This is a genomic window from Micromonospora sp. NPDC049047, from assembly GCF_040649135.1.
Classification (GTDB): Bacteria; Actinomycetota; Actinomycetes; order Mycobacteriales; family Micromonosporaceae; genus Micromonospora.
In genome coordinates, this window is record NZ_JBEZEY010000001.1 from 1 (window position 1) to 230,686 (window position 230,686).

The following is a 230,686-nucleotide window of genomic DNA, read 5'->3' on the forward strand; positions in this document are numbered from 1 at the left end:
GGGGGGCTCTGCCCGGCGGCCCTGGGGGCCGGCATCGGGACCAGGTGTAACCAAGCGGGGCGGCGGATCATTCCACCGGGGCTCTCGGAGCCCGGACGCTCTGGAGGATGTAACCGAGGCGGCCCGGTCGGTGTTCCCGGCGACCGCCGCGCACCGGCGACCCGGGGTCGCGGTGCCATGCCCGGTATAACGACCCGGCCCGGCCCCCGATTCCGCCGACCAGGTGGCCTCGACCACTCGACATAAGGCGCAAACCCGACACTCGACATGTCTGGGGCCGAAGCCCTTGCGATGATCCACTCGCGTTCCGTAAAACTGCGGTATCCCAGTGCCGGTTATAGCCCGACTTCACCAAAACCGAGTGGATCACGCCTGCTGGCCGCGTGCGGAGTGAGGACATGCGGCGCAATCTGCGCAAACCCGCCCTCATGGGTGACCCATGGGACGCCTGTGGCTCCCTGGGCGTCCGCGCCTGCACTAGCCCGGCCCCCGCGCATCCAGCCCCTGGGCGCAGGAGTCCGGCTGCCGGGCCCGGGCTGCTGGGCCGGGGCTGCGGCGCCCGGGCAGCCGGGGCCGGGCTGGCCGGGGCCGGGCCGCCGGCCGTCAAGATCGTGCTCGATCCAGGAAAGAGGGCTTTCCGGCGGCGACGAGGCCACTACAACCAGGATCGAGCACGATCTTGCGAAAGATCGGGCACTCCACCCGCACGCCACGATCCGGGATGGTGGGCAGCGTGGGCGTGCACGGGCGGCCTCGCATCGTTGGCTGGGGGCGGGCCGGACGTGCGGGTGGGGCAGTCCGTGACACCGCGGACTGCCCCACCTGACTGCGTGGACGGGATCAGAACCCGAGGACGCCCCGCCCGCCGACCACCGGCAGTCGCAGTTCGCTGTCGTTCGGTGCCACTCGCAGCTCGGTACCGCCCAACGGCAGGAGGGTGTACTCCTGGTCGCTGGAGAAGACGACCACGCCGATCCGGTGCCCGGCCGGGAAGATGTAGTCCTTCGGCTCCAGGGTCCACCGGTAGTCGTACATCTTGCCCTGCCGCACCTCCGAGGTGCGGGCGGCGTTCTTGCGGTTCTGCGGGTCCATCCAGCCCCGGGTCACCACCGTCGGCGCGGCGGTCGACCCGGCCGGGCCGTAGTCGACGAGGTACGCGGTGAGGTTCGCGTCCGGCTTGTTGTCGATCGCCATCCGCAGCCGCATCTCCGGACGTCCGGAGATGCGCACGCTCTGCGTCAACTCGGGGGAGCGGTAGGCGAGCCGGTTCGCGCTCGCCGTGTCGGGGTTGGCGACAAGCGTGTCCGGGTGGATGGTCCGGCCCTCGTCGACGAAGCTCTGCTCGACAGTGGCCTTCGGCGGCTTGCCCGTGGTGAGCGCCCCCGGGGTGGTGGCGTCGGTGGCGGCGAACCGCAGCCCGACCGTACGCGCGGCGGGGTCGGGCCAGTTGGCGTACGTGGTGTAGGCGCGGTCCTCGCGTTGGAGCACAGCGGTCGGCTCGTCCATGATGCCGTTGCGGACGTTCCACAGCCAGAAGTCGAACCAGCGGTTCTCGGTCTGCTTGTAGGTCCACGTCTGCCCGCTGGGCAGGGTCACCGAGGCGCTGCTGCCCGGGCCGCCGTGCCCGCCCTGGTGCAGCCAGATCTTGCGCGGTACGTCGTGCTTGGCGAGCTGGTCCCACCAGCCGGCGAAGTGCTCGGTCTTCACGTTCCAGTCGTTGAGGCCGTGCACGACGAAGACGCTGGCCGTGACGTTGTCGGCGTCGAGGTAGTCGCGGTCCTGCCAGAACGTCGAGTAGTCGCCGGTGATCCGGTCCTGCTCCTCGGTGATCTTCGCGAGTTCGTCGGCGCACTGCCCCTCGGCGCGTGCCTGCCCGGCGGTGTACTGGGCCAGGATGTCGAGGTCCTCGCCCTGGAACGTGCCGGGCGCGACGACCAGACCGTTCGCCCGGTAGTAGTCGTACCAGCTGCTGATCGCGGAGACCGGCACGATGGTCTTGAGTCCCTTGACTCCGGTGGTGGCGACCTGGTTGGGCAGCGTCCCGTTGTAGGAGACGCCGGTCATGCCGACAGCGCCGGTGGTCCAGCCGGCGGTGACCGGGGCGCCGGTGGCGTCGTACCCCTTGGCCCGGCCGTTGAGCCAGTCGATGACGGCCTTGGTGCCGAGCGTCTCGGCCTGGTCGCCGCTGGTGGGGCAGCCGTCGGAGTCGCCGGTGCCGACGCTCTGTCCGAGCACCACCGCGTACCCGCGGGGCACGTAGTAGTCGTCGAGCGAGCCCGGCAGGTTGGCCTTGGCCTGGGCGCGCTGGGTGCCCACGTCGAGCGCCCGCCGTCCGGAACTGTCGGTCAGACCGTTCTGCGGCAGGTCGTCGACAAGCACGCTGGGGTACGGCACGTCACCCCAGGTGTCCTTGCGGTACGGGCTGTGTTCGAAGATCACCGGCACCTTGAAACCCTGCGTGGCGGTCTCCCGGGGGCGGGAGATGTCGATCGCCACCCGGTCGAGCCGACCGTCGTGGTCGGTGTCCACCGGGGTCTGGACGAACACCCGCTCCTCGATCGCGTCGGCGAGCGAGAACACCGGTTGGGTCATGCCGTCGCTGACCACGATGCCGGTGGGCGTGGTGGTCGTGGGCGGGGCCGCAGTCGCGGTGGAGGCTGCGGCAAGGACCAGAGCGCCGGACACACCGACGCTCAGTAGGGCCAGATGGCGGGGTCGACGCACGCGCGTCTCCCTTCGGTTGGGCTGGTCGCCGGGTGTCGGCAGGGGCCTATCTCGAAGATCCATTCGTCGCCATGCTAGGTGCGGGCCCGGGTCCCGTCGATCCTTTCGGCGGGGGGATGTGCTCGTCATCCACAATGTGCCGTTTTGGCGGAGGGTGGCAATCGAACCGTCATCGAACCGATCCTGGCGGTGACCTGCTGCGGAAATCCCGGCCACACCAGCGGAAAAACCTGTCGGTGAAGGCCTCTGAAGATCACGCGTCCGTGCATATGATCTTGCGGAAAGCCGCCCGAAGAGGCGCTTTCGTCCACATTAGACGAGGAGCAGCATGCTCAGGACAACACGGTGGCTGTTGGCCGTCGCCGTCACGGCCACAACGCTCACCGCCCTACCGGGCGGCGCGGCCACAGCGGGACCCGGTGGCGCGGCCACAGCGGGACCCAGCGGCATCGGGCTGACCGGCCCACCCGCAACCTCGATCGACGGCAGGACGCACACCGTCACCCTGCTGACCGGCGACGTGGTGACCGTCCGCAGCACCGGCTCGGGATGCCCGCACGCCAGCGTCCGGCCGGCCGACGAGAACGCGGTGATCCGCCAGACCTGCGGCCCCGACGGTCACCTGCACGTCATCCCCGCCCGCGTCGCGTCCCAGATCGGCTCGGTCCTCGACCCCGACCTCTTCGACGTCACCACGCTGATCGCCGACGGGTACGACGACGACAACTCCGCCGAGCTGCCGCTCATCGTGCAGCCCGCCACCGCGTCCGCCCGGGTCGCCGCGCTCGGTGACGTACTGCCGCTGCCCAGCATCGGCGCGGTGGCCGGCCGGGTACCCAAGAAGAGCCCGGCCACCGCGAAGCTGGCGACCAACTCGCTGCTCGCCGGCGCCAAGAAGGTCTGGCTGGACCGCAAGGTGCGCGCCACCGCGCTCACCGGCGGCGGGCAGCAGCGCGACCTCGACCGCAACCTGGGGCAGATCTCCGCACCCGAGGCCTGGAAGTCCGGCTACACCGGCGCCGGCGTACGGGTCGCGGTGCTCGACACCGGCGCCGACTTCACCCACCCGGACCTGGTCGGCCGGGTCGTGGACAGGTCCGACTTCACCGCCGAGGGCGGTGACGCCGTCGACCACAACGGCCACGGTACGCACGTCGCGTCGACGATCGCCGGCACCGGCGCGGCAGCGCACGGGCAGCGTCGCGGCGTGGCCCCGGACGCCAAACTGGTGATCGGCAAGGTCCTCGACGACCACGGCTCGGGCGAGGACTCCGGGATCATCGCGGGCATGGAGTGGGCCGCCACCCGGGCCGACGTCATCAACATGAGCCTCGGCGGCAGCGACCCCGACGACGGCAACGACCCGTTGTCGCTCGCCGTCGACGGTCTGAGCAAGCAGACCGGCGTGCTGTTCGTCATCGCCGCCGGCAACAGCGGCGGAGCCATCTCCTCGCCGGGCTCCGCCGCCAGCGCGCTCACCGTCGGCGCGGTGGACCGCGACGACAAGCTCGCCGACTTCTCCAGCCGCGGACCCCTTGTCACAAGCAACGTGGCCAAGCCGGAGCTGGTCGCGCCGGGTGTCGACATCGTCGCCGCGCGGGCCGCCGGCACCAACCTCCAGGACCCGATCGACGAGCACTACGAGGCGATCAGCGGCACCTCCATGGCCAGCCCGCACGTCGCGGGCGCCGCCGCCCTGCTCGCCCAGCGGCACCCGGACTGGACCGGTGCGCAGCTCAAGGCCGCGCTCGTCGGCGCCGCCGACCCGCTTACCGGAGTCGACGCGTACGCCGTCGGTGCCGGCCGGCTCAACGCGGCCCGCGCCCTCGGCGGCCCGACCAGCAACCAGCCGGTGGTCAACCTCGGCACCTTCACGTACCCGCAGTCCGGCGCCAGCGAGGCGAAGCTGAGCTGGACCGGCGCGGCCACCCCGGCGACGACGGTGCTCGACCTCGACGTGACAGTGGTCAACCACGACGGTCAGCCGGTGCCGCGCGCCGCGGCGTCGCTGTCGACGGCCCGGCTGACGCTCAAGCGCGGCTCCACCGCCGAGGCGAGCCTGCGAATCGATCGCGCGGCGCTGGCCAACCGGCCGGGCTTCTACCTGGCCACTGTCACCGCCCGCACCGCCGGCCACAAGCTGGTCGCGACCACGCCGGTGAGCTTCTACGTCGAACAGCCCAGCTATGACCTGACGATCCACACCAGGCCGTTGTCCGGCCTGAAGGACGGCGCGGAGAGCTGGATCAACCTCGCGGTCACCAACCTCACCGACCCGGTGCTCTACTACGGCGGGGCCGGCGGTGCGCCCGGTGACGACTTCACGCTGCGGGTTCCGGCCGGCCGGTACTCGGTGCTCGGCGCCTCCGTCGCCTACTACGTCGACAGCGACGTGCTGGAGACGACGCTCGTCGGCGAGACCGACGTGACAGTCACCGCCAACCGGAACGTGACGCTCGACCCGGCGCGGGCCAAGCCGGTGACCGCGACTGTCGACGGGGTCGCCACCCGGGCCACCAAGACCGATCTCACGAACGTCCAGACGTCGGTGAACGGTCTGTCCTGGTGGAACCAGATCAGCGGGTACGGAACCGCGACGGCCGTCCGCACCTCCGCACTGCCGAAACCCGGCGTCGGATCGCTGCGCAGTTGGGCCGCCGTCAACCTCGACGCCCCGGCCGGCACTGCCAAGCCGTACCGCTACAACCTCGTACACGAGTACCCGAACGGCGTACCGGCCGATCCCGCGTACCGGGTGAACGCCGCCGAGCAGGCGAAACTCGCCCGGATCGAGGAGCGGTTCCACCAGGCCGACTCGGAGGGGATGGTCACCCAACTGATCCGCAACGCCTTCACGCCGGACGGCGTGTGGCTGACGGAGACCCACGAGGGCAACCTGCCGCCGTACCGCACCGACTACCTGTCGCCCGGCTACCTCTGGTCCGACGAGGGCGTCTACGGTGGCCTGTCGGCCCAGGAGGCACCGCGCCGCTACCAGCCGGGCAGCCGGCAGGCCAAGGTCTGGGCGCGGCAGCCGCTGCACTCCGGCTTCTACGACGACCCGGCCGGCGTCGGCTACAGCTGCGCCACCGCGCCGTCGCGGACCCGGGGCAACCTGCACATCGACCTGGTGACCCTCACCGACCAGCACCAGCGGGCCGACTGCCTGCAGGGCAACTCGATCGGCGTGAACCGCAAGCTGTCGTTGTACCGCGACGGCAAGCTTGTCGACGAGCGCAACCTCCCGCTCGCCGACTTCACAGTGCCGCAGCAGATGGCGGACTACCGGCTGACCCTCGACGTCGACACCAGCCTGATCCTGCCGATCTCGACCAAGGTCACCACCTCCTGGACGTTCCGGTCGGCCGGGCCGGACGGCACCGTAAGCGTGCCGTTGCCGCTGCTCGCGGTGGACTACGCGCTGCCCATGGACACCGCCAACCACGTCACCGGCACGACTGCCGAGATGGCCGTCCGGCAGGCGAACGGCGTCAAGGCGCAGCAGGTGACCTCGGTTCAGGCCTGGACCTCGACCGACGACGGCGCCAGTTGGACGTCCGCCCGGGTCACCGCGAGCGGCGACAGCTACCGGGTCGCCCTGCCGAAGGCCACCGCCGGGCAGGCCGTATCGCTGCGGGTGAAGGCCGCCGCGAACGGCGGTAGCGGCATCGACCAGACCATCATCCGGGCGTACAACGCCGGCTGATCGTCACGCCGCTGGTGCGGCCCGGCCCGCGACCGGGCCGCACCAGCAACTCCCGGGGTCACTGCCCCTCCCAGACCACCTTCGCGCCGGAGTCGCCGGTGCGGACCACGTAGTACACCGCGACGCCTGCGGCTATCAGCGACAGCACCTGCAACGCCACGGTCAGCGCCCGACCCGGCCGGGCACCTCCGGTGCTGCTCGCCTCGGCGGCTCGCGGCGGAACGAACCAGACAAGCGCCAGCGCCACGATCGCCAACCCGAGGGTCGCCCAGAGCGTGTTGTCCCCGAACTCCTGGTGCGCCTCGATCTTCGGAACGAACTCGGGGGTGACCCGGTTGGCCGCCCGCATCCGCGCGAAGAAGGCATCTCCGGACTGCGTCGCCAGCAGGGCGGCGACCGGCGCACCCACGGCGAGCAGCCCCAGCACCCAACGGGTGTGCGGCCGGATCGGCGCGACGAGCGCGTAGCCGACGCTCAGCAGGGCCAGCAGCGGGACGAACACCACAGCGGCGTGCACCACCAGAGGGTGGGCGGGGAGGCCCATGAACTCCTCGAACATCGTCGATCTCCTCCGGTGGCGTCTGACGGACGTCGATCGTCCGGGACCGGACGTTATCGGGTCAGCGGTCGCAGCGCAGGACGGCCAGGTCGACGGCGTCCGCCATCGCCTGCATGCCCCTGTCGTTCGGGTGGAGATGATCACCGCTGTCGAACAACGGCTCGAGCCTGCGCGGGTCGTCCGGACTGCGGGTGATCACGTCGAAGTCGACAACGGCGTCGAACACGCCACTGTGCCGGATCCAGTCGTTGACGCTCTGCCGCACTGCCTCACCCGCGTCGTCGTACTCCGGCCAGCCCTGGTACGCCATGACCGTGGCGCCGACGACGCACCGGCCCGCCGCGTGCGCCCGGTCGACCAACTGCCGGTAGCCGGCGGTCAGGTCGTCCACAGTGACACCCGTGTGAGCCTTGATGTCGTTGATGCCCTCGTGGACGACCACGGTGTCGACCCCCGGGTGGGACAGCACGTCGCGGTCGAACCGGCGCAGCGCGGCCGGCCCGGCACCGCCGGCGAGCACCTTGTTACCGGAGATGCCCTCATTCGCCACGCCCCGCACCGGGCTGTCGGGCGCGGCCCGCAGCCGCCGGGCCAGGTAGTCGGGCCAGCGGCGGTTGGTGTCCCTGCCGGAGTTCAACCCGTCGGCGATGGAGTCGCCGAGGACGACCACCGAGCTGACCGCCGTGGACGTCCGCACACTGACGGCGTCCAACCAGTACCAGGACTTCACCGTCGCGGTCCAGTTGGTCGCCGCCTCCTCGGCGGCATGGTCACCCGCGCTGGCGTACGACGTCTGCAGGGCCTCGACGTGCCCGCTGCGCATGCCCAGCGCGCCGATGACGTGGAGACTGACGACGAGGTCGCTCTCCGGGGCCAGCTCGCCGGTCAGCGGGTCGCTCAGGATCATCTCGCCCGCCGCGACGGTGACCGAGGGCTGACCGCCGAACGTCAGCCGCCGGTTGCTGCCCGCGACCAGCTCCGCACCCTGCCGCCGCAACCCCGCGTAGACGCTGGCGAAGGTGACCGGGTGCTCGCCGAACGCGTTCGTCAGCCGGATCCGCAGGGCGTCCCCGCCGACGCTGGTCCGGACGACGAGCCGGTAGCTGCCCTCGGCCGGCCCGGCACCCAGCCGCTCGGCGCTGGCGGCCCAGGTGACCGCGAAGTGCTGTTGGTCCCGACCCGCCGCCGGCCCGGGGTCCTGGGCCCGAACCAGCGCCGGGGCCGGGTCGTGCCGTGCCCGCTCCAGATGCACGACCAGGGGTACGCAGAGCGCCGCCAGCAGCGCCGCCACGGTTGACGCCGTCACGCGACGGGCCGACCCGGCTTGCATCAACGGGCTCCGGGGAAAGCGGGATTCACCTGAGGCCCTTACCGAAATTGCTGCTCAGGGCGACCCGCGCGGCGCACGGCAGCTCGCCCGGGGCCAACTGGGTGTGCGCCGGCCGCCACAGCTCCGCACCGTTTCCGGTGACCCGGGCCAGCAGGCAGTCGTACTGCGCCGCCCGCAGGGCCACGCCGACCCGGCCGTCCTCTGCGCTCACGTCCACCACGATGGCCGGATCCAGCTTCAGGTCGTCGATCGCCGTACGAACCGCCGTCCCGTCCGGGTCGACGGCCTCCAGAGCGTTCTTCAACCGGTCGTCGACCCCGTCGAGCGACGGGTCCTGGGCAACCTGGAGGGGATCGTTCGGCGGGCACTCGATGTCGTCGTCGCGGCTGTCGTCGCGCGGGCCGAGCTGAAGACGAAAGCAGATCGCCTCGTCCCGTTCGTCGATCACCGAGCCGTCCGCGCCGATCTCCACCCCGTGCCCCGCCACCCGCAGCACCAACGTCACGCCGGTCTGCCAGTGCGTCTCACCGGAGACCTTGAGAACCGCGACGTCGGGGTCCTGGTTCGCCGAGTGCACGTACTTGTCGGCCTGGTAGAGGTGGTCGGCAACGAATCGGGCCTGGACCCGGTCCACCTTCTTCGCGGCGTCGACCACAGCACTGCCGTGGATCGGGTCGTCCCGACTGTGCACATAGCGCCACAGACCGGCACCGACCAACGCCACCACCAGCAGCAGGACGCCGCCGAAGATTCCCCGCCGTTTCCCGTTCAGCACTGACGGATTATGTCGCAACCGGGACGCCGCCGACGCCCCCCGGCTACCGGGAGCGCGGCAGGCAGTCCTTCTTGTACTTGAGGCCCGAGCCGCACCAGCAGGCGTCGTTGCGCTCCGGCGGCCAGGGGATCCGCGCGCTCGGACGGGCCTGCACCTCGGCCGCGTAGCCCGCCCGGACCGCCGCGTCGGTCGGGTCGCCGTCCCGTCTACCGGCGACCGCGTGCAGCCCGTCCACGCTGGCGCGGAACACGCCAAGCCCGGCCTGACCGGCTTCCCGGAGCCGGACCAGCTCCTTCTCCAGCCGGCCGCGGTGCGCGTCCCAGTCCGGCCCGTACACCTCGGTCAGTGCGGGGTGCTCGGCGAGCAGCCGATCCAACTCGGCGCGCGGCCAGAAGAGCAGGTCCGTTCCGGCGTCCCGGCGCTCTCCGGCCCGGCGCACCAGCTGGGCCTCCAGCCGGTCCGCCAGATCGTCCTGCCGATCGTGTGGGAGGTTCAGATTCCGGCGTACCCGGTGCCGCTGTTGCAGGAGGAGGAAGAGCACCCCCGGCGCGTCCGGCGGACCGAGTTCCGCCACCGGGTCGACCGCGGTGATCGCCTGCGCCGGCTTGTCGGCCGCGTTCGCGCGCTCGCCCAGCAGGGTGTCGACCGCCTCGCTCAGCCAGGTCTCGGCGGTCGCCGAACGACCACCCGCGTCCAGCGCGGCGCTCACGTAGGCGGGGGCGTCGGGCTGCCCGAGCAGCAACGGGCGCAGCGCTGTCAACTCCGCCATCGCCTCGTCGTCGCGACCGCCGGCCCGGAACAGGGCCCGGGCCCGCAGCGCCCGGGCGAACCCGGCACGCGGGTCGTCCCCGGACGGGTACGCCGCCAGCGCCTGCTCGGCGTACCGCAGGGCGGCCTCGGGCCGCGCCCGGATCTCGGCGATCTCGGCGGCCAGGGTCAGCGCGTCCCCGGCGTCGTCCGGATCCTCAAGCCGACCCTGCTCGGCCGCCTCGGCGACGTCCGCGGCGACACCGAGCGGGTCGGCCGTCCCGAGCGCCGAGCGGCGCAGTTCGGCGAGGTCAGCCTTGGTGAGTACGTCTCTCGTCGGCACGATCTCACGGTACGTCGGAGGGCTCCCGTCCGGCCCAATTATGGTCATCTGCCGTCAACCCGGCCTCGATAGCGTCCGGTCGCCAGTTTCTCGACCAGGTCGCACAAAGGCGGAGTTATGGGCACGGTAGATCGGCGTACCTTCCTCAAGGCGATGGGTGTCCCCGCGATCGGCGCGGCGCTCCCGCTGGACCTCAGCAAGGCACTCGCCATCCCGGCGAACAACCGGACCGGCACGATCAAGGACGTCGAGCACGTCATCATCCTGATGCAGGAGAACCGCTCCTTCGACCACTACTTCGGCACCATGCGGGGCGTACGCGGCTTCGGTGATCCGCATCCGGCGACACTGCCCTCCGGTAAGGACGTGTGGCACCAGCCCAACGGGTCCGGCGAGCTGCTGCCGTTCCGCCCCGAGGTGCAGGACCTCGGCCAGACCTTCCTGCCGGACCCGCCGCACGGCTGGAACGACGGGCACGCCGCCTGGAACGACGGCCGCTTCGACGGGTGGGTGCCGAACAAGGGCGTCACGGCGATGACCTACCACAACCGCCAGGACCTGCCGTACCACTACGCGCTCGCCGACGCGTTCACCGTCTGCGACAGCTACCACTGTTCGCTGATGGGCCCGACCGACCCGAACCGCTACCACCTGTGGAGCGGCTGGGTCGGCAACGACGGCAAGGGCGGCGGCCCGGTCATCACCAACGCGGAGGCCGGCTACGACTGGTCGACCTACCCGGAGCGGCTGGAGCGCAACGGCATCTCCTGGAAGATCTACCAGGACGTCGGCACCGGCCTCAACGCCGCCGGCTCGTGGGGGTGGACGAACGACCCGTACATCGGCAACTACGGCGACAACTCGCTGCTCTACTTCCACAAGTACCAGGACGCGCAGCCCGGCACGCCGCTGGCGGACAGGGCGAAGACCGGTACCGAGATCAGGACCCAGGGCCGGGACCCGGAGGCGCTGCTGGCCGACTTCCGCGCCGACGTCGAGGCGGGACGTCTGCCGGAGGTCTCCTGGATCACCGCACCCGAGGCGTACAGCGAGCACCCGAACTGGGGGCCGGCGTTCGGCGCCTGGTACATCTCGCAGGTCATCGACATCCTCGCGGCGAACCCCGAGGTGTGGAGCAAGATGGCGCTCTTCGTCACCTACGACGAGGAGGGCGGCTTCTTCGACCACGTGGTCCCGCCGACGCCCCCGCAGAGCCGCGAGCACGGCCAGTCGACGGTGCCGACCACCAACGAGATCTTCCCCGGCGACGCCGACCACCCGGCCGGACCCTACGGCCTCGGCATCCGGGTTCCCATGGTCATCGTCTCGCCGTGGACGCGCGGCGGCTACGTGAACTCGCAGGTCTTCGACCACACCTCGCTGATCAAGTTCCTGGAGGCGCGGTTCGCCGACGGCCGTCCGGACCTGATCGAGAAGAACATCACCCCGTGGCGGCGGGCCGTCGTCGGCGACCTGACCAGCGCCTTCGACTTCCGGCACCCGAACCGCTCGCGAGAGGTCCGGCTGCCCGACACCGACGACTTCAAGCCCGAGGACCTCATCCGGCACCCCGACCAGGTGCCGGTGCCGCCGGTCGACCAGCGCCTGCCCAAGCAGGAACACGGGGTACGCCCGGCGCGGCCCATCCCGTACACCCTGTACGCCGACGCCCGGGTCGACGGCGGCGCGCTCCGGATCGACTTCCGCAACACCGGCGGGGTCGCCGCGGTCTTCCAGGTCCGCCAGGCCGGCAGCGCGGACGCACCGCGCAGCTACACCGTCGAGCCGGGCAAGCACCTGACCGACACCTGGGCGATCGGGTCCTCCTACGACCTGTCTGTGCACGGCCCGAACGGCTTCCACCGCCGATTCACCGGCGGCCCAGCCCACCTCGACATCACCCCCTCCTACGAGGAGCGCAACGACAAGGTGGTCCTCACGCTCCGGAACCCCGGATCGAAGCGGGTCGAGGTGACGGTCACGGACCGGTACAACTCCCGGCCCGTCACGCTGTCGCTGCGCCCGGGTCAGACGGAACGCGCGCACTGGCAGCTCTCCCGCACCCACGGCTGGTACGACCTGACAGTCAGCGTCGCGGGCGACGCCGCCTTCGCCTACCGGTACGCGGGCCACGTCGAGAACGGCAAGGACAGCATCAGCGACCCGGCCCTCGGCGGGCTGGTCTAGGGCGCGTGGTGTCCCGTCACCCGGGGCGTGGTCCTGCCCGGTGACGCGACACCGGCGGCCTACGGAACCTCGTCGAGGTACGCCAACATCGCCTCGCGGCTGCCCGGCAGGCCGTACTCACCGACGAGCATTGACACGTTGCCGAAGTTCTGACCGTCGATCAACCACGGCTCTGTCGACGCGCCCAAAACCTCGGCGAGCCGCCGCTGCCGGGGCAGCAGCGCCGCGACCGGCGTTTCTGCCGCCGCCGGGCCGTCCGGAAACGCGAGGCGCAGAGCCACACCCAGCACCGTCAACGACCGCTCACCACTGACGGTGGGCAGCCGGGCGAGCAGCGCCTCGAAGGCGCGGTCCGCGTGCCGCGGCCCGAGCTGCCGCACCGCGAGCGCCGCGTAGCCGGCAAGATCACCGTCGAGGAACGGCACCCACTCGCCCTCGACCGGCCCGCTGTCGGCGTCGTCGGACGGCGTCGACGCCCAGCCCAACAACTCGTCGGCCGTCGCCGGGTCGGCCGCCGCGCCGAGGACGCGGACCCGACCGATCGCTGCGGCACAGCGGACCACCGGGCGCGGATCGGTCAACCACCGAACGTCCGGCGCGGCACCCAGCAGCCCCGACGCCACCAGCATGGTGGCCACCTCACCGGGCGTCGACGCGACGCCCGGGCCGGCAGCGGCGTCGACCGCGCCGGCCAGCGCTGGCACACTGCCGTCGGCCTCCTCCGGAAACCAGGCGAGGGTGTACGCCGCGCCCGTGCGCACCTCCGGGTCGGAGTGCCCCAGCAGAGTGCGGAACAGGGGAACCCCGGCGCGCACCGCGTCATAGGTCGCCAGCTCGACGTACGCCCACAGTCGGCCCTGATCCGCCGCGGACAGCGACTCGACGTAGGCGTACTCGACGTACTCCTTCTCGGACTCGTCGGGGCCGGTCCACGGCGGCGGCTTCGCGGCGAGCAACTCCCGGCCACCCTCGGCGGCCCGCCGGTACTCGGCCACCGGGAAGCCCTCCGGCAGCACGCCCTCGTCGTACCCGACGGCCAGGGCGCTCACCAGCCCGAGCACCGCCGCCGGCTCCGGGGTGGCCGGGTCGGCGAGCATCTCCAGCAGGAACGGCACCGCGTACGCGCTCGCCTCGAACCGGCCGCCCTGGTGGAAGACGTTGGTGTAGAGGTCACCCAGGGCCTCGTCCCGGGTGGCCGGATCGGGGGAGACCAGGGCGCGCAGCTGGCCGGGCACGTCGTCGGCCGCCCCGTAGGCGTGGCCCAGCCGCGCCCAGTCGATGTCGTCGAGTCCGTCGAGCACGACCCATGCTCTCCCGACCCCCTGACAGTCCGGTGCGGAGGGTCGGTCAGAACTCCTCGTACACCGCCGGGTCTTGATCTGCCAGCCGCCCGTCCGGGCGGCCCAGCGCGGTGATGGCCTCGACCTGCGCGTCGGTGAGCGTGATGCCGAAGACGTCCAGGTTCTCCGCCTGCCGCTGCGGCGAGGCGGCCTTGGGTAGCGGAATCACCTGGCGGGCCACGTGCCAGGCCAGGATGGTCTGCGCCGGGCTGACGCCGTGGGCTTTCGCGATCTCCGCGATCACCGGGTGCTGTTGCAGGTCGTTGCCGTGGCCGAGCGGGCTCCACCCCTGCACCAGGATGCCGTGCTCCCGGTGGTAGTCGAGCGCCTCCCGCTGCGGGAAGTACGGGTGCACCTCGATCTGGTTGACCACCGGGGCGACCCCGGTCTCGGCCACCAGCCGGTCGATGTGCTCCGGCAGGAAGTTGGACAGCCCGATGTGCCGCACCAGACCACGCTCGCGCGCCTCGATCAGCGCCCGCCACGCCTGCACGTACAGGTCCTGCTTGGGGTTCGGCCAGTGGATCAGGTACAGGTCGACCCGGTCGAGGCCGGTCCGGAACACACTCTCCTCGATGGTGGTCAGCGCCTCGTCGTAGCTGTGGTGCCGCCCCGGCAGCTTCGACGTGACGATCACCTCGTCCCGCACGTCTCCCGCAGAACGGACGGCCCGACCGACAGCGCCCTCGTTCTCGTAGTTCACCGCCGAGTCGAGCAACCGGTAACCAGCCCGGATCGCGTGCCCGATCGCGTCGACGCCCGCCGAGCCGTTCAGCTTGTACGTGCCGAGCCCGATCGCCGGCAGAGTGGTGCCGTCGGCAGCCGTCAGATGGGGAATCGTCATGATCAGAACCCTACCCGCGCGAACCGTCGCGCAGACCGTGTCCGCCGCCCGTGCGGCTCAGCCGGTGGGGGCGTCCCGGATGGCGAGTACGGCCTGGATGAGCGCCGCGTGGGTGAGCGTCTGCGGGTAGTTGCCGAGGTGGGCACCGGTCGCAGGGTTCAGTTCCTCGGCGTACAGGCCGAGTGGGCTGGCGTAATCGACAATGGCCTGGAACAGCTCGACGGCCTCGCGACGACGCCCGGTGCGGGCGAGGGCCTGCACGAGCCAGAACGAGCAGGGCAGGAACGCACCCTCGGTGCCGGGCAGGCCGTCCCGTCCGGGCGGGTAGCGGTAGAGCAGGGGACCACCGGCGGACAACCGGTCCCGGATGGCGTCGACGGTGCCGCGTACCCGGAATGAATCGGTGCGGTCCATCCCCAGCAGCGGCAGCACGAGCAGCGCCGCGTCGAGATCCGGGGAGCCATAGGTGCGGACGTAGCTGCCCACCGTCGGGTCGAAGCCGTGCGTGCGGACCTCGGCGGCGATGGCGGCACGGGCGTTCTGCCAGCGTCGACGTTGACGCTCCGGCAGGTGGTGCGTGTCGGCGATGGCCAGGGCGCGGTCCAGGGCGAGCCAGCCCATGAGCTTGGAGTGGACGTGTTGGGCGGGCTCGCGTACCTCCCAGATACCGGCGTCGGGCTCCTGCCACCGGTCGGCGACCACGTCGGCGAAGCCACGCACCGCCCGCCACGTCTCCGCGTAGAGGCGGTGTCCGGCCTGAACGAACGCCCAGGCGGCGTCGATCACCCAGCCGTACCCGTCGAGCTGGTGCTGACCTGCGGCACCGTTGCCCACCCGCACCGGGACGCTGTCGAGGTAGCCGGGCCAGCCGGACAGTTCGCGTTCCGCCGGCACCTGCCTGCCGTGCAGGGTGAGCAGCGCCGGCAGGCGTGGCCGCTGCAACCGGCTGGCGTGCAACAGCCACGCGAGGAAACCACGGGCCTCGTCGGTCTTGCCGACGCTGAGGAAGGCGCTGACGCCGATGCTGGCGTCCCGGGGCCAGACATAGCGGTAGTCCCAGTTGCGTCCCCCGCCGGGATCCTCGGGCAGTGATGTGGTCGGTGCGGCCACCGGCGCTTTGCAGGGCGAGTACGTCAACAGCCGCAAGGTGAGCAGGCTTCGTACGACGTGCTCCCGGAACGGCAGCCGCTCGTCGATCTCCGCCGTCCAGGATCGCCACCGGGCCTCGTCCTCGACGAGCAGGTCCCAGGCGGTGGTCGGCTCGACGTGGATCAGCGGTTCGCGGTGGGCCACGGCCAGCACCAGCGTGACCGGGCGACCCGGCCGGACCGTGACCGAGGTGGGCCGACCCGGCTCGATGGTCAACGCGGGCGTGCTGCCCAGCGCGACCGCAAGCGAGCCCCACTCACACACCAGGCCCTGGCGCCGGTGCTGCGTTCGGGGCCGGCGGTGCCGCGCGCCGAGACGTGGATCGAACTCCACCATCGCGTCGACAGCCGCCCGCTCGGCCGACAACCGTCGCACGATCAGCGTCGTGGGCAGCAGGCGACCGCTGACCTCGGCCACCATCGCCTCGGTCAGGCGGAGCCGGCCGCCGGCCGCCGCCCAGGTGGTCTCCAGGGTGGCGGTGTGCGGCAGGTACCGTCGATCGACGACAGTGGCCGGCCCGGCCGGCCCGACCCGGAACGTTCCGGCGTCCGGGCCCCCGACCAGTCGCCCGAACAGCGGATCACCGTCGAAGCGCGGGACGCAGAGCCAGTCCATAGCGCCGTCACTCGCCACCAGAGCGGCGGTACGCGTGTCGCCCAGCAGCCCGTAGTCACTGATCGGCGGCCCGTCAGTCATGGAGATCGGTCCCCGCCGAGCGGCCGGTCACCGGGCCTGCAGGAGCAACCCGAGAACGGTCCCGTAGACGAGGTGGATGACAGCCGTGACCAGCGGAGTCTGCACGCCGTAGTTGACCGCGAACAGCCCCGGCGGCTCCAACACCGACGTGCTGGCCGGCCCCGCCCGTTGCGACGCCATCCGCGGGTGCACCCCCGGAAGCAGCGGCAGAATCACCGTCAACGCGATCCCGACGTGCACAATCCCGAGCAGCGCCCCGATCCACCAGGTGGCGCGGTCCAACAGCGCGAACGTGGCCGCATAGCCGAGAGCGAAACCCTGACCGGCGCAGAGGTGCAGGAAGAACCCGACGACCCGGGCCCGATCGGGGTCCTCGCTGACGAAGGTTCCGAGCACCAGGGGAAGATCGAGCCGGGTGAGACCAACCAGTTGGGCGGTGATCATCGCCGCGGTGAGCGCCGCGGTGGCGATCAATCCGAACAACGCCCATCCGGCCCAGTCCATCTCAGCAGTCGTCGGCGTCGCGGGCGTTCTCGGTCATCGATCCACCCTCCGACTGAACAACGTGAATCCCACGGCCCGGATCGCACACCCGCCCACCGGGCGTCCGATTCCTCACCATAAGCGATCGGACCTGTCGCGCTGACCAGCTCGCCCTGACTCATCACGCCCAGCGCGGTGCCGTTGTCGGCGGCGGCCACCCATTCGCGCACGTCGGCCGCCGCGGCCCGCCAACCGGTGTCGCGCTGCCGCAGGAACCCCTCGGGCGTCGGTGAGCGCGTCGAGGCCGAGGATCGCGAAGAGCTGGCTCTGCGTGCCGGCGGCGAGCTTGCGCAGCTCGGTGGTCTCGGTCGGAACACCGTCGGCGGCGGCCAGCCGGTCGAAGATCAGCTCGATCAGGGGTGTGGTGGGCGGCGAGGGCTGAGCCATTGTCGTCTCCAGGCGTGTGGTGTCCGCGGGCCGACGGGTCCGTCGGCCCGCCCGGGTGAGCGGTGGAAGTGAGGGCTGCTGTCGGCCCGGCTGCGGCGGGCGGTGGTGGTCGTCGGGCGCTGTGGAGCTGATGTCGTAAACGAATCAGTGGCTCAACGTCGGCGGCCTTCGCTCCGGACAGCTTGACGAGCGGTCAGAGCGTGACGTTCGTGTGCCAGTCGCGCAGGAACGCGTCGACAAGTGCGTGCGCCCGAGGACGCAGGTCGAAGGACTCCTCCCGCCGGCGGCGGGCCATGTGCGACAGACCGTCGGCGGCCTCGTTGAGGGCGTGGCCGCTGTGCCCCTTGACGTGCGCGAACGTCAGGTCGGGACGGTCGGCCACCTGCTCGGCGAGCCGGACCAGTGTCGGTTTGTCGGACCAGCGGCGCTGCCGCAGGCTGTAGCCGCCCGGCATCGCGTCAATCTCGCCGGCCTGCCAGCGGTGCAGGTACCGCACGGCCGTCAGGCTGTCCAGCAGCACGGTCAGACCCGCCGACACCTCGTCATACCCGGCGAGGAGATAGTCGACAGCGCGGAGTTCGTCGACGAGCACCCGGGATCGACCGGTCGGGTCGAGTCGGCCGGTGCCCCGCCCGAGCAGACCGTAGTGACCGTCGCTGACCACGTACCCGATGCCACCGTCGCGGCCCTTCCAGCTGGCGTCGGTCGCCGCCACCAGCGGACCGGACGCCTGCGCCCAGCGCAGTACCCGGCCGCGCCCGCGCTGCTGGTCCGGGCGCGGCGGCGTGTGCCCGGTGTGCTCGGTGTGCTCGGCGGCGAGGCGTTCGGCGGTGTCGAGCAGCTCGCCTGCGGAGTTCAGCTCGTCGTAGTGGGCGGCGGTGAGGGCGAGGTGGACGGCATCACCGATGCTCCGGCAGGCGTCGCAACCGGTGGTACGGGTGTAGGGGCGAAGGATGAGGACGCGGTCGTGCAGGGTCGGGGGGAGCTGGGTCAGGGCGCGGAGGAACTCATCGGGACGCACGACGTCTCCTGACGTCTTGTGACGGGGACAGGCTCATTGGGGTCTCACAGCTCCGACACGTCGGTCGCGACGGCGGTCAGCTTGTCGCCGGAGCGTTTCGTGCTGGCCGTCTCCTCCTGTTGGACGGAGGCGGAGTCGCCGGTCACTTCGAAGGTATTGATGATCGGGTCCTCGGCGCCCTTGACCTCGTACGTCACCTCATAGGTGCTGGACGGGTCGAGGCCGTCGCCGACGTAGGTGACGTCGATCCGGTAGGTGATGTTGCAGCCAGCGCTGCCGAAACACTGCTTCCGCAGCGTCTTGACCTTGAGCGTGAAGTCGCCCTTCGTCGGCGTGTCGTAGACGGGTGCGGGCGGTGCCGTCGTCGCGGGCGCGGTGGTCGGTGCGGCGGCGCTGGTGGGGGCGGACGTGCCGGTCCGCGACTGGGAAGCGGCGGTGGGGGCAGGCTTCCCCTGGTCGGGCGACTCCTCATCGTTCCTGGTGGCCACCAGCGCGCCGCAGCCGCCGAAGCAGAGCAGCAGCACCAGAACGGCAGCGCCGGCGATGACCCACCGGAGTCGGGATCGTTGGCGGATGATGGGCTGCGGGCTCGTTGCGCCCACGGTCTCCGTCTGAGCCGGGGTCTCGGCGGGTGGGTCCGGCTGGTGGTGAGGTTCGGTCATTGGGTTCTCCTCAGTTGAGCGGGAAGCTGTGGAGCTGATGTCGTGAACGGATCAGGTGGACGGGATACCGATGACCTCGACCTCGACGCCCTCGTTGCGCAGGGATTTCATGGCCCGGTAGAGCGCGACTTGGGCGAAGGTGAAGAGCGAGTCGACGGTGAGCGGCTTGCCGGAGCCGAGGGCGATCGCGTAGATGACCTTGCGGGGCTGGAAGTTCAGATCGATGACCCGTCCAGACGGTTGCCGCTCGACCATCTCGACGAGCGCGTTGCGGGCGTCAGCCTCGTACCGCAGTGCGTCGACCGACACCGCGCCCTGCGCGAAGAGGTGACTCAAGGCCGAGCTGCCCTTGGCGCGCTTGACGTGGATCAGCTCGCCACCGGGCCCAAGCAGGTCGCAGGCCTCGATACGGTGAGGGTGCTGCTTCGTCCGCAGCAGCTTCCGGTCCAGCAGAGTCAGTCCGCAGACCTCCGCGGCGCGGATGTTGTACGCCTCCTCGTCCGTCAGGTCGGCGGTCCAGGCCGGGAGTGCGAAGCTGGCCGGGCCGGTCAGGATCTGTGCGATCTCGGCACTGAGGAACTCCCGATGCCGGTCGCCGATCTCGTACCAGCCGCCCTCGTGCAGCAGGAGTTGACTCTCACCGTGCGCGAGCTGCGCGGTGATCCAGCGGGACGCGGCAGTCGAGCCGATCTCCTCCTCGCCGGCCGTGTCCGCGTAGACGATCACGCGCCCACTGCAGAGCGACGCCCACCGCTCGCCGTCCGGCACACCCTCGGTCTGCGCGAGCACGTCTGCCAGCGTGAGCTCCGGCAGCCGCGCCGGAGCGAGGCCGGACTTCGGCACCCGAAGCTTGTACGACTGGATCCGCTCGATCTCGCCGAAGACCCGGCCCGGTACGGCCAGCCCGACCTCCACCGGATCCGGCAACCGGAGCAGCCGGTCCAGCTCCTCCTCCACCTTCGACAGCCGGGGATCCCGGGCAGGCACCGGTCGGATCTGGGTGATGAACTCCAGGTCAGCGAAGGGTGCTTCCTGCTTGCAGACCCGGTCGATCTCCCGCAGGTCGGCGAGCAGGCTCGCGGGCTCGACACCGAGATGGATGCGCAAGGTGTCGCTGCCCTCGACCGGGGTGGCCTTACCCGTGGACCGGCAGACGGTCAGGTTCCGGTTGAATGTCCGCCCGCAGACCTGGCCGACGATCTCGCCCCACTTGTCGATGCCGTACATCCGGATGTGCTGACCGCCCGGGACCATGTTGCGGTCGACGCGGCCGGTGGTGCCGAACACCCGCCGGCGTACCTGCTTGATCTCGTCCGGGGCGAGCGACCGCACGGCGAAGCCGATCCCGAAGCCGGAGTTGGCCAGGTCCAGATCGACCATGTGACGGCCGACGGTGCCGTAGGCGAGCGCGTAAACGTGGTCGTCGACCGCGACGAGCAGAGCGGCACCGCCGCTGCTGAACCCCAGGTCGATCGTCTCCCCGGTCACCGAGGCCAGCACATCGCACCAGTCGGCGCGCGAACGCGGCACCGTCCCGTGCACCAGCAGCGCCGGTGCACCGGCCACCCGGCGCTCCTCGACCAGGAAGTCGTGCTTTCGCACGTAGCGGTGGTTCACCGCGTCGTGCAGACCCTCGACAGTCGGCGCCACCCGCTCAAGCTGGTAGACCGACGTCAGATACGTGCCCTCCGGCCTCTCGGGCAGATCGAGGTCGAAGAGGGTGGGTACGTCGTAGGGCGGACGGGTGACGTCCTTGCGGACGACACGGCGGTTGGTCGGTCTGGTCGTGGTCGGCTGGCTCGCACGGCGCACGTCGATCTCCTCGCGTTGAGAATCGGGGTGGCGGTGGTGCGGGGAGGGGTGCGTCGAGGGCGGGCTTCGCGGGTCCCGCCCTCGGCGCGAACGGTCAGCTCAGGGCGACGTCGACGCCGCCGGAGAACATCGAGTCGTGCAGCTCGAGCTTGGCGAGCTTGACGTTCTTCGGGATGTCGAAGACGACGACGCCGGTCACCTGGTTGCCGGGGTTGATGTCGTTGAGGAACGTCTCGGCGTTCTTGTTCGCGTAGATCGCCGCACCGGAGTCGGCGGAGTACTCGGTGCCGTCGGCCGCGTACGCCTTCTGGCTGCTGCCGTCGAACATCTGCGCTTCCTTGCCGATGTTCTTCACGTTGATCGTGACCAGGCAGAACTGGCCCTGAGCCTTCTGGCCGAGCATGTCGCTGCCGATCTTGGCGACGCCGCACTTGGACGACTTGACAGTGAACTCGAACTTCCCGTCCCGGGCCGGCTGCCCGATCGTGGCGGTCTTCGGCTTGTCCTCGGCCTTGGCGCCGGCTTCGTCGCCGCTGGCGTTGCTCGCCTTGTTGTCGCCGCTGGAGTCGCTGGCCTTGTCGGCGGCACCGGAGCCGCAGCCCAGGGCGATGAGGCCGGTGGCGAGCAGAGCGAGAGCGGTGGTCTTGCGCATCGTTGTCCTCCTGATGTGAACGTGGCGGGGTCAATAAGAGCATCGTCCGACAACACTGTCAACAGACAATTTCGTGCTTGACAGATGTGCGAGACTTTCGGCGTGCAGGAGAACCCGACCATCACGGCAGCGGAGATCGCCCGGCTCGCCGGCGTCGGTCGCGCTGCGGTCAGCAACTGGCGTAAACGGCACCCCGACTTCCCCGCCCCGGTGGGCGGGACGACGGCGAGCCCCGAGTTCGACCTGATCCAGGTCGAGCAGTGGTTACGCACCCAGGGCAAGCTCCCCGAGCTCGCCACCGCCGACCGGCTCTGGCGACACCTCGCCGCAGCCAGCGACTCCCCGGCCGGCGGCCTCGCCACCGTCGGCGCGTTCCTGCTGGCCCGACAGCGCGGCTCCCGCAGCGGCCACCCCGACGCACAACTCGCACCACTGCTGCCCGACATCGACGCCCTCGCCGACGAGCTGGGCGCGCAGGGCGCGTTCGACGAGCTGTGGCAACGGTTCTCCGCCCCGGGGCCCGGCCGCCCCTTCGCCACCCCCGACGACCTCGCCGACCTGATGATCGGGCTCGCCACCGTCGGCGGCGGCTCAGTGCTCGACCCGGCCGCCGGCTCCGGCGCCATCCTGCGCGCCGCCGTGCGCGCGGGCAGCACCTCCGTCTACGGCCAGGAACTCGACGACGACCTCGCCACACTCGCCGGACTGTGGCTGGCCCTGCACGACGTACCGGGGGAGGTCAGCACCGGTGACTCACTGCGCGCCGACGCCTTCGCCGGCCGTGCCGTCGACGCCGTCGTCTGCCACCCACCATTCGGCGCCACCAACTGGGGCGACGAGGAACTCGGCCACGACCCCCGGTGGATCGTCGGCACCACACCCCGCACCGAACCCGAGCTGGCCTGGGCACAGCACGCCCTCGCCCACCTCCGGGTCGGCGGGCACGCCGTCCTCCTGATGCCACCCACCGTCGCCAGCCGCCGCGCCGGCAAACGGATCCGCGGCGAACTACTGCGCCGTGGCCACCTGCGCGCCGTCATCGCGCTTCCGCCGGGGGTGGCGGCACCGCACGGCGTACCCCTGCATCTGTGGGTGCTGCGACGCGCCGCAACGGACGCGCCGCCACCGGCGCGGGCGCTGCTGATCGACGCCGCCGGCGGCGATCTGGCCGACACCGCGCCGCGCGTGCTGGCCGCCTGGCGGGCCTTCGCCACCGCCCCCGACGGCGACGTCGAGGAGGCCGGGTTCGCCCGGGCGGTCCCGGTCATCGAACTGCTCGACGAGGAGGTCGACCTCACCCCCGCGCGCCGGCAACCCGCCGTCGTGGGCGAGGCATCAGGCGAGCATCTGGTACGCACCAGAGAACGACTGGCCGCCATCGTCGGCGAGCTGCCGGCGCTGCTGCCCCAGGTCACGCCCGCGTCCGACGGGCCGGACAACCTCTTCCTCACCGTGGGAGAGTTGGCGAAGACCGGGGCGCTGCAACTGATCGGGCCGGTCCGCGCCGGCACCTCCGCACCCGCACCCGACGGGCCACCGGTGCTCACCGTGCAGGACGTGCTCGCCGGGGTGGAGGCGTCCGGGCGGGTCGACGACCGGTTCGGGCAGGAGATCCCCCTCGTTGTGGGGGACGTGGTGGTGCCGGTGATCGCGCGGCAGCTCATCCCGCGGGTGATCACCGAAGAGGGGGCGTTGTTGGGGCGCAACCTCTACCTGTTGCGACCCAACCCGTCCGCGCTGGATCCGTGGTTCCTGGCGGGGCAGCTGCGAACATCGACGAACGAGAAGCAGACGTCGAGTCTGTCGAGCACCATGCGGTTCGACATCCGACGGGCACAGATGCGGCGGCTGTCGGTCGACGAGCAACGCGTGCACGGAAAGGCGTTCCGGCGTCTCGACGCGTTCGAGTCGGCGATCCGGCAGGCCGCGTCGCTGGGTGCTGAGCTGGCACAACTCACCGCGGACGGCCTGGCGCGCGGCTCGATCCGACCGGACGACCCGCAGTGATCTCAGACCTCGACGATGGGCCAGTCGTCGCCGAGCACCTTGCGCACCTGATCAGCCCGAGAAGTGATGAGGCCGGCAGCACTGCTGATCGCGAGGAACGCCGCGTGGCCAGCACCGAGGCGGCCGGTCTGCCGGGCCATGCCCCCGATCACCGGGCAGTCGTCGGCCCGGTCGACGTGCAGGGCCGGCGTGACGACCTGGACGGCCGGGTTGCGACGCAGCATTGCCAGGTACTCGTGCTCGGTGTGGTCGAGCAGGCTGTACGCCTCGAGCAGGCAGACCAGCGGCACGGCGACAGTCGCATCGGCGTCGGCCGCCGCCACCATGGCTTCACCGACGGCCTCGACGCCCTGGGCGTACGCCATCAGGGCACCGGTGTCGAGCACGTAGACCGGTGCGCTCACGCCGCACTCGGCCGGTCGAAGTCGGCACGGACCTCGTCGACCGGACGCTCCAACAGCTCCGCCACCCGGGCGATCGCCGCCTCGCGTATCTCCGGTGTCACCTGGGGGGCGGCCAGCCGTCGCGCCGCGCCCTCCGGGTCGTACGGGAACTCGCCGTGCCCGGCCGTCCGCAGAGCGGCCCGCATGTCGTCGGATATCCGACGGCGGCGCAGCGCCTCAGTGACATACGCGGAAACCTGGCGGGCCGGGAGGGCATCCAGTTGCTCGGCCACGTCATCAGGGACGGAGATCGTCACACGCCGACTCATACTCGCGAGCCTAGCTAAGTATGAATCCTCCGTCAGCGACGCCCCGCTGACACTCGGTTGATCATCTCCGCCGAGTGGGGGACCCCGACGACGCCGACCAGCGGCAATACTCCTTGCTTAAGGCAATCGAAAGGAAACTGGTGAGTAACAAGCACCAAGAGCTCGCAAACTTCATCTGGTCGGTTGCGGATCTGCTCCGTGGTGATTACAAGCAGTCCGAGTACGGGAGGGTGGTCCTGCCGCTGACCGTGCTGCGCCGGCTCGACTGCGTGCTGGAGCCGACGAAGGACGCGGTGCTCGCCCGGCACGCGCAGCTCAAGGACATGGGCGTGCAGAACATGGACCCGGTGCTGCGCAAGACCGCCGGGCTGTCGTTCTACAACACCAGCGAGATGTCCTTCCGCAAGCTGCTCGGCGACCAGGACCACGTCGCCCTCAACCTGCGTGCCTACATCGGCGGCTTCTCGCCCGGCGCGGTCGACGTGCTGGACAAGTACGGCTTCGACACCCAGATCAGCCGCCTCGCCGAGGCCGGACTGCTCTACCAGGTCGTCGCCAAGTTCGCCGACATCGACCTGCATCCGGATGTGGTCACCAACCACCAGATGGGCTACGTCTTCGAGGAACTGATCCGCCGCTTCTCGGAAATCAGCAACGAGACCGCCGGTGAGCACTTCACCCCGCGCGAGGTCATCAAGCTGATGGTCAACCTGCTGCTCGCCCCCGACGAGGACGACCTGATCACCCCGGGCATCGTCCGCAAGGTCTACGACCCGGCCTGCGGCACCGGCGGCATGCTCAGCGAGGCCCAGGACCACATCCAGGAGCACAACCCGCACGCCACCGTCGAGGTGTACGGGCAGGAGCTCAACGGCGAGACGTACGCGATCTGCCGCTCGGACATGATGCTCAAGGGCGGCGATCCGACGAAGATCGCCTACGGCAACTCGTTCAGCCAGGACGGCCACGAGGCCGAACGCTTCGACTACATGCTCGCCAACCCGCCGTTCGGCGTGGAGTGGAAGAAGGTCGAGGCGTTCATCAAGGCCGAGCACGCCCGCGGCCACGCTGGTCGGTTCGGTGCTGGGCTGCCCCGGATCAACGACGGCTCGCTGCTCTTCCTCCAGCACATGATGTCGAAGATGAAGCGGCCCGAAGACGGAGGCAGCCGCCTGGCGATCGTCTTCAACGGCTCGCCGCTGTTCACCGGCGCCGCCGGGTCGGGCGAATCGGAGATCCGCCGGTGGATCCTGGAGAACGACCTCCTCGAAGGCATCGTCGCGCTGCCCGACCAACTCTTCTACAACACCGGCATCTCCACCTACTTCTGGATCCTCACCAACCGCAAGGACCCGGCCCGCCGGCGCAAGGTCGTGCTGCTCGACGGGCGCGACTACTGGACGAAGATGCGCAAGAGCCTCGGTGACAAGCGCAAGATGCTCACCGACGAGCACATCGCCGAGTTGACCCGGGCGTACGTGGACGCGCTGTCCATCGCGGACGACCCGGAGCACCCGCAGCACGCCAAGGTGAAGGTCCTCAAGGCCACCGACTTCGGCTACCAGCGGATCACCGTTGAGCGCCCGCTGCGGCTGCGGTTCGAAGTCACCGAGGAGACGGTCGCGCTGCTCGCTGAGGCTCGGGCTGTGCTCAAGTACGCCGAGCGGGAGTCGCTGCTGGCGGCGGCGAAGTCGCTGATGGGTAGTCGGTCGGTGACGCGGCCTGAGTTCGCGATGAAGCTGGTCGGGCTCGGGAAGTTGCCGGCGGCGGTGGAGAAGGCGGTGTGGGAAACGTTCTCGATCAGCGATCCGGAGGGCGAGGTGCAGACCGACCGCAAGGGCACGCCGCTGCCGGACGTCGACCTGCGCGACAACGAGAACGTACCGCTGGATGAGGACATCCACGACTACCTCAAACGTGAGGTGCTCCCACACGTGCCCGACGCCTGGATCGACGAGACTAAGACGAAGACCGGATACGAGATTCCCTTCATCCGCCACTTCTACGTCTACACGCCACCCAGGTCGCTGGCTGAGATCAACGCCGACATTAAGGCGCTTGAGATGGAGATCCAGGTTCTACTTGGCGAGGTGGCTTCTTGAGCCTAGCCGCAGAAGTTCTTTCGGCCACCACAGCGACAGCTCCCTCCGGCTGGAAGCGCCGACGCCTGCGTGATGTAGTGCGGCTAGTTAATGGTTATCCATTTCCGTCAGAGGATTTCGGTCCAGACGGCAGCCTTCCGCTTGTGCGCATCCGCGACTTGATGACATCAGATTTCGAGACCTACGTGTCCGGCCGCGTGCCGCGACAGGCGATGATGCGCGACGGTGACGTCGTCGTTGGCATGGATGGGGACTTCAACGTTGTTGTGTGGCGACGCGGTCCGGCCGCCCTTAATCAGCGGTTATGTCTTTTGCGTCCACGGGAAGCCGTAGACATGCGCTTCATTGCGTACGCGCTTCCGTCCATCCTTAAGGTAATCAATGATCTGACGTTCTCGACGACGGTAAAGCATCTTTCGTCGGGAGATCTGCTGAATGAGCGCCTGTTGGTGCCGTCGCTAGATGAGCAGCGACGAATCGCTGACTTCCTGGACGTCCAGACTGCCCGACACGACTGCCTTGTTGCCGCTCTACGCCGAGAGTTGCTTCTGCTGAAAGAGCAGGCGGAGGCCTTGCGCGATGGAATGTTGGCTAGTCACGCGCGTGCGCGTCGCACGCCTCTGATGCGCCTCACGGATTCACGCCGACCCATCGTCTACGGTATCGTTCAGGCTGGCCCAGAGGTTTCCGGCGGAGTGCCGTACATCAAGAGCGGGGACTTGCCGAACCTGAATATTGGTACGCTGAGCAAGACCGCTCCCGAAATTCATTTTCAATACCGTCGGGCAAGCGTTGTCCCCGGCGATATCGTTATGGCGATGAGAGCTTCCATTGGCGCTTTGGCTGTCGTGCCACCCGAACTCATCGAGGCTAATCTGACGCAAGGAACGGCGCGTATCGCGCCAGGGCGAGGCGTTAGCGGGCGCTGGCTGTACCACGTTCTTCAAACGCGAGTGGTGCTCGATCAGTTTGATATTCGTGCTGTAGGTACAACATTTCGGACCTTGAATATCTGGGATTTGCGCCGGATTTCCATTCCGGCCATCCCGAGTGCGGAGCAGGTGTCGACTGCGGAGAAGCTCGATGCGATCCTACTGCGACACGGTGACCTGAAGTCCAGGATTGAGCGCCAGATGATGTATTTTGAAGAGCGCAAGAACGCGCTAGTTGCAGCAGCTGTAACGGGACACTTTGATGTGACGACGGCTCGGGGAGTCGACGAATGACCCTAGTGCAGCAGGAGCAATCATTTGAGGCGGCGATCGAGGGCGCACTGCTTGACTCGCGGTGGCTAAGCGGGACGACCAGCAACTACGATCGGCAGTTTGGTCTCGACACCGCCGAGATGTTTGCGTTCATGGGAGCGACCCAGCCGGACCAGTGGGGGAAGCTGCTGGCGTACCACGGAAACAACCCGGACGTGGCGCAGCGACAGTTTGCCCAGCACCTCGCCAGGCAGATCGATGAGCGTGGCCCGCTCGACGTCCTCCGTCGTGGCGTCAAGGACAAGGGCGTCCTGATCCGGCTCGCCTACTTCAAGCCCGCCCACGCCATCACCGACGATGCCCTCAAGCTCTACCGCGCCAACCGCCTCACCGTCACCCGCCAGCTCGCCTACTCGACGAGCAACAACAACACTCTCGACCTGGTCCTCTTCGTCAACGGCATCCCGCTCGCCACGGCCGAGCTGAAGAACCCGCTCACCGGTCAGACCGTCGAGGACGCCAAGAAGCAGTACCGCGAGACCCGCGACCCGAAGGAACTGCTCTTCGCCCGGCGTACCCTCGTGCACTTCGCCGTTGACCCCGACCTGGTTTTCGTCACGACGAAGCTTGTGGGCGACAAGACCCGGTTCCTGCCCTTCAACACCGGCTCCGATGGGCCGGGCGTCTCCGGTGGAGCCGGCAACCCGCCCGCCGGCGAGAGCGGCTACCGCAGCTCCTACCTGTGGGAGCAGATCTGGCACCCGGACACCTGGATGGACCTGGTCAGGCGGTTCCTGCACACCGACAAGGAATCCAAGGCGCTGATCTTCCCGCGCTACCACCAGTGGCACGCCGTGACCAACCTGGCCGACCACGCTGCCCGCAACGGCTCCGGGCAGAACTACCTGGTCATGCACTCGGCCGGGTCGGGCAAGTCGAACACCATCGCCTGGCTGGCGCACCGGCTGTCCAGCCTGCACACCGCGCCGACCCTCGACGAGGATGCCCGAGCCAAAGGGCTGCGCCCCAACGAGCCGGTCTTCGACAAGGTCATCATCATCACCGACCGGGTCGTCCTCGACCGGCAGCTCCAGGACACCGTCTTTCAGTTCGAGCACGTGCCTGGCGTGGTGCAGCGGATAGACAAGGACTCCGCGCAGCTCGCCGCCGCCCTCCAGGGCGAGACGGCCAAGGTCGTCATCACCACCATGCAGAAGTTCCCCTACATCCTCAACCAGGTGCAGGGGCTCAAGGGCAAGCGGTTCGCGGTCATCGTCGACGAGGCGCACTCGTCGCAGTCCGGTGACTCGGCCGCCGCGCTGAAGAAGGTGCTGCTCAAGCTCGGTAGCGACGACGTGGACGAGTCGGGGGACCTGCTCACCGCGTCGGCGCTGGCCCGCGGCCGGCACGAGACGCTGTCGTACTTCGCATTCACCGCCACGCCGAAGCCCAAGACCCTCGAACTGTTCGGCACGCCGCACCCGGTCACCGGCAACCCGCAGCCGTTCCACACGTACTCGATGCGGCAGGCCATCGACGAGGGCTTCATCCTCGACGTGCTGCGCAACTTCGTGACCTACAAGTCGTACTGGAAGCTGGCCAACGCCAACCCCGACGACCCCGAGGTCGACCCGAAGAAAGCCGGCGCTCAGCTCGCCCGCTTCGCCAGCCTGCACCCCACCATGCAGGCGCAGAAGGCCGAGATCATCGTCGAGCACTTCCGGAAGCACACCGCGACGCGCCTGGGCAACCGCGCCAAGGCCATGGTGGTCACCAGCTCCCGCGAGGCCGCCGTCCGCCTGCACACCGCCATCAAGAAGTACGTCGAGATGCAGAACTACGTCGGGTGCGACTCCCTGGTGGCGTTCTCCGGCGATCTGGAGGTCGACGGCGTCGAGCACACCGAGGCGCGGAGCAACGGCTTCAGCGAAGGCGAGCTGCCCGAGCGGTTCGCCTACACCGCCGCCGACGACAAGTACGCCGGCACGCCGAAGGCCAAGCAGTCCACCGAATACCGGATCCTGGTGGTCGCCGAGAAGTACCAGACCGGCTTCGACCAGCCGCTGCTCACCACCATGTACGTCGACAAGCTGCTCAAGGGCGTGGCCGCCGTGCAGACCCTGTCCCGGCTCAACCGCACCCACCCGCTCAAGGCCCAGGGTGACGTCTTCGTCCTCGACTTCGTCAACGAGGCCGGCGACATCGCCGAGCACTTCAAGCCGTACTTCGAGACCGCCGCCACCACCCCCACCGATCCGAACCTGCTCTACACCGCCCAGAACGCGGTGACGGGTTACCCGGTGCTGGTCACCTCGGAGATGCAGGCGTACGCCGAGGCGTTGCTCGCCGCGGAGCAGAAAGCGACGAGCGACACCGCACTTCAGCGGGCGCACGCCGCCCTCTACCGCTTCACCGAGCCGGCCCTCCAACGCTTCAACGCCCTGGCCGCCGACGATGCGGAGGCCGCGGACGGCTTCCGGTCCGCGCTGCGCGACTACACCCGGATGTACGCGTTCCTCAGCCAGGTCGTGCCGTACCACGATGAGGACCTGGAAGGGCTCTACCTGTACGGGCGCGCGCTGCTCAACCGGCTGCCGCGCCGGCAGGATCCGTCCGTCGACATCGGTGAGGTGCAGCTCACCCACCTGCGGGTCAGCAAGACCGGCGAGCACGACGCGTCGCTGTCGCCCGAGGGCGAGCAGATGCTGCCGGGCTTCCTCGGCGGGGCAGTGGGCGGGCAGCGTGACCTGGAGAAGGTCGTGTTGTCCGAGCTGATCGACGCGTTCAACGATCGGTTCGGTATCGGGCTCGGCGAGTCGGACAAGGTCTGGGTCGAACAGCAGATCGTCGCCCTGGCGGAGGACGGCACCCTCGAAGCCGCCGCGATGGTCAACGACGAGAGCAACTTCGGCGTGGTGTGCGACAAGCGCATCGAGGACGTGATCCTGTCCCGGCACGACGACAACGGCAAGCTGATGCAGCGTTACCTCGACGACGAGAGCCTGCGCTCGCAGCTCAACCAGTTCGCACGCCGACAGGCGTACCAGATGATTCGTAGTCGCAAGGGCATCGCCTGACCGCTCAAACCCGCCGGCCTGCCCGAATCCCTCAAGAAAGGCAACGTCCTCTTGCCGCCGTCAGAAAATCACGTCCACCTCTGGATCGCGAGTGACGAGAAGGCCACCGCTGTCGCGTTGACCAAGGTGGGAGTCAGAGGCCGAGCTCGCGCCCACAAGTGGGGCAGCGTCACCGACATCACCGCGGAAGCCCCCTTGAGCCGGGAGGCCGCGAGTCGCCGGGCTGCCCAGCAGGTCATGCTGGTCGCGATCGTCTTCGGCGGACTGTGCATGGCCGGCGGCTGGAGGTACGCCGGGATGCTCGTGACAGGCGGGCTGTTGCTCTCCCTGGTGGCGATCGTCGGCTCGGTCAGGGCCGGACAGCCGAGCAGGGTCAGGACGCCGAACATGCGTAGCTTCCCCGATATCCATCGGGTGCTGACCAGCCCGCAGGACCAGCGGACGTTCCGGACGCTGGTCAAGCTTGCCGAGCGAATTGGTCGCACGCTCCCTCAGTTGGACGAGCTGGTGGAGCCGAACGAGGCCGGCGAACTGCTGGCACAGGCCCTTTGGGACGGTGCCAAGGTCCTCGCTCGCAGGCAGGAGCTCCGGGCCCTTCGCGACGACCTGCGACGGCACGAGACGGACGCCTCGGACGAGTCGAGCCGTGCCCATCGTGACCTCGTGCACCAGCGGCAGCAGGCAGATGAGCTGTGGGAGGAGGTGAACGACAACCTCGCGACGCTTGTCGCGCAGTTGACCGCCGCAGCCGAGTCTGGCGAAACGTTCGCCCGGGACCGTGACTTGGATGTCACCCTGCAACGGACCGAAACGGCGCTCGCCGAGCTGTCCACCGATCTCATGGCCGGCACCTCCGGTGCCAGTGAGCGCCTCGCAGACGAGACGACGGCGGTGCTCGACGCCTATCGAGAACTGAATGACTTGTACGGCGGCAAGCACTAACAGCACCGACAGCTGCAATTGACCGCAACGCACAGTGGGGGCTTGATGCGGGCGCAGGAGCGCGTTGCCGACCGGTACGAGCTGACGTACCCGCTCGGTCATGGCGGCATGGGGGAGGTGTGGGGTGGCTTCGACGAGAAGCTCGACCGGCCCGTCGCCATCAAGTTCCTCCGCAAGCTCTCCATCCCGGAGAGCGAGCGCGAGAACGCTGTCGAACGGTTCATGCGGGAGGCGCGGGTCACCGCGCGGCTGGACCATCCCGGGGTGCCCAGCGTCCACGACGTCGGTCACCACGGCGACGACGTCTACATCGTCATGCAGCTCGTGCCCGGCCTGGTCCTGGCCGATCTGATCGCCGAACGCGGCCGGTTGTCCGTGCAGTGGGCCGCCGCCATCGGGGCGCAGATCTGCTCGGTGCTCGCCGTCGCCCATGCCGCCTCACTGGTTCACCGCGACCTCAAGCCGCAGAACCTCATGGTCACCCCCACCGGAGCGGTCAAGGTCCTGGACTTCGGCGTCGCCGCGCTGCTGGGCCCGGATGTTCCCCGACTGACTGCGACCGCCCACACACTGGGCACGCCGACCTACATGGCACCGGAGCAAGCACTCAACAGTGCGGTGGGGCCGCGCGCGGACCTGTACGCGCTGGGCTGTGTCCTCTTCGAGCTGCTGATCGGCGAGCCCCCTTACCGGGCGGAGACCGCGCTCGGGTTGCTGCACCGGCACATGAACGACCCAGTCCCGCTGGTCGGCGACCACCGCGCCGGAGTGCCCGAGAGTCTGGTGCTGCTGATCACCCGGCTACTCGCCAAGGACCCGCAGGACCGCCCTGGTTCTGCCGCAGAGGTGTACGCGATCCTGGCGCCGCTGGGTTCGGTGGCCCCCGAAGCCGCCGGCGGTCTGGCAACGTCCGTCGACGGCCACACGATCGACCCCACCATGCCACACCGTTACCCGTTCGGTCCGCTGCCGCCGCAGAAACCATCGGCACCCACTCGGATCGACATCGTCCGGCCGCGCACCGCCCCGGAGGTCGCGGCGCCGATGTCCGTCGACGAGCTGACCGAGGTGGAGGAACGCGCCTGGGAACTCGCCGAGGAGGAACGCTTCACCCAGGCCGCCGCGCTGCTGGAGACGGCCCTGCGACCGCTTCGCCAGGGGCACGGCGCCAGGCAGCCCAGAATCCTGGAACTGCGTCTCCACCTTGCCAACCTGTACGTCCTCGCCGGGGCGTTCCGGCAGGCACTGCCGGAGTTCCAGCGCCTCATCCCCGACCTGGCCGCGCGCCCGGTGCCGGACCAGGAGCTCATCTGGCAGTGCCGGCAGCAGGCAGCCGTCTGCCAGGCGGAGCTGGGTGAAGGGACGTCCGCGCTGGCCGAGCTGCGAGCGTTGCTCGCCGAGGAGCAGCGGGTGATGTCCCCGGGGTCAGCGGACCTGTTCCCGCTGCGGCAACAGGTCGCCATGCTTGTGGCCGGAGTTGGTGACGTGACCGAGGCGCGACGCCAACTTGGTGACCTCCTGCGCGATGTCCATCGAGCGTACGGCTCGGAGGCGCCACCTGTCGCGGAGGTGGAGGCGCTACTGGATCACCTACGACGGCTGGAGGACGACGACCGCCAACGAAGCACCGGTCAGGGGCCAGTGCGGTGACCACCAACGACCACCGAGCTGGACGAAACGTGCCGGCGGGCAGCGAACGCGCCAGCAGGTTGGGTTCGTCGGTCGCTCCCGAAGCTCACCTGATCTCGATCCTGCTCTCCGTCGATCGGGCGATCAACGCCGGCGATTCCCGGGGCGCATGGGACCTGCTGAGGCAAGGCTCGCGCGTCGCAAAGAGCTGCTCTGACCCTAAGGTCCGGCAGCAGATGCATCGGATCCTTGCGGTGCAACGCGGGCGCGTACAGGCCAAGCAGGGTGTGGCCGAGCGGCAGCATCGACGGCGCGCGTTGAAGGCGATCAAGTCTCAGGAGCGGGGCGAGTCACTGCTCGCGGCGCGATGCGTCGGCTGCGGCGTGAGCGGACGCGATGGCGGCCTGACCCGGAAGTCAGGTGCTCCCCGTTGCTCCCGGTGTCACGCGGAGTGGGCCACCGTGAAGTGCGCGCGTTGTGGAAAGACGTTTCGCCGCAGGGGCACAGATCCAGGCTCACGCAAGTGCGACCTGTGCCGTGATGGCGACTGGTCAGCGTCGGTGCGAGCATCGCCAGCTGGCCTGCCCACCCTCGGGAGACGACGGTGAGACGAGTAGCGGGGTCCGCCAGCCGGAACGAACATGCACGCAGAGCGGCCCGTTTGTGGCCTCGGAGGCGTACGACTTAGCGGGTCAGGGTATTGTTGCGGGCACCGCCGACGAAGGCGCACCAAGCGGTAGGGCGAAAGGTGAGAGCCGGTCCGGCCGGATCCTTGGAGTCGCGGACAGCGACGATGTCGGGCAGGTTGGTGGCGACCTCGACGCAGTCGCCGCCGTTGTCGCCACTGCGGGTGCTCTTGCGCCACACGGCGCCGCTCAGGTCAGTCATGCCGCATCTCCCCAGCGATCCGCTTGATCATGTCAGTCGATTCTGCCTCGCCGAGGGCCAGCGCATCCAGCCCGCGCCAGACGCGCTCGTAGGCGGCCAACTCGTCGGGCTTGTCGAGGTAAAGGGCACCGGTCAACGACTCGCTGTAGACCACTGACGGTTCCGGCGCGGTACGACCGCCCTTTGTCGCCGGGAAGTCGAGGATCACGAAGGATCCCGCAACCGCTCCAGGCTGCGGGCCTGCTGCCAGGGGTAGCACCCTGACGCTGACGTTCGGTAGCTCGGACAGCTTGGCGAGGTGAGCGAGTTGCTCGGTCATGACCGGTAAGCCGCCAACGCCACGCCGAAGCACCGCCTCGGACAGCACTGATTCAACCCTGGGAGCTGCCGGCAAACGGCGAAAGAGCAACGCCTGCCGTTGAAGCCGGACCTGTACCGCCCGCTCGCGTTCCTCCTCGTTCAGCATGCCGCCAAGGCGGTAGAGCGCGCGGGCGTATTCCTTGGTCTGCAGGATTCCGGGGATGAGCGACTCGTCATACCGGCGGAGGTGGGCGGCGGCGGATTCCAGGCCCACGTACAGCTCGAACCAGTTCGGCACCGCATCGCCGTACGCGTGCCACCAGCCCTTCGACTTCGTCTCCGCAGCCAGCCCGCGCATCGCCTCGGTCATCTCGGGCGACACCCCGTACAACTCGCACATGGCCTTGACGTCGAGCACGCGGACCGAGCCCTGGCCGCATTCGAGACGCCAGATCTTCTGCCGGCTGTATTCGAGGGCTTCGGCGGCGGCGTCGAGCGTCACCCCGGCCTCGTTGCGGAACTGTCGCAGTAGCCGGCCGAGTTGCCGACGCGGCACTGTCGATCCGATGTCTTCGGGCATCCGCACACTCCCTGGTTCCATTGCGCAACACTGCGTCACCTGCTCCTGCAACTCCTACGGGTTTCAGCAAAGAAAGTCAATGCACAACGGCGAAATTGCGGTTTAGAACGTTGCGTTTCCACTGCGGACTGTCGCAGGCTGATCACAGCACGGCGGCCGGCCGGTCCCCCCGAACGGCCGCCGTGCATCCCCGAACACCCCTCGCCCCTCCGCAGCAGGAAGGCAGGCAGACATGAACGCCAGCAACCAGCGACCGGAGCCGTCGAGTGGTGCGACGTATCGCTCCGGCGCGTACACAGGTCTGCTGCCGTGGCAGGTGCGTGAGTGCCGCTTCGCGCCGGTCGGGCTCGGGCGTCGCGGTCTGAATCCCGACGACGTGTACGCCTTCCTCGACCGGGTCGCCGTCGACATGGCCGCCGTCTACGCCGCCCTCGCCGAGAGCCGCCGAGAAACCGCCCGGATCAAGGACGCACTACGCCGCTGGCAGACCGATCAGACCCGTGCCCGCAACGACCGGGACCAGGCCCGATGAGCCAGCGGTACGTCATCCACCTGCCCGTCGTCGCCACCGACCTGCCCGCCGCGCAACGCCTGGCCCGGGTCATCGGCCGATGGATGTTGGTGCTGCCGATGGCGGACCCGGGGGAGACCACCGTCTCCGAGGAGGACCAGCAGTTCCTCCGCCATCGGGTCTTCTGCGACCTGCGGCTGCCCGGCGGCCGGCGCTGCCTCCTACGCGACGGCCACGACGGCGACTGCTCCCGCCGTCTGCGTCGCTGACACCACCGACGATCCGCAGCTCGCCTTGGCTATGCATAGGCACGACGTCCTGGTAAGGCAGGTCAAGCCCGGCGTATGCAAGGCGATGGACAAGTTCCCGCTGCACGTGCCATGCAGGGACACCCAGCCAGCTCAAGGCCGACGGGGGCACGATCCGGTACGCATTCAATAAGTTCAAGAGAAAGCACTGGCCATCCACCCGCAATTTCTGGCCTGAGTCGGCTGGATGATGCGACGATCCTGACCGACGCCGAGGGCAGGGAGATCGGAATGGACGACAGCGTGCGTTCGCTGCGGGACCTCGCCCGGGAGGTGGCCCACCTCGGTGGGATCGAGCTGCTGCGCCGCTTTGGCGACCACGGTCGGATCGACTACAAGTCCTCGCGTACTGACCCGGTCAGTGCGGCCGACCGGGCGTCGGAGGAGGTGATCGTGGGCTTTCTCCGCCGGCGGCGGCCCAGCGACGGCATCCTCGCCGAGGAGGGCAGCACCCGGGACAGCGGTACGGGGTTGCGGTGGGTGATCGACCCGCTGGACGGCACCGTCAACTACATCAGCGGCATCCCGTTCTGGTGCGTCAGCGTCGCCTGCGAACGGGCGACCCCGGCCGGCTGGGCTCCGGTGCTCGGAGTGGTCTACGACCCGGTGCACGACGAGACGTTCCATGCTGTGTCGGGTGCCGGTGCCTGGTTGGGGGAGCGGCAGCTATGCCGGACCGGCCGCACCGAGCTGGACGAAGTCATCCTCGCCACCGGCTACGCCTACGACGTCGCGCATCGCAAGAGCCAGGCCGATGTGGTCGCCGATCTCGCCACCGACGTACGAGGCGTACGGATGCTCGGTTCCACCGCCCTGGCGCTGGCCTGGGTCGCGGCCGGCCGGATCGACGCGTATGTGGAAGACCGCGCGTCCCCCTGGGACTGGGCCGCAGGCCGGGTGATCGCCGCCGAGGCGGGTGCGTCGGTGGAGCCGCTCGACACAGGTGTGCTCGCCGCGCCCCCGGAACTGGTCGGACAGCTTCGACCCCGCGTCAGCACCGCCGGTTGACCAACAGCTCGTAGACGGCTCGGTCCTTCCCTGGGCCCTTGAAATCCGCTGTCACCTGCACGCCGTCGACTTCCCGCTCACCAGGGACGTTGCGGAATCCGAGCGTGAGCCACGTCCGGTGTGCCGCCCGGTTCTCCGGCTCGGAAGTCAGGTACAACCGGCGGCAGCCCCACTCGGCCGCGCGGGCCCGCACCGAGTCGAGCAGTAGCCGGGCCACCCCACGTCGGCGGAAGTCGGGATGGGTCATCACATCCTGCACATAGACGTCGGCCGGGTCGTCCTGGCTGCGGAACGCGATCACCGCACCGGCCAGCGCGCCCTCCTCCAGCGCCACCGCACATGTCGACGAGAACAGCCGCGCATACAGCCAGTAGTCCGACGAGGTGCGCGGGCGCACATAAGGCTCGCCCAGCGCCATCAACCGTTCCACGTCGCCGGTCAACTCCTGCCGCAACGGGCTCACGATCACCATGCCTCCTCACGTGGGCCGCGCACCGCCGCGACCAGTTGCTGAGCGACCAACTCGGGATCCAGCCCTTCGGTGACGCTGCGCCCCACGATCAGCACGTCCCAGTCCGCGCTGGTCAGCACGTCCCGATCACTCGGGCCGAAGCCGCCCGACACGGCCACCGGCAACCGGGTCCACGACCGGATGGCCTGCACCCGCGCCAGCGGCCTGCGGGTGCCGACGCCGATGTCGATGTTCGTGGTGATCGCGAAAGCGTCCACCCCGGCGCGCTCCATATCCCGGACCCAGGACTCCGACAGCGCGGTGCCCGGCACGTCCAACATCACCGGCACGCCGAGCTGGCGTCCCGCCTCGGCGGCGGCCGCCACACTGGCCACGCTCGCCGGCCCGATCAGGAACACCACATCCGCACCCGCACCAGCGGCCAGTACAACCTGCTCGCGGCCCCAGTCCGCGGACATCATCTCTGCGACGACGACGACCTGCGGGACATCACGTTTGATCCGATCGATCGCCTGCACCCCGTGCTGCTTCAACAACGGGTCGCCGACCTCGACGAAATCCACCCCAGCGCGTGCTGCCGCCCGAGCCACCAGCACAGCCTGATCGAGGTCGGCCAGATCGAGCGCGACCTGGATCGTCCGGGCACCTCGCAGCCGCCGAAACGCCTCGCGCAACACCGGCGCGTCCCAGGGCACGGCGGCCGCTTGATCGCGCTCCGGATCGAGCGCCTCCGCCTCGCGTCGCACCAGCCACGACTCGGCCTGTCGGCCCCGGCCGGCGAGGCGACGCCGGTCGTCCGCATTCAGCCCGGTCCACCCGGTGCGCATCTCCCGCAGCAGACCGAACAGTGCCTGCTCTGTCACCGGACTCACCGACGCCGTACCGAACGCCGGAACGAGAAGCCGCAGCCGCTCCAACAGCACCCCCACATGTCGCGGGGGTTCCGCCCACGTCGGATCAGCCGCCATCAACCGTGCCGCCCGAGCCGCCAACTCGGTGCCCGGTTCCGCCAGGAGCGACTTCACCATGCTTTCCCGGACGTGCCAGTTCGGGTCGACCAACAGCCGCTCCATCAGGACGGCACCCGTGGGTGGCTGCGCTGCTGGCAACGCTCGGGCTGTCGCCGCCCGAACCTTGTAGTCGGCGTCGTCGCAGAGCCGCTCCAGAACCTGCCCCACCACCGACGGGAAGGGCATGCCCTTGTCCCGGGCACCGTCGGCCAGCGCCGCCCGCACCCGCCAGTCCCGCGATGCCAACAGGTTCTCCAGTCGCTCGTCCTCGCCGGTCGAGAAGAGGTACCAGTGCCGGGCCACGAACGCCGCCAACTCGCCAGAGATCGACTCACCCGGGACGAGCCAGCGGTCGGTTTCCGCCTCTGCCGGGTGGGCGTCGATCGCCAGCCGGACAGGTTGCCAGACCTCCGAGCCGTACCGATCGAGGACGCGCAGCAGCCACGGGCGGAAGCCGGTGCCGAGCGCAGTAGCCGTACGGTCATGGCCGAGCACGCTGCCGGTGAGGTCGAGGCCGTGCTCGCGGAGCGCCCGGTCAGCCGCCTGGCGCAGCACCCCGACGGTGACGAATCGGGCATCGGTCAGCGCGAGGAGCAGCGGCACGGTGACCCGGGCGTCCACCGTCGGCGCGGTGAGCACCGCCGTCACCGTGGCCGCGGCGCTACGGTCGAGCGCGAGCGCGGTCAGCTCGCAGACCGACCGGGCCGCCCCCGACGTGACCGCCTGGGCGGCCAGCGCGTTGAAGGCCGCAGTCACCACCGAGACGGATCGGGACTCCCGCATGCGGCGGCTGATCACGGTGGCGAGGGCGAACTCGCGGATCACGTCGTGGCCGAACTCGACCCGGCCGGTCATCGGCGAGCGGATCAGCAAGGGTGCCAGCGCCGTCGGTGAGCTGTCCGGCGGAACATCGCCGCGCAGCCCCTGTGGCACCAGATCCGGTCGTTCTCGTTCTGCCGCCCGCGCCAACTCGTCCACCGCGTCCTCGCCGGACGCGATGGCCCGCACACACCTGTCGATCAGGTCGTACGCGTTGGTCTGCGCCCAGCCGATCTCGCCTCCCGCCCGCAGCAACCGCAGATGCAGCGGCACGCGGACCAGCTCGCGCACGACCGCGGGCAACTCCGAGAACGCCGGATCACCCGGACGTCGCGACGCTTCCCAGGCCCGACCCGCCTCGACCCTGCTCCACCGGGACAGGTGGTAGGAGGCCGTCATACGCAGCGGCGCGTGTACCGAGGCCGCCAGAACCGGAAACGCGCTCACATCGATAGCCGGTGGTGTGCGGACCACCAGCATGAAGCGAAGGTGCGGCTCCATCACCTCGCGCAGCAGCGCGTCGACTTCTTGGCCGACCGCCGTCAGCTGCCCAGTGTCCCGGATGCCGTCGATCACGATCACACAGGAACGGTTCGCGCCCCGCACCGCGGCCTCGGCCGCTAGCGATGGCTCATCGGTGGCGGGCAGCGACGCGTACCGCAGGATGCGCGCCGCCGGCGATCCGTCCTGGACCAACCAGTGGTCAGCGACGTGCAACTGAAAGTCCGCCGCGTCGCTCAGCCCCGCAGCGACGTGCTGGACGAGTCGGGACTTGCCGCATCCACTGGCCCCGGTGAGCAGGTGGACCCGCGCCCTGGAGCCGAGGAAGTCCGTCACGCTGCGCACCGCGTCCATCGGCTCCTGGTATGGCGGCTCCTCGTCGCGATCGACGTTCAAGGCCGCGAGAAGCGCATCCGTCCGGCGGCGGGAACCTGGGCCGAGAACCCCAATGGAGGGCCCGACCGTGGCGGGCTGAACGCGTAGGTGCTGGGCGATCACGTCGACGTGCTGCTCGATGAACGCGAGCCGCAACTGCTGTACGAGCGGACCGAGGCTGCTGTCCGGGTCGAGGGAGTGGGAAACCATCGCCTCCCACAGGGCAGAGCTGAACGCCACCGCGAAGGCCACCGGATCGACATCCACGGCAGAGAACGTCTCGTCCTGCGGAAGCCGACTGCGAAAGCGACCAGCCCAGCGGTCCAGGCTCACCGATCGGCTCGTCCCGGCTCGCACAAGGCCCGGCTGCACGATCCAGCGCGGTACGCCGTTCTCGGCGAAGAAGTCCAGACAGACCAACTCCAGCAACTCTCGGGTCGGCTCGGCGACGTCCGGCGCGGCGATCGCCATCGCCTGCCGCAGCGCGGCGCGGCAGACCTCCTCGAGGTCGCGATCGAGAGCGGGCGTACGGACAGCGGAACTCGCCCGTCGACCAGCGGCGATGCTGAGGCTGGTTAATATCTCGGCGGCGAACTCAGCGATGAGTGACATACCACTCCCGATGGTTCCTGCTTCGTGCGTACCGCGCTGGACCCTAACGTCCATTGCGGACTCCGTCTATCGATCGGCCCTGCCGGTACGTGCCCCGCAGCCCAGCTGATCTGCTGAGGCCGACCAGAGGAGTCGCGTTTCTGACTGAGCTGTTGATCCGATTCGAGGGTCTGGTTGGCTGGCCGGATTACGTCTGGGGTCGATGGGAGCACACATGGTTGCGGCACACGAGACGACGCTGCGGGAGCTACTTGAGGGCGCGAAGCAGTATCGGGTGCCGCTGTACCAACGGACCTACTCGTGGACGGACTCCCAACTCAGGCGCCTGTGGGAGGACATCCGCAGGCTTGCCGAGGAGCGGACCGAAAGCCCGAACCTCACGCATTTCATCGGCTCGCTCGTGCTTGCGCCCAGCCCCACGCTTGGGCCCTCGGTCTCCGAGTTCCTGGTGGTGGACGGACAGCAACGTCTAACCACGCTGTCTATTCTGCTCTGTGCGATTCGCGACCACCGAGCCGCGCATGAAGACGCGGGCCACCGGGACCGCATCGATCAGGAATACCTAATCAACAAGTACAAGCCGACTCATCGGTCGAAGCTCGTGCCCACCCAGGCCGACCGCACCGCCTACGAGGCATGCCTTGAGGCAACGCCGCAGGCCGGCGGCAGTGATCAGGTCGGTGCGGCGTATCGCTTCTTCGCGGCCCAGCTCGTCGCCGTCGACGACCCGGACGACCCGATGGACATCGAACGCATCGAGGACGCGGTCATCTCAGGGATGGCACTTGTCTCGGTCGTGGCGCAGGTCGGCGATAACGTTTATCGGATCTTCGAGTCGCTCAACAACACCGGCTTGAAACTTACCCAGGCTGATCTGCTGCGCAACTACCTGTTCATGCGGTTGCCCAACCGCGGCGATGCGGTCTACGACTCGCTGTGGCTCCCGCTGCAGAAGCAGTTGGACGCCGGGGAGATGGAGCAGTTGTTCTGGCTCGACATGGTGCACCGTAACCCTGAGGTCAAGCAGACCGACACCTACGTCGGCCAGCAGGCGCGGCTCAACGGCCTGCACACCGAAGCGGAGATTGAAGCCGAGGTGCGCCGATTCTGCCGCCTCGGTGCCCTCCTTCGAGTCATCCTCCACCCCGAGGAGGAGCAGGACCCGGAGGTACGGCGGCGGCTGGCCCGGCTCAACGCCTGGGACACCACCACCGTCTTGCCGCTACTGCTGCACCTGCTGGACCGCCGCAAGCAGGGGACTGCAACGTCAGATCAGATCGCCTCGGCGATGCTGTACGTCGAAAGCTACTTCGTTCGGCGCCTGCTGATCGGCCGCGCTACCGCGAGCATCAACCGGGTCCTGCTGCGCATCGTGACCGACATGCGTAAGGACCTGCCGGTCGACGAGGCGGTCCGTGCCTACCTGTCGGTCGGCCGGAAGTATTACGCCACCGACGCCAGCCTGCGCGAGGCAGTGCGGCTCATTCCGTTCTATCTCAACGGGCGGGCGACTCAGCGCAAGCTGGTGCTTCAGTGGCTCGAGGAGTCGTACGGCAGCAAGGAGCCGGTCGCACCGGGATCGTTGACCATCGAACACGTGATGCCGCAGAGCCCTACCGCGGAGTGGCGGCAGATGCTGAGCGAGGACTTGCAAGGCGAGGAGAGCTTCGCCGAGGTGCACGAGGCCCTGGTCCACACCTTGGGTAACCTGACCCTGACCGGCTACAACGCGGAGCTGAGCAACAGTTCCTTCCTGGTCAAGCGGGCTCAACTCGGCAAGAGCGGGATTGCTCTCAGCCGGGAGATCGCCGGCCAGAAGCGCTGGGGACGCCCTGAGATCCACGCGCGTGCCGACGGGCTCGCTGAACGGATCATCGCCACCTGGCCCGGGCCCACCGAGGAGGCGGGCAACAAGTCCGAGGTGCCCTGGGACGTCATGAACACGGCGCTTGCCGCGCTGCCCGCTGGCTCCTGGACGGCCTACGGTGACCTGGCGGCCCTGATCGGTACGCACCCGGTCTCCGTCGGTGCCCGGCTGGCCAACCATCCCGCACCAAACGCGCACCGGGTGCTCCAGGCGGAGGGCGTGCTCGCGCCGAACTTTCGCTGGCTCGAGCCGTCCCGTACCGACGACCCGCACGACCTGTTGCGCGAAGAGGGTGTCGAGTTCGACAAGTACGGTCGCGCCAGCCAGGCTCAGCGGATCGGCGTCGAGGAACTGGCGCAACTTGCCGGCATGCCCCAGCAGGACGGGTCCACCCAGCTCCTCAGGCCACGGTCGCGACATGACAGTCTGCTGGACGACCGGTTTCTCGAGCAGTTGAGGGACCTTCAAGAGGCACAGGTTGCGCTCGGTGCGGTCGCTGTGCTCGAAGCCTGGGTCAGCATGGGCGGCATGCTGCTCTACGGCTCCGGCGGTGAGACCTCGTGCTTCCTCATGGCGCGTGGAAAGGACCATGAACTCGGCAACATCTGGCCCGCGACGATCTACCCGAGCGGAAAGTTCGAAGTCGTGTTCCAGCACCTCAGCACCCGGCCCCCGTTCGACGACATCGCGCTGCGCAAGCAGTTCCGCCAGCGGTTGAACGAGTTGGAGGGCGTGAATATCGCGGCAGCCAAGCTCGCGCTCCGCCCCGGCTTCGCCTTGGACGTCCTCATCAATGTCAAGGCGCGCGAGGCGCTGATCGAGCACCTCCGCTGGTTCTACGGGCAGGCCGTGCAGCCTGGCGTCTGACTCTCGCGCGCCACTCGTTGGAGGTCCATCGTTCCCCCCCCAGCTCGCCTTCGCCAACAGCTTCTGGCAGAGCTTCCGGATGCTCAACACGACGTACGACGAGCTGACGGGTGCCGGGCTCATGGCGGTGCAGGTGCGCGACTAACCAGGCCCTGACGTCGATGGTGCACGGCTCGCCACCAGAAAGGTCTTGAGTCGCCGCGTCTCAAGCGCGTCAGCCTGGCAGCGGCCGGACCGGGCCGTCGTCAAGCTGGCCGCCTCCGACCTCGCCGGGCGACGGGTCACGGAGGCTCAACAGAAGCCGGGCCGGAGCAACCCGGACGGCACCGTGCGGACCGTGTCCGGTGGCCTTCCGAGTCTGAACAAGCGCCGACGTTGACCAGTCACGGAGACGCCGGCTCGCGCCGGGCGACGCCGGCGTCTCCGTGACTCCTCAAGCGGCGGGTGAGCCCAGGTCGACGCCGTCGAGCAGGTTGATGAGCGCGTCGTCGCGGGTCACCTCGTAGCCGCGTGCGCGCAGTTCGGCGACCAGTTCGCCCTCGCTGGCGACCGCGATCTCCAGGTAGTCGCCGTCGTGCACGGTGACCTGGCGCTTGCCGTACCGGTCCTGCAGGTCCTGCGGCAGCACGGTGAACGCCCGCTTGGTGACCATGGACGGCCAGGTTCCGTCCTCGACCGCACCTACCGTGGTGATGTCGAAGGGCTTGTCGTCGGCGTACCCGTCCTCCGGCTCGTGGTATTCCGGGCCAGCGGGATTCCACAGGTGGGTCATCTGAACCTGCCGGGCCTCGCCCCACGTTTGCGCGGCGGCGAGCGCCCGGATCTCCGCAGCCGTCGCGGTCGCGGTGGCGGCGTCGGCGAAGGCCAGGCAGTTGTGTGCCCTGGTGTGGCCGTAGACCAGGTGCTGGTGTTGCGTTGTCATGGCGCACATCCTGCCTCAGACGTACGCCTTCCAAGATCGTCTTACCGGCGCGGTCCGTTCCGCCGGTCGGTTGACCGCTAGGCTGGCCATCCCTGGTCTCGTCACCTGGAGAAACGCCCATGTCCGACAGCGTCTTCGCGCAGTTCACCGCCGACGACGACCAGCTCGAAGTCGGGCTGCTCGTGCAGCCGGCGATCAACGCCGCCCTGGTGCACAACCGGGTGCCGCTGGTCCGTCACCTCACCCTCGTCAACCGGGGTCCGGTGCCGGTGACCGACGTGACGTTGACGTTGGAGCTGCTCGGCCCGGACGGCGCGCTGGCCGAGCCGTGGACGCGTACCCTCACCGCGCCGTTGCGGCCTGGGGCGAGCACCAGCTGGGACGACTTCCGCGACTTCACGCCCGACCGCAAGCTGCTGTACCGCACCGACGAGGCGTTCCCTGTCGACTACCACCTCACCGTCGGCACTCTGACGCTGGTCGCGCCATCACGAGTGTTGGCGCACAACGAGTGGTTCAACAGCCCTGCCCTGTACGACAGCCTGGCGGCCTTCGTGCAGCCGAACACCCGGGCGGTGGAGGCGGTGCTGCGGGCCGCCGCCCAGCTCCTGCTGGCGCAGACGGGCTCCGGCTCGTTGCAGGGCTACCAGGAGGGTTCGGAGCGGGCGGCGTTGATCGCCGGTGCCGTGTACGAGGCGTTGCGCCAGTTGGAGATCACCTACCAGACGCTGCCGGCGTCGTTCGAGAACACCGGCCAGAAGGTACGCACGACGGCCGCCGTCCTGGACGGACGACTGGGTAACTGCCTCGACCTGTCCGTCGCGTACGCCGCGTGCCTGGAGGCGGCGGGCCTGCACCCGCTCATCTTCGTCAGCGCGGGGCACGCATTCGGTGGTTTCCTGCTGCAGGAGGAGCGGCTCGGCTCGGCCGCGGTGACCGAGACCAACCTGCTGATCTCGATGGTGGACTCCGGGCGGGCCGTGCCGGTGGAGCTGACCCGGATCGGGCCGGGCGCGCAGTCGGCGACGTTCACCGAGGCGGTACGGGCCGGGCTCGGCCACTTCCGCGGGGAGAGCCACCGCTTGCAGGGCGTCGTCGACGTCCATCTCGCCCACCGCTCCGGGATCAAGCCGTTGCCCTCAACCGACGAGCTGGCCGTGCCGGTCGTCGCCGAGACGACCACCGAGATCAACGCGGCGTCCCTCGACCTTCCGCCGGGCGTGGCCGCCGCGAAGGTGCGTCAGCTCGCCGACGACGGCGACGAGGTGGCGCAGCAGTCCGACGGGTCACCGGCGCGGATCCAGCAGTGGAAGAAGTCGTTGCTCGACCTGAGCCTGCGTAACCCGCTGCTCAACCTGCCCAAGCGGGGCCGTGGCCTGGACCTGCACGTGCCGGCGGGGGCGTTGGCGCTGCTCGACGACCTGATCCACGACGGCAAACAGGTGCAGGTCATCCCGCAGGACGACATCAGCCAGGTCCACGAGCTGGCCGGGACGCGCCGGGCGCAGGACCTCGACGCGGAGATCCTGACCCGGGAGCTGCGTACCGACCGCCGGGTCTACGGCGCGGTCACCGAAGCCCGGTACAAGACGGCGATGCGGGCGCTGCAACGCGAGGCGCGCACGATGGAGCAGGAGACCGGCAGCAACTACCTCTACCTGACCATCGGCACCCTGGTGCACACCAAGGCGACCGGGGGAGAGGCGTATGCGCCGCTGTTCCTTCTGCCGGTGCGCATCGAGGGCGGCACTGGCCGTCGCCCGTACGCGATGGTCATCGACGGTACGGAGGCCGCCAGCCCGAACTACTGCCTGGTCGAGTGGTTGCGGGTCAAGCACGGCGTGCGGATCCCGGAGCTGGAACGGCCGGTCCTCGACGAGCACGGCATCGACATCGCCAAGACCCTCGCCGCGATCAACGCCGGGTTGCTCGACAACCGGCTCAACTACCGCATCGACGAGACCGCCAGCCTCCGCCTGGTGCAGTTCTCCACCTTCCAGATGTGGCGGGACCTCACCGACCACTGGCCCCGGTTCATGGAGAACCCGGTCGTCCGGCACCTCGTGGAGTCGTCCGGGGCCACCTTCGACGACCCGGCCCGCCCCGACGACGCCGACATTCTGGTCGACGAGGCGGACCTGCACCTGCCGATCCCCGCCGACGGGTCGCAGATGCAGGCCATTGTGCGTGCCGAGCGGGGCCACTCGTTCGTCCTCGAAGGCCCGCCCGGCACCGGCAAGTCCCAGACCATCACCAACATGATCGCCCGGGCGGTCGGCACCGGCCGGTCGGTGCTCTTCGTCGCCGAGAAGCAGGCCGCCCTGGAGGTGGTGAAGCGCCGCCTCAAGCAGGTCGGCCTCGGGCCGTTCGCGCTTGACCTGCACGGGCGCAAGCAGTCCCTCAACGCGATCCGCCAACAGTTGCGTGACGCCCTCGACCAGTACGACCAGGGTGGCGACGGCACCTGGACGGCGGTCGAGACGGCCTACCGGACGCGGCTCGCCCCGCTTACCGAGTACCCGGCGCAGGTGCACACCACAAACCCCGTCGGGATGTCGCTCTGGTCGGCCTACGAGCAGACCCTGGCGTACGGAGACGGCCCGGTCGCCCCGATCCCGGTGGCCTATCTGCACGCACCGGCCGAGGCACGCGCGCAGGTCGAGACGACACTGCGGGAGTTCCCGGCGGCGGCCCGCTCGGCCCGACTCCGGGCCGCGCACCCGTGGGCGCTCAGCGGCTGCCGCACCCTGGACGGGTTGCACGGCGCGGCGGTCACCGAGATCGCCGGTGAGCTGGAACGGCTCCGCGCCGACCTGGCCGGGCACCCGCGTCTTGTCGAGTTGCTGCGGACACTGCCCGCCCCGGAGTCCGTGGGCGAGTTGCAGGCGGGTGCCTGGCTCGCCGTACGCGGAATGCTGCCGGACCGGGCGACCACAGTGCACGCCAGCGATCGACGGTGGGACGAGGCGATGGCCCGGTTCCAGGCGGACCTGGCCGCCTTCCGGCAGGGTTTCGCCGGTGAGCTGGCGACCTTCCGGCCGGACCTGTTCGCCCGACCGGAGCTGACCGTCTGGCACGGCGAGGCCCAGGAGGCGGCGAAACGCCTGTTCGGCAAGCGCAAGCGCCGTCAGGCCATCGCGGACCGGTTGGCAGTGCACGCGGTCGCCGGCGCGACGCTCGACGTGGACCAGGTGGAGGTGCTCACCGGTCGGCTGGTCGCCGCCCAGGCGCAGGCCGCCGCGCTGCACCACCATCTGCTGGGGCTCGGTGGGTTGCTGCTGGCGCAGTGGCTGCCCACGGACCCGACCGCGCAGGAGCGGCTGGCCGAGGCCATCGAGGCGACCCGGGTCGGGCGGACGCTGTTGAGCCAGCACCCGCAGGCCTGGGAGCTGTTCCAGAGCGGGTGCACCGACGTCGACGCGGCGCTGCTCGACCGGTTCGCCTCGCGGTGGCGGGCCTGGCGTGGGGTGTTGCGCTCCGGCGAGCCGGAGCTGACCCGGTGGGCCGCCGGTTCGCACTGGATGGACGCCTGGCAGCGCGACGGCGCGACCTGGCGTGACGAGCTGCGGAGCGAGGAGTTGTTCCCGCTGCGCCGATGGGCGACCGTCCTCACCCACGCCGACGTGCTCGCCTCGGCCGGTCTCACCGACTACCGGGACCAGCTGCTGTGCGCCGAGGTGCCCGCGCAGGTCGCCGAGGAGGTCTACCGGCGGGGAGTCGCGACGGCGTCGCTCGCCGAGCGGCTACGCGCCGGTGGCCTGCAGTACTTCGACCCGGAGCTGCACGACGACGAGATCAGCCAGTTCGAGGCCGCCGCCGGTGAGCTGCGGTCCGCGCTACCGACCCAGCTGCCGTCGGTGCTGGTCCGTCGCCGCCCGTTCAGCCCGACCGACCGGCGGGGGCGCTTCGCCGACTTCGCGGCGGAGCTGCGCCGCAAGCGGGGCGGGCGGTCCTTCCGGGAGCTGTTCGAGCAGTACCCGGACGCGGTGCTGGCGTTGACCCCGTGCGTGCTGGTCAGCCCCGCGTCGGCGGCGAACTTCCTGGCACCGGGCAGCCAACGCTTCGACCTGGTCATCTTCGACGAGGCGTCGCAGATCCGGGTGGCGGAGGCGATTGGCGCGATGGGGCGGGGCAGCGCCGTGGTGGTGGTCGGCGACTCCCGGCAGATGCCACCGAGCAGCATCATGCAGGCCAACCACACGGTGGACGAGGTCGACGACGGCAACGGCCCGGTGCCGGAGGACCTGGAGAGCATCCTCAGCGAGGCCGTCGAGTCGGGGTTGCCGCAACGGTGGCTCTCCTGGCACTACCGCAGTCACGACGAGTCACTCATCGCCTTCTCCAACCGCTACTACTACGACAACAAGCTCTCCAGCCTCCCGTCGCCCGGTGCCGCCAGCTCGGCGGGCGTCAGCTGGCGGCGGGTCGACGGCCAGTACGACAGGGGCGGCTCCCGCACCAACGAGGTCGAGGCGCGGGCGATCCTGGCCGAGATCACCCGGCGGCTGCACGAGCCGGCGACCGCCAACCACTCCATCGGCGTGGTCACCTTCAACATCCAGCAGCGGGACCTGATCCTCAACCTGCTGGAGGAGAGCACCGACCCGATCATCCGGGAGCAGCTCTCCGGCGCGGTCGCGGAGCCGATCTTCGTGAAGAACCTGGAGAACGTGCAGGGCGACGAGCGGGACGTCGTCCTGTTCTCGCTGGCCTTCTCCACCAACCCGGAGACCGGTCAACTCCCACTGAACTTCGGCCCGCTCAGCCAGGCCGGCGGCGAGCGTCGACTCAACGTCGCCATCACCCGCGCCCGCCGCCAGGTCGTCCTCTACTCGTCGTTCGACCCGTCCGACATCGACCTCGCCCGCACCTCCGCGCTGGGCACCCAGCACCTGCGGGCGTACTGCGAGCTGGCCGCCGCCGGCACCGAGCGCCTGGGCGACCTGGCCACCGACCGCACCGAGCGGCGCAGCCGGATCCGCACGGAGGTGGCAACGGCGCTACGCGAGCGCGGTCACGAGGTGCGCACCTCGCACGGTCTCTCCGACTTCACAGTGGACATCGCGGTCCGCAGCCCGGGTTCAACCCGGTGGCAGGTGGCCGTCATGCTCGACGGCCCGGACTGGAGCGCCCGCCCCACTGTGGCCGACCGGGACTCGGCACCGGTGCTGCTCCGCTCGATCATGGGTTGGCCGGAGGTCGTGCGGTTCTGGCTGCCGGCGTGGATCCACGACCGGTCGGCGTTGCTGGACCGGGTCGACGAGGCGGTCACCCGGGCCGACGCCGCCACGCCCGCCGAACCGGAGCCCGACCCGTCGGCCGGGGCCGTCGCGCTGCCGCAGCCGCGTTCCGTGACGGATGCCGAGCCGGCAGGTCCACCGCCGGCCGCCGAGCTGCCGCAGCCGCGCCCCGCGCTGGACGAGGATCCGCTCCTGGGCGGCGCGGCGCCGCCGGTCACCGCACTGGCCGCCGCGACGATCGCCTCGCCGGCCACGGCTGGGGACACCATCACCGTGCGCCCGTTCGTCGCGTACGTGCCGACGTCGCTCGGCGACCAGGCCGAGGTCGACCTGCTGAGCACCGACCGGCGGGTACGGGAGCTGATGCGCAACGCGCTGCACGAGATCATCGAAGCGGAGGGGCCGATCGAGCAGCACCGGCTCGCCCGCCTCGCCCTGGCCCGGTTCGGGTTCCTGCGCACCCGGGAGGACCGGCGCGTCGCCGTGCTCTCCCTGGTCGACCCCGGCCGCCTGCACCCGCACCCGAACGTGAGCCGATACGCGTGGCCAGCTGACGCAGACCCGCAGACGTACCGCGCGTACCGGGTCACCCAGGCGAGCAACGACCGCGCGTTCGAGGAGGTGCCGCCCGAGGAGGTGGCCAACGCGCTGGTGCACGTACTCCAGGGCGTGCCGAGCCTGGACGAGGACCGGTTGCTGCGCGCCGGCCTGGAGCGGCTCGGTTACCGCCGCCGGACCGAAAAGATCGACAAGCTGCTCCGGTACGGGCTGCACGTCGCCGTGACAAGCGGTCGCCTGCGCGTCGACCAGGACGGCCGCCTCACCCGCGGTTGACGACAGCAGACCTCGTATCGGAAACCGGACCGGGGCTCAGCTTGCGAACAGCATCCTCATCGGGAACTCGCCGCTGGATCGCCAGGCCCTCACGACTTTTGCCGTGATCGCACCGGCGGCCGCGTTGAATTCACCATCCTCGACGTGGGCGTCGAGGGTGCACGGGTCGATGACCAGGATCCGGTCGAACGTGTCATCCAACCCGAACTCGTACCGAACCTCGCCCGCGACTGCCTCGACACGCCGCGCAGTCACCATCATTCCCATGTCACCGGCCTCCACTGTGCGGTGGTCAACAGTGTCCACCCGACCCGGCGAGACCACGTCTCCAGACGAGACGACAAGCGCCTCTTCCGCGGATCTGCCGCATCTCGCGAGAAGCTACCCGACTCGGTGAATTATTTGGTCGGCCCGGAGCGTGACCAGGGCGACGGTGCGGCCATCGGTGTCGGTGAACTCCACTTCGTAGAGAGGCGGGGACCCGTCAAGGACATCGACGACAGCTCCCACTGCGCCGGCCGGCAGGTCTCCCGGCATGGCTTCTCGGAGCTGAACCACGTCGTACAGCTCCAGCACGTCATCCTCCTCAGGGGGAACGAGATGGTCACTATCCGAGGTGCAGGTGCCTCATTGTTCCTGCCCACGGGCGAACGCCAAGGCCCCTGCGCCAGGTGTGGCCCCGGGTCGCCTCGTCGATCATGGAGTTGTGGTGGGTGACAAAGCGCTTTCGCGGTGCCAAAGCGGGCACCACAACTCCATGATCGACCGAGTCGGGGCGCGATCTTGGGACGGATACCTGCGCCGTGCGGTCGTGGTCTGGTCACCGAGGAGGATGAGCAATCCGGACCACGCGACGATCCGGTAAACGAAGATTGTCCCCGTGACGAGCGACAACCCGCTCCGGGGATGGACCAGCCGGACCGCCTGGGAGGGGCGGTTCAACGCTCCGCTGCGCGCGTTCCTGCGCACCGAGACCGGCGGTGCGCGGGTGGTGCTTGTCGCCGCCGTGGTGGCGCTCGGCTGGGCCAACCTGCACCTGTCGTCGTACGAGTCGGTGTGGAGCACGTCGTTCTCGGTCCGGCTCGGCGACTGGTCCCTGTCACACGACCTGCGTACCTGGGTGAACAGCGGCCTCATGACCTTCTTCTTCCTGGTGGCCGGGTTGGAGTTGCGCCGGGAGTTCGACATCGGCGAGCTGCGGGAGCGGCGTCGGCTGGCGTTGCCGCTGCTCGCCGGGTTCGGCGGCATGCTCCTGCCGATCGCGGTCTATCTCGTGATCAACGCCGGGCGCCCCACCGCGGCGGGCTGGGGTGCGGTGATGGCCACTGACACGGCGCTCGCGCTCGGTGCGCTTGCCGTCTTCGGGCCGCGCTTCTCGGATCGGCTGCGGGGTTTCCTGCTTACCGTCGCCGTCGTCGACGACGTTGTCGCGATCGCGGTGCTGGCCATCGCGTACCCGCATCACCCCTCGCTGTCGGCGTTGCTCGTCGCGGTGGTGATCTTCGGTGTGGTGCTGCTGGTCCGGGCCGTGGGGGTGCGGTTCGGGCCGGTCTACGCGCTGTTGGGGGTGGCCGCCTGGGTGGCGGTCTCGGAGTCCGGTGTCGACCCGGTCGTGGTGGGTCTGGTGATGGGACTGCTCAGCTACGCCTACGCTCCCGGTCGCGGTGACCTGCAACGGGCGAGCGACCAGTTCCGCCTCTTCCGGGAGCAGCCCACCCCACAACTCGCCCGGATGGCGCGGGCCGGGCTCATCTCGGCCGTGTCACCGAACGAGCGGCTCCAGAGCATCTACCACCCGTGGGCGAGCTACCTCGTCGTGCCGCTGTTCGCGCTGGCCAACGCGGGGATCGCGATCGACGGCGACCTGCTGGCCCGGGCCGTGGTCTCGCCGGTGACCCTCGGCGTCGTGGTCGCGTACCTCGTCGGTAAGCCGGCCGGGATCGTGGCCGCCTCGTGGTTGGTGGCCCGGGCGACCGGCAACCGGTTCCGGCCACCCGTCGGCTGGCTCGCCGTCCTGGGGGTGGGCACGGTCTCCGGCATCGGGTTCACCGTCGCGTTGCTCATCGCCACCCACGCCCTGAGCGGGCCGGCGCTCGACGAGGCGAAGCTCGGCATCCTCGTCGCGACGGTTGGTGCGTCCCTCGTCACCTGGCTGGTGTTCCGCGCGGTCGGGCGGCTGTCGCCGGCACGTCGTTCGCGGGCGCTGCTGGGCGTCACCGAGGGGATCGTCGACCTGATACGGCCTGTCGACCCGGAACGCGACCACATGCGCGGGCCGGTCGACGCGCCGGTGACGGTGGTGGAGTACGGCGACTTCGAGTGCCCGTACTGCGGGCAGGCCGAGCCGGTGGTCCGGGAGCTGCTCGCCGACTTCGCCAACATCAGGTACGTCTGGCGGCACCTGCCGCTCACCGACGTCCACCCGCACGCCCAGCTCGCCGCCGAGGCCGCGGAGGCGGCGGGGGAGCAGGGCGCGTTCTGGGAGATGCACGATCTGCTGCTCGCGCACCAGGACGCCCTGGACCCCCCACAGGTGCTCGGATACGCCGAACAGCTCGGCCTGGACCCCGACCGGTTCCGGGAGCACATGGCGGGCCGGATGGGCGTCGACCGGGTCGCCGAGGACGTCGACTCCGCCGACCTCAGCGGTGTCACCGGCACCCCCACCTTCTTCATCAATGGCCGTCGCCACCACGGCGCGTACGACCTGACGGCGCTCTCGGCGGCGGTACGAGGGGCGTTCGCCAGCGCGAAGCTCCGCCCCGAGTACCACCCCCGGCCACCCGGGCGGCGTGCGGACGGGTCGGCGAGCTGACCGGTGCGACGGCGTGCCCCGTCGACCACCCGGAGGTCTTGCGTTCGCACAGTGGATCCGAGTGAGGTGTGCTCATGACGTTCACCACCCGGCCCACCCTGCGGGGCACCTTCGGCATGGTCTCCTCGACGCACTGGCTGGCCAGCCAGTCGGCGATGGGCATCCTGGAACGCGGCGGCAACGCCTTCGACGCGGCGGTCGCCGCCGGGTTCGTGTTGCACGTTGTCGAACCGCACCTCAACGGGCCGGGCGGCGAGGTGCCGGCCATCGTGGCCACCGCCCGGGACCCCAGGCCGGTGGTGCTGTGCGGGCAGGGTCCCGCGCCGGCCGGGGCCACCATCGCGCACTTCCGGTCCCTCGGGATGGACCTCGTCCCGGGCGCCGGGCCGCTCGCGGCGGCCGTACCCGGCGCCGTCGACGCCTGGCTCCTGCTGCTGCGGGAGCACGGCACGCGCACCCTCGCCGAGGTGCTGGAGCCGGCCATCGGCTACGCCGCCGCCGGACATCCGCTGGTGGGTCGGGTCGGTGCCACGGTGGCGGCCGTCCGGTCACTGTTCGAGGAGCACTGGCCCACCTCCGCCGCGCTCTGGCTGCGGGGCGGCCGGCCACCGGCCGAGGGGGAACTGGTCACCAACCCGGCGTACGCGGACACCCTGCGCCGGCTGGTGACGGCGGGACAGACTGCCGGCGCGGACCGGGAGGCGCAGATCGAGGCCGCCCGCCGGGCCTGGAGCACGGGTTTCGTCGCCGAGGCGATCGACAGGTTCAGCCGTCGGCCGTTCCAGGACTCCAGTGGGCGCCCGCACGCCGGGCTGGTCACCGGCGACGACCTGGCCGCGTACTCGGCGACCTGGGAGGCACCCGTCACCCTCGACTGGCACGGCTACTCGGTGGCGAAGACCGGGTTCTGGGGCCAGGGTCCGGTGTTGCTGCAGACGCTCGCCACCCTGGACGCGCTCGACGATCCCGGCGCGTTCGACACGGCGACCGCGGCGGGTGTGCACGCCCAGGTCGAGGCGCTCAAGCTCGCCTTCGCCGACCGGGAGGCCTGGTACGGCGACGGCGTAGACGTGCCCGGCACGGCGCTGCTCTCCCGGCGGTACGCGGGCGAGCGGGCGGCCCTGATCGGTGCGCACGCGTCGACGCAGCTGCGGCCGGGGCACCCCGACGGGGCCCGGCCCCGCCTGCCGGCCCACGTCCGACCCGATGCCGCGCGGCCGGCACCCGGGACGGATCCCACGACGGGGGAGCCGACCGTACGGGCCGACGGGGTGACCCGTGGCGACACCTGCCACATCGACGTGGTCGACAGCTGGGGCAACATGATCTCCGCGACGCCCAGTGGTGGCTGGTTGCAGAGTTCGCCGACAATTCCGGAACTCGGCTTCCCGCTGGGCAGCCGGTTGCAGATGTGCTGGTTGGAGGAGGGGCTCGCGTCCTCGTTGGCGCCGGGCCGTCGACCGCGTACGACGTTGAGCCCGACGATGGTGCACCGCGACGGCGAGCCGGTGCTGGCCTGCGGCACGCCCGGCGGCGACCAGCAGGACCAGTGGCAGGTGCCGTTCCTGCTGCGGCACCTCGTCGCCGGCCAGTCCCTTCAGGAGGCCATCGACGCGCCGGCGTGGCACACGCTCAGCCTGCCGGAGTCGTTCTATCCGCGCGGGATGGAGCCCGGTGTCCTGGTGGTCGAGGACCGGCTCGACGCGGGTGTGCGGACGGCCCTGCGGGCGTACGGGCACGAGGTGCGGGTCACCGACGGGTGGAGCCTGGGTCGGCTCTGCGCGGTGGCCCGCGATCCGGCGACGGGTGTGCTGTCCGCCGCCGCGAACCCCCGGGGGATGCAGGGCTACGCGTGCGGCCGTTAGGTCGGGCCGTCAGACGCCACGGGCGAGCAGGGCCAGGCGGACCCGGTTGGGACTGCCCGTCTTGGTCATCAGGCTGGTGATGTGGGTCTTGACCGTGGTGACACCGATGTGCAGCCGGTCGGCGATCTCGGTGTTGGACAGCCCTTCGGCGACCAGGTCCAGCACGTCGCGTTCGCGGGCGGTCAGACCCGACACCGGCCGGGGTGTCTCGGGCCGGGCCAGCACCGCGCGCTGCACCAGACGCTGTAGCACCTCCGGGCTGAACGGGCTGTCACCGGAGGCGGCCCGGCGGATGCCGTCGAGCAGCTCGGTCGGGGGCGCGTCCTTGAGCAGGAACCCGCAGGCCCCGGCGGTCAGGGCGGGGTAGAGGTGGTCGTCGTCGCCGAACGTGGTCAGCACCAGGATGCGGGTGCGGGGGTGCTCGGCGAGGATCCGGGTGGTCGCGGTGATTCCGTCGACACCGGGCATCCGTAGGTCCATGACGACGACGTCGGGCCGGAGCCTCCCGGCCAGCGGGATCGCCTCGCGGCCGTTGTCCGCCTCACCGACGACGTCGATGTCGGGTTGGGCGTTGCAGAGCATGCGCAGCCCGGCGCGGATCAGGTGCTGGTCGTCGACCAGCAGCACCCGGATCACGCCGGCTCCGGCGTGCGGGACGCGGCCGGAGCCGTACGCTCGCGGGGCACCGCCCCGGTCGCCCCGGCCGGGAGGACGGTACGTACCCGCCACCCGGTGTCGGTCGGGCCCGCCTCCAGCCGCCCGCCGAGGACCTCGACGCGTTCGCGCATTCCGGTGATGCCGTGCCCGCCGCCGGCCGGCACACCTGCCGGCACCCCGCCCCGCCCGGTGTCGGCGACCTCCCAGTGCACAGCGCCATCGCGAACGGCGACGACGAGTCGCGCCACCGCTGACGTCCCTGCGTGTTTGGCCACGTTTGTCAACGCCTCCTGGGTGAGCCGCAGCACCGCCATGCCGCGGACCGCGTCGAGCGAACCGATCGCCGGGTCGAGATCGGCCTCCACTGTGATGCCCGCCTGTCGGGCCCGGTCGATGGAGGCGCCGATCGCCGCCGGCAGCGCGGCGGGCTCGATGGCGGTAAGCGCCGCGTCGCCGCGTACCCCGTCGGGGTTGCGCAGCACCGCGACCAGCCGGCGCAACTCCGCCAGGGCCGCGGTGCCGGTGCCGTGCACGTCGTCGAACACCTCGCCGACCCGGGGGTCCGGGTCGGTGAGCACGTGCCGGGCCACGCCGACCCGCAGCACCATCGACGCCACGTGGTGCGCGACCACATCGTGCAGCTCGCGGGCGATGGCACTGCGTTCGTCGGCGCGGGCCGCGCGGCTCTCCGACTCGTGCTGGCGTTGCTCGGCCAGGGCCCGCTCCAGCGCCTGCCGACCCAGTTCCCGGTTGGCGCGGATGACGAGGCCGAGCAGCACCGGCACGCCGACCTCCACGGCGAGCCCGACGACCCCGGAGGCGAACCGGCGTGGCGGGTCGCCGATCGAGTCGGTCAGGTCGACGACCACCAGCAGCGCCGCGGCCAGCCAGATGGCCCGGGGGCCGCGCGCCCGCATGGTCATCTCGAACAACGCCCAACTGGCGCCGACCTGGTTGATAGTGAAGTCGTCGATCAGGCTGATGGCGACGGCCAGCAGGGCGGACTGCACCACCATGTTGACGACCGGTCGGCGGTGCGCCGCCAGCGCCACCGCGAACGCCGGCACCGCGAGGATCCACTGTGTCGTCGTGGGTGTGCTGGTGGAGTGTGGGACGACGAGCAGGTAGCACAGCCCGGTCAGGTCGAGCAGCACCATCCGCACGAGTGTGTCCCGCAGGTCGAACAGTCGCCCCAGCCAGCTCACGACGGTCAGCCTAGGCGCTGCGGGCCGGTTGCGGCGGTCGGCGGCCGCCGCCACCGGGTCCGGACCGCGAGGTACGCGGCCAGGCCGAGCGGTCCGAGCAGGATGGTCAGCAGCAGCACCGGAGCCATCACCAGCGCCGGTACCCCCCGTTGCCTGCTGTCCAACCACGCCCAGCGCCCGACGAACAGGTCGAACGCGATCATGTGCGCCCAGCCCGCCGCCGCCCCGGCGGAGGTGCCGAGCAGGTCACGCACCCCGGCCAGGGTCGGCGACGTCACGGCCGGCAGCACGTCGCCGAACGCCGGGAGCACCAGCAGCGCGTAGATCACCACGACCGGCAGCACGATCAGCGGCGAGGCGATGATCCGGGCGGTCCACGACCAGCGCGGCAGCAGGATCATCAGCGCCCAGAACGGCGCGGCCACCGCGAAGGTCAGGGAGAACAGCGTAGTGGTCATGCCGCCAACGCCAGCTCCGTGCGGCGTCGCCGGGCCAGCACCAGCCCGCTGGCGGTCGCGGTCGCCACCAGCAGGGCCGCGACCGCGACGAGCGTGCCGGCGTCCGGGCGCAGCAACGGCTGTCCGCGCAGCGCCTGCCAGGTCAACAGCATCGTGAGTACGCCGTACGCGCTGCCCGCGACGACAAGCAGCCGGACCCGGGTGCGCTGGTCCAGCCGGGTCGCGAAGCGGCTCAGCAGGATCGCCAGGATCGGTAGCGCCTGGAGGGCGTGCAGCCCCACGAAGTGCCCGATCCGCAGGTCACCGCCGGTGGTGCTCCAGCCCACCACGGGCAACCCCGGCCCGCCGTCGGTGACGCCCACGCTGTGCGCTCCGGAGACCCCGTCGATCCCCGGTTCCTGCATGGGCAGCACCATCGGCACCGCCGCGAGCATGCCCAGCAGCGACAGGCCGAGCCCCCACGCGACGGCCGTCGAAGCGGCCCGGTCCGGGATCCGCCGGATCAGCACCACGATGCCGATGACGAGGTGCGCGACGAAGAGCACCATGATCGCTGCGCCCATCACCGTGAACAGCGCGCTGTTCAGCGCGGAGGTGCCGTTGAAGTGGCTGGTCTGCCCGCGTACCACCTGACCGACGATCACCATCATCTCGATCACCGACATCGCGACGATGACGGTGACGGCCCACTCGGCGGCCCTGCTGCGGCGCGGCAGCAGCGAGAGCATCCAGGCGAGGGTCGCGCCGTAGAGCACGAAGGACACGCTGAACTTGAACGGCTTGAGCCAGATCGGCGCCCCGGTGAGGACGCGCGAGTCGACGAGGATGCCGACCGCGGCGACGACGGCGAGGACCGCCATCGCGCAGACGAAGACCATCAGGGGGCGATTCCAGTGCGTCGCCCGGCGCAGCAGGGTTGTCATGCCTGTAGATGTTCGTGGCCGCGCCCGCCGGTCGCGTCCGACCCCGAGCCTCGGTTGCGGCCGGTGGTCGGAGCCGGCCTCCTCCCTGGGTAGGAGAGGAAACCGTCGATTCCGTTCGGCGGTGCTGGCACAATGGCCGGCCTGCCGACCGGACGGGGAGCGTTCATGGCGATCGATGCAGGCCGGGTCCTGCCGAACGAGACGACGGTGCCGCTGCTGCCCTGCCCGGCGCCGGAGCAGACAGTGGCGTTCTGGCGGGCGCTCGGCTTCGAGGTGACCTACGAGCAGCTCAAGCCGTATGTCTACCTGGCGTTTCGGTGGAGTGGGTTCCAGCTGCACTACGGGCCGGGGCCGAAGGACCTGGACCCGGCGCGGGAGGCGTCCGGTGGCTGTCTGGTGATGGTCGACGCGGTCGCGGCGTACCACGCCGCGTTCGCCGAGGCGATGCGCCGCAGCTACGGCAAGATGCTGGTCAAGGGCCTGCCCCGGATGACCCGCTACCGCGCCGGGGCGTCCCGGTTCAGCGTCGTCGACCCGTCGGGCAACACGATCATCTTCATCCAGCGCGACGAGCCGATGGAGGTCGAGTACGGCGGGTCGAAGGAGCTTGACGGGCTGGCTCGGGTGCTCGACAACGCCCGGATCCTGCGCGAGTTCAAGATGGACGACCGGGCGGCGTACCGGGCGCTCGACTCGGGAATGCGCCGCCGCGCCGAGGACGCTCCGGTCGTCGAGCAGGCGATGGCGTTGGCCGCCCTGATCGAGTTGTCGATCGCGCTCGACAAGACCGACCGGGTGCCCGAGTGGGGTGCCCAACTCCAGGCGCTGCCCCTGCCGCCGGAGCAGCGGACGCGGGTGGCCGGCTATGTCGCCGACCCGGCCCTGCTCGAACCGTGGTGGCCCGACCCGCGCTGACCGCGGACCTCCTCGCGCCCCGCCCCGGGGTTCGCGAAGCGGCGGCGATGTCGTCGCCATCCGAACCCGTCAGGGCAGCAGTCTGCTGTCGTTGTCGAGCACAGCCCTTGCCAGCCGCTCGGGGAACATGCGGCGCACGCTCGCGGAGTATGCGCTTCCGTCGCCGGGCTGCGTGACGCGTACGCCGTCCACTCGCACCGGCACGGAGATGCTCCAGACGCCTGCGGGCCCCGGGGCCGCGTCGCAGTGTGCCCAGGCGAACGAGGAGGAGTTGTCGCGCCCGAGCAGTCGGACCCGGCAGGTGCCTGCTCGGCCCAGCAATTCGCCGGGTAGGAGCGTCGCGAGCCGCTCCTCCTCAGCCTGAACGTCAGCCGCGTTCCGGTCCGGCAGCGGGTACGGCGCCTCGGCGCAGCCGGCGAGCAACCCGATCGTCAGCCCGAGCGAGACGGCGTGTCGGCGAGTCACACGTGCAGCATCCCATTCGGCGGTGATGCGAGGCCACCCCCTCAGGCGGTGGGCCGGACGCCGTCCCCCGCCACCGCACTGCTCAGGCTGACTGTGCGGTTTCTGCCCTGGCGGCCCGGAAGGTCCCCTTCGCCCCTAGGCCACCGCTGCCGATACGTCTGGTCGTTCCACATGTCGGCACGAAATTACCCCTTTAGAGTAAATACTGCCAAGCCCCCTATCTCCTCCGATAGTTTTCGAAGGAGAGGAAAGCTCGTATTCCTCCCTTCGTGTGCGTAAAGGAGTCAGAGATGAAGCGCAGTGTTGCGCTCGCGGCAGCCCTCCTGGCGGGCCTGACAAGCGTCGGATCGGCCCCCGGAACCGCTCTCGCCGACGGTGGCGGCCCTGGACACCACGACGACCGCAAGGGAGGTGAACACCACCACGGCGACGACGGCGCGCTCTTCGTCCAGACCAACAAGGCCGAAGGCAACACCATCAAGGTGTACGACCGTGACGAGGACGGCCGGCTCACCAAGGCGGGTGAGTACGAGACCGGTGGGCTGGGCGGCTTCACCATCGGTGCCCCGCTCGACGCGCTGGCCTCGCAGGGGTCCCTGACCTACCACAAGGGGCTGCTCTTCGCCGTCAACGCCGGCAGCAACACCGTGACCGTCTTCGGGGTCGAGGGCACCAAGCTGCACAAGCTCCAGGTCATCTGGTCCGGCGGCCTGCTGCCGGTCAGCATCGCGGCCCGTGGCGACCTCGTCTACGTCCTCAACGCCGGCGGCGAGGGCTCGGTGCAGGGCTTCGAGCTGCACAAGGGCCGCCTGTCGCGGATCGAGGACGCCAACCGCTCGCTCGGGCTGCACAACGGCAACCCGCCCGCGTTCGGCACCGCACCGGCGCAGGTCAAGATCGACCCGGACAGCGAGTTCGTCCTGGTGTCGACGAAGGCCGCCAACGTCATGTTCAGCTACGAGATCGGCCGACACGGCGAGCTGGCCTCGAACCCCGTCATCAGCGACGCGGGCAACACCCCGTTCGGCTTCACCTTCGACACCGAGGACTCGCTGCTTGTCACCGAGTCCGGTGCGAACGCGGTGAGCCGGTTCGAGTTGGACGACGACGGCGCACTCGACCAGGTCGGACCGTCGGTGCCCAACGGGCAGCAGGCGACGTGCTGGATCCAGCGCGTCGGCGACTACTTCTTCGTCGCCAACGCCGGCACCTCCACCATCAGCTCCTACCGGGTGAACGACGACGGCAAGCTCGAACTCGTCAAGGCCGTCGCCGCCGACACCGGCGGCGGGTCGATCGACATGACCACGAGCGACGGCTTCCTGTACGTCCAGAACGCCACCGCCGGCAACGTGCAGGGCTACGAGGTGAACGAGGACGGCTCGCTGAAGCTCGTCACCACAGTGGAGGGCCTGCCGAAGTTCGAGAACGGCATCGGGATGGAAGGCATCGCCGCCTCCTGAGAACGCGTCACCAGCTGGTCCCGGTCGCTCATCGGCCGGGGCCAGCGTCTCTTGGCCGGTGATCACCTGAGTCCACCGACGGTGCGGAGGTGCTCACCCCGCCGACGCGCTGACCCGTACGCGCCACCACGGTGGACGACTAATCGGCCGCCGAAGGGGCACCTCCTCGGGGACACCCTGCTGGGTCGGGTTCAGAATGAACCGATCGGTCATGTTTTCCGTGATGACGGTCAGGGTCACCCACCAGAGTCGCGGAGGCACGATGTCAACGGTTCGAACTGGTCCGGTCATCGGACTGCTCGTGCAGATCGTCCTGCTGGCGGTGCTGGCGGAGACAGTCGGTCTGGGCGCTGCGGGCTGGGTGGCGGGGCTGGCGTACGGGATGGTCCTGTGCGCCCTGCTCAGCCGGGGGATGTCCCGCTCGGGCGCGGATGCGCTGACGCCTGCCGACCGGGTGACCCTGAGCCGGGCGATCCTCGTCGGCGGCGTGACGGCCCTGGCCGCCGACTCGATCGGCCGGTCCGCGCCGGTCACCCTGATGGTCGTCCTCACCAGCGTGGCGTTGGCCCTCGACGCCGTGGACGGGTACACCGCCCGCCGCACCGGGACGACCAGCGAACTCGGCGCGCGCTTCGACATGGAGATCGACTCCGTCCTGGTCCTGGTGCTCTGCCTGCACGTGGCCCCCACGGTGGGTGCCTGGGTGCTCGTGATCGGCGCGATGCGCTACCTCTTCGGCGCCGCGACCTGGGCGTTGGGGTGGATGCGGGGCTCCGCGCCGCCGCGTTACTGGAACAAGGTCGTCGCCGCGATCCAGGGCGTGGTGCTGACGGTGGCGATGGCCGACGTGCTGCCCGCTCCGCTGACGACCGTCGTGCTGGTGGCGTCAGTGGCGCTGCTGCTGGAGTCGTTCGGGCGTGACGTCGGCTGGCTCTGGACGACCCGGCACCTTCGCCGCAGCGTCATCCACGGCGCTCCGGGTGCGGTGGTCCAGCCGGCCAGTTCGGCGAGCCACAGTGCCCCAACCGTCGGAGCCGGGCTGGCCGAGCTGACCCCGGGTAGAACCGATGGGCTGCCCTGGTCGGAACGCCGGACGGTCGCCGTGGCCCGACACGGAACCGCCCGCGTCTGAGCCACAGTGGATGCCGCACCCATAAGTGATCATGGAAGGATGCCCGGGTTGTCGCTCTTGACGCGCGTACGTCAGCTGCCGAGCCAGGGACGGAGGCCGATGAGGGGCGAAGCCTCGGACGGCACCGACATCGAGGACCACCCGAAACGCTCCATCGGGGCCCGGCTGACGACCGTCCTGGCCGCGCTGCTCGTGCTGCTCGTCCTCACCGTGCCGTACGACTACGGCCGGCTCAGCCCGGCGGGTTTCGCGCGGATCCCCCTGGAGGCGCTGCTGGTGGTGGCCCTCCTGCTCGCCCTGCCGTCTCGTGGCAGCCGACCGGTCGCGACGCTGGCCGGCGTGGCCCTCGGTCTGCTCGGCCTCCTGAAGCTGCTCGACCTGGGGTTCTCCGCCTCGCTGGGCCGGGCCTTCGACCCGGTGCTCGACTGGGCGCTCCTCGACGAGGGGTTCGCCTTCCTCAGCGAGTCGTACGGTCGGCCCGCCGCCATCGGTGCCGTCGTCACCCTGGGGGTGGTGGTCGTGGGCCTGCCCACACTTGTCACGTTGTCGATGCGGCGACTGCGGCGGCTGGTGGTCCGGCACCGCACCGGCACCACCCGGATCGTGGCCGCGCTGGTGGTCGTCTGGGTGGCCTGCGCCGCGTTCAACGTGCGGGTCGCCGAGGGCGTGCCGGTCGCCGACACCTCCGCGACCACCCTGGCCAACGGCCACGGCTTCCAGGTGCGCCTGCGCCTCGACGACCGCGAGACGTTCGGCGCCCTGATCGAGGCCGACAGGTTCGCCGACACCCCGGGCGACCAGCTACTGACCGCGCTGCGCGGCAAGAACGTGGTGGTCGCCTTCGTGGAGAGCTACGGCCGGGACGCCGTCGAGGACCCGGAGTTCGCCCCGCAGGTCGGCGCGGTCCTCGACCGCGGCGCCGGCGAGCTGAGCGCTGCGGGTTTCGCCGCGCAGAGCGGCTTCCTCACCTCGCCGACCTTCGGTGGCGGCAGTTGGCTCGCACACGACACGCTGCTCTCCGGCCTCTGGATCGACAACGACCAACGGCACCGCACCCTGCTGGCCAGCGACCGGATGACCCTCAACGGCGCCTTCCGACGGGCGAACTGGCAGACCGTGGGAGTGATGCCCGCCGTCACCAGACCGTGGCCGGAGGGCTCCTTCTTCGGCTACGACCGGTTCTACGACGCCAGGACGCTCGCGTACCGTGGCCCGAAGTTCAGCTTCGGCACCCCGCCGGACCAGTACACGCTGGCCAGCTGGCAGCGCCTGGAGCAGGCGAAGCGCGACGGCAACGTGATGACCGAGCTGGCGATGGTGTCGAGTCACGCGCCCTGGACGCCCGTCCCGCCGCTGCTCGACTGGGCCGACGTCGGCGACGGCGCGGCCTACCGCGGGACCGGCGGTGGCGAGTCCGACGACCGGCGCCGGAGCACCACCCAGATCCGGGCGGACTACCGGAAGTCCATCGAGTACACCCTGGGTGCGCTCATCTCCTACGTGCGGACCTACGGGGACGACGACCTCGTGTTCATCGTCCTCGGTGACCACCAACCCGCCGCGGTCGTCACTGGCGACAACGCCAGCCACGACGTCCCGATCTCGATCATCACGCGGGACCGGGCCGTGCTGGACCGGATCTCCGGATGGGGCTGGCAGGACGGGCTGAAGCCCGGGCCGCAGGCGCCGGTCTGGCGGATGGACGCCTTCCGGGACCGGTTCCTGACCGCGTTCGGACCGTAACCCCGGCCACCTCTCACGAACTGGAGCCAGACAGATGGCGGCTGCCACCGACACCAGGATCGCCGCGCTCCGCACCGACCCGGCCCTGTCCCTGCTGCACAGGTCGCTGGACGTCTACTACGGCGACCCCGAACGGGACGCAAGGATGGACGCCTTCTACTCCCGCTTCGTCAGCAGCGGGGACCTCGTCTTCGACATCGGCTCCCACGTGGGCGACCACATCGGCAGCTTCCGTCGCCTCGGCGCGCGGGTCGTCGCGGTGGAACCGCAGCCGCTGTGTCTGCGCGCCCTGCGGGCGATCTACGCCCACGACGACCAGGTGACAGTGGTCGACGCCGCGTGCGGCGCGCTACCCGGGCACACCCGGTTGCACGTCAACTCCACCAACCCCACCGTGTCGACCGCCTCACCGGACTTCGTCCGGGCGGCAAAGGGCGCGGACGGGTGGGCGGACCAGGTGTGGGATGCCGACATCGAGGTCCCGGTGGTCACCGTCGACGCGCTGATCGAGACGTACGGGGTGCCGACCTTCACCAAGATCGACGTGGAGGGTTTCGAGGACGAGGTGCTGGCCGGCCTGAGTCGGCCGCTGCCCGCCCTCTCGTTCGAGTTCACCACGATCGCGCGCCCGGTTGCCCACCGGGGTCTCGACCGCCTGACCGCGCTCGGCTTCCACGGCTTCGACATCGCGCTGGGCGACGACAAGTCGCTGACCTTCGAGCGGTGGCGAGCCGCGAGCGACGTGGCAGCGTACCTCGACGATCTGCCGCACTCGACGAACTCCGGCGATGTGTACTGCGTGTCCTAGCGAGGGCGGCGGGTTGCGACAACCCACGAAGTCCGGCATGGACCGGCGTCGCGGCGGCCACGGTCAGGACTTGCGGCGAGTGCGTGGGGGCGCCAGGGCCAGACCGGCAACCAGGAGTACGCCGAGGGCAGCGGCAGAGGCCCCCACCTTGGTGAGGACTGTCAGACGGCCACCCGTGACCGGCATGGGCGGAACCGGCCCAGCGAGGGCCACTGTCGAGGAGCAGTTGGGTGTGCAGTCCGGGTCGGTTGCGCCGGCCGGTGGGGTGAGGGTGGCGGTGTTGGTGAGGTCCCCGGTGGTGCCGGAGGGCACAGTTCCGCTGATGGTGTAGGTCAGGGTCCCGCCGGCCAGGACGGTGATGGTGTCGTCGACGTTGCCGGTGCCCGAGGCGGTGCAGGTGCTACCGGTAGATGCCTCGCAGGTCCAGGTGAACGCGGCCAGTGGTGCGGGCAGCGGGTCGGTCAGGGTGGCCCCGACTGCGTCGGACGGGCCGCCGTTCGCGACGGTCACCGTGTAGGTCAGGGGTGTGCCCGGCACGTAGTGGTTCGGTGTTGCCGTCTTGGCCACCGTCAGATCCACGACTGGTCCGGCCGGGGTTACGACCGTCGAGGAGCAGTTGGGTGTGCAGTCCGGGTCGGTTGCGCCGGCCGGTGGGGTGAGGGTGGCGGTGTTGGTGAGGTCGCCGGTGGTGCCCGAGGGCACGGTTCCGCTGATCGTGTAGGTGACGGTCCCGCCAGCCAGGACGGTGACGGTGTCGTCGACGTTGCCGGTGCCCGACGCGGTGCAGGTGCTACCGGTAGATGCCTCGCAGGTCCAGGTGAACCCCGCCAGTGATGCGGGCAGCGGATCGGTCAGAGTCGCGCCGACGGCGTCGGACGGCCCGCCGTTGGTGACCGTCACCGTGTAGGAGAAGGGCGCCCCCGGCACGTATGGATTTGGGGATGCGGTCTTGGTCACCGCCAGATCCACCGTGAGCGCGGCCGGAGTCACCACCGTCGACGAGCAGTTGGGCGTGCAGTCGGGATCCGAGACGCCGTCCGGTGGGGTGAGGGTGGCCGTGTTGGTCAGATCGCCGGTGGTGCCCGAGGGCACGGTCCCGCTGATCGTGTAGGTGACGGTTCCGCCGGCCAGGACGGTGATGGTGTCGTTGATGGTGCCGGTGCCCGAGGCGGTGCAGGTGCTGCCGGCGGATGCTGCACAGGTCCAGGTGAACCCGGCCAGTGGTGCGGGCAGCGGGTCGGTCAGGGTCGCCCCGACGGCGTCGGAGGGCCCGCCGTTGGTGACCGTCACCGTGTAGGAGAAGGGCGCCCCCGGCACGTAGGGGTTCGGGGATGCGGTCTTGGTCACGGCCAGGTCTACGACTGGTCCGGCCGGGGTCACCACTGTTGAGGAGCAGTTGGGTGTGCAGTCCGGGTCGGTTGCGCCGACTGGTGGGGTGAGGGTGGCGGTGTTGGTCAGATCGCCCGTGGTGCCGGAGGGCACGGTTCCGCTGATGGTGTAGGTCAGGGTCCCGCCGGCCAGGACGGTGACGGTGTCGTTGATGGTGCCGGCGCCCGACGCGGTGCAGGCACTGCCCGCGGATGCCTCACAGGTCCAGGTGAACCCGGCCAGTGGTGCGGGCAGCGGGTCGGTCAGGGTCGCGCCGACGGCGTCGGACGGCCCGCCGTTGGTGACGGTCACCGTGTAGGTCAGGGGTGTGCCCGGCACGTAAGGGCTTGGTGTTGCCGTCTTGGTCACCGCCAGGTCCACGACTGGTCCGGCCGGAGTCACGACCGTTGACGAGCAGTTGGGTGTGCAGTCCGGGTCGGTTGCGCCGGCCGGTGGGCTGAGGGTGGCGGTGTTGGTCAGGTCCCCGGTGGTGCCCGACGGCACCGTCCCACTGATCGTGTAGGTGACGGTCCCGCCAGCCAGGACGGTGACGGAGTCGTTGATGGTGCCGGCGCCCGACGCGGTGCAGGCACTGCCCGCGGATGCCTCACAGGTCCAGGTGAACCCGGCCAGCGGTGCGGGCAGCGGGTCGGTCAGCGTCGCCCCGACGGCATCGGACGGGCCGCCGTTGGTGACCGTCACCGTGTAGGAGAAGGGCGCCCCCGGCACGTATGGATTTGGGGATGCGGTCTTGGTCACCGCCAGATCCACTGTAAGCGCGGCCGGAGTCACCACCGTCGACGAGCAGTTGGGCGTGCAGTCGGGATCCGAGACGCCGTCCGGTGGGGTGAGGGTGGCCGTGTTGGTCAGATCGCCGGTGGTGCCCGAGGGCACGGTCCCGCTGATCGTGTAGGTGACGGTTCCGCCGGCCAGGACGGTGATGGTGTCGTTGATGGTGCCGGTGCCCGAGGCGGTGCAGGTGCTGCCGGCGGATGCTGCACAGGTCCAGGTGAACCCGGCCAGTGGTGCGGGCAGCGGGTCGGTCAGGGTCGCCCCGACGGCGTCGGAGGGCCCGCCGTTGGTCACAGTCACCGTGTACGAGAGGGGTGCTCCCGGCACGTAGGGGCTCGGCGTCGCGGTCTTCACGACCGCGAGATCCACGGTGGGGATGACGGTGAGAGTGGTCGAGCCAGGCGGGTTGATCCCCACGATGGTAGGGAAGTTGCTCTCACAGCCAGGGATCGTTGAGCCGTCCGGTGCGACGCATCCGCTGTTGGTGTACGAGCCGACCACGGTGCTTGTCACCTGGACAGAGATTGTGCAGGAGGCGACATTCAGGTCTATGTTGCCGGCGAAGTCGACAGACGTTGCGCCAGCGGGAGCGGTCACTGTGGCTCCCGAGCACGTGGTGCTGTTGACCCCGGTGGCTGTCACATTGGCGGGAAGGTTGTCGGTGAAACTCATCCCGTTCTTGGCTTGCAGATCGTCGGTGTTGGTGATGGTGAACGTCAGCGTGGACGTCTGCCCCTGCCCGATGGTCGTCGGGCTGAAAGCCTTGTCGAGCTGCGGGGTCACGTCGACGATCTGCGGAAGGTCGAACGCGACGTCGTTCCCGATGCCCGACGCTGTCGCGTTGTAGAGGCGTACGCCCAATGTCGGTGTGTCGGCCAACGACAATTGCAGCGCTGTCGACTGCAGCTTGGCTATCCAGGTGGCGTTGATGATCACGGCGCCGGGATCCGTACACGGGCTCAGGTTCTGTGCGAGCACCGTCGGGACGTCGTTGAGAAGCAGCTCGAACCTAAGTCGCGCCCGCTGGGCGGAGGGAACGGTGCAGTTCCTCTCAGCGAAGATCGCCGAAACCGAGTAGAAATGGCCACCGGTCGCCGGAATTGTGTTGTTGTCGGTCTCCAGTTGGTATCCGGGAAGCTGCGCGCCTGTCACGCTGTTGGTGTACTCGGTAAGTACCTGGTTCGTGGCGGCGACTTCGGGGCTCTGCCCCTGGAACAGCCCCATGTCACGGGCCATTTCCTGCAGCCGGCTCCACGCGCCTGAACGACCGCACTGGTCGTTGTTGGTGACCGGCGGGCTACCACCGTTGGGCGGCAGCGGTGACGTCTGGCGCATGATCCAGCCGTTGCACGCGCTCGCGCCGGGGCTCCACGCGGGGTCCGCCGTATAGGTCTCGCCGTCCGCGCCGCTGCCCCCTGGTCCCGGCACGTAGACGGAGCCCGGCGAGCCAGTGTAGGAGCCAATGCGAATCGGTGCCGCAACCGCGCTCTCGTTGGAGAAATCCTCAGTGAACACCGGGGTGCCGGGCTGGGGGTTTCCGGGCAGGCCCGGGACGGTCGCCAATGCGGGTTGGCTTGGCGCCACAACCATCAACGTTGACGACACCACCAGCGCGCCAACCGCCCCCAGCGCCGATGTGAACCATCGACGTTCTCTGCGAACCATATTCATTTCCCCCGTATTGCAGGTTGCAGTAGTTGCAGTAGTGGCGCGCTGGCCGAGCCTGACGATCTCAAATCGCGAACGCCAGGCAGAATCACCCGATACAGGGTCACCCGATCGGGTGAACGGATCCCGGCTTAATCCAACGGCAGGGACGGGACGACCGGGGGGCTTGAGCAAAAGCGCCAGCGCACTTCTTCAACCCTGATTCTCGGTGCGGTGACGGCCGCCGTCACTTCCGGACATGCCGTACGGCATACCTCCGGGGACGCCGGCCAGAAAAACGCATTGATCCCGCTGCTCAGCACAGGGGAATTCGAGGATCTTTTCGGGGTGGGTCGGCAAGGGTGACGGTGCGGTCGGTGCCACTGCCGCACCGTCGATGAGTACGTCGGTCGCTCAACATCGGTGCGACGGGCAACCGCCCGTCGTGCCCACGACTACCGGATGCGCCGGCTGCGCGAGACCGCCGAGCCGTTGTGGTGCCACAAAACACGTGGACGGTCACTGTGTGCGGGAAGCCGGGCTCGTACGGACCGGGCCGCTCCACAGCCGGCGCAGCTCCCGCACCGTGCGCCGGATCGCGTACCCTCCGCGGATGGACCTCGATGATCTTCCGCTCGCCGAGTTCGCGTTTCCCGGGCCACTGCGGGACAAGTTGGTGGGCGCGATCCTGTCCGGGGCGAAGACCTCGACGACCGGCCTGCTGATCGGTTACGAGCGTGCTGACGAGCCGCTGCCCGAGGTGGGCCAACTGTCCGCCGTTGTGGACTCCGCGGGCCGGCGGTTGGCCGCCATCGAACTGACCGACGTACGGGTTGTCCGGCTCGCCGACGTCGACCTGGCACACGCCCTGGCCGAGGGGGAGGGCGACGAGTCGGTGGCGCAGTGGCGCGCCGGGCATGAGACGTTCTGGCACAGCGCCGAGGTGCGCGCCGAGCTGGGCGACCCCGATTTCACAGTGGACGACGACACCCTGGTGGTGACCGAGCGCTTCCGGCTGGTGCACACCGTCTGAGCGGTCGGAGCCGCTGCGCACCGATCCGCGACGGGCCACGCCCTTGTGCAAGGTCACCTATGCTCGGCGCGTGATCACCCCAGCACTGGAGATTCGCGGCTTGGTGAAGACCTTCGGGACGCATCGCGCGGTGAACGACATCGACCTGACGGTCCACCGCGGCACGTTCCACGGCATCGTCGGCCCCAACGGTGCGGGCAAGTCCACCACCATCGGGATGGCCGTCGGACTCGTCACCCCGGACGCCGGTGAGATCCGGATCCTCGGGCACGACGCGCTGCGCGACCGTGGTCTGACCCGCGCGCTGACCGGGGTGCTGCCCGACGGTCTTGACTTCCCGGAACGCCTCACCGGTGCCGAACTGCTGCGCTACAGCGCCGGCCTGCGGGGGCTGAACCGGGTCGCGGCCACCGAACGCGCCGCCGAGCTGATCGAGGTGCTCGGCCTGGCCAAGGGCGCCGGCACACCGCTTGCCGACTGCTCCACCGGCACCCGCAAGAAGCTCGGCCTCGCCCAGGCGCTGCTGCACGCGCCCCGGCTGCTCGTGCTCGACGAACCGTTCGAGGCGGTCGACCCGGTCTCCGCGGCCACCATCCGCCGGGTACTGCGCCGGTTCGTGGCCGGCGGCGGCACCTGTGTGCTGTCCACCCACTCGATGTTGCTCGTCGAGCAGATGTGCGACGAGGTCACCGTGATCCACCAGGGCCGGGTCGCCGCCGCCGGGTCGGTCGCCGAGGTCGCCGCCGGCAGCAGCCTGGAGGAACGGTTCGTCGAGTTGGTCGGTGCCGACGCCGCCGGCAGCGCCGGCCTGGACTGGCTTACCGAGGCACGATGAGCACCCGACCTGACGCCGCGCTGGCCGGCACCCTGCACACGATCGCGGTTCCGGCCCGGATGCGCGCGGCCATGCTGCGCCGCTCGCTGCGCGAGCACCCGGGACCCACGGTGGCCGGCCTGGCCGGTCTGCTCGCGGCCGGCTGGCTGATCCGGTACGCGCTGCGCGGTGACCAGCACACCCTCGCCCTGCTCGTCGGGGCGTGGGTGCTCGGCTGGATCGTGCTGCCGCTACTGCTCGGCGGCGGGCGCGGCCGGGTCCGCCCGGCCCACCTGCGGTTGGAGCCGATCGGCGGCCTCCCGGCCGCGACCGGTCTGCTCGCCGCGTCGGCGGTCGGGATCGGCCCGGCCGTCTCGCTTGTGGCGCTCGCCGCGCTGCCGGTGCACGCCGCTCGGCACGGCGCCGGCGCGGTCCTCGTCGCCGCCGTCGGCGCGGTGCTGCTCTGGCTGCTCGGGCTGATCGGCTCGGCCATCGCCCTGGAACTCGTCGGCCACGCCGGAGGTCCGGCCGGAGCACTGCTCACCGGCATCCTCACCGGCACGGCGATGGGGGTGGCCGGGTCGCTCTGGGCGGTCTTCCCCTGGGTGTCGATCCTGCTCATCGGGGCGCCCGACGAGGTCGTCCGGGCCATGCGGTACGTGCCGAGCGCCTGGCCGGTCTCCGCCGCGTCCGGACCGACCGGGAACGGCGTACGCCTGCTGGCGACCCTGGTGGGCATCGTGGCGCTCTGCGCCGCCGCGTACCTCATGCTGGTGCGAAGGGTGATCACCACGGGCATGCCGTTCCGGCCGCGCGCGACCACCGCGCTCCCGGTCGGAAGGGGCGGCGGCGACCAGCCGGACGCGCGGCGCGCAAGCAGTGCGGCGTCACCGGCCGGCGACAGGCGCGAGCCGGGCCGCCGGCGGGCGTGGGTGCCGGCCCCGACGCGAGCGGTCGCGGGACGGGAGCTGCGGGCCTGGGCGCGGCATCCGCTGCGGTTGCAGTACCTGGCGTTCGCTGTGGTCTACGGCGCACTGCTCGCCGGGCTGCCGCTGCTGTCCGACGTCGACCTGCTGGTGCCCTGGGCCGGGTCGTTCGCCGTGCTCGGCGCGGCGGCGATGTCGGCCGGGCTGGTCGGACTGGACGGCACCGCGCTGTGGCTGCCGCTCACCACGCCGGGCGGCGAACGGGCCGAGGTGCGGGGGCGGGCCCTGGCCTGGCTGGTGCTTGTCACCCCGATCGGGGTGCTGCTCGCCGTCGTCGGGGTCCTCGTCGCGCCCGACGTCGATCCGCTGGCCGCGCTCGCCACCCTGCCGGCACTGCTCGGCGCGGGCGCGTCGGTGCCGGTGTGGGTGTCGTTGCTGCGGGTACGACCGGCAGCCGACCCACGGCACCCCACCTCGGCCGACAACCCCACCGACATCGTCAGCGTGCTGGTCGCCACCGGGGCGGGGCTGGTGGCCGCCGCGCCGGTGCTCGCGCTGGTGATCTGGGGTCCGCCGGAGGTGGCGCCGCTGCTGCCACCGGTCGGGCTGCTCAGCGGCATCGCGGCCTGGTGGGGTGGCATCTGGTTGGCCGACGAACGACTCGCCCGGCGCGCGACAGACGTGCTCGCCGCGGCCGGCCAGCGGAGCAAGCCCGCGGAGACGGTGCTCCCGCTGAGGTGGGACGCCGACTGGTACCGGGAGAACAAGGCGACCGCGTGGGCACTCGGACTGCTCACCGTGGGATGGATCCCGGTGATCCCCCAGGGGGTCATGCCATTGGCGTTCGGGATCGACAGCGGGTGGATCGTGGCCGGTCACCTGAGCGGGAGCGCACACACGGCGGTGGCGTTGGCCATGGTCGGGCTGGGCGTCGCGATGCTGCTCGCCGGCCTGGTGCTGTGGGACCGCCGACCACAGCAGGCCGGCCCTGCCCAACCCGCTCCCGGACAGCACAAGTAGACGGCCGACCGCGGAGAGCCGCGTCTCCGCGGAGGCGTTACAGCATCGCCAGTGGAGCCAGGGGTGTGCCGTCGACGCCGTCGAGCTTCATCAGCTCGGACACGCCAGATCCCTCTCTGGTCAGGGGCATCTCGAAGCGCCACGACTCGTACGTCAGCTGCGGTTGGAGTTGGCTGGCCAGGTCGCCCTTGCCCTGGCACCGCTTACGCAGGCGCTCGTATGCGGCGTCGCGGTCCTCGAACGTGACCGACTTCGCCGTCGGCAGTGCCCGGACGGCCTTCTCCACGGCGGCTCGTTGCTCGCCGGTCGCCGACGGTTTCAGCCGGACGATGACCCCGATCCGGGATGGCAGCGGCTCGACATCCGCGATCCTGAGCACCACGTCGTCCACGCCGTCAACCTCAGCCAGCACCAGTTCGATCGCCTCGGCGATCGAGGCGTCGGTGACGGTGGCGCGGAAGAGCTCGGGCATGTGTTCCGGCTTGAGCGACGCCAACAGGTCGGGCCGGTCCTGCAGATCCGCCTTCTGCCGCTCGTAGGTCTGCTCGCGGGACTCGAAGGACACCTCGGTGACGCTTGGCATCGAGGTGAGCCGCTGCCGCACGGTGTCCTTCTGGGCCACCGTCACGTCGTTGTCGAGGAAGACGGCCACGGCGACCGCCGCGGTCTCCTCGGGCTTCGAGGTGCAGGCGGAGAGGGCCAGGAGGGCTGCGAGGGCCAGTGCCGGTGCGGTGCGACGCATGATCGGAGATCGTAGCCACCGTTCCCGGCCTTCGCGGCCCGTGCCGGAGTCGTCAGGCCCAGCCGACCATCGCCATCCCACCTGCCTCTCCCGGCCCGCACGATCACGCCGGGGGAGGCATGACTGTTGGTGATCCCGCTGCGACCGGACCGGCACCTCATCTAACGTCAGAGTGTTCATATTTGGCGTGCTAGGTCGGAAAGGTGCGGCAATGGGGGTGCGTAGCTGGATCGAGGGCTGGCCGGTCTACCGCCAGCTCACCGGCACCGACCCGTTGGGCCGGGGCGCGGCGGCGAAGTCCGACGGATCCCGCGCGCTCACCGCCCGCACCGACACCGCCGACAGCGTGGCCCGGTCCGTCTGCCCGTACTGCGCCGTCGGCTGTGGTCAGCGGGTGTACGTCAAGGATGGCCAGGTCAGTCAGATCGAGGGTGACCCGGACAGCCCGATCTCGCGGGGTCGGCTCTGCCCGAAGGGTTCGGCGAGCAAGAGTCTGGTGACCAGCCCGCTGCGGCAGACGACGGTCCGCTACCGCCGGCCGTACGGCACCGAGTGGGAGGACCTCGACCTCGACACGGCGCTGCACATGATCGCCGATCGGGTCCTGGCCGCCCGCGACGAGACCTGGGAGGACGTCGACGCCGATGGCCGACCGCTCAACCGGACGCTGGGCATCTCCAGCCTCGGTGGGGCGACGCTTGACAACGAGGAGAACTACCTCATCAAGAAGTTGTTCACCGCGATGGGGGCGCTCCAGATCGAGAACCAGGCCCGTATTTGACACTCCTCCACCGTCCCCGGTCTGGGGACCAGCTTCGGTCGTGGCGGCGCCACCCAGTACCAGCAGGACCTGTCGAACTCCGACGTCATCGTCATCCAGGGCTCGAACATGGCCGAGGCACATCCGGTGGGTTTCCAGTGGGTGATGGAGGCCAAGCGTCGGGGTGCGAAAGTGTTCCACGTCGACCCCCGGTTCACCCGCACCAGCGCGCTGGCTGACTCGTACCTGCCGATCCGGGCGGGCACGGACATCGCGCTGCTCGGTGGTGTGGTGCACTACATCCTCGACAACGAGCTGGACTTCCGGGAGTACGTCGTCGCCTACACCAACGCCGCGACGATCGTGACCGAGGAGTACGCCGACACCGAGGACATGCACGGCCTCTTCTCCGGCTTCAACGACGACAACGCCACCTACGACCAGGCCAGTTGGCGGTACGAGGGCCACTCGCAGGACCAGACGACCCGCGACAGCGAGACGCAGCGGGAGACCGCGGCCGGGCTGGAGAACGAGTCGCACGGCGCGCCGGTCGGCGGCGAGACCGAGCGGGACGAGACGTTGCAGCACCCGCGCTGCGTCTACCAGATCCTCAAGCGGCACTTCTCCCGCTACACCCCCGAGATGGTGGAACGGGTCTGCGGCATCCCGCAGGAGAAGTTCCTCGAACTGGCCCAGGCATGGACGGAGAACTCCGGCCGGGAGCGGACCGGCATGCTCGTCTACTCGGTGGGCTGGACGCAGCACAGCGTCGGTGTGCAGTACATCCGTACCGGCGCGATCATCCAACTGCTGCTCGGCAACATGGGTCGCCCGGGTGGCGGTGTGATGGCCCTGCGCGGCCACGCCAGCATCCAGGGCTCCACCGACATCCCGACGCTGTTCAACCTGCTGCCCGGCTACCTGCCGATGCCGCACCACGCCGAACACCCGACCCTCGACAAGTGGGTGGACAGCATTGCGCACCCCGGGCAGAAGGGCTTCTGGGGCAATGCCCGCACCTACGGCGTCAACCTGCTCAAGGCGTACTGGGGTGACGCCGCCACCGCCGACAACGACTACTGCTACGGGTACATGCCGCGGATGACCGGTGACCACGGCACCTACCAGCAGGTGCTCGACATGATCGACGGAAAGGTCAAGGGGTACTTCCTGCTCGGGCAGAACCCGGCTGTCGGCTCGGCGCACGGCCGCGCGCAGCGCCTCGGCATGGCAAACCTCGACTGGCTCGTGGTCCGGGACCTGTTCGAGATCGAGAGCGCCACGTTCTGGAAGAACGCGCCGGAGATCGAGACCGGCGAGATCGTGCCGGAGAAGTGCCGGACCGAGGTGTTCTTCCTGCCCGCCGCCTCGCACGTGGAGAAGGAGGGCACCTTCACCCAGACGCAGCGGCTGTTGCAGTGGCGGGAGAAGGCCGTCGAGCCACCGGGCGACGCCCGCTCCGAGCTGTGGTTCTTCTACCACCTCGGGCGCATCATCCGGAAACGGCTGGCGACGTCGACGAAGCCCCGCGACCGCGCGTTGCTCGACCTCACCTGGGACTACCCCACGCACGGCCCGAACGTCGAGCCGAGCGCCGAGGCGGTGCTGCGCGAGATCAACGGGTACGACGTGGCCACCGGCCGGCCGCTGGCGTCGTTCACCGAGATGAAGGACGACGGCTCGACCCTCGGCGGGTGCTGGATCTACACCGGGGTGTACGCCGACGGCGTCAACCAGGCGGCCCGCCGCAAACCCGGCTCGGAGCAGTCCCTGGTGGCGCCCGAGTGGGGGTGGGCGTGGCCGGCGAACCGGCGCATCCTCTACAACCGTGCCTCCGCCGACCCGGACGGCAACCCGTGGAGCGAGCGCAAGAAGTACGTCTGGTGGGACCCGGACAAGAGTGAGTGGACCGGCTACGACGTGCCGGACTTCGAGAAGACCAAGCCGCCGTCCTACCGGCCGGAGCGCGACGCCTCGGGCGTGGCGGGAATCGCCGGCGACGACCCGTTCATCCTTCAGGGCGACGGCAAGGGCTGGCTGTACGCGCCGACCGGCGTGCTGGACGGGCCGATGCCCACCCACTACGAACCTGTCGAGTCGCCGGTACGCAACCCGCTCTACCGGCAGCAGGCCAACCCGACCCGCAAGGTGTACACACACCCGATCAACACGTTGAACCCGAGCCCGCCGCAGGAGCACAGCCAGGTCTTCCCGTACGTGTTCACGGTCAGCCGACTCACCGAGCACCACACCGCCGGTGGGATGAGCCGGACCGTGTCACACCTGGCCGAGTTGCAGCCCGAGATGTTCGTCGAGGTGTCACCTGAGCTGGCGGCCCTGCGAGGGTTGACTCACCTGGGTTGGGCCCACCTGGTCACCAGCCGCGCGGCAGTCGAGGCGAGGGTGCTGGTGACCGACCGGGTGACGCCGCTGCGAGTCGATGGCCGGATCATCCACCAGGTCTGGCTGCCGTACCACTTCGGCTTCGAGGGCCTGGTGACCGGTGATTCGGCAAACGACCTGTTCGGCATCACCCTCGACCCCAACGTCCTGATTCAGGAGAGCAAGGTCGGCACGTGCGACGTCCGGCCCGGACGACGCCCCAGAGGACCGGACCTGTTGGACCTCGTCGTCGACTACCGGCGGCGGTCGGGGAACCTCGTCCACCGCTACCCACCGATGGTCACTACCGACGTCGCCGACAGCAGCAGCGACCAGGAGGCCTGACCGATGCCCCACGCCAACGCCCTGTACGGGCCGCTGGACCCCGCACCGGACGCCGGTTACGAGGACCCGCCGCCGAGGATGGGGTTCTTCACCGACACCAGCGTCTGCATCGGCTGTAAAGCGTGCGAGGTGGCCTGCAAGGAGTGGAACGGCGTCCCGGAGAGCGGGCTCGACCTGCTCGGCATGTCGTACGACAACACCGGCGCGTTGACCGCCAACTCGTGGCGGCACGTCGCGTTCGTCGAGCAGCCCCGCTCGGCCGGCTGGGCGACTCCGGCGTTCGAGGGGGATCCGGACGGGCCGGCGATCAGCCCGCTGACGGCGGCGGCCGGTGCGCGTACCAGCACCGACACCGGCACGGACCCCGGCCTGCCCCCCGGCTCGCCCGGCGCGGCGGCCCGCATGTCGAGCGGCCCGGAGTTTCTGGGGATGCCTGGTGCGCAGCCGCCGGGGAGGGGTTCGGGCGCGGAGGGACGGACGGATTTCCGCTGGTTGATGATGTCGGACGTGTGCAAGCACTGCACCCACGCGGCCTGCCTGGATGTCTGTCCCACAGGTTCGCTGTTCCGGACGGAGTTCGGCACGGTGGTGGTCCAGGAGGACATCTGCAACGGCTGCGGTTACTGCATCTCCGCCTGCCCGTACGGAGTCATCGATCAGCGCAAGGATGATGGTCGGGCGTGGAAGTGCACGCTGTGCTACGACCGGCTCGGGGTGGGGATGACGCCCGCGTGTGCGAAGGCGTGTCCGACCGAGTCGATCCAGTACGGCGTCCTTGACGAGTTGCGCGAGCGGGCCGCCGCGCGGGTGGCGAAGCTGCACGAGCGGGGAGTGCCGGAGGCACGGCTGTACGGGCACGACCCGAACGACGGCGTCGGTGGCGACGGTGCGTTCTTCCTGCTGCTGGACGAGCCGGAGGTGTACGGGCTGCCACCGGACCCGATAGTGACCACCCGCGACCTGCCGGCCATGTGGAAACGCGCCGGCCTGGCGGCGGTGACGATGGCGGTCGCCACGGCTGTCGCGTTCCTGGGCAGGCGGCAATGACCGACGAGAAGCCCCGCGGACGACGCGGCGACGGCGGTGAGCGGCTCACTGTGCCGCCGGCCGAGTTCGCCTCCTACTACGGCCGACCGGTCTTGAAGCCGCCGGTGTGGAAGTACGACATCGCCGGTTACCTGTTCACCGGAGGCCTCGCCGCCGGAAGTGCGCTGATCGGCGCGGGCGCCCAACTGACCGGACGACCCGAACTGCGCACCGTGGGCCGCTGGACGGCCCTCGGCGGTGTCGCCGCCAGCACGTACCTGCTGGTCCACGACCTCGGCCGGCCGGCCCGTTTCCATCACATGCTCCGGGTGGCCAAGGTGACCTCGCCGATGTCGGTCGGCACCTGGATCCTCGCCGCGTTCGGGCCACTTGCCGGCGTGGCGGCTGTCGCCGAGCTCGCGCCGCTGCTCCCGCAGCACGGTGTGCTCGGCCTCGCCCGCCGGATCGCACCGCCGATCGGCAACCTCGCCGGTCTCGGCGCCGCGGCCACCGCGCCGGCGCTGGCGACGTACACCGGGGTGCTGCTCGCCGACACGGCAGTGCCGTCCTGGCACGACGCCTACCCGTCGCTGCCGTTCGTCTTCGCCGGCAGCGCGCTCGCCGCCGCGTCCGGGGTCGGACTGATCGCGGCACCGGCAGCGCAGGCCGCCCCACTGCGACGACTCGCCCTGGCCGCCGCGGCCGTCGAGTTCGGCGGAGGGCACCAGCTGGAGCGGCAGGGCCTCACCAGCGAGCCCTACACGCGCGGGCGCAGCGGCCGGCTGGTCAAGGCGGGACGCGTCCTGCTCGCCGTGGGCACCGTCACCGCGCTGCTCAGCCGCCGCAGCCGGGTCCTGTCGGCGATCTCCGGCGCCGCCCTGGTGGCATCGTCGGTCGCCACCCGGTTCGGCGTCTTCGAGGCGGGCCGGGCCTCGGCACGAGATCCGAAGTACACGGTCGTGCCACAACGGGAACGGCTCAGCCGGTAAACAGCTTCGCGGCGGTGATGGCGGTCTGGATGATGCCGTACCCGAGCAGCACCGCGACCAGCAGCCACGACACCCAGAGCCGCCCGACCTGACTACCGACGTGCGGCGGCGCGGGCGGCTGGCTGTCGCGCCCGAGAGCGACCGGCTCGGTGACTGTAGCCTTCGCCACCGGCGAGGTCGGCCCCCGGTTCGGTTCGTGGAACCGCTCGGGCACGGAACGCACCAGCAGGTTCGCGATGAACCCGATGGCGAGGATGCCGACCATGGTGAACAGCGCGGGCCGGTACGACGCCGCGGTGAGGGTGCCGGGCTTGCCCTGCGTGTCGAGGATCCCGTTGACGATGAGCGGGCCGGCGACACCCGCCGCCGACCAGGCGGTCAGGATCCGGCCGTGGATGGCCCCGACCTGGAAGGTGCCGAACAGGTCACGCAGGTAGGCGGGCATGGTGGCGAAACCACCGCCGTAGAAGGAGATGATCGCGGCGGCGATCAGCACGAAGACCGCTGTCGCGGAGTGGCCGGCCACGGCGAGCAGCACGTACAGCACCATGCCGACGCCGAGGTAGACCATGTAGATGGGCTTGCGGCCGATGAGGTCGGACGTTGTGGACCAGACGAACCGCCCGGCCATGTTGAACAGCGACAGCACTCCCACGAAACCGGCCGCCGCCGACACCGAGACAGCGGTGGCGGTCCCGTTGTCCCGGAAGAAGTCCTGGATCATCGGGCTTGCCTGCTCCAGGATGCCGATGCCCGCTGTGACGTTGCAGAACAACACGATCCACAGCAACCAGAACGACCGGGTACGCACGGCGTTCGACGCCGACACGCTTGCCGTCGTCACGAGAGGTTTGGCGGCGACGGTCGCGGGGTCGAACCCGGCTGGCCGCCAGTCCGGTGCCGGAACCCGGACGTTGAACGGGCCGAACATCATGATCACGAAGTAGCCGATGCCGAACGTGACGAAGAGCGCCACGAGGGCGCTGCCCGACGCCACGGCGGCCGGGTTGTCGGGGTTGTAGCCGGAGTCGTAGAGGGAGAGCAGTTGGCGCGCGAGCGGGCCGGCGACCAGGGCGCCGCCGCCGAAACCCATGATGGCCAGGCCGGTGGCGAGGCCGGGACGGTCCGGGAACCACTTGATCAGTGTGGAGACGGGCGAGATGTAGCCGATGCCGAGCCCGATGCCGCCGATGACGCCGTACCCGAGGTAGAGCAGCCACAGCTGCTGGGTCGCGATGCCGAGCGCGCCGACCAGGAACCCGACGGCCCAGAAGCACGCCGAGACGAACATCGCCCGGCGCGGTCCGTTCTTCTCCACCCACCGGCCACCCACCGCGGCGGACGAACCCAGCATGACGATGGCGATGCTGAAGATCGCCCCGATCGCCGTCTGGCTGGTGTCGAAGTGCGCGATGAGGGAGTTCTTGTAGACACTCGTCGCGTAGACCTGGCCGATGCAGACGTGCACCGCCAGTGCCGCGGTCGGGATGAGCCAGCGGCTGTATCCCGGGGGAGCGACAGTGTGCCGGGGATCGAAGACCGACAGCATGGGCATCGTCCACACCTCCTGCGGCTGAGTGGGCCGCGACGTTGCCGAGCTGTCCGACCCGGCAGTTGGCCGAGGGGCGCCGCCGCAGTGGCGGCCCGGCGCACGTCTGGCGTCAGCCGATTACCGGCTCTACCTCACGTTACGTGGCGGCTGATTCACACCATGTCATTACCGGAAAACGCGGAACGGGGGCGGGCCAACCGGCTCGCCCCCGTCCCGCTGGCGTACGACTCAGTGCATCGCGGCCTTTGCCGCCGCCTCCTCCTGTACGCGTCGTTCGTCCCCACTGAGGGTGTGCAGCGGCTTCTCCTTGATGAACAGCACGACGATCAGCGCGAGCAGCGCGATCGGCGCGCCGACCAGGAAGAGATCCGCGGTGGCGATGCCGTACACGTCCTGCACGATGCGCAGCACCGGCTCGGGCAGCGTGGACAGGTCGGGCACCTCGGCGGAGCCACCTCCGGCGGTCGCCGCCGGGCCGAGACGTTCGGTCGTCAGCGAGGTCACCCGACTCGCCAGGACCGCGCCGAGTGCGCTGACTCCGATCGCGCCGCCCATGCTGCGGAAGAACGTCAGGACGGACGTGGTGGCACCGAGTTCGTTTGCCGGCACGTCGTTCTGGGCGGCCAGTACGAGGTTCTGCATGAGCATGCCGACACCGATGCCCAGCACGGCCATGTAGATCGACAGCACGAGGACGCTGGTCCTGGCGTCGATGGTGCCCAGTAGCAGCATTCCGACGCTCATCACCGCGGCGCCGGCCACCAGGTAGGCCTTCCACCGCCCGTACTTCGTGATGAGCTGCCCGGCCACCGTCGACGAGACGAGCAGACCGAAGATCATCGGAAGGCTCATCAGGCCCGCGACGGTGGGCGACTTGCCCAGCGAGATCTGGAAGTACTGGGACAGGAAGACGGTGCCGCCGAACATCGCGACACCGACCAGCACGCTGGCGATGGTGGCCAGCGAGACAGTGCGGTTACGGAAGATCGTCAGCGGGACGATCGGCTCCGCCGCCCGTGACTCGACGACCACGGCAAGCGCCAGCAGAACCAGACCGCCGATGACCATCAGGGCCGTCCAGCCGGATGCCCAGTCGAACTTGTTGCCGGCCAGGGACGACCAGATCAGCAGCGTGGAGACGCCCGAGGTGATGAGCAGCGCACCCAGCCAGTCGATCGTCGCCTTGCGGCGAACGACAGGCAGGTGCAGGGTGCGCTGGAGCAGGGCGATGGAAATGATGCTGAACGGGACGCCGATCAGGAAGCACCACCGCCAGCCCAACCACGACGTGTCGACGAGCAGGCCACCGATCAGCGGACCGGCGATGGTGCCCACACCGAAGACCGCGCCGAAGATGCCGGCGTAGCGACCCAGCTCACGGGGTGGGATCATCGCCGCCATGACGATCGTGGCCAGGGCCGTCATGCCGCCGGCGCCGATGCCCTGTACGACACGGCTGAGCAGCAGCACCTCGACGTTCGGCGTGAAGCCCGCGATGAGCGAACCCACAACGAACAGCCCCAGCGACAGCTGGATCAGCAGCTTCTTGCTGTACAGGTCGGCCATCTTGCCCCACAGCGGCACCGTCGCCGTCATGGCGAGCAGTTCACTGGTGACGATCCAGGTGTAGACGGTCTGGCTGCCGTTCAGATCCGCGATGATCCGCGGCAGCGCGTTCGCCACCACCGTGGAGGCGAGGATGGACACGAACATGCCGACCATCAGGCCGGAAAGTGCCTGGAGAACCTCCCGACGCGACATGCGCGTACCGACCTCGGCGGTGTCGGCGGGCGGGATGGTGGTGGTCATTGACGCTCCCTTGTCGGGTTTGTGGCGGAGTGGCTGGCCCTGAGGCTGTTGCGGCGGGGCGGGGACGTGCGGGTCAGGAGAGGGCTGGCGGATCCGGCAGGCCGGCGGCGATCGCGGCGAACGCCTCGTCGACGAAGTCGCGCAGGGGCCGGGCGTCGTCGCTGGCGGCCCAGCGCAGCATCGCGGTGCGGAAGGCGGCACCGGCAACAGCGACGACAAGCGGCGGGTGGCCGTGGTCGAGGCCGACGCCGAGGCGGGTCGCGACGACCGCGACCATGGCCTGCTCGGTAGCGCTGTTGCCGGCCACCAGCCGGGGCAGCAGCGCGGGGTTCTGGGCGATGACCGCCAGTCGCAGCCGCCACAACTCCCGGTCGGCCTGGATCGTGTCGATCGCCTCGTCGAGGGCGATCCGGATGGCCTGCAACGCCGACACCTGCGCGGGGGCGGCCGCCAGACGCGCCACGGCCGGGTTGCCGTCGAGCGCCGGATCGTCGGTGAGAGCCTCGTCCTTGCAGGTGAAGTAGTTGAAGAAGGTCCGCGAGGACACGTCCGCGGCCTCGCTGATCTCCTCCACCGTCACGTGGTCCAGGCCGCGTTCGGCGACCAACCGCAGCGCGGCGGCGGTCAGTGCGGCCCGCGTCTGCGCCTTCTTGCGGTCGCGACGCCCGGGCGCGGCGTGGTCGGTGTCGGTCACGCGAGCGAGGCTAGGAGCGAACTTGCGCAGTCTGCAAGTTTTTAGCGTGTGAAGTGATCTTTCTGACCCGAGGCGCTGGTCGGGGACGGACGTACCGTTCGTTCGGTGCGGGGCGCGGCGCCGGTGGTCTCCAGGATGAGCCCGGCGACCAGGTCCGGATCGTCGCTCATCGGCACGTGCCCACAGCGGGGCAGCGTCACCACCCGTGCCGCCGGCAGGCCCGCCCGGGCGCGCTCGGCCTGGTGGACGCCGAAGATCCGGTCGCGGTCACCCCAGCCGATGGTCACCGGCACGGTCGAATCGGACAGCCGAAGGCAGTCGAAGCGATAGTCGCGGGCTGCCCGGGCCACGGCGTTGAAGCCGGGCCCCCGGCGCAGGGCGAGTGCGTCACCCAGCGCCCGCTCGACGTCCAGCAGTGTCGGGCGGGCCATCAGCGGCGCGAAGCACAACGCCCGCAGGTACGCCGAGCGCAGCGCGACTCGCATGATCGGGGCGGGCAGGCGCGAGTTGGCCCGCAGCATCCGGAGGATGGCCAGCGCCCGTCGGCGCTCCGTCGGGGTGAAGAAGCCGGCGGGGGAGAAGGCGGTGGCCGAGGCGACCGCCCCGGTGGCGGCAAGCTCCAGGGCGATCGCCCCACCGAGGCTGCAGCCGGCGACGTGCGGGCGCTCCAGGCCCCACTCGGTCAGGGCCGGCAGGATCCCGGCCACGGTGGCGGCCATGTCGGCGGGCATGCCGGCGCCCGGCACCGGAGAGTTTCCGAATCCGGGCAGGTCGAACGCGATCACCTCGTGGTGGGCGGTGAGCCTGTCGAACACCGGCTCCCACGCCTGATGGCGGTGACCGATGCCGTGGATGAGCACGAGGGGCTGTCCGCTGCCCGCACGTCGGAAGTGAATGCTCATCTCGGCTCTCCCACCGACGTCCTGCCGAAGGAACGCCCGAGCTGGCGTACCTCGTCTTCCATCTGGCCGACCATGCTCTGGCCGCCGAAGCGGGTGATCAACGCGTCCGAGAGGCCGCTGAGCACCACCGGCCGCAGCGCCTGCACCAGGGCGAGCGCCCGGGGCACGTACACCTTGCGTTTGCGGCGTTCGATGCCGTGGAGCAGGGCCTCGACGCACTGCTCGACGGGTACGACGGTGGACAGCGGCCACGGCAACCGGCGCAGTGTGGTGCGGAAGGACGCCAGGTCGGCACTGATGTCGCGGACCAGGTCGGTGTCGATCCAGATCGGATGCGCCGTGCCGACGGTGACGCCGCGTGGGCGGGTCTCCAGGCGCAGCACGTTGGCGAACTGCTCCACACCCGCTTTGGACGCGCAGTAGGCCGCCATCCCGGGCATCGCCGTGAAGGCGGCGGCCGACGAGACGATCAGGACGTGGCCACGGGCGGCGGTGACGTGGGGCAGCGCCGCGCTGACAGTGCGGATCGCGCCGCAGAGGTTCACCTCGACGGTACGGACCAGCGCGTCGACCGGTCCCACGGCGACGGTGCCGAGGTTCGCGATGCCCGCGTTGGCCACGACGACGTCGATGCCACCGAAGCGGTCGACGGTGGACGCCACCGCCGCGTCCAACGCCGCCTGGTCGGTGACGTCACACTCGTACCAGTGCGCGTCGAGGTCGGCAGCGAGCTGCCTGAGCAGGTCGCCCTCCAGACCAACGACGGCGACCTGGGCGCCCCGGGCGACGGCCGCGCGGGCCAGCTGCGCCCCGATGCCGCGCGCCGCGCCGGTGATGAGCACCGTCCTGCCCGCCAGGTCATACCGCATCGGCGTGCTCCCGTTCCCTGTCGTTGGGGGTGTTCCCGGCCGTGACGACCTGGTAGTCGGCCGGGCGGAACCGGCGCAGCCGCATCCGGAAGCTGGTGGCGAGGCCTGGCCAGATGGTGGTGTTGCGGCCGGTGGCGTCGAGATACCAGCTCGAACAGCCGGTCTGCCAGACGGTGCCGTCCATCTTCTGATCGATCCGTTCGGTCCAGCGTCGTTGCGCCCGCGCCGTGGGCTCGATGGCCCCGATGCCCTTGGCCCGCAGGTGTCGCAGGGCCGCGACCACCAGGTGCAGCTGGGCCTCGATCATCAGGATCACTGAGGTGTGCCCGAGCCCGGTGTTCGGGCCGAGCAGGAAGAACAGGTTGGGGAAACCGGCGATTGTCGTGCCCCGGTACGCGTGCATGCTGGGGGTCCACGCCTCGGCCAGGCTGCGCCCGCCCCGGCCGTGAATGCGCCGCACGACGGGGGAGTCGGTGACGTGGAAGCCGGTCCCGAAGATGATCGTGTCCGCCGGGTGGTGGACGCCGTCGTCGGTGACCAGGCCGTCCGGCACGATCCGGTCGATGCCGGCGGTGACCACGTCGACGTTCGGTCGGGTGAGTGACGGCCAGTAGTCGTTGGAGATCAGCACCCGCTTGCAGCCCATCGCGTAGCGGGGGGTGAGCTTGTCGCGCAGGTGCGGGTCGGTGACCTCGCGGCGCAGCGTACGCAGGGACAGCCGCGAGGCGAGACGGTTGACCGCCGGGTGCAGGAAGCCCAGGCCCATGCTCTCGCGTACCAGGTAGAGCCCTGCCCGGGCGGCCCGTTGCGCGCCGGGCACGGTGCGGAACGCGGCCTGCTCGGCCCGGCCGATCCGGCGCGACATCCTTGGCATGATCCACGCGGGTGTGCGCTGGAAGAGCGTCAGCTTCTCGACAGTCGGCTGGATCTGTGGCACGAACTGGACGGCCGAGGCGCCGGTGCCGATCACCGCGACGCGCCGACCGGTCAGGTCATGGTCGTGCCGCCACCGCGCGGAGTGGAACACCGTGCCGGCGAACCCGTCGATCCCGGGCAGGTCGGGGATGGCCGGGTCGCTGAGTGGGCCGGTGGCACAGATCAGGACGCGGGCGCTGTGGTCGCCGCCGGAGGTGCGCAGCAGCCAGCGTTGGCGCTTGTCGTCCCACCTCGCCTCGTGCACCTCGTGGCGCAACCGCAACCTCGGACGTATGCCGAAACGGTCGACGCAGCCACGCAGGTAGTCCCAGATCTCCGGCTGACCGGAGAACGTGTTCGACCAGCGGGGGTTGGGGGCGAAGGAGAACGAGTAGAGGTGCGACGGGACGTCGCAGGCGCAGCCCGGGTAGGTGTTGTCCCGCCAGGTGCCGCCGACGTCCTCACCCCTGTCGAAGACGAGGAAGTCGGTGAAGCCGGCCCGTTGGAGGCGGATGGCGGCGCCCAGGCCACCGAAGCCGGCGCCGATGATGGCGATGTCTGTCTCCATTCACCCCTCCGTGAGCTCGGGCGCGGAAGTCGGGTCGGCCACGGACGGCCAGGGCGGATCGCCCACGCCGGTGATGCGTACGCCGCCCCACGGGTCGACCTCGGCAAGTCGGGCGGCCCGGACGCGGTCGGCGATGCGCACCTCGACGTCGCGCCGGCCGGAGCGCAGCAGGTGGGCCACCCGTGGCTCGGGTTCGATCCGCCCGCCCCAGTGGAAGCGGCCGTCGACCGGCTCCCACCGTCCGCTGAGGTGCACCCGGACCGGTGTGCCCTCGACCCCCGCCGGGCCGTGGTAGCTCACGGCACGATCCGCTCGTGGGCACGGGTGAGCTCGGGTGGCAGGTCGGCGCTGGCCCGTACCCCCTCGATGCCGCTCCACAGCAGGGTGGTCAGGTAGTCGGTGAGGGCGGCCCGGCTGATCGGCTGGCCGTGCGTGGTCCACCAGTCGCCGACCGCCTGCACGAAACCCACGAGGCCGTACGCCCAGGGCTCGGCGGGGCCGGCGTCCAGGCCCAGCGTGCGGAGCCGGTCGCCGATCACCCGGGCGAGCCCGGCGGCCACCTGCCGGCTGGTGCCGGCGATCACCTGGTGGATGCCGGGGTCGCCGGACTGGTGCATCAGGAACCGGTAGAGCCTCGGCTCCGACTCGATGACGCCCAGATAGGCGTCGATCGTCGCCTCGACCAGGCCGCGTTCCTCGCGGACCTGTTCGACGGCGGGCGCGATGGCGTCGACCATCCGGGCCGCCACCACCTCGCTGACCGCGACCCAGAGCTGCGACTTGTCGGCGAAGTAGCGGTACAGAACCGGTTTGCTGACACCCGCGGTGGTGGCGACCTGTTCCATGTCGACCTCCGGCCCGTGGCGCAGCAGCGCCTGCACGGCAGCCCCTACCAACTCCTGCCGTCGTTGCTCGCGATGGTCCGCCCAGCGGTCCCGACGGCCGTTGCCCTTCGCCCTCGGGCCTCCGTCGGGGGGCGTGGCCGGCGGGTCGGCTGCATTGACATCAGTGAGCGGCGATTGCATGCTACTACTCGTAACAGTTACTGGTCGTCACGTCAATATGGAGGAGCCATGGAGGCCGCACCGGAGGAAACCGGGCGTGCGGCGGTCGCCGAGCGACTACTCACGTCCTCACTGCGGACCAGCTACGACCCCACCGTCGAGATCGACTGGGACGCCCCGCACACCCCCGGCGCCTACTGGCTCCCGCCGCAGCGCAGCAGCCTCTACGGCACGCCGCTGTGGGAGCAGCTCAGCGAGGAGCAGCGCGTCGCGCTCACCAAGCACGAGGTGGCCAGCGCGGCCAGCGCCGGGCTGTGGTTCGAGACGATCCTCATGCAGATGCTGATCCGGGAGTACTACCGCGCCGACCCGACCAGTCGACAGGCCCAGTACGCGTTGACCGAGGTCGCCGACGAGTGCCGGCACTCCATCATGTTCGGCCGGCTGATCGAGGCGATGGGCTGTCCGGTCTACCGCGCGAGCACTGTGGACCACCACCTCGGGCGCTTTCTCAAGACCACCGCCAGCGGCCCCCGGATGTACGCGGCGATCCTCATCGCGGAGGAGATCCTCGACGCGTTCCAGCGCGAGATCATGGCGGACGAGTCGCTCCAGCCGCTCATCCGGATGGTCTGCCGCATCCATGTGGTGGAGGAGGCGCGACACGTCCGGTTCGCCCGCGAGGAACTGGCCGCCGCGGTGGCGGCCACCGGCCCGGCGGGCCTGGCGTACGCCCGGCTGTTGGTTGGTCGCGCCGCCTACACGATCGCCAACCGCCTGGTCCATCCCGACGTGTACGCGGCGGTGGGCATCGCGCCGGCGGTCGGTCGTGCCGCTGCCCGGGCCAACCCGCACTGGCGTGCCACCCTGCGCTGGTCGGCGGCGCGGGTGCACGCCAACCTGGCGGACGTCGGCCTGGTGGCCGGGCCGGGGCGTCTGCTGTGGGCCCGGGCCGGGCTGATCTGACCCGTCGTCGCTCGGTGGTACGGCATGAGGGCGCGCCGTCCCCGGCCGCCCCCCAACGCCGCCCCCCGGTGAGCTCACTCGCCGCGGGTGCGGGCTGCCCACATCAGGCAGGCGTCAGGCCCTTTCGACGCGCGGATGCCGACGATCGGTGAGCCGCAACCCGACCCCGCGTACCGCTTCGATGCTGGCTCCGGTGTCGAGGTCGTGCAGCTTGCGCCGCAGCCGCTTCACCAGGGACTGCACGTCCGCCTTGCGCTCGCGCCCCTCGTCGCGCCAGACCGACCGGTGCAGGTCGGCGTAGCTCCAGACCCGGACCGGTTCGGTGGTCAGGCAGATCAGCAGGTCGTGTTCCAGTCGGGTGAGGTCGACCTCGCGATCCCGGTGGCGGGCGACGGACCGGGCGGAGTCGATCACCAGCGCGGAGTTGGTTCCGCTCGCGGCGGCCGGCGCCGGCGAGGACGACGCGGGGGCCAGCCGCTGCGGCGCGGCGATCAGTCGGCGTAGCTCGTCGAGGTCGGCCACCAGTAGCAGCGGTGCGATGCCGTCGAGGCGTTCGGCGAGCCGGATCCGTTCGGCCGGCGACGAGGTCACCGCGATCAGCAGCGGGAACGGCTCGTCGGCCGGATCACCCCGACTCAATGTCGCCTCGTCGTCCTCGGCCACAGCACCGCCCGGGATCGATGGGCATCCCTGCCCGGCTATCGTCATGGTCCTGACAATGATTGGCAAGCGCGTCGTCAGCGGGGCAACTCTTAGCGACAAGTTGCTCACGGCAAGTTCTTGATCGTCCGTTCTTCTCGATCATAGTGTCCAGTCGGGCAACCGGCGTGACCCGCGCGGTGCATGGGGGAGGTCCACCATGGCCCATTGACACCCTGGGTCGTTCTGAGGGAGGCAGCACCGATGTTCAGACGTCCACAATGGGGACGCGCGGCCAGATCACTGGTCAGCGCCGGGGCGGCGACGATCCTCGCCGCCACCTGCCTGGCCGCCATCGGCTCGGGCGCGCAGGCCGCCCCGACCGGGGCGACCGGGGCGGGGGACAAGATCCGACCGGAGCTCACCAAACAGCTCCAGGCCAAGAGTGAAGGGGACTTCTGGATCCGGTTCAAGGACCGGGCGGACCTGAGCAAGGCCAGCGCCATCAAGGACTGGTCGAAGCGCGGTACCGCGGTGGCGGACGCGCTGCGCAAGACCGCCGCGGCGAGCCAGGGCAAGATCCGGGCCGACCTCGACAGCTCGGGTGCGAAGTACCAGACCTTCTGGGCCACCAACGCGATCAAGGTGAACAGCGGCTCGCTGGCGATGGCGCAGAAGTTCGCAGGCCACGCCGAGGTCGAGGGCCTGTACGCCCCGGTCACCTACAAGGTGCCCGAGGCGATCAAGGGTACCGACGAGCACACCGTGAACGCCCTGGAGTGGGGCGTCGCCAACATCAACGCCGACGACGTCTGGTCCCAGTTCGGCGTCAGGGGCGAGGGCATCACCGTCGCGAGCATCGACAGCGGGGTCCAGTTCGACCACCCGGCGCTGGTCAACTCCTACCGCGGCAACAACGGCGACGGGACGTTCGACCACAACTACAACTGGTTCGACGCCGCCGGCACCTGCGACGCCGGCCCCTGCGACGACGACGGCCACGGCACGCACACGATGGGCACCATGGCCGGCTCCGACGGCGCGAACCAGATCGGTGTCGCCCCCGGAGTCAGGTGGATCGCGGCGAACGGTTGCTGCCCCAGCGACGCCGCTCTGATCGAATCCGGTCAGTGGATGCTCGAACCGCTCGACCTCAACGGCGAGAACGCGGACGCGAGCAAACGACCGAACGTCATAAACAACTCGTGGGGCACCCGGGACCCGTCGAACGAGCCGTTCATGGAGGACGTGACGGACGCCTGGGCCGCGTCCGGGATCTTCGGCGTCTGGTCCAACGGCAACAGCGGGCCGGCGTGCCAGACCAGCGGCTCGCCCGGCAGCCTCGCCAGCAACTACTCGACCGGCGCGTACGACGTCAACAACAACATCGCCGGCTTCTCCGCCCGGGGCACCGGGCAGAACGGCGAGATCAAGCCGAACATCTCGGCCCCCGGCGTGAACGTCAGGTCGAGCATCCCGGGCAACGCCTACGGAAGCATCAGCGGTACCTCGATGGCCGCACCGCACCTCGCGGGTGCGATAGCGCTGCTGTACTCGGCGGCCCCGTCGCTCATCGGTGACATCGACGGCACCCGTGCGCTGCTCAACGGCACCGCGATCGACAAGGCCGACGGCCAGTGCGGCGGCACCGCGGCCGACAACAACGTCTACGGCGAAGGCCGACTGGACGCCCTCGCGCTGCTCACCGCCGCGCCGACCGGCGACATCGGCACCCTGGCCGGCACGGTCACCGACGCGGCCACCGGCGCCCCGATCGCCGGGGCGACGGTGACGCTCACCGGCCCGACCGCACGTGAGGTGAGCACCGGCGCCGACGGCACGTTCTCCACCCAGCTGCCCACCGGCGACTACCAGGTCACCGTGGCGGCGTTCGGCTACGGCAGCACCACGAAGCCGGCGACGGTCAGCAAGGCCGCGACCACGACGCTCAACGTCGCGCTCACGCCGGTGCCGAGTGTGAACGTCACCGGAGCGGTCACCGACGGCTCCGGCCACGGCTGGCCGTTGTACGCGAAGGTGACAGTGACGGGAGTGTCCGGCGTCTACGACTACACCACGCCGGCGAACGGCCGTTACAGCCTCAAGCTGCCCGCCGGGCAGACCTACACCCTGAAGTACGAGTCGCAGTACCCGGGCTACCAGACCGTCACCAAGCAGGTCGCTGTCGGCTCGGGCAACACCACGGTGAACGTCGCGGTGCCGGTGGACCCCAGCACCTGCACCACGGCGCCCGGCTACACGTTCGGCTCCGACGGTGAGTACGAGTCCTTCGACGGCACCACCACGCCGCCGGGCTGGACGGTCGTCGACAACGCGGGCAGCGGTCAGGTCTGGAAGTTCACCGACGACGGCGACCGGGGCAACCTGACCGGCGGCAGCGGCAACTTCGCGATGATCGACAGCGACGACTACGGCGCGGGCACCAGCCAGGACACCTCCCTGGTCAGCCCGGTGGTCGACCTGACCGGCGTGCCGGCCCCGGTGATCCGGTTCAACCAGGACTTCAACCAGCTCAACGACGACACGGCGGATGTCGACCTGAGCATCGACGGTGGCGCCACCTGGACCAACGTGCTCCGCCAGGAGACCGACGTCCGGGGCCCGAAGCTGACCGAGATCCCGATCCCGCAGGCGGCCGGCCAGGCGAAGGTGCAGGTCCGGTTCCACTACTACGACGCCTCGTACGAGTGGTGGTGGGAGGTCGACAACGTCCTGATCGGCAGCCAGATCCTCTGCGTGCCGGTCGACGGTGGTCTGGTCGTCGGCAACGTCCGCGACAAGAACGACAACAGCTACGTCAACGGCGCGACAGTCACCAGCAAGGACCGGCCCGCCGAGAAGGCCGTCACCGTGGCGACCCCGGACGACCCGGAGTTGGCCGACGGCTTCTACTGGATCTACTCGACGCTCACCGGCACGCACCCGTTCACCGCGACCGCCGGCAACTACGTCAGCCAGACCAAGCAGGTCGACGTCGAGGCCGACTGGGCGACCGCCGCGAACTTCCAGCTCGCGGCCGGCCGGCTGTCGGTGACGCCGACGCAGCTGAACGCCACGCTGCAGATGCCGAGCGGCAAGGCCAGCAAGACGTTCACGGTGACCAACACCGGTGGGGCGCCGGTCGAGGTCAAGTTCGGTGAGCGGGACAACGGGTTCGCGCTCCTGCGGGCGGACGGGTCCACCGTCACCCGGCAGCAGGTGCTCGGTGGCTCCGGCGCCCCGGCGCAGCGGATCAACGCCCCGACGTCCTTCGCCGCGAAGGCGTCGAGCAAGCATGCCAAGGCGGCCACCGCCGCGGTCGGCCCGCAGGCGGCACCGTGGACCGACATCGCCGACTATCCGTCCACGATCATGGACAACCGGGTGGTCAGCCTGGACGGCAAGGTGTATTCGCTCGGTGGCGGGGACGGCAGCGCCTCCACCACGAAGAACTACGCCTACGACCCGGTCGCGCAGACCTGGACCGCGATCGCCGACCTGCCCGGTGCCCGCAACGCGGTGACGGCGGGCGTCGTGGACGGGAAGATCATCGTCACCGGTGGTTGGGGCGACGAGGGTCCGGACTCGGCCACCTGGTCGTACAGCCCGGCGGCCAACGCCTGGACGGAGCTGGCCGACAACCCGGCGCCGCGGTCGGCTGCCGGTCAGGCAGTGGTCAACGGCAAGTTGTACGCCATCGGCGGCTGCACCACAGCGAGCTGCACGCCGATGTCGAACAGCGTCGTCCGGTACGACCCGGGCAGCGACACCTGGGAGACGCTCGCCAACTACCCGAAGTCTGTGGCGTTCGCCTCCTGCGGTGGAATCGACGGCATCCTCTACTGCACCGGCGGCAACGACGGGGCCGCCGCGCAGAAGTCGAGCTACGCCTACGACCCGGGCGCCAACACCTGGTCCACTATCGCCGACGCGCCGAGCGACAACTGGGCCAGCTCGTACGCCGTGGCCAACGGCAAGCTCCTGGTCGTCGGTGGTTCGCAGGGCGGGGCCATCAGCAACGCGGGCTTCGCCTTCGACCCGGCCACGGCTTCGTGGTCGAACCTGCCGAACGCCAACACGCCGCGTTACCGGGGCGGGGCGGCGTGTGGCTTCTACAAGATCGGCGGCTCGTCCGGCAGCTTCGACGCGGCCCCGGACAGTGAGGTGCTGCCCGGCTTCGAGGGCTGCTCCGAGGCGGCGGCCGACGTCAGCTGGCTGGCCATCGACAAGTCGGCGGTCACCCTCGCCCCGGGTGCGAAGGTCACCGTCACCGTCACGATGACGGCGAACGTGGACCAGCCCGGCACCTACTCCGGCTCGGTCGCGATCACCGAGAACACGCCGTACTCGGTCGCGCCGGTCGCGGTGACCATGACCGTCAACCCCCCGAAGACCTGGGGCAAGCTGATGGGTACGGTCACCGGCACCAGTTGCCAGGGTGCGACCTCGCCGCTCACCGGCGCGGTCGTCCAGGTCGACTCGTGGGCGTCGTCGTTCACCTTCGCCACCGACGCCGAGGGTAAGTACGCCTACTGGGTGGACCGCCGCAACAACCCGATCACGATGATCGTCGCCAAGGACGGCTGGAAGCCGCAGACCCGGCAGACGAAGGTCAACACCACCACTCCCACAGTGGAGAACTTCGGGTTGGCGCCGATCCGGTGCTGACACCCGAGCGGTAGCGACCACGTCCGGCCCGCCTGGTCACCGACCAGGCGGGCCGGAACGCGTCCGGCGGATCAGACCGGGGCGAGCCGGAAGCCGACCCCGCGCACCGAGTGGATCGTCGCCGCGGCGTTCAGCCGGGCGAGCTTGCCACGCACCCGGCGGACCACCGAGTGCATGTCGGAGCCGCGACCGAGGTGCCGGTTGCCCCAGACCTCGAGGTGCAGGCGCTCGTAGGTCCAGATCTGCCCGGGGGCGTGCACCAGGCACAGCAGGACGTCGTGCTCCAGCCGGGTCAGGTCGATCTCCTGGTCGCGCCACCGCAGCACCCGCCGGTCGGAGTCGACGCTCAGCTCCGGTGGTGGCGGCGGTGGTGGTGGTGGGCTCGGCGCCACCTCGGCGAGTACGCCGGTGACCGGGGGAGTCGGCAAGGGCGGCGCGTCGACCACCCCGAGGAACTCCCGCGCCTGGTCGACGGTCGAGACGATCAGAAAGGCGTCACTTCCGCCGAGTAGTCGGGCCAACTGCCGGCGTTCGGCCGGCGACGACGCGATGCCGATGACCAGACTCGCGACAGGGATTTCCTGCATTCCCCCAACCCCTTCCGGTTCCCCAACTCACTCCGGATGGATTTTTCGCACCGTCGACGCACGCATCGATCGGCGTCCTGACCCTAGTGGTGGCTGATCCCGGCAGAGTAAAACATCGTCGCATGCACGCGGACGAATTCGACCACGTCGCAGGGGTCGCCAGCTCGTCTCCGACGGTCCGGAGGCAGTTGTGACAGAACCATGACAATCCGCGCACGCCGTACGGACCTGGCGGGGTGAGCATGGTCGTCATGTCCATCGGATCGTCGTACCCCGTCGGGCGGTCGACGCCCGGCCCGCAGCCGACGCGACCGCTGGCACGCCCCCACCCGGCGGTGCCGCTGGGTCTGCGGCTGCTCGCGGCGTCGCTGTGCGGCCTGCTCGCGCTGGCCCTCACGGCTCTCCTCTTCGTGCGGACGTACCCGGGTCAGTGGTGGGACGGCGCGCTGCTACCGCCCGCCGAGCGGGGCGGCGGGTACGAGCAGCAAACCACCCTGGTGGGGCCGGCCAACGCCGTGCTCGCCACCTTCGGCCGCCCGACACTGCTCGCCGCCCTGCTCGGCGCGGTGCTGCTTGTGGGTGCGCTGCGCGGACGGCTGGTGCCGGGTGTCGTCGGGGTCGGCCTGGTCCTCTGCGCGGTGGTGGTGGCCGGCGCGGTGAAGTCGGCGCTGCCCCGCCCGGATCTCGGGATCGGGAGTTCGACAACCCACAACAGTTTCCCGAGCGGCCACGTCGCGGCGGCGACGGCGCTGCTGCTGGCGTTCATGCTGGTCCTGCCCGGGTGGGCCCGGCGTTGGCTAACGGTGCCAGGTGCGGCGGGGGTCACGGTGGTCGCGGCGGCGACGATGATCGCGGGTTGGCACCGGTTCAGTGACGCGCTCGGCGGCGTACTGCTGGGGGTGGCGTTGTTCTGCCTGGCCGCGGCGGCCCTGGTGGCCCGGGGTGAGCGGGGCGCTGCCGGCCGGCCGGCTGGCGGCAGTCGGTGGGGTGGGCTGGCCGGGGCGGCGGCTGGTCCCCTCGTGCTGCTCTGGGCCCTGGTGGTGGTCGGGCCCGAGTTGGCCGCGTCGGTGCAGCGCGGCGCGCTCGTCGCCATCATGGTGGCCGGCGCGGTGACGATGGTCCTGGTGGGTGCTGTGGTGTTCCTGGTAAGGGCCACTGATTTCGCTTCTCCGCTTCCCGCCCGGCCAGGGCCGTCGACCGGGTCGCAAAAGATCTCATGATGGGATACTTGACGACATGTCCCAGGTGCTGCTTATCGAAGACCACCAGACGGTGCGCGACGGACTGCAACTGGCGCTCACCCGACAGGGCCACACAGTGCATGCCGTGGGAACCGGTGAGCAGGGGTTGGACCGGCTGCGCACGACCTCGTCCGACGTCGTGGTCCTCGACCTCATGCTGCCCGGGATGGACGGGTTCGAGGTGTGCCGCCGAATCCGGCAGCTCGGCGACCTGCCGATCATCATGCTCACCGCCCGTAACGACGACATGGACGTGGTGGCGGGCCTGGAGGCCGGCGCCGACGACTACGTGGTCAAACCCGTGCAGGCCCGGGTGCTCGAGGCGCGGATCCGCGCGGTGCTCCGACGCATCGGTGGCGAGTCGCGGCGTCCCGCCGGCGAACGCGCCGGTGTGGAGCAGTACGGCCCGCTGACCATCGACCGGGCCGCGCTTGTGGTGAGCAGGGACGGGACGCCGGTCGGCCTGGCCCCGACCGAGTTGCGCCTGCTGCTCGAACTCTCGCAGACGCCGGGCCAGGTGCTCAGCCGCCAGCAACTGCTGGAGGCCGTGTGGGAACACGGGTATCTCGGGGACTCCCGACTCGTGGACGCGTGCGTCCAGCGGCTGCGTGCCAAGATCGAGGCCGACTCGTCAGCGCCGCTGTTCATCCAGACCGTGCGCGGTTTCGGATACCGGTTCGGGCCGCTGTGACCCGGTGGCGCTGGGCCGGCGCCCGACTTCTGGGCCTGCGGGTCCGGCTGCTCCTGACCTTCGCGCTGCTGGGCGTGACGACCACGGCGGCCGTGGCCAGCGGCAGCTACATCCAGGCCCGGACCGTCATCCTGCAACAGGCGCAGGACGCCGCTGTCGCGTCGCTCACCGACCAACTCACCAAGGTCTACCCGATCTTCCAGCTCCCACCGACCCAGAACGACCTGGACCTGCTGGCCCAGCGGCTCTCCGACCGGCAGGGCTTCGCGGTGGTCGTCTACCGCGACATGCGGTCCCAGGGCAGCCGGGAGATCGCCGACCCGCTCACCCCCGAGCTGCGTCGGGAGGTCGGCGACGGCCGGATCGCCTGGCAACGGGTATCGCTCGACGGACAGCCCTGGCTGCTCATCGGCACCCAGTTGGCGCTCGACGCGTCCGGCGGTACGACCCGGCCGTCCGGGCTGGAGGTCTACTCGGTGCGCAGCCTGGTGCCCGAGCAGCAGAGCGTCAACCGGCTCGCCACCCGGGCCTGGCAGACCGGCGGGCTGTCCCTGGTCCTCGCCGTCCTGCTGGCCCTGCTGGCCGCCCGCGGTGTGCTGCGACCCGTCCGCGACCTGGGCCGGGCGGCCCGCCGCCTCGGCGAGGGCGACCTGAGTACCCGGCTGACCGTCCGGGGCGCCGACGAGCTCGCGGACGTGGCGCGGACCTTCAACGACACCGCCGGGACGCTGGAACGGCAGGTCGGGGAGCTGCGGCGGATGGAGTCCGACGCCCGCCGCTTCGTGGCCGACGTCTCGCACGAACTCCGTACGCCACTGGCGGCGATGACGGCTGTCACCGACGTGCTCGACGAGGAGGCGGAGCACCTGCCCGGCGACGCGGGCCGGGCCGCCCGGCTGGTCAGTCGGGAGACGCAGAACCTCACCCAACTGGTGAACGACCTCATCGAGGTCAGCCGGTTCGACTCCGGCACCGCACGGCTCGCCCTCGACGACGTGGACGTGGCCGCGGCGGTGACCGCGACCCTGCGGATCCGGGGTTGGCTCGACCGGGTACGGGCCGACCTGCCCCCCGCGATCGTGGTCCGACTCGATCCCCGTCGGCTGGACGTCATCGTCGCCAATCTGGTCGGCAACGCCTTCCGGCACGGTGCCGAGCCGGTGTCGATACGCCTGCGCGCGGACGCGGACTGGGTCACCATCGAGGTCGCCGACCAGGGGCCGGGCCTGGACCCGGCGGTCCTGCCGCACGTGTTCGACCGGTTCTACAAGGCCGACACCGCGCGGACCCGCTCCGAGGGCAGTGGTCTCGGCCTCGCCATCTCCTGGGAGAACGCCCGCCTGCACCAGCACGGCGAACGGCGGGGGAGTCTGGTGGCGTCCAACGCCGCCGGTGGCGGCGCGGTGTTCACAGTGCGCCTGCCCCGCGACCCGGCGGACGCCGCAGGTGCCCGATGACCAGGCGCGTGCTGCTCGCCGGTGGCGTGCTGCTCACGCTGCTCGCCTCGGGCGGCTGCGGGGTACGGCCCAGTGAGGTCATCACCGGTCGGCCCGCGGTCAGCGGCCCGGCCCAGGGCAGCACGCTCTACCTGCTCGCGCAGGGCGCACTCGTGCCGGTCCTCCGCCCGCAGTCGGAGGACTCCTCGCCCGCCACCACGCTCGCCCTGCTCGCGGCCGGTCCGCAGCAGAACGAACGCGGCCAGGGTTTCACGAGCGAGGTGCCGGCCGGGTTCGACCCCGTCACTGTGACGTCCGTGGCCGGCCGGTCCGCTGGCCTCACGGTGCGGACGACCGGCCCGGCGCGGGCCCTGACGTCGAGGGCGGCGGACCAGATCATCTGCACGGCGGCCGACGCCGCCGCCCGGTCCGGCCTGGCGGAGAGCTTCACCCCGGTCACCATCACCGGGTCCGACGGGGCCCGGCCGGCCCGGCCGTGCCCGATCAGATGACCGGGCGCTGACCACCACTGCCCACCAGGTTGGCCGGTCCCGCCTGCCGGGGCAGCCCGGTGTGGCGGCCCCGGTCCTCGTCGACGAGCGCACCGGCGATCAGGATGTCGATGAGCGCGGCGAATCCGAGACCGGCCTGCGCCCAGATCTGCGGGAACTGTGACGCGGCGGTGAAGCCGGGGAACGTGTTGACCTCGTTGACGATGGGCTCGGGCGACCCCTCGGCGGGCAGGAAGAAGTCGACCCGGAGCAGCCCACGGCAGTCGAGGGCGCGGAAGGCGCGGATCGCCCGGTCCTGGAGCACCTCGGTGGTCGCCGCGTCGAGCGGGGCGGGGATCTGGAAGGCCGCCCCTCCGTCGTACTTGGCGTCGTAGTCGAAGAAGCCGGGACCGGTCACCCGGATCTCCAGCGGCGGGCCGGCCTGCACCCGCCCGTCCGGATGTTGGAGGACTGCCACGTCGATCTCACGCCCGCGCGCACCCTGCTCGACGAGCACCTTCGGGTCGACCTGACGGGCCTGCTCCAGCGCGGCGGGTACGCCCGCCCACTCGGCCACCTTGACCACGCCCAGGCTGGAGCCGGCCCGCGCCGGCTTGACGAAGACCGGTAGGTCCAGCCGTTGCCGGTCGGCGGCCGACAACTCCTCGCCGGGACGCAGGGTCACCCCCGGGCTGACCCGCAGGCCCTCCGCCGCGAGCAGCCGCTTGGTGACACCCTTGTCCATGCCGGCGGCGCTGGCGAAGACACCGTTGCCGACGTACGGCACGCCGAGCCATTCCAGCAGGGAGGCCACCGTGCCGTCCTCGCCGTACGGGCCGTGCAGGGCCGGGAACACCACGTCCTGGGTACGCAGCACCCGCAGCGCCTGGGGGAGTGTCGTCGGGCGACCGCCGACATGCCATCCGCCGTCGCGGTCGATGAGCACCTCGGTGACCTCGTAGCGCTCCCGGTCCAGGTTGGCGAGGATGCTCTCCGCCGAGCGGCGGGACACCTCGTGCTCGCCGCTCTGCCCGCCGTACAGCACTGCCAGTCGGGTCGTCATGAATTCCGTGCCCTTTCGTGGAGGTGGTCGCGGGCCACCCGGGGCCCGATCCCGGTCAAGATCTCGTGCGGGTTGGTGTCGGCCCAGCGGGCCCACTCGACGACCGTCGGTGGGTCCTGGTCGCCGTCGGCCGGGCCGAAGACCACTACCGGGTCGCCGATCGTCACCGGCAGGTCCCCGGCGTCGACCACGCACTGGTCCATGGCGACGCGTCCGACGATGGGGCACCGTCGGCCGCCGAGCCACACCTCACCGCGACCGCCGGTGGCGCGGGGCAACCCGTCGGCGTAGCCGAGCGGCAGCAGCGCCAGCGTGGTCGGCGCGTCGGTGACGTGCTCGGGACCGTAGGAGACGCTCGTACCGGCGGGCACCCGTTTGACGTTGACCACACTCGTGCGCAACGTCATCGCGGCGGTCAGCGCGAACTCGCCCGGACCGCTCGCCCCGAACGGGTCCACGCCGTACAGCGCGATCCCGATCCGGCAGAGGTCGAAGCGGGTGTGCGGCGCGGACAGCGCGGCCGCCGAGTTGGCCAGATGCACCAGGTCCGGGTCGAGGCCGGCCACGCGGCTCACCCGCAACGCCTCCTCGAAGGTCGCCACCTGCCGGTTCAGGGCGGGGGCGCCCGGCAGGTCCGCGTCGATGAGGTGGGACCACACCCCGCGCACCCGGATCGCGCCCTCCCGCTCGTACTTGCGGGCCCAACCCACCAATTCCGGCCAGTCCTCCCCGGCGGCCCCGTTGCGGGACAGGCCGGTGTCCGCCTTGAGCTGCACCATCGCCGGCACGCCGTGCAGGTGCACCGCGTCGACGACGGCGTGCAGGTGCGTCGTGGTCGACACCCCGACGTCGACGCCCGCCGCGATCAACGCCCCGAAGTCGTCGTTCGGCCGGTGCAGCCAGCTCAACGTGGGGGCGGTCACCCCCGCCGCCCGCAGGGTCAGCGCCTCGGCCACCGAGGTCACCCCCAGCCAGCGGGCGCCGGCGCGTAACGCGGCCCGGGCCACCTGCGCCGCGCCGTGACCGAACCCGTCCGCCTTCACCACCGCCATCAGGTCGGTGCCGGTGATCGAGGCGATGGCCCGCACGTTGTCGGCGATCGCATCGAGGTCGACAACCGCCTCGGCCAGGGCGCTCATCCGGCCGCCTCCGCCCGGCGGGAGCCGGGGAGCGCGAACAGCCAGGGTGCGCGTACCGCCAACAGCCCGCGGTGGACGGCCAGGCTCAGACCGATCACCAGTGCGCTCAGCAGAATCGGATAACCGAGGACGATCAGGGCCTGGGCGGACCGGTCCAGCCCGGAAACCGGTACCAGCAACAGCCGGTGCAGCAGGGCCAGGACCGGCATGTGGATGACGTAGATCGGCAGTGTGATGCGGCCGAGCCTAACCAGCGGTTTGCTGAGTGCCGACCACCGGGCCAGCCGTGCGGCGGCGGTTATGCCGAAGATCACTGCCAGTACGGAGACCGCCGTCCATACGCCGAACCACTGTTGGGCGCCGGCCGCCGCCATGGCGGTGAGCGCGAGCGCGTAGGCGCCCGAGGTCCACCCGAGGCGGCGTGTGCTGGCGGTGGCCGCCCACCGCTCGATCTGCGGCCGCAGGGCCAGGCCGGCGAGGAAGAAGACCAGGTTCTGGTAGAGGCCGGCCCGGTTGCCTGGGGTGTCGAGCAGGCCGGCGGCGGCGATCGCGGACAACGCTCCGGCGGGTACCAGGACCAGTGCCCGGGGCACCCGGCGGGTCGCCTTGGCGACTGTGAAGTACAGCGCCAGCGCGTACAGGTACCAGAGGTTGGACGGCGTGATGGTGAGCTGCTCCAGCAGGCCGAGGGGCGAGGTGGCGCGGTCGGTAGGCAGTTGCGGCGCGGCGGCGAGTACCGCGGTGTGGATCAGCAGCCAGACGACGTACAGGTAGAGGAACCCGGCGATGCGGCTGCCGGCCACGACCCGCCACGGCCGGGTGACGGCGTTCGCCGCGAACAGGCCCGAGATGGTGAAGAACAGCGGCATCCGCAGCGGCAGGAACTGCTCGCCGAGCGTCCCCCACAGCCCCGGCACCGGTACGCCGACGTGCCAGTCGATCTGTAGGTAGTCCTTCACCACGACGTGCCACAGGACGACGAGGATGATGCAGACGCCCTTCGCCGCGTCGGCCCACTGTGCGCGCGGGGACTGCCGCGCGACGGTGACGGTCCCGGTCCGGTACCGTCGGCGAAACCGGACGTGCGTCGCCTCGGGGCGCATTTCGGCGGACCGGGACTCGGGGGGAGACAACTGTTGGATCACTCAGCAGAAGCTGCCAGCCGGATATCCGCGCGTGGTCCACGAATTGTCATGAACCGGTAATGGACGCGACCGGCACCGGCAGGCGGTGACGGTGCCCGCCCGGTGCGCGACAGTGCCGGTCGCTGCCCTGGACGGCCTCACCTACTGCTTCTGAGACAGGTCGCCAGACGTCCCCTAGGCTCGTTGCGGAGGTGCCGAACATGAAGCTCGGACTGCACTACTGGAACTACTCGACCCCGGCCGATCCGACCGCGATCGCCCCGACCCTGGCGCAGGCGGCGACCACCGCCGAGCAGGCCGGCGTCGCCTCGTTCACGGTGATGGACCACTTCTTCCAGATGGACGCGGTGTTCGCCGCCGAGGAGCCGATGCTGGAGGCGTACACCACGCTGGCCTACGTTGCGGCGAAGACCCAGCGGATGACGCTTGGTGTGCTTGTCACCGGGGTGATGTACCGGTACCCGGGGCTGCTGGCCAAGACCGTGACGACCCTCGACGTGCTCTCCGGCGGCCGGGCCCGCCTCGGCATCGGCGCCTCCTGGTACGAGCGTGAGCAGCTCGGGCTGGGCGTGCCGGTGGTCCCGGTGGCCGAGCGGTTCGAGCGGCTGGAGGAGACGCTGCGCATCTGCCTGCAGATGTGGAGCGACGACGACGGCCCGTTCGACGGACGGCACTACCAGCTCGCCGAGACCATCAACTCGCCGCAGCCGTTGCGTCGTCCGCACCCGCCCATCATGATCGGCGGTGGGGGCGAGAAGAAGACGTTGCTGCTGGTGGCGCGCTATGCCGACGCCTGCAACCTGTTCGGTCGCGGTGGCATCGACGACGTGGCGCGCAAGCTGGACGTGCTGCGCGGGCACTGCGCCGCCGAGGGCCGCGACTACGACGCGATCGAGAAGACAGTGGTCGCCTCGCGGTCGCCGCTCGACGACACCGACGCGTTCCTCGCCGAGGTCTCCGACTACGCGGCACTCGGGGTGACCGAGGTGCAGGTGACCCCGGATCGGCACCCTGTCGAGTTCGCCGAGCGGCTCGGTGGCGAGGTGCTGCCACGGTTGGCCGACATCGGCTGACGCGGCAGCGACGGTGCGGGTGGCCACTGTGAACAATGGACCAATTCCTGGCTGACCGATGGTGTGCCGGGCGCCGGAATGGCCGTTCTCCCGGCGGTAATGAGGCGGATCACATAAGCGCCCTTTTTCGACCGCCACAATTGGTCGCACGGCCTGCCAGGTAGCCTCTCCGGGTGCCGCAGATGCTACCGCTACTTGTTACCGATCGGTATGACGTCGTGGGGCTCCTCGGCCAGGGCGGAATGGGTCGAGTGTGGAAAGCCCGCGACCGAATGCTGCAACGCGACGTCGCCATCAAGGAAATCGTTCCACCGCCCGGCCTGACCAATGAGGCGCGACAGGAATTGCGGATCCGGTCACTTCGGGAGGCCCGGGCGATCGCGCGGCTCGACCACGTCAACGTCGTCCGGGTCTTCGACGTGCTGCTGAGCGCCGACGGTGACCCGCAGATCGTGATGGAGTACGTGCCGTCCCGTTCGCTGCACGACGCCATCAGCACCGATGGTCCGATCCCACCGGTGCGGGCGGCCGCCATCGGGCTGGCAGTGCTCGGTGCGCTCCGCGCCGCCCACCGCGCCGGCATCATGCACCGCGACGTCAAACCCGCGAACATCCTGCTCGGCGCGGACGGCCGGATCGTGCTCACCGACTTCGGCCTGGCCACCGCCGTCGAGGACGTGAACCTCACGCTCAGCGGTGTGGTGCTCGGCTCGCCCGCGTACGTCTCGCCGGAGCGGGCCATGCGCGGCACCGTGGGTCCCGAGGGGGACTTCTGGTCGCTCGGCGCGACCCTCTACGCCGCGGTCGAGGGCCAGTCGCCGTACGCCCGGCCGTCCAGCCTGATGAGTCTCACCGCGCTGGTCACCGAACCGCCACCGACCGCGCGCCACGCGGGACCGCTCGCACCGGTGGTGGCCGGACTGCTGCGCAAGGACCCGGCCGAGCGGATGGACGCCGACACCGCCGAGCGGCTGCTCCGCTCGGCCCTGGACGGCACCGCGCTGCCCACGGCGGGGACCCGCCCACCGGTCGACACCGCGGGTTCGGTGGCGATCAGGTCCGGCACCGACGACGTACCCCCGACCGGGCCTGGCTCCGCGATGGACGGTGCCGGTCCCGCGGCGGGTCGCCGCCGTCGGACCTGGCTGCTCGGTGGTGTCGCCGTCGTGCTGGCGCTCGGCCTGGTGATCGGCATCCCGCTCGTCACCCGGCGGGCGCCGGGCCCGAGCGGCGACGCGGCCGAACTGGTGCAGGCCGCCGCGCCGGGCATGACGCCGACCTCCGGCGGCCCGCCGAGTGCCAGCGCACCCCGGCCGATCGCGTGGTCGGTCTACCGGGACAGCACCGGCTTCTCGGTGCCGGCGCCGCGCGACTGGCAGATCGTCCGCCGGGGCCAGCGGGTCGAGTTCCACGAGCCGGACGGGGCGCGGATGCTCGTGGTCAGCCAGACCGACACGCCGCGCACCGACCCGGTGGCCGAGTTGACCAGCCACGAGAAGCAACCCGACATCGTCGGACGCTACCGGGACTACCGCCGGGTCGCGCTGCTCGCTGTCAACTATCAACTCGCGGCGGCGGACTGGGAGTGGCTCTACACCGGCGACGCCGGCACCACGATGCACGTCCGTCAGCGCACCTTCCGGACGGCGGACCGTAAGGGCTACAGCCTCGCCTGGTTCGCGCCCGAGGCCGCCTGGGGTGTGGACGACTTCCGGCACGTCACCTCGGGGTTCCGGCCCGCGTCGGCGGCGGTCGGCAGCACACCGGGTGGCAGGCCCCCGGCCGGGGGGTCACCGACGCCGAGCACGCCACCGGCTCGGACGGGCTACCGGTTCGTCGGAGCGGCGAGCGACAGGTGCCTGGACATCGCGACCCCGCAGTCACCCGATCCGGTCCGGGTCCGGCTGTGGGACTGCCGCGACGACCGCGCCGCCAACCAACTCTGGACCACGCGACCGGACGGCAGCGTGCAGCTCGGCGGCCGGTGTCTGGACGTGCTGGGCGCCTCCAGCGACGCCGGTGCGGCGATCCAGCTCACCACCTGCAACACCACCCCGGCGCAGCAGTTCACCCTCACCGCGGACGGCCACCTGGTGAACGCGCACAGCGGACTGTGCCTGGGCGCGGCCGACCAGAGCGCAGCGGCCGGTGCGCTCATCGAACAGCGCGACTGCGGCACTGCCACTAACGACCTGCGCTGGACCCGGAGTTGAGGGCGCACGACTGACCGAGGTGGCCCGCCGGTCCGCTGTGCTACTCGCTGGCCCGGAACTGCCCGAGGGGCTGCCCTTCCCGGGTGCGGGAAGGACAGCCCCTCGGCGGTACGGTCAGGCGACGGTGGCGGGGAACCTCTCCCACACCCGGTGCGCGGCCATCAGCTGCTGCACCGCCGCCAGCGCCTCGGCACCCGTACCCGCCGTCACGACGCCGGGCGTGCCGGCCACCCCGACCTGCTCCAGCACGGCGACGCCGGCGCCCCAGGCACCCACGGCCTTGGCGTGCCGCCAGCACTCCTCGACGAGCAGCAGCACCCGGGGATCGACGGCTGCCGGGGCCGGCGTACCCGCCTTGGCGTCGCGGGAAGCGACGGCATCCGGCGCGGGCGCCGGCGCTCCGGCCAGCAGGACCGCGTCGAACTCGACGGACCGGCCGGTGGCGAAGGTGCGCTGCACCGGCAGGTCGCCCACCATGCCGCCGTGCGGGGCGATAAGCAGCGGCACCATGCCGGCCGCGAACACGGCCCGCCGAACCTCGTCGACGCCGTCCAGGTCGCCGTCGGGGTCGACGACGATGCCGACCACCCGGCCGTCGCTCGGCCACTCCCGGCCGACCTGCGACAGCGCCGGGCTGGGCGTGACGTCGGCGAGCGGTACCGTCGGCTGCGGGGCGGGCAGACCGAGCCCGGTGGCGACCTCCGCGCAGAGCACCGGGTCGATGTTGGCGAGGCACTGGAGCTGGCGCTCCTTGATCGCCTGGTGGTAGCACTTGCCCAACTCGAAGGTGTACGCCCGGATGATGTGCTCCTTCTCGACCGGCGACATGCTCGACCAGAACAGGCGTACCTGGCTGTAGTGGTCGTCGAACGAGGCCGGGTTGGCGCGTACCTTCGGCGCCTGCGCCACGGTGACCGGCACGTCGACGAAGGCGTGCTCGTCGTCCCCGGCGGGGAACGGGTTGCCGCCGTCGAGCGAGTTCGGCCGGTACGGTGCGACGCCCGCGTGCACGGCGTGCTGGTGGAAGCCGTCGCGCAGCATGTCGTTCACCGCCGCGTGTGGCCGGTTGATCGGGATCTGCGTGAAGTTGGGCCCGCCGAGCCGGGTGAGCTGCGTGTCGAGGTACGAGAAGAGCCGACCCTGCAACAGCGGGTCGTTCGTCACGTCGATGCCCGGCGGAAGGTGGCCCAGGTGGAAGGCGACCTGCTCGGTCTCGGCGAAGAAGTTCGTCGGGGTCCGGTTGAGCACCAGCCGCCCGACCGGCTGCACCTCGGCCAGCTCCTCCGGCACGATCTTCGTCGGGTCCAGCAGGTCGATGTCGGCGAAGGTCTCCTCGGGGGTGTCGGGGAAGACCTGGATGCCGAGTTCCCACTCGGGGTACGCGCCGGCCTCGATGGCGTCGTACAGGTCCCGGCGGTGGAAGTCCGGGTCGATGCCCCCGAGCAGCTGCGCCTCCTCCCAGGTCAGGGAGTGCACACCCAGCTTGGGCTTCCAGTGGAACTTGGCAAGCACCGTCTCCCCGGCCGCGTTGACGAGGCGGAAGGTGTGTACGCCGAAGCCCTCCATCGTCCGGTACGACCGCGGGATGCCCCGGTCGGACATGTTCCAGATGGTGTGGTGCTGCGCCTCGGTGTGCAGCGACACGAAGTCCCAGAAGGTGTCGTGGGCGCTCTGCGCCTGGGGGATCTCCCGGTCCGGGTGCGGTTTGCCGGCGTGGATGATGTCGGGGAACTTGATCGCGTCCTGGATGAAGAACACCGGCATGTTGTTGCCGACCAGGTCGAAGGTGCCCTCGTCGGTGTAGAACTTGGTCGCGAAGCCCCGGGTGTCGCGGACCGTGTCGGCCGAGCCCCGCGAACCGAGGACCGTGGAGAAGCGGACGAAGACGTCGGTCTCCCGCCCCTTCTTCAGGAAGCCGGCCCGGGTGACCGCCTCGGCGGTGCCGTACGAGGTGAACACGCCGTGCGCGCCCGCGCCCCGGGCGTGTACCACCCGCTCGGGGATGCGTTCGTGGTCGAAGTGCGTGATCTTCTCGCGTAGGTGGTGGTCCTGGAGCAGTACCGGGCCGCGCGGGCCGGCCTTGAGTGAGTGGTCGGTGTCGCGCAGCCGCGCCCCGTTGGCGGTGGTCAGGTAGGCGCCCTGCTGACCCTTCGCGGTGCTCGGCACGCCGGTCTCGGCGCCGGTGGGCGTACGCGTCTGCGGCGCACCCTGTTCCGCCTTCGGCGGCAGTGGGTCGTGCGGCGTCGTCGGTTCCTCGACGGTGGGCGGCGCGCTTCCGGGCGCACCCGGGACATCCGGGGTAAGGGCGTCGGCGATCTTCCCGGAGGCGGTCTTCACTGCGTTCTTGACCGCCTCGGCGGGCTTGCTGGAATCCACTTGTCGAAACCCTCCATGGCGCGTGTTCGAGCGGGCGCTTGCCCTGCTACCCCTGGTCAGAGGGCCGAAACACGACTGATCACGGCAAATGCCGCCACGACTGGTGATTTTGCCGATGCGGCGACCGGTTGACCGGCCAAAACTGACACACGTCGATATCCCTCGACCCTAGGGAGTGCCCGACGTGTCCTCACCAACCACCACCCGTCCCCGTTCCGTCGCCGCCCGAGCCACCCGGTTCGCCCTCGCCGCCGTCCTGGCGGCCGGCGGCTTCGTGGCCGGATCGACCGGCGCCGCCCAGGCCGCCGGGCCGTACGAGCGGGGCCCGGACCCCACCACCGCCATCCTGGAGGCCAGCCGCGGCCCCTTCGCCACGGCGTCGCAGAGCGTGTCCTCGCTGAGCGTCACCGGCTTCGGCGGCGGCGTCATCTACTATCCGACAAGCACCAGCGAGGGCACCTTCGGAGCCATTGCCATCTCGCCCGGCTACACCGCCTCCTGGTCCAGCATCAGCTGGTTGGGACCACGGATCGCCTCGCACGGCTTCGTGGTGATCGGCATCGAGACCAACACCCGGCTGGACCAGCCGGACAGCCGGGGCCGGCAGCTCCTCGCTGCGCTGGACTACCTCACCGAGCGCAGCTCGGTGCGCACCCGGATCGACAGCAGCCGACTCGCGGTGGCCGGGCACTCCATGGGTGGCGGCGGCAGCCTGGAGGCGGCCTCGTCGCGGCCGTCGTTGCAGGCCGCTGTGCCGCTCGCGCCGTGGAACCTGGACAAGAGCTGGTCCGAGCTGCGCGTACCCACCCTGATCATCGGCGGCGAGAGCGACAGCGTCGCCCCCGTCGCGACGCACTCGGTGCCCTTCTACAACAGCATCCCGGCGTCCGCCGAGAAGGCGTATCTGGAGTTGAACGGGGCGAGCCACTTCTTCCCGCAGACGACGAACACGCCCACCGCCCGGCAGATGGTGGCCTGGTTGAAGCGGTTCGTCGACGACGACACCCGCTACGAGCAGTTCCTCTGCCCCGGCCCGAGCGGCTCACAGATCGAGGAGTATCGCAACACCTGTCCCAGCGCCTGAGCCTGGTCGCGGGGCGGTCGCCGGTGGCGGCCGCCCCGTCGGCGTGCCCGGCGAGATCAATGAAGGTCTTGACGCGATACCCGAGAAACGTACACTGCGAGTGTAAATAAACACCCGCCACGACAGAGGGATGGGTGATGGAGCGCGGCCTCGAACTGCACCACATCGGCGTCCGTTTCGGCGGCCTCACCGCCCTCGACGACGTGTCTCTGCGGGTGCCACCCAACCGGGTGGTGGGCGTGATCGGGCCCAACGGCGCCGGCAAGACCACGCTGTTCAACGTGATCTGCGGCTTCGTCGCGCCGGACACCGGTTCGCTCACCCTCGACGGCCGGCCGCTGCGGCCCCGGCCGCACCAGCTGACCCGGCTCGGCATCGCCCGGACCCTGCAGGGGACCGGCCTGTTCGCCGGTCTGACAGTGCTGGAGAACGTGATGACCGGCGCCTCGCACACCGCCCGGGCGGGCTTCGTCCCGGCGCTGCTCGGGCTGCCGGCAAGCGACCGCGACGAGCGCCGACTGCGCCGGCACGCCCTGGACATCCTCGACGACCTGGGGATCGCCGGGCACGCCGAGGCCGCACCGAGCACCCTGCCCTTCGCCGTACGCCAGCGGGTCGCCCTGGCCCGCGCGCTCGCCGCCCGGCCCCGGCTGCTGCTGCTCGACGAGCCCGCCGGTGGCCTCGGCGCCGACGACATCGCCGAGCTGGCCGAGCTGGTCCGGCGGTTGCCCCGGCGCGACGACGATCCCTGCGCGGTGCTGCTCGTCGAGCACCACATGGATCTGGTGATGGCGGTCTGCGACGAACTCGTGGTGCTCGACTTCGGCCGGGTCATCGCCGCCGGCACCCCGGACGAGATCCGCGACGACCCGGCGGTCACCGACGCCTACCTCGGTGCCACCGTCGAGGAGGTCTCCCCGTGAGCGCGACTGATCTGCTCGTCGTGCGGGGGCTGGTGGCCGGTTACGGTGCCGCGCCCGTGCTGCGGGCCATCGACCTCAGCGTTCCGGCCGGCACCATCGCCGCTGTGGTCGGCGCGAACGGCGCCGGCAAGACCACCCTGCTGCGTGCGCTCTCCGGCATGATCCGCCCGGCCGCCGGCCAGGTCCTCCTCGACGGCGAGGACCTCGGGGGTACGCCGGTGGAGCAGCTCGTCCGGCGCGGCATGGCGCACGTGCCGGAGGGGCGGGGCGTGATCAGTGAGTTGACCGTCGAGGAGAACCTGCGGCTGGGTGGGTTGTGGCGGCGCGACCGGGCCGACGCGGGCCGTGCCCTCGACGAGGTCTACGAACTCTTCGAGCCGCTGGCCCGTCGCCGTCGGCACCTCGGCCACCAGCTCTCCGGCGGTGAGCGGCAGATGCTCGCGCTCGGCCGGGCGCTGGTCGGCCGTCCCCGCCTGCTGCTGCTCGACGAGCCGTCGCTCGGTCTGGCGCCGCGGGTGGTCGCCCGGACCATGGCGCTGCTCCGCCAGCTGCGCGACAGCACCGGCCTGACCGTGTTGCTCGTCGAGCAGAACGTGCGCAGTGCGCTCGCCGTCGCCGACCAGGGCGTCGTGATGTCCCTCGGTCGGGTGGTGATCGCCGCTCCGGCGGCGAAGCTGCGCGACGACGTCGATCTGCGCCACGCGTACCTCGGTTTCTGACCACCACCTCGTCCCCCGGAGGGAGGACTGTTGGACCGCTTCGTCTTCCTCACCATCGACGGCCTGTCCCGGGGCGCTGTGTACGCCGCGTTCGCGCTGGCCCTGGTGCTCATCTGGCGGGCGGCGCGGGTCGTCAACTTCGCCCAGGGCGCGATGGCCGTCGCCGCCGCGTACGTCGCCTACACCGTCAGCGCCGCGACCGGCTCGTACTGGTTGGGCTTCGTTGTCGCGATCGTCGCCGGGCTGCTGCTCGGCGCGTTTGTGGACCGCGTCGTGATGCGGCACGTCGACCACGCCTCGCCGCTCAACCCGGTGATCGTCGCGCTCGGACTGGTGCTGTTGATCCAGGCCGTGTTGGGCATGGTGTACGGCAACGAGTTCCGGCCCGCCGAGGCACCGTTCAGTCGGTCGGCGCTCACTGTCGGCGGGGTGGCCGTGCTGTCGCCGTACGACCTGTTCGTCTTCGCCACGATCGGGGTGGTGGTCAGCGGCCTGGCCTGGATGTTCGCCCGTACCCCGGTGGGGTTGCGGATGCGGGCGGCGGCCTTCGCCCCCGAGGTGTCCCGGCTGCTCGGGGTCAACGTCGGTGGCATGTTGACGCTCGGTTGGGCGCTCGCCTCCGGGGTGGGTGCGCTGGCTGCCATGCTCGTCATCCCGACCGAGCTGGGCCTGCACCCGCACGCGATGGACCTGGTGTTCGTCTCGGCGTTCACCGCGGCGGTGGTCGGTGGGCTGGACAGCCCACCGGGGGCGGTGGTGGGCGGCCTGGTGGTCGGTCTGCTGCTCTCCTACGTGAGCGGCTACGCCGGCAGTGACCTCACGCCGCTCGCGGTGCTGGTCCTGCTGCTGGCGGTGCTGTTGGTCCGGCCCGGTGGGTTGTTCGCCCCGGTCGCGGCGAGGCGGGTGTGAGCGCCACGACGGCGGCGGTGCCGCCGAAGCAGCGGCCGGACGACGCCGTCGACCGGCCGGCCGACCGGCGACGCGGCTCGACACTGCTGCGCCACCTCGCGATCGTGCTCGTCGCCGGGCTGGTGCTGGTCGGGGTCAGCTACGCCGTCGAGCCGTTCCGCAACTTCCAGCTCGCCACAGTGGCCGCCTACCTCTGCGCGACGGCCGGGCTCACCGTCCTCACCGGGCTCAACGGTCAACTGTCGCTCGGGCACGGCGCGTTGATGGCGACCGGGGCGTACACAGTGGCGTTGTGCCAGAACGCGTTCGCCGACCGGGGGATGACCGGCGGCTGGCTGCTGCCGCTCTCGCTGGTCGCGGCGGTCGTCAGCACTGTCGCGGTCGGCGCGGTGGTCGGGGCGGTGGCGGCCCGGCTGCGCGGCCCCTACCTGGCCGGGGTGACCCTCGCGGTGGCCGTCGTGGTGCCGGCGCTGGCGGTCACCTTCGACGGCGTGTTCAACGGCGAGCAGGGGTTGTCGGTGCCGGTGGACCCGCCGCCGCTGGCGCTCGGCCCGTACTTCCCGTACGAGCGGTGGCAGCTCTGGCTCACCGGCGCGGCCACCCTGCTCGCCCTGCTGCTGCTGGCCAACCTCATCCGCAGCCGGTACGGGCGGACCTTCCGGGCGGTCCGGGACGACGAGGTGGCGGCCCGCCTCGCCGGTATCCACGTGGCCCGCACCCAGGTCCTCGCGTTCGTGGTCAGCGCCGCCACCGCCGGGCTCGGCGGTGCGTTGCTGGCGGTCCTCGCGCAGAGCGTCTCGCCGGGGGCGTTCTCGCTCACCCTGTCGCTGTTCCTGCTGATGGCCGTGGTGATCGGCGGTCTCGGCCGACTCACCGGCGCGCTCTGGGGGGCGGTCCTGCTTGTCGCCCTGCCCGACCTCACCCACTCCGTCACGGAGTTGCTCACCCTCTCGCCCGCGGTGGCGCAGCGGCTGGAGGGCAACCTCCCGCTGGCGATCTTCGGCCTCACCCTGATCGTCGTGATGATCGCCGCGCCGGGGGGCGTGCAGGGGCTGTTGTCGCGTCTTGGTCGGCGCCTGCGGGCCCGGCGTTCCTGAGCTGTTCTCCAGCCCGGCCCTCGGCCAGGCATCCCCACCACCCACACCGTTCCCGCAAACCGGACCGAGAAAGGTCGGTGTTCCCATGCACCGTTTGGCACAACGTGGTCTCGCGATCGCCAGCACCATCGCCCTGTTGGCCGCCGCCGCTGGTTGCAGCGGTGACGACGGCTCCGGTCCCGGCGGGGCAGCGGTGCCCGGCGTCACCGACACCGAGATCGTCGTCGGCACCCACATGCCGCTCACCGGGCCGGCCTCGGCCGGCTACTCGAAGATCGCCCCGGCGACGAAGGCGTACTTCGACTACGTCAACGCCAACGGCGGCGTACACGGTCGGAAGATCACCTACAAGATCATGGACGACGGCTACAACCCGGCGAACACCCAGCAGGTGGTCCGTCAGCTCGTCCTCCAGGACAAGGTCTTCGCCATCCTCAACGGCCTCGGCACGCCGACGCACAGCGGGGTGCTCGACTTCCTGAAGAGCAACCGGGTGCCCGACCTCTTCGTCGCCTCCGGCAGCCGCAGCTGGGACCAGCCGGACAAGTATCCCGGCACGTTCGGGTTCAACCCGGACTACACGGTGGAGGGCAAGATCCTCGCCACCTACGCGAAGACGAACCTGGCCGGGCAGAAGGTCTGCTTCCTCGGCCAGGACGACGACTTCGGCCGGGACAGCCTGGTGGGCGTGGAGCAGGTGCTCGGTGCCGGTGCCGTGGCGGTCAAGCAGACCTACGTCACCAGCAACACCAACGTGGCGCCGCAGATCGGGGCGTTCAAGGCCGCCGGGTGCAAGGTCGTCGTGCTGGCCACCGTGCCCGGCTTCACGGCGCTGTCGATCGGCACCGCCGCGCGGCTGGGCTTCAAGGCGCAGTGGCTGGTCTCCAACGTCGGCGGTGACCACCCGACCCTGGCCAAGCAGCTCGGCGCCGCCGCCCCGATTCTGGAGGGCATGGTCGGCACCAACTACCTGCCGATGCAGAACGACACAGCGAACCCGTGGATCCAGCTCTTCACGAAGATCAACAAGGAACACAACGGGGACGCGCCGTTCGACGGCAACACCGTCTACGGCATGTCGGTCGGTTACCTCTTCGTGCAGACGTTGCTCGCCGCCGGCAAGGACCTCACCCGGGAGAAGGTGCTCCAGGCCGTGCAGAAGGGTGGCTTCCAGGGCCCCGGGCTGGTGCCGTTGCGCTTCTCCGAGAAGGACCACAGCGGCTACGGCGGTCACCGGCTGAGCCGGGTGACCGGGGGAGTGCAGAGCTACTTCGGGCCGGCCTACGAGACCGACGAGGCGGACGGGCCGGTCAAGGAGTACACGGCCGCGCCGGTCGCGCCGCCCGCGAACGGGGTGCCGACCGTCTCCTGACGACCCGACGGCAGCCGCCCGACCGGGCCGGGTCGCGCGTGACCCCGCCCGGTCGGACGGCTGCCCTGGGTGCCTTCCGGCCGCTCGTGGAAGGCGTTGACCGCCACCGAGCCGCCCTCCTACTATCTGCACTGTGAATGCACATTTGGCTCGGCTCGTGAACCGCGTCGCCATCGCCGCCCAGATCACCGGGCAGACGATCGTCCGCGACGGCGGGGTATCGCTGACCGGTCGGGTCGGATGACGGTGCCGACGGTCGGCGCGGAACCGCTGATCACCGCCTGTCTAGACTCGGCGGTGCGCCGGGAGGCGTCGTGGCGGTGAGGAGGCGGGGGCGGATGGACGGGGTCGAGGTCGCGAACCGGGTCGACGGGCGAACCGCCCGGGCCGAGCGCACCCGGGCGGCCATCGTCGAGGCCCACCTCGCGCTCATCGGCGAAGGGGACCTGCGCCCGACCGGGGAACGCATCGCCGAGCGGGCCGGCATCTCGCTGCGGACGCTCTGGACCAACTTCAAGGACATGGAGACGCTCTTCGAGGCCAGCGGCGCCGAGGTGCTCCGCCAGCAGGACGCCGCCTACCGGCCGATCTCGCCCGGGCTGCCGCTGGCGAAGCGGGTCGACGCGTACTGCCGGCAGCGGGCCCGGTTGCTCCAGCTCATCGCGCCGTCGGCGCGGGCCGCCCAGATGCGCGAGCCGGTCTCCGACCAGCTGCACCGCAACCGCCTCAAGCACATCGACCGGGTACGCGACGAGGTCGAGGAACTCTTCGCCGGCGAGCTGGCCCAGGCCGGGCCGGGGCGGGAGCAACTGCTCAACGCCCTGGTGGTGGCGAGCACCTGGCAGGCCTGGTCGATGCTGCGCTACGGGCTCGGTCTCGGCGTGGACCAGGCCCGTGCCGTGATGACCCGGACAGTGGGTTCGTTGCTGGCCGAGGTCGTGGCGGACTGACGCCGGTCGGCAACCTACCGACGCGGCCCACCGAATTCGACACCGTGAGCCTGTCGCGGCAGCAGAGAAGCACCCCTTTCCATTCGGTTTCCGATGAGTGACACTGGCAAGCATGGTTACTGCATCGAGAGTGCAACTAACCGTACTGCGTGGGCGAGACGACGAGTGCCGAGCGCTGCGGAGCCTGCTCGACGGAGTGACCGACGGCGGCGGCGCCCTGCTGCTGCAGGGAGAGCCCGGATCGGGTCGTACCGCGCTTGTCGGTTACGCCCACCGGTATGCCCGGAACTGCACTGTGCTCGCCGGGAACGGGCTCGCCGAGGAGGCCACCCTGCCGTACGCGGGCCTGCAACGCCTGCTCGACCCGGTGCTGGACCGGACGACCGCACTGGCGGACGAGCAGCGCCGGCTGCTGCGGCGCGCGCTGGCCGGTGAGGGCTGTCCAGCTGACCGCCGACTGAAGCTGTCGATGGCGGTGCTCGGGTTGCTCGCCGCCGCCGCCGAGGACCATCCGCTGCTCGCCGTCATGGACGACGTCGACCGGGGCGATCCGCAGACCGCTCAGGTGCTGGCCTTCGTGGCCCGCAGGCTGCGGCACCTGCCGGTGGCGGTGGTGCTCACCGCCGATGTCACCACGACCGTCGACGGGGTGCCGGCGCACCGACTCCGTCCGCTGGACGCGCACGACAGCGTCGCCGTCCTCACCGACCGCCTGCCCGAGCGCCCCACCGCGCCGGTCGCTGCCACCCTCGCGGTGGCCGGTGGCGGCAACCCGCAGGCCCTCGTGGACCTCGCCGAGGTGCTCACCCCCGGGCAGTGCCGGGGGGAGGATCCGCCGCCCACCGCGCCACCGGCGGACGGCGCGCTGGCCCGCGCCTACCGGGCCCGGCTGGACCGACTGCCCCCGGAGACCCGACGGGTGCTGCTGCTCGCGGCGCTCGACGAGAGCGGCGAACCGGGTACGCTGACCCGGGCGGCGAGTGTCGCCGGCACCGAGGTCGAGGCGCTCGCACCGGCGGAGGTCGCCGGTCTGGTCCGTGTCGAGCCGCGGGGCGTCACGTTCCCCCAGCCGTTGGTGCGCGCCCTGATCGCGTGGACGGCGACGCTCGCGGACCGACGCGCGGCGCACCGACTGCTCGCCGGTGTGCTGGTCGCCGACGGGCAGCGGCTGCGCCGGGCGATGCACCTCGCCGCCGCCGCGGCCGGTGCGGACCCCGCCCTCGCCGACGAACTGGAACAGGCGGCGGTCGGTGGCGCCGACGGTTGGGCGACCGCGTCGGCGGCGTTGCGCTGGGCGGCCGAACTCAGCGACGAACCGACGCGGACGGCCGCCCGCCTGCTGACCGCAGCCCAGTACGCCTGGGCCGGGGGACAGCCCGACGTGGCCCGGCTCCTGCTCGACCGGCTCCGCCCGATGTGCACGGACCCGGGCATCCGAGGGCGCGCCGACCTGCTCCTCGGTGAGCTGGAGCTGCGCTGCGGCACCGCGGCACGCGCGTCGGCCCGGTTGCTGGCCGCCGCCGCGACGGTGGCCGGGACCGATCGTGCGCTGGCGCTGTCCGGGCTGGCCCGAGCCGGCGAGGCGGTCTGCTTCGCCGGTGACCAGTACCGCTACGCCGAGGTCGGCCGCCGGGCCTCGGCGTTGCGGCGGCCGGACGACCCGCCCGCCACGGAGCTGATGAGCAGTCTGGTCGCCGGAGTGGCGGCGACCCTGCGCGGTGACCACGAGCGGGCCGGTCCCGCGCTGCGTCGCGCCGTCGTGCTGGGTGGACGGCTGACCGGGCCGGCGGCGACGCCCACCGCGCTCAGCTGCGCCGCCGCGGCCGGTCTGGTCGTCGCCGTGGACGGTGCGGCACACCGCCTCGCCGACAGTGCCGTCGCGGTGGCCCGGGATCGGGGCGAGCTGCACATGCTGTCCCGGGCGCTGGAGTTGCGGGCTGTCGCCGAGTACTGGCAGGGCCGGCACGAGGCGGCGGCGGAGACCTCCCGTGACGGGTTGCGGGTCGCCCGGGCCACCGGTCAGGTCAACTGCGCCGACGTCCACCTCGGCATGCTCGCCGTGCTCGCCGCCATACGGGCCGACCGGGACACCAGCCTGCGACGGATCCGCGAGATCGGCGAGGCGCCGACGCCGGGCAGCCGTCCGCACGCGCTCGCCGGGTGGGCCCTGGCGGTGCTCGATCTGGTCGACGGTCGACACGCCGAGGCCGCCGACCGGTTGGCGTCGTTGGCCCGGCTCGGCACCGGGCGCGGTCAGGTGCTCGTGCAGGTGATGGCCACTCCGTACCTGGTGGAGGCGGCGGCGCAACTGCCCTGTCGGCCGACCGCGACGGCGGCGCTCGCGGTGTTCGACAGATGGGCCAGCAGCACCGCGAGCCCGCTGCGGCGGGCCCTGTCCGCCCGGTGCCACGCGCTGCTCGCGCCGCGCGGTGGCGCGGAGGCCGAGCAGGAGTTCCAGCGGGCGCTGCGGCTGCACCCGAGCGATGCGGGCACGTTCGAACGGGCCCGCACCGAGCTGCTCTTCGGTCAGGAGCTGCGCCGCAGTCGACGCCCCCGCGACGCGCGTACGCACCTGCACCAGGCCCGCGAGATGTTCACGCTGCTCGGCGTGGACTGCTGGACCGAGCTGGCCACCACGGAGCTGCGGGCGGCCGGCGAGTCGGTCGGCGCACCGGATCGGCCGGCGGCGCGGCTGCTGACCGGGCAGCAACTGCGGATCGCCGAACTGGTGGCGGAGGGCGCCACCAACCGGGAGATCGCCGCCCGGATGTTCCTCTCCACCCGTACTGTCGACCACCACCTGCGCAACGTGTTCCACCGGCTGGGCATCCGCTCGCGTACCGAGTTGGTGCGCGCGTTCGCCACCGAGCGGCACGTCGGGCTGGCCTCCGACCGATGACGGTCGGGTCTGGACGACGTTAACTATCACCGCTAGTTTATCGGTCATGGACCTCACCCTCTCCGCCGAGCAGGCCGCGGTCCGCCAGTTGGCCGCCGAGTTCGCCGACCGGGAGCTGGTGCCGCACGCCGCCGCCTGGGACCGTCGCGAGTCGGTCGACCCGGCCATCGTCGGCACGCTGGGTGACCTGGGTTTCCTGGGGTTGACGATCGCCGAGGCTGACGGCGGCTCCGGCGGCGACCACCTCGCGTACTGCCTGGTCCTGGAGGAGCTCGGCCGGGGCGACTCGGCGGTACGCGGCATCGTCTCGGTCTCGCTCGGCCTGGTCGCGAAGTCGATCGCGGCCCACGGCTCGGCCGAGCAGCGGGCCGAGTGGCTGCCCCGACTCTGCGCCGGCACCGCGCTCGGCTGTTTCGGGCTGACCGAGCCGGACAGCGGCTCGGACGCGGCGGCACTGCGCACCCGCGCGGTCCGCGACGGCACCGACTGGCTGATCACCGGCACGAAGACGTTCATCACCAACGGCACCACGGCCGACGTCGCGCTGGTCTTCGCCCGCACCGGCGGCCACGGGCACCGCGGCATCACCGCGTTCCTGGTGCCCACCGACACCCCCGGGCTGACCCGACGGGAGATCCACGGCAAGCTCGGCCTGCGCGGCCAGGCCACCGGCGAGCTGCGCCTCGACGAGGTACGCGTGCCCGACGCGGCCCGCCTCGGCCCCGAGGGCGGCGGGTTCCGCCTCGCCCTGGCCACCCTGGCCAAGGGTCGGATGTCGGTGGCGGCCGGGTGCGTCGGCATCGCCCAGGGCTGCCTCGATGCCGCGGTCGGCTACGCCGCGCAGCGCACCCAGTTCGGCAAGCCCATCGCGGGGCACCAACTCGTCCAACAGCTGCTCACCGCCATCGCCGTGGACACCGCCGCCGCCCGGCTGCTGGTGTGGCAGGTGGCCGATCTGATCGACCGGGACCAGCCGTTCGCCACCGAGGCCTCGATGGCCAAGCTCTTCGCCAGCGAGGCCGCCGTCCGCGCGGCCAACAACGCGGTCCAGGTCTTCGGCGGGTACGGCTACATCGACGAATACCCGGTCGGCAAGTACCTGCGCGACGCGCGGGTCGCCACCCTCTACGAGGGCACCAGCCAGATCCAGCAACTCCTCATCGGACGCGCGCTCACCGGCGTCAACGCCTTCTAGTCTCCGGGAGACCTGACATGAGAGTCTTCAGCTCGTTCGAGGAACTGGCCAGCGCGGTCGGCGAGACCCTCGGGCCCGGCCCGTGGGAGCGCATCGAGCAGAGTCGGGTCGATCTCTTCGCCGACGCCACCGACGACCACCAGTGGATCCACCTCGACCCGGTCCGGGCCGCGGCGGGGCCGTTCGGCGGGACCGTCGCCCACGGGTACCTGACGTTGTCGCTGCTGCCGGCGCTGGCCGGCCGGCTCTACCGGGTGCAGGGGGTGGCGATGGGGGTCAACTACGGGCTGAACCGGGTGCGCTTCCCCGCGCCGGTGCGGGTCGGCACCGCCGTCCGGGCCGCTGCCACCATCGCCGAGGTGTCCCCGGTGGCCGGCGGCGTGCAGATGGTCGCGACCGTCACAGTGGAGAGCGACAGCGGCGGCAAGCCCGTCTGCGTGGCCGAGACCGTCAGCCGGCTCTACGCAACCGCTGGTGGATGAGATGTAATCGCGAACGATGGCCGGATCGCGACGATCGAGGTCAGTAGCGGAAGCTATTGCAGGAGCGACAGGGCTCGAACCACCGGCCGGCACCCTGGACCTTGCCGGATCCGCGGCAGGCGGGGCACGGTCGCGGGCGACGGGCCCGGGCGGCCTCCCGGGCCTCGTCCTTGGCCGCCTCCCGATTGACGTACATGTTGACGCGCTGCCAGAGAGAGGGCTTACGCAACATCCGAAGGACGTCCTCGATCTGGCGTCGGGCGTCGGCGAGTTGCCGCGTTCGCTGCTGCCGGAAAGGATCATTCGGAGTGCTGAGAATATCCGCCTCGATCTCGTCGTAGCGGCGCAGCCGACGCTCGCACCAAGCGATCCTCTCCGCCCGCGACATGAGGTCGAACTCGTCCATTGAAACTCCTTGCCCTGAGGAGAGTCAGCCGCACGACCTGCGGCGGATCTGACGATGAGCGAGGCGTTACCGCGTCTCCACATTCGAGCCCGAGCGATCACCTGCGAGCGTCTGGGTAACCGCAGAACGCGTCATCCGCAGCTTCCCGCGTTGGGCGGCACCGGCCCATCAGGCAACAGGACCTCCTGCCCGACACGTTCGGGTGGCGAGCGCCTTCGATTCGTCAGCAGGAATGGTGCCGCGTCCCGTCCCGTAGGACCGGATCGGGTCCAACGGCCGGCCGTGTCGCCGAGGTCAGCTCAGCGCCGCCGCCTTACCCAGGAGCACCGAGCGTTCCCGCTGGTTGGCGCAGAGCCGGGCCGCCAGTTCCAGCTCGGTGCGCGCCTCCGTACGCCGGCCGAGGCGGGTCAGCAGTTCGCCGCGTACGGTCGGGACCACATGCGAGCCGGGGAGCCGGTTCGTGGCGATCAGTTCGTCCACGATGGCCAGGGCCGGCGCCGGGCCCGAGGCCATGGCCACCGCGACGGCCCGGTTGAGCTCGACCACCGGGGAGGGCGCGGTCCGGCCGAGTGCCTCGTAGAGCACCACGATCCGGTCCCAGTCGGTCTCCTCGACCGAGGGTGCCGCCGCGTGGCTGGCGGCGATCGCGGCCTGCAGGCCGTACGGGCCGAGGCCGCGAGTCGACGCCCTGGCCAGCGCGGCCACCCCACGGCGGATCGCCGCCGGGTCCCACAACCGGCGGTCCTGATCCGCGAGCAGAACCGGCGAGCCGTCCGGGCCGGTGCGGGCCGGGAAACGCGCGGCCGTCAGCTCGCACAACGCGAGTAGGCCGTACACCTCCGGTTCGTCGGGTTGCAGCGCCGCCAGCGTGCGGGTCAACCGGATCGCCTCGTACGCGACGTCGGGGCGCACCAGCCGGTCGCCCGAGGTGGCTGTCGACCCCTCCGTGAAGATCACGTAGAGGACGCTGAGCACGCCGCCCAGCCGGTCCCGGCGTTCGTCGGCCGGTGGCAGCTCGAACGGCACCGCGGCCGCCGCGATCGTCTTCTTGGCCCGGGTTATGCGGGCCTGCACGGTCGGCACGGGCACCAGGAGCGCGCGGGCGATCTCCTCGCTGGTCAGCCCACCCACCACCCGCAGGGTCAGCGCCACCCGGGCCGCCGGGGCGAGCACCGGGTGGCAGCTGACGAACATCAGCGCCAGGACGTCGTCGTCGATCCGGTCGAGGTCGACGTCCTTGTCGACAGCCGGTTCGGCAGCCAACAGGGCGTATCGGTCGTGCAGGGCGACCCGGCGGCGGATCGCGTCGATCGCCCGCCGCCGGGCCGTTGCCATCAGCCAACCGGCCGGGTTGGCCGGTGACGCCCGCCGCCACGACACGAGCGCCTCGGCCACCGCCTCCTGGGCGGCGTCCTCGGCCAGCCCGAAATCACCTGTGAACCGGGTCAACGCGGCGACGATCCGGGCCGACTCGACCCGCCAGATGGTCTCGACGTCGGCCGTACCCATCAGTTCCGGCCGTTGCTCTCGTTGCTGAAGGGGACCTCGTCGGCCTCGGCCACCCGCCGGACCTCGATCTTGGAGCCGCGGACCGCCGGAAACCGCTTGGCCCACTCGACCGCCTCCTGTTTCGTGGCGACGTCGAGGAGGAAGTAGCCACCGAACAGTTCCCTGGTCTCGCCGTACGGCCCGTCGGTGACCACCGGGGTCTCGCCGCCGAAGTCGACAACGACGCCGCGGCCCGGATCGTCAAGTCCTTCGGCCGCGACGAGCACACCGGCCCCCATCATCTGCTCGATGAACCGGCCGGTCTCGGCCATCGCCTCGTCGATGGTGGCCATCATGGCCGCGTTCGACTCGTCGGTGCCCCGCATGATCAGCATGTACTTCGACATCGCGGTCTCCTCGTCCGGCGGGGCCGCCTCCCGGCCCCCGCACCCCCACGTCGAACGAGCGGCGCGCGGATCGACACGGCGCCTCAATAATCTCCCGCCGTGGCGGTGCCGGGCCCCTACGACCCGGCACCGCGACAGGTTCGTCAGGCGACGGTGCAGGCGGTGCCGTTGAGGGTGAACGCGGATGGTCGGTCGGCGTTGCCGGTGTGGGTGGCCTGGAAACCGATGTCGACAGAGGTGCCCGGTGCGATCGTCGAGTTGTAGGAGACGTTACGCGCGGTCACCGCGCCGCTCGACGGGGAGTAGCTGGCATTCCAGCCGTTGGTGATTGTCTGTCCGCTCGGCAGCGTGAACGCCAGCGCCCAACCGTCGACGGGGGTGCTGCTCGTGTTGGCCACCGACAGGGAGGCGGTGAGCCCGTTGCCCCAGGCATTGACCGTGTACGTGACCCGGCACGCACCCGACGGCGGCGGCGTGGTGGGTGGCGGGGTGGTCGGTGGCGGGGTGGTCGGCGGCGGCGTGGTGGGTGGCGGCGTGGTCGGCGGCGGCGTGGTGGGTGGCGTGTCGCCTCCGATGCTGCCGGGCACCGACCGGAGGGCGTCGTACCAGGTCACGGCCATCTTGCGATAGCCGGTGGCGTTGGGGTGCACCCCGTCGGCCAGGTCGCTGAGCGTCAGCGCCCGGTACATGTCGACCAGGTGGACGCGTTTGCCGGCGGCGGCCCTGGTCTGCACGATCCCCGGGATCGCCGCGTTGTAGCCCCGGACCTGGTTGTCCGCGCCCGACTTCGGGATGATCGTCGCGACGAACACGTCAGCGTTCGGGGCGGTGTTGGTGATCCGGTCGACAAGGGTGGCCAGCCGGCCCGGGGCGCCGGAGGTGTCGCCGTACATGTCGTTGGTGCCGATGTGCAGCAGCACCGTCCGGGGATTGGTGGCCCGCAACCAGTTGACGACGTTGGCGTCGATCTGGGCGATGGTCCACCCGGAGTGGCCCTCGTGGTCGTGGTCGCCGAGGCTGGACGGGCCGTTGAACTGGGAGCCGACGAAGTCGATCCGGTAGCCACCGGACGTGAACTGCTGCCAGAGCTCGATCCGGTAGCCACCGGCGACGTTGAAGCCGTCGGTGATCGAGTCGCCGAGCGGCATCACGCGAACGCCGCCGTTGGATTCCGCGTTCGCGGGAGCGGTAGCGATCGGTACGGCCGCTGCCACGGCGGCGACGGCGGCCAGGGCCGCCCACCACAGGCGGGCTCGTCGGGGCCTTGGTGACGGCGCGGTGGTGGGGGGTGACGGAGGGACGGGACGGCCGAGCGTTGCACTGCTCATGGGACTTCCTCTGGTGGTGAGGGTGCGCGACAAGGGTGGCCACCAGGAGGACGGTCGCCGCCAGGTCGCGGTACGCGGGGGAGCGGGCGACGTGGCACGACCAAAAACCCGGACGTCTGGACTGGTGGCCGTGGCGCTGCCGCTGACACTGGTCCTCGATGGTCGGAGCGACAGATCGATGGACCGTGGCGGAAGTGTGCCCTGCACCTCGCCTGACGCACCCTAACGTGTTATCGCTAACACCGGCAATAGATCGGTGTCCGGCTATGGGTTCCGGCCCCGGAGCGCGTGCTCACGTTCTGGGTCGACCGGCCGGGTGCAGCGTCGAGTCGAGCCAGCGCAGCTGACGCCGGACGTGCACCGCCTCGCCGCCCTCGTGACCGTTGAACGGATAGACGTGCATCTCGCGAGCGGGTGGAACCGGCCGCCGGGCCGCCGCACCGTACTGGTTGTAGGCGGCGAAGCCGGTGCTGGGCGGGCAGACGGTGTCCCGCAGCCCGATCCCGAAATGCGCCGGCGCCGTCGCGCGCCGGGCGAAGCTCACCCCGTCGACGTAGGACAGGGTGCGCCACACCGCGTCCTCGGCCTCCCGGTGCACCGCCAGGTAGCGGGCGATCTCACCGTACGGCGCGGGCTCGCTGAGCTGGACGGCCCGCCGCATGTCGCAGAGGAACGGTGCGGTGGTCAGCACCGCGGCGAGGTCGCCGACCAGGCCGGCCACCGCCAGGGCGAGGCCGCCGCCCTGGCTGTTGCCGACCGCCGCGACCCGGGTGCCGTCAACCCCCGGCAGGGCGCGGACCGCCTCGACCGCACGGACCGCGTCGGTGATCAGACGGCGGTAGTGGTAGTCGTGTGGGTCGAGGATTCCCCAGGTCGCCGGCCAGGGCCCGCCGGGTGCGCCGTGCGGGTCGGGGGTGTCCCCACTGGCGTACTGACCCGACTGGCCCCGGTTGTCCATCAACAGGTGGGCGTACCCGGCAGTGGGCCAGGTCAGTCGCTCGTGGGGCAGGCCGCGACCACGGCCGTAGCCGGCGTACTCGACGACCGCGGGCAGTGGCTCCACTACCCCGGCGGGGCGGGTGTACCAGGCCCGGACCGGGTCGCCGCCGAAGCCCGCGAAGGTGACGTCCCAGGAGTCGAGCAGCCGCAGGTCGGTGGACTCCGGACGGACGTCGACGAGCACCGGCCGGGCGGTCGACTCGGCGAGGGTGTCGCCCCAGAACGTGTCGAAGTCGTCGGGTTCGACAGGTTCCGGCGCGTACCGCTGAAGGTCGTCGAGCACTGTGGCGGCGTGGGGCACGGGTCCTCGCAAAGGGGGCTCGGGTCAGCGCGGGCTGGCGGGGGGTGCGGTGCTCTCCCGGACGACCAACTCGGTCACCAGGTCTATCCGGCTGGTCGCCGGCTCGTTGCCCCTGGTCAGGTCGAGCAGCATCTGGGTGGCGATGCCCGCCATGTCGCGCAGCGGCTGGTTGATCGTGGTGAGGGCCGGGTCGGTCCAGGTGGACACCGGCAGGTTGTCGTACCCGATCACCGACAGGTCCTCGGGCACCCGCAGGCCGCACTGGCGGGCGGCCCGGAGCACCCCCATGGCCTGCGTGTCCGAGCCGGCGAAGATCGCCGTGGGTCGGGACGGCAGGCGGAGCAGCTCCAGCCCGTGGGCGTGCCCGGCGCCTGCGGAGAAGCTGCCGTAGCGGATCAGCTCACGGTCGACCGCCAGCCCGGCCTCCTCGTGGGCCGACTGGAAGCCGGCGGCGCGAGCCCGGCTGCAGAGCACATCGGGGGGCCCCGAGATGATGGCGATCCGCCGGTGCCCCAACTCCAGGAGGTGCCGGGCGGCCAGCAGGCCACCGTTCCAGTTGTTCGAACCAACGGTGGGCACCGAGGCCGAGGTCGCGCTGTCGGTGTCGACGACGACGAACGGTATGCCCTGACGCCGCAGGTGCTGCTGCTGGGCCTCGGCCAGATGGGAGAGGACGAACACCACGCCCAACGGGCGGTCGGTGAGGATCCTGTCCAACCATCGGGCCGGGGGGCGGTGCGCGCCGTTGAGCTGGGCCACCGACAGCCCGATGCCGGCCGCCGCGGTCACCGCCTCGACCCCGCGCAGGATCTCCATCGCCCACCCGGTGTCGAACTCGTGGAACACCAGGTCGATCCGCCCGCCGCTGGTCGAGGGGCGCCGGGCCCGGCGCTGGTACTGGTGGCGATCGAGGCTCGCCTCCACCCGCGCACGGGTGCCGGGGGCGACATCGCCGCGACCATTGAGGACCTTGGAGACCGTGGCGACCGAGACACCGACGTCGTGGGCGATGGTCGCGATGGTGGTGGAGGCGGGTGGATCGAGCGGGCGGTGCTCTGTCATCGCAGCCCCATACAACATCCGAAATTTTCGGGAGACCTTAACACGATTGGCCGGTCGCGCCAGCCGTTGCGGCAGTCGACCGGCCCGTTCGCGGGTCATTTCGCCGCGAATTCGCGACGGTGGGCCGACGGCACGGTCACTGTGCGCAGGATGTGGTCGCCGGAGTCCGATGCAGACCCTTGACACCCATCGATGGGGCACTTAGGTTGCCGAAAAGGTTGCGCAGGCTTCCGGAAACTTTCGGATCGCGGCACGTCCACCACGGAACTGGTTCACCAGGCACGGGGATGTGGCCGGAGCTAAGGGGTCATGGCATGGGAAGTCAGTTGCCCGGGCACAGCGACGCCGCGCCGTGGCGCGATCCGCAGCTGTCGCCGACCGAACGGGCCGAGGCACTCCTGCCGTTGATGACACTCGACGAGAAGATCGCCCAACTCGTCGGGGTATGGGTCGGCGCGGACGCCTCCGGCGGAGGCGTCGCCCCACACCAGTCCGACATGATCACCGAACTTCCGGAGTGGAGCACCCTCATCCGGCACGGGTTGGGCCAGCTCACCCGGCCGTTCGGCACCGCACCGGTCGACCCGGTGCTCGGCGCCCGGTCGCTCGCCGCCTCCCAGGCGCAGATCGTCGCCGCCAGTCGGTTCGGCATCCCGGCCCAGGTGCACGAGGAGTGCCTCACCGGGTTCGCGGCCTGGCGGGCCACCGTCTACCCCACCCCGCTGAGCTGGGGCGCGTCCTTCGACCCCGACCTGGTCGAGGCGATGGCCGACCGGATCGGGCGTTCCATGCGCGCCGCGGGCGTGCACCAGGGGCTCGCGCCGGTCCTCGACGTCACCCGCGACTACCGCTGGGGCCGCACCGAGGAGACCATCGGCGAGGACCCCTACCTGGTGGGGACGACCGGTGCGGCGTACGTGCGGGGGCTGGAGGGCGCCGGTGTCGTCGCCACGCTCAAGCACTTCGCCGGCTACTCGGCCTCCCGGGGCGGGCGCAACCACGCGCCGGTGCCGATGGGCCGTCGGGAGTTGGCAGACGTGATCCTGCCGCCGTTCGAGATGGCCCTGCGGCTCGGCGGCGCCCGCTCGGTGATGAACTCCTACGCCGAGATCGACGGTTTGCCCGCCGCCGCCGACGAGGAGCTGCTTACCGGTCTGCTGCGCGACGAGTGGGGCTTCACCGGCATCGTGGTCGCCGACTACTTCGCCGTCCGGTTCCTGGAGACCCTGCACCGTGTCGCGGGCGACGCCGCCGACGCCGCCCGGCTCGCCCTGCGCGCCGGGATCGACGTCGAGCTGCCCACTGTGGACGCCTTCGGCGCGCCGCTGGTCGAGGCGGTCCGCCGCGGTGACGTCGACGAGGCGCTCGTCGACCGGGCGCTGCGGCGGGTGTTGATTCAGAAGATCGAGATAGGCCTGCTCGACGACGACTGGCAGGGGCTGCCCGACGACGTGGCGAACCTGCGACTGGACGACGACGTCAGCCAGGAGGTGGCCCTTCGGCTGGCCCGGGAGTCAGTCGTGCTGCTGCGCAACGACGGCGTCCTCCCGCTGCCCGTCGGTGGCCGGGTCGCCCTGATCGGCCCGCTCGCCGACGACCCGATGGCCATGCTCGGCTGCTACTCGTTCCCCAACCACGTGGGCATCAACCACCCCGACCACGGGCTCGGCCTGGAGATCCCCTCGCTCCGCGACGAGTTGGCCCGACGCGTCCCGCTGCTCAGCCACGAGCCCGGCTGCACCATCACCGGTGAGGACACCTCAGGCATTCCGGCCGCGGTCGCCGCGGCTGCCGCCGCCGACGTGTGCGTGCTCGCCGTCGGCGACCGCGCGGGAATGTTCGGCCGGGGCACCTCCGGCGAGGGCTGCGACGCCGTCGACCTGCGGCTGCCCGGCGTACAGACCGAACTCGTCCGGGCCGTCCTCGCCACCGGCACCCCGGTCGTCCTGGTGCTGATGACCGGTCGCCCGTACGCGCTCGGCCCGGAGTTCGACACGGCGGCTGCCGTGGTGCAGGCGTTCTTCCTCGGGCAACTCGGCGGGCAGGCGCTCGCCGAGGTGCTCACCGGCGCGGTGAACCCGTCCGGGCGCCTACCGGTGAGCGTTCCCCGTGATGCCGGCGGCCTGCCCGGCACCTACCTCGCGCCGCCGCTCGGTCACCGCACCAAGGTCTCCTCGGTCGACCCCACCCCGGCGTACCCGTTCGGCCACGGGCTGAGCTATACCACCTTCGAGTGGTCCGACGCCGGGGTGGTCGATCCGGCCGACGAGACGCCGGACGCGCCGGCGGCCTGGCCGGTCGACGGCGAGGTCCGGGTGCGGATCACCGTCACCAACACCGGTGACCGGGCCGGCACCGAGGTGGTGCAGCTCTACCTGCACGACCCGGTCGCGCAGACCACCCGCCCGGTGGTCCGGTTGGTCGGCTACACCCGGCTGCCGCTGGAGGCCGGCGAGGCGGCGCAGGTGACCTTCGGCGTACCGGCCGACCTGGCCTCGTTCACCGGGCTGGCCGGCCGGCGGGTCGTCGAGCCCGGCGAGGTGGAGCTGCGCTTCGGCCGGTCGAGCGGCGACGCGGCGGCGACAGTGCCGCTGCGGCTGACCGGCGCCGAACGCCAGGTCGGCCACCAGCGGGAACTGCTCACGTCGGTGCGGGTGGAGCCCCTCGTGGCCGTCCCGCATCCCGCCTAGGAAGGGCCGAGGATGACGTCGACCTTGCGGCCACCGCCGCCGGCACCACCCCGGTCACCGGCGGAGGCGGACAGCCCCGCCCCGCGGGCGCCGCGGCGGCGCCAGAGCTGGCGGCAGGCGCTGCGCCGGGACTGGCAGCTCTACTCGCTCGCCGTCCTGCCGCTGCTGTTCTTCCTGATCTTCCGGTACCTGCCGATGATCGGGAACGTCATCGCGTTCCGCCGGTTCAAGCCCGGCGGCAGCATCTTCGGTGAGTACTGGGTCGGCCTGCGGTACTTCCGGATGTTCCTCACCGACCCCACGTTCTGGGAGGTGTTCACCAACACGCTTGTGCTCGGGGCGCTGACCCTGCTGTTCTGCTTCCCGTTGCCGATCGTGCTGGCGTTGCTGCTCAACGAGGTGCGGGCCCGCCGGTTCAAGCGGTTCGTGCAGTCGGTGTCCTACCTGCCACACTTCCTGTCGATCGTGATCGTGGCGGCGATGGTCATGCAGTTGACCATGGTCGACGGCGCGGCCAACCAGCTCGTCCGGTTCTTCGGCGGCGACGCGGTGGCGTTCCTGCAACAACCCGGCTGGTTCCGCACCATCTACGTGTCCTCCGAGGTCTGGCAGAGCGTCGGCTGGGGCACGATCCTCTACCTCGCGGCCCTCACCACTATCGACGAGGACCTGTACGAGGCGGCGCGGATCGACGGCGCCAACCGACTGCGGCAGACCTGGCACGTCACCCTGCCGGGGATCCGACCGACGATGATGACGCTGCTCATCCTCAACATCGGCAGCTTCCTGGCTGTCGGGTTCGAGAAGATCCTGCTGCTCTACAACCCGTTGACGTACCCGACCGCGGACGTGGTCTCCACGTACCTGTTCCGGATGGGCTTCCAGTCCAGCAACTTCAGCTATGCCGCGGCCATCGGTCTCTTCGAGGCGGTGATCGGGCTGGTCCTGGTCCTGACGGCGAACCTGATCTCCCGGCGCACTGTGGGGACGAGCCTGTGGTGATCCTCGGTACGAAGAGCGAGGCCCCGAAGACCCGGGGACAGGTGGACAGTAGGGGCTACCGGATCTTCCGAGTAGTCAACACTGTCGTCCTGATCGGCGTCGTGGTCGTGACGCTGTTCCCGTTCCTCAACATCGTGTCCCGCTCGCTCAGCGACGAGGCGTACATCATCACGGGAAAGGTGAGCATCGTCCCGCGCGGGTTCAACGTCACCGCGTACAAGCTGGTGATGTCCGACCCGATGTTCTGGACGAACTACCGCAACACGGTGGTGTACACGGTGGTCGCCACCATCATCTCGATCGTGCTGACCACCTGTTACGCGTACGTGCTGTCGAAGCCGCAGCTCAAGGGGCGCGGCGTCCTCGTCGGCATCGCGCTGTTCACCATGTTCTTCACCGGCGGCCTGATCCCCAACTACGTGCTGGTCACCAGCCTGGGCATGAAGAACACCATCTGGGCCGTCGTGGTCCCCAACGCCATAAGCGTGTTCAACCTGCTGGTCATGAAGGCGTTCTTCGAGAGCCTGCCCACCGAGTTGGAGGAGGCCGCGGCGGTCGACGGGCTGAACACCTACGGCATCCTGCTGCGGATCGTGCTGCCGTTGTCGAAGGCGATCCTCGCGACGATGGTGCTCTTCTACGCGGTGGCGTTCTGGAACTCGTGGTTCAGCGCGTTTCTCTACCTGGACCGGCAGGAACTGTTGCCGGTCACCGTCTACCTGCGCAACCTGATCGTGGGTGCCACCGACGCGCAGGAGGCGGGGGCCGCCGATGCCGATGTCGTGCAGGCCGCGGCCACCCTGCAGGCCGTGACGATCGTGCTGACCACCCTGCCGATCCTGGCGGTCTATCCCTTCGTCCAACGGTACTTCGTCCGCGGCGTGATGCTCGGCGCGGTAAAGGGGTGACGCGGACGACGCACCGTTCCACAGTCGAATCCCCACCACCGAAAGGACGAGCCATGCTCCACCAGACGTGGCGCCGGGTGGCGATAGCCACCGCGGGTCTGCTCGCGTTCACCCTCACCACCGCCTGTTCCGAGGATCCCGGCGAGTCGACGGACCTCTCGAAGAACAAGGTCGGGGCGATGGACACCTACGGCGTCGGCGACCAGTTCAAGGCCACCGAGGCGCTCTCCTTCTCCACCCTCTACAACAACCACACGTTCTACCCGCTCAAGGAAGACTGGCTGTTCTGGTCGGAACTGACCAAGCGGACCAACGTCAAGATCGAGCCGGTCGCCGTTCCGCTCAGCGACTACGAGCAGAAGCGCAGTCTGCTGATCGGTGCCGGCGACGCCCCGCTGATCATTCCGAAGACGTACCACCCGCAGGAGGACGCGTTCGTGGCCTCCGGGGCGATCCTCCCGGTGAGTGACTACCTGGATCTGATGCCCAACCTCAAGGACAAGATCGCCAAGTGGAACCTCAAGCCGGAGATCGACAACCTGCGGCAGGCCGACGGTAAGTTCTACCTGCTGCCGGGCCTGCACGAGAAGCCCACCCAGGACTACACGGTGCTGGTGCGCACCGACATCATGCAGGAGCTCAACCTGCCGACCCCGAAGACCTGGGACGACCTGTACACGGTACTCAAGGCGATGAAGGCGAAGTACCCGAACGTCTACCCGTACTCCGACCTGTTCAGCAAGCCCAACCCGACCGGCGCCCTGCTGGGCATTCTCGGCTCGTCCCACGGCACCTACGCGGGCTGGGACTTCCAGCACGCCACCTGGGACCCGAGCGCGAAGAAGTTCACCTACACCGGCTCGTCCGAGCAGTACAAGCAGGTGGTCACGTACCTGCACAAGCTCGTCGCCGAGGGCCTGCTCGACCCGGAGAGCTTCACCCAGACCGACGACCAGGCCCGCCAGAAGCTGGCCAACGGCAAGTCCTTCGTGGTCACCGGCAACGCGCAGACGCTCGTCAACAACCACCGGCCCGACCTGGCCAAGACCCTGCCGAACGCGAAGATGGCCAAGATCCCGCTGCCGATCGGCCCGGCCGGCGAGGTCAACCCGTTCCCCCGGCTGGAGAACGGCATCATGATCTCCTCGAAGGCCCGGGAGAGCAAGAACTTCGTCGCCATGATGCAGTTCATCGACTGGCTGTGGTATTCGGACGCCGGCATGGAGTTCGCCCGCTGGGGCGTCGAGGGCACCACCTTCACCAAGGACGCCTCCGGCAAGCGCACGCTCAACCCCGGCGTCGACTTCCTCGGCCTCAACCCGAAGGCACCCAAGCACCTGCAGAAGGACTTCGGCTTCCACAACGGTGTCTTCGCCTACGGCGGCACACCCGACCTGGTCCGCGGGTTCTTCTCCCCGGAGGAGCTGGAGTTCCAGAAGGTGATGGACGCCCGCAAGCCGCGGGAGGTCCCCCCGCCGCGCCCGTTCACCGATGAGGAGCGGGAGCAGGTGTCGCTCTGGGAGACCCCGCTGAAGGACTTCGTCACCCAGAACACGCTCAAGTTCGCCCTCGGTCAGCGACCCCTGAGCGAATGGGACGCCTACGTGGCCGAGCTGAAGGCCAAGAACTCCGAGCAGTACATCGACGTGGTCAACAAGGCGTACGAGCGGTTCCAGAAGGACAACGGCTGACCAGGCGGGGAGTCCGGTCGGGCGGTGACCAGGCCCGACCGGGCTCCCCGACGACCACCGGCCCCGGGGCGCGTCACCCGCCGCCCCCGGGTCGGACGAGCAGAGGACGGCGATGCGCAGCACCGGCCGTCGCGAGCGGAGGGAACAGCCGTGAGCGCCGCGCGCACCTGGCGACAGTTCGGCGACGGGCCGCTGTCGCGGATCACCTCTCGGGTCTACATCCTGCTCGTGGTCGAGATGCTGCTCCTGCTCACCACAGTGCCCGGCCTGCTCCCGCTGCTGCTGCTGGGCCGCGACCCCAGCAATCTGCCGCTTGCCGCCGTCCTGCTGGTGCCGCTCGGTCCGGCGCTCTCGGCTGCCCTGTACGCGCTGCGCCACCAACGCACCGACCTGACCGACCTGCGGCCCGCCACAGTGTTCTGGCGCGGCTACCGGGCCAACCTGTCCGGCGTGCTGCGCGTCTGGGTGCCGATGCTGCTGTGGTTGACGGTGCTCTCCGTGAACCTCGCCTACCGTGCGGCGGTCGGCCTCCCGGGCTGGTGGACGGTGCCGCTGCTGCTGCTCGCGCTGGGTGTGACGCTCTGCGCGGCAAACGCCCTGGTGATCACCTCGCTGTTCGACTTCCGCACCCGGGACGTGTTCCGCCTGGCCGTGCACTTCCTCGTGCGTACCCCGGGGGTCACCGTCGGCAACGCGCTGCTGCTTGCCGCGGCGGCCGCGGTCACCGCGGTCTTCTCCGAGGCGGTGCTGGTGCTGTTCGGTTCGGTAGCGGTCCTGGCGTTCCTGCGCGTCAGCGACCCGATGGTCCGGCTGATTCAGAAGGAGTTCCTGCGATGAGCCTGCCCGTCACCGCCAAGGTGCGAGCGAGAAATACCACGGTCACCGCAGGAGGACAGGTGCCTCCGTGCCGCTTCCGGCGTACGGTGTCGTCGTGCTACGGGAGGATCGATGAACGCCGAAGAATGGGTGGACCTGGAGCAACTGATGTTCGTCGAGGAGCCGCTGGAGAGTGACGAGCCGCGCGTACACCCGGCCTGGCTGCCACCGGAGGCATTCCGCACCCTCGGTGCGCGCCGCGTCCTCGTGCACGGCGACGGCCTGCTCGTCGACACAGTGCTCGACGAGGTTTCGCGGGCCTGTGCGCGCTACGGCGGGCGGGTGTGGCACAACCCTTCCTGGGACGTCGACGCCGACCTGGTGCTGGCCCTGCGCGGCGCGGGCGAGCTGCCCGGCCCGGCGGTGGAGGCGGTGCGGGACGAGGTCGACGGCGGGACGCTCGGCGACGAGGGGTTCCTGCTGACCCACGCCGGCCCGGTGACGGTGGTGCTGGCCAACACCCCCGCCGGCCTGCTGTACGGGCTCTACCACGTGGTCCGGCTCTGCGCGGCGGCCTTCGACCCGACCCGCCCGCCGGAGCGGCACCGGCCCGCGCTGCGTCGGCGGATGCTCAACCACTGGGACAACGTGGCAGTGCACCCGGTGATGGGTCAGGTCGAACGGGGCTACTCGGGTGGCTCGATCTTCTGGCAGGACGGCCGGCCGCGCGGCGATCTGGCCCGGATCCGGGAGTATGGACGACTCCTCGCGGCGAGCGGCGTCAACGCCATCTCGGTGAACAACGTGAACGTCGCCCGTACCGAGGCGCTGCTGCTCACCGACCGGCTCGGCGACGTGGCCGAGATCGCCGACGTGCTGCGCCCGTACGGCATCCGGGTGCACCTGTCGGTCACCTTCGCCGCGCCGATGCTGCTCGGTGGCCTGTCCAGCGCCGACCCGCTCGACGAGCAGGTGCGCAGCTGGTGGGCGGAGACCACCCGCGACGTCTACGACAGCATCCCCGACTTCGGCGGCTACCTGGTGAAAGCCGACTCGGAGGGGCAGCCCGGCCCGTTCAGTTACGGGCGCGACCACGCCGACGGGGCGAACCTGCTGGCCGACGCGCTCGCCCCGCACGGGGGAGTGGTGCACTGGCGGGCGTTCGTCTACAACCACCACCAGGACTGGCGGGACCGGTCCACCGACCGGGCCCGCGCCGCGTACGACCACTTCGCCCCACTCGACGGGCGGTTCCGCACCAACGTGATCCTCCAGGTGAAGCACGGTCCGGTGGACTTCCAGACCCGTGAGCCGGTCTCCCCGGTGATCGCCGCGATGCCCGCCACCCGACTGGCTGTGGAGTTGCAGGTCACCCAGGAGTACACCGGCCAGCAGCGACACGTCTGCCATCTCGGCCCGTGGTGGAGTGAGGTGTTGCGGTTCGCGCCGTGGGGGCCGAGTGGGCGGCTGGTGGCCGACGTGGTGGCGGGGGTGGCCGGCGCCGGTGGTGGCCTCGTCGCGGTCGCCAACACCGGCGACGACCTGTTCTGGACCGGGCACCCGTTGGCGCAGGCCAACCTGTACTCGTTCGGGCGGCTCGCCTGGAATCCGCGGCTGGACCCGACGGCGATCCTCGACGAGTGGATGACGCTCACCTTCCCGCCGTCGGCCACCGCCGACCCCGAGCTGGTGCGGCGGACGCTGCACGAGATCATGGACGACTCGTGGCGCACCTACGAGCGTTACACCGCCCCGTTGGGCGTTGGCTTCATGGTCAACCCCGGCGACCACTACGGCCCCGGCGTCGACGGGTACGAGTACTCGCGGTGGGGCACCTACCACTTCGCCGACCGTGACGGCGTCGGCGTGGACCGCAGCCGCGCATCGGGTACCGGTTTCGCCGGCCAGTACCCGCCGTACTGGGCCGAGCAGTACGAGACGCCCGAGAGCTGTCCCGACGAGCTGCTGCTCTTCTTCCACCATGTGCCGTACCGGCACGTCCTGCGAAGCGGATCGACTGTCATCCAACACATCTACGACACGCACTTCGCCGGCGTCGAGGAGGTGGCGGCGATGCGCCGCAGGTGGCAGACGCTGAACGGGATGATCGACCCGGCGGTGTACGAGCGGGTGGCCGACCGCCTCGACGAGCAGGTGCGCTCCGCCACCGAGTGGCGCGACCAGATCAACACGTACTTCTTCCGCAAGTCCGGGGTGCCGGACGAGCGGGGGCGGCCCATCCACTGACCGGGCAGCTCACCAGGGATGCACGGTCCCGTCCTCCAGCCGGTTCACCGGCAGGTACGCGGGCGAGTACGGGTAACGGGTCGCCGCCTCCTCGTCGATGTCCACCCCGAGACCTGGCGTCTCGGCGGGGTGCAGGTAGCCGTCGGCGAAGTGGTAGCCGTGCGGGAACACCTCGTCGGTCTGCTCGGTGTGCCGCATGTACTCCTGTAGACCGAAGTTGGGGATGGAGATGTCGAGCTGCAACGCGGCGGCCATGCAGACGGGGGAGAGGTCGGTGGCCCCGTGCGATCCGCTGCGGACGTGGTGCAACGCCGCGAGGTCGAAGATCCGACGCAGGTGGGTGATCCCGCCGGCGTGCACCACTGTGGCCCGGATGTAGTCGATGAGCTGTTCCCGGATGAGCTGGGCGGCGTCGAAGATGCTGTTGAACACCTCCCCGACGGCGATCGGGGTGGTGGTGTGCTGCCGGATCAGCCGGAAGCCCTCCTGCAGGTCGGCCGGGACCGGATCCTCCATCCAGGTCAGCGCGTAGGGCTCCAGGCTGCGGCCGAGCCGGGCCGCCTCGATCGGGGTGAGCCGGTGGTGCACGTCGTGCAGCAACCGCAGGGTGGGGCCGAACTCGTCGCGTACCTGGGCGAACACCTTCGGCACGTGCGCCAGGTAACGCGGGGTGGACCAGGTCGCCTCGCTCGGCAACGCCGCGTCGGCCGGCTCGTAGAAGAACTTGTCGGTGCTGACGCCGTAGGTCTTGGGTAGGCCCGGCACCCCGCACTGCACCCGGACCGCCCGGTAGCCGAGGTCGACGTAGCGGGCGACCTCGACCAGCACCTCCTCGACGGTCTCGCCGTTGGCGTGGCCGTACACCGTGACGCCCTCGCGGGAGCGACCGCCGAGCAGTTGGTAGACCGGCAGGCCGGCGACCTTGCCCTTGATGTCCCACAGCGCGGTGTCCACGGCGGCGATGGCGCTCATCGTGACCGGGCCGCGCCGCCAGTACGCGCCCTGGTAGAGGTATTGCCAGGTGTCCTCGATGCGGGCCGGGTCCCGGCCGATCAGCAGGGGCACCACGTGGTCACGCAGGTACGACGCGACGGCCAACTCCCGGCCGTTGAGGGTGGCGTCCCCGACCCCGGTCACCCCCTCGTCAGTGACGATCTTGAGAGTGACGAAATTGCGTCCCGGGCAGGTCACGATGACCCGGGCATCGACGATTCTCACCTGATCTCCTTCGTGCCCCCGAGCGTCGTGCGCTGACGCGCACCGGGGGCGGGAGGGATGTGAAAGTCCGGCACGTTTCGAGAACGTCCCGATAATAGCCCGCGAGCCGTCACCCACAGCGGGGCTCGCCGGCCTCCCCGGTTGCGCAGGTGGGCCCGGAATCCGTTGCGCCGAAAGGTTTCCGGAAGTCTTGACAATCGAGTGTGCTCGATTAAAGCTGACGTGGTCACGCGAGCCGCGGTCAGGGTCGGGCGAAGGGCAGTCCTCGACTTCAGTCCCCTTCCACGCGCCTATCTTCCGAGGGATCGCGATCGATGACATTCAAGACAAGGCTGCTCGGCGCCGCCATGGCGGCCCTGACGCTGGCCGCCGCCGCGCTGACCTTCGCCACCCCGGCGTCGGCGGCGACGCTGACCCAGGTGACCGGCTTCGGCACCAACCCCACGAACCTCCAGATGCACCTGTACGTCCCGGACCGGGTGGCCTCCCGACCGGGCATCCTGCTCGCCCTGCACTACTGCACCGGCACGGGTCCCGCCTTCTACTCCGGCACGCAGTACGCCCAACTCGCCGACCGGTACGGCTTCATCGTCATCTACCCGTCGGTGACCCGCAGCAGCAAGTGCTGGGACGTGGCCTCACCGCAGGCCCTGCGCCGGGGCGGCGGCAGCGACCCGGTCGGGCTGATGTCGATGGTCGACTACGTCAAGCAGCGGTACTCCGCCGACCCGGACCGCGTCTTCGCCACCGGCACCTCGTCGGGCGCGATGATGACCAACGTCATGCTCGGTGACTACCCGGACGTGTTCGCGGCGGGCGCGTCCTTCGCCGGGGTGCCGTTCGCCTGCTTCGCCACCGGGGGCACCTCCGAGTGGAACAGCGAGTGCGCCAACGGGCAGTCCATCAAGACCGCCCAGCAGTGGGGGGACCTGGTCCGCGGGGCGTACCCCGGTTACACCGGCAAACGTCCGCGCATGCAGATCTGGCACGGCACGAGCGACGACACCCTGCGCTATCCGAACTTCGGTGAGCAGGTCAAGCAGTGGACCAACGTGCACGGTCTGAGCCAGACCCCGACGTACACCGACTCCCCGCAGTCGGGATACACCCGCACCCGGTACGGCAGCAGCGGCCCGATGGCCCCGGTCGAGGCGATCAGCATGCAGGGCGTCACGCACAACATCCCCGTTGACGCGGCCCAGGTGATCCGCTTCTTCGGCCTCGACGGCACCGCGCCGCCCACGACCCCACCCCCGACGACCCCGCCCCCGACCACCCCACCGCCCACGACTCCGCCCCCGACCACGCCGCCCCCGACCACCCCGCCGCCCACGACCCCGCCGCCGACCACGCCGCCGCCGAGCGCGGGCGCGTGCCGGGTCGGCTACACGGTCAACGCCTGGAACAACGGGCTCACCGCGAGCGTGATCATCACCAACACCGGCACGGCCGCCGTGAACGGGTGGGCGCTTGCCTTCACGCTGCCCAGCGGGCAGACCATCACCAACGGCTGGAACGCGCAGTACTCCCCGACGAGCGGTGCGGTGACCGCCCGCAACGTCTCCTACAACGCCGCCATCGCCCCGAACGCGTCGGTCGAGATCGGCTTCCAGGCCACGCACGGCGGCGGCACCGGCACACCCTCGTCGTTCACCCTGAACGGCGCGGCCTGCGCGGTGTCCTGAGCTTCCCCACCACCCCCCACCACGCACAAGGAGTCGCACGATGAGAAACACGAGATGGAAGGCGGCGTCGAGAGCCGTGATCGCGCTGACCGGCGCGGGTGCTCTCGCCGCCGGCATGGCGCTGTTCGCTACCGCACCCGCGTCCGCCGGGACCACCCTGGGCGCGTCCGCCGCCGAGAAGGGTCGCTACTTCGGTACGGCGGTAGCCGGATTCAAGCTCTCGGACAGCGCGTACACCACGATCTTGAACCGTGAGTTCAACATGGTGACGGCCGAGAACGAGATGAAGATCGACGCTACCGAGCCGCAGCAGGGCCGGTTCAGCTACAGCGCGGGGGAGCAGATCGTCAACTACGCCCGCAGTCGCGGGATGCAGGTACGAGGGCACACCCTGGCCTGGCACGGCCAGCAGCCCAGTTGGATGCAGGGCATGAGCGGCAGCGCGCTGCGGCAGGCGATGTTGAATCACGTGACGCAGGTGGCGACGCACTTCCGGGGGCAGATCTATTCCTGGGACGTGGTGAACGAGGCGTTCGCCGACGGCAACTCCGGCGGGCGGCGCGACTCGAACCTGCAGCGCACCGGCAATGACTGGATCGAGGCGGCGTTCCGGGCGGCGGATGCCGCGGACCCGGACGCGAAGCTCTGCTACAACGACTACAACATCGACAACTGGACCTGGGCCAAGACCCAGGGCGTCTACAACATGGTGCGGGACTTCAAGTCCCGTGGGGTGCCGATCGACTGCGTGGGCTTCCAGTCGCACTTCAACAGCGACTCGCCGTACGCGAGCAACTACCGCACCACGCTGTCGAGTTTCGCGGCGTTGGGGGTGGATGTGCAGATCACCGAGCTGGACATCCAGGGCGCGCCGGCGAACACCTACCGCAGTGTCGTCGAGGACTGTCTGGCGGTGGCCCGGTGCAACGGGATCACGGTGTGGGGCATCCGCGACAGTGACTCGTGGCGGTCCTCGCAGACGCCGTTGCTGTTCAACAACGACGGGTCCAAGAAGGCGGCGTACGACGCGGTGCTGGCCGCACTGAACAACGGCACTCCGCCGCCGACCACCCCGCCGCCCACGACCCCGCCGCCCACCACCCCACCGCCCACCACCCCACCGCCGACCACCCCGCCGCCGGGCCAGGGTGACTGCACCGCGACGGTGACGGTGAACCAGTGGACGGGTGGCTTCGTGGCGAACGTCCGGGTGTCGGCCGGCTCATCGGCCCTCAACGGCTGGACGGTGACGATCGCGCTGCCATCGGGCGCGACGGTCACCAACGCGTGGAGCGCCGACCGCAGTGGTAACACCGGCACGACGACCTGGCGGAACGTGTCCTACAACGGCCAGGTCGGCGCAGGGCAGTCCACCGAGTTCGGCTTCCAGGGCACCGGCGACGCCGGCAGCCTCAGCCCCACCTGCTCGGCAGGCTAGAACCCCTCGGCCGGTGCGGGGGTGGTACCGCCCCCGCACCGGCCCACGGGAGAGGTCAGTCGCCGGAGTAGCCCCAGAAGTAGATCTCCTCCGGCTCGCCCTGGGCGTCGTGCAGGACCGCGCAGCGGCCGAACCACCCCTGCGCGGCCAGCCCTTCGATCGCGTCGACGTGCTCACGGGTGAGCCGCTCGGTGCCGGCGTGGCGCAGCGCCTCGGCGGCACTCACCGGCTCGACGGTGCCGAACTCGGGTGTTTCGCCCTCGTCCAGGACGCGGTAGACGTCGAGGATGGAGTGGGTGCCCGACTCCTGCACCGACTCGTCGTCGAACAGCTCCTTCATGGTGGCGGGACGGTTCGGATAGTCGCTCGCCGAGCTGGGGATCTCACCCCGGGCCCACCAGTACCGTCCCTCGGCGAAGACCTCGTCCCGCAGGGCGTCCAAGGCCGCGTCCAGATCTGGCTGGTACGCGACGAAGTACTTCCACCCGGATGCGCCCACCGCTGCCTCATTCCTCGTTGTGTGAACAGTGCCGGCACCGTAGCGGGCCGCACCGACATCGGTGGTGGAGCAGGCCGTCGAGTTCGGACCCGCGTTCGGTGTCAGGCCCGGGCGGCGACGAGGAACATCGGCACGACGACGAGGCTCCGGTTCGTCCGGGCGCGCTCGGCCTGCTCGGCGAGCCACCGCTCCTCGTCGGTGAGGCGTCGCACCACGGCGAGCGCGGTGTCGTCGGTGAACACGGCGGTGTGCACCTCGATGGTCGGGTCGGTGAAGCCGGCGTCGAGCAGCAGGTTGCGATACCTGCGGGCAACGCGCGGCGACGGGAGCGAGTCCGCCTTCGCGTGGACCAGCCGACGGGTGGTCTCGGGCTCGTCCGAGTCGATGGCGATCAGGTCCCAGTCCTGGCCGAGCAGTACGGCTCGGCCGCCGGGTGTGAGCACCCGCCGGGCCTCGGCCACGGCTCGCGCCGGGTCGTCGAGGACGTGCAACACCTTGTCCGCCCGGTAGTAGGTGGCCGATCCGGTTTCGAGCGGCAGTGCGGTGGCGTCGCCGACGTGGAATTCACCGGCGGGCCACCGCTCCCGGGCCACGGCGATCATCTCGGGGTCGAGGTCGACGCCGACCGCGTGGGCTCCACGCTCGGCCAACTCGGCGACAGCGCGACCACTGCCACAGCCGACGTCGACGACGGTTCGGCCGGTGAGGTCGCCGAGCACCTCGTAGGAACGTGCGCGCAGGTCGACGGCCGAGGGTTCACTCTCGATGGCATCGAGGACAGCGAGAAGACTGGACATGCCCGCCATCGTCGGACTTAATGTCGACATGAAGTCAAACCCGATGACGATCGGCGAGGTGGCCGACCACTTCGGTCTGCCGGCACACGTACTGCGGCACTGGGAATCGGTGGGCCTGCTCTGCCCCGCGCGGGTCACCGGCGGTCGTCGTCGCTACACGCGCGACGACCTGTTCCGGGTGGCCTCGATCCTGCGCGCGAAGCAGGCAGGTCTGTCGCTGCCGGACATCCGGGCGTTCCTCGTGGCGGCCGATCCGGCCGCACGCAAGGACGTGCTGCGTCGCAACCACGACGTGCTGCAGGCCAGGATGGCGGCGCTGCGGTCGGCGCTCGACCTGCTTGAGGCCGGGCTGAACTGCTCACACGAGGAGATCTCGACCTGCCCGAACTACCGCGTTCGGCTGGCGGAGCTGGTCGAGGTCGGCGCCGCTGGCTAGCCGTCGATGCGGGTGATGTTGCGGATCTTGTTGGACGCGTCCAGGGCGGCCACCTTGTACGCCTCGGCAAGCGTCGGGTAGTTGAACACCGTGTCGATCAGGTAGTCGATGGTGCCACCGCAACCCATCACCGCCTGCCCGATGTGGACGATCTCGGTCGCGGCGGTGCCGAACACGTGCACCCCGAGCAGCCGGCCGTCCTCGGGGGAGACCAGCAGCTTGAGCATGCCGTACGAGTCACCGACGATCTGGCCCCGGGCCAGCTCCCGATAACGCGCGATGCCGACCTCGAAGGGAGTCGAGGTGTCGGTGAGCTGTGCCTCGGTCTGCCCCACGAAGCTGATCTCCGGGATGGTGTAGATGCCGATCGGTTGCAGGCCGTGCATCTCCCGGATCGGTTCGCCGCAGGCGTGCTGTGCCGCCAGTCGACCCTGCTCCATCGAGGTGGACGCGAGCGCGGGAAAGCCGATCACGTCGCCCACGGCGTAGATGTTCTCCACCGAGGTCTGGTAGTTGACGTCCACCTTGATCCGGCCGCGCCGATCGGCCTCCAACCCGGCGGCCGCCAGGTCCAGATCGTCGGTCTGGCCCTGCCGGCCGGCCGAGTACATCACGGTGTCCGCGGCGATCTTCTTGCCGCTCTTGAGGATGCACAACGCGGCGGTCTGGTGCTTCTCCACGGCGGCGACCTCCTCGCCGAAGCGGAACGCCACCGACAGGTCGCGCAGGTGATACTTGAGCGACTCGATGACCTCCTCGTCGCAGAACTCGAGCATCCGGTCGCGGCGCTCCACCACAGTGACCTTGGTGCCCAGCGCCGCGAACATCGAGGCGTACTCCATGCCGATCACGCCGGCACCGACCACGACCATGCTGCGCGGCACGGCCTGCAGGTTGATGACGCCGTCGGAGTCCACGATCGTCCGGTCGTCGAAGTCGACGCTGTCCGGGCGGGCCGGGCGGGTGCCCGCCGCGATGATGGCCTTGTCGAAGGTCACCTTCGACTCCCGGCCGGAGCCGCTGTCGACCCAGATCGAGTGCGCGTCCGCGAATCGGCCGGTGCCGGTGATCATCGCGACCCGGTTGCGGGCCAGTTGGTTGCGGATGACGTCGGTCTGCCGGGTGATCACGTGCTGGGTCCGGGCCGCGAGATCGCTGACCGTGATCTCTTCCTTGACCCGGTAGCTGCTGCCGTAGAGGTCCCGCTGGCTCAGCCCGGTCAGATAGAGAACCGCCTCCCGCAGCGTCTTGGAGGGGACCGTGCCGGTGTTGATGCACACCCCGCCGATCATGTCGCGGCGGTCCACGATGCCGACCCGCCTGCCGAGCTTGGCGGCTGCGATCGCGGCCTTCTGACCGCTGGGTCCGGAGCCCAGCACCAACAGGTCGTAGTCATTCACAACCGCTAGCGTCGCAAGATGTCGTGGCTGGCGCCAGACCCCGGAGTCGAGCGTTATTCGTCTGCCACCACGCAGAGGCCGCCGTTGAGCGTGACCTCCTGCGGCAGTTGTGTGCCGGTGGCGACGAGCCCCAGCGACACGCTGCCGCCCGGCGGAACCAGTGCGTTCCGGGCGGTGTTGCGCACCCGGAGGTAGCCGTTGTTGGGGCGGTCGACGACAGTCGCGCCCCAGATGCCGCGGACCTGCTGACTGGCCCAGAACCGCCAGGTCATCGTCCACCCGTCGACCGCGGTGGTGCCGGTGTTCTCGACGACGAGGGTCGCCGCGAAACCGTCCGACCACTGCCGCACCGTGGACCGGACCGCGCAACTCGGCGGCGGGGGCAGGGTGGTCACGGTGACCGGCGCGGACAGGGGGGACAGGTGGCCGGCCTCGTCGCGGGCCCGCACCACGAAGGTGTACGTGGTGTTCGGCGTCAACCCGCTGATCTGGGTGCTGTTTCGGGGCGGGTACTGGGACACGTCGCGGATCAGCGTGAGAGCGCCGCCAGCGTCGACCCGGAACACCTCGTACCTGTCGAGCACGACGTTCTCCACCGAGTGCGCCCAGCGCAGCCAGACCTGCGTGGCGGCGACGTCGTACGCCACCGGTTGCCCCGGCGCGCCCGGCGGCTGGTCGTCCCCCGGTGGCATGGTCAGCCGCAGCGTCGGGTTGGACACCGAACTGTTGCCGGCCGCGTCCAGGGCCCACACCGAGAAGGTGTACGTGCGTGAGGGGCGCAGGCCCTCGATCCGGATGCTGTTGGTGTCTGTCGAATACTGGGCGCCGAAATCCTCGAACTGCGCGCCGACCGGGTAGCGCACCACCCCCACATTGTCGGTCGAGGCCGCCCATGTCAGCTCGATCCAGGTGGTGTCGACGGCGACGACAGTGATCGGGCCGGGGGCGGTCGGACGCTCGGTGTCCGCCGCGGCGGCCTGCGCCGGGGTCGCGCCGGTGGCGACCAGAGTCGCCGTCAGTGCGCACGCGATCAGCGCGGCGGCTCTGGACCACATTCCTCTGACTGGACGATCACGCACGACAAACCCTCGCCCTCGGCTGCCCGCAGCTGTTAGTAATCAATGGCTGTCTATTTTATGGCATCGTCGGTCGGTAGGTGATCCCATGGATGCGGAAGTCGCCCGCGACGCAACGAGTTGGCCCGGCCCCCGGGGGCAGGGTGCTGGTCGTTGCCTTTGGAGCTGAATCGCATACGACAGCACTGCGTCACGACAGCTGGGCGACGTGGCAACTGCGGGGCGCGGCATCAGTGCGGGGCGAGATCGGTGCGGGGCGAGATCGGTGCGGGGCGAGATCGGTGCGGGGCGAGATCAGTGCCGCACGATTTCGCCGTGGCCCTGACGTCCGGTGAGCGACCGTCAGCCGGAATGACTGATTCGTTTACGGCATCAGCTCCAAAGGCAACGCGTCCAACCTTCGCCCCAGCCCTCACCGCCCAGCCCTCAGCCCTCACCGCCCAGCGCCCCGCGCCGGAGATGGCGCCCCTGTCCGGGCCACCGCGCGCCCGTCGGCCCGACCCCTAACCGACGAGGCGGCGTTCCCAGGCCCACGCGGCGATCTCCACCCGATTGCGGGCATTGAGCTTCATCTGCACGCTGGCCAGGTGGGTTTTGACCGTGCCGACGGCGATGAAGAGCCCGGCGGCGATCTCGGCGTTGGTGAGGCCCCGGGCGACGAGCTTCACGACGTCGAGTTCCCGTGGTGACAGCCCGGTGTCGCCGCGCGCCGGGGCGGGCGTGCTGAGGTGCTCCAACAGCCGTACCGTGATGGACGGGCTGATCAGCGCGTCACCTGACACTGCCGCGCGGACCGCCTCCACCAGCAGCGTCGGGCCGGAGTCCTTGAGCAGGAAACCGCAGGCGCCGTTGGCGAGCGCGGTGTGCACGTACTCGTCGAGGTCGAAGGTCGTCACCACGACCACCCGGATCGGGTCGGCGACACCCGGCCCGGCGATCAGCCGCAGTGCTTCCAGCCCGTCGAGGCGGGGCATCCGGATGTCCAGCAGCACCACGTCCGGGCGCAGCCGCCGGGCCAACTCCACGGCGACGACGCCGTCGGCGGCCTCACCGACCACCTCCATGTCCGGCTGCGCCCCGATGATCATGCCGAAGCCGGTCCGGACCATCGCCTGGTCGTCGGCGATCAACACCCGGATCATCGCCCCACCGCCGTGCGCAGCGGGAACGCCGCATCGAGCACCCACCCACCGGCAACGCCCGGTCCGGCGGTGATCGTGCCGCCGAGGGCGCGGACCCGTTCGGTGAGGCCGATCAGGCCGAACCCGTGCCCCCGGGCCGGCGCGGTGCGCGCGGTGGCACCGTCGTCGGCGACCCGGACCAACAGCCAGTCCGGGGTACGACGCACTGCCACGTCCACGGATCGGGCGTCCGGCGCGTGCTGACGGGTGTTGGTAAGCCCCTCCATCACGACCCGGTACGCCGACGTCGACACCTCGACCGGGAGTCCGTTCAGGTCGCCGTCGACGTGCAGTCTGGCCGGCGCGTTCGCAGTGCCGTTGAACCCGGTCAGCAGTGGCGCCAACTCGGTCACCCCGGCCAGTGGGGCCAGGGGGGCATCCGGCGGTGTGTCCGGGTTACGCAGGATGCCCACCATCCGCCGCATCGAGGCCATCGTCTCCGCACCGGCCCGTTCGATCTGCTCCAGGGCGACGATCACCCGCTGCGGGTCCTGTTCGGCGACGAACCGGGCGCCCTGCGCCTGCACCACGATGCCGGTGACGTGGTGGGCGATGAAGTCGTGCAGGTCCCGGGCGAACTCGGCGCGCTGCTCGGCCCGCACCAGCGCGATGGCCCGCTCCCGACCGGCGGCGATGATCCGCAGGTAGAGCCCCACCCCGGCGGCGCCCGCCGCGCCGAGCACCTGGAGCAGGCCGAAGATCACCAGCAGGTTCTCGGTGCCGACGCGCAGTGGCATCGCGGCGACGGCGAGCCCGGCGGCGATCGCCGCCCACGGGGCGAGCCGGGGGGCGCCCCAGCGGCTCACCACGAAGACCACACCGATCAGCCCGGCCGACTCGGCGAGCCCCCAGGTGCGGGCGAGCATGATGCCGTCGCCTCCGGAGAGGAGCACCACGCCTGCGGTCACGGCCAGTGAGGCGGCGGCGAGGGCCAGCGCGGCCACCGGCAGCCGCTGCGAGCCCGGCCGGTGCACCGGCAGCCAGAGGGGCACCGTCGCCACGGCCAACCCCATCGGCACCAGCAGCAGCAGGAGAGCGGCGACGCCGCGGTCGTCCGCCGTGCTGGCCGTGAAGTCGAAGAGCGCGAGCAGGCCGAAGGCCGCCAGCCCGGCCGCCTGGGCCAGGCGTACCCACAGACGTCGAAGATCCGGCGCGCTCATGGTGACCCAGCGTAGCCAACCGGACGGAGGTGGCGGATCGGCCAAAAGGTAGACCCGGCGACGGCGATACCCGGCCCCGGGCCGATGCGCCCACCCATCGACGGCGGCCAGGCTTCCGGAGGTCACATCGCAGCCCTGGAGGAACACATGACAACCCACGCTCCGCCGGAGACCAGCCACGCCGCGGTCGCCGCTGTCGACCTGGTGAAGGTGTACGGCAGCGGCGACACCGCTGTGCGTGCCCTGGACGGCGTCTCGGTCGGCTTCGGTCGGGCCGAGTTCACCGCGATCATGGGTTCGTCCGGCTCCGGCAAGTCGACGCTCATGCACTGCCTCGCCGGTCTCGACACCGCCACCTCCGGCCGGGTCCTGCTCGGCGGAACCGAGCTGACCGGCCAGTCGGACCGGACGCTGACCCGGGTCCGCCGGGAGCGGATCGGGTTCGTCTTCCAGTCCTTCAACCTGCTGCCGCAGCTCACCGCCGCGCAGAACATCACGCTGCCGCTGGATCTGAGCGGCCGGCAACCCGACGCCGACCTGCTGGCCCGCCTGGTCGACGAGTTGGGACTAACCCAGCGGCTGGGTCACCGGCCCAGCGAACTGTCCGGCGGCCAGCAGCAGCGGGTCGCGCTGGCCCGGGCCCTGGTGGCACGGCCCGAGGTGGTCTTCGCCGACGAGCCGACCGGCAACCTCGACTCCCGCTCCGGCGCGGAGGTGCTCACCATCCTGCGCGACTCGGTACGCGGGCTCGGCCAGACCGTCGTCATGGTCACCCACGACCCGATCGCCGCCGCGTACGCCGACCGGGTGGTGCTGCTCGCCGACGGGCGGATCGCCGGGGAGATCGACAAGCCGGACCAGGTGTCGGTGACCGACGCGCTGCGGGACCTGGCGGCCCGCGGATGAGAGCGACAGTGCTGCGTACCCAGACGAGTGCCGCCGCCCGGCGGCCCGGCCGGCTGATCCTGACCGGCCTGGCGATCCTTGTCGCGTCGTTCGTCGTCTTCGGCACCGTGCTGGTGCAGCAGATCACCGAACGGACCGTGCGGGACAACCTCAGCGGCACCCCTGCCGTCACCGACCTGGTGGTCGGCAGCACCGACGTGCCGTCACCCACCATGCAGGACGTGCGGCGGATCCGGGCGGTGCCCGGTGTCGCCGAGGCGGTGGCCCGGGTGTCGACCGGGATCGCGATCGGCGACGGCTACCTCAACCTGCAGGCCGAGCCGGGCACCGGACCGCTGAGCAGGATCCGGGTGCTCGAGGGCGGTTACCCGGAGCAGCCCGGCGAGATCGCTGTCACCCCGAGGACCGCCGAGCGGCTCGGGCTCTCGGTCGGCACCACGACCACCGGCACCGGCGGTGAACTCACCGCACCCGCGGGCCTCACCGTGACCGGCATCGTCGACGCCGCCGCCGACGCCGGCTACGACGCGTACGCCCCGGAGAGCGCCGTGATCGCCTGGGCGCGCCTGACGGCGGTCGAGCGGGTCGACGTGCGCGTGGTCCCCGGCACCTCGACCGACACCGTCCGCCAACGGGTGACGGCGGTGGCGCCGGGACAGCCGATCCGGACCGGCGCGCAGGTGCGCGAGGCGGAGGCCGACGCGGCGGCCGAGGAGGTCGGGAAGCTCTTCATCCTGGTCGGCGTCTTCGTGTCGATCGCTGTCGTCGCGGCGGCGCTGGTGGTCACCTCGACCTTCCGCATCGTCTTCGCCCAGCGGATGCGGCAGCTCGCGTTGCTGCGGGCGGTCGGTGCGAACAGGGGCACGCTCATCGGGGCGTTGACCGCCGAGGGAGCCCTGACCGGGCTGGTCGCGGGCGTCGTCGGGGTGGCCGGCGCGCTCGCCGTCGGGTACGCGTTGCCGGCGGCCCTGCGCGCGTCCGGCATGGCGGTCTCCTCGCCGGGCCTGCCACTGGCGACGGCGGTCTCGGTGGTGCTCGGCGCGATGGTGGTCACCGTGCTGGCCGTGCTGTCGCCGGCGTTCTCGGCCGCCCGGGTCTCCCCGCTGGAGGCGCTGCGCGCGGCGAGCACCACAGCGGGTCGGCGTGGCATCGGTGTGCCGCGCCTGGTGTCCGGGCTGGTCCTGGCCGTCGGTGCGGTGCTGGCGGCGCTGGGAACGTTCAGTCAGCTGCCGGAGCCGGAGCAGTCGACCTACGACCCGCTCCTCCCGCTGCTCCTGCTTGTCGCGTCGGGCGGGTTGGCGTTCTTCGCGCTGGTGGCGCTCGGGCCGCTGCTGGTGCGGCCGGTGCTGGCCGTCGTGGGGTGGCCGCTGCGTCAGCTCGGACCACTCGGGCGGATGGCGGTCGGCGGGATCGGCGGGGCGCCGCGCCGGGCGGCGGCGGTCTCCGTCGTCGTCGCGCTCGGCGTGACCCTGATCTCCGGGGTGATCATCGGCGGTGCGTCGTTGCAGGTCCTCGCCGACCGCGAGATGGCGTTGTCCGCGCCTACCGACTTCGAGGTCAGCAGCAACGGAGGGACGCTGCCGGCGGCTGTCGTGGCCCGGGCCGAGGCGGAGCGCGCGGCGCTGGTCCGGCTGGTGCCGTACCGGCGGCTCGACGACGTCACGCTGCTGCGCGGCTCGGACCGGCTCGGGGACGTCGAGTCCGGCTACCCGACGAACGACCTGGATCTGGCGGCGTTGCCGAGCACCGGGGACCTGGACGTGGCCCAGGGGTCGCTGGCCGATCGTGGCCCGGGACGGATCGTGCTCAACAGCTGGGTCGCCCGGGACGCCGGTCTGCGGGCCGGAGACACTGTCACGCTCGCCCGGGGCGGGCGCACCGTCGACGTGCGGGTGGCCGCGGTGCTGCCCGGTGACGGCCCGCTGCACGCCGGCATCCTTGCCGACCGGGGTGACCTCGACCGGCTCGGCGCGCCGGCTGCGTACACCGGTCTGCTTGCCGACGCGGCAGCTGCCGGCGAGGACGGTCGCACCGCCGGTGTGCGGGCGCTGCGGCAGGCGATCGGGGGCGACGACGGGGTGGGCCTCACGGTGCTCGCCGACGAACGGGACCGCAACGACGCGCTGGTGCGCACCCTGGTCTGGATCGGTGTCGGTCTGGTGGGGTTGACCGTGCTGATCGCTGTCGTCGGCGTGGGTTCCACCACCGCGCTGTCCGTTGTGGAGCGGATCCGCGAGTCCGGGTTGCTGCGGGCGATCGGCCTGTCCCGGACCGGACTGCGCACCATGCTGACGGTCGAGTCCGGCCTCTACGGGCTGATCGGCGCGACGATCGGCCTGCTGATCGGCGTCCCGTACGGCTGGTTGGCGGTCCAGACCCTCGGGGTCGACGCGCCGCTGACAGTGCCCGCGCTGCCGCTGGTCGGGCTCTTCGTGACACTGGTCGGGCTTACCGCGTTGGCCGGAGTGCTGCCGGCCCGCCGGGCGTCGCGGGTCAGCCCGGTGGTGGCCCTGGGAGCCGACGGCTGACCACCACCACGGGTCGGCGCCGCAGCGTGGCGTCGACCCGTGGTGGCACTGTCAGTTCGGGTTGGCGGCGTGCGTCAGCGTCTCCCAGGCGACGAAGAGGTTGTTGCTGCCCGCCGGGCGTTGTTGCTGGGTGAGCGTCTGGGTGTTGGTCATGACGTTGCCCAGCCGGGTGCTCATCGCGTTGAAGCCGACCTCGGTGATCGGGCCGAGACCCCGGGTGAGGCTGCCGCCGCAGAGCCAGGAGGGCGGCGCCTCACCGAGCTGGTAGCGGGAATGGAAGCCAAGCGCCTGCCGCAGCCGCTCACCGACCTGCGGGTACAGATCCCGCCCCTGGATCCGCGAGGTTTCCGCGACGTGCGAGATGGCGGAGATCCCGTACCCGGTGTGGACGAAGTCGCGGCAGGTCTCCTGGGCGAGGCCGGCGACGAAGGTGGACTGACCCTGCCAGTAGCCGATGATCTCCGAGCTGGTGTCCAGACCGCTGCCGGACACCGTGTACGGCAACGCGCCGTCGCTGGGCAGGTAGACGAACGCCCGGGTGCGGTTGAGGAAGCGGGTCACCGCGGCGTCGTAGGCGCTGCGGTCCTCCAGGAAGACGGCGATGCCGACGGCCGCCTCCATCATCGTCAGTTCCCAGTTGCCGTTGCTGTTCGAACCGTTGCGTACCACCGGCAGGTAGACGGTGCGCAGCATGGTGGCGAACCGGTTGGCGTTGGGCCAGCTCGAGTACGTGTACTTGATGATCTCGGCGGCCCGGGGCCAGACCGAGGCGGCCCAGCCGGTCTGCAGCGGGGCGTTGCTGCCGGTGTGCGCGGTGATCGTGGCCGACCACGCGTCCATGATCTGGATCGACTTCTGCGCGTACCGGGAGTCCCCGGTGAGATACCAGGCGAGCGCGTCGGTGTACGCGGCGATCGCGTCCTCCCGCTCGTCGGTGCAGCCGTTGTTGGGGTTGGAGTAGGACCCGCACTCGACCACCGAACGGGGCGCCGGGGTGCGGGACAGCGAGGCGTACCGGCTGCCCATCATCTGGCTGTAGGCCGACGCCCACGGCTGCGCTCCGGCCTGCACCCGGCCCCTGACGAAGTCGAGTTGCCCCCGGCTGACCAGCACGCCGGGGTGGGTGAAGCCACTCGACGGCGGTGGTGTGGTGCCGCCGGTCGGCAGCGTCCAGGCCTGGTTGGCGGTGCCGGTGCAGCTCCAGATCTGGAGCGGGGTGCCGTCGGCGGAGCTCTGGCCGGTGGCGTCGAGGCACTTGCCGGAGGTGGGGTTCACCAGTTGGCCGGCGGTGGCCGCCCACTGTTGCGCCCCGGTGCCGTTGCAGTCGTAGATCTGCACCCGGGCGCCGTTGGCGGTGCTGGCGGCAGCGATGTCGAGGCACTTGCCCAGCGCCCGGATCGTGCCGTCGTCGCCGACCGTCCACTGTTGCGCGGTGGAGCCGTTGCAGGTGTAGAGCTGGACCGCTGTGCTGTTTGCCGGGTTGGCGGCGGCCACGTCGACGCACTTGCCGCCGTAGCCGGTGATGGCGCCGGTCGCGGCCGCCGTAGCGGGCGACGCGCCGACGACCAGGCCGATCGGTACGGCGAGCAGGGCCGCGGCCAGCGCGGAGGTCGGTCTGATGCGGGGGCGGCGGGGCACGAGCCCGGCCAATCGTCGCGCCATGTGGAGGTCCTTCCGGGCGGCGAAACATCTGTAAAGTGTGTTAATCATTACAGCCATACGCACCGATATCAATGTCTTCGTCGCCACGGATGCCGTTACGGGTGCATCGACGCGCCCTTGAGCACCTTGTCCACCACGTGGCGGGGCGCGTGCAGCGCCAGGCCCACCAGGTCGAGTTTCTCCCGACCGACAGCCTGCACGGCGGCGCGGTTGTCCCGGTCGTTGCCGGTGGCGAACAGATCTGCAGTGAAGATGGACAGACGCAGCCCGCGGGTGAGCGCACGCGAGTGCGCACCGACCAGCGCGGCCCGATCGCCGACGAAGACCAGCACCGGCTGGCCGAACATCGGCAGGTACCGGGTGCCGTCCGCGTCGCGGTACTCCTCGCCCAGGAGTTCCGGTACGGCGTGGGCGATGCCGCTGACCAGGAACGCGGTGACGTTCAGGCGCTGCCAACTCACCAGGTCGTCGCGGAGCAGCACGGCAATCTTGGTGGGAAATCGGATCGGTTCGGTCATGGCGTCGAGCCTGCCCGCGTACCGCCGATGGGTCTTGTACGTTCTTAGCGTGACCACCCGCCCGGCGGGCTCGCACGTCAGCGCCTGGCGACCCGCGGTGGCCGGGGTCGCCGAGGTCTTCCACGCCCGTTTCGTCGACCACGTCTACCCCCGGCACATCCACGACGTCTGGACGCTGCTGATCGTCGACGACGGCGCGGTCCGTTTCGACCTGGACCGGCACCGGCACGGCGCGTTGCGGACCTCGGTCACCCTGCTGCCGCCGCACGTGCCGCACGACGGCCGTGCCGCCACCGCCGACGGTTTCCGCAAGCGGGTCCTGTACCTCGACACCTCGGCGCTCGACGCGGAACTGGTCGGCCGGGCGGTCGACGAGCCGGGCATGTCCGACCCGCAGCTACGCGACCGGATCCACCACCTGCACCGGGTGCTCGCCGCACCCGGCGACGAGTTCGAGGCCGAGGGGCGGCTCGCGCTGATCCTGGACCGGCTGCACACGCGGCTCCGCCGCCGAGCCCCGGTCGACGTCGCACCGCCCGCCCACGGTCTCGCTGTCCGCCTCCGGGAGCTGCTGGACGCCCGGACCGTCGAGGGCGTCACGTTGCGCGAGGCCGCCGCGCTGCTGCACGCCCACCCGACCCACCTGGTCCGGACGTTCACCACGGCGCACGGGGTGCCACCGCACTCGTACCTGACCGGTCGGCGCGTGGAGGTGGCCCGTCGGCTGCTCCTCGCCGGGCAGCGGCCCGCCGACGTCGCGAGCGCGGCCGGCTTCTTCGACCAGGCGCACCTGAGCCGCCACTTCCGGCGGTACCTGGGCGTCAGCCCGGCCCGCTACCTCGGCGTTCCTTCGGGGATCAGACCTGCTGGGCCCCGATGACGGAGAGCAGCCGCAGCTTCTCGTCGCTGGCCGAGCCGGGCACGGCGGTGAAGACCAGCAGCGTCTGGGACTGGTCCGGGTCCACAAGCGTCTGGCAGTGCAGCTCCAACGCCCCGACCTCCGGGTGCAGGAAGTGCTTCGCCGGGCAGTAGCCGGCCGGCACCGGGTGTTCCCGCCACAGCTTCACGAACTCCGGACTCCTGGCCAGCAGGTCGTCGACGAGCGTCGCGGCCCGCGAGCCGCGCCCGTCCCGGGTGTACGACGCGTGCAGGTGCCCGACGAGCAGGCGGCTCTGCGTGTCGTGGTCCTCCGCCGGGTGCAACCGCCGGACCGCCGGGTCGGTGAACCAGCGGTGGTGGGCGCTGCGGGCCAGACCGGTGTACCGGGTCTCGTCACCGAGCAGGGCGACGGCCGGCGCGGTCTGCGCCAGGGTCTCGCCGAGGTGGTTCACCACCTGGGCGGGGGTGTCCTGCATCCGGTCGAGGATCCGCATCATGCCGGGGTTGACGTGGTCGGCCCGGACGGTGCGGTGCGGGACGGCGTGCCCGGCGAGCCGGAACAGGTGGTCCCGTTCGGCAAGCGAGAGCCGCAGGCCACGGGCCAGCGCGGCGAGCATCTGCTCCGACGGGTGCGGGCCGCGCTGCTGCTCCAACCGACTGTAGTAGTCGGTGGACATACCGCTCAACGCGGCGACTTCCTCGCGTCGCAGCCCACCGGTGCGTCGACGCGGCCCACGGGGCAACCCCACGTCCTCGGGTTGCAACGCCTCCCGTCGGGTGCGCAGGAAGCTGGCCAGTTGGGCGCGGTCCACGGTGTCTCCGATCACTGCGTGCCGGCCGGGGGCCGGCCTGTTCACTGCAACAGGCGAGCCCGGGGACGGTGTTCCGCCGGCCCCAAGATCGCACAGGATCCTGGGGCCGGCGGGTCAGCGGGCTGGCGGGGCCGGCGGGCCGGCGGGCCGGCGGGGCCGGCGGGCCGGCAGGCTGGCGGGCTGGCGGGCGAGATCAACACGGGTTTGCTGAAACGGCGGTGTCGCGGTCATGTTGATACCCCGACTTCACGGAACCCGAGTCGATCATCCCCGCTTTCCCAGCCGGCGGGAGGCTTTGACCGAATACTGGGCCGACAGCCCGGTCAGCGCTGGATGGACGTGGTCTCCAGGAACTCCTCAAGGCCGAAGCGGCCGAACTCGCGGCCGTTGCCGGACTGCTTGTAACCGCCGAACGGAGCGAACGGGTTCCAGTGCCCGGCGTTCACGTCGACCTGCCCCACCCGCAGCCGCCGGGCGACAGTCAGAGCGTGCTCCGGCTCGCCGAAGACACCGCTGGTCAGGCCGTACGGCGTGCCGTTGGCGATTGCCACGGCCTCGTCCTCGTCGCCGTACGGGATGATCGTGAGCACCGGCCCGAAGATCTCCTCCTGGGCGATCGCGGAGGTCGGGTCGACGTCGGCGAAGATCGTCGGCTGGACGTAGGCGCCGGTCGCCAGGCCCGCGGGTCGGTCCGGGCCGCCGAAGACGAGCCGGGCGCCGTCGGCGATGCCCCGATCGATGTAGCCGACGACCTTCTTCCGGTGCGCCTCGGACGCCATCGGGCCGATCCGGGTGGCCTCGTCGGTCGGGTCACCGACTGTGTACTGCCCCGCCGCCTCGACGGCCAGTGCCACTACCTCGTCCTGGCGGGAGGCGGGCACCAGCATCCGCGGCCACGCGCCGCAGACCTGACCGCCGTTGCTGAACGCCATCATCAGTCCACGGGTGACCGCCTCGGGCAGGTCCGCGTCGTCCAGGATGATGTTCGCGCCCTTGCCGCCCAGCTCCAGCGCGACCCGCTTGACGGTCTCCGCAGCCACCGCGCCGATGCGCTTGCCGGCCCGGGTCGACCCGGTGAAGGAGATCATGTCGATGTCCGGGTGGGCGGAGATGGCCTCGCCGACGACCGCGCCGGTGCCGTACACGACGTTGAGCACTCCCGCCGGGACGCCCGCGTCGGCGGCGACCTCGGCGAGGATCCGTGCGGTCAGCGGGGCGTTCTCGGAGGGCTTGAAGACGATCGTGTTGCCCGCGAGCAGCGCCGGCGCCACCTTGGAGACGATCTGCTGCAACGGGAAGTTCCACGGAGTGATCGCGCCGACGACGCCGATCGGCTCGCGGACGATCAGCGAGTTGCCGACCTCCTCGGTCCAGGCGAAGTCGTCGGCCAGAGCGACGACGGACTCGACCACAGCGGCCGGGAAGGCGACCTGGGCGGTGCGGGACATGCCGATCGGCGAGCCCATCTCGGCGGTGATCGCCTGGGCGATCTCCTCCTGCCGGACGCCGAGGCCGGCACCGAGGCGACGCAGCACGTCCGCCCGATGCCGGGGCGTGGTCGCCGCCCACGCGGGGAAGGCGGCCCGGGCCGCGACGACGGCGCGGTCGACGTCGGCGGCGGTGCCGGCCGGGGTCTTGGCGACGACCTCGCCGGTCGCCGGGTTCACGACGGGAAGGGTGCCGGCCGAGCCGGCGACTGTCTCGCCACCGATCCAGTGGCCGGTGACGGTGTACGCGGAAGGTGTCATGCACCGACCGTCGCACCGGCCCGGAACCCCAACCAGGTGCGCTTTATCCACGGTTTCGTGATCCCTGGCTGGGCTCCGGCCGGGGCAGAGCGTGAGGACGATGCGACCGGCGGCGGGGGTGCGGCGTCCTTCCGGGCCCAGGCGTCCGTGATCGCGGCGAACGGCACGATCTCGTTGTCGACGCTGAGCCGGCCGCCGAGGCGTGCGACCACACCACCGGCGCCGAGCACGGCAACCTGCTCACCGGCCGCCAGGTCGCCGGCGTGGGTCAGCGCCGCGTGCGCGGCAACGACTTCTGGTACTCCAACGAGCTTTGTGGATGTTCCGGGGCGGCGCCGACACCGGACCGGATGCCATAGTGCGGCGATGAAGGCAGACCTGCACAGTTACCTGAAGGGCGGCCGCGACTCGCTGCTGTGGAAGCTGGACGGGCTCGGCGAATACGACATCCGGCGTCCGTTGACCCCGACCGCGACCAACCTGCTCGGTCTGGTGAAGCACTCGGCCGCCATGGAGATCCTCTACTTCGGCGTCGTGTTCGGCCGACGGTTCGAGCAGGAGCTGCCGTGGCTCGGCGACGGGGCGGAGCCCAACGCCGACCTGTGGGCGAGCGCGGACGAGACCCGCGACGAGATCGTCAGACTGTACCGGCGCGCGATGGCCCACGCCGACGCGACAATCGAAGCCCTGGCACTGGATCAGGTCGGCCGCGTGCCGTGGTGGGGCGAGTCGGCAGTCACGTTGCACCATGTCCTGGTTCACGTCATCGCGGAAACCCAACGGCACGCCGGCCACGCTGACATCGTGCGCGACCTCATCGACGGCGCCGCCGGGTTGCTTTCCAGCAACGACAACCTGCCCCCGGTGGACGAGTCATGGTGGCTGGAATACCGCCAGCGAGTGGAGCCGGCCGCCCTCGACGCCAGCACGCGCAGCAACTAGGTCTCTGTCGATCATGGCGGCCGGACGATGGTGGCCCGCGTTCGCCGCAGCGGGCGTCCAGGTCGCGCCACCGCAGGGTCCCCGCTGCGGCCCGTCCTTGTCCCACGACCGGGGGCCACGGGCGGCATCCTGCAGCGGTCAGCAGGCTTACGACGGCGGGACTCTCTGGTCGCCAGCGGCCCGCCAGGGATCGATCATGATGACCGAAAATGTCGTACAGGTGTTCTAGATTCGGGTCATGGTCGAGGAGTTGACGCAGGCAGAGGACGCGGTCGCGGCCTGCATCGATGCGGTCACCTGGGCCCGGCCCGAGGACGAGCTGATCGCCGCGCTCGACACCACACACCGCATCGAGCAGCGTCTCGCCGCGGTGAAGCTGGCAGTGATCCGCGAGCTCGACGGCCGACGCACCGCTACCACGCGGGGCGCCTCCTCCACCGCTGTCTGGCTGCGCGAACGGTTGCGACTCACCGTCCCGGCCGCCCGCCGCCTCGTCGACCTCGCCACCGTCCTGGAAAACGGCAACCCTGGGGTACGCCACGCACTGGCTGGTGGCTGCATCACCGTCGACCAGGCCCGGGTCATCGCCGACTCGGTCGACAGTGTGCAGACCGCCGCCGGTCCCGAGGTCGCCGACAAAGCTCTCGGAATGCTCGTCGAGTGGGCCGGGCAGTTCGATCCCACCCTCCTCCGCAAACTCAGCACCCGCATCCTCGACCACGTCGCACCAGACATCGCCGACGGTGCCGCCAGAGCCGCCCTCGACGCCGAAGCCCGCCGCGCCACCCGCGACCGCCACCTCACCCTCTCCACCCTTACCGACGGCCGCCTGCGCCTCACCGGCATCCTCGACACCGAGACCGCCGGGCTGCTCCGTGCCGCCATCGACCCACTCGGCGCACCCTCGGACCCTGACGACCAGCGCTCTCCTGGGCAACGCCGGCACGACGCCCTCGGCGACGTGTGCCGCCTCGCCCTGCGCACCGGCGAGTTGCCCGAAAACGGCGGTGATCCCGCCCAGATCGTCGTCACCACCAGCTTTGACGGGTTGACCGGGCAACTGGGCGGCGGAACCCTCGACACCGGCCTGCACCTCACCCCCGAGGCCGTGCGCCACCTCGCCTGCGACGCTGCCATCCTCCCCGCCGTCCTCGGCGGAGCCGGGCAACCACTCGACCTCGGCCGACAACGCCGCCTCATCACCGGCCCGCTCCGGCGAGCCCTGGTGCTGCGGGACCGCGGCTGCGCCTTCCCGGGCTGCGACCGCCCACCGCGTTGGTGCGACGCCCACCACATCCACCACTGGGCCGACGGCGGCACCACCAGCCTCACCAACGCCGTCCTGCTCTGCGGCCACCACCACCGGCACCTGCACCACAGCGACTGGACCGTGCGACTGGCAGGCGACGGCAACCCCGAGTTCGTGCCACCGGCCTGGCTCGACCCCGAACAGCTCCCTCGTCGCAACCACTACCACCGACGGACGTAAGCACCACCAGCACCATCCTCTGTCGGCGGGCCGATCGAGTGGCCAGCCCAGCACGCCCCAATTCCTCGCGGTCACCGCGGGCGGTGAGAGGTGCGCGGCCAGGACCGGCGTGCGCCTGCGCCTGCTTGGTCACCGGGGCGGTGAGAGGCGCGCGGCCACGACGGCGATGGCCCTGTGCCACGCAGCACGGCGCGGCAAGGACAGGTCTCGGCGCGCCGCGCCCTGTTCAGCTACCTGAAGCCCTGAGGCCCTGAGGCCCTGAGGCGCAGGGGCGCAGGGGCGCAGGGACGGGAGCCTACGTGCGGCTTCCCGGCTGGTCGCGTTCGACAGGCCGGCTGATCAGCAGGGCTGGCCAGGCGGATCAGGTGGCCCACTCCGGTGACCACTTGATCACGGTTCGGCCGGCCGATCGCCACCCCGACGACCGGTCACAGTCGTACGGCCGTTCGGATGCGACGCCCGGACGAGCGTAAATCCGGCGGCGAACGGTCGTACCCGACCGATACTCTTCCTGCGCGCGTCGTCGTCCTGGCACGTCGCGCCCCGCGCCTGGTCGGCGCGGCATCGCCGCCACCGCCCACCACTGGCCGGCTCAATCGACTTCAGGAGAGTTTGTGACACAGCAATCCGTCGCGACATCGGACAAACTCGACGCCGCGGTGCTCAAGGTGGCCGGCGTCGTCGTCCTCGGCGCGATCATGTCGATCCTCGACGTGACGGTGGTCAGCGTGGCGCTGCCCACCTTCCAGAGCGAGTTCGACGCGTCGTACGCCCGCGTGGCGTGGACGATGACCGCCTACACCCTCGCGCTCGCCACAGTGATCCCGCTCAGTGGCTGGGCGGCCGACCGGTTCGGCACCAAACGCCTCTACATGGTGGCGCTGGCCCTGTTCACCATCGGATCGGGGCTCTGCGCCACCGCCGACACGATCGGCGAGCTGATCGGCTACCGGGTGCTCCAGGGCCTCGGCGGCGGCATGCTCATGCCGCTGGGCATGACCATCATGACCCGCGCGGCAGGCCCGCACCGGATCGGCCGACTGATGGCCGTCCTCGGCATCCCGATGCTGCTCGGGCCGATCGGCGGGCCGATCCTCGGTGGTTGGCTCATCGACACCGCGAGCTGGCACTGGATCTTCCTGATCAACCTGCCGATCGGCGTCATCGCCCTGATCTACGCGCAGTTCGCCCTGCCGAAGGACGCCCCCGAGCCGTCGGAGTCGTTCGACTTCCTCGGCATGCTCATGCTCTCGCCGGGCCTGGCGCTCTTCCTCTACGGCGTCTCGTCGCTGCCGGAGGCCGGCACCTTCGCCGAGGCCAAGGTGTGGGCCCCGATGCTCGTCGGTGGCGCGCTCGTGGTGGCGTTCGTGCTCTACTCGTTCAAGCCCCGGCACCCGCTGCTCGACCTGCGCCTGTTCCGCAACCGCAGCCTGACCATCGCGTCGCTGACGCTGTTCGTGTTCATCATCGCGTTCATGGGCGCCGGCCTGCTGTTCCCGAGCTACTTCCTCCAGGTGCGCGGCGAGACGACGCTGACCGCCGGTCTGCTGATGGCCCCGCAGGGCATCGGCGCGATGATCACCATGCCGATCGCCGGCACGTTGGCCGACCGGGTGCCGATCGGGCGGACCGTCCCGTTCGCGCTGGCGCTCATCGTCGTCGGGTTCTTCGGCTTCACCCAGGTCGACCCGCAGACCTCGTACGTGCTGCTCTGCGGGTCGCTGTTCGTGATGGGCCTGGGCATGGGCGGCACCATGATGCCGATCATGACGTCGGCGCTGCGGACGTTGCAGGCTCAGGAGGTGGCGCGCGGCTCGACGCTTGTCAACATCCTCCAGCAGATCGGCGGCTCGGTCGGCGCCGCCGTGATGTCGGTGATCCTCACCAACGAGCTGAACGGCTCACGGCCGATCCCCGGCCTGGTGGACGAGAGCGGCAAGCCGATCACCGAGGCCGGGCTGGCCATCGCCTCCCAGCAGCGGCCGGAGCTGCTCCAGCAGATGCCGGTCGACCCGTCGATCATCGAGCGTGGCCTGGACTTCGCCGCCAAGTCGTTCGCCAGTACGTTCTGGGTGGCGTTCGCGCTTGTCGTGCTCACCTTCATCCCGGCGGCGCTGCTGCCGCGCCGACGTCAGCCGGCGCAGCTCGACGACCCGCAGGCCGAGCAGGTGCGCACGCCCGTCGTCATCCACTGACCGACGCCGCCGCGCTCAGTACCCGATGCGGTGCTGAGCGCGGCGACTACGGCGTCAGCGCAACGGACCGTCGCCGGGCCCGTCCGGGTCCTCGACCACGTGGATCGCGGCCTCCTCCGCGCTGGCCGCGCCGGCGTCGATGCCGGCGTCCCAGGCCACCGACTCGGCCTCGTCGTCCTCGCGGACACCCTCGTCGTAGGCGACGAGACGGCCCGCGCGGGCCTCACTCTCGTACCCCCGGCGGGTCAGCTCGTCCTCGTCGTCGCCGCCCTCGGCGTACGGGTCGACATCCGGCACCTCCTGGGCGAGGTGCTGCGCCAGGGACTCACCGGCCCGCTCCTCGGCGGGTGTGGTGCCGAACCGGTTGGCCGCGGTCCAGTGGTCCTCGGCCACGATGCCGGTGTCGAGGGGGTCGCCGACCCGGTCGTCGTCGAGGGTGTCGGAGGCGTCCAGGACGCCGTCGTCCTCGGCCACGTTCCACTCGTCGACGGAATCCATCCGCTCGGTCTGGCTCACGGCGGTCTCCTCTTCGTCACGGTGCACCAAAGTGCCCAGCCTATGACCGTGCAACGCATCCGCACGCCGAGGCCCGCCCGCTGTGACGAACCGACCCCGGCGGTACGGCCGGGCGTGCCGGTCAGCGTGTGAGCAGCCCCACCACGGCTTCGGTGAACTCCGCCGGCTGCTCGATGTGGGCGAAGTGCCCGCTCCGCTCCAGCAGCACCAGCCGCGAGTCCTTGAGGCCCGCGTGCAACTGCTCGGCCCAGCGCGGGCCGCAGATGAAGTCGTACGCCCCGACGATCACCACGACGGGCACGGTGATCTCCGCCAGGTTCTCCCGTACGTCGAAGGGCGTGGGGTCCTGCGCGCCGGCCGGTGCCGAGGAGATCCGGACGGCGGCCTGGAACGGGACGAACTCGTCCTGTCGGCCCCAGAAGTCCGCGAAGTACACCGGCAGGGCGGCGCGCAGGGCGGCCGCCAACGACTCGTCGTCCGTCGCTGCGCCGATCTGACCGAAGGCCGCCGGGACGGCCGCCGCCTCCGGTCGGTCCGGGTGCCGCTGCGGGTACGCGGCAAGACCGGCCATCGCCTCGGCCCAGAACTCGGCGCCGGTGACCGGTGAGGTGTCGTACAGGGCGAGACCGGCGACCCGGTCCGGGTGGGCGAGCGCGTACCGCTGGACGACGAAGCCGCCGTGCGAGTGTCCGAGCAGGTACACCCGGGGTGCGCCGAGGTGCTCGACGACGGCATCGAGGAACCGGACATAGGTGTCGAGACGGTACTCACTGGGATCATCGAGTCGTCCGGCGGCACCGGTGCCGACCGGCTCGACGTACACCATCGTGAAGTGCTCTTCCAGGCTCGGCGTGCGCAGGTAGGCCCATTCGATGCCGGGGCCGCCGGAGTGCGCCACGCAGACCGGGCCGGTGCCGGCGACGTGGTAGACCTGCCGGACGCCGTCGACGGTGAAGGTGTGCGCGCCCGGTGTGAGGGCGCTGACGTCGTGGCTTGTGGAACCCATGAACTATCTCCCGATCCGAGACCCGCGCGGCGGCTGCCGGCGCGGCAACTGGTGCATGACGCGGACCAGATGCGGGGGTGGACGGAAAAGTTCGCTCGGGCCGGAGAGGTTTTTCAGACAAGCGCCGGGATGGGGTGGAAGAGGGTGAGTTGGCGTACGCGGCCCTCGCGCAGCACCTGCAACCACAGTGCCGCCGGCGGGCAGTGCTCCGGGTCGTCGGGTGGGCTGATCAGGTCGGTCTCCCAGATCAGCACGTCGCCACTGGCCACGACGTTGCGCAGCCGCTGACGTACTCCGGCGGACAGGTCACTGTTCATGCCGTTGATCGCCAGGTCACGGCCGCCGCGCGGGCCGCCCGGCACGATCATCTCGGCGTCCGGCCACCAGTTGTCGCGGACCACCCGGTCGAAGTCGCCGCCCATCGCCGTGGTGATCATGTCGCGGCCCTCCCGCCAGCGCGAGTCGTTCGCGGCGGCGACGTCCGGGTGCGCCGCGCTCGCCGCCGTCCGGAGGCCGCCGGCGAGCGCACGGCGGGCGTGGCTGAGGCGGCTGCGGACGGTGCCGACCGGCACGCCACACACGGCCGCGATCTGCTCGTACGAGGACGCGTCGCTGAAGTACCGCAGCAGGGTGACGAGCCGGTCAGGCTCGGACAGCTGCCCGATGGAGTGCCACACCCAGTCGCGCGTCGCCGCCCGGTCCAGCGCCTCCTCGGGGGTGGGTGTGTCGGCGGGGCGGGTGAACCACTCGGGTTCGGCGACCGGGACCGCTTTCGGGCCCCGCAGCGCCATCCGGCTGTTGTTGCGGACGATGGCCCGCAACCAGCTGCCGACGGCGCTCGGGTCGCGCACCTCGCCGATACGCCGCAGAGCGACGACCATGGTGTCCTGCACCGCGTCCTCGGCGTCCGGCCCGTAACCGAGGACGCTCAACGCGACGGCCCGCATCCCGGCCTCGTGCCGGGCCAGTAGCGCCCCGAGCGCTGCCGCGTCTCCCGCCTGCGCGAGCACGACCAGCTCCACGTCGCTCTGCGTCACGCCCAGTTCCTCCCCGAAAGGTCTTTTTCACCGTCTTGCGCCCCATCAAGCGTACGGCGGGCCGGCGGCTCGATGGCCCGCCGGTCGGCCGTCCTACGCTGCGCAAGGGCCGGCGGCGCGGGTGGCTCGAAGGCCGATCTGCCGCAGGGGCCACGCGCGGGGCGTCTGCAACAGCGACAGCAGGCCCAGCAGTCGGGCCGGGGGCGTCGGACCTGGCTCCCAGAATGCCAGCGATGTGTGCCAGAACCTGTCCTATATGGGCCGTAGCGTTTTCGGCATGACACCCTTTCGCGTGGACATCCCCCAGGTGGACCTCGACGACCTGCGTGACCAGCTCGCCCGCACCCGGTGGACCCGCTCGTTGCCCGGCACCGGCTGGAGCCGCGGGGTGCCGGTGCACTGGCCGCAGGGCAACCCGGGCAGCCACTTCGTGGCGATGGACGAGCTGCTGGCGCACGCCGCGGACATCCGCGCGTTCTTCGGGCAGCTGCGATGATCGAGCTGGACTGGGCTCAGGTGGCCGCCCGACGTCTACAGCGGCACCGGCTCTCCCCGTCGACGGCGCGGACGGCACCGGACGCCGGGCGCGTCGCGGACGTGGTGTCGGCGATGTGCGGCGCGCACGCCCAGATCGCCTCGGCCGCCGAGCTGTCCATCGGACTGCGGCTGCCGGGCGCGACCCGCGCCCTGGTCCGCCGGTCACTGTGGACGGACCGCACAGTGGTCAAGACCCGGGGGCCGCGCGGGACGGTGCACCTGCTCGCCGCGGCGGACCTGCCGATGTGGGTCGGTGCGCTGTCCGCGATGCCGGCCCCGCCGTGGGAGCGCAGTGTGGTCCTGCTGACGCCCCGGCAGACCGAGCAGGTCCTCGCGGCCATCGCCGACGCGGTCGCCGAGGCGGACCTGACCACCGCCGAGCTGACCGAGGAGGTCGTCGCCCGTACCGGCCCGTGGGCGGGCGACCTGGTCGTGGAGGCGTTCCAGGACACCTGGCCCCGGTGGGTCGCCGCGATGCCCGCCGCCACCCGGGCCGGAGTGGTCTGCTTCGGCGCGAATCGCGGTCGGGCCACCACGTACACCAGCCCGACCCGGTGGCTGCCCGACTTCGCGCCGATGCCCGGTCGCGCCGCCCTGGCCGGACTCGTCCGCGGCTACCTGTACGCGTACGGGCCGGCCACTCCGAGGCAGTTCGCCAGGTGGTTGGGGGTGGCGCCGGAGTGGGCGACGTGGCTGTTCGACTCGGCCGATCTGACCGAGGTGACGGTGGAGGGCAGCCGGGCCTGGGTGTCCGCCGAGGACACCGAGTTCCCCGACCGGCCGTCCGGCTTGCGGCTGCTGCCCTACTTCGACGCGTACGTGGTCGGCTGCCACCCGCGCGAGCGGCTCTTCCCCGGTGCCGCCGCCCACCGGGCGCTCGCCAACGGTCAGGCCGGTAACTATCCGGTGCTGTTGGTGGACGGGGTGGTCGCCGGAGTGTGGCACCAACGCCGCTCCGGCCGCTCCATCCGGGTCACCGTCGAGCCGTTGCGGGCGCTCGACGCCGCCCGGCAACGGGCGCTGGGGGAGGAGGTCGAACGGGTCGGCGAGATCCTCGAGGGTGCGGCGTCGCTGACCATCGGCACCATCAGTGTCGGCCCGCACGCCTGAGACCACGCCGACGCACCGGCTGAGCCAGGATGAGGGGGTGCACCCCGAACCGGTCGACCACGCGCCCCGGCAGGCATTCCCCTGGGCGCTCCTGCGGCAGCGCTGGGAGGACCTCACCTTCCTGCACTGGCCCGTCGCCCCGGAGACCGTCGCGCCGCTGCTACCCGCCGGCACCCGTCCGGACACCCTGGACGGGGTCAGCTACGTCGGCCTTATCGGTTTTCGGATGGTCGGGCTGGGCTTCGGCCGGGGGCCGGGGGTGCCGTATTTCGGCACCTTCGCCGAGACCAACGTCCGGCTCTACTCGGTCGACGACACCGGCCGGCGGGCCGTGGTGTTCCGCTCGCTCGACGCGTCCCGCCTGGTGCCGGTGCTCGTGGCGCGGGCGACGCTGCGGCTGCCGTACCTCTGGTCGTCGATGCGGTTGGACCACGACGGCGACCGTCGCAGCTACCGGTGCCGGCGACGCTGGCCGGGCCCGGCGGGTACGACGAGCCGGATGGCGGTGCGGGTGGGGGAGCCGATCGTCGACCCGACCCCCCTTGAGCACTTCCTCACCGCCCGCTGGGGGCTGCACACCCGGGCGTACGGGGGCACCCTGCACCTGCCGAACTGGCATCCGCGCTGGCCGCTGCACCGGGCCGAGCTGCTGCACCTGGACGACGAGCTGGTCGCCGCCGCCGGGGTGCCGACACCGCTCGGCTCGCCGGTGAGCGTGCTCTACTCGCCCGGCGTCGCGGTCAGGTTCGGCCCACCGCTGACACTGCGCCGGCCCGGTTGAGCGGTGCCGGGCCGGCGCGGCGTCAGTAGCGACCGCCCTCCGGTGCGGGCAACGCGTCCAGGTCGGCCAGGTCCTCGGCGCTGAGCCGCACGTCGGCGGCGGCGCAGTTGTCCACCAGGTACTTCGGCGTCTTGGTGCCCGGGATCGGGATGACCTGGTCACCCCGGGCGACCACCCAGGCCAGGGCGACCTGCGCGGGGCTGGCCCCGGCCCGGTCGGCGATCTCCCGGACCCGGGCGACGATGGCGAGGTTGGCGCGCAGCGCGTCCTGCTGGAAGCGCGGCAGGCCGCGGCGGAAGTCGTCGGCGGGCAGGTCGTCGAACGAGGTGAACCGGCCGGCGAGGAAACCGCGACCGAGCGGGGAGAACGGCAGGAAGGCGATGCCCTGCGCGGCGCAGTACGGCAGCACCTCGGCCAGCGGGTCGCGGGTCCACAGCGACAGCTCGGACTGCACCGACGCCACCGGGTGTACCGCCTGGGCCCGTGCGATCTGGGCCACCGTCACCTCGGACAGCCCGATCTGCCGCGCCTTGCCCGCGGCGACGACCTCCGCCATCGCGCCCCAGGACTCCTCGATGGGCACCTCCGGGTCGACCCGGTGCAGCTGGTAGAGGTCGACGTGGTCGGTGCCGAGCCGGCGCAGGCTGGCGTCGATCGCGGCGCGGATGTGCTCCGGCCGGCCGTTGTTGCCGATCGTCGGGGAGTTGCCGGGGCCGCCGGTGGTGGAGGTGGCCACCAGGCCGACCTTCGTGGCCAGGACGGCACGCTCGCGGTGACCGCCGGCCAGCGCCCGCCCGACCAGCTCCTCATTCGTGTACGGCCCGTACACGTCCGACGTGTCGATAAGCGTGGCGCCCAGGTCCAGCGCCTGCCGGATGACGGAGATCGAGGTGTCGTCGTCGCGGGGACCGGTGATGTCGTAGCCGTGGCTCATGCCCATGCAGCCGAGGCCGATGACGCCGACCTCGGGGCCTGCGCTGCCCAGCGTGGTGGTTCGCATGTGCCCACGCTACGACCACTGCGGGCGCTTGGCGCGGCGGGTTCGGGTCGCGCACCACCGAGGCCGGCGGGGCCGGTGCTGCCGAAGGGGTCGGCAGGCGGCAGTCGATCCGAAACTGCTCGGTGACGACTCTCACTGGAAACGGACTACCTGGTCCGGTACGGTGGTGGCTAAGCGGACTCATGAGTCCGGATCTGTCCGACAGTGAGAAAGAGGAGCCCCATGAATCCGGTGCGGATCAGCGACGCCCTGCTCGCGGTGGCCTTCGATCCGAAGCGCGACCTGACCGAGGCGCTGGATCAGTTCTACGCCCCCGACTACACCCACCGCAGCGACGGCAAGACCCTTGACCGGGCCGAATTCGCCGAGATGGTGACGCAGGCACGCACTCAGATCGTCAGCGGCACGGTGACCGTCCTCGACGAGCTGCGCGAGGGTTCCCGCTACGCCGAACGACACGTTTTCGAGATCACCATGGCCGACGGGTCCACCGCCAAGCGGGAGATCGCGATCTTCGGGTCGTACGCCGAGGACGGCCGCTTCCGCCACCTCAGTGAGACGGGTTTCGACCTTCCCGCCTGAACCACCTCGACGACAACACAGGCTCGACGACAACACAGGAGAGCACCATGCCCCGACTCAACGATCCCGACCCGAACGTCGTCCCAGCCGACGTCCGCGACTTCCTGTCCGCGTTGCCGCCGGACCCGATGGTCAAGATGCTGACCCACTCGGTCGGCACCGTGAAACTGTTCATCCAGCAGGCCAGGGCACAGTTCACCGCGCTGGAACTGCCCGCCCGCTCGCGGGAGTTGGTCATCCTGACCGTTGCCGAGTACGCCGGGTGCGAGTTCGTGGCGGCCCAGCACGGTCCGATGTCCGAGGCGGTCGGCGTCAGCCAGCGCACCCGCCAGATCATCAGCGGCCGGGACATCGACAACCCGGACCTTTCGGCGTACGACCGGACGCTCATCCGGTTCGCCGCCGAGGTGGTGCGGTCGCCGCGCGTTGCCGACGACGTCTTCGACCAGGTGCGGCACATCCTGAGTGAGCGCGAGATCGTCGAAGCGCTTCAGGTGATCGGCTACTACTGGTCGTTCGGACGGGTGGCCACGGTGCTCAACGTCGAACTCACCACCGTGTACGGCGACGAGCCGCTGCTGACCGGGGAGACCGAGCGGGCAGACTGAGGCCGTGACCACGCCAACGCCGAGCGACCCGGACAGGCCCCACCGCCGGCTGGACGCCCGGCGCAACCACGAGCGGGTCATCGCCGCCGCCCGGGAACTCTTCGCCGAGCAGGGCCTCCAGGTGACGGTGCCGCAGGTCGCCGACCGGGCCGGGGTGGGCCGTGCGACGGTCTACCGGAGCTACCCCAGCAAGGACGACCTGATCGTCGCGGTCGTCCACCGCCAGTTCGACGAGCTGGAGCAGCGCATCCGCGCCGCGCTCGACGGCGCCGACCCGTACCGGGAGTGGTGTTCCTTCGTGCCCGACCTGTTCGGACGCCTCGCCCGCGACCGGGTGCTCGCCGACGCGTTCTTCGAGGGCCGGCTGGTGCCCGCCGCGCACATCCTGAGTCTGATCGGGCAACTGGTGGCTGCGGCCCGGTCCTCCGGCAAGATCCGCCTGGACGCTGGGGAGCTGGACATCAGGGTCCTCGTATGCGGAGCGGTTCGGCAGCTCATAGTGCTTGACGAGCGCGATCCGGCGGTGTGGCGCCGGTACGCCGACCTGGTGCTCAACGCGCTGCGCCCCTGACCACGGGGCAGGGCCGGGGATCACCGGCGTGGGTGCGGGTGGTGACCAACGGGCCGCACTGAGTCCGACGACCAGCGAGAAATCAGCGGCGCCGCCTTGAACCGCATAGCGAATGATCGATATTGTCTGCCGCAGGCGCCGCCCCGCCCCAGGCCATCACCGTCGATCGACCGAAGCGGGTTCAGCATGCGCGCACTGAGACTTGTCACGACGCTGGCCGTCGCCGGCCTGCTCGCCGGGGCGGTGGCGACAGTCGCCACCCCGGCCAGCGCGGCGACCGCCGCCTTCTCCGTGACCAACAACTGGGGCAGTGGCTACCAGGGGCAGGTCACCGTCACCAACAACACCTCCACACAGATCACCAGCTGGCGCGTGGAGTTCGACCTGCCGGCCGGAACGAGCATCAGCCAGTCGTGGAACGCCCAACAGGCGACCTCGGGCAACCACTACACCTTCAGCAACGTGTCGTGGAACGGCACTCTCGGTGCCGGCGCGTCGACGTCGTTCGGCTTCCTCGTCAACGGCTCGGGCACCCCGGTGAACTGCACAGTCAACGGCGACAGCATCTCCTGCACCGGCGGCACACCCCCGACGACCCCGCCGCCCACCACCCCGCCGCCCACGACTCCGCCGCCCACGACCCCACCGCCCACGACCCCGCCGCCGAGCACCGGCACGCCTGTCGAGCGGTACGGGCAACTCCGGGTCTGCGGCACGACGATGTGCGACAGGTCCGGCGCTCGGGTGCAGTTGCGCGGCGTCAGCAGCATGTGGCTCAACTGGGAGACCGCCCCGTACGCCGAGAATCTCTCCGCGCTGCGCTGGATGCGGGACAACTGGAAGCTCCAGGTGATCCGCGCGGCCATGGGCGTGGAGCCGGCCGGCGCGTACCTGAGTGATCCGAGCAGGGCGCGGGCGCAGGTGGAGACCATCATCAACAACGCGGTCAGCGCCGGGGTGTACGTGATCGTCGACTGGCACGCGCACGAGGCGCAGAACAACCAGTCGCAGGCGGTGGCGTTCTTCGGTGACCTGGCCCGCCGCTACGGCCACCTGCCCAACGTCATCTGGGAGCCGTACAACGAGCCGTTGCAGGTGAGCTGGACCAACGTCATCAAGCCGTACCACCAGGCGGTGGTCGCGGCGATCCGCGCCGCCGACCCGGACAACATCGTGGTGCTCGGCACCCCAACCTGGTCGCAGGACGTGGACGTGGCGGCGGCCAGCCCGGTCAGCGGCACCAACCTGATGTACACCCTGCACTTCTACTCGTGCACGCACGGCGCGTCGCTGCGGGCCAAGGGCGACGCGGCGATCCGGGCCGGCCTCGCGCTGTTCGTCACCGAGTGGGGCGCCAGCAACGCCGACGGCGGCCTCGACGGCCGGTCCTGCCTGCCGGAGGCGCAGTCCTGGATCGACTGGATGAGGGCGAACGGCATCTCCTGGACGGCGTGGAAGCTGGACGTCGGCACCGACACCACCAACCTGCTCAGCCCCGGCGCGCCGGTGACCGGTGGGTGGACCAACTACCTGCACGGCCACGCGCCGTTCGTGGTGGCGAACATGAGCTGACGCGACTGCCACTCCGGGGCGCGCCGTGCGGGCGCGTCCCGGGCCGGCACGGCGCGATTCCGACGGCCCGTTGAGCAGGCCGGCGAGAACGGTCCGCCACCTTAACGCACCCGAAACACGCCCGGCACCAACCCTGGGAACGCTCGTCGGACAGCCACGACCGCCGATCTGCGAACCGGGGTGACCATGGCCGACAACACCACGAACGCGCCGACGTTCGACGCGCCGAGCAGCCGGTCCGGCAACGGCCGGGCACTGCCCACGCCGCGCGCCAACACGGCGGCGACCCTCGACGACGGCGACCCGGCGGACCTTGCCACGATCGGTGTCGAGGAGGAGTTCCACGTCGTCGACCTGCACACCCGGGAGTTGGTGCCGCGGGCCGGGGAGTTGCTCGACCGGCTTCCGGCCGACTCGTTCACCGCCGAGTTGCACCGCAGCGTGGTGGAGACCAACACCGCTGTCTGCCGCAGCCTGGACGAGATCCGCGCCGAGCTGACCCGGCTGCGCCAGCTGGCCGTCCAGGTCGCCGACCGGGCCGGGTTGGGCATCGTGGCGGCCGGCACGGTGCCGTTGCGCGCCGACGGCGACCCGAGCGTCACCCCCACCTCCCGCTACCGGCGGATGCTCGACGAGTACCAACTCCTCGCCCGGGAGCAGTTGATCTGCGGCGCGCAGGTGCACGTCGGCGTGTCCGACCGCGACCTGGCGGTCGCGGTCACCCGCCGGGTCCAGCCGTGGCTGCCGGTGCTGCTCGCCCTGTCGACAAGCTCGCCGTACTGGATGGGTCAGGACAGCGGCTACGCCAGCGTCCGGTCGCTGGTCTGGCAGCGCTGGCCCACAGCGGGTGACCCGGGCGAGGTGACCAGCGCCGCGGATCATGAGGCGTTGGTGGCCGAGCTGATCTCCTCCGGCACGATCACCGACCCCGCCATGATCTACTTCGATGTCCGGCCGTCGGCCCACGTGCCCACCGTCGAGCTGCGGATCACCGACGCCAACGCCGACGTGGAGACCATCGTCCTGCTCACCGGGCTGTTCCGGGCGTTGGTCCGGCGGGAGGTGGCGGCCCTGCGCGCCGGGGTGGAGCGCACCGCAGTGCGGCCCCCGGTGCTGCGCGCCGCCGTGTGGCGGGCGGCCCGCTCCGGACTGGAGGGTGACCTGCTCGACCTGCCCCGCTCGGCCCGGCCGGTGCCGGCCGCCGAGGCGGTCCGTCGCCTGGTGACCGACCTGCGCCCCCAGTTGGCGGCGACCGGTGACTGGGAGCAGGTCCGGGAGCTCACCCGCTACGCCCTGGAGCGCGGCAGCTCCGCCGCGCGGCAGCGCCGGGCGTACGAGCGTCGCGGCCGGCTCGCCGACGTGGTGGACCTGCTCCTCGACGAGACCCGGGGCCGGGTCCGCGAGGCGCTGCCGGGTGCGCCCACACCGCCGGAGCTGCCCACGTACGCCGACGCCGGCGACGAGGTCTTCGGCTCGGCCGGACCGGACCCGGCGTACGCGCCGATCCTGACGGCCCTGCGCCACCTCGGGGCCGGCGCCCTGCGCCAGCGCGAACACGACCGGGACGAGGAGCAGCGCGCCCGCGGCGTGACGTTCAGCGTGGCCGGCGAGGCGAGCACCCGGCTCTTCCCGGTCGACCTGGTGCCCCGCGTGGTGGCGGCCGCCGACTGGCGGGCCCTGCGCACCGGCCTGGTGCAACGCGCCCACGCCCTGGACGCCTTCCTGCGCGACGTCTACGGCGACCGGGAGGTGGTGGCCGACGGCGTGGTGCCGGCGTGGGTGGTGGAGTCCTCACCCGGGCTGCGCCCGACCGGCGCGCTGATGGGTCGGCGGGGCACCCGCGCCCAGGTGTCCGGGACCGACCTCGTCCGCGACCCGGACGGCGGCTGGTATGTGCTGGAGGACAACCTGCGGGTGCCCTCCGGGATCGGCTACGCGGTGCAGAACCGCCGGCTGACCCGGGCGGTGCTGCCGGAGCTGCCGGTGCCGGCGGACCTGCTGCCCGCCGACGAGACGCCGGCGATGCTGTACCGGGCGCTGATCGCCGCCGCGCCCCCCGCGGCCGACGATCCCGCCGTGGTGGTGCTCAGCAGCGGCCCGGCTGACCCGGCGTGGTTCGAGCACCGGCTGCTCGCCGACGAGATGGCCGTGCCGCTCACCGAGACCGGTGACCTGCTGGTGGAGGAGGGCCGGGTCTGGCTGGTCCGTGCCGGCACCCGCAGCCGGGTCGACGTGATCTACCTGCGGATGGACGAGGAGGCGCTGCTGCACGCGCCCGGCGCCGACGGGCTGCCGCTGGGCTGGCCGTTGCTCGCCGCGGTGCACGCCGGGCGGCTCACCCTCGCCAACGCGCTGGGCAACGGTGTCGGCGACGACAAGGCGCTGTACGCGTACGTGCCCCGACTCATCGAGTACTACCTGGGCGAGAAGCCCCTGCTGGGGGACGTGCCGACGTACCTGTGCGGGCTGCCCGAGCAGCGGGCCGAGGTGTTGGACCGGCTCGACGAGTTGGTGCTCAAGCCCGTCGACGGGTACGGCGGCGACCGGGTGGTGATCGGCCCGCGCGCCGAGGCCGAGGAGTTGGACGCCGTCCGGGAACAGATCCTCGCCGCCCCGCACCGGTGGATCGCCCAGGAGATGGTCTCGCTCACCACCCACCCGGTCTTCGACGGTACGGCTCTCGCGCCCCGCCACGTCGACCTGCGGGCCTTCGTGTTCCTCGGCGAGCGGGCCGAGGTCGCACCGGTGGCGCTGACCCGGGTCGCGCCCGCCGGCAGCATGATCGTCAACTCGTCACGAGGCGGCGGGTCGAAGGACACCTGGCTGCTCGGTTCGGCCGAGCAGAATTCGGTGTAACGCACGGTTGACCTACCCGTCATCGGTACGCAACCCGGCCCGCCAAACCTGGACCGGTCAGCGGCCCGAACGGATCCGAGCCGATGAGAGGTGTGCCATGTGCGGTATCGGAGGCGAGTTACGCCTCGACGGGGCGCCACCGGACCTGGCCGCCGTCGAGCGGATGCTCCCCGTCCTGGCCTCGCGGGGCCCCGACGGTGCCGGGCGGTGGCAGCACGGGCCGGTGGCCCTGGTGCACCGCCGGTTGCGCATCATCGACCTCTCCGACGCCGGCGCCCAGCCGATGGTCGACAGCGATCTGGGCCTGGCCGTGGTCTTCAACGGCTGCATCTACAACTACCGGGAGCTGCGCGACGAGCTGATCGGCTTCGGCTACACCTTCCGGTCGACCTCCGACACCGAGGTGATCCTCAAGGCCTACCACAGGTGGGGGACGGCCTGCGTCGAACGGTTCTACGGGATGTTCGCGTTCGCCCTTGTCGAGCTGGCCACCCACACAGTGGTGCTGGCCCGCGACCGGCTCGGCATCAAGCCGCTCTACCTGACCCAGACGCCGGGACGGATCCGCTTCGCCTCGACCCTGCCGGCGTTGCTCGCCGCCGGTGACGTGGACACCGACCTCGACCCGGTGGCGCTGCACCACTACATGACCTTTCACTCGGTGGTACCCCCACCGCGCACGATCCTCGCCGGGGTCGGCAAGCTCCCACCGGCCACTGTACGGGTGATCACCGCGGACGGCCGGAGCACCGACACGCGCTACTGGCAGCCGGAGTTCACCAGGGCCGCCGCCCCGGCGATGTCTGCCGACGAGTGGCAGGAACGGATCATGGCGGCGTTGCGCACCGCCGTACGCCGACGGATGGTCGCCGACGTGCCGGTCGGGGTGCTGCTCTCCGGTGGCCTCGACTCCAGCCTGATCGTCGCGCTGCTCGCCGAGCAGGGCCAGACCGGGCTGGCCACCTTCAGCATCGGGTTCGAGGCGGCGGCGGGGGAGAGCGGCGACGAGTTCCACTACTCCGACCTGGTGGCCCGCCACTTCGCCACCGACCACCAGCAGATCCGCATCGGCGCCAGCCGGTTCGTACCCGCCGTGCACGACGCCATCGCGGCGATGAGCGAGCCGATGGTCAGCCACGACTGCGTCGCGTTCCACCTGCTCTCCGAGGAGGTGTCGCGGCGCATCACTGTGGTGCAGTCCGGGCAGGGCGCCGACGAGATCCTGGCCGGCTACGACTGGTACCCGCCGATGGCGAACGTGGCCCGCGCGGACGCCGTCGAGGCGTACGCCCGGGTGTTCTTCGACAGGCGGCACGACGCGCTCGGCGGGCACCTCGCGCCCGAGTGGATGCTCGACCATGACGCCAGCCTGGAGTTCGTCGCCGCCCACTTCGGTGCGCCCGGCGCGGACACCGCGCTCGACGCGGCGCTGCGCCAGGACAGCCTGGTGATGCTCGTCGACGACCCGGTCAAACGGGTCGACAACATGACGATGGCCTGGGGTCTGGAGGCGCGGGTGCCGTTCCTCGACCACGAGGTGGTCGAGCTGGCCGCCGCCTGCCCACCGGCGCTGAAGCTGGCCCACGGCGGCAAGGGCGTGCTCAAGGCGGCGAGCCGGGGCATCGTCCCGGACGAGGTGATCGACCGGCCGAAGGGCTACTTCCCGGTGCCCGCCATCCGGCACCTCTCCGGCCCACTGCTCGACGACGTCCGGGACGCGCTCACCGCCCAGCCGGCGCGCGAGCGGGGACTGTTCCGCAAGGACTACCTGGAGGAGTTGCTGGACGCGCCGAACGCCCGGCGGACCACGTTGGGCTCCAACGCGCTCTGGCAGCTCGGGCTGCTGGAGCTCTGGTTGCAGCGGATCGGGGTTTAGATGATCGTTCGGACCGATGCGCCGCGCCGGGTCCGCCCCGTGCGGCACCGGCCGGCGGTGCCCCCGCCCCCCGGCGAGGACTTCGCGCCCGCGCCGTCACCGGACGGCCGACGGTTGGCGTACCTGTCCGACCGGGCCGGAACCCCTGCCGTCTGGGTCCGCGACGTCGACGCGGCCGAGGCCGTCGCGCTGCCCAGCGGCGACGAACCGGTCCTGGCGGTGAGCTGGTCCCCGGACGGGCGGTGGCTGGCCTGCGTCGTCGCGCCCGGCGGCGCACCCCGCACCGAGCTGTGGGTGCTGCGTCCGGACGGCACGCAGCGCCGCCAGGTCGCCGGGTTCGGCCGGCGCAGTGCCACCCTGGCCGGCTGGCTGCCCCACGGCGCGCTGCTGGCGGTCACCGAGACCGCCGAGCGGGGTGTCGCAGTGCTTGTCGACGCCGACACCGGGCACCGGCGGGTGCTCGCCGAGGGCGATCTGCTCACCCTCCTGGATGTCAGCCCGGACGGCGGGTCCGCCCTGCTGCGACGCGGTCCGCGGAACGCACGCTGGCTGGAACTGCTGGACGTGGCCACCGGCGACCGGGTACGGCTGCTGCCGGACACCGGCCGGGGCAGCACCGACCAGGGCTGGTTCGGCCCCGACGGGACGAGCGTGCTGGCGCGTACCGACGCGTTCTCGGAGCTGGCCGCGCTGGTGCGCGTCGACCTCGCGCGCCCGGAGCGGGCCCCGACGCGGCTCGCGGCGCGTCCGGACGCCGAGCTGGAGCACGTCGCGCTCAGCGCCGACCGGCGCCGCGCCGCGCTGTCGTGGAACACCTACGGCGGGCGCAGCGAGCTGAGTCTGCTGGATCTCGCCAGCGGCGTGCAGCGGACCGTCGCCGCCCCGGGCGAGGTGCTCGACGGCGCGGTTTTCGCCGCCGACGGTGGCCTGCTCTGCGTCACCGCGCAGGGGCCGGTGCAGCCGCGGGAGGTCTGGCTGGTCGACCCGGCGAGCGGCACCCCGCGCCCGCTGCGGCCGGACACCGACGCCGCGCGTACCGGCGCGGGTGTCGCCCCGCAGCTCGTCGACCTGCGCGCCCGCGACGGGTTGCCGCTGTCCGGCTGGCTGTACCGCCCGCCCGGCCCGGGCCCCTGGCCGACCGCGATCAGCCTGCACGGTGGCCCCGAGGCGCAGGAGCGCCCCGGCTACAACCCGCTGTTCCAGGCCCTCGTCGCGCAGGGCGTCGCCGTGTTCGCGCCCAACGTACGGGGCTCGTCGGGCTTCGGCCGCACCTTCGTCGCCGCCGACAACCTCGCCGGCCGCTACGGGGCCATCGCCGACGTGGCGGCGTGCGCCGACCACCTGATCGACAGCGGTGTCGCGATCCCGGGCCGGCTCGGCTGCCTGGGCCGCTCCTACGGCGGCTACCTGGTCCTCGCGGTGCTGGTGAACTTCCCGGGGCTGTTCGCCGCCGGTGTGGCCGAGTGCGGCATCTCCGATTTCCGCACGTTCTACGCCGGCACCGAGCCGTGGATCGCCGCCGCCGCCGTCAGCAAGTACGGCGACCCGGTGCGCGACGCCGACCTGCTGCGGGACCTGTCCCCGATGACCCGCATCGACCAGCTCGACGTGCCGGTGCTGCTCATCCACGGCGCGAACGACACAAACGTGCCGGCCGGCGAGTCGGCCCAGGTGGCGCAGGCCCTCGCCGCGCGGGACGTCCCGCACGGGCACCTCGTGCTCACCGGGGAGGGGCACGACTTCCTGGCCCGCGACAACGCCGAGACGGCGCGTACGGCCACCACCGCCTGGCTCACCCGGCACCTCGCCGTGACGACGGCCACCGTCGGCTGAGGCGTTATCCTGCGCCCGTGGACGTCACGGCGCAGGGTGAGCGGCTGGCCGCCGACCTGGGACGGTGGCTGGCCGACGTGACCTTCGTCGACCTGGACGCCGACGAGGTGACCGCGCTGATCATCGACGCGGTGGCGCGGTGGGGGCAGGAGCACCGCTGGCGGGTCTACCGGCGCGCGCCCAGCGTCATGCCGCTGCCGCCGCCCATGCACCAGTGGCACTCCGTCCTCGACGTGGCGTGCGCCCGACCGGACGGCCCACCGGTGGTGATCGAGGTCGACCACACCGACCGGGCGCGTACGGTGCAGAAACTCGCCGCCGAGGCCGACGCCGGCCGGATCCCGATCTGGGTGCGCTGGGGCGTGGGCCGCTTCACCGCGCCGCCACCGCCGGTGCGGATGGTGACCGTCGAGGTGACCCGCCGCGCCGGGCCGGCCGGGCGCGGACGTCTGCACAGCCGCACCGGCGACCGACCCGCGCCGGCGCACTCGTCAGGCGGCGGCACGGCCGCCCCGCAGGCGCTGCCGATCCCGCTTACCGACCCGCTTTGAGGACCCGCTTTCGGCCCCTCGCAAGGGGACCTGAAGCGAATCGTAAGCGGGGCTCGGCAGAGTTCTGGGTGTCACCGGAGCACACGACACACACCCAGGAGATTCCGATGCGCAAGCTCATCAACTCGACCTACCTCACTCTCGACGGCGTCATCGAGAACCCGATGTGGACCGCGCCCTACTTCGACGAGGAGGCCGCCGCCTTCGCCGGATCGCAGACCGAGGACGCCGACGCGCTGCTGATGGGCCGGGCCACCTACGACGGCTTCTCCCAGGCCTGGCCGACGATGGACGAGAGCGACCCGAGCACCGGCGCCGCGTTCTTCAACAACGTCAAGAAGTACGTCGCCTCGACCACCCTCACCAACCCCACCTGGAACAACACGGAGGTGCTCCAGGGCGACCTGGTCGAGGCGGTCGCGAAGCTCAAGGCCCAGGACGGCAAGGACATCGTCCAGTACGGCTACGGCTCGGTCACCGCCCAGCTGGTCAAGGCGGGCCTGATCGACGAGGTCCGGTTCTGGATCCACCCGGTGCTGGAGGGCGGCGCCAGCCTGAGCACCCCGCTCACCGACGTGAAGGCGACGTTCGAGCTGATCGACACCCGGGTGCACAAGAGCGGCGTGATCATCGCCTCGTACCGGCCGAAGTCGGCGAGCTGAGCGGCTGAGCGGCGATCAGAGCTGGGCCCGGGCCTCGCCCGGGGCCAGCTTCGCGCCCTCGGCGGCCAGCGCGGCGAAGCGTTCCCGGCCGAGCGCGGCGAGCACCCGTTCGGTCACCCGGTCGGTGTCGTCGCGCTCGGCCGGCGCGGCCGGGGTGCCGGCGGCCTGCCGGGCGGCGGCCGCGGCGCCGAGCAGCCGGGCCGCGACCTCGGGCGAAGACACCGCCGACGCCATCCCTTCCAGCGGGCCGAGCACGTCGCGCGCGGTGGCCATCGCCTCGGCGACGTCGAACGCCTCGAGGTGCAGGGCCAGCGCGGCGGCGGGGTCGCCGCTCTGTTCGACCGCGTAACCCAGCTCGACGAGGACCATCGGCAGGTAGAGCGCCGGCTGGGCCTCGCTGCGCCCTTTCTCGGCGAGGCGGGTGAGGTGGGTGGTGGCCAGGTCGAGCTTGCCGTCGCGGCGGGCGGCGAAGCCCAGGCCGAGCTCGGCGAAGACGATCGCGCTCGGCGAGCCCTGTTCCACCGCCAGCTGGTACGCGCGTTCGGCCAACTCCCGGGCCTGCGCGTAGTCGCGGGTCTGCACCGCGAGCCAGGCCAGCCAGGACAGCTTGCCGCCCACGTGCGGCCACAGCCCCAGCTCCTCGGCCCAGCGCAGCCCTTCGCGGTGCAGGGCCGCCGCGCGTTCGTACTCACCGCGAATCTCGGCCAGCCCACCCACCCAGTCGCTCGCCTGCAGGCGGCCCCACCGGTCGTCCACCTCGGCGAACAGCGCGGTGCTGCGCGTCGCCGCGCTCTCCAAAGCGGCCAGGTCACCGCCGGCGTGCGCGATCATGGCCCGGGAGCTGAGCACCGCGGCCTCGGTCCACGGATCGGTGGCGGCGGTGGGCAGCAGCTCCGACGCCAGCGGCAGGTCGCTGCGCTCGAGTACCGCGTTCGCGGCGAACCAGACGGCTCGGGCGTCGGTGACACCGGCGAGGGCGGCGCGTACCTCTGCCGCGGGGATCTGCTCGCCCTGCAACAGCGCGAAACCGGTCCGCCAGGCCGCGGCGCGGCTCTCCTGCGTCGGGTCGCCCGGCGTCGCGAGGGCCCGCCGCGCCTCGGTGAGCCGGCCCCGCAGGTACCAGTACCAGCTCAGCGCGACGGCGAGCCGCAACCCGCCGCCGTGCGCCAGCGCAGCGCGCAGGTTCACCGTCTCCGCGTCGAGCAGCGCCAGCCACTGCTGCTGCTCGGGGCCGCGCAGCAGCGGGTCGGCATGCTCGGCCAGGTCGGTGTAGTACGCGGCGTGCCGCGCCCGGGTGTCGTCGGCGTCGACCAGGTGGTCCAGGCAGAACGCGGCGACCGACTCGAGCAGCCGGTAACGCGGGCCGGCGCCGGTGTCGTCGAGCACCACCAGCGACCGGTCCACCAGGCGGGCAAGTGTGTCGAGGTCGGTCCGGCAGACGACCTCGGCCGCCTCCGGAGTGCAGCCGTCGCCGAACACCGCGAGCCGGGCCAGCACCGCGCGGTCGCCGTCGTCGAGCAGGTCCCAGCTCCAGCCGATCACCGCGGTCAGCGTCCGCTGTCGTGCCGGCACGTCGCGCTGCTGCGTGGTGAGCAGCCGGAACCGATCGTCGAGCCGGTCCACCACACCCCGCAGGCCGAGCGCGCGGACGCGGGTCGCGGCCAGCTCCAACGCCAGCGGCAGGCCGTCCAGGCGACGGCAGAGCTGGGCGACCGCCGCCGCGGTGTGCTCGTCGAGACGAAAGCCGCGATGCTGGGCGGCGGCGCGGGCGGCGAACAGCCGGGCCGCCGCCGAGCGTCGGACCGCGTCCGGGGCGCTGTCCGACGGCAACGACAGCGGGGGTACCTCCCAGAGCAGCTCCCCGGTCAGGCCGAGCGGCTCCCTGCTGGTGGCCAGCACGCGCACCCCGGGCGCGTCGCGCAGCAGCCGGGCCACCAGCGCGGCGACCGGCTCGATGACGTGTTCGCAGTTGTCCAGCACCAGCAGCAGGTGCCGCGACCGCAGCGCCGCGACGAGTCGGTCGGTGGCCGACAGACTCGTGCCGGCGGCCTCGCGCACGTCCAGCGCGCCGAGCACCTGCTCGGCGACGCCCGGGTCCCCGGCCGGCAGCGGCGCCAGCTCGACAAGCAGAACGCCGTCCGGAAAGGACTGGGCGCGGGCGCTCTCGGTGGCCAGCCGGGTCTTGCCGACGCCGCCCGGCCCGATCAACGTGACCAGGCGCTGCGCGGGCAGCAGGGCCCGCAGCTCGGTCAGCGCCTCGGCCCGGCCGACCAACTCGTCGAGCTGGGCCGGCAGGCTGTTGCGGATGATCGCGGCCTTGGGCGGCGCGCTCAGGCCGGCGTCCTGTTCGAGGATCCTGCGGTGCAGGGCGACCAGTTCGGGGCCGGGGTCGAGGCCCAGCTCGTCGGCGAGCCGGTCCCGCAGGTCGGCATAGCTGGCCAGGGCCTCGGACTGGCGACCGGCGGCGTACAGCGCGCGCAGTTGCACAGCCCGCAGGCCCTCGCGCAGCGGGTGTCGGGCGACCAGCTCGGCCAGGTCGGCCGCGACGAGGTCGTGCTCACCCCGGGCCACCCGGGCCTCGGCGAGCCGCTCGTGCACGGCGAGGCGCTGCTCGGCGAGTCGGGTCGCCTCGGCGCGGACGAACTCGGCGTCGGCCACGTCCGCGTACGCCTCGCCCCGCCACAGCCCGAGCGCCTCGGTCAACCGATCGACGTCGGTGTGCCGGGCCAGCTCGGCGAACCGGTCGGCGTCGACCGTGTCGGCCCGCAGCAGGTAGCCGGGAGCGCGGGACTCGACCAGGTCGCGGGCGCCCGGCTCGGCGTCGTTGAGCGCCCTGCGCAGCTGCGACACCCGCACCTGGAGGGCGCCGGCGGGGTTGGCGGGGGAGTCGTCACCCCACAGGTCGTCGATGAGCCGGTCGGCGGAGACGACCTGGTTGCGGTTGGTCAACAGGTCGGCCAGGAGGGCGCGCACCTTGGCGCCGGGCACCACCACCGGCTCGCCGGCGTCCGTGGTGACGGCGAGCGGCCCGAGCACCCCGAACTGCACGGCGGACATCCTATCGCCGGTAAGGCGACCTGAAGCAGACCGTAAGCGGGCCGGCGCACCGTGTGGGCATGGAGATCTATCACGAGACACATGGCAGTGACGAGGGCCGGCCGCTGGTGCTCATCCACGGCGCGCTCTCGGGCATCGGCACCTCGTTCGGCATGATCCTGCCGTTGCTGGCGAAGTCGCGGCGGGTGGTCGCCGTGGAGTTGCAGGCGCACGGCCACACCCCGGACGTCGACCGTCCGCTGACTGTGGAGCACTTCGCCGCCGACGTGGTGGAGTTGCTGGACCGGCTGGGTGTCGAGCGGGCGGACGTGTTCGGCTGGAGCATGGGCGCGGCGGTGGGGCTGCGCCTGGGCACCGACCACGCCGAGCGGGTCGGGCGGCTGGTCCTTGCCTCGGTGAGCTTCGAGGACGACGGTCTGCACCCCGGGCTGCTCGACGGGATCCAGGATCTGCGGCCGGAGCACCTGCACGGCTCGGAGTTCCACGAGGAGTACCTGCGCACCGCACCGGACCCGGCGGGCTGGGCCAACCTGGTCACCAAGATGAAGGTGCTGGACGCGAACCTGCCGCGCTGGACGCCCGAGCAGATCAAGGCCCTGGCCGCGCCCGCCATGATCGTGCTGGCCGACTCGGACATCGTCCAGCCCGAGCACGCGGTGCTGATGTTCCGGCTGCTCGGGGGCGGGGTGCCCGGCGACCTGACCGGTCTGCCGGCCTGCCGGCTGGCCATCCTGCCGGGCACCACCCACACCACGATCCCGCAGCGCGCCGAGTGGCTGGCGCCGATGATCGACGAGTTCCTGGGCGCGGATCGGTAGCTACTTCTCCAGCAGCAGCGCTTCGGCGCCCACCGGTCGGAAGCCGGCCGCCTGGAAGGCACGCACACTGCGCGCGTTGCCGGCGGCCTGCTGCGCCCAGAGCGGCTGGCCGTCGGGCACCAGGTGCCGGGCTGCCGTCGCCAGCGCCCGGCCCAGGCCCCGGTGGCGAACGTCCTCGTCGACCTCGATCGCCGCCTCCCAGCGACCCGCCACGCCACGGCCGAGGACGACCACGCCGCCCTCGGTCGCCCAGACGCGGACGTCGTCGCGACGCCTGCGCGCCCTGGCCTCCCGGGGGTGATCGGTGTCGGTCAGCTCGCGCAGCGTCAGCGGGGGCGCTCCGGCCAGCGGGGAGGCGACGGTCAGCAGGTCGATGGTGTCCGTCGACCGTCCGGTGCGGTCGAGCAGCGCACCCAGAAAGCGCGGATTCATAGTGGCCGCCAGCGAGTCGCAGTCGAGCGCGGCCAGGGTGCGGCGGACCCAGTCGGGGTCCTCGTCGGTGAACACCACTGAGTGTGCGGTGAACGCGATCACTCCGGCGTCCCGGGGGCTGTGCTGCGGCACGATGGTGGTCCCGCCGTCCGGCGGCGGGAAGTGCCCGCGTGCTGCCGCGTCCAGGACGTCGGCCAACGTGCCACCCACTATCGTCGCCTCCTCGGGCTGAGAGCCACAGTCCATTCTCGCCGGCCCGGCCCGAAGTTCGCCGTCCTGAGGTCATGGCGTGGGGCCGCCGGACCGGGTAGAAACACCAGAGAGCGCTCTCACGGCCCCAGCTGCGCCGGGAGTACCACCCGGTCGCGGAGAGGACGAACCACATGACAACCCCGTCCCGACGTACCCTCCTGCTCGCCCTTCTGGTCACCACCGCCCTCACGACGACCGGCACCGCCGCCACCGCCGGCCGCCCCACGCACGGCGCACCCGACTTCGGGTCGAACGTGACGATCTTCGACCCGAGCATGCCGGTCGGCGAGATCCAGCAGACCCTCGACGCCGCGCACGCCCGCCAGGTCGACAACGAGATGGGCACCGAGCGGCACGCCTACCTGTTCAAGCCGGGCGCGTACGGCACTGCCGAACAGCCGTTGCAGGCCAAGGTCGGCTACTACACCGAGGTCGCCGGCCTGGGCGCGTCGCCCACCGACGTCGCCGTCAACGGCAAGATCGAGGTCTACAACCGCTGCCTGGCCGACGGCGGCACCGGCAACTGCCTCGCGCTTGTCAACTTCTGGCGCACCCTGTCCAACCTCTCGCTCACCGTCAACGCCGCCGGGCAGGACGGCTGCCGGTCGACGGCGAACTTCTGGGCGGTGTCCCAGGCGGTCTCGATGCGCCGGCTGAACATCACCGGCGGCGGACTGTCCCTGATGGACTACTGCACGGCCGGCCCGCAGTACGCCAGCGGCGGCTTCATCGCCGACTCGCGGCTGCCGGCCACCACCAACGGCTCCCAGCAGCAGTGGCTCACCCGCAACAGCGAGGTCGCCGGGTGGTCCAACGCGGTGTGGAACCAGGTCTTCGCGGGCGTCGAGGGCGCACCGGACGACGCCACGTTCCCGGACCCGCCGTACACCACCCTCGACACCACGCCGGTGAGCCGGGAGAAGCCGTACCTGTTCGTCGACGGCAAGGGCCGCTACCACGTGCGGGTGCCGTCGGCGCGGCGCGACAGCCGGGGCGTCTCCTGGGCCGACGGCCTGACCCCCGGGCGGACCATCGGGATCGACGACTTCTTCGTCGCCAAGCCGTCCGACCCGGTGCAGGTGATCAACAGTCAGCTCGCACGCGGCAAGCACCTGCTGCTCACCCCCGGCGTGTACGACATCGCGCGCAGCATCGAGATCCGCCGCGCCAACACGGTGGTGCTCGGCATCGGCCACGCCACCCTCACCGCGGTCAACGGCGCCGTCCCGCTGGACGTCGCTGACGTGCCCGGCGTGATCGTCGCCGGCGTCACGATCGACGCCGGCACCGTCGAGTCGCCGGTCCTGCTGCGGGTGGGCCGTCAGCACGGCCGCGACGCCAGCAGCCCGGCCAACCCGACCACGCTGTCCGACGTGTACTTCCGCGTCGGCGGCCCGCACATCGGCCGGACCAACACGGCGCTGGAGGTCAACAGCGACAACGTGCTCATCGACCACACCTGGGTGTGGCGCGGCGACCACGGCGTCGAGGGCTTCACCGAGGGCGTCAACGGCGACACCGACCGCTGGCGTACCAACACCGGCCGCTACGGCGCCGTCATCAACGGCGACCACGTGACGGCCACCGGCCTGTTCGTCGAGCACTTCCAGCGCTACAACACGGTCTGGAACGGCGAGCACGGCACCACCATCCTCTACCAGAACGAGCTGCCGTACGACCCGCCGACGCAGGCCGACTGGATGAACGGCCCGGTCGAGGGCTGGGCCGGGTACAAGGTCGGTGACCGGGTGCGTCACCACACGCTGTACGGCGGCGGGGTGTACGTCTTCAACCAGAACAACCCGTCGATCCGCACCGAGAACGGCTTCGAGGTGCCGAACCGGCCGGGTGTGACGCTGCACCACATCATGACCGTGAACCTGAGCGCCGGAACGATCGACCACGTGGTCAACGGCGTCGGCGACGCGGCCGACATGGCGAAGGTCGGCGCGCCGGTCTACCTCGCGCAGTATCCGACCCCGTAGGGATCCCGGTCGTACCGAGGGGCCGGAGCCGGCGAGGCTCCGGCCCCGTCGTCCGTTCCCGCCCACGGAGATTCTGCGTCAACAGCCTTGAATTCCTATCATGGCGGTAGGAAAATAGGTGAATGCCGGTCGGTCCGCTCCTCACCTCGCGTCGGGTCGTCGACCTGATGCGGACCGCCAGCGAGCTCTGTCCGGGCGCACCGGCCACCGACTGAGCCGCGCAGCACCGCCCTCCTCTTCCGGCCGCGCTGCCTGATCCCGCGTCGACGCCTGAGTCCGGCGCCCTCATCACCGCACGTTGCACCGATCCGGCCCGCCGGATCGGTTCACGACCATGGAGTACGCCATGACATCTGATCAGCCACCGCCCACCCCACCGACGGCCGGGGAGTCCCGGCTCGCGTTCAACGAGGACTGGCTCGCGACAATCCTTGGCCTCGCCCTGCTCGCACTGGTCCTGCTCGGTGCCATCCCTGCCGGGCTGGTGCCCTGATGGCCACCGACGCGACCCGCACCGGCGACGAGCCCCGCACCGGCGACGAGTCGACCACCGGCGACCCGGCCGCCTCGACCACAGTGGCGCGCGACGACCTGTTCTGGGCCTGGACCCTGCTCGGGTTGGTGGTCGTGGTCGGCCTCGCCGCGCTCACCCGCTACCTGGAGCAGAACGTCCCCGACTGGGCCGACGGCACCGCAGTGGAGGACATCGGGGCCGCCGTCGAGTACCCGGTCTACGCCATCCTGCTCGGCCTGCTGGGCAACGTCGCCGTCACACTGCTCGGCTGGCGGGGCCGGATCGCCGCCGCATTCCGGACCGAATTCTTCATCAAGACCGGGCTCGTGCTGCTCGGGGCCTCGATCAACCTGGCCGTCATCGCCAGCGCCGCCGGGCCGGCGATCGCCCAGGCGATCCTGCTGATCAGCGGGGTCTTCCTGTTCACCTGGTGGTTGGCCGGCAGGCTCGGCCTGGACGACAAGCTGCGGGCGTTGCTCGCCTCGGCGGTGTCGATCTGTGGGGTCAGTGCCGCGATCGCCGCCGCCGGGGCGGTCCGGGCGCGCCGGGAGCAGTTGGCCTACACGGCGAGCCTGGTGATCGTCTTCGCGCTGCCGTCGATCTTCGTCCTGCCCTGGCTGGCCGACGTGTTCGGACTGTCCGACGCGGTGGCCGGGGCGTGGATCGGCGGCAACATCGACACCACCGCCGCGGTCACCGCTGCCGGAGCGCTCGCCGGAGAGGAGGCGCTCCAGATCGCCAGCATCGTCAAGGTCACGCAGAACGCGCTGATGGGTGTCGTCGCGGTGGCGCTCACCGCGTACTTCACACTGCGTGTGGAACGGCGGCCCGGCGCGGCCCGACCGGGCCTCGGCGAGTTGTGGGCGCGGTTTCCCAAGTTCGTCCTGGGCTTCGTCGCCGCCTCGGTCATCGCCACCTGGTATCTGGACGCGACGGGCGCGGACGGCAAGGCGGCCATCGCCATCGTCAACGACCTGCGCGTCTGGTTCCTGATCCTGGCCTTCGTCAGCATCGGCCTGGAGGTCCGGGTCTCGTCGTTGCGGGAGGCCGGTTGGCGGCCGGTCGCGGTGTTCGCCAGTGCCACCGTCTTCAACCTGGCGTTGGCGCTCGGCCTGGCGTCGCTGCTGTTCCGCAACTTCTCGGCCTGAGCGCGTGCCCCCACCCTTGACCGGGCCCGGGGTGGGGGCACGCTACTCCTTCCGATTCACTGGCAAATATTTCCATCGATCAGTCTCACTGTTGCGGGCTGGCATTCATTGCTGCCACGATGGCCGTCAATGCCTTCCGTCCCAGAGGGAGTGATCGTCATGGCGGTCTCCCGCCGCAGGTTCGTCACGTCCGTGTTGGCCGGGTCCGCCCTCGCCGCCACCTCCACCACGAAACTCCTGGCCAGCCCCGCGCAGGCCGCCAGCCCGGTCGGTGACGTGGTCGGCAAGGTGACGGTCGGCTACCAGGGCTGGTTCAGTGCCCCCGGCGACTCCGCGCCCATCGGCGGCTGGTGGCACTGGAGCCGCGACCGCTTCCAGCCGCCCTCGCCCGCGAACACCACAATCGTGTCCTGGCCGGACCTGCGCGAGTACACCCGCAGCTATCCCACCGCGTACCCCAACCTCGGCAACGGCTCGCCGGCCACCCTCTTCTCGTCCTACGACCAGCAGACGGTGGACACCCACTTCCGGTGGATGCAGGAGTACGGCTGCGACACCGCCGCGCTGCAACGGTTCAACCCGATGGGCGACGAGGGCCCGACCCGCGACGCGATGACCCTGAAGGTCCGGTCAGCGGCCGAGCGCCACGGCCGCAAGTTCTACATCATGTACGACGTCACCGACTGGCTGAGCTTCCAGGCGGACATCAAGACCGACTGGACGACGAAGATGTCCGCGCACACCGCGTCGAGCGCGTACGCCCGCCAGAACGGCAAGCCGGTCGTCTGCATCTGGGGCTTCGGCTTCAGTGAACCGAGCCGGCCCTTCACCCCCGAGCCGTGCCTGGAGGTCGTCAACTGGTTCAAGGCGCAGGGCTGCTACGTCATCGGCGGCGTGCCCACCTGGTGGCGGCAGGGCATCGAGGACTCCCGCGCCGGCTTCCTCGACGTCTACCACGCGTTCCACGCGATCTCGCCGTGGATGGTCTACCGGGCCAGGACTGTGGAGGAGCTCGACTCGTACTACAACAACGTCAACGTCGGCGACCTGGCCGACTGCGCGACGCACGGCATCGACTACCTGCCCTGCGTGATGCCCGGTGACCTCGCCGGTGGGCACCGCAGGCACGGCGACTTCTACTGGCGGCACATCTACAACATGGTCCGGCTCGGCTCCCAGGGCCTCTACGTGTCCATGTTCGACGAGTACAACGAGGGCAACCAGATCGCCAAGACGTCCGAGACGCAGGCCACCACCCCGGCCGGCGCGAACATCCGCGCGCTGGACGAGGACGGCGTCGCCTGCTCCTCCGACTACTACCTGCGCATCACCGGCGACGGCGGCCGGATGCTCAAGGGACAGCTCGCGCTCACCGCCGTACGCCCGACCCCGCCGACGCTCGGCACCCCGCCGCCGGCCACCGGGAACCTCGCCGCCGGTCGGCCCACCTCGGCGAGCAGCCAGAACGGCCCGTTCCCGGCGTCGAACGCGGTGGACGCCGACGCCGGCAGCTACTGGGAGAGCGGCGGCGGCGCGTTCCCGCACTGGTGGCAGGTCGACCTCGGCGCCAGCCACCAGGTCACCAAGCTCGTGCTGCGGCTGCCGGCCGGCTGGGGCGCGCGGACCCAGACCATCACCGTGCTGGGCAGCGTCGACGGCAGCTCCTTCGCCACCATCGCCGGGGCCTCCGCGTTCACCTTCGACCCGGCGACCGGCAACACCGTCACCCGCACGCTGGCCACCACCACGGCCCGCCACATTCGGCTGAGCATCGCCGGCAACACCGGCTGGCCGGCGGGCCAGCTTTCCCAGGTCGAGGTGTACGCCGCCAGCGGCACCACGGACAACCCGCCGACCGCCCCGAGCGGCCTCACGGTGACCGGCCGGACGGCGAGCAGCGTGTCCCTGGCCTGGACGGCGTCGACCGACGACAACGGGGTCACCGGTTACCAGGTACGCCAGGGCGGCACCCTGGTCAGCACTGTCACGGGCACCACGGCGACCGTGAGTGGGCTCAACGCGTCTACCGCGTACACCTTCACCGTCACCGCCCGCGACGCCGCCGGCAACACCTCGGCGGCCTCGAACGCGGTCACCGTCACCACCGACGCCCCGGCAAACGCCGACCTGGCCCGGGGGCGGCCCACAAGCGAGAGCAGCCACGTGCAGAGCTACGGTTCGGGCAACGTGGTCGACGGCGACGCGAACAGCTACTGGGAGAGCGCCAACAACGCCTTCCCGCAGTGGGTGCAGGTCGACCTGGGCGCGACCCGCACGGTAGGGCGGGTGGTGCTGAAGCTGCCGCCGTCGTCGGCCTGGGCCACTCGCACGCAGACCCTCACCGTGGCGGGTAGCACCGACGGGGGTTCCTTCAGCACGCTTGTCGGCTCGGCGGCGCGCACCTTCGACCCGGCGACGGGCAACCAGGTGACGCTGACGTTCAGCGCCACGCAGACCCGCTACGTCCGGGTCACCGTCACCGGCAACACCGGCTGGCCGGCCGGGCAGCTGTCAGCCCTGGAGGTGTACGCAAGCTGACCGGACGTGGGGCGGCCGCCGGACGTCGACCGGCGGCCGCTCCTCCACCCGGCGGTCGGGCACTGAGCAACCGACGCGAAGGCGGGTTTCCGGCGTTCGCCGACTACCAAATGATGATGCCGCCCTGCACCGCCTTGGCGCGCTGCACGGCGTCCCGTGCATTGGTCAGGTAGCGGAGAATGCGTTCCGCGTCGTATCCGGTCGCGGCGGCCAGCAGCTCGACGTTCTCGACGTGGAGGGTGCACCCCTTGTCGAAGGCATCGAGCTGGCCGGGGAAGACCTGGAGGTTACCCCGATTCTCGACCGTGACGTCGGCGAGTTGCGGCAGGAACGTCGCGCCCAGCTGACGAGTCACCGCGGAACCCCACAGCGAATGACGGAAGGCTTCAGCTCCCACAGCCGTGCTGGTGCCCGGCGGATCCTCCACAACCTGCCGGCCGGCGTAGGAGCGTCGTCCGGTATCCACACTGCGATATCCAGGCTGGCTACGGTCCTTCGCGTGACAATGTCAGACGCGCATTGGTGGTCGTTGCTCCGGAAGTTGGACGAGCCGGTCGCGCCGGTAGAGCAGGGCCTCAGCTCGGAGTCGCTCCTGCGGGCCATGGTGGAGGGCGCACTGCCGCAGTCGGTGCTGGCGGCATCGAACGCTCGGGTGGAGCCAGGTGCAGGTGATGGTCTGGAGATGCCACGGCACGTCGACCGCGCGGCGACCCAGGGTCGGTTCGACCGGCTCGCGGAGCGATTGAGTGAGGCCTACAGTTCAACGCTTCACACAGGCTCGGTGATGGCAAATCGCGGCAGCTCGAGTTCGGCCGGCGGGGCGATTGTGAACGTTCCACCCAGCGCCTGCGGCGCCCATCCAGCGCCCAGGCCGTAATGGACAAGAACGCGTACGTCCGCGGTTGTCGGGTAGGGATACGCCTCTCCGCTGCCGTGCACGTCGGTCTCGACGTACTGACCGTCAGAGGCGCCGGTGGGCCGCTCGGTCAAGTCGACCTGTAGGGCGCGACCGCTCTTTCCCGCACCCCACACGCGGAGCCTTATGCAGCGGTGAAGACGACCGTCAGAGCCAGCTGTGGACCGGATGTCGGCCTTCCAGGTGAACTCCCGGCCGTCTATGTGGAGCGTGCGCAGCCTCGATCTCATCCGCCCATGCTGCCAGCCAGGCGGCCACCGTACGCGCCGTCGCCCGTGATGATCGACTCGGATTCGTGATGCCGGAGTGTCGGAGCTGCTGGGATACCGCGTTATCGCTGAACGGAGGTGATCTCGCGGCTGCGGGGGCGGCCACGACCCAGTGGAACTCGGCGCGCGGAGGACGTCGCAGGCGGTGGACGCGGACCATGTCGCGCCGGCTGAGGCCCGGGTGCCGGCCGTTGGCGCGTACCGTGCTCGCCGAGATCGCTCGTGCGCACCCGGCGCCGGCCGGCGTGGCGCGACTGGCGGCGGTGGCCGGCCTCACCCGGCCGTGCGCGGCCGGCCCCGCAGGTGTGAAGCGGGTTGCTCAGCGGCGGGAGCGCCTGGCATGATCTCGGCATGATCGACAGAATCGAGTCCTCCGTCCGCCGGTGAGCGTGACACCCGAGCCTGGACTGCTCGGATCCCAGATGTCGTTGTTTGCGCATGCGTCGCTGTTGCATCGCGCGGATCCCGACTCGCCCCTTCCTGGTGACGGCGTGCCCTACCCGGATGACGAACAGCACCGAGATCGGAAGTTTCGTCCTTCGGCGCCAAATGATTCACGGCGCAGCGGTGCTGATGTCGCCGCACTGCTGGATGCGCACTTCGCTGATCCGTCCACCGTTCCAGGCGATCTCGTCGAGGCATTCCATGGCCTCTACGTTCCGATCCACCCCAACGACCACATCTCGGCTGCGGCATGTCGGGTCGACGCCGACCGGGTCCGGGAAACCGGTCGCTGGCTCGTCCAGCACGCCACCGATCGCTGCGCTGCGATTGTCGGCCTGGCATTGCTGGGCACCGTGTGGGATGAGGACGACATCACGCTGATCAAGACGATCGGGCTGTTGTCGAAGCACTTCGGTCCACTGGCCGCCCACGCTCTGAAACGACGGCGCGATGGCTCGGACGCCTTGCTGTGGCTGGCCGAGCGGGTCACGGGCTGGGGCCGGGCGTATGTCGTGCAGACCCTGTGCGAGGTCGGCGGCATCGGGGCGCGGCAGTGGCTGCTGCGTCGTGCGTGTGATGGCGACTTTCTCAACGGCTACTTCGCCGGAAAGGTCGCCACCACCGCGCACCTGCACGAGGCGATCACCGCGCCGGACCCGGACCTTGAGGTGATCGACCACACCGGCCGGTTGCTGGCGACAATGGCCGACAGCGACGGCATGGGCATGACGCTCGAACACTATCCGCCCGCCCCGGCGGTGCTGGCGGCCCACTGTGGCCTCGCCGGTCGGCTGGAGCCGTCGGTGGAGCGCTTCTACGTCGCCGCGCAACTGGCCGGATATCTACAGGGGGCAGCGGCGGACCGAATCGCGTGGCCCGAGGGGGGACGGGAACGCGTTCTGGACGGCTACCTTGCCCTTGTGAATCGGGAGGACTGGTGCGCTGTCGCCCGCGCCGGACTGGCCGCGAGGGACCACCGTGTCACCTGGCTCGCCGCGACGCTGGCAGCACGCCTCGGGTTGCGGGCGTTCACCGACTGAGGGCGCACCGACGCATCGATCATCGCCCCGGTCGTGCTGATGTCGCGGTGTCCGAGCCGTTGGGACACCGCGACATCGCCGAAACCGTGGTGATCTCGCCTCGCTCTCGTTGCCGGTCAGCCCGTCGTCTGTCGCATCCGGCGCAGGTCCTCGGCCGGGTTGATGGTGCGCACGGGGTTGGGGACCGCGCCGCGCCGCCGCCACTCGCGCGGGTAGCCCAGTGAGACCTCCTCGAACCGCACGTCGTCGTAGAACGTGGTGCGGGGGATGTGCAGGTGCCCGTAGACCATCGTGGCCGCACCGAAGCGCAGGTGCCAGTCGCGGGTGCGCACGGTGCCGCACCACTGGGCGAACTCCGGGTACCACAGCACGTCGGTGGGCTCGCGTACCAGCGGGTAGTGGTTGACAAGCACGGTCGGCAGGGCCGGGTCGCGGTCGGCCAACCGGCGCTCGGTCTCGGTGATCCGGGCGTCGCACCACGCCTCCCGGGTCGGGTACGGGTCGGGGTGCAGCAGCGCCTCGTCGGTGCACACCACGCCGGCCTTGTACGCCAGATCCAGCGACTCCTGCTTGGTGCTCGCCTCGGGCACCCGGAACGTGTAGTCGTAGAGCACGAACAGGGGCGCGATGGTGGCCGGACCGCCCACGCCGTCCCAGACCGGGTACGGGTCCTCCGGGGTGACGACGCCCAGCTCACGGCACATGCGGACCAGTTCCTGGTAGCGCGCCTCGCCGCGTAACTGCACCGGGTCCTTCGCTGGTGTCCACAGTTCGTGGTTGCCCGGCGCCCAGACGACCTTCGCGAACCGGCTGCTCAGCAGCGTCAGTGCCCACTCGATGTCGGCGTAGAGCTCGGCCACGTCGCCGGCGACGAGCAGCCAGTCGCCGTCGTGGTCCGGGCGCAACTCCTGCACGAACGAGCGGTTCTCCGGGTAGGCGATGTGCAGATCGCTGACGGCCCGCAGTTGTGGAGAGAGGCTCACGCTCCGAGGCTAGGCCCTCGTGGTCCGATCGGAACACCCCCTGTCCGGCCTCGCTGGGCGGTTCCCGTCGCCCGCATATCCGCCGACTCGGCGGGAAAGCCGCGACGTCCGACAGCCCGATACCGGAGCAGGAGACAGACATGCCTTTCATCACCGTGGGTACGGAAAACTCCGCGCCCATCGACCTGTACTACGAGGATCACGGTTCCGGTAAGCCCGTGGTGCTCATCCACGGCTTCCCGTTCAACGGGGCAACGTGGGAGAAGGAAACCAGGGCGTTGCAGAACGCCGGATACCGGACGATCACCTACGATCGGCGCGGTAACGGTAACTCCGCCCAGCCGGCGTTCGGGTACGACTACAACACGTTCGCCGCGGACCTGGACGTGCTGATGACCGAGCTGGACCTGAACGACGTGACCCTGATCGGTCACTCGATGGGCACCGGGGAAGTGGTCCGTTACCTCGGTAACTACGGCTCGCAACGGGTGAGTCGGGCCGTGCTGCTCAGCCCGCTGCAACCGATGTTGGCCAAGGCCAGCGACAACCCGGAGGGCGTCGAGCGGAGCCTGTTCAAGGGTTTCCAGGACGCCATCATCAAGGACCGCTTCGCCTACCTGACGTCCTTCTGCGACGCGTTCTTCAACCCGGACCAGAACATGGGCAAGCGGGTGAGCGAGGAGGCCTACCGGGCGCACTGGCAGATCGGCGCGATGGCCTCCGGCAAGGCCACCCACGACAGCGTGGACGCCTGGCAGGAGGACTTCCGGCCGGACCTGCCGAAGATCAAGATTCCGGTGTTGATCATCCAGGGTGACCAGGACCGGGTGCTGCCCTACCCGGTGACCGGTCAGCGGCTCGGGCCGATGATGCCGACCGGTCAGCTCATCACGCTCAAGGGCGCGCCGCACGGCATCCCGTGGACTCACGCCGACGAGGTCAACAAGGCGATCATGGACTTCATGAAGCAGCCGGCCAAGGCTCGCGCCTGACCCGCACCGGTAGCCGATCGGACGCCACGACACCCGGCCCAGTGTTCGCACCGGGGCCGGGTGTCGCCGTCGGTCAGGGCCGGCGGGCCACCACCGCGCCGTTGGCGCCGGGGGCGTCGAAGCGCACCGTACGCACGTCGACGAAGCCGGCGTCGGTGAGCCAGGCCGCGTATTCGGCGCCCGAGTAGTTGCGACCGCCCTCGGTCTCGACAAGCATGTTCATGCCCATCAGTGCCGCCTCCGGCGGGCCGGTGCGCTCGTCGTTGAGCAGCAGCTCACAGACGACGACCGCCCCAGCGGGCGGCAGCGCCGCGTGGCAGCGGGCCAGCAGCGCCCGGTTCGTCGGCTCGTCCCAGTCGTGCAGGATCATGCTGAGCAGGATGACGTCGTGCCCGTCCGGCAGCGCCGGGTCGACGAGGAAGTCCCCGGCGACCGCCTCGATCCGCCCGGTCAGACCGGCCTCCGCGACCCGCTCCCGCGCCCGTACGCAGACGTGCGGCAGATCCAGCACGGTGGCCCGCAGTTCGGGCAGGCGGCGGCAGAATTCGATGGGGAACGCGCCGGCGCCGCCGCCCACGTCGAGCAACCGGCGGTGCGCGGCGAAGTCGTACGCGTCGGCGAGCGCTTTGGCGGTGAAACTGGACGTGGCGAACATCGCGTCCCAGAACTGGGCAAGCATCTCCGGGTCGGCGGTGTCGAACATCGACTGTTGGGCCTCCGGATCCCAGGTCAGCGGCCGATCCGTGCGCAGAGCCTCGCCGATGCGGTGCCAGGGCAGGTAGGTGCGCTCGTCCGAGTAGCGGATCTGCGCGCCGAAGTAGTAGGGGCGACCCTCGACCAGGAACTGCTCGGCCAAATCCGAGTTGCGGTAGCCGGCGCCGACCTTTTCCAACAGGCCGAGCGAGGCGCTGGCGGCCAGCAACAGGTCGGCGGGCCGGTCGGGCAACCCGAACTCGGCGGCAACCTCGTCGACGGTCATCGTCCGTCCGCTGGCCAACCGGGTGAACAGGCCCAGCTCGACGCCGGCCGCGAGGGTCTTGAACCCCCACACACCGGCCACCAGGCGCATCAGGGGAGTGGGAGTGGTCACGAAAACATCAGACCATACGTCGGCTCCATCCACGATGGTCGTTCACGTCCGGATCAGCGTCACCAGCCCTGCCGCGACGAGCACACCGGCCCAGAGTCGATCCACGTTGAACCACGCCCGGCGCAGCACCCCCACCCCGAGCACCTGGTAGACAAGCATCGCCACCACCAGGGCGGTGCCGAGCATGGCCACCGTGTGCACCCCCGCCGCCGCGAGCCCGGCCAGTGCACCCACCGGCGCGGCGGCCAGGTGCCCGGCATGACCTCCGGGCACCGGCTCGGCCACCAGCAGCGGCAACAGCATCAGCCCCGCGCCGTGGGCCGACGACATGAGGAACGACCAGCCGGCGAGCTGGGCCGAGGACAGCCGCATCCCGGCCCAGCGGAAGTGCCGTTCGGAGAGCAGCCGCCACAGCCCGAACGCGACGAGCAGCACACCGCCGACAACCGCCAGTGCGGTGCTCGTCGTGACCGACCGGGTCGCGCTCACCAGCGCCGCGACGACCCCCACCGAGGCGAGGTGCCCCGCCGCGATCGGCGGCAGCGACCGCAGCAGGGCCGCCCGGCTGCGGTCCTGAAGGCCCCGGGCCACCGCGAACAACCAGCCCATCGCCGGGTTCAGACCGTGGAACGCGCCGAGCGCGACGAGCGCCACCAAGGTGGTGACGGTCACGGGAAACAGTACGAGTCGGAGGACGCGTCCCCGCCCTGCAACCGGGTCTGGTGCACCCGCAGCCCGCGGAACTCCTCCCCGTGCGGGAAGAACCTCTCGTCGGGGGTGAGCCCACCGGCGTCCACGTCGACGTCGAGCTTGGCCAGCCAGGCCCCCACCCCGTCCGGGTAGAACTGGTCGTCCCAGGCGCCGTAGAGGGAGTTGCTGACGTAGACCCGTCGGCCGTCGCGGCTGACCTCGACCATCTGCGGGCCGCCGGCCAACGCCTCGTCGGGCGCGGACGGGTGCGCCGCGCGGCGGACGATTCCACCGAGGCGTACCGAGCCGGTCTGCACCGGGTGCAGTGGGTCGCTGACGTCGTACTGGCGCAGCTCTCCGGTGCCCCAACAGGAGACGTAGAGGAACCTGTCGTCGACCGACAGGTCGATGTCGGTCACCAGCGGCGGCACCGCGCCGAACGGCTTGAGCAGGTCGGGCAGATCCGCCGGATCGGCCGGCTCGGCCGGAATGTCGATCACCTTGGTGACCGCCCAGGCGTCGCCGTCGCGGTGCCACAGCCACACCGAGGCGGACAGGTCCTCGACGCTGATCACCACCCCGACGAACCCGTACGACTTCGTCGGGTCGTGCGCCGGGCGCAACTCCAACGGCATCTGATACTGATCACCCAGGTCGACGCGCTGCACGTGTCGACGCTTGGCGAGGTCCCAGAAGTGGATCGCGTGGCCGTAGCGTCGGCCCAGCAGCAACTCGCCGACGATGCCGTCCTCGATCATCGACGGGGTGCCCCACTCGCTTGTGACAAGCACGTCCTGGGTGAGGTGCCACCACACGTCGTACGCCAGGAACTGCGGGCCCCGGTCGGCCTCCCACGCTGCGCGTACCTCGAACGTGGTGTGGTCGAGGATGGCGATGCCGCCCGGACCCTCCGCGCCGTCGGCGCCGCCGAGAGCCGAGACGTAGATGCCGTCCGGGCCGCAGTGCACGGTGTGCGGGCGGGAGTAGCCGGCTTTTTTCGCCAGTTCCTCCGACCCGATCACCTTGACCACCTGGGGCTGGCGCGGATCGGGCTGGGTGTCGAGCACGTGGATCCGCGACGACCGCAGACCGGGAACGATCAGGTAGCGCCGCTCGACGTGCGGGTGCGGGGCGGTCGGGCAGAGAGCGCTGCTGCACGCGTTCCACCCGAAGTGGTGCACCTCGTCGCCGAGGTGCGGCAGGTCGGTCCAGCCGACCACAGTGCCGTAGGTGGGGGAGCCGGGATCGGTGTCGAGCACCACTATGGCGTCCGGACGGCTGGCCGTCCGGTCGAAGGCCGCCACGTAGGCGAGCTTCTCCGCCGGTGCGCTCACCGCTTCGGCGGGGGAGGGGTAGAAGGTGGGATCGGGGGTCCAGCGGGTCATCGGGTCTCCGCTCGTCAGGGGTGGGGAACGCCGAGTCGGCCGAGCAGGTGCCGGCGCAGCGCGCCGAAGGCGGGATCGTCCGGCGTACGGGTGGGAGCCAGGTCGATGGGCAGGTCCGCGGCGATGCGGCAGTCGTCGAGGAGCAGGATCCGGTCGGCGAGCAGCAGCGCCTCCTCCACGTCGTGGGTGACAAGCAGGGCGGCGAAGCCGTGCTCGGCGCGTAGCCGGCGCAGCAGGACCTGCATCCGCAGTCGGGTCAGCGCGTCCAGGGCGCCGAACGGCTCGTCGAGCAGCAACAGGTCCGGTTCGCGGACCAGGGCCCGTGCGACGGCGACCCGTTGTGCCTGCCCACCGGAGAGTTCGGCTGGCCAGGCGCTGTGCTTTTCGGCGAGCCCGACCTCGGCCAGCGCGCGGTGGATCCGACCGGCGGTGTCCACGCCGGACAGCCCGAGCCCGACGTTGGATGCCACCCGCTTCCACGGCAGCAACCGGTGCTCCTGGAAGACCACGGCGGCGGTGCCGGGCACGACGATCTCACCGCTGGCCTCGCCGTCCAGCCCGGCGAGAATCCGCAGGAGGGTGCTCTTGCCGGAACCGCTGCTGCCCAGCAGGGCCACCACCTCGCCACGGGCGATGCTCAGGTCGACCCCGGCCAGCACGACCGTCGGCCCGAACGCCCGGTGCACCCCGTGCGCGGTCAACACCGGCGTCGTGCCGGTCAGGTGGCCCGCAGTCCGCGACGCCATGTCAACATCCTCCTCTCCACCACCCGCAACGCACTGTCGGATATCAGCCCGAGCAGCGCGTAGACGAGCAGGCCGAGCACCACCACATCGGTCTGGCTGAACTCCCGCGCCTCCATCATCAGAAAGCCGATCCCGGTCTGGGCGTTGACCTGCTCGCCGACGACCAGGCTGAGCCAGGCCGCGCCGATCGCCAGGCGTAGGCCGAGGAAGAGCGACGGCAGCGCGCCGGGCAGCACCACGTGCCGCAGTCGGGCGCCCTGCCCCAGCCCGCAGGTACGGGCGGCCTCCACCAGCCGCTCGTCGATGTCCCGGATGCCGGCGTAGGTGTTGAAGTAGATGGGGAAGAACGCCCCCAGGGCCACCAGGCTGATCTTCAGTGACTCGCCGATGCCCACCCAGATGATCAGCAACGGGACCAGGCCCAGGTGGGGCAACATCCGGGCCATCTGCACCGGTGGGTCGACCAGGTCGTCACCGAGCCGCAGCAACCCCGCCACAGTGCCCAGGACCAGCGCCAGGACGCCACCGATCAGCAGACCCGCCCCGGCGCGGGTGAGGGAGTCCAGCAGGTGCACGAGGAGTGTGCCGTCCCGGGTCAGCCGCCACCCGGTGGCCAGGACGTCGCTTGGCGCGGGCAGCTTCTCCGGTGCCAGCACCCCGGTGCGGGCGGCCAGTTCCCAGCCCAGGACCAGCACGACCGGGCTGGCCAGCCGCCGCCACCGCCGGTTCGGCCGGGGGCGGCGGGGGTCGGGCGGCGCGAGGGCCGCGGCTTCGGGCGGCGTTTCCAGCAGAGGTGTACGGCTCACTGGAACACCGCGCTGAAGCGGTCGTCCACCCGGCTCCTGATGTCGACCGGGCCCGGTATGAGGTCCAGGGCGATGAAGCTGTCGGTGATCGCCTGGAGTTCGTCGCCGATCGCCGGGGTGACCGGGGCGAGCGGTTTGGCGCTGCGGTCGAGGGCGCGGCTGGCGACGTCCTGTGGGATCTTCAGCTCCGGCGCGAGGGTGCTGGCCCGCTCCTGCGGGTTCGCGATGCCCCAGTCGGTCACCTCGCGGTAGCGCTGGAGGAAGGCCCGGATGTCGTCCGGCCGCTTCGCGACGGCGTCCGGGGCGGCCAGCACGTACTCGCGGTTGCTGGCCAGGCCGGTCGCGTCGGCGAGCACCCGCACCCCCGGTTGTTCGGCAAGCGCGAAGTACGGGTCCCAGATCACCCAGGCGTCGACCTGCCCGCCATCGAACGCGGGTCGCCCCTCGGCCGGCTTGAGATACGTGACCTTGATGTCCTTCAACGTCATCTTGTTGGCCTCCAGTAGCCGGACCAGCAGCCAGTGCACGTTGGAGCCCTTGTTCAGGGCGATCGTGCGGCCCTTGAGATCGGCGAAGCTGCGGTAGCCGCTGTCGGCCTTGACCAGCACCGCCTCGCCCTGTGGGATCGGCGCGGAGGTGCCGATGATGGAGAACGGGATCTTCCCGGCCGCGGCGAAGACGGGTGGCGCCTCGCCGACCTGTCCGATGTCGATCGACCCGGCCTTGAGCGCCTCGGTGAGGGCCGGCCCGCTCTCGAACAGCGACCACTCGACGCCCGGGGTGGCGCCGCGGGCCTTGACCAGGCTCAGCCCGCCGAAGCGCTGGTAGCCGATCCGTAGCTTGCCCGCGTCGCCTCCCGCGTCGGCGGGCCCTCCGCAGGCGCTCACACCTGCCGTGGCGAGCAGGACCACTGCGGTGAACGCGGCCGTCAGCAGGCGGCGGCGCACGGGATGACTCGTCGAGGGGGTGCGCATGGCGGCTCCTTGGGTCGGGCAGGTGTGCCGGGCCGCATCGACCGGCGTGTGGTGAGCGTGGGCGGTAGCCTACTAACCCGATAGGTTTTATGGGTAGGCTGTCCGCGCGATCGTCCCACCCCTCAGGAGGCGCCCGCCGCACCGCGAGCGCCGACCGTCCCCGCTGGAGGAAAGAGCCGCCATGACCCTCACCTTCCACTGGTTCCTGCCCACGAACGGCGACAGCCGGGACATCGTCGGCGGCGGCCACGGCGTGCCGACCGGGGCCGCCGGAGGCGCCCGCCCGGCCAGCGTGGCGTACCTCGGGCAGATCGCCCGCACCGCCGAGCAGCTCGGGTTCGTCGGGGCGCTCACGCCGACCGGCGCGTGGTGCGAGGACGCCTGGCTGTCCACGGCGATGCTCACCGAGGTCACCGAACGCCTGAAGTTCCTGGTGGCCTTCCGGCCCGGCCTGACCTCACCGACCCTCGCCGCCCAGATGGCCTCGACGTTCCAGCGGCTGTCCCGGGGTCGCCTGCTGCTCAACGTGGTCACCGGCGGCGAGTCGACCGAGCAGCGGGCCTACGGCGACTTCCTGGACAAGGACGCCCGGTACGCGCGGGCCGACGAGTTCCTGCACGTGGTGCGCGCCCTGTGGCGCGGCGAGACGGTCGACCACCACGGCACACACGTACGCGTCGAGCAGGCGCGGCTGCACCGGCTGCCCGACCCGGTCCCGCAGGTCTACTTCGGCGGCTCGTCCGCCGCCGCCCTGCCGGTGGCGGTCCGCCACAGCGACGTCTACCTGACCTGGGGCGAGCCGCCGGCCCAGGTCGCCGACAAACTGGACCGGGTACGGGCGCTGGCCGCCGACGCCGGCCGGAACCTACGGTTCGGCATCCGGCTGCACGTCATCGCGCGCGACACCGCCGACGAGGCGTGGGCACAGGCCCGCCGCCTGCTCAACGGCATCGCCGAGGCCGACATCCGGGCCGTGCAGGACGGGCTGCGGCGGAGCGAGTCCGAGGGGCAGCGCCGGATGCTCGACCTGCACGGCGGCTCCCGCGACAGCCTGGAGGTCGCACCCAACCTGTGGGCCGGCGTCGGGTTGGTCCGGGGCGGCGCGGGCACCGCGCTCGTCGGCAGCCACCGCGAGATCGCCGACCGGATCGCCGAATACCACGCGCTCGGTATCGACGAGTTCATCCTCTCCGGCTACCCGCACCTGGAGGAGGCGTACTGGTTCGGCGAGGGCGTGCTGCCGATCCTGCGCGAGCGCGGGCTGTGGCGGCACCCCGACGGCCCGCCGGACCCGGCCGATCTCCCGGATGTCCCCTTCGCCGGGACGTCGACACCCCGCCCGGTGCCGGAGCCCGCGGCGGCCCGCTGACCGGCCACCCGCCGGGACCAGCGGACTTGTCGTGCCGTGCTATCACGGAGGCACATCCGCGAGCTGGTGGTGATCGCGTGGACGAATGGGCAGCCGACGCGCCCGCACCCGACGACAGGCCGCTGCCTCGACGCGTGAGCCGCCAAGCGGCGGACCCGTTCGACGACAACCCGATCGAGATCGCGGGCGACCGTCCGCCGTACCGGGATCGGTTGTTTCCGTCGCCCGCCGATGATGACCTGCTGTTCGCAGACGACGAGCCCGACAGCACGTGGGCCGACGTCGACTGGTCGGACGAGGGCGACCCGACCGACGCGACCGAGGCCGCCGACGGACCGGACGCTGTCCCGTGGTGGGTCACCCATGGGGAGCACATCGACGCGACGACGCGGTCCAACCGCAGGGAGGGTGGAAAGCGGCTGCACGGCATCCTCGCGGGCTACGACACCTTCTGGGACCACGTCGACGTCGATCCGCAGTCGATGGTCCCCACCGTACGGGCCGCGAAGCTCGCACTCGCCCGGCGGGACGTCGCGCTGCACTTTCTGCGGACGCCGGGACCGCTACCGCTCCTGTTCGGCGCGGTGCTGGCCGCGGTCGCGGCGTTCGCCATGGTCGGCGGGCCACTGGCGCACCGGCTGGTGGCCTCCGCCACGAGCCTGTCCGTCGGGGTCGTCCTCGCGCTGGCCGTCTCGCGCCTCGCCGTCCCGTGTCGCGGGGTGGCCATCGGCGGCGGTGCCGCGGTCGCGGCGTGCGTCGCGGCGTCGGCCGTCCCCACGATCCAGGCGACTCGCTGGTACGACGTCCTGGTAGGGCTCGCCTTCGCGGGCGCTGGCCTGCTCTTCGTCGCGCTGTGGCCGGTCGTGCGGGCGTGGCGCGTCGAGCGCGACCACTGGACGCGCCCCGACGTGGCCCTGATCGCCGCCCTCCTGGAGTTCGCCGACCACGTCGAGTCGGATCCGGCACCACCGGACCGGCGTCGTGCCGTGGAGGCACTGGACCGCGCCGCCACCACGTTCGAGTTCGCGTGGCATCGCGTCAACCGGACGGGCGTCGACGTCACCGACCGGCAGTTGCGGGCCTGGGCCGGCCGGGTCCGCGCCGAGACACGGGAGCTGCAACGGTGGTACGCCTTCGACGCCCCATCGAAGGTCTACCTGCTCCTGCGCACCTACCTGCTCCTCCAGGCGATCGTCAACCGATACTCCCTCGACGACAACGAGGAGGGCTGGGTACGGCACGGCAGTTGGCGCCGGCCACCGACGTCGGCGATCGCCCGGCTGTGGGTGGGCAGCAAGCGGTCCGGTCGGTACCTGCGCCAATGCCTGCTGGCCGCCGTTCTCGCCGGCGTCGCCCTGCTGCTGCTCGCGGTCACGGTGTGGAGCGCCGTGCCGACGTTCGTCGGCGTGCACATCTCCCGTGACCTCGGCTCGGCGCTGAATGTCGACCCGACGATGCGCGTGTTCGTCGCCACGATCAGCGTGTCGTTGTTCGCCGTGGCCGGGCGCGCGTTCACCCACCGGCGCTGACAACGACCCTGCTGTCCGACGGGCCGGGGCGTCGCCGCCGATCCCGAACGGACTGTTGCCCCGGCCGGTGACGATCCTCTACGGTCTGCTCAAGCGGTGGGCGGTGCGGTCCGCATCCGACCAGACACCGCCGGTTGCCCGTCGCGCGGGCCGGGATGGTGGAGTCCCGGGCCACCCCGTCGGCGGTGGTGCCGGCGATTCGCGTGACTCCAGCTCGTACCCCGGGCAGTGCTGCCCGGCGTGGCTTCATGCGGAGCCGACGACGAGCCGGGCACGCCGATCCCACCGGGAGAAGCCCGTGTTTCTCAGCCCGCACGAGCAGGACCGCCTGCTCGTCCATGTCGCGGCCGAGGTCGCCCGCCGCCGCCGCGAGCGCGGCCTGCGCCTCAACTATCCCGAAGCGGTCGCGCTGATCACCGCGTTCCTGCTGGAGGGGGCCCGCGACGGCCGGTCGGTGGCCGACCTGATGTCGGCGGGCCGGACCGTGCTCGGCCGTGACGACGTCCAGGACGGCATCCCCGAGCTGCTGAGGGAGGTGCAGGTGGAGGCGACGTTCCCGGACGGCACCAAGCTGGTGACGGTGCACCACCCGATCCCGTGATCCCGGGGGAGATCCTGCCGGCCGCCGGCCCGGTCGAGATCAACGCGGGTCGGCCGGTGACCACAGTGGTCGTGGTGAACACCGCCGACCGGCCGGTACAGGTGGGTTCGCACTACCACTTCGCCGAGTGCAACCCGGCGCTGACGTTCGACCGGGGCGCCGCCTGGGGGCAGCGGCTCGCCGTACCGGCGGGCACCTCGGTCCGGTTCGAGCCGGGCATCAGCCGCAGCGTCGACCTCGTCCCGTTCGGCGGAGCGCGGATCGTGCCGGGACTGCGGGGGGAGTGCGCCGGCCCGCTGGACCCGGCGCCGACCACGGCGACGCCCGACGGGTCGTCGCGGTGAGCGCCGTGCGGCGGGACCGCTACCTCGACCTGTACGGCCCGACCACCGGCGACCGGATCCGGCTGGCCGACACCAATCTGTTGATCGAGGTGGAGACCGACCACTGCGTGGGCGGCGACGAGGCGGTCTTCGGCGGCGGGAAGGTGATCCGCGAGTCGATGGGACAGTCCCGGGCGACCCGCGCCGAAGGGGCGCTGGACACCGTCATCACCGGTGCCGTGGTGCTCGACCACTGGGGTGTGGTCAAGGCCGATGTGGGGCTGCGCGACGGGCGGATCGTGGCGCTCGGCCGGGCCGGCAACCCGGACACCATGCCCGGTGTCCACCCCGATTTGGTCATCGGCCCGGCCACCGAGGTGATCGCCGGCAACGGGCGGATCCTCACCGCCGGCGCGGTGGACACCCACGTGCACTTCATCTGCCCGCAGATCGTCACCGAGGCCCTCGCCAGTGGCATCACCACGCTCGTCGGTGGCGGCACCGGCCCGGCCGAGGGGACCCGGGCGACCACCGTCACCCCGAACGGTTGGCACCTGGCCCGGATGCACGAGGCGCTGGACACGATGCCGGTGAACGTGCTGCTGCTCGGCAAGGGCAACACCGTCTCCAGTGAGGCCCTCTGGGAACAGTTGCGGGCCGGCGCGGGCGGCTTCAAGCTGCACGAGGACTGGGGCACCACCCCTGCGGCGATCGACGCCTGCCTACGGGTGGCGGACGCCTCCGGGGTCCAGGTGTCGATCCACACCGACACGCTCAACGAAGCAGGTTTCGTCGCCGGCACCCTGCGCGCGATCGGTGGCCGGGCGATCCACTCGTACCACACCGAGGGTGCCGGCGGCGGGCACGCCCCGGACATCATCACAGTGGCCGGTGAGCCGAACGTGCTGCCGTCGTCGACCAACCCGACCCGGCCGTACACCGCCAACACGCTCGCCGAGCACCTGGACATGTTGATGGTCTGCCACCACCTCAACCCGTCGGTGCCGGAGGACCTGGCGTTCGCCGAGAGCCGGATCCGGCCGTCCACGATGGCCGCCGAGGACCTGCTGCACGACCTCGGCGCGATCTCCATCATCGGCTCCGACGCGCAGGCGATGGGCCGGGTCGGCGAGGTGATCATGCGGACCTGGCAGAGCGCACACGTGATGAAGGACCGGGTCGGCGCACTGCCGGGCGACGGCGCCGCCGACAATCACCGGGCCCGCCGGTACGTCGCGAAGTACACCATCTGCGCGGCGATGGCCAACGGGTTGGAGGACGAGGTCGGCTCGGTCGAGCCGGGCAAGCTCGCCGACCTGGTGCTCTGGGACCCGGCGTTCTTCGGGGTACGACCACACCTGGTGATCAAGGGCGGCATGATCGCGTACGCGCAGATGGGCGACGCCAACGCCTCCATCCCGACGCCGCAGCCGATGCTGCCCCGGCCGATGTTCGGGGCGTACGGCGCCGCCGCTGCCGCCACCAGCCTGGCCTTCGTGGCGCCGGCGGCCCTGGACGCGGGACTCCGCCTGGACGTGCGCCGCCGGGTGGTGCCGGTGCGTGACGTGCGGTCGCGGGGCAAGGCCGACCTACCGGAGAACAACGCGATGCCGCGCATCGAGGTGGACCCGGACACGTTCACGGTCCGCATCGACGGGGTGGTGGTGGAGCCGGACCCGGTGACCCGGCTGCCGATGGCCCAGCGGTACTTCCTGTTCTGATGGCGACGCCGAGCCTGCTGCTGCTGGTGGCCGACGGACGCTTCCCGGCCGGTGCGCACGCGCACTCCGGCGGTCTGGAAGCGGCAGTCGCCGCGGGTCGGGTCACCGACCTGGCCTCGTTGAACTCGTTCCTGACCGGCCGGTTGGCCACCGCAGGCCTGGTCGGCGCGGCCTTCGCGGCGGCCGCACACCGGGCGGCGGTGCCCGGGAGCGCGGGTGTGGCCGCCGGGCCGGTCGGACGATCCGACGTGCCGGCCCGGTCCGTCGCGCGGTTGCACACGCTGGCCCAGCTCGACGTGGAGCTGGACGCGCGTACCGCGTCGCCGACGTTGCGGACGATCTCCCGGCGGCAGGGGCGAGCCCTGCTGCGCGCCGGCCGGGCCATCTGGCCGGACGCACCCTTCGACGACCTACCCGCCACGTCCTGCGGCGTGCACCAACCGCTGGTACTGGGACTGCTCTGCGCCGCGGCCGGGCTGTCCCGGGTGGAGACCGCCACGATCGCCGCGTACGGGACGCTCACCGGAGCGGCCAGCGCCGGCGTACGCCTGCTCGGCTTGGACCCGTACCAGGTCCAGGCCCTGCTCGTCGGTCTTGCCGACGTCTGCGACGGCACCGCCGCCGACGCGGCGCGGGCCGCCGACGACCCACCGGAGCGGCTGCCGGCCGCGGCAGCTCCGCTCGCTGACATCCATGCCGAGAACCATGCCACCTGGGAGGTGCGTCTCTTTGCGTCCTGAGACTGTTGTGCCGAGCGCTGGGTCCGCTGTCGAGCCGATCACGTCGGCCGCGAACGACAATCCGCACGACGAGAGCGTCCCGCACACCCACCCGGAACCAGGGGTCGACCCGCATCCGCCGCTGGCCCGGGCGGGTCGTGCCCTGCGGGTCGGCATCGGCGGCCCGGTCGGGTCCGGCAAGACGGCACTGGTGGCGGCGCTCTGCCGTGCCTTCGCCGACGAGTTGCGGCTCGGCGTGGTGACAAACGACATCTACACGACCGAGGACGCCGACTTTCTCCGGCGGGCCGGAGTGCTGGACCCGGCGCGGATCCGCGCTGTGGAGACCGGGTGCTGCCCGCACACCGCGATCCGCGACGACATCGGCGCCAACCTGGACGCCGTGGACGAGCTGGCCGAGGCGGTCGGCCCGCTGGACCTGGTGCTCGTGGAGAGCGGTGGGGACAACCTGACCGCTACCTTCAGCCGGGGGCTGGTCGATCGGCAGATCTTCGTGGTCGACGTGGCGGGAGGGGACAAGGTGCCGCGCAAGGGCGGCCCGGGGGTCACCGCCGCCGACCTCCTCGTGATCAACAAGACCGACCTGGCGCCGATGGTGGGGGCGGACCTCGCGGTGATGGATCGCGACGCGCGGGCCCGCCGGGGTGACCTGCCGACCGTCTTCCTGTCCATCGTGGGCGATCCGACGGCGAGTACTGTCGCCGACTGGATCCGGCACGAGTTGGCCCACCACGCCACCGCGTACCCCCTCGCCGTACCGGTCGGCCCGGTCTGATGCGGGCGTCCGCCCGGCTGGTCGCCCGGGCCGACGGTCGGGGTGGCACAGTTCTTGTCGAGTTGCACGGGGAGACACCACTGCTGCTGCGGCAGACCCCGCCCGACGGCGGTGTCGCCACGGTGCACCTCGTCGGCGGGGCGGCCGGGCCGATCGCCGGCGACGATCTGCGGCTGGACATCGAGGTGGGGCCGGGCGCTGCGGTCCGGGTGCACACCGTCGCCGCGTCGATCGCCCTACCGGGCCGGCCGGGTGGGGTGTCCCGGATGGCGGTGCGGGCGGTGGTGCGTACCGGGGCCACGCTGCACTGGTTGCCCGAGCAGCTGGTCGCGGCGGCCGGCTGCGCGCATCTCGCCGAGTCCAGGATCGACCTGGCGGACGGCGCGAGCCTGCGCTGGCGCGACGAGCTGATCTGCGGCCGGTACGGCGAGACGCCCGGCGGGGCCGTCGTGCACACCCAGGTCGACTACGCGGGTCGGCCGCTGCTGCGGCAGTCCCTGGCGGTGGGCCCACAGGCACCGGGCTGGGCCGGGCCGGCGGTGCTCGACGGCGCGACGGCCACCGGCTCGCTGCTGGTGGTCGACCCGTCGCGGCCCGCCGAGCCGGTGCACGTCCGGCCCGACGCGAGCGTCGCCCGCCTGCCCCTGGCCGGCGGGCCGGCGACACTGTGGACCGCCACCGCCCCGGACGCCCACACCCTGCGCACGCACCTGACCGTCTAGCGACGCCGGCTGCCCGACAGCTGTTCGGGCCGATCCTCGGGGTGGGTCAGCGGTGCGGGCCGCCGGTGGGGATGACGTCGGCGCTGTCGCGTTGGCGGGCCGGGTCGAGACGGCTGATCAGGTCGTCGAGCGCGCCGACCAGGTCGGCTGCCGGCGGCACACCGGACCCGGCGGCCCGCCCGAGGCCCAGCTCGGCGAGGCTTGCCTGAACCAGCTGGTCGAGGCGGTCGTGCTCGCGTCGGCCCCGGGCCGTCAGGTACGCGCGGATCCGCCGGCGGTCGTTCGGATCGATCCGGCGGAAGACGAGGTTACGGTCGACCAACTGGTCGACGAGCTTGGTGAGGGTGCCCGGAGGCAGCGAAGCCTCGGCGGACACCTCACTCATCGGGTGGCCCTGGCCGTCGGCGAGCAGGCAGAGCACCCGCCACGCCTCGATGGTCAGTGCGTCGTGGGCCAGGACGGCGCCCAGTCGGCGGGAGAGCAACCGCTCGGCGCGGGTGAGCGAGCGCAGCAGGTCCGCTGGCGCCCCGGGCACGTCTGACATGGAACTCCCTGGTCCGGTGGCCCTGTCATGCTAGCGAGTCGTCCCGGTCCGTGGTGAGCTCTGGCCTTCCGTCCTGGGCCGGGCAATCATGTGCACATGTCCGCGCCGGCACCGCCGTGGCTGACCGTCGACCGTGCCGTGGTCAGCATCGCCCTGGTCTATCCGATGCGCGGGCCGGCCGGCATGTTCGGCCCCACCTGCGAGCTGTGCGCGCAGCTCGCCGTCGAGGAGATCAACCGGTGCGGCGGGGTGCTGGGTCGGGAGGCGCGGCTGGTGCTCGTCGACGGTGGCGCACCGCCGGCCGAGGTGGCCGCCGAGGTCGAGGCGCTGGTGTCGGTGGGGGCGGTGCAGGGTGTGACGGGGTGGCACATCTCCTCGGTGCGCCAGGCGCTGGCGCCCCGTGTCGCGCACCGGGTGCCGTACGTCTACACGGCACTCTACGAGGGCGGTGAACGTACCGAAGGGGTCTTCCTGACCAGCGAGACGCCGGATGCCCAACTGTGGCCGGCGATGCGGCTGCTCGCCGGCGAGCAGGGGGTGCGGCGCTGGTTCGTCGTCGGCAACGACTACGTGTGGCCGCGGCGTACCGCGCGGGCCGCCCAGCTGTACGCGCTGCGCGGCGGCGGGCAGGTGGTGGGCCAGCACTTCCTGCCGTTGGACGCGCACCACTTCGACGAGGTGCTGCGCCGCATCGAGCACAGCGATGCCGACGCGGTGTTGATGCTGCTGGTGGGGGCCGACGCGGTGCGGTTCAACAGGGCGTTCGCCCGCTCCGGCCTGGACCAGCGCTGTCTGCGGCTGAGCACCCTGATGGACGAGAACATGTTGCTGGCCAGCGGGGCCGGCGCGACCCGCCGGCTGTACAGCACCGCTGGTTTCTTCGCCGGGCTGGTGACCCAGGAGAACCTCGACTTCCACGGCGAGTTCGCCAGTCGGTTCGGGATCGAGGCACCGCCGCTGGGCAGCCTGGGGGAGTCCTGCTACGAGGGTGTGATGCTGTTGGCCGCGCTGATCGGCCAGGCCCGGACCCTCGACGTGCGGGCCATCGAGACGGCCGCCGACACCGTGGCGTACCACGGGCCGCGCGGGCGGCTGCGGTTGCGCCGACGGCACGTGCGCCAGCGCATCTACCTCGCCGAGGCCGATGGGCTCGACTTCACGGTGCTCGCCCAACTCTGACCGGCAGCCGGGCCGGGCAGGCCTTGACAGCCGTACCCGACGCGACCCTAAGATACTTCCTGCGTGAAGGATCTGCCTCTGCGGGCAGCTGCCACCAATGTGTGTCCACAATCGGCGATATTCGTCGCCGACCATTGTGGTGGCATTTTTTTCCGACTTTCCAACGGCCGACACCGTCTTTCCCCGACGGTGTCGGCCGTTCTTTCGCGACCGTACGGCGCGGTCGGCGGGAAACACTCAATTAAGGGCCGGGAAACACGATCGCAATGATGCCGGTCAACGCTTTCCCTGCCCGTACCCGATGCGGTGCCGCGGTGGCGTCCACCCGTCGACCCCGGCCCCGCCCACGTCAGATCCACCGGACCGCACCGACCGTCCATTCGCCACGTGAGTGCATCGCAGGGGAGAATTGATGTCATTATTCCGGGGCCGCCGCATCCTGGCGGGTGCCATGACCCTGGTCGCCGCGGCCGCGATGACCGCGTGCGGCAGCAAGACCACCGACGCGGGCAGCGCGGCCGGCGTCACCGCCGACGTCTCCGGCGACACCGTCAAGGTCGGCCTGCTCAACTCGCTCTCCGGGACCATGGCGATCAGCGAGGTCACCGTCCGCGACGCCATCATGCTCGCCGTCGAGGAGATCAACGCGGCCGGCGGCGTCCTCGGCAAGAAGATCCAGCCGGTCGGCGAGGACGGTGCCTCGGACTGGCCCACCTTCGCCGAGAAGGCGGAGAAGCTCATCTCCGAGGACCGCGTCGCCGCCGTCTTCGGCTGCTGGACCTCGGCCAGCCGCAAGGCGGTCAAGCCGGTGTTCGAGAAGAACAAGGCGCTGCTGTTCTATCCCGTGCAGTACGAGGGGCTGGAACAGTCGCCCTACATCTTCTACACGGGCGCGACGACGAACCAGCAGATCGTCCCGGGGCTCGACTATCTCAAGGCGCAGGGCGCGAAGTCGGTCTATCTGGTCGGCAGCGACTACGTCTTTCCGCGTACCGCCAACAAAATCATCAAGGCGTACGCGGCCGCCAACGGGATGACAGTGGCCGGCGAGGACTACGCGCCGCTGGGATCCACCGAGTTCGGCACGATCGTCAACAAGGTCAAGTCGGCCGGGGCCGACGCCGTGTTCAACACCCTCAACGGTGACAGCAATGTGGCCTTCTTCAAGGAGTACAAGTCGGCCGGGTTGACCGCCGCCGCGATGCCGGTGGTCTCGGTGTCGATCGCCGAGGAGGAGGTCAAGGGGATCGGCACCCAGTACCTGGAGGGCCAGCTGACCGCCTGGAACTACTACCAGACCACGCCCGGGGCGGCGAACTCGAAGTTCGTGGCCGCGTACAAGGCCAGGTACGGGGCGGACAAGCCGACGAGTGACCCGATGGAGGCCGCGTACGTGGCGGTGCACCTGTGGAAGGCGATGGTCGAGAAGGCCGGCGCCTTCGACGTGGAGAAGGTCCGCGCCGCCTCCGGGGGGATCGCCTTCGACGCGCCGGAGGGCACCGTCACCGTCGACGGCCAGACCCAGCACATCGCCAAGACCGCCCGGATCGGCAAGATCGGCGCGGACGGCCTGATCAACGAGGTGTGGAACTCCGGCAAGCCGGTGCAGCCCGACCCGTACCTCAAGACCTACCCCTGGGCGAGTGGCCTGAGCTGACGATGCCGGCCCGGGCGGAGCGTGTTGCCGCGCGGTCCGCCCGGGCCCCCGACCAGCAGTACGGAGTACCCACCGTGACAGTCCTCTTCGGTCAACTCTTCACCGGCATCAGCATCGGCGCGGTGCTGCTGCTCATCGCGCTCGGCCTCGCGCTGACCTTCGGCCAGATGAACGTGATCAACATGGCCCACGGTGAGTTCATCATGGCCGGCGCGTACACCACCTACGTCCTGCAACAGAGCATCACCGGGGCCGGCCTGTCACTTGTCGTCGCGCTGCCGGTGGCGTTCGTGGTCGCCGGCACGATGGGCGTCCTGCTGGAGATGCTGCTCATCCGCCGGCTCTACGCCCGGCCGTTGGACACCCTGCTCGTCACCTGGGGGGTGTCGCTGATGCTGCAACAACTGGCCCGCGACGTGTTCGGCAGCCCGAACGTGCAGACCCGCGCCCCCGACCTGCTGACCGGCAACGTGGCGCTGCCCGCAGGGCTGACCATCGCCAACAACCGGCTGTTCATCCTGGCCCTGGCGTTGGCGGCCGTCGCGGCCCTCACCCTGGCGCTGCGCCTCACCCCGCTGGGGCGTCGCATCCGCGCGGTGGTGCAGAACCGCGACCTCGCCGCGGTGTCCGGCATCCCGACCGCCCGGGTCGACCGGACCACCTTCTTCGTCGGCTCCGGCCTGGCCGGGCTGGCCGGGGTGGCGCTCACCCTGCTCGGCCCGATCGGCCCGACAATGGGCACCAACCTGATCATCGACGCCTTCCTGGTCGTCGTGGTCGGCGGGATCGGCCAGCTCAAGGGCAGTGTGATCGTCGCCTTCGCCCTCGGCGTGCTGCAGGCCACCGGGGAGTACCTGACCACCCTCAGCGTCGCCAAGGTGATCGTGTTCGTGGCGATCGTCGCGTTCCTCCAGTGGCGGCCACAGGGCCTGTTCACCCTGCGGACCAGGAGCCTCGCATGACCGCCGTCACCCCCGCGCCCCCCAGCACCGCCACCGATCCGGTGCCCACCCGCCCCGCACCCGCGGCCCGCACCGGTGGTCGTTCGCGGCTGCGGACCGCCGCCGGCTTCGCGTTCGGCGCGGCACTGCTGTTCGCCGTGGCGCCGCTGGCGTTGTCGGACTTCCGGCTGGCCCTGCTCGCCAAGTACCTCTGCGTCGCCATGGTCGCCGTCGGCATCGGCATCGCCTGGGGCCGGGGCGGCATGCTCACCCTCGGCCAGGGCGTCTTCTTCGGCCTCGGCGGCTACGCGATGGCCATGCACCTCAAGCTCGCCGACGCGGGTCCCGGCGGGATGCCCGACTTCATGCAGCTGTACGGGCAGCTCGACGAACTGCCGCTGTGGTGGCGGCCGTTCGCCAGCCCGTGGTTCGCGCTGCCCGCGACGGTGCTGCTGCCGATGGCTGTCGCCTTCGGGCTCGGCTCGCTTGTCTTCCGCCGGCGCGTGCGGGGCGCGTACTTCGCCATCCTCAGCCAGGCGCTCGCCGCGGCGATGGTGATCCTGCTGATCGGGCAGCAGGGCACCACCGGTGGCACCAACGGGCTGACCGACATCAAGGGCTTCTTCGGCTACGACCTGGACGACCCGGTCAACCAGCGCATGGTCTACTTCATCATCGCCGGCACGCTGCTGGCGTTGCTCGCGCTGGCCCGCCAACTCATCCAGAGCCGCTACGGGGAACTGCTGGTGGCGGTCCGCGACGGTGAGGAGCGGGTCCGTTTCCTCGGCTACGACCCGGCGTCGGTCAAGCTCGTCGCGTACGTCGTGGCGGCCGGCATGGCGGGGCTGGCCGGGGCACTGTTCGTGCCGGCGGTGGGCATCATCTCGCCCGCCCTGATCGGCATCGTCCCGTCGATCGAGTTCGTCATCGGCGTCGCGGTGGGCGGCCGGGCCACCCTGCTCGGCCCGGTGCTCGGCGCGGTGGCGGTGGCCTGGGCGCGTACCGCCCTGTCGGAGCGTTTTCCCGGCACCTGGACGTACCTGCAGGGTCTGCTCTTCGTGGTGGTGGTGGCGTTCCTTCCCGGTGGCCTGGCGTCGCTGTGGGCGCTGGCCCGCCGCCGCGAGGGCGGTGTGGCAGCGCGTCGGCGTGGATGGTTACCGACCGGTCGACGACGCGCCGAACGGGCGGAGGTGCCAGCGGCATGAGCGAGGAGCGGCTGGACGGGTTGTCCGTCCGTGACGTGCGGGTCAGTTTCGACGGGTTCACCGCCGTCGACGGTGTCTCGTTGGAGGTGCCGGCCGGTGACATCCGGTTCCTGATCGGACCGAACGGGGCCGGCAAGACCACCCTCGTCGACGCGATCACCGGCCTGGTCCGGGCCACCGGTTCGGTCCGCTTCGGCGAACACGAGCTGCTGGGCCGGCCGGTGCACCGGATCAGCCGGTTGGGCATCGGGCGCACCTTCCAGACCTCGACCGTCTTCGAGGAGCTGACGGTGTTGCAGAACCTCGACATCGCGGCGGGCGCCCGGCGCAGCTGGGCGACCCTGGCCCGGCGGCGGCGCGACATCCCCGACGAGGTGGCCGCGGCGCTGGAGATCATCGGGCTGACCGGGCGGGCCGGGCACCTCGCCGGGACGCTCGCCCACGGCCAGAAGCAGTGGCTGGAGATCGGCATGCTGCTGGTGCAGGACGTCCGGCTGCTGCTGCTCGACGAGCCGGTCGCCGGAATGAGCCACGAGGAACGCGACGCCACAGGTGCCCTGCTGGAGACGGTGAGCCGGGACCGCACGGTGGTGGTGATCGAGCACGACATGGACTTCCTGCGTCGGTTCGCGCGCACCGTCACCGTGCTGCACGCCGGTCGGGTGCTCAGCGAGGGCACAGTGGCCCAGGTCCAGGCGGACCCGCGCGTGCAGGAGGTCTACCTTGGCCACCCGGTCGACGCCGGGTCGGCACCGACGGTCCGGGAGGCATGATGCTGACGCTGCGCGGGGTGCGCGCCGGGTACGGGCGCTCTCAGGTGCTGCACGGAGTGGACCTCGCCGTCCCGCCCGACGGGGTGGCCGCCGTGCTCGGGCACAACGGCGCCGGCAAGAGCACACTGCTGCGGGTCGCGGCCGGGCTGCTACGCCCGAGTGCCGGCACCGTCGAGTTGGACGGCGAGGACGTCACCCGACTCGGGCCGCACGAGCGGGTGGCGCGGGGGATGGCGTACGTCCCGCAGGGCCAGCAGAGTTTTCCGCACCTCACCGCCGCGGAGAACCTGCGGCTCGTCGCCGACGGGCGGCGCGACGGCGCGGTGGCCACCGCCGAGGTGCTTGATCTCTTTCCGGCGTTGCGCCCGCTGCTGCGGCGGCGGGCCGGGCTGCTCTCCGGCGGCCAGCGCCAGCAACTGGCCATCGCCCGGGCACTGATCACCCGGCCGAGGTTGCTGATGCTCGACGAGCCGACCGAGGGCATCCAGCCGTCGGTGGTCGCCGAGATCCAGGAACGGATCGTGGAGCTGACCCGGCAGCCCGGGTTCAGCGTGCTGCTCGTCGAACAGCACCTGGGCTTCGCGTTGCGGGTGGCGAACCACTACCACGTGTTGGAGTCCGGCCGGGTCACCTCGCACGGCGACGGGGGTGTCACTGCGGAACGGGAGGTCCGGGCGGCACTTGCGGTCTGAGCCGCGGGTGGCGCGCTCCGCCGACCTGGCCCGCGGAGTCCGCCGCGGTTCGTAGAATCCCTGCCATGCCGGAGATCGTCGAGTTGCTGGCCTCGCCCGTGCACCGCTTCCTGGGCCGGCCGGCGGACGGCCCCGCGCCGGCCCCACCCGGTGAACTTGTCGACGTGGTCCGGATCCGGGCCAACCTGGGCATCGTCGGCGACCGGTACTTCGGCCAGCAGGCGCACCGTGACGCCAGCGTCACGGTGATCGCCCAGGAGTCACTACCGGTAGGCATCGGTCTGGCGGAGGTCCGGCGCAACATCCTCACCAGCGGGATCGCTGTGGACGAGCTGATCGGCCGGGTGCTGGTCCTGGACTCCGGAGACGGCCCGGTCAGCCTGCGGGTCAACCGGGCGGCCCGGCCCTGTGCCTGGATGGACGTCACAGTCGGTCCGGGAGCCTGGAAGGCGCTCCGCACGACCGGCGGCATCCGCTGCACGCCACTCAACGACGGCACCCTGCGCAGCGGGCCGGTAGACGTCGTGGTGAGCTGAACAAACGGCTCGACGGTAACCCGCGGGACGGGCATGGTGTGCACCGGACACCGCCCGGTCGGGCGGCGGACCAGCGCCCGGGGGAGGCGGCAATGCAGCAGGCACTGGCACTGACGGATCAGCAGGTGGACGACCGGACGATCCTGCAGGTGGTGGTGGGCTCCCGGGCGTTCGGACTGGCCGGCGCGGGCTCGGACACCGACCGTCGTGGGGTGTACGCGCTACCCGCTTCGGCGTTCTGGGGGCTGCGGAAACCCGCCGCGCACCACGAGGGACCACTCCCGGAGCAGATGCGGTGGGAGGTGGAGCGGGTCTGCGGGCTGGGGCTGGCGGCCAACCCCACGGTCCTGGAGGTGCTGCACTCGCCGCTCGTCGAGACGTGCACCCCGCTGGGCACCGAGCTGCGGGCGCTCACACCTGCCTTCCTGTCCCGGCGGGTGGCCGACACCTACCTGCGCTACGCCACAGCCCAGTTCGGCAAGGCCGAGCGCGGCATCGCCCGCGACGGCGCGCCGGTGTGGCGGCACGTGATGCACCTGATCCGTCTGCTGACCGCCGGGGGTGACCTGGTCCGCACCGGCCGGTTGGTGCTGGACGTGGGCACCGACCGGGACCGCCTTCTGGCGGTCAAGGCCGGCATGGTGCCCTGGGACGAGGTCGTCGCCTGGCGGGACCGGCTGGTCCGCCGGATGGCGGCGGGCCTCGCCACCAGCCCGCTGCCGGAACGGCCCGACGAGGCGCGGGTGGAGCAGTGGCTGATCTCGGTCCGGGACCGCTCCGTGCGGGGCGCGGCGTGAGCGCCTGGGCAGCCGCAGGTCTGCCGGCCGGCATCGATTTGACGGCTGTCGTCGCCGAGCAGCCGTACCCGCTGATCTTCGCCACCGTCTCCGGCGCCCACCTGTACGGGTTCCCGTCCACCGACTCGGACGTCGACCTGCGCGGCGTGCACCTACTTCCGGTCGAGGAGGTGATCGGGCTGACGCCGCCCACCGAGACGCGCACGGTGATGGCCGACCGCGACGGGGTGGAGCTGGATCTGGTCACGCACGACCTGCGCAAGTTCGTGCGGCTGATGCAGGGCCGCAACGGCTACGTGCTCGAACAGCTGCTGTCCCCGCTGGTGGTGCGGACCACAGCGGTGCACGCGGCGTTGGTGGAGCTGGCGCCGCTGGTACTGACCCGGCACCATGCCCACCACTATCGCGGCTTCGCCGCCACCCAGCGACGGTTGTTCGGCACGAGTGGCGAACTCAAACCACTGCTGTACACCTTCCGGGCGCTGCTCACCGGCATCCACCTGATGCGTACCGGTCGGGTGGTGGCGCACCTGCCGAGCCTGCTCGAGGCCGAAGCCGCGCCGGCGTACCTGGCCGACCTGATCGCGGCGAAGCGGAGCGCCGAACACGGCGCGTTGGGCGACCTCGTCGCCGCCCCGGTCCTGGCTCGTGACCTCGCCGACCTGACGGCCCGGCTGGACCAGGCGCACCACGACACCCGGCTGCCCCCGCAGCCCGCCGGTGCGGCCCAGCTCAACGATCTGGTGGTGGCGGCCAGGCTGGCCGATTCGGCGAGGTGACGCCGGGGGTCTAGACCGGGCTGACGTGCGCGGCGAGGACCCGCCAACCGTGCGGGTCGTCGTGGACCCAGGTCCGGGTGTAGCGCAGGTTCGCCGCGAACGCCGCCCCCTCGTACACCCCGGCCACCCGGCCCAGGAAGAACGTCACACCGGTCTTTCCGACGACGAGCAGGTCCAACTCCTCCTCGACCAACTCCTCAAGCACCGAGCGGCGGTCCCGGTGGGCGGCCAGGTCATCCTGCTTGGTGTACGTCCGGCCGTCCGGGCCGACGGCGATCAGCTGGTCGACGAGCAGTTGGTCGAGGGCGGCCACGTCGCCGGCCCGCTGGGCTGCCTGCAGGGTCCGCTCGGCATCGAGCAGCTCTGCCTCGCGTGCGCTGTCCGGCATCGGGGCGTCCTCCGGTCGGTGTCGACCCGGCGTCACCGTCGGCCGGGGCTGTCCGCATTGTGGCAGTCGGTGGGGCCCGTCGGCGGGTGGATCGCCGGCGGCGGTCACAGGCTCAGCCGGATCCGTACGACGGTCTCGCCGGGGCTGGTGAGCACGACGACCTCGTCGCAGATCTGCTCCACGATCGCCAGCCCTCGACCCCGGATCGCGTCGGCGGACGGCATGCGCCGGCCCAACGCCCGGGTCGGCCCCCGGTCGACGACGTCGCAGAACAGCTGACCCGACTCGGCCCAGAGCCGGACCCGGCCGCCGCCGGTGGTGTGCTGCAGAGTGTTGGTGGCCAGCTCGCTCACCGCCAGCGTCAGCAGCTCCACCCGATCAGGCGACAGACCCCGGGCCAGCGCGCCGACGCTGACGAACGCGCGGAGCGCTCGTACGTCCGTCGCGACCTGGTACGACATGGTGTCCGCGAGAGGGGCGGGGACGCTCTGCTCGGCCACGACCTCCGGTCGCTCGGCCGGCATCAGCCCGCCATCCACGGGTTGGCGGCGAGCGTCACCACGACAGGCCCGGGTGCGGGGGACGTGCGAGCCGCGAAGTGCGCCATCGGGCAGCAGCAACCCTTCTCTAGCGACAGCTGGTTGTCGGCACATCATGTCACCTGTTGGTGCGTTGGCTGCCCCACCCGTTCGGCGCTCGATCCGGCGACGCGCGGTCATGCCGGGCGCGTCGCCCGCCTGACGGCCGGGTCGGTCAGGGGGCTGGGTCGAAGGCGATGGACTCGCTCAGCTCGCGCCACCGCGCATCCGAGGCGGCCAGGGCCTCGGCGGCGGCCGAGGCGCCCGCCACCGCGTCGGCGCCGAGAAGCAGCCGCAGGGGCGGGTCCTCGACCCGGGTGATCCGGATGATCGCCTGGGCGGCTCGGGCCGGGTCGCCCGGCTGGTTGCCGCTGGCCTGGCGGAGCCGCTGCACGGCCGGGTCGATGACCGGCTGGTACGGGTCGCTGATCGGCAGCATGCTCATCGAGGAGCCAGCCCAGTCGGTCCGCAACGCGCCCGGCTCGACGGTGGTGATCCGGATTCCGAATCCCTCGACCTCCTTGGCGAGCACCCCGGAGAAGCCGCTGACCGCCCACTTGGCGGACTGGTACGCGCCCAGGCCGGTGCTGGCGACCCGGCTGCCGACGCTGGAGATCTGGACGATGTGCCCGTGCCCCTGGGCGCGCATCGCCGGCAGGACCGCCCGGGAGAGGTTGACCACTCCGTAGAAGTTGGCCTCGATCTGGGCCCGGAAGTGCTCCTCCGGCATGTCCTCGATCGCGGCGACGTCGGCGTACCCGGCGTTGTTCACCAGGATGTCCAGGCTGCCGAACGCGTCGATGGTTGCGCGGGCGACGGCGTGGGCGGCCTCCGGGTCGGTGACGTCGAGGGCCACCGTCCGGACCCGCTCGCCGTACCTGTCGCTCAGGGCGTCGAGCTGCGACGGGGTGCGGGCGGTGGCGACGAGGTGGTCGCCGTCGGCGAGCACCGCTTCGGCGAGCGCCCGACCGAGACCCCGGGAACAACCGGTGATGAGCCAGACTCGGGGCACGTGGTCTTCTCCTGACGGGCGGGCGGGCGGCGGTTACGGGCGGATGTCGAGCGCGCCGACCAGCTCGTCGCGCAGCGTGAACCGGTAGCGCAGTTCGATCGGGCTGCCCGGGAAGTCGCCGGACACCCGGGTGCGGACCAGGTACGAGTCGCCCGCCTGCGCTGTGACATCGACCGGTTCGGCCGTGTACGCGTAGGCGTCCATCGTCTTCTGTCGCCAGGCGCGGATCGCGGCCCGTCCGTCGTAGAGCCGGTCCTCGTCGGCGACGCTCGCGGTGTCCGCGAAACAGGCGACGAAGGCATCGAGGTCCCGGTCGTTGACGGCCCGGAAGTACCTGTCGATCACGTCGGGCAGGTCCACCGCCATCTGCTCCTCCTGCGGCGCGGGCCGCCGTCGGGTTCCCGGTCCGACCTCACCGTACGAGAAGCGGCAGGCACCGCGCGGCGCAACGAACAGAACGACGGGGCAGTGCCCGCGTACGGCGTGGTGGCCGTCCGGGCTGGCGGGCGGGTTTGTCACAGGTGGGCCCGGGTAGGCACGCCTTTCCGGAGCGAAGGGCGGGGGCATGGCCGAGCTGGGGTTCGTCGACAAGGTTGCGGCGCGGGCGGGCATTCCGCCGGAGCCGGCGCGCGTACTGACCGAGGCTGTCCTGCGCACCCTCACCGAGCGCCTCAGCGGCGGTGAGGCGGGCGCGTTGGCCCCCCACCTGGCCGACGAGTTGAGCCCGTTGCTGGTCAAGGCCGCCGAGGCGCCGGAGGCGTTCGGCTACGACGAGTTCCTGCGGCGGGTGGCCGACCGCGCCGGGATCGACAGGCCCGCCGCCGAGCGGGGCGCCCGCGCCGTCCTGCAGACGATGCACCGGGTGGTCGGGCACCGGGAGTTCGAGGACGCCCTGGCGCAACTCCCGGCGCAGCTGAGGGCGTTGGCCCAGCCACTGCCGCACGGCCCCTGAGGGGACGTACGCCGACCCGTCGGTCGGCGCACGCCCCACCCGGGATCAGCCGGTCACGCCGCTACCGATCACCCACTTCTGATGTGCGCCGCCCGCGTACGTGCCGAGCTGGATCTGGGTGCCGTTGGCGGTGCTGCCGCCGGCGGCCTCCAGCACCTTGCCCGACTGCGGGTTGCGGATCGACCCGTCGGACTGTGGCTGCCAGCTCTGCGCGCCGGTGCCGTTGCAGGTCCAGAGCTGGACCTTCGTGCCGTTCGCGGTGCCGCCGTTGTCCACGTCCAGGCACTTGCCGAGGACCCGGTACGTGTCGTCGAGCCGTGTCCAGGACTGGGCGGCGGTGCCGTTGCAGGTGTAGAGCTGGATCTTCGTGCCATCGGCCAGGCCGGAGTTGTCGACGTCCAGGCACTTGCCGCCGGCACCGGTGATGGTGCCGCCGGTCGGCGGCGGTGGGCTACCCGGAATGGAGTTGAGCGTGTACCACGCCTCGGTGCTCCACAGCGACTGGCCGCTGGTGGAGGTGAAGGGGCGCGGCGAGCGCAGGTGCACCACCCGACCGGCCTTGCGACCGGGCACCGTGAGGCTCACCTTCCTCCCGTCCGACGAGAGGGTGGCCGAGGTGACGGTGAGCGTCTCCTCGTCGATCTTCGGCCCGCCATAGTTGGACGTGGCCACGTACCGCCACTGCCTGACCTTGTATCGGGCGGCCAGGTCGGCGGCGGTCTCCGTCGAGACGGGCTGGGTGTACTCCACCTCGAAGCCGGTAGTGGTGGCCCGCATGGCGAGCATCTCGAACGCGGTGGTACTGGTCGGGGTGAGCTTCTGCAGGCCGTACGACAGCTTGCCGGTCTGACCCCAGTTGCCGCCCGCGCCGAGCCCGCCGACGTAGATCGCGCCGTCCGGGCCGATGTTGACCTCCGAGACGCCCGCCTCCAGGCCCTGGGTGAGCCGGAACAGCGCGCCCTGGTACTCGCCGTTGATTTTCTCCACATTGGCCCGTTGCAGGCCGCCGTACGTCACGTCGCCGATGACGAACTGTCCGGCGTATCGGCCGCTGGTCAGGTAGAGCGGCGTGCTGGGGGAGTTGGCGATCTCGTTCTGCGGCATCCAGAGCACCGGCTGCGTGACCTGGGCGGTGTCGAACGGGCCGGCCGGGTTCGTGTAGTGGTTGAAGAACCGGCCCTGCTTGACGTGCAGCAGCTTCGACGAGGGCAGCCAGCCGCCCTGGTTGTCGGTGACGAAGATGCCGCCCTCCGGGCCCCAACCGATGCCGTGCGGGGTACGCAGACCGCCGGCGACGTAGCTGACCGCGCCGGTGTCCTTGTTGACCTTGAGGGTGGTGCCCCGGTTGGCGGCGGGCTGCGGGTTGGTGGTGGCCCCGCCGGAGTTGATCGACACCGACAGGTTCAGGTAGAAGAACCCGTCCTGATAGAGCAACCCGAACGCGAACTCGTGGAAGTTACCGCCATACGGCCAGGTGGCGACGGTTTCCAGGCGTTCGGCCACCTCGTCGCCGCCGGTGTTGACCAGCCGGGTCAGTCGCTGCTTCTCCGAGACGTAGACCACCCCGTCGACGACCTTGAGCCCCTGCGGCTCCTTCAACCCGCTGGCGATCCTCTTGGTGGTCACCGCGCCCGGAGTGGTCGCGCCGCCGGTGTTGCCGAGGATCCAGACCTCACCGTCCTGGGAGGTGCCGGACTGGTCGCTGCCACCCCAGGTCGAGATGACCAGCCGGCCGTCGGTCAGCCAGTCCATCCCGGTGACCTTCGGCTGGAAGCCGTTGGGCCGCAGATTGGTGAGCGTGTAGCCGGGGTGCACGCCGGTCAGTGGCAGGCCGTCGCCGGGGGTGTCGGCGATGCCCTCGCACTCCTTGCGGCCCGGCGCGGTCACCCGGACCACGCCGGCGTCGGTGCTCAACGCCGAGTTCGGTACGACCACGAAGGACGCCGAGCCGGGCGTCTTCCATTCCAGGGTGATCTGCTGCCCGCCACCACGCTCGAAGTGGTCGATGCGCAGCGGGTGCAGACCGGCGGTGAGGGTGACGCTGCCCTCCTTCGGTGGGGTCGCGCCGTGCAGGCCGTCGTGGTTGATCACGACGGTGTTGTCGATCGCCAGCTTGGATCCGTCGTCGCTGCTGAGCCGGAACGTGTAGCTACCGGCCTGGGTGGTGGTGATGTTGCCGAGCACCTGCGAGACGAAGTTGTCCTCGAAGCCGAAGTCGGCCGCCGAGGTCCAGTTGATGGTGGACATGAGTTTGTCCACGTTGGGGGTCTGCGCGGGCTTGAGGGTGCAGAGCTCGGAGAGCGGCACCTGCACGTCGAAGACGCGCAGCGTGACGCCCGGTTCCTGCGCGGGGGCGGCGCTGGCGGGGGCGGCCCAGAGGCCGGTGGTCAGGACGAGCGCGAGCGTGGCCAGGACGGGATGGTGGAGTCGGCGTTGCGGGCGTGGACCCATCGTTCCTCCAAGGGGCGGTGGAGTGTCCGACGGCCGGTGCGAGGCAGCGGTGAGGATGGCCGTCGACCCCGGTTTCGTAACGTCCTCGACGCCGACGAGTGACATTGCGGAAACACCGGGTTGATGGGTCGAGACATTAAAGTGTTTCGATTTGGCTGTCCATGGCTTCGCGTCGATACATCAAAAGTTCTCCATGTCCGCGCGAAAGTCCGTGGTGATACGCGGAGAATGCCGGTTGTCGAGGCGACTCAGCGCCGTCCACGCCGGGCCGGACGACCTGTCTTACCCGAGGAAGCGGACCTACCGACCTTGCCGGTGGACGCGCCGGCCTTGGTGGACGCGCCGGCCTTGGCGGTGGACGCGCCGGACCTGCCGGCCGGCCGACGACCCGGCGTCGACGCCCCGCGCGTGGCGGGTCGGCGCCGCGCGGCCACCAGCACGATCGCGGCGACCACGACGACGATCAGGGCCGGGACCAGCCAGGCCGCGAACCCGCCGCCGGACTTCTCCCCGCTGGCGCCAGCCGGGCTGCTCGCCGCGGCGCCGGTGGGACCCGCCGGGCTGCCGGTCACCGCGGGGCTGGCCGACCCCTCACCCTCGGCCAGGGCCAGCAGCGCCGGCTCCGGCCCGGCCGTGGGCGCCGTCCAACCGGCCGGCGCCGCAGTGGTACGCCCCTGGTAGTCGAAGGTGACCTCGCCGCGTACCGCCTCGCCGTCGGAGGCGACGGAGAGGTAACTGGCGGTGTAGCGGCCCTTCGCCGGCCAGTGCGCGACAGTCACCATGGCCGGGAAACCCGTGTGGTAGAGCCGGGGCTCGAACACGCCGTTGACCATGAAATATTCCGTGACCGGCTTGTCCAGCCGCTTGGGCTCGCCGGATGACCAGCCGTTGTCCACCCGCGAGCCGGTCGGCCCGCTGATGGTGAAGTACGCGTTGGCTGCCGGCTTCTCGGTGAAGTACAACGCCAACTGGGCAAGCGGCTCCCGTACGACGGTGCCGGTCAGCGGGGTCGAGGTCGCCAACTGGCCGTGCGCGGACGCCGCGGCGGCGGGCAGCAGCAGCGACACCACAAGCGTCGCGGCCAACGCCGCCACCGCCCGGCTCAGGATGTTACGCACAGTGACCAGCCTCGATCGCATTCGTTCATCATGGTCATTTCCCCGCCACCGAACAAGACGTAGAGTTCTCCTCCCCGACGATCACCTCGACACCCGTCCCCCCTCGCGTCGTTCGGAGTCCGCCCGTGTTCCTCCGTACCCCCGCAACCCGCACCTCTGTCGCCCTCGCCGCCGGCCTCCTCACCACCCTCCTCGTCGCCGGTTGTGGGCAGGACGACGACCCCTCGGTGGCCACCACGTCCGCACCCTTCACGGCCGCCGCTTCGCCGAGCGCCGCCACCACCGCGCCGAGCCCCACGGCCAGCCCCACCCCCGCCGCACCTGCGGCGGACCGCGAGATCGTCGTGACGATCGCGAAGCGGCGAATCAGTCCGCCGACCGGACGGGTAACCGTGGGTAAGGGCGAGCTGGTGCGGATCACCGTCACCTCCGACGTCTCGGACGAGCTGCACGTGCACGGCTACGACCTGGGTGCCCGGCTGCCGGCCGGCAAGCCCGGCTCGGTGGAGTTCCGCGCCGACCAGACCGGGCTGTTCGAGGTGGAGACGCACGAGACCGAGCTGGTGCTGTTCCAGCTCGTCGTCCGCTGAGCGGGATGACCGCCCCCGCAACGCTGCTGGCGCACGGCGTCGGTGGTCGGCAGGACCTACCGATCACGCTGCCGCAGCTCGTCGTCGCCGCCGCGCTGACCCTCGTCGTCACGTTCCTGGCGCTGGGCCTGCTCTGGCGCGAACCCCGACTCGACCGGGACGCCGCCGGCGGTCGCCCGGTGCCGCGCCGGCTCGCCCAACTCGTCGACGCGCCCGCCTTCCGGTGGGTGCTGCGAGGGCTCGGCCTGCTCGCCGCCGCCTGGTTCTGCCTGGGCCTGCTGGGTGGGCCGGACACCGCGGACAACCCGACGGCCGGCGCGCTCTACGTGCTGCTCTGGGTCGGCCTGGCTCCACTGTCCCTGCTGCTCGGCCCGGTCTGGCGGGCGCTCAACCCGCTGCGCACCGCGCACCTGCTCGGCGCGCTGGCGTTGCGCCGCGACCCGGAGCGTGGGGTTCGTGAGCTGCCGCCGGGGATGGGGATGTGGCCGGCCGCCGTCACCCTGCTCGGGTTCGTCTGGCTGGAACTTGTCGCACCCGACCGGGCCACCCTGCCGGTCATCACCACCTGGCTGGCCGGGTACGCGGTGGTCCTGCTGGTCGGAGCCGTGCTGTTCGGCGCCGGCTGGTTCGACAGCGCCGACCCGTTCGAGGCGTACAGCTCCCTTATCGGTCAGCTCGCCCCGATCGGCCGGGCCGCCGACGGTGTGCTGGTCTGGCGCAACCCGCTCGACGGGATCGCCGGCCTGCGGCCCCGCCCCGGGCTGGTCGCCGTGGTGACCGTGCTGCTCGGCTCGACAATGTACGACAGCCTCTCCAACGCGCCGGGCTGGTTGCGCTTCAGCCAGGAGAACGGCCTGCACCCGGCGGTCACCGGCAGCGCCGGTTTGAGCCTCGTCATCGCCGCCGTCGCGGTGGCGTACCTCGCCGCCACCGGCACCGCGGCGCGCATCGGCCGCGCCGACGCGGACGAGACCCGTGCGGTGCCGGGCGAGATCGCCCACTCCATCGTGCCGATCGCCGTGGGGTACGTGGTGGCGCACTACTACTCGTTGCTGATCCTGGAAGGCCAACGCACCGTCGCGCTGCTCGCCGACCCGCTGGACACCGGCGCCAACTGGCTGGGCACCGCCGACTGGGAACCGCACACCGCGCTCGTCACACCCGCCGGGGTGGCCACCCTGCAGATCACCGTCATCATCCTCGGGCACCTGCTCGGCACCCTGCTCGCCCACGACCGCGCCCTGTACCTGTTCCCCCGGGCCCGGGCGGTGGCCGGCCAGCTACCCCTGCTGGCACTGATGGTCGCCTACACCGTCGCCGGTCTGCTGCTGCTCTACGCGGGGTAGGTCCGGCCCCGTCCCGGCCGGTGCGTCATGATGGCCCGTGCACTCCGATCTTCAGCGCTACCTCGACGACCTGGTCAGCGTCGCCCGAGACGTGCTCGGCACCGACCTGGTCGGCGCGTACGCCGCCGGCTCGGTCGGGCTCGGGGCGTACCAGCCGGGCCGCAGCGACGTGGACGTGGCGCTGCTCAGCGCCGGGCCGCTCACCGGGACAGCCAAGCGGGCGCTGGTGGCCCGGCTGCGGCACGAGGCGCTGCCCTGCCCGGCGCGCGGACTGGAGTTGGTCGTCTACGACCGGGTGGTGGCCGCCTCCGGCACCCCCGAGCCCGGCTTCGAGGTCGAACTGAACAGCGGGGCCGACATGGCGTTCCGCAGCACCCTCGACCCCGCCGACCGCCCGGCCGCCGACGGCCGATTCTGGTACGGCCTCGACCGCAGCATCCTGCACCAGAGTGGACTCGCACTACTCGGGCCGCCCGCGGGGGAGGCCTTCGCCGACCTCGCCCCCGCCGACCTGCGCCGCCTGCTCGTCGACGCGCTGACCTGGTGGCTGGCCCTGCCCACCCCACCGGCCGACCAGCCCGCGCCCGGCACCGAGGACGCCGTGCTCGGCGCCTGCCGATCGCTGGTCCGCCACCGCGACGGCGTCTGGCTGGCCAAAATCGCCGCCGGTCAACGGCTGCTCGACGCCGGCGACCCGGCCGACGTGATCCGTCAGGCGGTCGCCGCGCGGCACGGCGGGCCGCCGCCCACCGGGGCGCAGGCCCGCGCCTTCCAGCAACGGGTACGCGACGAGATCGCCGGGTAGCCACAGCCCCGGCAGGCATGCTCCGCTCAGCGGATCGGCTTCGGATCAAGATCGAGGACCAGCAGGTCCATCGGTGGACCCCACGGCAGAATCGAGGTGCCGATCTGCTGCCACCCGTTGCGCGCGTACACCTTCCGGGCGTGGGATCGGGGGTCGGAGGCGAGGGTGGCGTACCGCTCCGGCCGGTCGGCGAGCAGCCGGCGCATCAGCTCCGCGCCAATTCCCGCACCGCGGTGGCGCGGGTGGACGATCCACTCCATGACCGCCAACTTCGACGCCGCCCGGATGTCGGCGGGCGGGTCGGCCGCAGCGCGCGACCACCAGTGCCCGGCCGGCATGGTCCAGCCGTAGGCGGCACCCACCAGCGACACGCCCTCGGCGACGGTGACGAGGGTGAAACCGGGCCGGACGGCCTCGCCGGGCAGCCCGTCGCGGAAGCGGGCCACCTGGTCGGGGCCCTCCTCGTACGGCGGCGCGGCGTAGACGCACCCGTAGAGGTCGACAAGTGGTCCGAAGAACCGGACCGCGTCGTGGCCGTGGCTTGTGGTGTAGGTCAGGGCCATGTCCGGATGCTAGCCGTGTACCCGTTCCATCAGTTCGCCGTAGACCGGACGGTGCCGCTCGGCATCCGCCACCGCATCGGCGACCTGTCGTGCCACCGCCCGGACGATCTCGTTGTGCTGTTCGGCGGGTAGGTGGTCGAGCAGGTCCGCCGCGAGGCGTAGCCCGTCTGGGACGGATCCGTTGCGGCACAACGCCGCCGCCTGGTGCAGTTGCACCTGCGTGCGCAACCGCCGCTGCGACGGCGGTGGGCAGCGCTTCCACGCTGGCCGGCGTTCGACCGTCATAACAACCGTTCACCACGTCCCACGCCCGGGTGAGGATCCGGGTCTCCGTGTCGCCGGACGCGTCGGCGAAGCGGTGGGCGCTCGCCCGCCACCTGCCGGCGAGCACGGCCTGCCCTGATGCGTTCAGGCGGAGGGCCACGATGACCGACAGCCGGGCAGCGGTGCGGAGAAGCAGTGGCCGGCGGTGCCCGCGATCGGCGGTGATCTGATGGCGCAACACGGTCAGGTCGCGCCCAAGTTGGGTCACCAGCTCGTCGTGCGGACGACGGTAGTAGCCGCAGCCGTAGTCTGCGACGATCTCAACCCACTCATCGACGTCGACATCGGCGGCGGTGCCGAGCCCCTGCCGTAGAACCTCCCACTCGACGAGCCGATCCACGGCGGGCGCCGCCGCGAGCGCGCCCATCGCCTGGAGGACCGTCCTTCTGCGCATGTCCCTGTCGCCTGTAGGCCCTCGTGCGTACTCCGCTTCCAGCGCACCGCCAGCTGATAACGCGCGGTCATAGGCGGCCACCGCCATAGCGTTGGCGGGGCGGTCGCCGCGTTCGATCTGCCCGAGATAGCCGAAGTCGTACGCCGTCAGCTCGGCTCGACCCGTACACCCGTCTGGTCCGAAGCCCGATGGCCCGGCGTCGTGCGGCGAAACGCCGCACACCCCGCTGCGCCCCCTGTGGTGTTGCCGGGCAGACGGAAAACCATGGCCCTGCCGCGAGGCAAGGCTCCGGCTCCGGGCCGAGTTCGATGACAACCTGTCGGGACTGACCATCTACCTGGCCGGCATGTTCTGCCAGGCCACCCAGGACATCCACCACCTGGACCCTTCCCACGGACCCAGCCCGCGCGCGTTGTTCGACCGCTTCCTGGGCTGGGCTCGACGAGAGAGACCGCCGGGTGGGCGAACTGGGTGAGCCGCTGAGAGTGGGCGCGGAGGTCAGCGGACCGGGCGGGACGTGAGTGAGGCGAAGAGCAGGTTGAGCCCCTCGGTCATGGTCGGATGGGTGATGACCGCGTCGCGCAGGGCGGTCCACGGCATCCCGGCGAGCATGGCCAGCTGCACCGAGGTGATCACCTCGCCGGCCTCGGCGCCGAGCAGCGCCGCGCCGAGGATCCGGTCGGTGCTGGTGTCGATGACCGCCTTCCACATGCCCTCGGTCTGGCGCAGGGTGCGCGCCCGGGGGATCGCGGCGACCGGCAGGTGGGCGACCTGGATGTCGTACCCGGCGCGGCGCGCCTCGGTTTCGGTGAGCCCGACCCGGGCCAGCTCCGGGGTGGTGAAGACGGTGTACGGGATCAGCCGGTCGGCGGTGCTGCGTTGGCCACCCGCGAGGTTGGCCCGGATGATCCGGTAGTCGTCGAGCGAGACGTGGGTGAACTGCGGGCTGCCGGCGACGTCACCGGCCGCCCAGGTCCGCTCGGCGCTGGTACGCAGGTGCTCGTCGACCAGCACGAAGCCCCGTTCGGTGCGGCGTACCCCGGCCGCGTCCAGGTCGAGCCCGTCGGTGACCGGCTCCCGGCCGGCCGCCACCAACACGTCATCCCCGGTCACCAGGCTGCCGTCGTCCAACGTCACCCGGAGGGTGCCGTCGACGTCCCGGTCGACGCGGGCAACCGCGACGCCGACGCGCACGTCGATGCCGTCGTCGAGGAAGACGCGGAGGACCGCGTCACTGACGTCGGGATCCTCCCGAGTGAGCAGCCGCGGACCGCCCTCGACAAGGGTCACCGCGCTGCCGAACGACGCGAACATCTGCGCGAACTCCACCCCGACGGTGCCGCCGCCGAGCACCACCAGTCGGGCCGGCAGTCGATCCAGTCGCAGCAGTTCGTCGCTTGTCAGCACCCCGGCCTCGGCCATGCCGGGCACCGCCGGCAGATGCGGACGCGTACCCGTGTTGATGACCACGTCGTCGCCGCGCAGCAGCCGCTCACCGCCGTCGGCGAGCGACACCCGTACGGTCCGGGGGCCGACGAAGCGGGCCTCGCCGATCACCAGGTGCAGGCCGGAGTCGAGGAACTGCTGCCGGTTGGCGGCCACCATCCCCTCGACCACGTCCTGCTTGTGCGCCCGCAACAGGTCCACGTCGACCCGGCCACCCTCGACCGTCAGGCCGAGCGTGGCCGCGTCCCGCAGGTGACGTGCCGCCCGTGCGCTGGTCACCAGGGCCTTCGTCGGGATGCACGCGACGTTGATGCAGCTGCCGCCGATCATGCCGCGTTCGACCATGGCGACCCGTTGCCCGGACCGGGCGACGTCCATGCTCAACGTCTTGCCGGCCTTGCCACCGCCCACCACGAGCAGGTCGAACTCCTCCGGTCGGTCGGTCACCGGGCGCTCCTCTCGGTCACCGGGCAGGCCGGCGGCCACCGCTGGTGCGCGGCGGCCAGCCCAGCCTGCCAGTTCCGCGGAGGCCAGCGGCCCGGTTCCCCGCAGAATCGTCCGAGGTCAACCGCTACCGGCCGGCGGCGGCGGGATGGTTGAGGGATCATCGTCGGATGGCTGATGTCCCATCTCGGTTCCGGGCACGGGTCCGCCACGAGCCGGACCGCTCCTACGCGGTGCTCGTCGAGGGGCCTGCCGGAGAGGTACGGGTCGGCGCCACCCGCAGCATGAGGGAGGTGCGCACTGTGGCCCGCGAGGGCGCGGCCCGCCTGTTCGGCGTGCCGACGGAGCGCATCGCCGATCAGCACCTGGAGGTGGTGGTGCCGCAACCGCCGTACGGGCGCGACGGGCAGTGGGTGCGGATCGTCTCGACCGGTGCGTCCACCGCCGCGGACGACGTCGCCGACCTCGGGGCGGCGGGCCAGGCGCACTGGTACGGCCACGAGGGCGCCTGGTTCGTCACAGTGGCCGGCTCCGGCACCGGCCTCTATCCGGGGGAGTGTCTCGACTTCACACCGGTCCTCACCGACGATGAGGTCGCCGAGCTGCAGAGGTACCTCGCCCGGTCACCCCGACCCTCCCCCTGAGGACGACCGTCGCGGGCCCGGAGCGAACTCGCCCGGGCCCGCGACGACCACGGCCGAGGTCAGTGCCGGGCTGAGCCGTTCTCGCTCACCGGCTGCCCGAAGGCGAGGAACGGCACGGGTGTCGGAGGCTCCGGCCGGGTGAAGATCCGCTCGGGCTCCTGCAGGTGCCCGTCCAGGCCGGCCGTCCGGTCGGACGACGCGGGCACCGGCTCGTCCACAGTGTTCGGCCCGTCGGCGCGCTCACCGTCGGACCGGTCGGCATCGGACTGGTCGGCATCGGACTGGTCTGCCCTCGGCTGATCGGTGCCGGACTGGTCGTCGCCGGGGTGCTCGCCCTCGGCCCGCCCACCACCGGTCCGCTCGACGTAGGGCCGGTCGACGCTCGGCCGGTCGAGGTGCGACCGGGTGCCCACCATCGGGTACTCGGCGGTCTCCGGACCTCCTGCTGCCGCCGCCATCACCGCTGCGGCGGCGAGGTCGGCGACCCGCTTCGCCTCACGCTGCACCCGGGCGCGTACCTCCTTGGCGTGCCGCTCGGCGGAGTCTCCGGCCCGACGGGCCTCCTCCAGCCGGGCGCTCTCGGCGGTGAGGTCCCGGCGGACGTCGCTGAGCCGCTGCTGCATGCGCGACAGCTCGTTCTCCAGCGTCTCGCCCTCCTGCTGGATCTCGGCGAGCTGCTGGCGGGCGGTGTCCAGCTCGGCGTGCAGCTCATCGGCCTCCTGCCGGCGCTCCGCGATCTCCTGCTGGAGGGCGGTGAGCTGCTCCTGGTGACTGGCAGCCTGCTCGTCGGCCCGGTTACGCAGCTCGGTCACGTGTTGCTGGGCCTCGGCCAGCAGCTCGGCGATCTGCTGCTCGGTCGCGTTGCGCTGCTCGGCGAGCTCCTGCTCGGCGGCGGCCTGCTGCTCGGCGATGTCCTGCTCGGCGGCGGTCCGCCGCTCGTTGACCTCCCGCTCCACGTTGGCCTGCCACTGGGCCATCTCCTGCTGGTTCTTGGAGCGGGCCGACTGAAGCTCCTGCTGGATCTGGGTGCGGGCCGACTTCATCAGCGCGTCGGCGGCGACCCGGGTCTGGTTGAGCTGCTGAGCGCTCTGCTCGGTGATCCGTTTCGCCTCGTGCTGGGCGCGCTCGTGGGCGGCCTCCCCGTCGGCGCGCAACTGCTCGGCGTGTTCGCGGATCGCTGTCAACTCGGCCTCGGCCAGGGTGCGCCGCTCCTCGTGCGCCTGCTCCTGTTCGGAACGTCGGGTCGCCAACTCCTCGGACAGGTCCTGCCGGGCCTGCGCGGCCCGCTCCCGGGTGTCCGCGAGGATCCGCTCCGACTCGCTGCGCAGCTCGTTCGCCCGGTCGGTCGCCGACTCGATGATCATCGCGGCCTGCTTGTCGGCGAGCGTCATGATCTCGGCGACCATCGGGCCCAGGTCGTGGATCGAAGCGCGGTCCACCTGCACCGGCTGCTCCCGCATCTCGGCCAGCTCGGTGCGCAACCGCTGCACCTCGGCGGTCAGCTCACGGACCCGGACCGCGGAGCGGCCGTGCTCGCCGCTGAGCATCGCGATCTGGCCGTCGAGCTGCTCCAGGTGCCGATCCACCTGGCGTTTGTCATATCCGCGCAGGGCGAGCTCGAAGCTCGGCCGGGAGGCCGCATCGTCGCGTGCTGCGTGCGGCTCAGCGCCGATGGACATGCACCATCCTCCGTACGATCGGGGGCGTGCGGGTCGGCGGTCGCCTGCCCCGCGGGCCGTGAGTGTGGCGCAACGCTACCGCCGGGCCGACCACATGCGAAGTCCCGCCCCACCACGTCTCGTATCGGCGCGTGCTCCCGTATCGATCATGGAGTTGTGGCGGCTGACATAGGTCATGGACCACCACTATTCCGGCACCACAACTCCATGATCGACGGGGTTCGGGCCGGGCTACCGGCGGCGGGCTACCAGGACGGCGTCGTGCAGGGTTAGCGGCTGGCCGTCCGGGTCGGTGGCTGGACGGGGGCGGGCTTCGGCGGTCACGACCTCCCAGTGGGACGGGTCCAGGCCGGCGGCCACGTCCTCCGCGGTGAACATCATGTCCGGCATGTGCATCCGGCGCGCCGTCGTCCACAGGTCCGACGGGTGGTGCCCGACGATCAGCAGCACACCCCCCGGCGCCACCGCCTCGGCGAGCCGGGCGAACAACTCCCGCCGCTGCGCCGGGGGCAGGTGCATGAACTGCGCGGAGACCAGGTCGTACGCCTGCTCGGCGGGCGGCTTGTCGCGCAGGTCGGCGTGGGTGAACTCGATCCGGTCGCCAACGCCGACGGTGTCGGCGTGCGCGGCGGCCCGGTCCAACGCGGTGGCGGAGATGTCCACAGCCGTCACCCGCCAACCCCGCTCGGCCAGCCACACCGCGTCGGCGCCCTCACCGCTGCCCACGTCCAGCGCCCGCCCCGGAGCCAGGTCGGCGACCTCGGCGACCAGCTGCGGGTTCGGCCGGCCACTCCACACCGAGGGCCGCGACTGGTAGCGCTCCTCCCACGCCGGCTCCTCGAACGCCGTGGCAACCAGCTGCCGGTACGCGGCGACCGCCGTCCGGGTGTCCGCGGCGATGAGGTCGGCGTTGATCGCCGCCGCGGCGGTCAGGCCGGCGGCGGCGGACGTGATCACCTGGCCACGGATGTCCGCCACGTTGCCGGCCACCCAGACGCCTGGGACGCTCGTCGCGCCGCTGGGGTCGGCCGGGATCTGGGCTCCGACGACGTGCTCACCCATCGTCACCTCCTCCGGGGCGAGGCCCAGCCCCACCAGCAGGCCGGCGCGCGGAGTCAGCCGCGTCGCGACCACCACCGCGTCCAGCGCCACCACCCGGCCGTCGGCCAGCCGTACGCCGGTGAGCGCGTCCCCGGTCACCTCCAGCGCGGCGACCGGACCCGGCACGACAGCGATGCTGCGGGCGGCGAGCCGTTCGGCGGTCTCCGCGTCCGGGGCCGGGGCGTCGTGCAGCAGAAGCAGCACACTGTCGCTCCACTGCCGCCACATCTCGGCCTGGTGCACGCCCAACGGTCCGGTGGCCAGGACGCCGATCCGCTGGTCCCGGGCCTCCCAGCCGTGGCAGTACGGGCAGTGCAGCACGTCGCGCCCCCACCGCTGGGCCAGGCCGGGCACGTCGGGCAGCTCGTCGGTCAGCCCGGTGGTCACCAGCAGTCGGCGGGCCCGTACCGAGCCCCCGTCGGCGAGGTCGAGCCGGAACCCGTCGTCGTCGCGGGTCGCGGTCGCCACCTCTCCGGTGCGGAACTGCCCGCCGTACCCGGCGACCTCGGCCCGCCCGAGGGCGAGCAGCTCGCCCGGCGGCGTCCCCTCCCGGCCCAGATAGTTGTGCACATGGCCGGCGGGCGCGTTGCGCGGCTCGCCAGCGTCGATCACCAGCACCGACCGTCGGGCCCGGCTCAGCGCCAGGGCCCCGCTGAGCCCCGCGGCGCCGCCGCCCACCACCACCACGTCGTATGTCTCGTCCACCGGTATCCCCCTGTCACCTTGTCAGCTGAGCCCACCATCCGTCGTCGCCGGCAACCTGGCAACTATCCTTGCCGTTATGGCAAACGAGGACACCGCCGCGCTGGCGGCCGTCGGCCCCCGGCTGCGCGCCCTGCGTCAGCAGCGCGGAATCACCCTGACCCAGCTCGCCGACCTGACCGGCATCTCCGTGAGCACCCTGTCCCGGCTGGAATCCGGCAGTCGCCGGCCCACCCTTGAGCTGCTGCTCCCGTTGGCGAGGGCCTACCAGGTGGCGCTTGACGAACTGGTCGACGCGCCGGCCACCGGCGACCCCCGGGTACGCCCCAAGCCGATCGTCATCCACGGCGTGACGCACCTGCCGCTGACCCGCCGACCGGGCGGTGTCCAGGCGTTCAAGCAGATCTTTCCGCCGGATCCGTCCGCCGGGGGCCGGATCCCGCAGGTTCACGAGGGGTACGAGTGGCTCTACGTGCTCTCCGGCCGGTTACGCCTGCTGCTCGGCGACCGTGATCTGACGTTGACCCCCGGGGAGGTGGCCGAGTTCGACACCCGTATTCCGCACCTCTTCTTCAACCCCGGCCCCGGCACCGCCGAAGCCCTCAGTCTCTTCGGGCCGCAGGGGGAGCGGCTGCACGTCCGGGCCCGACCGGCCCCGCGCGGCACGTCCGCTGATCGCTGACCAGCGCGCGACTCCACCTCCTCGTGTAGATCATCCGCAGCCGGACCGCTTGCGGACGGTTCCTACCCTCCGGTCATGACCACGGGGCGGGCGAGCGGGCTGAGCACGGTGCAGGGTTACTACTGGCACGCCGTCCTGCTCGGAGATCGCTCGCTGGCGCGTCGCCTGCACCCGAGGGCGTTTCTCGACAAGAGAGCCTTGGGGGGCGTCTTGGTGGGAATGTTCCGGGTCGCGCTCGGCTGGCTCGCTCCCGACCCGGGCAAC

190 protein-coding genes and 1 pseudogene (1 of these 191 cut by a window edge) are annotated in these 230,686 nt (G+C 71.0%); 103 read left to right on the top strand and 88 right to left on the bottom strand.

Annotated elements, in window-relative coordinates; translation table 11 throughout:
- Positions 1-840 precede the first annotated feature (840 nt).
- Positions 841-2,724, bottom strand: coding sequence for a Xaa-Pro dipeptidyl-peptidase (locus AB0B86_RS00005; protein WP_357414600.1), 1,884 nt, complete (start codon positions 2,722-2,724; stop codon positions 841-843).
- 328 nt (positions 2,725-3,052) lie between these two features.
- Here AB0B86_RS00005 and AB0B86_RS00010 point away from each other — a divergent pair, with 328 nt between their 5' ends.
- Complete coding sequence (locus AB0B86_RS00010) at positions 3,053-6,430, top strand: S8 family peptidase (protein ID WP_357413121.1); 3,378 nt, start codon at positions 3,053-3,055, stop codon at positions 6,428-6,430.
- A 58-nt stretch (positions 6,431-6,488) separates the two neighbouring features.
- On the opposite strand, the gene AB0B86_RS00015 is transcribed toward AB0B86_RS00010, so the two are convergent.
- From AB0B86_RS00015 to AB0B86_RS00030, 4 genes are all read right to left on the bottom strand, one after another.
- Positions 6,489-6,989 (bottom strand): DUF2231 domain-containing protein, encoded by a 501-nt coding sequence (locus tag AB0B86_RS00015; protein WP_357413119.1) that lies wholly within the window; start codon positions 6,987-6,989, stop codon positions 6,489-6,491.
- A gap of 61 nt (positions 6,990-7,050) precedes the next feature.
- Positions 7,051-8,295 carry an SGNH/GDSL hydrolase family protein gene (locus AB0B86_RS00020; protein ID WP_357414602.1) on the bottom strand — a complete coding sequence of 415 codons (1,245 nt, stop codon included), beginning with the start codon at positions 8,293-8,295 and terminating at the stop codon, positions 7,051-7,053.
- 49 nt (positions 8,296-8,344) lie between these two features.
- The gene (locus AB0B86_RS00025) at positions 8,345-9,094 is read right to left on the bottom strand and encodes a hypothetical protein (protein ID WP_357413115.1); all 750 of its coding nucleotides are present in this window, start codon (positions 9,092-9,094) and stop codon (positions 8,345-8,347) included.
- 43 nt (positions 9,095-9,137) lie between these two features.
- Positions 9,138-10,184: an SEC-C domain-containing protein gene (locus AB0B86_RS00030; RefSeq protein WP_357414604.1), complete on the bottom strand. Its 1,047-nt coding sequence runs from the start codon at positions 10,182-10,184 to the stop codon at positions 9,138-9,140.
- 117 nt (positions 10,185-10,301) lie between these two features.
- Here AB0B86_RS00030 and AB0B86_RS00035 point away from each other — a divergent pair, with 117 nt between their 5' ends.
- Positions 10,302-12,371, top strand: a complete 2,070-nt coding sequence (locus tag AB0B86_RS00035) for a phosphocholine-specific phospholipase C (protein ID WP_357414606.1) — start codon at positions 10,302-10,304, stop codon at positions 12,369-12,371.
- A gap of 59 nt (positions 12,372-12,430) precedes the next feature.
- On the opposite strand, the gene AB0B86_RS00040 is transcribed toward AB0B86_RS00035, so the two are convergent.
- From AB0B86_RS00040 to AB0B86_RS00080, 9 genes are all read right to left on the bottom strand, one after another.
- The gene (locus AB0B86_RS00040; protein ID WP_357413109.1) at positions 12,431-13,672 is read right to left on the bottom strand and encodes a hypothetical protein; all 1,242 of its coding nucleotides are present in this window, start codon (positions 13,670-13,672) and stop codon (positions 12,431-12,433) included.
- Positions 13,673-13,718: 46 nt separating this feature from the next.
- Positions 13,719-14,555, bottom strand: coding sequence for an aldo/keto reductase (locus AB0B86_RS00045; protein WP_357414608.1), 837 nt, complete (start codon positions 14,553-14,555; stop codon positions 13,719-13,721).
- A gap of 57 nt (positions 14,556-14,612) precedes the next feature.
- Positions 14,613-16,406, bottom strand: coding sequence for a glycoside hydrolase family 15 protein (locus AB0B86_RS00050; RefSeq protein WP_357415038.1), 1,794 nt, complete (start codon positions 16,404-16,406; stop codon positions 14,613-14,615).
- A 21-nt stretch (positions 16,407-16,427) separates the two neighbouring features.
- Complete coding sequence (locus tag AB0B86_RS00055; protein ID WP_357414610.1) at positions 16,428-16,904, bottom strand: hypothetical protein; 477 nt, start codon at positions 16,902-16,904, stop codon at positions 16,428-16,430.
- Between the two features lie 111 nt (positions 16,905-17,015).
- Positions 17,016-17,330, bottom strand: a complete 315-nt coding sequence (locus AB0B86_RS00060) for a hypothetical protein (protein ID WP_357414612.1) — start codon at positions 17,328-17,330, stop codon at positions 17,016-17,018.
- A gap of 193 nt (positions 17,331-17,523) precedes the next feature.
- The gene (locus tag AB0B86_RS00065; protein WP_357414614.1) at positions 17,524-18,351 is read right to left on the bottom strand and encodes an RNase H family protein; all 828 of its coding nucleotides are present in this window, start codon (positions 18,349-18,351) and stop codon (positions 17,524-17,526) included.
- Positions 18,352-18,395: 44 nt separating this feature from the next.
- On the bottom strand, positions 18,396-19,013 hold the full coding sequence (locus AB0B86_RS00070; RefSeq protein WP_357413099.1) for a hypothetical protein: 618 nt from the start codon (positions 19,011-19,013) through the stop codon (positions 18,396-18,398).
- A 51-nt stretch (positions 19,014-19,064) separates the two neighbouring features.
- Positions 19,065-20,825, bottom strand: coding sequence for a DUF6119 family protein (locus AB0B86_RS00075; protein ID WP_357414616.1), 1,761 nt, complete (start codon positions 20,823-20,825; stop codon positions 19,065-19,067).
- Positions 20,826-20,919: 94 nt separating this feature from the next.
- Positions 20,920-21,477 carry a DUF4352 domain-containing protein gene (locus AB0B86_RS00080; RefSeq protein ID WP_357414618.1) on the bottom strand — a complete coding sequence of 186 codons (558 nt, stop codon included), beginning with the start codon at positions 21,475-21,477 and terminating at the stop codon, positions 20,920-20,922.
- 102 nt (positions 21,478-21,579) lie between these two features.
- Here AB0B86_RS00080 and AB0B86_RS00085 point away from each other — a divergent pair, with 102 nt between their 5' ends.
- Entirely contained in the window at positions 21,580-23,484 is a 1,905-nt protein-coding gene (locus AB0B86_RS00085) for an N-6 DNA methylase (RefSeq protein WP_357414621.1), read from the top strand.
- Between the two features lie 2 nt (positions 23,485-23,486).
- On the opposite strand, the gene AB0B86_RS00090 is transcribed toward AB0B86_RS00085, so the two are convergent.
- Positions 23,487-23,888 carry a hypothetical protein gene (locus tag AB0B86_RS00090; protein ID WP_357414623.1) on the bottom strand — a complete coding sequence of 134 codons (402 nt, stop codon included), beginning with the start codon at positions 23,886-23,888 and terminating at the stop codon, positions 23,487-23,489.
- Entirely contained in the window at positions 23,885-24,196 is a 312-nt protein-coding gene (locus AB0B86_RS00095) for a hypothetical protein (protein WP_357414625.1), read from the bottom strand. The genes AB0B86_RS00090 and AB0B86_RS00095 overlap by 4 nt, the downstream gene beginning before the upstream one ends.
- Before the next feature lie 140 nt (positions 24,197-24,336).
- Between AB0B86_RS00095 and AB0B86_RS00100 the strand changes: the two genes are divergently transcribed.
- The 5 genes from AB0B86_RS00100 (at position 24,337) to AB0B86_RS00120 (ending at position 33,172) form a co-directional block, all read left to right on the top strand.
- A complete protein-coding gene (locus AB0B86_RS00100) occupies positions 24,337-26,298 on the top strand; it encodes a class I SAM-dependent DNA methyltransferase (protein WP_357414627.1) in 1,962 nt (653 codons plus the stop codon).
- On the top strand, positions 26,295-27,524 hold the full coding sequence (locus AB0B86_RS00105) for a restriction endonuclease subunit S (protein ID WP_357414629.1): 1,230 nt from the start codon (positions 26,295-26,297) through the stop codon (positions 27,522-27,524). Before AB0B86_RS00100 ends, AB0B86_RS00105 begins: the two co-directional genes overlap by 4 nt.
- A complete protein-coding gene (locus tag AB0B86_RS00110; RefSeq protein WP_357414631.1) occupies positions 27,521-30,580 on the top strand; it encodes a type I restriction endonuclease in 3,060 nt (1,019 codons plus the stop codon). Before AB0B86_RS00105 ends, AB0B86_RS00110 begins: the two co-directional genes overlap by 4 nt.
- A gap of 237 nt (positions 30,581-30,817) precedes the next feature.
- Positions 30,818-31,522 (top strand): hypothetical protein, encoded by a 705-nt coding sequence (locus AB0B86_RS00115; protein ID WP_357414634.1) that lies wholly within the window; start codon positions 30,818-30,820, stop codon positions 31,520-31,522.
- Between the two features lie 45 nt (positions 31,523-31,567).
- Positions 31,568-33,172 (top strand): serine/threonine-protein kinase, encoded by a 1,605-nt coding sequence (locus AB0B86_RS00120; RefSeq protein ID WP_357414636.1) that lies wholly within the window; start codon positions 31,568-31,570, stop codon positions 33,170-33,172.
- A 663-nt stretch (positions 33,173-33,835) separates the two neighbouring features.
- On the opposite strand, the gene AB0B86_RS00125 is transcribed toward AB0B86_RS00120, so the two are convergent.
- Positions 33,836-34,039, bottom strand: coding sequence for a DUF397 domain-containing protein (locus AB0B86_RS00125; protein ID WP_357414638.1), 204 nt, complete (start codon positions 34,037-34,039; stop codon positions 33,836-33,838).
- Positions 34,032-34,919 carry a helix-turn-helix transcriptional regulator gene (locus AB0B86_RS00130; RefSeq protein ID WP_357414640.1) on the bottom strand — a complete coding sequence of 296 codons (888 nt, stop codon included), beginning with the start codon at positions 34,917-34,919 and terminating at the stop codon, positions 34,032-34,034. The genes AB0B86_RS00125 and AB0B86_RS00130 overlap by 8 nt, the downstream gene beginning before the upstream one ends.
- 232 nt (positions 34,920-35,151) lie before the next feature.
- On the opposite strand from AB0B86_RS00130, the gene AB0B86_RS00135 reads away from it, so the two are divergent.
- From AB0B86_RS00135 to AB0B86_RS00145, 3 genes are all read left to right on the top strand, one after another.
- Positions 35,152-35,451, top strand: coding sequence for a DivIVA domain-containing protein (locus AB0B86_RS00135; protein WP_357414642.1), 300 nt, complete (start codon positions 35,152-35,154; stop codon positions 35,449-35,451).
- On the top strand, positions 35,448-35,699 hold the full coding sequence (locus AB0B86_RS00140; protein ID WP_357414644.1) for a hypothetical protein: 252 nt from the start codon (positions 35,448-35,450) through the stop codon (positions 35,697-35,699). The genes AB0B86_RS00135 and AB0B86_RS00140 overlap by 4 nt, the downstream gene beginning before the upstream one ends.
- Positions 35,700-35,969: 270 nt before the next feature.
- Positions 35,970-36,746, top strand: coding sequence for an inositol monophosphatase family protein (locus tag AB0B86_RS00145; RefSeq protein WP_357414646.1), 777 nt, complete (start codon positions 35,970-35,972; stop codon positions 36,744-36,746).
- On the opposite strand, the gene AB0B86_RS00150 is transcribed toward AB0B86_RS00145, so the two are convergent.
- Positions 36,730-37,218, bottom strand: coding sequence for a GNAT family N-acetyltransferase (locus AB0B86_RS00150; RefSeq protein WP_357414648.1), 489 nt, complete (start codon positions 37,216-37,218; stop codon positions 36,730-36,732). The two genes, AB0B86_RS00145 and AB0B86_RS00150, sit on opposite strands and share 17 nt — an antisense overlap.
- Positions 37,212-40,535, bottom strand: a complete 3,324-nt coding sequence (locus AB0B86_RS00155; RefSeq protein ID WP_357414649.1) for an orotidine 5'-phosphate decarboxylase / HUMPS family protein — start codon at positions 40,533-40,535, stop codon at positions 37,212-37,214. The genes AB0B86_RS00150 and AB0B86_RS00155 overlap by 7 nt, the downstream gene beginning before the upstream one ends.
- Before the next feature lie 214 nt (positions 40,536-40,749).
- Between AB0B86_RS00155 and AB0B86_RS00160 the strand changes: the two genes are divergently transcribed.
- Complete coding sequence (locus AB0B86_RS00160; RefSeq protein WP_357414651.1) at positions 40,750-43,269, top strand: DUF262 domain-containing protein; 2,520 nt, start codon at positions 40,750-40,752, stop codon at positions 43,267-43,269.
- A 433-nt stretch (positions 43,270-43,702) separates the two neighbouring features.
- Here the strand turns inward: AB0B86_RS00160 and AB0B86_RS00165 are convergent, their stop codons facing one another.
- Positions 43,703-44,191: a hypothetical protein gene (locus AB0B86_RS00165; protein ID WP_357414653.1), complete on the bottom strand. Its 489-nt coding sequence runs from the start codon at positions 44,189-44,191 to the stop codon at positions 43,703-43,705.
- Positions 44,192-44,310: 119 nt separating this feature from the next.
- On the opposite strand from AB0B86_RS00165, the gene AB0B86_RS00170 reads away from it, so the two are divergent.
- On the top strand, positions 44,311-50,265 hold the full coding sequence (locus AB0B86_RS00170; protein WP_357414655.1) for a DUF4011 domain-containing protein: 5,955 nt from the start codon (positions 44,311-44,313) through the stop codon (positions 50,263-50,265).
- Between the two features lie 36 nt (positions 50,266-50,301).
- Here the strand turns inward: AB0B86_RS00170 and AB0B86_RS00175 are convergent, their stop codons facing one another.
- On the bottom strand, positions 50,302-50,547 hold the full coding sequence (locus tag AB0B86_RS00175) for a hypothetical protein (RefSeq protein ID WP_357414657.1): 246 nt from the start codon (positions 50,545-50,547) through the stop codon (positions 50,302-50,304).
- 99 nt (positions 50,548-50,646) lie between these two features.
- Positions 50,647-50,841: a DUF4926 domain-containing protein gene (locus tag AB0B86_RS00180; protein WP_357414659.1), complete on the bottom strand. Its 195-nt coding sequence runs from the start codon at positions 50,839-50,841 to the stop codon at positions 50,647-50,649.
- 304 nt (positions 50,842-51,145) lie between these two features.
- On the opposite strand from AB0B86_RS00180, the gene nhaA reads away from it, so the two are divergent.
- Both nhaA and AB0B86_RS00190 read left to right on the top strand, forming a co-directional pair.
- The gene (gene nhaA / locus AB0B86_RS00185; protein WP_357414660.1) at positions 51,146-53,080 is read left to right on the top strand and encodes a Na+/H+ antiporter NhaA; all 1,935 of its coding nucleotides are present in this window, start codon (positions 51,146-51,148) and stop codon (positions 53,078-53,080) included.
- Between the two features lie 74 nt (positions 53,081-53,154).
- Positions 53,155-54,945, top strand: a complete 1,791-nt coding sequence (locus tag AB0B86_RS00190; protein ID WP_357414661.1) for a gamma-glutamyltransferase family protein — start codon at positions 53,155-53,157, stop codon at positions 54,943-54,945.
- 9 nt (positions 54,946-54,954) lie between these two features.
- Here the strand turns inward: AB0B86_RS00190 and AB0B86_RS00195 are convergent, their stop codons facing one another.
- From AB0B86_RS00195 to AB0B86_RS00210, 4 genes are read right to left on the bottom strand one after another with little or no spacing between them, the layout of a single operon-like run.
- Positions 54,955-55,581 carry a response regulator transcription factor gene (locus AB0B86_RS00195; RefSeq protein ID WP_357414662.1) on the bottom strand — a complete coding sequence of 209 codons (627 nt, stop codon included), beginning with the start codon at positions 55,579-55,581 and terminating at the stop codon, positions 54,955-54,957.
- The gene (locus AB0B86_RS00200) at positions 55,578-56,807 is read right to left on the bottom strand and encodes a histidine kinase (protein WP_357405359.1); all 1,230 of its coding nucleotides are present in this window, start codon (positions 56,805-56,807) and stop codon (positions 55,578-55,580) included. Before AB0B86_RS00200 ends, AB0B86_RS00195 begins: the two co-directional genes overlap by 4 nt.
- 5 nt (positions 56,808-56,812) lie before the next feature.
- A complete protein-coding gene (locus AB0B86_RS00205; RefSeq protein ID WP_357405361.1) occupies positions 56,813-57,265 on the bottom strand; it encodes an ABA4-like family protein in 453 nt (150 codons plus the stop codon).
- Entirely contained in the window at positions 57,262-58,188 is a 927-nt protein-coding gene (locus AB0B86_RS00210; protein ID WP_357414663.1) for a hypothetical protein, read from the bottom strand. Before AB0B86_RS00210 ends, AB0B86_RS00205 begins: the two co-directional genes overlap by 4 nt.
- Positions 58,189-58,353: 165 nt before the next feature.
- Here AB0B86_RS00210 and AB0B86_RS00215 point away from each other — a divergent pair, with 165 nt between their 5' ends.
- Positions 58,354-59,103: a glyoxalase gene (locus AB0B86_RS00215; protein ID WP_357414664.1), complete on the top strand. Its 750-nt coding sequence runs from the start codon at positions 58,354-58,356 to the stop codon at positions 59,101-59,103.
- A gap of 69 nt (positions 59,104-59,172) precedes the next feature.
- On the opposite strand, the gene AB0B86_RS00220 is transcribed toward AB0B86_RS00215, so the two are convergent.
- Positions 59,173-59,568, bottom strand: a complete 396-nt coding sequence (locus AB0B86_RS00220) for a hypothetical protein (protein ID WP_357414666.1) — start codon at positions 59,566-59,568, stop codon at positions 59,173-59,175.
- A gap of 290 nt (positions 59,569-59,858) precedes the next feature.
- On the opposite strand from AB0B86_RS00220, the gene AB0B86_RS00225 reads away from it, so the two are divergent.
- The 4 genes and pseudogenes from AB0B86_RS00225 to AB0B86_RS00240 all read left to right on the top strand — a co-directional run bounded on the left by AB0B86_RS00225 (position 59,859) and on the right by AB0B86_RS00240 (position 64,714).
- Complete coding sequence (locus AB0B86_RS00225; protein ID WP_357405369.1) at positions 59,859-61,031, top strand: beta-propeller fold lactonase family protein; 1,173 nt, start codon at positions 59,859-59,861, stop codon at positions 61,029-61,031.
- Positions 61,032-61,293: 262 nt separating this feature from the next.
- Positions 61,294-61,968: pseudogene (locus tag AB0B86_RS00230) on the top strand (CDP-alcohol phosphatidyltransferase family protein); the annotation flags it as partial.
- 294 nt (positions 61,969-62,262) lie between these two features.
- Positions 62,263-63,906, top strand: a complete 1,644-nt coding sequence (locus AB0B86_RS00235) for a sulfatase-like hydrolase/transferase (RefSeq protein ID WP_357414668.1) — start codon at positions 62,263-62,265, stop codon at positions 63,904-63,906.
- 34 nt (positions 63,907-63,940) lie between these two features.
- Positions 63,941-64,714 (top strand): FkbM family methyltransferase, encoded by a 774-nt coding sequence (locus tag AB0B86_RS00240; protein ID WP_357414670.1) that lies wholly within the window; start codon positions 63,941-63,943, stop codon positions 64,712-64,714.
- Between the two features lie 63 nt (positions 64,715-64,777).
- On the opposite strand, the gene AB0B86_RS00245 is transcribed toward AB0B86_RS00240, so the two are convergent.
- Entirely contained in the window at positions 64,778-68,110 is a 3,333-nt protein-coding gene (locus AB0B86_RS00245; protein ID WP_357414673.1) for a DUF11 domain-containing protein, read from the bottom strand.
- A 1,024-nt stretch (positions 68,111-69,134) separates the two neighbouring features.
- On the opposite strand from AB0B86_RS00245, the gene AB0B86_RS00250 reads away from it, so the two are divergent.
- The 3 genes from AB0B86_RS00250 (at position 69,135) to AB0B86_RS00260 (ending at position 72,314) form a co-directional block, all read left to right on the top strand.
- Positions 69,135-69,554 carry an ASCH domain-containing protein gene (locus AB0B86_RS00250; protein ID WP_357405378.1) on the top strand — a complete coding sequence of 140 codons (420 nt, stop codon included), beginning with the start codon at positions 69,135-69,137 and terminating at the stop codon, positions 69,552-69,554.
- A 70-nt stretch (positions 69,555-69,624) separates the two neighbouring features.
- Entirely contained in the window at positions 69,625-70,389 is a 765-nt protein-coding gene (locus tag AB0B86_RS00255) for an ABC transporter ATP-binding protein (RefSeq protein WP_357414675.1), read from the top strand.
- Entirely contained in the window at positions 70,386-72,314 is a 1,929-nt protein-coding gene (locus tag AB0B86_RS00260; RefSeq protein ID WP_357414677.1) for a hypothetical protein, read from the top strand. The genes AB0B86_RS00255 and AB0B86_RS00260 overlap by 4 nt, the downstream gene beginning before the upstream one ends.
- A 37-nt stretch (positions 72,315-72,351) precedes the next feature.
- Here AB0B86_RS00260 and AB0B86_RS00265 read toward each other — a convergent pair whose 3' ends face one another.
- Positions 72,352-73,056 carry a permease-like cell division protein FtsX gene (locus AB0B86_RS00265; protein WP_357405384.1) on the bottom strand — a complete coding sequence of 235 codons (705 nt, stop codon included), beginning with the start codon at positions 73,054-73,056 and terminating at the stop codon, positions 72,352-72,354.
- 211 nt (positions 73,057-73,267) lie between these two features.
- Between AB0B86_RS00265 and fdh the strand changes: the two genes are divergently transcribed.
- From fdh to nrfD, 3 genes are read left to right on the top strand one after another with little or no spacing between them, the layout of a single operon-like run.
- Positions 73,268-76,543, top strand: a complete 3,276-nt coding sequence (gene fdh, locus AB0B86_RS00270; RefSeq protein WP_357414679.1) for a formate dehydrogenase — start codon at positions 73,268-73,270, stop codon at positions 76,541-76,543.
- Between the two features lie 3 nt (positions 76,544-76,546).
- On the top strand, positions 76,547-77,590 hold the full coding sequence (locus AB0B86_RS00275) for a 4Fe-4S dicluster domain-containing protein (protein WP_357414681.1): 1,044 nt from the start codon (positions 76,547-76,549) through the stop codon (positions 77,588-77,590).
- On the top strand, positions 77,587-78,558 hold the full coding sequence (gene nrfD, locus AB0B86_RS00280; RefSeq protein ID WP_357410204.1) for an NrfD/PsrC family molybdoenzyme membrane anchor subunit: 972 nt from the start codon (positions 77,587-77,589) through the stop codon (positions 78,556-78,558). Before AB0B86_RS00275 ends, nrfD begins: the two co-directional genes overlap by 4 nt.
- On the opposite strand, the gene AB0B86_RS00285 is transcribed toward nrfD, so the two are convergent.
- The 8 genes from AB0B86_RS00285 to AB0B86_RS00320 all read right to left on the bottom strand — a co-directional run bounded on the left by AB0B86_RS00285 (position 78,548) and on the right by AB0B86_RS00320 (position 86,892).
- Positions 78,548-80,107 (bottom strand): OFA family MFS transporter, encoded by a 1,560-nt coding sequence (locus tag AB0B86_RS00285; RefSeq protein WP_357410354.1) that lies wholly within the window; start codon positions 80,105-80,107, stop codon positions 78,548-78,550. The genes nrfD and AB0B86_RS00285 overlap by 11 nt on opposite strands.
- A 231-nt stretch (positions 80,108-80,338) precedes the next feature.
- On the bottom strand, positions 80,339-81,919 hold the full coding sequence (locus AB0B86_RS00290; protein WP_357410206.1) for an MDR family MFS transporter: 1,581 nt from the start codon (positions 81,917-81,919) through the stop codon (positions 80,339-80,341).
- A 73-nt stretch (positions 81,920-81,992) separates the two neighbouring features.
- Positions 81,993-82,613, bottom strand: a complete 621-nt coding sequence (locus tag AB0B86_RS00295) for a TetR family transcriptional regulator (RefSeq protein WP_357414683.1) — start codon at positions 82,611-82,613, stop codon at positions 81,993-81,995.
- 41 nt (positions 82,614-82,654) lie between these two features.
- Positions 82,655-83,515, bottom strand: coding sequence for an alpha/beta fold hydrolase (locus AB0B86_RS00300; RefSeq protein WP_357410210.1), 861 nt, complete (start codon positions 83,513-83,515; stop codon positions 82,655-82,657).
- Positions 83,512-84,384 (bottom strand): SDR family oxidoreductase, encoded by an 873-nt coding sequence (locus AB0B86_RS00305; RefSeq protein WP_357410212.1) that lies wholly within the window; start codon positions 84,382-84,384, stop codon positions 83,512-83,514. Before AB0B86_RS00305 ends, AB0B86_RS00300 begins: the two co-directional genes overlap by 4 nt.
- Positions 84,374-85,867 carry an NAD(P)/FAD-dependent oxidoreductase gene (locus AB0B86_RS00310; RefSeq protein ID WP_357410214.1) on the bottom strand — a complete coding sequence of 498 codons (1,494 nt, stop codon included), beginning with the start codon at positions 85,865-85,867 and terminating at the stop codon, positions 84,374-84,376. The genes AB0B86_RS00305 and AB0B86_RS00310 overlap by 11 nt, the downstream gene beginning before the upstream one ends.
- A complete protein-coding gene (locus AB0B86_RS00315) occupies positions 85,868-86,167 on the bottom strand; it encodes a DUF4873 domain-containing protein (protein ID WP_357410216.1) in 300 nt (99 codons plus the stop codon). It abuts the gene before it with no gap.
- On the bottom strand, positions 86,164-86,892 hold the full coding sequence (locus tag AB0B86_RS00320) for a TetR/AcrR family transcriptional regulator (protein WP_357410218.1): 729 nt from the start codon (positions 86,890-86,892) through the stop codon (positions 86,164-86,166). Before AB0B86_RS00320 ends, AB0B86_RS00315 begins: the two co-directional genes overlap by 4 nt.
- A 48-nt stretch (positions 86,893-86,940) precedes the next feature.
- Here AB0B86_RS00320 and AB0B86_RS00325 point away from each other — a divergent pair, with 48 nt between their 5' ends.
- Positions 86,941-87,837: a diiron oxygenase gene (locus AB0B86_RS00325; protein ID WP_357410219.1), complete on the top strand. Its 897-nt coding sequence runs from the start codon at positions 86,941-86,943 to the stop codon at positions 87,835-87,837.
- Positions 87,838-87,951: 114 nt separating this feature from the next.
- On the opposite strand, the gene AB0B86_RS00330 is transcribed toward AB0B86_RS00325, so the two are convergent.
- Positions 87,952-88,500: a winged helix-turn-helix domain-containing protein gene (locus AB0B86_RS00330; protein WP_357414685.1), complete on the bottom strand. Its 549-nt coding sequence runs from the start codon at positions 88,498-88,500 to the stop codon at positions 87,952-87,954.
- Between the two features lie 240 nt (positions 88,501-88,740).
- On the opposite strand from AB0B86_RS00330, the gene AB0B86_RS00335 reads away from it, so the two are divergent.
- Positions 88,741-93,144, top strand: a complete 4,404-nt coding sequence (locus AB0B86_RS00335; RefSeq protein WP_357414687.1) for a S8 family serine peptidase — start codon at positions 88,741-88,743, stop codon at positions 93,142-93,144.
- A 71-nt stretch (positions 93,145-93,215) separates the two neighbouring features.
- On the opposite strand, the gene AB0B86_RS00340 is transcribed toward AB0B86_RS00335, so the two are convergent.
- Positions 93,216-93,731 carry a winged helix-turn-helix domain-containing protein gene (locus AB0B86_RS00340; protein ID WP_357410226.1) on the bottom strand — a complete coding sequence of 172 codons (516 nt, stop codon included), beginning with the start codon at positions 93,729-93,731 and terminating at the stop codon, positions 93,216-93,218.
- A 251-nt stretch (positions 93,732-93,982) separates the two neighbouring features.
- Between AB0B86_RS00340 and AB0B86_RS00345 the strand changes: the two genes are divergently transcribed.
- From AB0B86_RS00345 to AB0B86_RS00360, 4 genes are read left to right on the top strand one after another with little or no spacing between them, the layout of a single operon-like run.
- Complete coding sequence (locus AB0B86_RS00345; RefSeq protein WP_357414689.1) at positions 93,983-94,951, top strand: phosphatase PAP2 family protein; 969 nt, start codon at positions 93,983-93,985, stop codon at positions 94,949-94,951.
- 16 nt (positions 94,952-94,967) lie between these two features.
- The gene (locus AB0B86_RS00350) at positions 94,968-95,663 is read left to right on the top strand and encodes a response regulator transcription factor (RefSeq protein ID WP_357410230.1); all 696 of its coding nucleotides are present in this window, start codon (positions 94,968-94,970) and stop codon (positions 95,661-95,663) included.
- Positions 95,660-97,120: a HAMP domain-containing sensor histidine kinase gene (locus tag AB0B86_RS00355; protein ID WP_357410232.1), complete on the top strand. Its 1,461-nt coding sequence runs from the start codon at positions 95,660-95,662 to the stop codon at positions 97,118-97,120. The genes AB0B86_RS00350 and AB0B86_RS00355 overlap by 4 nt, the downstream gene beginning before the upstream one ends.
- Positions 97,117-97,611 (top strand): hypothetical protein, encoded by a 495-nt coding sequence (locus AB0B86_RS00360; RefSeq protein WP_357410234.1) that lies wholly within the window; start codon positions 97,117-97,119, stop codon positions 97,609-97,611. The genes AB0B86_RS00355 and AB0B86_RS00360 overlap by 4 nt, the downstream gene beginning before the upstream one ends.
- On the opposite strand, the gene AB0B86_RS00365 is transcribed toward AB0B86_RS00360, so the two are convergent.
- Genes AB0B86_RS00365 through AB0B86_RS00375 form a run of 3 tightly spaced genes read right to left on the bottom strand, consistent with a single transcriptional unit; the run spans position 97,604 to position 100,937 of the window.
- Positions 97,604-98,653: a D-alanine--D-alanine ligase family protein gene (locus AB0B86_RS00365; RefSeq protein ID WP_357410236.1), complete on the bottom strand. Its 1,050-nt coding sequence runs from the start codon at positions 98,651-98,653 to the stop codon at positions 97,604-97,606. The two genes, AB0B86_RS00360 and AB0B86_RS00365, sit on opposite strands and share 8 nt — an antisense overlap.
- Entirely contained in the window at positions 98,650-99,792 is a 1,143-nt protein-coding gene (alr, locus tag AB0B86_RS00370; RefSeq protein ID WP_357410238.1) for an alanine racemase, read from the bottom strand. Before alr ends, AB0B86_RS00365 begins: the two co-directional genes overlap by 4 nt.
- A complete protein-coding gene (locus tag AB0B86_RS00375; protein ID WP_357410240.1) occupies positions 99,789-100,937 on the bottom strand; it encodes an acyltransferase in 1,149 nt (382 codons plus the stop codon). Before AB0B86_RS00375 ends, alr begins: the two co-directional genes overlap by 4 nt.
- Before the next feature lie 200 nt (positions 100,938-101,137).
- Here AB0B86_RS00375 and AB0B86_RS00380 point away from each other — a divergent pair, with 200 nt between their 5' ends.
- Together AB0B86_RS00380 and AB0B86_RS00385 are read left to right on the top strand one after the other, a co-directional pair.
- Complete coding sequence (locus AB0B86_RS00380) at positions 101,138-102,010, top strand: LLM class F420-dependent oxidoreductase (protein ID WP_357414691.1); 873 nt, start codon at positions 101,138-101,140, stop codon at positions 102,008-102,010.
- A gap of 182 nt (positions 102,011-102,192) precedes the next feature.
- Positions 102,193-104,223: a serine/threonine protein kinase gene (locus tag AB0B86_RS00385; RefSeq protein WP_357410356.1), complete on the top strand. Its 2,031-nt coding sequence runs from the start codon at positions 102,193-102,195 to the stop codon at positions 104,221-104,223.
- Between the two features lie 114 nt (positions 104,224-104,337).
- Here the strand turns inward: AB0B86_RS00385 and AB0B86_RS00390 are convergent, their stop codons facing one another.
- Positions 104,338-106,599, bottom strand: a complete 2,262-nt coding sequence (locus AB0B86_RS00390) for a catalase (protein ID WP_357410244.1) — start codon at positions 106,597-106,599, stop codon at positions 104,338-104,340.
- Positions 106,600-106,783: 184 nt separating this feature from the next.
- Between AB0B86_RS00390 and AB0B86_RS00395 the strand changes: the two genes are divergently transcribed.
- The 10 genes from AB0B86_RS00395 to AB0B86_RS00440 all read left to right on the top strand — a co-directional run bounded on the left by AB0B86_RS00395 (position 106,784) and on the right by AB0B86_RS00440 (position 118,229).
- Entirely contained in the window at positions 106,784-107,683 is a 900-nt protein-coding gene (locus AB0B86_RS00395; protein ID WP_357410246.1) for an alpha/beta hydrolase, read from the top strand.
- 137 nt (positions 107,684-107,820) lie between these two features.
- Positions 107,821-108,606, top strand: coding sequence for an ATP-binding cassette domain-containing protein (locus AB0B86_RS00400; protein ID WP_357410248.1), 786 nt, complete (start codon positions 107,821-107,823; stop codon positions 108,604-108,606).
- On the top strand, positions 108,603-109,325 hold the full coding sequence (locus AB0B86_RS00405; RefSeq protein WP_357410250.1) for an ABC transporter ATP-binding protein: 723 nt from the start codon (positions 108,603-108,605) through the stop codon (positions 109,323-109,325). The genes AB0B86_RS00400 and AB0B86_RS00405 overlap by 4 nt, the downstream gene beginning before the upstream one ends.
- A gap of 30 nt (positions 109,326-109,355) precedes the next feature.
- Positions 109,356-110,234 carry a branched-chain amino acid ABC transporter permease gene (locus AB0B86_RS00410; RefSeq protein ID WP_357410252.1) on the top strand — a complete coding sequence of 293 codons (879 nt, stop codon included), beginning with the start codon at positions 109,356-109,358 and terminating at the stop codon, positions 110,232-110,234.
- A complete protein-coding gene (locus AB0B86_RS00415; RefSeq protein ID WP_357410254.1) occupies positions 110,231-111,331 on the top strand; it encodes a branched-chain amino acid ABC transporter permease in 1,101 nt (366 codons plus the stop codon). Before AB0B86_RS00410 ends, AB0B86_RS00415 begins: the two co-directional genes overlap by 4 nt.
- Before the next feature lie 85 nt (positions 111,332-111,416).
- Positions 111,417-112,703, top strand: a complete 1,287-nt coding sequence (locus AB0B86_RS00420; RefSeq protein WP_357410256.1) for an ABC transporter substrate-binding protein — start codon at positions 111,417-111,419, stop codon at positions 112,701-112,703.
- Between the two features lie 338 nt (positions 112,704-113,041).
- The gene (locus AB0B86_RS00425; protein WP_357414693.1) at positions 113,042-113,653 is read left to right on the top strand and encodes a TetR/AcrR family transcriptional regulator; all 612 of its coding nucleotides are present in this window, start codon (positions 113,042-113,044) and stop codon (positions 113,651-113,653) included.
- Between the two features lie 112 nt (positions 113,654-113,765).
- Positions 113,766-116,552, top strand: coding sequence for an AAA family ATPase (locus AB0B86_RS00430; protein WP_357414695.1), 2,787 nt, complete (start codon positions 113,766-113,768; stop codon positions 116,550-116,552).
- A 46-nt stretch (positions 116,553-116,598) separates the two neighbouring features.
- Positions 116,599-117,747, top strand: a complete 1,149-nt coding sequence (locus AB0B86_RS00435; RefSeq protein ID WP_357414697.1) for an acyl-CoA dehydrogenase family protein — start codon at positions 116,599-116,601, stop codon at positions 117,745-117,747.
- A 17-nt stretch (positions 117,748-117,764) separates the two neighbouring features.
- Positions 117,765-118,229, top strand: coding sequence for a MaoC family dehydratase (locus AB0B86_RS00440; RefSeq protein WP_357410264.1), 465 nt, complete (start codon positions 117,765-117,767; stop codon positions 118,227-118,229).
- Positions 118,230-118,269: 40 nt separating this feature from the next.
- Here AB0B86_RS00440 and AB0B86_RS00445 read toward each other — a convergent pair whose 3' ends face one another.
- The 6 genes from AB0B86_RS00445 to AB0B86_RS00470 form a co-directional block, all read right to left on the bottom strand.
- Complete coding sequence (locus AB0B86_RS00445; RefSeq protein WP_357414699.1) at positions 118,270-118,635, bottom strand: hypothetical protein; 366 nt, start codon at positions 118,633-118,635, stop codon at positions 118,270-118,272.
- 294 nt (positions 118,636-118,929) lie between these two features.
- Entirely contained in the window at positions 118,930-120,144 is a 1,215-nt protein-coding gene (locus tag AB0B86_RS00450) for a sigma-70 family RNA polymerase sigma factor (protein WP_357414701.1), read from the bottom strand.
- Positions 120,144-120,530, bottom strand: a complete 387-nt coding sequence (locus tag AB0B86_RS00455; RefSeq protein WP_357414703.1) for a YciI family protein — start codon at positions 120,528-120,530, stop codon at positions 120,144-120,146. The genes AB0B86_RS00450 and AB0B86_RS00455 overlap by 1 nt, the downstream gene beginning before the upstream one ends.
- 143 nt (positions 120,531-120,673) lie before the next feature.
- Positions 120,674-121,858, bottom strand: coding sequence for a cellulose binding domain-containing protein (locus tag AB0B86_RS00460; RefSeq protein ID WP_357414705.1), 1,185 nt, complete (start codon positions 121,856-121,858; stop codon positions 120,674-120,676).
- Positions 121,859-122,150: 292 nt separating this feature from the next.
- Positions 122,151-123,158, bottom strand: coding sequence for an acetylxylan esterase (locus AB0B86_RS00465; protein ID WP_357410271.1), 1,008 nt, complete (start codon positions 123,156-123,158; stop codon positions 122,151-122,153).
- 24 nt (positions 123,159-123,182) lie between these two features.
- Positions 123,183-124,220, bottom strand: a complete 1,038-nt coding sequence (locus tag AB0B86_RS00470) for a LacI family DNA-binding transcriptional regulator (RefSeq protein WP_357410273.1) — start codon at positions 124,218-124,220, stop codon at positions 123,183-123,185.
- 314 nt (positions 124,221-124,534) lie between these two features.
- Between AB0B86_RS00470 and AB0B86_RS00475 the strand changes: the two genes are divergently transcribed.
- From AB0B86_RS00475 to AB0B86_RS00500, 6 genes are all read left to right on the top strand, one after another.
- Positions 124,535-126,910, top strand: a complete 2,376-nt coding sequence (locus AB0B86_RS00475; RefSeq protein ID WP_357410274.1) for a glycoside hydrolase family 3 N-terminal domain-containing protein — start codon at positions 124,535-124,537, stop codon at positions 126,908-126,910.
- A 12-nt stretch (positions 126,911-126,922) separates the two neighbouring features.
- Positions 126,923-127,912 carry an ABC transporter permease subunit gene (locus AB0B86_RS00480; protein WP_357410276.1) on the top strand — a complete coding sequence of 330 codons (990 nt, stop codon included), beginning with the start codon at positions 126,923-126,925 and terminating at the stop codon, positions 127,910-127,912.
- Positions 127,909-128,820, top strand: coding sequence for a carbohydrate ABC transporter permease (locus AB0B86_RS00485; RefSeq protein WP_357410278.1), 912 nt, complete (start codon positions 127,909-127,911; stop codon positions 128,818-128,820). Before AB0B86_RS00480 ends, AB0B86_RS00485 begins: the two co-directional genes overlap by 4 nt.
- Positions 128,821-128,873: 53 nt before the next feature.
- Positions 128,874-130,511 carry an extracellular solute-binding protein gene (locus AB0B86_RS00490; protein ID WP_357410280.1) on the top strand — a complete coding sequence of 546 codons (1,638 nt, stop codon included), beginning with the start codon at positions 128,874-128,876 and terminating at the stop codon, positions 130,509-130,511.
- Positions 130,512-130,661: 150 nt separating this feature from the next.
- A complete protein-coding gene (locus tag AB0B86_RS00495; protein WP_357410282.1) occupies positions 130,662-131,348 on the top strand; it encodes a DUF624 domain-containing protein in 687 nt (228 codons plus the stop codon).
- Positions 131,349-131,459: 111 nt separating this feature from the next.
- Positions 131,460-133,574 (top strand): alpha-glucuronidase, encoded by a 2,115-nt coding sequence (locus tag AB0B86_RS00500; RefSeq protein ID WP_357410284.1) that lies wholly within the window; start codon positions 131,460-131,462, stop codon positions 133,572-133,574.
- A gap of 9 nt (positions 133,575-133,583) precedes the next feature.
- Here the strand turns inward: AB0B86_RS00500 and manD are convergent, their stop codons facing one another.
- Positions 133,584-134,792 (bottom strand): D-mannonate dehydratase ManD, encoded by a 1,209-nt coding sequence (gene manD, locus AB0B86_RS00505; protein WP_357410286.1) that lies wholly within the window; start codon positions 134,790-134,792, stop codon positions 133,584-133,586.
- A 314-nt stretch (positions 134,793-135,106) separates the two neighbouring features.
- Here manD and AB0B86_RS00510 point away from each other — a divergent pair, with 314 nt between their 5' ends.
- Together AB0B86_RS00510 and AB0B86_RS00515 are read left to right on the top strand one after the other, a co-directional pair.
- The gene (locus AB0B86_RS00510; RefSeq protein ID WP_357410288.1) at positions 135,107-136,477 is read left to right on the top strand and encodes a PHB depolymerase family esterase; all 1,371 of its coding nucleotides are present in this window, start codon (positions 135,107-135,109) and stop codon (positions 136,475-136,477) included.
- A 115-nt stretch (positions 136,478-136,592) separates the two neighbouring features.
- Positions 136,593-137,915 (top strand): endo-1,4-beta-xylanase, encoded by a 1,323-nt coding sequence (locus AB0B86_RS00515; RefSeq protein WP_357410360.1) that lies wholly within the window; start codon positions 136,593-136,595, stop codon positions 137,913-137,915.
- A gap of 55 nt (positions 137,916-137,970) precedes the next feature.
- Here AB0B86_RS00515 and AB0B86_RS00520 read toward each other — a convergent pair whose 3' ends face one another.
- Both AB0B86_RS00520 and AB0B86_RS00525 read right to left on the bottom strand, forming a co-directional pair.
- Positions 137,971-138,414, bottom strand: coding sequence for a hypothetical protein (locus AB0B86_RS00520; protein ID WP_357410290.1), 444 nt, complete (start codon positions 138,412-138,414; stop codon positions 137,971-137,973).
- Between the two features lie 101 nt (positions 138,415-138,515).
- Positions 138,516-139,211, bottom strand: a complete 696-nt coding sequence (locus AB0B86_RS00525) for a methyltransferase domain-containing protein (protein WP_357410292.1) — start codon at positions 139,209-139,211, stop codon at positions 138,516-138,518.
- Here AB0B86_RS00525 and AB0B86_RS00530 point away from each other — a divergent pair.
- The gene (locus AB0B86_RS00530; RefSeq protein ID WP_357414707.1) at positions 139,210-139,647 is read left to right on the top strand and encodes a MerR family transcriptional regulator; all 438 of its coding nucleotides are present in this window, start codon (positions 139,210-139,212) and stop codon (positions 139,645-139,647) included. The genes AB0B86_RS00525 and AB0B86_RS00530 overlap by 2 nt on opposite strands.
- Here AB0B86_RS00530 and sthA read toward each other — a convergent pair.
- The 4 genes from sthA to AB0B86_RS00550 form a co-directional block, all read right to left on the bottom strand.
- On the bottom strand, positions 139,644-141,047 hold the full coding sequence (sthA, locus tag AB0B86_RS00535) for a Si-specific NAD(P)(+) transhydrogenase (RefSeq protein WP_357410296.1): 1,404 nt from the start codon (positions 141,045-141,047) through the stop codon (positions 139,644-139,646). The genes AB0B86_RS00530 and sthA overlap by 4 nt on opposite strands.
- Before the next feature lie 53 nt (positions 141,048-141,100).
- The gene (locus AB0B86_RS00540) at positions 141,101-142,102 is read right to left on the bottom strand and encodes a cellulose binding domain-containing protein (RefSeq protein ID WP_357414709.1); all 1,002 of its coding nucleotides are present in this window, start codon (positions 142,100-142,102) and stop codon (positions 141,101-141,103) included.
- Positions 142,103-142,626: 524 nt separating this feature from the next.
- Positions 142,627-143,265, bottom strand: coding sequence for a response regulator transcription factor (locus AB0B86_RS00545; protein ID WP_357410300.1), 639 nt, complete (start codon positions 143,263-143,265; stop codon positions 142,627-142,629).
- The gene (locus AB0B86_RS00550) at positions 143,262-144,464 is read right to left on the bottom strand and encodes a histidine kinase (RefSeq protein WP_357410302.1); all 1,203 of its coding nucleotides are present in this window, start codon (positions 144,462-144,464) and stop codon (positions 143,262-143,264) included. Before AB0B86_RS00550 ends, AB0B86_RS00545 begins: the two co-directional genes overlap by 4 nt.
- Positions 144,465-144,611: 147 nt before the next feature.
- On the opposite strand from AB0B86_RS00550, the gene AB0B86_RS00555 reads away from it, so the two are divergent.
- Positions 144,612-145,370, top strand: coding sequence for an ABC transporter ATP-binding protein (locus AB0B86_RS00555; RefSeq protein ID WP_357410304.1), 759 nt, complete (start codon positions 144,612-144,614; stop codon positions 145,368-145,370).
- Entirely contained in the window at positions 145,367-147,898 is a 2,532-nt protein-coding gene (locus AB0B86_RS00560) for an ABC transporter permease (RefSeq protein WP_357410306.1), read from the top strand. Before AB0B86_RS00555 ends, AB0B86_RS00560 begins: the two co-directional genes overlap by 4 nt.
- Positions 147,899-147,949: 51 nt before the next feature.
- Here AB0B86_RS00560 and AB0B86_RS00565 read toward each other — a convergent pair whose 3' ends face one another.
- A complete protein-coding gene (locus AB0B86_RS00565; protein ID WP_357414711.1) occupies positions 147,950-149,560 on the bottom strand; it encodes a ricin-type beta-trefoil lectin domain protein in 1,611 nt (536 codons plus the stop codon).
- Between the two features lie 95 nt (positions 149,561-149,655).
- On the bottom strand, positions 149,656-150,078 hold the full coding sequence (locus AB0B86_RS00570) for a DUF2000 domain-containing protein (protein ID WP_357414713.1): 423 nt from the start codon (positions 150,076-150,078) through the stop codon (positions 149,656-149,658).
- Between the two features lie 49 nt (positions 150,079-150,127).
- Between AB0B86_RS00570 and AB0B86_RS00575 the strand changes: the two genes are divergently transcribed.
- On the top strand, positions 150,128-150,958 hold the full coding sequence (locus AB0B86_RS00575) for an AraC family transcriptional regulator (RefSeq protein WP_357410312.1): 831 nt from the start codon (positions 150,128-150,130) through the stop codon (positions 150,956-150,958).
- Here the strand turns inward: AB0B86_RS00575 and AB0B86_RS00580 are convergent.
- Together AB0B86_RS00580 and AB0B86_RS00585 are read right to left on the bottom strand one after the other, a co-directional pair.
- Positions 150,936-151,769 carry a helix-turn-helix transcriptional regulator gene (locus AB0B86_RS00580; protein ID WP_357410362.1) on the bottom strand — a complete coding sequence of 278 codons (834 nt, stop codon included), beginning with the start codon at positions 151,767-151,769 and terminating at the stop codon, positions 150,936-150,938. The genes AB0B86_RS00575 and AB0B86_RS00580 overlap by 23 nt on opposite strands.
- Before the next feature lie 323 nt (positions 151,770-152,092).
- Entirely contained in the window at positions 152,093-153,517 is a 1,425-nt protein-coding gene (locus tag AB0B86_RS00585) for an aldehyde dehydrogenase family protein (protein ID WP_357414715.1), read from the bottom strand.
- A gap of 366 nt (positions 153,518-153,883) precedes the next feature.
- Here AB0B86_RS00585 and AB0B86_RS00590 point away from each other — a divergent pair, with 366 nt between their 5' ends.
- The 3 genes from AB0B86_RS00590 (at position 153,884) to AB0B86_RS00600 (ending at position 158,143) form a co-directional block, all read left to right on the top strand.
- Positions 153,884-154,459 (top strand): DinB family protein, encoded by a 576-nt coding sequence (locus AB0B86_RS00590; protein ID WP_357414717.1) that lies wholly within the window; start codon positions 153,884-153,886, stop codon positions 154,457-154,459.
- A 238-nt stretch (positions 154,460-154,697) separates the two neighbouring features.
- Positions 154,698-155,948 carry a DUF222 domain-containing protein gene (locus AB0B86_RS00595; protein ID WP_357414719.1) on the top strand — a complete coding sequence of 417 codons (1,251 nt, stop codon included), beginning with the start codon at positions 154,698-154,700 and terminating at the stop codon, positions 155,946-155,948.
- Positions 155,949-156,562: 614 nt separating this feature from the next.
- On the top strand, positions 156,563-158,143 hold the full coding sequence (locus tag AB0B86_RS00600; protein WP_357410322.1) for a DHA2 family efflux MFS transporter permease subunit: 1,581 nt from the start codon (positions 156,563-156,565) through the stop codon (positions 158,141-158,143).
- Positions 158,144-158,197: 54 nt separating this feature from the next.
- On the opposite strand, the gene AB0B86_RS00605 is transcribed toward AB0B86_RS00600, so the two are convergent.
- From AB0B86_RS00605 to AB0B86_RS00615, 3 genes are all read right to left on the bottom strand, one after another.
- Positions 158,198-158,659, bottom strand: a complete 462-nt coding sequence (locus tag AB0B86_RS00605) for a DUF5709 domain-containing protein (protein WP_357410324.1) — start codon at positions 158,657-158,659, stop codon at positions 158,198-158,200.
- Between the two features lie 121 nt (positions 158,660-158,780).
- On the bottom strand, positions 158,781-159,665 hold the full coding sequence (locus AB0B86_RS00610; protein WP_357410326.1) for an alpha/beta hydrolase: 885 nt from the start codon (positions 159,663-159,665) through the stop codon (positions 158,781-158,783).
- A 113-nt stretch (positions 159,666-159,778) separates the two neighbouring features.
- Positions 159,779-160,702, bottom strand: a complete 924-nt coding sequence (locus tag AB0B86_RS00615) for a sigma-70 family RNA polymerase sigma factor (protein ID WP_357414721.1) — start codon at positions 160,700-160,702, stop codon at positions 159,779-159,781.
- Between the two features lie 277 nt (positions 160,703-160,979).
- Here AB0B86_RS00615 and AB0B86_RS00620 point away from each other — a divergent pair, with 277 nt between their 5' ends.
- The 3 genes from AB0B86_RS00620 to AB0B86_RS00630 are packed head-to-tail and all read left to right on the top strand — an operon-like array spanning position 160,980 to position 163,130.
- The gene (locus AB0B86_RS00620) at positions 160,980-161,198 is read left to right on the top strand and encodes an epoxide hydrolase N-terminal domain-containing protein (RefSeq protein WP_357414723.1); all 219 of its coding nucleotides are present in this window, start codon (positions 160,980-160,982) and stop codon (positions 161,196-161,198) included.
- Positions 161,195-162,349 (top strand): winged helix DNA-binding domain-containing protein, encoded by a 1,155-nt coding sequence (locus tag AB0B86_RS00625; protein ID WP_357410332.1) that lies wholly within the window; start codon positions 161,195-161,197, stop codon positions 162,347-162,349. The genes AB0B86_RS00620 and AB0B86_RS00625 overlap by 4 nt, the downstream gene beginning before the upstream one ends.
- A 37-nt stretch (positions 162,350-162,386) precedes the next feature.
- Complete coding sequence (locus AB0B86_RS00630) at positions 162,387-163,130, top strand: DUF2071 domain-containing protein (RefSeq protein WP_357410334.1); 744 nt, start codon at positions 162,387-162,389, stop codon at positions 163,128-163,130.
- A gap of 22 nt (positions 163,131-163,152) precedes the next feature.
- Here AB0B86_RS00630 and AB0B86_RS00635 read toward each other — a convergent pair whose 3' ends face one another.
- Positions 163,153-164,130, bottom strand: coding sequence for an aldo/keto reductase (locus tag AB0B86_RS00635; protein WP_357410336.1), 978 nt, complete (start codon positions 164,128-164,130; stop codon positions 163,153-163,155).
- Between the two features lie 222 nt (positions 164,131-164,352).
- Here AB0B86_RS00635 and AB0B86_RS00640 point away from each other — a divergent pair, with 222 nt between their 5' ends.
- The 9 genes from AB0B86_RS00640 (at position 164,353) to AB0B86_RS00680 (ending at position 175,241) form a co-directional block, all read left to right on the top strand.
- Positions 164,353-164,712 (top strand): hypothetical protein, encoded by a 360-nt coding sequence (locus AB0B86_RS00640; protein WP_357410338.1) that lies wholly within the window; start codon positions 164,353-164,355, stop codon positions 164,710-164,712.
- A gap of 47 nt (positions 164,713-164,759) precedes the next feature.
- Entirely contained in the window at positions 164,760-165,320 is a 561-nt protein-coding gene (locus AB0B86_RS00645) for a hypothetical protein (protein WP_357410340.1), read from the top strand.
- A 4-nt stretch (positions 165,321-165,324) separates the two neighbouring features.
- Positions 165,325-165,891 (top strand): helix-turn-helix domain-containing protein, encoded by a 567-nt coding sequence (locus AB0B86_RS00650; protein ID WP_357410341.1) that lies wholly within the window; start codon positions 165,325-165,327, stop codon positions 165,889-165,891.
- 186 nt (positions 165,892-166,077) lie between these two features.
- Positions 166,078-167,463: a cellulase family glycosylhydrolase gene (locus AB0B86_RS00655; protein WP_357410343.1), complete on the top strand. Its 1,386-nt coding sequence runs from the start codon at positions 166,078-166,080 to the stop codon at positions 167,461-167,463.
- A gap of 186 nt (positions 167,464-167,649) precedes the next feature.
- Positions 167,650-170,319 carry a carboxylate--amine ligase/circularly permuted type 2 ATP-grasp protein gene (locus AB0B86_RS00660; protein WP_357410345.1) on the top strand — a complete coding sequence of 890 codons (2,670 nt, stop codon included), beginning with the start codon at positions 167,650-167,652 and terminating at the stop codon, positions 170,317-170,319.
- A gap of 97 nt (positions 170,320-170,416) precedes the next feature.
- Positions 170,417-172,195, top strand: a complete 1,779-nt coding sequence (locus AB0B86_RS00665) for an N-acetylglutaminylglutamine amidotransferase (protein ID WP_357410347.1) — start codon at positions 170,417-170,419, stop codon at positions 172,193-172,195.
- Positions 172,196-174,028: a prolyl oligopeptidase family serine peptidase gene (locus AB0B86_RS00670; RefSeq protein WP_357414725.1), complete on the top strand. Its 1,833-nt coding sequence runs from the start codon at positions 172,196-172,198 to the stop codon at positions 174,026-174,028. It abuts the gene before it with no gap.
- A gap of 17 nt (positions 174,029-174,045) precedes the next feature.
- Positions 174,046-174,579: a hypothetical protein gene (locus AB0B86_RS00675; protein ID WP_357414727.1), complete on the top strand. Its 534-nt coding sequence runs from the start codon at positions 174,046-174,048 to the stop codon at positions 174,577-174,579.
- Between the two features lie 107 nt (positions 174,580-174,686).
- Entirely contained in the window at positions 174,687-175,241 is a 555-nt protein-coding gene (locus AB0B86_RS00680; protein ID WP_357410352.1) for a dihydrofolate reductase family protein, read from the top strand.
- Between the two features lie 15 nt (positions 175,242-175,256).
- On the opposite strand, the gene AB0B86_RS00685 is transcribed toward AB0B86_RS00680, so the two are convergent.
- The gene (locus tag AB0B86_RS00685; RefSeq protein ID WP_357414729.1) at positions 175,257-178,298 is read right to left on the bottom strand and encodes a BTAD domain-containing putative transcriptional regulator; all 3,042 of its coding nucleotides are present in this window, start codon (positions 178,296-178,298) and stop codon (positions 175,257-175,259) included.
- A gap of 59 nt (positions 178,299-178,357) precedes the next feature.
- Between AB0B86_RS00685 and AB0B86_RS00690 the strand changes: the two genes are divergently transcribed.
- Positions 178,358-179,116, top strand: a complete 759-nt coding sequence (locus AB0B86_RS00690; protein WP_357409625.1) for an alpha/beta hydrolase — start codon at positions 178,358-178,360, stop codon at positions 179,114-179,116.
- Here the strand turns inward: AB0B86_RS00690 and AB0B86_RS00695 are convergent, their stop codons facing one another.
- Positions 179,117-179,758 carry a GNAT family N-acetyltransferase gene (locus AB0B86_RS00695; RefSeq protein ID WP_357409627.1) on the bottom strand — a complete coding sequence of 214 codons (642 nt, stop codon included), beginning with the start codon at positions 179,756-179,758 and terminating at the stop codon, positions 179,117-179,119.
- 173 nt (positions 179,759-179,931) lie between these two features.
- Here AB0B86_RS00695 and AB0B86_RS00700 point away from each other — a divergent pair, with 173 nt between their 5' ends.
- The 4 genes from AB0B86_RS00700 to AB0B86_RS00715 all read left to right on the top strand — a co-directional run bounded on the left by AB0B86_RS00700 (position 179,932) and on the right by AB0B86_RS00715 (position 185,985).
- The gene (locus tag AB0B86_RS00700) at positions 179,932-181,785 is read left to right on the top strand and encodes an adenylyl cyclase (protein ID WP_357414731.1); all 1,854 of its coding nucleotides are present in this window, start codon (positions 179,932-179,934) and stop codon (positions 181,783-181,785) included.
- A gap of 346 nt (positions 181,786-182,131) precedes the next feature.
- On the top strand, positions 182,132-182,278 hold the full coding sequence (locus tag AB0B86_RS00705; protein ID WP_167524827.1) for a hypothetical protein: 147 nt from the start codon (positions 182,132-182,134) through the stop codon (positions 182,276-182,278).
- On the top strand, positions 182,278-183,447 hold the full coding sequence (locus AB0B86_RS00710; protein WP_357409632.1) for a putative sulfate exporter family transporter: 1,170 nt from the start codon (positions 182,278-182,280) through the stop codon (positions 183,445-183,447). Before AB0B86_RS00705 ends, AB0B86_RS00710 begins: the two co-directional genes overlap by 1 nt.
- 159 nt (positions 183,448-183,606) lie before the next feature.
- A complete protein-coding gene (locus AB0B86_RS00715) occupies positions 183,607-185,985 on the top strand; it encodes a discoidin domain-containing protein (protein ID WP_357409814.1) in 2,379 nt (792 codons plus the stop codon).
- Between the two features lie 103 nt (positions 185,986-186,088).
- On the opposite strand, the gene AB0B86_RS00720 is transcribed toward AB0B86_RS00715, so the two are convergent.
- Both AB0B86_RS00720 and AB0B86_RS00725 read right to left on the bottom strand, forming a co-directional pair.
- A complete protein-coding gene (locus tag AB0B86_RS00720; RefSeq protein WP_357409634.1) occupies positions 186,089-186,340 on the bottom strand; it encodes a hypothetical protein in 252 nt (83 codons plus the stop codon).
- Positions 186,341-186,753: 413 nt separating this feature from the next.
- Positions 186,754-187,131 carry an integrase gene (locus AB0B86_RS00725; RefSeq protein ID WP_357409636.1) on the bottom strand — a complete coding sequence of 126 codons (378 nt, stop codon included), beginning with the start codon at positions 187,129-187,131 and terminating at the stop codon, positions 186,754-186,756.
- A 461-nt stretch (positions 187,132-187,592) separates the two neighbouring features.
- Between AB0B86_RS00725 and AB0B86_RS00730 the strand changes: the two genes are divergently transcribed.
- Positions 187,593-188,654, top strand: coding sequence for a hypothetical protein (locus tag AB0B86_RS00730; protein ID WP_357414733.1), 1,062 nt, complete (start codon positions 187,593-187,595; stop codon positions 188,652-188,654).
- A 116-nt stretch (positions 188,655-188,770) separates the two neighbouring features.
- Here the strand turns inward: AB0B86_RS00730 and AB0B86_RS00735 are convergent, their stop codons facing one another.
- Positions 188,771-189,637, bottom strand: coding sequence for a metallophosphoesterase (locus tag AB0B86_RS00735; protein ID WP_357409641.1), 867 nt, complete (start codon positions 189,635-189,637; stop codon positions 188,771-188,773).
- Positions 189,638-189,777: 140 nt separating this feature from the next.
- Between AB0B86_RS00735 and AB0B86_RS00740 the strand changes: the two genes are divergently transcribed.
- Positions 189,778-190,629, top strand: coding sequence for an alpha/beta hydrolase (locus tag AB0B86_RS00740; RefSeq protein ID WP_357409643.1), 852 nt, complete (start codon positions 189,778-189,780; stop codon positions 190,627-190,629).
- 73 nt (positions 190,630-190,702) lie between these two features.
- Here the strand turns inward: AB0B86_RS00740 and AB0B86_RS00745 are convergent, their stop codons facing one another.
- The 6 genes from AB0B86_RS00745 to AB0B86_RS00770 are packed head-to-tail and all read right to left on the bottom strand — an operon-like array spanning position 190,703 to position 196,320.
- The gene (locus tag AB0B86_RS00745) at positions 190,703-191,719 is read right to left on the bottom strand and encodes a methyltransferase (protein ID WP_357409645.1); all 1,017 of its coding nucleotides are present in this window, start codon (positions 191,717-191,719) and stop codon (positions 190,703-190,705) included.
- A 42-nt stretch (positions 191,720-191,761) separates the two neighbouring features.
- On the bottom strand, positions 191,762-192,391 hold the full coding sequence (locus AB0B86_RS00750; RefSeq protein WP_357414735.1) for a hypothetical protein: 630 nt from the start codon (positions 192,389-192,391) through the stop codon (positions 191,762-191,764).
- Complete coding sequence (locus AB0B86_RS00755) at positions 192,388-193,794, bottom strand: selenium-binding family protein (RefSeq protein WP_357409649.1); 1,407 nt, start codon at positions 193,792-193,794, stop codon at positions 192,388-192,390. The genes AB0B86_RS00750 and AB0B86_RS00755 overlap by 4 nt, the downstream gene beginning before the upstream one ends.
- A gap of 14 nt (positions 193,795-193,808) precedes the next feature.
- Complete coding sequence (locus AB0B86_RS00760) at positions 193,809-194,540, bottom strand: ABC transporter ATP-binding protein (protein ID WP_357409651.1); 732 nt, start codon at positions 194,538-194,540, stop codon at positions 193,809-193,811.
- Entirely contained in the window at positions 194,513-195,346 is an 834-nt protein-coding gene (locus tag AB0B86_RS00765) for an ABC transporter permease (protein WP_357409653.1), read from the bottom strand. The genes AB0B86_RS00760 and AB0B86_RS00765 overlap by 28 nt, the downstream gene beginning before the upstream one ends.
- Positions 195,343-196,320 carry an aliphatic sulfonate ABC transporter substrate-binding protein gene (locus tag AB0B86_RS00770; RefSeq protein WP_357409655.1) on the bottom strand — a complete coding sequence of 326 codons (978 nt, stop codon included), beginning with the start codon at positions 196,318-196,320 and terminating at the stop codon, positions 195,343-195,345. The genes AB0B86_RS00765 and AB0B86_RS00770 overlap by 4 nt, the downstream gene beginning before the upstream one ends.
- A 181-nt stretch (positions 196,321-196,501) precedes the next feature.
- Between AB0B86_RS00770 and AB0B86_RS00775 the strand changes: the two genes are divergently transcribed.
- The 8 genes from AB0B86_RS00775 to AB0B86_RS00810 all read left to right on the top strand — a co-directional run bounded on the left by AB0B86_RS00775 (position 196,502) and on the right by AB0B86_RS00810 (position 204,100).
- Complete coding sequence (locus tag AB0B86_RS00775; protein ID WP_357414737.1) at positions 196,502-197,689, top strand: LLM class flavin-dependent oxidoreductase; 1,188 nt, start codon at positions 196,502-196,504, stop codon at positions 197,687-197,689.
- A gap of 134 nt (positions 197,690-197,823) precedes the next feature.
- Positions 197,824-199,218: a hypothetical protein gene (locus AB0B86_RS00780; protein WP_357414739.1), complete on the top strand. Its 1,395-nt coding sequence runs from the start codon at positions 197,824-197,826 to the stop codon at positions 199,216-199,218.
- Between the two features lie 298 nt (positions 199,219-199,516).
- Positions 199,517-199,819 (top strand): urease subunit gamma, encoded by a 303-nt coding sequence (locus AB0B86_RS00785; protein WP_357414741.1) that lies wholly within the window; start codon positions 199,517-199,519, stop codon positions 199,817-199,819.
- Complete coding sequence (locus AB0B86_RS00790) at positions 199,816-200,163, top strand: urease subunit beta (protein ID WP_357409663.1); 348 nt, start codon at positions 199,816-199,818, stop codon at positions 200,161-200,163. Before AB0B86_RS00785 ends, AB0B86_RS00790 begins: the two co-directional genes overlap by 4 nt.
- Positions 200,160-201,863, top strand: coding sequence for an urease subunit alpha (locus AB0B86_RS00795; protein ID WP_357414743.1), 1,704 nt, complete (start codon positions 200,160-200,162; stop codon positions 201,861-201,863). The genes AB0B86_RS00790 and AB0B86_RS00795 overlap by 4 nt, the downstream gene beginning before the upstream one ends.
- Complete coding sequence (locus tag AB0B86_RS00800; RefSeq protein WP_357409668.1) at positions 201,863-202,603, top strand: urease accessory UreF family protein; 741 nt, start codon at positions 201,863-201,865, stop codon at positions 202,601-202,603. The genes AB0B86_RS00795 and AB0B86_RS00800 overlap by 1 nt, the downstream gene beginning before the upstream one ends.
- Positions 202,593-203,378 carry an urease accessory protein UreG gene (gene ureG, locus AB0B86_RS00805; RefSeq protein WP_357409670.1) on the top strand — a complete coding sequence of 262 codons (786 nt, stop codon included), beginning with the start codon at positions 202,593-202,595 and terminating at the stop codon, positions 203,376-203,378. The genes AB0B86_RS00800 and ureG overlap by 11 nt, the downstream gene beginning before the upstream one ends.
- Complete coding sequence (locus AB0B86_RS00810; protein ID WP_357409672.1) at positions 203,378-204,100, top strand: urease accessory protein UreD; 723 nt, start codon at positions 203,378-203,380, stop codon at positions 204,098-204,100. Before ureG ends, AB0B86_RS00810 begins: the two co-directional genes overlap by 1 nt.
- A 46-nt stretch (positions 204,101-204,146) precedes the next feature.
- Here the strand turns inward: AB0B86_RS00810 and AB0B86_RS00815 are convergent, their stop codons facing one another.
- The gene (locus AB0B86_RS00815; protein ID WP_357409674.1) at positions 204,147-204,644 is read right to left on the bottom strand and encodes a MarR family transcriptional regulator; all 498 of its coding nucleotides are present in this window, start codon (positions 204,642-204,644) and stop codon (positions 204,147-204,149) included.
- A 96-nt stretch (positions 204,645-204,740) separates the two neighbouring features.
- Between AB0B86_RS00815 and AB0B86_RS00820 the strand changes: the two genes are divergently transcribed.
- The 9 genes from AB0B86_RS00820 to AB0B86_RS00860 all read left to right on the top strand — a co-directional run bounded on the left by AB0B86_RS00820 (position 204,741) and on the right by AB0B86_RS00860 (position 213,203).
- Complete coding sequence (locus AB0B86_RS00820) at positions 204,741-205,823, top strand: substrate-binding domain-containing protein (protein WP_357409676.1); 1,083 nt, start codon at positions 204,741-204,743, stop codon at positions 205,821-205,823.
- Between the two features lie 412 nt (positions 205,824-206,235).
- On the top strand, positions 206,236-207,480 hold the full coding sequence (gene urtA, locus AB0B86_RS00825; protein WP_357409678.1) for an urea ABC transporter substrate-binding protein: 1,245 nt from the start codon (positions 206,236-206,238) through the stop codon (positions 207,478-207,480).
- Positions 207,481-207,554: 74 nt separating this feature from the next.
- Positions 207,555-208,442 carry an urea ABC transporter permease subunit UrtB gene (gene urtB / locus AB0B86_RS00830; protein ID WP_357409680.1) on the top strand — a complete coding sequence of 296 codons (888 nt, stop codon included), beginning with the start codon at positions 207,555-207,557 and terminating at the stop codon, positions 208,440-208,442.
- Positions 208,439-209,626, top strand: coding sequence for an urea ABC transporter permease subunit UrtC (gene urtC, locus AB0B86_RS00835; RefSeq protein ID WP_357409682.1), 1,188 nt, complete (start codon positions 208,439-208,441; stop codon positions 209,624-209,626). Before urtB ends, urtC begins: the two co-directional genes overlap by 4 nt.
- The gene (urtD, locus tag AB0B86_RS00840; protein ID WP_357409684.1) at positions 209,623-210,399 is read left to right on the top strand and encodes an urea ABC transporter ATP-binding protein UrtD; all 777 of its coding nucleotides are present in this window, start codon (positions 209,623-209,625) and stop codon (positions 210,397-210,399) included. The genes urtC and urtD overlap by 4 nt, the downstream gene beginning before the upstream one ends.
- The gene (gene urtE, locus AB0B86_RS00845; RefSeq protein WP_357409686.1) at positions 210,399-211,091 is read left to right on the top strand and encodes an urea ABC transporter ATP-binding subunit UrtE; all 693 of its coding nucleotides are present in this window, start codon (positions 210,399-210,401) and stop codon (positions 211,089-211,091) included. The genes urtD and urtE overlap by 1 nt, the downstream gene beginning before the upstream one ends.
- A 65-nt stretch (positions 211,092-211,156) precedes the next feature.
- The gene (locus AB0B86_RS00850; protein WP_357409688.1) at positions 211,157-211,627 is read left to right on the top strand and encodes a molybdenum cofactor biosysynthesis protein; all 471 of its coding nucleotides are present in this window, start codon (positions 211,157-211,159) and stop codon (positions 211,625-211,627) included.
- Between the two features lie 92 nt (positions 211,628-211,719).
- On the top strand, positions 211,720-212,424 hold the full coding sequence (locus AB0B86_RS00855) for a nucleotidyltransferase domain-containing protein (RefSeq protein ID WP_357414745.1): 705 nt from the start codon (positions 211,720-211,722) through the stop codon (positions 212,422-212,424).
- Positions 212,425-212,444: 20 nt separating this feature from the next.
- Entirely contained in the window at positions 212,445-213,203 is a 759-nt protein-coding gene (locus AB0B86_RS00860; protein WP_357415040.1) for a nucleotidyltransferase domain-containing protein, read from the top strand.
- Between the two features lie 10 nt (positions 213,204-213,213).
- On the opposite strand, the gene AB0B86_RS00865 is transcribed toward AB0B86_RS00860, so the two are convergent.
- The 4 genes from AB0B86_RS00865 to AB0B86_RS00880 form a co-directional block, all read right to left on the bottom strand.
- Positions 213,214-213,591 carry a nuclear transport factor 2 family protein gene (locus AB0B86_RS00865; protein WP_357409692.1) on the bottom strand — a complete coding sequence of 126 codons (378 nt, stop codon included), beginning with the start codon at positions 213,589-213,591 and terminating at the stop codon, positions 213,214-213,216.
- 104 nt (positions 213,592-213,695) lie between these two features.
- Positions 213,696-214,115 carry an ATP-binding protein gene (locus AB0B86_RS00870; RefSeq protein ID WP_357409694.1) on the bottom strand — a complete coding sequence of 140 codons (420 nt, stop codon included), beginning with the start codon at positions 214,113-214,115 and terminating at the stop codon, positions 213,696-213,698.
- A 229-nt stretch (positions 214,116-214,344) separates the two neighbouring features.
- Positions 214,345-215,181, bottom strand: coding sequence for an oxidoreductase (locus AB0B86_RS00875; protein WP_357409696.1), 837 nt, complete (start codon positions 215,179-215,181; stop codon positions 214,345-214,347).
- 33 nt (positions 215,182-215,214) lie between these two features.
- On the bottom strand, positions 215,215-215,547 hold the full coding sequence (locus AB0B86_RS00880) for a nuclear transport factor 2 family protein (RefSeq protein ID WP_357409698.1): 333 nt from the start codon (positions 215,545-215,547) through the stop codon (positions 215,215-215,217).
- A gap of 199 nt (positions 215,548-215,746) precedes the next feature.
- Between AB0B86_RS00880 and AB0B86_RS00885 the strand changes: the two genes are divergently transcribed.
- The gene (locus tag AB0B86_RS00885) at positions 215,747-216,133 is read left to right on the top strand and encodes a DUF2267 domain-containing protein (protein ID WP_357409700.1); all 387 of its coding nucleotides are present in this window, start codon (positions 215,747-215,749) and stop codon (positions 216,131-216,133) included.
- A gap of 45 nt (positions 216,134-216,178) precedes the next feature.
- Here AB0B86_RS00885 and AB0B86_RS00890 read toward each other — a convergent pair whose 3' ends face one another.
- Positions 216,179-218,584: a ricin-type beta-trefoil lectin domain protein gene (locus AB0B86_RS00890; protein ID WP_357409702.1), complete on the bottom strand. Its 2,406-nt coding sequence runs from the start codon at positions 218,582-218,584 to the stop codon at positions 216,179-216,181.
- 248 nt (positions 218,585-218,832) lie between these two features.
- Positions 218,833-219,702 (bottom strand): copper resistance protein CopC, encoded by an 870-nt coding sequence (locus tag AB0B86_RS00895; protein ID WP_357414747.1) that lies wholly within the window; start codon positions 219,700-219,702, stop codon positions 218,833-218,835.
- Between the two features lie 125 nt (positions 219,703-219,827).
- Here AB0B86_RS00895 and AB0B86_RS00900 point away from each other — a divergent pair, with 125 nt between their 5' ends.
- Genes AB0B86_RS00900 through AB0B86_RS00910 form a run of 3 tightly spaced genes read left to right on the top strand, consistent with a single transcriptional unit; the run spans position 219,828 to position 222,443 of the window.
- Positions 219,828-220,292 (top strand): hypothetical protein, encoded by a 465-nt coding sequence (locus AB0B86_RS00900; RefSeq protein WP_357409706.1) that lies wholly within the window; start codon positions 219,828-219,830, stop codon positions 220,290-220,292.
- A 5-nt stretch (positions 220,293-220,297) separates the two neighbouring features.
- Entirely contained in the window at positions 220,298-221,638 is a 1,341-nt protein-coding gene (locus AB0B86_RS00905) for a hypothetical protein (RefSeq protein ID WP_357409708.1), read from the top strand.
- A gap of 37 nt (positions 221,639-221,675) precedes the next feature.
- Positions 221,676-222,443, top strand: coding sequence for a nucleotidyltransferase domain-containing protein (locus AB0B86_RS00910; protein WP_357409711.1), 768 nt, complete (start codon positions 221,676-221,678; stop codon positions 222,441-222,443).
- Positions 222,444-222,469: 26 nt separating this feature from the next.
- Here AB0B86_RS00910 and AB0B86_RS00915 read toward each other — a convergent pair whose 3' ends face one another.
- Positions 222,470-223,006: a GNAT family N-acetyltransferase gene (locus AB0B86_RS00915; protein ID WP_357409713.1), complete on the bottom strand. Its 537-nt coding sequence runs from the start codon at positions 223,004-223,006 to the stop codon at positions 222,470-222,472.
- Positions 223,007-223,015: 9 nt separating this feature from the next.
- Complete coding sequence (locus tag AB0B86_RS00920) at positions 223,016-223,291, bottom strand: hypothetical protein (protein ID WP_357409715.1); 276 nt, start codon at positions 223,289-223,291, stop codon at positions 223,016-223,018.
- Between the two features lie 208 nt (positions 223,292-223,499).
- Here AB0B86_RS00920 and AB0B86_RS00925 point away from each other — a divergent pair, with 208 nt between their 5' ends.
- On the top strand, positions 223,500-223,643 hold the full coding sequence (locus AB0B86_RS00925; protein ID WP_357409717.1) for a hypothetical protein: 144 nt from the start codon (positions 223,500-223,502) through the stop codon (positions 223,641-223,643).
- 579 nt (positions 223,644-224,222) lie between these two features.
- On the opposite strand, the gene AB0B86_RS00930 is transcribed toward AB0B86_RS00925, so the two are convergent.
- On the bottom strand, positions 224,223-225,617 hold the full coding sequence (locus AB0B86_RS00930; RefSeq protein ID WP_357409719.1) for an FAD-dependent oxidoreductase: 1,395 nt from the start codon (positions 225,615-225,617) through the stop codon (positions 224,223-224,225).
- A 167-nt stretch (positions 225,618-225,784) separates the two neighbouring features.
- Between AB0B86_RS00930 and AB0B86_RS00935 the strand changes: the two genes are divergently transcribed.
- The gene (locus tag AB0B86_RS00935) at positions 225,785-226,258 is read left to right on the top strand and encodes a hypothetical protein (RefSeq protein ID WP_357414748.1); all 474 of its coding nucleotides are present in this window, start codon (positions 225,785-225,787) and stop codon (positions 226,256-226,258) included.
- Between the two features lie 59 nt (positions 226,259-226,317).
- Here the strand turns inward: AB0B86_RS00935 and AB0B86_RS00940 are convergent, their stop codons facing one another.
- Both AB0B86_RS00940 and AB0B86_RS00945 read right to left on the bottom strand, forming a co-directional pair.
- Positions 226,318-227,937: a DivIVA domain-containing protein gene (locus AB0B86_RS00940; protein ID WP_357414750.1), complete on the bottom strand. Its 1,620-nt coding sequence runs from the start codon at positions 227,935-227,937 to the stop codon at positions 226,318-226,320.
- A gap of 231 nt (positions 227,938-228,168) precedes the next feature.
- Positions 228,169-229,743: a bifunctional NAD(P)/FAD-dependent oxidoreductase/class I SAM-dependent methyltransferase gene (locus tag AB0B86_RS00945; protein ID WP_357409724.1), complete on the bottom strand. Its 1,575-nt coding sequence runs from the start codon at positions 229,741-229,743 to the stop codon at positions 228,169-228,171.
- A gap of 76 nt (positions 229,744-229,819) precedes the next feature.
- Between AB0B86_RS00945 and AB0B86_RS00950 the strand changes: the two genes are divergently transcribed.
- Both AB0B86_RS00950 and AB0B86_RS00955 read left to right on the top strand, forming a co-directional pair.
- Positions 229,820-230,422 (top strand): helix-turn-helix domain-containing protein, encoded by a 603-nt coding sequence (locus tag AB0B86_RS00950; protein WP_357409727.1) that lies wholly within the window; start codon positions 229,820-229,822, stop codon positions 230,420-230,422.
- A gap of 75 nt (positions 230,423-230,497) precedes the next feature.
- Positions 230,498-230,686: the beginning of a hypothetical protein gene (locus AB0B86_RS00955; protein WP_357409729.1), read on the top strand. It continues 405 nt past the right edge of the window; the window shows 189 of its 594 coding nt (coding positions 1-189); its start codon is at positions 230,498-230,500; its stop codon lies beyond the right edge, outside the window.

Coding starts and splice junctions, on each gene's coding strand:
- AB0B86_RS00010 (WP_357413121.1), top strand. CDS start 3,053: ATGCTCAGGACAACACGGTGGCTGTTGGCCGTCGCCGTCACGGCCACA.
- AB0B86_RS00015 (WP_357413119.1), bottom strand. CDS start 6,989: ATGTTCGAGGAGTTCATGGGCCTCCCCGCCCACCCTCTGGTGGTGCAC.
- AB0B86_RS00035 (WP_357414606.1), top strand. CDS start 10,302: ATGGGCACGGTAGATCGGCGTACCTTCCTCAAGGCGATGGGTGTCCCC.
- AB0B86_RS00045 (WP_357414608.1), bottom strand. CDS start 14,555: ATGACGATTCCCCATCTGACGGCTGCCGACGGCACCACTCTGCCGGCG.
- AB0B86_RS00055 (WP_357414610.1), bottom strand. CDS start 16,904: ATGGACTGGGCCGGATGGGCGTTGTTCGGATTGATCGCCACCGCGGCG.
- AB0B86_RS00060 (WP_357414612.1), bottom strand. CDS start 17,330: ATGGCTCAGCCCTCGCCGCCCACCACACCCCTGATCGAGCTGATCTTC.
- AB0B86_RS00070 (WP_357413099.1), bottom strand. CDS start 19,013: ATGACCGAACCTCACCACCAGCCGGACCCACCCGCCGAGACCCCGGCT.
- AB0B86_RS00080 (WP_357414618.1), bottom strand. CDS start 21,477: ATGCGCAAGACCACCGCTCTCGCTCTGCTCGCCACCGGCCTCATCGCC.
- AB0B86_RS00095 (WP_357414625.1), bottom strand. CDS start 24,196: ATGAGTCGGCGTGTGACGATCTCCGTCCCTGATGACGTGGCCGAGCAA.
- AB0B86_RS00110 (WP_357414631.1), top strand. CDS start 27,521: ATGACCCTAGTGCAGCAGGAGCAATCATTTGAGGCGGCGATCGAGGGC.
- AB0B86_RS00115 (WP_357414634.1), top strand. CDS start 30,818: ATGCTGGTCGCGATCGTCTTCGGCGGACTGTGCATGGCCGGCGGCTGG.
- AB0B86_RS00120 (WP_357414636.1), top strand. CDS start 31,568: ATGCGGGCGCAGGAGCGCGTTGCCGACCGGTACGAGCTGACGTACCCG.
- AB0B86_RS00125 (WP_357414638.1), bottom strand. CDS start 34,039: ATGACTGACCTGAGCGGCGCCGTGTGGCGCAAGAGCACCCGCAGTGGC.
- AB0B86_RS00130 (WP_357414640.1), bottom strand. CDS start 34,919: ATGCCCGAAGACATCGGATCGACAGTGCCGCGTCGGCAACTCGGCCGG.
- AB0B86_RS00135 (WP_357414642.1), top strand. CDS start 35,152: ATGAACGCCAGCAACCAGCGACCGGAGCCGTCGAGTGGTGCGACGTAT.
- AB0B86_RS00140 (WP_357414644.1), top strand. CDS start 35,448: ATGAGCCAGCGGTACGTCATCCACCTGCCCGTCGTCGCCACCGACCTG.
- AB0B86_RS00145 (WP_357414646.1), top strand. CDS start 35,970: ATGGACGACAGCGTGCGTTCGCTGCGGGACCTCGCCCGGGAGGTGGCC.
- AB0B86_RS00150 (WP_357414648.1), bottom strand. CDS start 37,218: ATGGTGATCGTGAGCCCGTTGCGGCAGGAGTTGACCGGCGACGTGGAA.
- AB0B86_RS00155 (WP_357414649.1), bottom strand. CDS start 40,535: ATGTCACTCATCGCTGAGTTCGCCGCCGAGATATTAACCAGCCTCAGC.
- AB0B86_RS00160 (WP_357414651.1), top strand. CDS start 40,750: ATGGTTGCGGCACACGAGACGACGCTGCGGGAGCTACTTGAGGGCGCG.
- AB0B86_RS00165 (WP_357414653.1), bottom strand. CDS start 44,191: ATGACAACGCAACACCAGCACCTGGTCTACGGCCACACCAGGGCACAC.
- AB0B86_RS00170 (WP_357414655.1), top strand. CDS start 44,311: ATGTCCGACAGCGTCTTCGCGCAGTTCACCGCCGACGACGACCAGCTC.
- AB0B86_RS00190 (WP_357414661.1), top strand. CDS start 53,155: ATGACGTTCACCACCCGGCCCACCCTGCGGGGCACCTTCGGCATGGTC.
- AB0B86_RS00205 (WP_357405361.1), bottom strand. CDS start 57,265: ATGACCACTACGCTGTTCTCCCTGACCTTCGCGGTGGCCGCGCCGTTC.
- AB0B86_RS00210 (WP_357414663.1), bottom strand. CDS start 58,188: ATGACAACCCTGCTGCGCCGGGCGACGCACTGGAATCGCCCCCTGATG.
- AB0B86_RS00215 (WP_357414664.1), top strand. CDS start 58,354: ATGGCGATCGATGCAGGCCGGGTCCTGCCGAACGAGACGACGGTGCCG.
- AB0B86_RS00225 (WP_357405369.1), top strand. CDS start 59,859: ATGAAGCGCAGTGTTGCGCTCGCGGCAGCCCTCCTGGCGGGCCTGACA.
- AB0B86_RS00235 (WP_357414668.1), top strand. CDS start 62,263: ATGAGGGGCGAAGCCTCGGACGGCACCGACATCGAGGACCACCCGAAA.
- AB0B86_RS00240 (WP_357414670.1), top strand. CDS start 63,941: ATGGCGGCTGCCACCGACACCAGGATCGCCGCGCTCCGCACCGACCCG.
- AB0B86_RS00245 (WP_357414673.1), bottom strand. CDS start 68,110: ATGGCCCGTGACATGGGGCTGTTCCAGGGGCAGAGCCCCGAAGTCGCC.
- AB0B86_RS00250 (WP_357405378.1), top strand. CDS start 69,135: ATGGACCTCGATGATCTTCCGCTCGCCGAGTTCGCGTTTCCCGGGCCA.
- AB0B86_RS00260 (WP_357414677.1), top strand. CDS start 70,386: ATGAGCACCCGACCTGACGCCGCGCTGGCCGGCACCCTGCACACGATC.
- AB0B86_RS00265 (WP_357405384.1), bottom strand. CDS start 73,056: ATGCGTCGCACCGCACCGGCACTGGCCCTCGCAGCCCTCCTGGCCCTC.
- AB0B86_RS00275 (WP_357414681.1), top strand. CDS start 76,547: ATGCCCCACGCCAACGCCCTGTACGGGCCGCTGGACCCCGCACCGGAC.
- nrfD (WP_357410204.1), top strand. CDS start 77,587: ATGACCGACGAGAAGCCCCGCGGACGACGCGGCGACGGCGGTGAGCGG.
- AB0B86_RS00285 (WP_357410354.1), bottom strand. CDS start 80,107: ATGCTGTCGGTCTTCGATCCCCGGCACACTGTCGCTCCCCCGGGATAC.
- AB0B86_RS00290 (WP_357410206.1), bottom strand. CDS start 81,919: ATGACCACCACCATCCCGCCCGCCGACACCGCCGAGGTCGGTACGCGC.
- AB0B86_RS00300 (WP_357410210.1), bottom strand. CDS start 83,515: ATGAGCATTCACTTCCGACGTGCGGGCAGCGGACAGCCCCTCGTGCTC.
- AB0B86_RS00305 (WP_357410212.1), bottom strand. CDS start 84,384: ATGCGGTATGACCTGGCGGGCAGGACGGTGCTCATCACCGGCGCGGCG.
- AB0B86_RS00310 (WP_357410214.1), bottom strand. CDS start 85,867: ATGGAGACAGACATCGCCATCATCGGCGCCGGCTTCGGTGGCCTGGGC.
- AB0B86_RS00320 (WP_357410218.1), bottom strand. CDS start 86,892: ATGCAATCGCCGCTCACTGATGTCAATGCAGCCGACCCGCCGGCCACG.
- AB0B86_RS00325 (WP_357410219.1), top strand. CDS start 86,941: ATGGAGGCCGCACCGGAGGAAACCGGGCGTGCGGCGGTCGCCGAGCGA.
- AB0B86_RS00335 (WP_357414687.1), top strand. CDS start 88,741: ATGTTCAGACGTCCACAATGGGGACGCGCGGCCAGATCACTGGTCAGC.
- AB0B86_RS00340 (WP_357410226.1), bottom strand. CDS start 93,731: ATGCAGGAAATCCCTGTCGCGAGTCTGGTCATCGGCATCGCGTCGTCG.
- AB0B86_RS00345 (WP_357414689.1), top strand. CDS start 93,983: ATGTCCATCGGATCGTCGTACCCCGTCGGGCGGTCGACGCCCGGCCCG.
- AB0B86_RS00350 (WP_357410230.1), top strand. CDS start 94,968: ATGTCCCAGGTGCTGCTTATCGAAGACCACCAGACGGTGCGCGACGGA.
- AB0B86_RS00360 (WP_357410234.1), top strand. CDS start 97,117: ATGACCAGGCGCGTGCTGCTCGCCGGTGGCGTGCTGCTCACGCTGCTC.
- AB0B86_RS00365 (WP_357410236.1), bottom strand. CDS start 98,653: ATGACGACCCGACTGGCAGTGCTGTACGGCGGGCAGAGCGGCGAGCAC.
- alr (WP_357410238.1), bottom strand. CDS start 99,792: ATGAGCGCCCTGGCCGAGGCGGTTGTCGACCTCGATGCGATCGCCGAC.
- AB0B86_RS00380 (WP_357414691.1), top strand. CDS start 101,138: ATGAAGCTCGGACTGCACTACTGGAACTACTCGACCCCGGCCGATCCG.
- AB0B86_RS00385 (WP_357410356.1), top strand. CDS start 102,193: ATGCTACCGCTACTTGTTACCGATCGGTATGACGTCGTGGGGCTCCTC.
- AB0B86_RS00400 (WP_357410248.1), top strand. CDS start 107,821: ATGGAGCGCGGCCTCGAACTGCACCACATCGGCGTCCGTTTCGGCGGC.
- AB0B86_RS00420 (WP_357410256.1), top strand. CDS start 111,417: ATGCACCGTTTGGCACAACGTGGTCTCGCGATCGCCAGCACCATCGCC.
- AB0B86_RS00425 (WP_357414693.1), top strand. CDS start 113,042: ATGGACGGGGTCGAGGTCGCGAACCGGGTCGACGGGCGAACCGCCCGG.
- AB0B86_RS00430 (WP_357414695.1), top strand. CDS start 113,766: ATGGTTACTGCATCGAGAGTGCAACTAACCGTACTGCGTGGGCGAGAC.
- AB0B86_RS00435 (WP_357414697.1), top strand. CDS start 116,599: ATGGACCTCACCCTCTCCGCCGAGCAGGCCGCGGTCCGCCAGTTGGCC.
- AB0B86_RS00440 (WP_357410264.1), top strand. CDS start 117,765: ATGAGAGTCTTCAGCTCGTTCGAGGAACTGGCCAGCGCGGTCGGCGAG.
- AB0B86_RS00445 (WP_357414699.1), bottom strand. CDS start 118,635: ATGGACGAGTTCGACCTCATGTCGCGGGCGGAGAGGATCGCTTGGTGC.
- AB0B86_RS00450 (WP_357414701.1), bottom strand. CDS start 120,144: ATGGGTACGGCCGACGTCGAGACCATCTGGCGGGTCGAGTCGGCCCGG.
- AB0B86_RS00455 (WP_357414703.1), bottom strand. CDS start 120,530: ATGTCGAAGTACATGCTGATCATGCGGGGCACCGACGAGTCGAACGCG.
- AB0B86_RS00460 (WP_357414705.1), bottom strand. CDS start 121,858: ATGAGCAGTGCAACGCTCGGCCGTCCCGTCCCTCCGTCACCCCCCACC.
- AB0B86_RS00470 (WP_357410273.1), bottom strand. CDS start 124,220: ATGACAGAGCACCGCCCGCTCGATCCACCCGCCTCCACCACCATCGCG.
- AB0B86_RS00475 (WP_357410274.1), top strand. CDS start 124,535: ATGGGAAGTCAGTTGCCCGGGCACAGCGACGCCGCGCCGTGGCGCGAT.
- AB0B86_RS00480 (WP_357410276.1), top strand. CDS start 126,923: ATGACGTCGACCTTGCGGCCACCGCCGCCGGCACCACCCCGGTCACCG.
- AB0B86_RS00490 (WP_357410280.1), top strand. CDS start 128,874: ATGCTCCACCAGACGTGGCGCCGGGTGGCGATAGCCACCGCGGGTCTG.
- AB0B86_RS00500 (WP_357410284.1), top strand. CDS start 131,460: ATGAACGCCGAAGAATGGGTGGACCTGGAGCAACTGATGTTCGTCGAG.
- AB0B86_RS00510 (WP_357410288.1), top strand. CDS start 135,107: ATGACATTCAAGACAAGGCTGCTCGGCGCCGCCATGGCGGCCCTGACG.
- AB0B86_RS00515 (WP_357410360.1), top strand. CDS start 136,593: ATGGCGCTGTTCGCTACCGCACCCGCGTCCGCCGGGACCACCCTGGGC.
- AB0B86_RS00530 (WP_357414707.1), top strand. CDS start 139,210: ATGCCCGCCATCGTCGGACTTAATGTCGACATGAAGTCAAACCCGATG.
- AB0B86_RS00525 (WP_357410292.1), bottom strand. CDS start 139,211: ATGTCCAGTCTTCTCGCTGTCCTCGATGCCATCGAGAGTGAACCCTCG.
- AB0B86_RS00540 (WP_357414709.1), bottom strand. CDS start 142,102: ATGTGGTCCAGAGCCGCCGCGCTGATCGCGTGCGCACTGACGGCGACT.
- AB0B86_RS00545 (WP_357410300.1), bottom strand. CDS start 143,265: ATGATCCGGGTGTTGATCGCCGACGACCAGGCGATGGTCCGGACCGGC.
- AB0B86_RS00550 (WP_357410302.1), bottom strand. CDS start 144,464: ATGAGCGCGCCGGATCTTCGACGTCTGTGGGTACGCCTGGCCCAGGCG.
- AB0B86_RS00555 (WP_357410304.1), top strand. CDS start 144,612: ATGACAACCCACGCTCCGCCGGAGACCAGCCACGCCGCGGTCGCCGCT.
- AB0B86_RS00560 (WP_357410306.1), top strand. CDS start 145,367: ATGAGAGCGACAGTGCTGCGTACCCAGACGAGTGCCGCCGCCCGGCGG.
- AB0B86_RS00565 (WP_357414711.1), bottom strand. CDS start 149,560: ATGGCGCGACGATTGGCCGGGCTCGTGCCCCGCCGCCCCCGCATCAGA.
- AB0B86_RS00570 (WP_357414713.1), bottom strand. CDS start 150,078: ATGACCGAACCGATCCGATTTCCCACCAAGATTGCCGTGCTGCTCCGC.
- AB0B86_RS00585 (WP_357414715.1), bottom strand. CDS start 153,517: ATGACACCTTCCGCGTACACCGTCACCGGCCACTGGATCGGTGGCGAG.
- AB0B86_RS00590 (WP_357414717.1), top strand. CDS start 153,884: ATGAAGGCAGACCTGCACAGTTACCTGAAGGGCGGCCGCGACTCGCTG.
- AB0B86_RS00595 (WP_357414719.1), top strand. CDS start 154,698: ATGGTCGAGGAGTTGACGCAGGCAGAGGACGCGGTCGCGGCCTGCATC.
- AB0B86_RS00610 (WP_357410326.1), bottom strand. CDS start 159,665: ATGGGTTCCACAAGCCACGACGTCAGCGCCCTCACACCGGGCGCGCAC.
- AB0B86_RS00620 (WP_357414723.1), top strand. CDS start 160,980: ATGACACCCTTTCGCGTGGACATCCCCCAGGTGGACCTCGACGACCTG.
- AB0B86_RS00625 (WP_357410332.1), top strand. CDS start 161,195: ATGATCGAGCTGGACTGGGCTCAGGTGGCCGCCCGACGTCTACAGCGG.
- AB0B86_RS00635 (WP_357410336.1), bottom strand. CDS start 164,130: ATGCGAACCACCACGCTGGGCAGCGCAGGCCCCGAGGTCGGCGTCATC.
- AB0B86_RS00640 (WP_357410338.1), top strand. CDS start 164,353: ATGAATCCGGTGCGGATCAGCGACGCCCTGCTCGCGGTGGCCTTCGAT.
- AB0B86_RS00645 (WP_357410340.1), top strand. CDS start 164,760: ATGCCCCGACTCAACGATCCCGACCCGAACGTCGTCCCAGCCGACGTC.
- AB0B86_RS00655 (WP_357410343.1), top strand. CDS start 166,078: ATGCGCGCACTGAGACTTGTCACGACGCTGGCCGTCGCCGGCCTGCTC.
- AB0B86_RS00660 (WP_357410345.1), top strand. CDS start 167,650: ATGGCCGACAACACCACGAACGCGCCGACGTTCGACGCGCCGAGCAGC.
- AB0B86_RS00665 (WP_357410347.1), top strand. CDS start 170,417: ATGTGCGGTATCGGAGGCGAGTTACGCCTCGACGGGGCGCCACCGGAC.
- AB0B86_RS00670 (WP_357414725.1), top strand. CDS start 172,196: ATGATCGTTCGGACCGATGCGCCGCGCCGGGTCCGCCCCGTGCGGCAC.
- AB0B86_RS00680 (WP_357410352.1), top strand. CDS start 174,687: ATGCGCAAGCTCATCAACTCGACCTACCTCACTCTCGACGGCGTCATC.
- AB0B86_RS00685 (WP_357414729.1), bottom strand. CDS start 178,298: ATGTCCGCCGTGCAGTTCGGGGTGCTCGGGCCGCTCGCCGTCACCACG.
- AB0B86_RS00690 (WP_357409625.1), top strand. CDS start 178,358: ATGGAGATCTATCACGAGACACATGGCAGTGACGAGGGCCGGCCGCTG.
- AB0B86_RS00700 (WP_357414731.1), top strand. CDS start 179,932: ATGACAACCCCGTCCCGACGTACCCTCCTGCTCGCCCTTCTGGTCACC.
- AB0B86_RS00705 (WP_167524827.1), top strand. CDS start 182,132: ATGACATCTGATCAGCCACCGCCCACCCCACCGACGGCCGGGGAGTCC.
- AB0B86_RS00710 (WP_357409632.1), top strand. CDS start 182,278: ATGGCCACCGACGCGACCCGCACCGGCGACGAGCCCCGCACCGGCGAC.
- AB0B86_RS00715 (WP_357409814.1), top strand. CDS start 183,607: ATGGCGGTCTCCCGCCGCAGGTTCGTCACGTCCGTGTTGGCCGGGTCC.
- AB0B86_RS00725 (WP_357409636.1), bottom strand. CDS start 187,131: ATGAGATCGAGGCTGCGCACGCTCCACATAGACGGCCGGGAGTTCACC.
- AB0B86_RS00730 (WP_357414733.1), top strand. CDS start 187,593: ATGTCGTTGTTTGCGCATGCGTCGCTGTTGCATCGCGCGGATCCCGAC.
- AB0B86_RS00740 (WP_357409643.1), top strand. CDS start 189,778: ATGCCTTTCATCACCGTGGGTACGGAAAACTCCGCGCCCATCGACCTG.
- AB0B86_RS00755 (WP_357409649.1), bottom strand. CDS start 193,794: ATGACCCGCTGGACCCCCGATCCCACCTTCTACCCCTCCCCCGCCGAA.
- AB0B86_RS00760 (WP_357409651.1), bottom strand. CDS start 194,540: ATGGCGTCGCGGACTGCGGGCCACCTGACCGGCACGACGCCGGTGTTG.
- AB0B86_RS00770 (WP_357409655.1), bottom strand. CDS start 196,320: ATGCGCACCCCCTCGACGAGTCATCCCGTGCGCCGCCGCCTGCTGACG.
- AB0B86_RS00775 (WP_357414737.1), top strand. CDS start 196,502: ATGACCCTCACCTTCCACTGGTTCCTGCCCACGAACGGCGACAGCCGG.
- AB0B86_RS00800 (WP_357409668.1), top strand. CDS start 201,863: ATGGCGACGCCGAGCCTGCTGCTGCTGGTGGCCGACGGACGCTTCCCG.
- AB0B86_RS00810 (WP_357409672.1), top strand. CDS start 203,378: ATGCGGGCGTCCGCCCGGCTGGTCGCCCGGGCCGACGGTCGGGGTGGC.
- AB0B86_RS00815 (WP_357409674.1), bottom strand. CDS start 204,644: ATGTCAGACGTGCCCGGGGCGCCAGCGGACCTGCTGCGCTCGCTCACC.
- AB0B86_RS00820 (WP_357409676.1), top strand. CDS start 204,741: ATGTCCGCGCCGGCACCGCCGTGGCTGACCGTCGACCGTGCCGTGGTC.
- urtA (WP_357409678.1), top strand. CDS start 206,236: ATGTCATTATTCCGGGGCCGCCGCATCCTGGCGGGTGCCATGACCCTG.
- urtC (WP_357409682.1), top strand. CDS start 208,439: ATGACCGCCGTCACCCCCGCGCCCCCCAGCACCGCCACCGATCCGGTG.
- urtD (WP_357409684.1), top strand. CDS start 209,623: ATGAGCGAGGAGCGGCTGGACGGGTTGTCCGTCCGTGACGTGCGGGTC.
- urtE (WP_357409686.1), top strand. CDS start 210,399: ATGCTGACGCTGCGCGGGGTGCGCGCCGGGTACGGGCGCTCTCAGGTG.
- AB0B86_RS00850 (WP_357409688.1), top strand. CDS start 211,157: ATGCCGGAGATCGTCGAGTTGCTGGCCTCGCCCGTGCACCGCTTCCTG.
- AB0B86_RS00855 (WP_357414745.1), top strand. CDS start 211,720: ATGCAGCAGGCACTGGCACTGACGGATCAGCAGGTGGACGACCGGACG.
- AB0B86_RS00865 (WP_357409692.1), bottom strand. CDS start 213,591: ATGCCGGACAGCGCACGCGAGGCAGAGCTGCTCGATGCCGAGCGGACC.
- AB0B86_RS00870 (WP_357409694.1), bottom strand. CDS start 214,115: ATGCCGGCCGAGCGACCGGAGGTCGTGGCCGAGCAGAGCGTCCCCGCC.
- AB0B86_RS00880 (WP_357409698.1), bottom strand. CDS start 215,547: ATGGCGGTGGACCTGCCCGACGTGATCGACAGGTACTTCCGGGCCGTC.
- AB0B86_RS00885 (WP_357409700.1), top strand. CDS start 215,747: ATGGCCGAGCTGGGGTTCGTCGACAAGGTTGCGGCGCGGGCGGGCATT.
- AB0B86_RS00890 (WP_357409702.1), bottom strand. CDS start 218,584: ATGGGTCCACGCCCGCAACGCCGACTCCACCATCCCGTCCTGGCCACG.
- AB0B86_RS00905 (WP_357409708.1), top strand. CDS start 220,298: ATGACCGCCCCCGCAACGCTGCTGGCGCACGGCGTCGGTGGTCGGCAG.
- AB0B86_RS00915 (WP_357409713.1), bottom strand. CDS start 223,006: ATGGCCCTGACCTACACCACAAGCCACGGCCACGACGCGGTCCGGTTC.
- AB0B86_RS00920 (WP_357409715.1), bottom strand. CDS start 223,291: ATGACGGTCGAACGCCGGCCAGCGTGGAAGCGCTGCCCACCGCCGTCG.
- AB0B86_RS00925 (WP_357409717.1), top strand. CDS start 223,500: ATGGCGCAACACGGTCAGGTCGCGCCCAAGTTGGGTCACCAGCTCGTC.
- AB0B86_RS00935 (WP_357414748.1), top strand. CDS start 225,785: ATGGCTGATGTCCCATCTCGGTTCCGGGCACGGGTCCGCCACGAGCCG.
- AB0B86_RS00940 (WP_357414750.1), bottom strand. CDS start 227,937: ATGTCCATCGGCGCTGAGCCGCACGCAGCACGCGACGATGCGGCCTCC.
- AB0B86_RS00950 (WP_357409727.1), top strand. CDS start 229,820: ATGGCAAACGAGGACACCGCCGCGCTGGCGGCCGTCGGCCCCCGGCTG.